This window comes from Dehalococcoidia bacterium, from assembly GCA_040902535.1.
GTDB lineage: Bacteria > Chloroflexota > Dehalococcoidia > DSTF01 > JACRBR01 > JBBDXD01.
In genome coordinates this window covers 1-191,025 of record JBBDXD010000006.1, presented here as the reverse complement: position 1 = coordinate 191,025, position 191,025 = coordinate 1, and the positions used below count along the sequence as shown (strand labels likewise).

The 191,025-nt window shown below is 65.8% G+C and carries 196 protein-coding genes, 3 tRNA genes and 2 pseudogenes; 87 read left to right on the top strand and 114 right to left on the bottom strand.

The window, feature by feature from the left end:
- Nucleotides 1-129: 129 nt before the first annotated feature.
- From WEB52_03815 to WEB52_03800, 4 genes are all read right to left on the bottom strand, one after another.
- Nucleotides 130-1,182, bottom strand: coding sequence for a hypothetical protein (locus WEB52_03815; protein ID MEX2225559.1), 1,053 nt, complete (start codon nucleotides 1,180-1,182; stop codon nucleotides 130-132).
- 22 nt (nucleotides 1,183-1,204) lie between these two features.
- Nucleotides 1,205-2,812, bottom strand: a complete 1,608-nt coding sequence (locus tag WEB52_03810) for a hypothetical protein (protein MEX2225558.1) — start codon at nucleotides 2,810-2,812, stop codon at nucleotides 1,205-1,207.
- 1,221 nt (nucleotides 2,813-4,033) lie between these two features.
- Nucleotides 4,034-9,079 (bottom strand): Ig-like domain-containing protein, encoded by a 5,046-nt coding sequence (locus WEB52_03805; protein ID MEX2225557.1) that lies wholly within the window; start codon nucleotides 9,077-9,079, stop codon nucleotides 4,034-4,036.
- Between the two features lie 124 nt (nucleotides 9,080-9,203).
- Nucleotides 9,204-9,893: a M23 family metallopeptidase gene (locus WEB52_03800; GenBank protein ID MEX2225556.1), complete on the bottom strand. Its 690-nt coding sequence runs from the start codon at nucleotides 9,891-9,893 to the stop codon at nucleotides 9,204-9,206.
- A gap of 367 nt (nucleotides 9,894-10,260) precedes the next feature.
- Between WEB52_03800 and WEB52_03795 the strand changes: the two genes are divergently transcribed.
- The 4 genes from WEB52_03795 to WEB52_03780 all read left to right on the top strand — a co-directional run bounded on the left by WEB52_03795 (nucleotide 10,261) and on the right by WEB52_03780 (nucleotide 14,250).
- The gene (locus WEB52_03795) at nucleotides 10,261-11,322 is read left to right on the top strand and encodes a M23 family metallopeptidase (protein MEX2225555.1); all 1,062 of its coding nucleotides are present in this window, start codon (nucleotides 10,261-10,263) and stop codon (nucleotides 11,320-11,322) included.
- 158 nt (nucleotides 11,323-11,480) lie between these two features.
- Nucleotides 11,481-12,869: an MATE family efflux transporter gene (locus WEB52_03790; GenBank protein ID MEX2225554.1), complete on the top strand. Its 1,389-nt coding sequence runs from the start codon at nucleotides 11,481-11,483 to the stop codon at nucleotides 12,867-12,869.
- Between the two features lie 68 nt (nucleotides 12,870-12,937).
- Complete coding sequence (locus tag WEB52_03785) at nucleotides 12,938-13,624, top strand: metallophosphoesterase family protein (GenBank protein MEX2225553.1); 687 nt, start codon at nucleotides 12,938-12,940, stop codon at nucleotides 13,622-13,624.
- A 74-nt stretch (nucleotides 13,625-13,698) separates the two neighbouring features.
- Nucleotides 13,699-14,250, top strand: a complete 552-nt coding sequence (locus WEB52_03780) for a YetF domain-containing protein (protein ID MEX2225552.1) — start codon at nucleotides 13,699-13,701, stop codon at nucleotides 14,248-14,250.
- A 21-nt stretch (nucleotides 14,251-14,271) separates the two neighbouring features.
- Here the strand turns inward: WEB52_03780 and msrA are convergent, their stop codons facing one another.
- The 12 genes from msrA to WEB52_03720 all read right to left on the bottom strand — a co-directional run bounded on the left by msrA (nucleotide 14,272) and on the right by WEB52_03720 (nucleotide 23,879).
- Nucleotides 14,272-14,766, bottom strand: a complete 495-nt coding sequence (gene msrA, locus WEB52_03775) for a peptide-methionine (S)-S-oxide reductase MsrA (protein ID MEX2225551.1) — start codon at nucleotides 14,764-14,766, stop codon at nucleotides 14,272-14,274.
- A gap of 87 nt (nucleotides 14,767-14,853) precedes the next feature.
- A tRNA-Glu gene (locus WEB52_03770) sits at nucleotides 14,854-14,930 on the bottom strand.
- A 3-nt stretch (nucleotides 14,931-14,933) separates the two neighbouring features.
- Nucleotides 14,934-15,007, bottom strand: a tRNA-Gln gene (locus WEB52_03765).
- Nucleotides 15,008-15,132: 125 nt separating this feature from the next.
- Nucleotides 15,133-16,596, bottom strand: a complete 1,464-nt coding sequence (gene gltX, locus WEB52_03760; GenBank protein ID MEX2225550.1) for a glutamate--tRNA ligase — start codon at nucleotides 16,594-16,596, stop codon at nucleotides 15,133-15,135.
- Between the two features lie 44 nt (nucleotides 16,597-16,640).
- Nucleotides 16,641-17,669 carry a histone deacetylase gene (locus WEB52_03755; GenBank protein ID MEX2225549.1) on the bottom strand — a complete coding sequence of 343 codons (1,029 nt, stop codon included), beginning with the start codon at nucleotides 17,667-17,669 and terminating at the stop codon, nucleotides 16,641-16,643.
- 45 nt (nucleotides 17,670-17,714) lie between these two features.
- A complete protein-coding gene (gene secF / locus WEB52_03750; GenBank protein MEX2225548.1) occupies nucleotides 17,715-18,719 on the bottom strand; it encodes a protein translocase subunit SecF in 1,005 nt (334 codons plus the stop codon).
- Nucleotides 18,712-20,391 (bottom strand): protein translocase subunit SecD, encoded by a 1,680-nt coding sequence (gene secD, locus WEB52_03745; GenBank protein MEX2225547.1) that lies wholly within the window; start codon nucleotides 20,389-20,391, stop codon nucleotides 18,712-18,714. Before secD ends, secF begins: the two co-directional genes overlap by 8 nt.
- Nucleotides 20,392-20,718 carry a preprotein translocase subunit YajC gene (yajC, locus tag WEB52_03740; protein ID MEX2225546.1) on the bottom strand — a complete coding sequence of 109 codons (327 nt, stop codon included), beginning with the start codon at nucleotides 20,716-20,718 and terminating at the stop codon, nucleotides 20,392-20,394.
- Nucleotides 20,705-22,156, bottom strand: a complete 1,452-nt coding sequence (locus tag WEB52_03735) for an HD domain-containing protein (protein ID MEX2225545.1) — start codon at nucleotides 22,154-22,156, stop codon at nucleotides 20,705-20,707. The genes yajC and WEB52_03735 overlap by 14 nt, the downstream gene beginning before the upstream one ends.
- A 35-nt stretch (nucleotides 22,157-22,191) precedes the next feature.
- Complete coding sequence (locus tag WEB52_03730; GenBank protein ID MEX2225544.1) at nucleotides 22,192-22,776, bottom strand: class I SAM-dependent methyltransferase; 585 nt, start codon at nucleotides 22,774-22,776, stop codon at nucleotides 22,192-22,194.
- Between the two features lie 47 nt (nucleotides 22,777-22,823).
- The gene (gene def / locus WEB52_03725) at nucleotides 22,824-23,342 is read right to left on the bottom strand and encodes a peptide deformylase (GenBank protein MEX2225543.1); all 519 of its coding nucleotides are present in this window, start codon (nucleotides 23,340-23,342) and stop codon (nucleotides 22,824-22,826) included.
- Between the two features lie 42 nt (nucleotides 23,343-23,384).
- Nucleotides 23,385-23,879, bottom strand: coding sequence for a DinB family protein (locus tag WEB52_03720; protein ID MEX2225542.1), 495 nt, complete (start codon nucleotides 23,877-23,879; stop codon nucleotides 23,385-23,387).
- Nucleotides 23,880-24,061: 182 nt separating this feature from the next.
- Between WEB52_03720 and WEB52_03715 the strand changes: the two genes are divergently transcribed.
- From WEB52_03715 to priA, 5 genes are all read left to right on the top strand, one after another.
- On the top strand, nucleotides 24,062-24,649 hold the full coding sequence (locus WEB52_03715; protein ID MEX2225541.1) for a uracil-DNA glycosylase: 588 nt from the start codon (nucleotides 24,062-24,064) through the stop codon (nucleotides 24,647-24,649).
- Nucleotides 24,650-24,721: 72 nt separating this feature from the next.
- Complete coding sequence (locus tag WEB52_03710; GenBank protein MEX2225540.1) at nucleotides 24,722-25,573, top strand: hypothetical protein; 852 nt, start codon at nucleotides 24,722-24,724, stop codon at nucleotides 25,571-25,573.
- Between the two features lie 2 nt (nucleotides 25,574-25,575).
- Nucleotides 25,576-26,133 carry a histidine phosphatase family protein gene (locus WEB52_03705; GenBank protein ID MEX2225539.1) on the top strand — a complete coding sequence of 186 codons (558 nt, stop codon included), beginning with the start codon at nucleotides 25,576-25,578 and terminating at the stop codon, nucleotides 26,131-26,133.
- A gap of 54 nt (nucleotides 26,134-26,187) precedes the next feature.
- Entirely contained in the window at nucleotides 26,188-26,538 is a 351-nt protein-coding gene (rplS, locus tag WEB52_03700) for a 50S ribosomal protein L19 (GenBank protein ID MEX2225538.1), read from the top strand.
- Nucleotides 26,539-26,603: 65 nt separating this feature from the next.
- On the top strand, nucleotides 26,604-29,282 hold the full coding sequence (gene priA / locus WEB52_03695; GenBank protein ID MEX2225537.1) for a primosomal protein N': 2,679 nt from the start codon (nucleotides 26,604-26,606) through the stop codon (nucleotides 29,280-29,282).
- A 5-nt stretch (nucleotides 29,283-29,287) separates the two neighbouring features.
- Here priA and WEB52_03690 read toward each other — a convergent pair whose 3' ends face one another.
- The 3 genes from WEB52_03690 to lspA all read right to left on the bottom strand — a co-directional run bounded on the left by WEB52_03690 (nucleotide 29,288) and on the right by lspA (nucleotide 31,228).
- Nucleotides 29,288-29,647: a cupin gene (locus tag WEB52_03690; protein ID MEX2225536.1), complete on the bottom strand. Its 360-nt coding sequence runs from the start codon at nucleotides 29,645-29,647 to the stop codon at nucleotides 29,288-29,290.
- Between the two features lie 131 nt (nucleotides 29,648-29,778).
- Nucleotides 29,779-30,666 (bottom strand): RluA family pseudouridine synthase, encoded by an 888-nt coding sequence (locus WEB52_03685; protein MEX2225535.1) that lies wholly within the window; start codon nucleotides 30,664-30,666, stop codon nucleotides 29,779-29,781.
- A gap of 1 nt (nucleotide 30,667) precedes the next feature.
- A complete protein-coding gene (gene lspA / locus WEB52_03680) occupies nucleotides 30,668-31,228 on the bottom strand; it encodes a signal peptidase II (GenBank protein ID MEX2225534.1) in 561 nt (186 codons plus the stop codon).
- A 132-nt stretch (nucleotides 31,229-31,360) separates the two neighbouring features.
- Here lspA and WEB52_03675 point away from each other — a divergent pair, with 132 nt between their 5' ends.
- Together WEB52_03675 and WEB52_03670 are read left to right on the top strand one after the other, a co-directional pair.
- Complete coding sequence (locus WEB52_03675) at nucleotides 31,361-31,963, top strand: thioredoxin family protein (protein ID MEX2225533.1); 603 nt, start codon at nucleotides 31,361-31,363, stop codon at nucleotides 31,961-31,963.
- Nucleotides 31,964-32,219: 256 nt separating this feature from the next.
- The gene (locus WEB52_03670) at nucleotides 32,220-33,401 is read left to right on the top strand and encodes a site-2 protease family protein (GenBank protein ID MEX2225532.1); all 1,182 of its coding nucleotides are present in this window, start codon (nucleotides 32,220-32,222) and stop codon (nucleotides 33,399-33,401) included.
- Here WEB52_03670 and WEB52_03665 read toward each other — a convergent pair.
- Both WEB52_03665 and WEB52_03660 read right to left on the bottom strand, forming a co-directional pair.
- Nucleotides 33,398-34,252 carry a mechanosensitive ion channel family protein gene (locus WEB52_03665; protein MEX2225531.1) on the bottom strand — a complete coding sequence of 285 codons (855 nt, stop codon included), beginning with the start codon at nucleotides 34,250-34,252 and terminating at the stop codon, nucleotides 33,398-33,400. The genes WEB52_03670 and WEB52_03665 overlap by 4 nt on opposite strands.
- A 42-nt stretch (nucleotides 34,253-34,294) precedes the next feature.
- Entirely contained in the window at nucleotides 34,295-35,770 is a 1,476-nt protein-coding gene (locus tag WEB52_03660; GenBank protein ID MEX2225530.1) for a PLP-dependent aminotransferase family protein, read from the bottom strand.
- An 82-nt stretch (nucleotides 35,771-35,852) separates the two neighbouring features.
- On the opposite strand from WEB52_03660, the gene WEB52_03655 reads away from it, so the two are divergent.
- The 4 genes from WEB52_03655 (at nucleotide 35,853) to WEB52_03640 (ending at nucleotide 38,624) form a co-directional block, all read left to right on the top strand.
- Nucleotides 35,853-36,437, top strand: coding sequence for a pyridoxamine 5'-phosphate oxidase family protein (locus WEB52_03655; protein ID MEX2225529.1), 585 nt, complete (start codon nucleotides 35,853-35,855; stop codon nucleotides 36,435-36,437).
- A 28-nt stretch (nucleotides 36,438-36,465) separates the two neighbouring features.
- Nucleotides 36,466-36,948 (top strand): RidA family protein, encoded by a 483-nt coding sequence (locus tag WEB52_03650; protein MEX2225528.1) that lies wholly within the window; start codon nucleotides 36,466-36,468, stop codon nucleotides 36,946-36,948.
- A gap of 153 nt (nucleotides 36,949-37,101) precedes the next feature.
- Complete coding sequence (locus WEB52_03645) at nucleotides 37,102-37,656, top strand: MOSC domain-containing protein (GenBank protein MEX2225527.1); 555 nt, start codon at nucleotides 37,102-37,104, stop codon at nucleotides 37,654-37,656.
- On the top strand, nucleotides 37,656-38,624 hold the full coding sequence (locus WEB52_03640) for a DUF4268 domain-containing protein (protein MEX2225526.1): 969 nt from the start codon (nucleotides 37,656-37,658) through the stop codon (nucleotides 38,622-38,624). Before WEB52_03645 ends, WEB52_03640 begins: the two co-directional genes overlap by 1 nt.
- Nucleotides 38,625-38,639: 15 nt before the next feature.
- Here WEB52_03640 and WEB52_03635 read toward each other — a convergent pair whose 3' ends face one another.
- From WEB52_03635 to WEB52_03625, 3 genes are all read right to left on the bottom strand, one after another.
- A complete protein-coding gene (locus WEB52_03635) occupies nucleotides 38,640-39,833 on the bottom strand; it encodes an acyl-CoA dehydrogenase family protein (GenBank protein ID MEX2225525.1) in 1,194 nt (397 codons plus the stop codon).
- A 101-nt stretch (nucleotides 39,834-39,934) separates the two neighbouring features.
- Entirely contained in the window at nucleotides 39,935-40,306 is a 372-nt protein-coding gene (locus WEB52_03630) for a GIY-YIG nuclease family protein (protein ID MEX2225524.1), read from the bottom strand.
- 236 nt (nucleotides 40,307-40,542) lie between these two features.
- Entirely contained in the window at nucleotides 40,543-41,910 is a 1,368-nt protein-coding gene (locus WEB52_03625) for a lactate racemase domain-containing protein (protein ID MEX2225523.1), read from the bottom strand.
- Nucleotides 41,911-42,101: 191 nt separating this feature from the next.
- Between WEB52_03625 and WEB52_03620 the strand changes: the two genes are divergently transcribed.
- Nucleotides 42,102-42,941 (top strand): PIG-L family deacetylase, encoded by an 840-nt coding sequence (locus WEB52_03620; GenBank protein ID MEX2225522.1) that lies wholly within the window; start codon nucleotides 42,102-42,104, stop codon nucleotides 42,939-42,941.
- 212 nt (nucleotides 42,942-43,153) lie between these two features.
- On the opposite strand, the gene WEB52_03615 is transcribed toward WEB52_03620, so the two are convergent.
- Together WEB52_03615 and WEB52_03610 are read right to left on the bottom strand one after the other, a co-directional pair.
- Entirely contained in the window at nucleotides 43,154-43,390 is a 237-nt protein-coding gene (locus WEB52_03615) for a hypothetical protein (protein ID MEX2225521.1), read from the bottom strand.
- Nucleotides 43,374-43,604, bottom strand: a complete 231-nt coding sequence (locus tag WEB52_03610) for a hypothetical protein (GenBank protein ID MEX2225520.1) — start codon at nucleotides 43,602-43,604, stop codon at nucleotides 43,374-43,376. The genes WEB52_03615 and WEB52_03610 overlap by 17 nt, the downstream gene beginning before the upstream one ends.
- Nucleotides 43,605-43,840: 236 nt before the next feature.
- Between WEB52_03610 and WEB52_03605 the strand changes: the two genes are divergently transcribed.
- Both WEB52_03605 and WEB52_03600 read left to right on the top strand, forming a co-directional pair.
- A complete protein-coding gene (locus tag WEB52_03605; protein ID MEX2225519.1) occupies nucleotides 43,841-44,236 on the top strand; it encodes a hypothetical protein in 396 nt (131 codons plus the stop codon).
- Nucleotides 44,237-44,303: 67 nt separating this feature from the next.
- Nucleotides 44,304-45,098 (top strand): methyltransferase domain-containing protein, encoded by a 795-nt coding sequence (locus WEB52_03600; GenBank protein ID MEX2225518.1) that lies wholly within the window; start codon nucleotides 44,304-44,306, stop codon nucleotides 45,096-45,098.
- 70 nt (nucleotides 45,099-45,168) lie between these two features.
- Here the strand turns inward: WEB52_03600 and WEB52_03595 are convergent, their stop codons facing one another.
- The 5 genes from WEB52_03595 to WEB52_03575 form a co-directional block, all read right to left on the bottom strand.
- Entirely contained in the window at nucleotides 45,169-45,849 is a 681-nt protein-coding gene (locus tag WEB52_03595) for a 50S ribosomal protein L25 (protein MEX2225517.1), read from the bottom strand.
- A gap of 88 nt (nucleotides 45,850-45,937) precedes the next feature.
- Complete coding sequence (locus WEB52_03590) at nucleotides 45,938-47,125, bottom strand: phosphoglycerate kinase (GenBank protein MEX2225516.1); 1,188 nt, start codon at nucleotides 47,123-47,125, stop codon at nucleotides 45,938-45,940.
- A 118-nt stretch (nucleotides 47,126-47,243) separates the two neighbouring features.
- A complete protein-coding gene (locus WEB52_03585) occupies nucleotides 47,244-48,299 on the bottom strand; it encodes a polyprenyl synthetase family protein (protein ID MEX2225515.1) in 1,056 nt (351 codons plus the stop codon).
- Complete coding sequence (locus tag WEB52_03580; protein ID MEX2225514.1) at nucleotides 48,296-48,676, bottom strand: VOC family protein; 381 nt, start codon at nucleotides 48,674-48,676, stop codon at nucleotides 48,296-48,298. The genes WEB52_03585 and WEB52_03580 overlap by 4 nt, the downstream gene beginning before the upstream one ends.
- Before the next feature lie 21 nt (nucleotides 48,677-48,697).
- Nucleotides 48,698-49,315, bottom strand: coding sequence for an L-threonylcarbamoyladenylate synthase (locus WEB52_03575; protein ID MEX2225513.1), 618 nt, complete (start codon nucleotides 49,313-49,315; stop codon nucleotides 48,698-48,700).
- A 261-nt stretch (nucleotides 49,316-49,576) separates the two neighbouring features.
- Here WEB52_03575 and guaA point away from each other — a divergent pair, with 261 nt between their 5' ends.
- From guaA to WEB52_03540, 7 genes are all read left to right on the top strand, one after another.
- On the top strand, nucleotides 49,577-51,067 hold the full coding sequence (guaA, locus tag WEB52_03570; GenBank protein ID MEX2225512.1) for a glutamine-hydrolyzing GMP synthase: 1,491 nt from the start codon (nucleotides 49,577-49,579) through the stop codon (nucleotides 51,065-51,067).
- A gap of 4 nt (nucleotides 51,068-51,071) precedes the next feature.
- Nucleotides 51,072-51,272, top strand: a complete 201-nt coding sequence (locus tag WEB52_03565; GenBank protein ID MEX2225511.1) for a hypothetical protein — start codon at nucleotides 51,072-51,074, stop codon at nucleotides 51,270-51,272.
- Nucleotides 51,269-52,570 carry a phosphoribosylamine--glycine ligase gene (gene purD, locus WEB52_03560; protein MEX2225510.1) on the top strand — a complete coding sequence of 434 codons (1,302 nt, stop codon included), beginning with the start codon at nucleotides 51,269-51,271 and terminating at the stop codon, nucleotides 52,568-52,570. The genes WEB52_03565 and purD overlap by 4 nt, the downstream gene beginning before the upstream one ends.
- 20 nt (nucleotides 52,571-52,590) lie before the next feature.
- Nucleotides 52,591-53,028 carry a 5-(carboxyamino)imidazole ribonucleotide mutase gene (gene purE / locus WEB52_03555; GenBank protein ID MEX2225509.1) on the top strand — a complete coding sequence of 146 codons (438 nt, stop codon included), beginning with the start codon at nucleotides 52,591-52,593 and terminating at the stop codon, nucleotides 53,026-53,028.
- A 97-nt stretch (nucleotides 53,029-53,125) separates the two neighbouring features.
- A complete protein-coding gene (gene purB, locus WEB52_03550) occupies nucleotides 53,126-54,418 on the top strand; it encodes an adenylosuccinate lyase (GenBank protein ID MEX2225508.1) in 1,293 nt (430 codons plus the stop codon).
- A complete protein-coding gene (locus tag WEB52_03545; GenBank protein ID MEX2225507.1) occupies nucleotides 54,415-55,197 on the top strand; it encodes a hypothetical protein in 783 nt (260 codons plus the stop codon). Before purB ends, WEB52_03545 begins: the two co-directional genes overlap by 4 nt.
- Complete coding sequence (locus WEB52_03540) at nucleotides 55,181-56,065, top strand: phosphoribosylaminoimidazolesuccinocarboxamide synthase (GenBank protein MEX2225506.1); 885 nt, start codon at nucleotides 55,181-55,183, stop codon at nucleotides 56,063-56,065. The genes WEB52_03545 and WEB52_03540 overlap by 17 nt, the downstream gene beginning before the upstream one ends.
- A 132-nt stretch (nucleotides 56,066-56,197) precedes the next feature.
- On the opposite strand, the gene WEB52_03535 is transcribed toward WEB52_03540, so the two are convergent.
- Complete coding sequence (locus WEB52_03535) at nucleotides 56,198-56,443, bottom strand: hypothetical protein (GenBank protein ID MEX2225505.1); 246 nt, start codon at nucleotides 56,441-56,443, stop codon at nucleotides 56,198-56,200.
- Nucleotides 56,444-56,569: 126 nt separating this feature from the next.
- Here WEB52_03535 and purS point away from each other — a divergent pair, with 126 nt between their 5' ends.
- Complete coding sequence (gene purS, locus WEB52_03530) at nucleotides 56,570-56,851, top strand: phosphoribosylformylglycinamidine synthase subunit PurS (GenBank protein ID MEX2225504.1); 282 nt, start codon at nucleotides 56,570-56,572, stop codon at nucleotides 56,849-56,851.
- A gap of 32 nt (nucleotides 56,852-56,883) precedes the next feature.
- The gene (locus WEB52_03525; protein ID MEX2225503.1) at nucleotides 56,884-57,384 is read left to right on the top strand and encodes a hypothetical protein; all 501 of its coding nucleotides are present in this window, start codon (nucleotides 56,884-56,886) and stop codon (nucleotides 57,382-57,384) included.
- Between the two features lie 117 nt (nucleotides 57,385-57,501).
- Here WEB52_03525 and WEB52_03520 read toward each other — a convergent pair whose 3' ends face one another.
- The 8 genes from WEB52_03520 to WEB52_03485 form a co-directional block, all read right to left on the bottom strand.
- The gene (locus WEB52_03520; GenBank protein MEX2225502.1) at nucleotides 57,502-58,590 is read right to left on the bottom strand and encodes a ferritin-like domain-containing protein; all 1,089 of its coding nucleotides are present in this window, start codon (nucleotides 58,588-58,590) and stop codon (nucleotides 57,502-57,504) included.
- A 136-nt stretch (nucleotides 58,591-58,726) separates the two neighbouring features.
- A complete protein-coding gene (hisB, locus tag WEB52_03515; GenBank protein MEX2225501.1) occupies nucleotides 58,727-59,323 on the bottom strand; it encodes an imidazoleglycerol-phosphate dehydratase HisB in 597 nt (198 codons plus the stop codon).
- Entirely contained in the window at nucleotides 59,320-59,919 is a 600-nt protein-coding gene (locus WEB52_03510; protein ID MEX2225500.1) for an AAA family ATPase, read from the bottom strand. Before WEB52_03510 ends, hisB begins: the two co-directional genes overlap by 4 nt.
- Nucleotides 59,909-61,018: a histidinol-phosphate transaminase gene (gene hisC / locus WEB52_03505; GenBank protein MEX2225499.1), complete on the bottom strand. Its 1,110-nt coding sequence runs from the start codon at nucleotides 61,016-61,018 to the stop codon at nucleotides 59,909-59,911. Before hisC ends, WEB52_03510 begins: the two co-directional genes overlap by 11 nt.
- The gene (gene hisD, locus WEB52_03500) at nucleotides 61,015-62,388 is read right to left on the bottom strand and encodes a histidinol dehydrogenase (protein MEX2225498.1); all 1,374 of its coding nucleotides are present in this window, start codon (nucleotides 62,386-62,388) and stop codon (nucleotides 61,015-61,017) included. The genes hisC and hisD overlap by 4 nt, the downstream gene beginning before the upstream one ends.
- Nucleotides 62,385-63,137, bottom strand: coding sequence for a zinc dependent phospholipase C family protein (locus WEB52_03495; GenBank protein MEX2225497.1), 753 nt, complete (start codon nucleotides 63,135-63,137; stop codon nucleotides 62,385-62,387). Before WEB52_03495 ends, hisD begins: the two co-directional genes overlap by 4 nt.
- A gap of 3 nt (nucleotides 63,138-63,140) precedes the next feature.
- Entirely contained in the window at nucleotides 63,141-64,538 is a 1,398-nt protein-coding gene (hisG, locus tag WEB52_03490) for an ATP phosphoribosyltransferase (GenBank protein ID MEX2225496.1), read from the bottom strand.
- Nucleotides 64,535-65,779 (bottom strand): ATP phosphoribosyltransferase regulatory subunit, encoded by a 1,245-nt coding sequence (locus WEB52_03485; GenBank protein MEX2225495.1) that lies wholly within the window; start codon nucleotides 65,777-65,779, stop codon nucleotides 64,535-64,537. Before WEB52_03485 ends, hisG begins: the two co-directional genes overlap by 4 nt.
- A gap of 192 nt (nucleotides 65,780-65,971) precedes the next feature.
- Here WEB52_03485 and WEB52_03480 point away from each other — a divergent pair, with 192 nt between their 5' ends.
- Nucleotides 65,972-67,339 carry a nodulation protein NfeD gene (locus tag WEB52_03480; GenBank protein ID MEX2225494.1) on the top strand — a complete coding sequence of 456 codons (1,368 nt, stop codon included), beginning with the start codon at nucleotides 65,972-65,974 and terminating at the stop codon, nucleotides 67,337-67,339.
- Here the strand turns inward: WEB52_03480 and WEB52_03475 are convergent.
- Nucleotides 67,336-68,019, bottom strand: a complete 684-nt coding sequence (locus WEB52_03475; protein MEX2225493.1) for a sulfotransferase — start codon at nucleotides 68,017-68,019, stop codon at nucleotides 67,336-67,338. The genes WEB52_03480 and WEB52_03475 overlap by 4 nt on opposite strands.
- 3 nt (nucleotides 68,020-68,022) lie before the next feature.
- The gene (locus WEB52_03470) at nucleotides 68,023-68,520 is read right to left on the bottom strand and encodes a nitroreductase family protein (protein MEX2225492.1); all 498 of its coding nucleotides are present in this window, start codon (nucleotides 68,518-68,520) and stop codon (nucleotides 68,023-68,025) included.
- A gap of 104 nt (nucleotides 68,521-68,624) precedes the next feature.
- On the opposite strand from WEB52_03470, the gene WEB52_03465 reads away from it, so the two are divergent.
- Nucleotides 68,625-69,626: an LLM class F420-dependent oxidoreductase gene (locus WEB52_03465; GenBank protein MEX2225491.1), complete on the top strand. Its 1,002-nt coding sequence runs from the start codon at nucleotides 68,625-68,627 to the stop codon at nucleotides 69,624-69,626.
- On the opposite strand, the gene WEB52_03460 is transcribed toward WEB52_03465, so the two are convergent.
- A complete protein-coding gene (locus tag WEB52_03460; protein MEX2225490.1) occupies nucleotides 69,623-70,840 on the bottom strand; it encodes a cytochrome P450 in 1,218 nt (405 codons plus the stop codon). The genes WEB52_03465 and WEB52_03460 overlap by 4 nt on opposite strands.
- Before the next feature lie 151 nt (nucleotides 70,841-70,991).
- Between WEB52_03460 and WEB52_03455 the strand changes: the two genes are divergently transcribed.
- Complete coding sequence (locus WEB52_03455) at nucleotides 70,992-71,507, top strand: flavin reductase family protein (GenBank protein MEX2225489.1); 516 nt, start codon at nucleotides 70,992-70,994, stop codon at nucleotides 71,505-71,507.
- A gap of 14 nt (nucleotides 71,508-71,521) precedes the next feature.
- Here WEB52_03455 and WEB52_03450 read toward each other — a convergent pair whose 3' ends face one another.
- Both WEB52_03450 and WEB52_03445 read right to left on the bottom strand, forming a co-directional pair.
- A complete protein-coding gene (locus WEB52_03450; GenBank protein MEX2225488.1) occupies nucleotides 71,522-71,884 on the bottom strand; it encodes a VOC family protein in 363 nt (120 codons plus the stop codon).
- The gene (locus WEB52_03445) at nucleotides 71,881-72,735 is read right to left on the bottom strand and encodes an alpha/beta hydrolase (protein ID MEX2225487.1); all 855 of its coding nucleotides are present in this window, start codon (nucleotides 72,733-72,735) and stop codon (nucleotides 71,881-71,883) included. Before WEB52_03445 ends, WEB52_03450 begins: the two co-directional genes overlap by 4 nt.
- A 260-nt stretch (nucleotides 72,736-72,995) precedes the next feature.
- Here WEB52_03445 and WEB52_03440 point away from each other — a divergent pair, with 260 nt between their 5' ends.
- Nucleotides 72,996-74,363 (top strand): NAD-dependent malic enzyme, encoded by a 1,368-nt coding sequence (locus tag WEB52_03440; protein MEX2225486.1) that lies wholly within the window; start codon nucleotides 72,996-72,998, stop codon nucleotides 74,361-74,363.
- Between the two features lie 50 nt (nucleotides 74,364-74,413).
- On the opposite strand, the gene WEB52_03435 is transcribed toward WEB52_03440, so the two are convergent.
- From WEB52_03435 to WEB52_03380, 12 genes and pseudogenes are all read right to left on the bottom strand, one after another.
- Nucleotides 74,414-74,623 (bottom strand): DUF2283 domain-containing protein, encoded by a 210-nt coding sequence (locus WEB52_03435; protein ID MEX2225485.1) that lies wholly within the window; start codon nucleotides 74,621-74,623, stop codon nucleotides 74,414-74,416.
- Nucleotides 74,620-74,872 (bottom strand): annotated as a pseudogene (locus WEB52_03430) (hypothetical protein). Before WEB52_03430 ends, WEB52_03435 begins: the two are co-directional and overlap by 4 nt.
- Before the next feature lie 42 nt (nucleotides 74,873-74,914).
- The gene (locus WEB52_03425) at nucleotides 74,915-76,354 is read right to left on the bottom strand and encodes an MFS transporter (GenBank protein ID MEX2225484.1); all 1,440 of its coding nucleotides are present in this window, start codon (nucleotides 76,352-76,354) and stop codon (nucleotides 74,915-74,917) included.
- 104 nt (nucleotides 76,355-76,458) lie between these two features.
- Nucleotides 76,459-76,713: a ferredoxin family protein gene (locus WEB52_03420; protein ID MEX2225483.1), complete on the bottom strand. Its 255-nt coding sequence runs from the start codon at nucleotides 76,711-76,713 to the stop codon at nucleotides 76,459-76,461.
- Nucleotides 76,714-77,619, bottom strand: a complete 906-nt coding sequence (locus WEB52_03415) for a CoA-binding protein (GenBank protein MEX2225482.1) — start codon at nucleotides 77,617-77,619, stop codon at nucleotides 76,714-76,716.
- Between the two features lie 6 nt (nucleotides 77,620-77,625).
- Nucleotides 77,626-78,828, bottom strand: coding sequence for an ATP-grasp domain-containing protein (locus WEB52_03410; GenBank protein ID MEX2225481.1), 1,203 nt, complete (start codon nucleotides 78,826-78,828; stop codon nucleotides 77,626-77,628).
- A 468-nt stretch (nucleotides 78,829-79,296) separates the two neighbouring features.
- Nucleotides 79,297-79,605 carry a hypothetical protein gene (locus tag WEB52_03405; GenBank protein ID MEX2225480.1) on the bottom strand — a complete coding sequence of 103 codons (309 nt, stop codon included), beginning with the start codon at nucleotides 79,603-79,605 and terminating at the stop codon, nucleotides 79,297-79,299.
- A 19-nt stretch (nucleotides 79,606-79,624) separates the two neighbouring features.
- Nucleotides 79,625-80,014 (bottom strand): RidA family protein, encoded by a 390-nt coding sequence (locus WEB52_03400; protein ID MEX2225479.1) that lies wholly within the window; start codon nucleotides 80,012-80,014, stop codon nucleotides 79,625-79,627.
- 97 nt (nucleotides 80,015-80,111) lie between these two features.
- On the bottom strand, nucleotides 80,112-81,131 hold the full coding sequence (locus WEB52_03395) for a CoA ester lyase (GenBank protein MEX2225478.1): 1,020 nt from the start codon (nucleotides 81,129-81,131) through the stop codon (nucleotides 80,112-80,114).
- A 40-nt stretch (nucleotides 81,132-81,171) separates the two neighbouring features.
- The gene (locus WEB52_03390; GenBank protein ID MEX2225477.1) at nucleotides 81,172-82,833 is read right to left on the bottom strand and encodes an acyl-CoA dehydrogenase family protein; all 1,662 of its coding nucleotides are present in this window, start codon (nucleotides 82,831-82,833) and stop codon (nucleotides 81,172-81,174) included.
- A gap of 301 nt (nucleotides 82,834-83,134) precedes the next feature.
- A pseudogene (locus WEB52_03385) lies at nucleotides 83,135-83,254 on the bottom strand (GIY-YIG nuclease family protein).
- Between the two features lie 85 nt (nucleotides 83,255-83,339).
- Nucleotides 83,340-84,413 (bottom strand): MaoC family dehydratase, encoded by a 1,074-nt coding sequence (locus WEB52_03380; GenBank protein ID MEX2225476.1) that lies wholly within the window; start codon nucleotides 84,411-84,413, stop codon nucleotides 83,340-83,342.
- Nucleotides 84,414-84,503: 90 nt separating this feature from the next.
- On the opposite strand from WEB52_03380, the gene WEB52_03375 reads away from it, so the two are divergent.
- Nucleotides 84,504-85,685 (top strand): M20/M25/M40 family metallo-hydrolase, encoded by a 1,182-nt coding sequence (locus WEB52_03375; GenBank protein ID MEX2225475.1) that lies wholly within the window; start codon nucleotides 84,504-84,506, stop codon nucleotides 85,683-85,685.
- 120 nt (nucleotides 85,686-85,805) lie between these two features.
- A complete protein-coding gene (locus WEB52_03370) occupies nucleotides 85,806-86,324 on the top strand; it encodes a hypothetical protein (protein MEX2225474.1) in 519 nt (172 codons plus the stop codon).
- Here the strand turns inward: WEB52_03370 and WEB52_03365 are convergent.
- Nucleotides 86,321-87,937 (bottom strand): methylmalonyl-CoA mutase family protein, encoded by a 1,617-nt coding sequence (locus tag WEB52_03365; GenBank protein ID MEX2225473.1) that lies wholly within the window; start codon nucleotides 87,935-87,937, stop codon nucleotides 86,321-86,323. The genes WEB52_03370 and WEB52_03365 overlap by 4 nt on opposite strands.
- 653 nt (nucleotides 87,938-88,590) lie before the next feature.
- Here WEB52_03365 and WEB52_03360 point away from each other — a divergent pair.
- Entirely contained in the window at nucleotides 88,591-89,175 is a 585-nt protein-coding gene (locus WEB52_03360; GenBank protein MEX2225472.1) for a SprT-like domain-containing protein, read from the top strand.
- Complete coding sequence (locus WEB52_03355) at nucleotides 89,165-89,821, top strand: HAD family phosphatase (protein ID MEX2225471.1); 657 nt, start codon at nucleotides 89,165-89,167, stop codon at nucleotides 89,819-89,821. Before WEB52_03360 ends, WEB52_03355 begins: the two co-directional genes overlap by 11 nt.
- A 9-nt stretch (nucleotides 89,822-89,830) precedes the next feature.
- Here the strand turns inward: WEB52_03355 and WEB52_03350 are convergent, their stop codons facing one another.
- Genes WEB52_03350 through WEB52_03340 form a run of 3 tightly spaced genes read right to left on the bottom strand, consistent with a single transcriptional unit; the run spans nucleotide 89,831 to nucleotide 92,242 of the window.
- A complete protein-coding gene (locus WEB52_03350; protein MEX2225470.1) occupies nucleotides 89,831-90,733 on the bottom strand; it encodes a patatin-like phospholipase family protein in 903 nt (300 codons plus the stop codon).
- Nucleotides 90,734-90,749: 16 nt separating this feature from the next.
- Nucleotides 90,750-91,400 (bottom strand): alpha/beta family hydrolase, encoded by a 651-nt coding sequence (locus WEB52_03345; protein ID MEX2225469.1) that lies wholly within the window; start codon nucleotides 91,398-91,400, stop codon nucleotides 90,750-90,752.
- Between the two features lie 5 nt (nucleotides 91,401-91,405).
- Nucleotides 91,406-92,242 (bottom strand): hypothetical protein, encoded by an 837-nt coding sequence (locus WEB52_03340; protein MEX2225468.1) that lies wholly within the window; start codon nucleotides 92,240-92,242, stop codon nucleotides 91,406-91,408.
- Nucleotides 92,243-92,381: 139 nt separating this feature from the next.
- Here WEB52_03340 and ilvD point away from each other — a divergent pair, with 139 nt between their 5' ends.
- The 3 genes from ilvD (at nucleotide 92,382) to WEB52_03325 (ending at nucleotide 95,200) form a co-directional block, all read left to right on the top strand.
- Nucleotides 92,382-94,061 carry a dihydroxy-acid dehydratase gene (gene ilvD / locus WEB52_03335; protein ID MEX2225467.1) on the top strand — a complete coding sequence of 560 codons (1,680 nt, stop codon included), beginning with the start codon at nucleotides 92,382-92,384 and terminating at the stop codon, nucleotides 94,059-94,061.
- 314 nt (nucleotides 94,062-94,375) lie between these two features.
- Nucleotides 94,376-94,774 carry a hypothetical protein gene (locus WEB52_03330; protein ID MEX2225466.1) on the top strand — a complete coding sequence of 133 codons (399 nt, stop codon included), beginning with the start codon at nucleotides 94,376-94,378 and terminating at the stop codon, nucleotides 94,772-94,774.
- Nucleotides 94,775-94,825: 51 nt separating this feature from the next.
- Nucleotides 94,826-95,200, top strand: a complete 375-nt coding sequence (locus tag WEB52_03325) for a cupin (protein MEX2225465.1) — start codon at nucleotides 94,826-94,828, stop codon at nucleotides 95,198-95,200.
- 84 nt (nucleotides 95,201-95,284) lie between these two features.
- Here the strand turns inward: WEB52_03325 and WEB52_03320 are convergent, their stop codons facing one another.
- Entirely contained in the window at nucleotides 95,285-97,390 is a 2,106-nt protein-coding gene (locus WEB52_03320; GenBank protein MEX2225464.1) for a hypothetical protein, read from the bottom strand.
- Between the two features lie 281 nt (nucleotides 97,391-97,671).
- The gene (locus WEB52_03315; GenBank protein ID MEX2225463.1) at nucleotides 97,672-98,301 is read right to left on the bottom strand and encodes a winged helix-turn-helix transcriptional regulator; all 630 of its coding nucleotides are present in this window, start codon (nucleotides 98,299-98,301) and stop codon (nucleotides 97,672-97,674) included.
- A gap of 150 nt (nucleotides 98,302-98,451) precedes the next feature.
- Here WEB52_03315 and WEB52_03310 point away from each other — a divergent pair, with 150 nt between their 5' ends.
- The gene (locus tag WEB52_03310; protein MEX2225462.1) at nucleotides 98,452-98,757 is read left to right on the top strand and encodes a cupin domain-containing protein; all 306 of its coding nucleotides are present in this window, start codon (nucleotides 98,452-98,454) and stop codon (nucleotides 98,755-98,757) included.
- Nucleotides 98,754-99,284, top strand: coding sequence for a hypothetical protein (locus tag WEB52_03305; GenBank protein MEX2225461.1), 531 nt, complete (start codon nucleotides 98,754-98,756; stop codon nucleotides 99,282-99,284). The genes WEB52_03310 and WEB52_03305 overlap by 4 nt, the downstream gene beginning before the upstream one ends.
- Nucleotides 99,285-99,428: 144 nt before the next feature.
- Here the strand turns inward: WEB52_03305 and WEB52_03300 are convergent, their stop codons facing one another.
- Genes WEB52_03300 through WEB52_03290 form a run of 3 tightly spaced genes read right to left on the bottom strand, consistent with a single transcriptional unit; the run spans nucleotide 99,429 to nucleotide 101,896 of the window.
- The gene (locus WEB52_03300) at nucleotides 99,429-100,214 is read right to left on the bottom strand and encodes a class I SAM-dependent methyltransferase (protein ID MEX2225460.1); all 786 of its coding nucleotides are present in this window, start codon (nucleotides 100,212-100,214) and stop codon (nucleotides 99,429-99,431) included.
- Nucleotides 100,215-100,241: 27 nt separating this feature from the next.
- Complete coding sequence (locus tag WEB52_03295) at nucleotides 100,242-100,853, bottom strand: putative glycolipid-binding domain-containing protein (GenBank protein ID MEX2225459.1); 612 nt, start codon at nucleotides 100,851-100,853, stop codon at nucleotides 100,242-100,244.
- Nucleotides 100,850-101,896 carry a phosphotransferase gene (locus tag WEB52_03290; protein ID MEX2225458.1) on the bottom strand — a complete coding sequence of 349 codons (1,047 nt, stop codon included), beginning with the start codon at nucleotides 101,894-101,896 and terminating at the stop codon, nucleotides 100,850-100,852. Before WEB52_03290 ends, WEB52_03295 begins: the two co-directional genes overlap by 4 nt.
- An 83-nt stretch (nucleotides 101,897-101,979) precedes the next feature.
- On the opposite strand from WEB52_03290, the gene WEB52_03285 reads away from it, so the two are divergent.
- Nucleotides 101,980-102,441, top strand: a complete 462-nt coding sequence (locus WEB52_03285) for a zf-TFIIB domain-containing protein (protein ID MEX2225457.1) — start codon at nucleotides 101,980-101,982, stop codon at nucleotides 102,439-102,441.
- Between the two features lie 171 nt (nucleotides 102,442-102,612).
- Nucleotides 102,613-103,734: a TIGR00730 family Rossman fold protein gene (locus WEB52_03280; GenBank protein ID MEX2225456.1), complete on the top strand. Its 1,122-nt coding sequence runs from the start codon at nucleotides 102,613-102,615 to the stop codon at nucleotides 103,732-103,734.
- A 128-nt stretch (nucleotides 103,735-103,862) separates the two neighbouring features.
- Here the strand turns inward: WEB52_03280 and WEB52_03275 are convergent, their stop codons facing one another.
- From WEB52_03275 to WEB52_03265, 3 genes are read right to left on the bottom strand one after another with little or no spacing between them, the layout of a single operon-like run.
- On the bottom strand, nucleotides 103,863-104,639 hold the full coding sequence (locus tag WEB52_03275; GenBank protein MEX2225455.1) for a hypothetical protein: 777 nt from the start codon (nucleotides 104,637-104,639) through the stop codon (nucleotides 103,863-103,865).
- Between the two features lie 38 nt (nucleotides 104,640-104,677).
- Entirely contained in the window at nucleotides 104,678-104,968 is a 291-nt protein-coding gene (locus tag WEB52_03270; protein ID MEX2225454.1) for a hypothetical protein, read from the bottom strand.
- Nucleotides 104,965-105,234, bottom strand: coding sequence for a hypothetical protein (locus WEB52_03265; GenBank protein MEX2225453.1), 270 nt, complete (start codon nucleotides 105,232-105,234; stop codon nucleotides 104,965-104,967). Before WEB52_03265 ends, WEB52_03270 begins: the two co-directional genes overlap by 4 nt.
- Nucleotides 105,235-105,362: 128 nt before the next feature.
- On the opposite strand from WEB52_03265, the gene WEB52_03260 reads away from it, so the two are divergent.
- Together WEB52_03260 and WEB52_03255 are read left to right on the top strand one after the other, a co-directional pair.
- Entirely contained in the window at nucleotides 105,363-106,031 is a 669-nt protein-coding gene (locus tag WEB52_03260; GenBank protein MEX2225452.1) for a GNAT family N-acetyltransferase, read from the top strand.
- Nucleotides 106,024-106,293, top strand: a complete 270-nt coding sequence (locus WEB52_03255) for a DUF167 domain-containing protein (GenBank protein ID MEX2225451.1) — start codon at nucleotides 106,024-106,026, stop codon at nucleotides 106,291-106,293. The genes WEB52_03260 and WEB52_03255 overlap by 8 nt, the downstream gene beginning before the upstream one ends.
- A 25-nt stretch (nucleotides 106,294-106,318) precedes the next feature.
- Here the strand turns inward: WEB52_03255 and WEB52_03250 are convergent, their stop codons facing one another.
- The 9 genes from WEB52_03250 to WEB52_03210 all read right to left on the bottom strand — a co-directional run bounded on the left by WEB52_03250 (nucleotide 106,319) and on the right by WEB52_03210 (nucleotide 114,376).
- Nucleotides 106,319-106,780, bottom strand: a complete 462-nt coding sequence (locus WEB52_03250) for a DinB family protein (protein MEX2225450.1) — start codon at nucleotides 106,778-106,780, stop codon at nucleotides 106,319-106,321.
- Nucleotides 106,781-106,857: 77 nt separating this feature from the next.
- Nucleotides 106,858-108,207 carry an ATP-binding protein gene (locus WEB52_03245; GenBank protein ID MEX2225449.1) on the bottom strand — a complete coding sequence of 450 codons (1,350 nt, stop codon included), beginning with the start codon at nucleotides 108,205-108,207 and terminating at the stop codon, nucleotides 106,858-106,860.
- A gap of 28 nt (nucleotides 108,208-108,235) precedes the next feature.
- Nucleotides 108,236-109,000 (bottom strand): response regulator transcription factor, encoded by a 765-nt coding sequence (locus WEB52_03240; protein MEX2225448.1) that lies wholly within the window; start codon nucleotides 108,998-109,000, stop codon nucleotides 108,236-108,238.
- A complete protein-coding gene (gene phoU, locus WEB52_03235; protein ID MEX2225447.1) occupies nucleotides 108,984-109,649 on the bottom strand; it encodes a phosphate signaling complex protein PhoU in 666 nt (221 codons plus the stop codon). Before phoU ends, WEB52_03240 begins: the two co-directional genes overlap by 17 nt.
- 11 nt (nucleotides 109,650-109,660) lie before the next feature.
- Nucleotides 109,661-110,515, bottom strand: a complete 855-nt coding sequence (gene pstB, locus WEB52_03230) for a phosphate ABC transporter ATP-binding protein PstB (GenBank protein ID MEX2225446.1) — start codon at nucleotides 110,513-110,515, stop codon at nucleotides 109,661-109,663.
- Between the two features lie 39 nt (nucleotides 110,516-110,554).
- The gene (gene pstA, locus WEB52_03225) at nucleotides 110,555-111,448 is read right to left on the bottom strand and encodes a phosphate ABC transporter permease PstA (protein MEX2225445.1); all 894 of its coding nucleotides are present in this window, start codon (nucleotides 111,446-111,448) and stop codon (nucleotides 110,555-110,557) included.
- Complete coding sequence (gene pstC / locus WEB52_03220; GenBank protein MEX2225444.1) at nucleotides 111,448-112,392, bottom strand: phosphate ABC transporter permease subunit PstC; 945 nt, start codon at nucleotides 112,390-112,392, stop codon at nucleotides 111,448-111,450. Before pstC ends, pstA begins: the two co-directional genes overlap by 1 nt.
- Nucleotides 112,393-112,471: 79 nt before the next feature.
- Nucleotides 112,472-113,473, bottom strand: coding sequence for a PstS family phosphate ABC transporter substrate-binding protein (locus tag WEB52_03215; GenBank protein MEX2225443.1), 1,002 nt, complete (start codon nucleotides 113,471-113,473; stop codon nucleotides 112,472-112,474).
- 147 nt (nucleotides 113,474-113,620) lie between these two features.
- Entirely contained in the window at nucleotides 113,621-114,376 is a 756-nt protein-coding gene (locus WEB52_03210) for a phosphatase PAP2 family protein (protein MEX2225442.1), read from the bottom strand.
- Nucleotides 114,377-114,519: 143 nt separating this feature from the next.
- Between WEB52_03210 and WEB52_03205 the strand changes: the two genes are divergently transcribed.
- Both WEB52_03205 and WEB52_03200 read left to right on the top strand, forming a co-directional pair.
- Nucleotides 114,520-115,644, top strand: a complete 1,125-nt coding sequence (locus WEB52_03205) for a PQQ-dependent sugar dehydrogenase (protein ID MEX2225441.1) — start codon at nucleotides 114,520-114,522, stop codon at nucleotides 115,642-115,644.
- 27 nt (nucleotides 115,645-115,671) lie between these two features.
- Nucleotides 115,672-116,904: a PQQ-dependent sugar dehydrogenase gene (locus WEB52_03200; GenBank protein ID MEX2225440.1), complete on the top strand. Its 1,233-nt coding sequence runs from the start codon at nucleotides 115,672-115,674 to the stop codon at nucleotides 116,902-116,904.
- 30 nt (nucleotides 116,905-116,934) lie between these two features.
- Here the strand turns inward: WEB52_03200 and WEB52_03195 are convergent, their stop codons facing one another.
- From WEB52_03195 to WEB52_03180, 4 genes are all read right to left on the bottom strand, one after another.
- A complete protein-coding gene (locus tag WEB52_03195) occupies nucleotides 116,935-117,429 on the bottom strand; it encodes a maleylpyruvate isomerase N-terminal domain-containing protein (protein ID MEX2225439.1) in 495 nt (164 codons plus the stop codon).
- Between the two features lie 125 nt (nucleotides 117,430-117,554).
- Nucleotides 117,555-118,742 carry a serine hydrolase domain-containing protein gene (locus WEB52_03190; GenBank protein MEX2225438.1) on the bottom strand — a complete coding sequence of 396 codons (1,188 nt, stop codon included), beginning with the start codon at nucleotides 118,740-118,742 and terminating at the stop codon, nucleotides 117,555-117,557.
- A 40-nt stretch (nucleotides 118,743-118,782) separates the two neighbouring features.
- Entirely contained in the window at nucleotides 118,783-119,157 is a 375-nt protein-coding gene (locus WEB52_03185) for a hypothetical protein (GenBank protein MEX2225437.1), read from the bottom strand.
- Between the two features lie 96 nt (nucleotides 119,158-119,253).
- Nucleotides 119,254-120,024 (bottom strand): sulfite exporter TauE/SafE family protein, encoded by a 771-nt coding sequence (locus tag WEB52_03180; protein MEX2225436.1) that lies wholly within the window; start codon nucleotides 120,022-120,024, stop codon nucleotides 119,254-119,256.
- 88 nt (nucleotides 120,025-120,112) lie between these two features.
- Between WEB52_03180 and WEB52_03175 the strand changes: the two genes are divergently transcribed.
- A complete protein-coding gene (locus WEB52_03175) occupies nucleotides 120,113-121,900 on the top strand; it encodes an acyl-CoA dehydrogenase family protein (protein MEX2225435.1) in 1,788 nt (595 codons plus the stop codon).
- Between the two features lie 3 nt (nucleotides 121,901-121,903).
- Here the strand turns inward: WEB52_03175 and WEB52_03170 are convergent, their stop codons facing one another.
- A complete protein-coding gene (locus WEB52_03170; GenBank protein ID MEX2225434.1) occupies nucleotides 121,904-122,104 on the bottom strand; it encodes a DUF2277 domain-containing protein in 201 nt (66 codons plus the stop codon).
- A gap of 33 nt (nucleotides 122,105-122,137) precedes the next feature.
- Complete coding sequence (locus WEB52_03165) at nucleotides 122,138-122,959, bottom strand: glucose 1-dehydrogenase (protein MEX2225433.1); 822 nt, start codon at nucleotides 122,957-122,959, stop codon at nucleotides 122,138-122,140.
- Between the two features lie 112 nt (nucleotides 122,960-123,071).
- On the opposite strand from WEB52_03165, the gene WEB52_03160 reads away from it, so the two are divergent.
- Together WEB52_03160 and WEB52_03155 are read left to right on the top strand one after the other, a co-directional pair.
- Nucleotides 123,072-123,797, top strand: coding sequence for a pirin family protein (locus WEB52_03160; protein ID MEX2225432.1), 726 nt, complete (start codon nucleotides 123,072-123,074; stop codon nucleotides 123,795-123,797).
- 55 nt (nucleotides 123,798-123,852) lie between these two features.
- The gene (locus tag WEB52_03155) at nucleotides 123,853-125,091 is read left to right on the top strand and encodes a cytochrome P450 (GenBank protein ID MEX2225431.1); all 1,239 of its coding nucleotides are present in this window, start codon (nucleotides 123,853-123,855) and stop codon (nucleotides 125,089-125,091) included.
- Between the two features lie 132 nt (nucleotides 125,092-125,223).
- Here the strand turns inward: WEB52_03155 and WEB52_03150 are convergent, their stop codons facing one another.
- The 3 genes from WEB52_03150 to WEB52_03140 form a co-directional block, all read right to left on the bottom strand.
- On the bottom strand, nucleotides 125,224-127,449 hold the full coding sequence (locus WEB52_03150; protein ID MEX2225430.1) for an MMPL family transporter: 2,226 nt from the start codon (nucleotides 127,447-127,449) through the stop codon (nucleotides 125,224-125,226).
- 115 nt (nucleotides 127,450-127,564) lie between these two features.
- Nucleotides 127,565-127,720 (bottom strand): hypothetical protein, encoded by a 156-nt coding sequence (locus WEB52_03145; protein MEX2225429.1) that lies wholly within the window; start codon nucleotides 127,718-127,720, stop codon nucleotides 127,565-127,567.
- Between the two features lie 44 nt (nucleotides 127,721-127,764).
- Nucleotides 127,765-128,007, bottom strand: a complete 243-nt coding sequence (locus WEB52_03140) for a hypothetical protein (GenBank protein ID MEX2225428.1) — start codon at nucleotides 128,005-128,007, stop codon at nucleotides 127,765-127,767.
- A gap of 441 nt (nucleotides 128,008-128,448) precedes the next feature.
- Between WEB52_03140 and WEB52_03135 the strand changes: the two genes are divergently transcribed.
- Nucleotides 128,449-128,658: a hypothetical protein gene (locus tag WEB52_03135; protein MEX2225427.1), complete on the top strand. Its 210-nt coding sequence runs from the start codon at nucleotides 128,449-128,451 to the stop codon at nucleotides 128,656-128,658.
- 325 nt (nucleotides 128,659-128,983) lie between these two features.
- Here WEB52_03135 and WEB52_03130 read toward each other — a convergent pair whose 3' ends face one another.
- Both WEB52_03130 and WEB52_03125 read right to left on the bottom strand, forming a co-directional pair.
- Nucleotides 128,984-134,431: a GAF domain-containing protein gene (locus WEB52_03130; protein ID MEX2225426.1), complete on the bottom strand. Its 5,448-nt coding sequence runs from the start codon at nucleotides 134,429-134,431 to the stop codon at nucleotides 128,984-128,986.
- Nucleotides 134,432-134,443: 12 nt separating this feature from the next.
- Nucleotides 134,444-135,088 carry a response regulator transcription factor gene (locus WEB52_03125; GenBank protein MEX2225425.1) on the bottom strand — a complete coding sequence of 215 codons (645 nt, stop codon included), beginning with the start codon at nucleotides 135,086-135,088 and terminating at the stop codon, nucleotides 134,444-134,446.
- A gap of 182 nt (nucleotides 135,089-135,270) precedes the next feature.
- On the opposite strand from WEB52_03125, the gene WEB52_03120 reads away from it, so the two are divergent.
- The 3 genes from WEB52_03120 (at nucleotide 135,271) to WEB52_03110 (ending at nucleotide 137,507) form a co-directional block, all read left to right on the top strand.
- Complete coding sequence (locus WEB52_03120; GenBank protein MEX2225424.1) at nucleotides 135,271-135,651, top strand: response regulator transcription factor; 381 nt, start codon at nucleotides 135,271-135,273, stop codon at nucleotides 135,649-135,651.
- Nucleotides 135,652-135,773: 122 nt separating this feature from the next.
- Entirely contained in the window at nucleotides 135,774-136,781 is a 1,008-nt protein-coding gene (locus WEB52_03115) for an aldo/keto reductase (GenBank protein MEX2225423.1), read from the top strand.
- A gap of 60 nt (nucleotides 136,782-136,841) precedes the next feature.
- The gene (locus tag WEB52_03110) at nucleotides 136,842-137,507 is read left to right on the top strand and encodes a hypothetical protein (protein MEX2225422.1); all 666 of its coding nucleotides are present in this window, start codon (nucleotides 136,842-136,844) and stop codon (nucleotides 137,505-137,507) included.
- 109 nt (nucleotides 137,508-137,616) lie between these two features.
- Here the strand turns inward: WEB52_03110 and WEB52_03105 are convergent, their stop codons facing one another.
- The 3 genes from WEB52_03105 to WEB52_03095 all read right to left on the bottom strand — a co-directional run bounded on the left by WEB52_03105 (nucleotide 137,617) and on the right by WEB52_03095 (nucleotide 140,411).
- Complete coding sequence (locus tag WEB52_03105) at nucleotides 137,617-138,645, bottom strand: LLM class F420-dependent oxidoreductase (GenBank protein ID MEX2225421.1); 1,029 nt, start codon at nucleotides 138,643-138,645, stop codon at nucleotides 137,617-137,619.
- A 153-nt stretch (nucleotides 138,646-138,798) separates the two neighbouring features.
- Nucleotides 138,799-139,887, bottom strand: a complete 1,089-nt coding sequence (locus WEB52_03100; GenBank protein MEX2225420.1) for a DSD1 family PLP-dependent enzyme — start codon at nucleotides 139,885-139,887, stop codon at nucleotides 138,799-138,801.
- Nucleotides 139,888-139,991: 104 nt separating this feature from the next.
- Entirely contained in the window at nucleotides 139,992-140,411 is a 420-nt protein-coding gene (locus tag WEB52_03095; protein ID MEX2225419.1) for a HEPN domain-containing protein, read from the bottom strand.
- A gap of 90 nt (nucleotides 140,412-140,501) precedes the next feature.
- Here WEB52_03095 and WEB52_03090 point away from each other — a divergent pair, with 90 nt between their 5' ends.
- The 3 genes from WEB52_03090 to WEB52_03080 all read left to right on the top strand — a co-directional run bounded on the left by WEB52_03090 (nucleotide 140,502) and on the right by WEB52_03080 (nucleotide 143,581).
- The gene (locus WEB52_03090; protein ID MEX2225418.1) at nucleotides 140,502-141,119 is read left to right on the top strand and encodes a hypothetical protein; all 618 of its coding nucleotides are present in this window, start codon (nucleotides 140,502-140,504) and stop codon (nucleotides 141,117-141,119) included.
- 66 nt (nucleotides 141,120-141,185) lie between these two features.
- A complete protein-coding gene (locus WEB52_03085) occupies nucleotides 141,186-142,739 on the top strand; it encodes an AMP-binding protein (protein ID MEX2225417.1) in 1,554 nt (517 codons plus the stop codon).
- A gap of 14 nt (nucleotides 142,740-142,753) precedes the next feature.
- Nucleotides 142,754-143,581: an enoyl-CoA hydratase gene (locus WEB52_03080; GenBank protein MEX2225416.1), complete on the top strand. Its 828-nt coding sequence runs from the start codon at nucleotides 142,754-142,756 to the stop codon at nucleotides 143,579-143,581.
- A 74-nt stretch (nucleotides 143,582-143,655) separates the two neighbouring features.
- Here the strand turns inward: WEB52_03080 and greA are convergent, their stop codons facing one another.
- A complete protein-coding gene (greA, locus tag WEB52_03075) occupies nucleotides 143,656-144,369 on the bottom strand; it encodes a transcription elongation factor GreA (GenBank protein ID MEX2225415.1) in 714 nt (237 codons plus the stop codon).
- A gap of 194 nt (nucleotides 144,370-144,563) precedes the next feature.
- Here greA and rsmG point away from each other — a divergent pair, with 194 nt between their 5' ends.
- From rsmG to WEB52_03050, 5 genes are all read left to right on the top strand, one after another.
- Nucleotides 144,564-145,277, top strand: a complete 714-nt coding sequence (rsmG, locus tag WEB52_03070) for a 16S rRNA (guanine(527)-N(7))-methyltransferase RsmG (GenBank protein ID MEX2225414.1) — start codon at nucleotides 144,564-144,566, stop codon at nucleotides 145,275-145,277.
- Between the two features lie 143 nt (nucleotides 145,278-145,420).
- Nucleotides 145,421-146,035, top strand: a complete 615-nt coding sequence (locus tag WEB52_03065; protein MEX2225413.1) for a YIP1 family protein — start codon at nucleotides 145,421-145,423, stop codon at nucleotides 146,033-146,035.
- A gap of 89 nt (nucleotides 146,036-146,124) precedes the next feature.
- The gene (locus WEB52_03060) at nucleotides 146,125-147,399 is read left to right on the top strand and encodes an MFS transporter (GenBank protein ID MEX2225412.1); all 1,275 of its coding nucleotides are present in this window, start codon (nucleotides 146,125-146,127) and stop codon (nucleotides 147,397-147,399) included.
- Nucleotides 147,396-148,349, top strand: coding sequence for a 2-phospho-L-lactate transferase (cofD, locus tag WEB52_03055; GenBank protein ID MEX2225411.1), 954 nt, complete (start codon nucleotides 147,396-147,398; stop codon nucleotides 148,347-148,349). Before WEB52_03060 ends, cofD begins: the two co-directional genes overlap by 4 nt.
- Nucleotides 148,350-148,383: 34 nt before the next feature.
- On the top strand, nucleotides 148,384-149,349 hold the full coding sequence (locus tag WEB52_03050; protein ID MEX2225410.1) for a cation diffusion facilitator family transporter: 966 nt from the start codon (nucleotides 148,384-148,386) through the stop codon (nucleotides 149,347-149,349).
- A gap of 1 nt (nucleotide 149,350) precedes the next feature.
- Here WEB52_03050 and WEB52_03045 read toward each other — a convergent pair whose 3' ends face one another.
- From WEB52_03045 to WEB52_03025, 5 genes are all read right to left on the bottom strand, one after another.
- Nucleotides 149,351-149,908, bottom strand: coding sequence for a hypothetical protein (locus tag WEB52_03045; protein ID MEX2225409.1), 558 nt, complete (start codon nucleotides 149,906-149,908; stop codon nucleotides 149,351-149,353).
- Nucleotides 149,872-150,318, bottom strand: coding sequence for a phage holin family protein (locus WEB52_03040; GenBank protein MEX2225408.1), 447 nt, complete (start codon nucleotides 150,316-150,318; stop codon nucleotides 149,872-149,874). The genes WEB52_03045 and WEB52_03040 overlap by 37 nt, the downstream gene beginning before the upstream one ends.
- 13 nt (nucleotides 150,319-150,331) lie before the next feature.
- On the bottom strand, nucleotides 150,332-150,757 hold the full coding sequence (locus WEB52_03035) for a hypothetical protein (protein MEX2225407.1): 426 nt from the start codon (nucleotides 150,755-150,757) through the stop codon (nucleotides 150,332-150,334).
- Nucleotides 150,758-150,789: 32 nt separating this feature from the next.
- Nucleotides 150,790-151,509 carry a hypothetical protein gene (locus WEB52_03030; protein ID MEX2225406.1) on the bottom strand — a complete coding sequence of 240 codons (720 nt, stop codon included), beginning with the start codon at nucleotides 151,507-151,509 and terminating at the stop codon, nucleotides 150,790-150,792.
- A gap of 283 nt (nucleotides 151,510-151,792) precedes the next feature.
- Entirely contained in the window at nucleotides 151,793-154,558 is a 2,766-nt protein-coding gene (locus WEB52_03025) for an EAL domain-containing protein (protein MEX2225405.1), read from the bottom strand.
- 152 nt (nucleotides 154,559-154,710) lie between these two features.
- On the opposite strand from WEB52_03025, the gene WEB52_03020 reads away from it, so the two are divergent.
- The 4 genes from WEB52_03020 to WEB52_03005 all read left to right on the top strand — a co-directional run bounded on the left by WEB52_03020 (nucleotide 154,711) and on the right by WEB52_03005 (nucleotide 157,436).
- The gene (locus WEB52_03020; protein MEX2225404.1) at nucleotides 154,711-155,907 is read left to right on the top strand and encodes a thiolase family protein; all 1,197 of its coding nucleotides are present in this window, start codon (nucleotides 154,711-154,713) and stop codon (nucleotides 155,905-155,907) included.
- 41 nt (nucleotides 155,908-155,948) lie between these two features.
- Nucleotides 155,949-156,362, top strand: coding sequence for a Zn-ribbon domain-containing OB-fold protein (locus WEB52_03015; GenBank protein ID MEX2225403.1), 414 nt, complete (start codon nucleotides 155,949-155,951; stop codon nucleotides 156,360-156,362).
- Between the two features lie 119 nt (nucleotides 156,363-156,481).
- Entirely contained in the window at nucleotides 156,482-156,736 is a 255-nt protein-coding gene (locus WEB52_03010) for a hypothetical protein (GenBank protein MEX2225402.1), read from the top strand.
- Between the two features lie 34 nt (nucleotides 156,737-156,770).
- Entirely contained in the window at nucleotides 156,771-157,436 is a 666-nt protein-coding gene (locus WEB52_03005) for a DUF1028 domain-containing protein (protein ID MEX2225401.1), read from the top strand.
- Here WEB52_03005 and WEB52_03000 read toward each other — a convergent pair.
- The 6 genes from WEB52_03000 to WEB52_02975 form a co-directional block, all read right to left on the bottom strand.
- The gene (locus WEB52_03000) at nucleotides 157,433-159,538 is read right to left on the bottom strand and encodes a hypothetical protein (protein ID MEX2225400.1); all 2,106 of its coding nucleotides are present in this window, start codon (nucleotides 159,536-159,538) and stop codon (nucleotides 157,433-157,435) included. The genes WEB52_03005 and WEB52_03000 overlap by 4 nt on opposite strands.
- A gap of 39 nt (nucleotides 159,539-159,577) precedes the next feature.
- Nucleotides 159,578-161,065: a DUF4185 domain-containing protein gene (locus WEB52_02995; protein ID MEX2225399.1), complete on the bottom strand. Its 1,488-nt coding sequence runs from the start codon at nucleotides 161,063-161,065 to the stop codon at nucleotides 159,578-159,580.
- Between the two features lie 149 nt (nucleotides 161,066-161,214).
- Nucleotides 161,215-162,348 carry a molecular chaperone DnaJ gene (gene dnaJ, locus WEB52_02990; protein ID MEX2225398.1) on the bottom strand — a complete coding sequence of 378 codons (1,134 nt, stop codon included), beginning with the start codon at nucleotides 162,346-162,348 and terminating at the stop codon, nucleotides 161,215-161,217.
- Nucleotides 162,349-162,686: 338 nt separating this feature from the next.
- On the bottom strand, nucleotides 162,687-163,433 hold the full coding sequence (locus WEB52_02985) for an SIMPL domain-containing protein (protein MEX2225397.1): 747 nt from the start codon (nucleotides 163,431-163,433) through the stop codon (nucleotides 162,687-162,689).
- Complete coding sequence (locus tag WEB52_02980) at nucleotides 163,430-164,242, bottom strand: zf-HC2 domain-containing protein (GenBank protein MEX2225396.1); 813 nt, start codon at nucleotides 164,240-164,242, stop codon at nucleotides 163,430-163,432. The genes WEB52_02985 and WEB52_02980 overlap by 4 nt, the downstream gene beginning before the upstream one ends.
- On the bottom strand, nucleotides 164,239-164,901 hold the full coding sequence (locus WEB52_02975) for a sigma-70 family RNA polymerase sigma factor (protein ID MEX2225395.1): 663 nt from the start codon (nucleotides 164,899-164,901) through the stop codon (nucleotides 164,239-164,241). The genes WEB52_02980 and WEB52_02975 overlap by 4 nt, the downstream gene beginning before the upstream one ends.
- 67 nt (nucleotides 164,902-164,968) lie before the next feature.
- On the opposite strand from WEB52_02975, the gene lepB reads away from it, so the two are divergent.
- Entirely contained in the window at nucleotides 164,969-165,931 is a 963-nt protein-coding gene (gene lepB / locus WEB52_02970; GenBank protein ID MEX2225394.1) for a signal peptidase I, read from the top strand.
- 3 nt (nucleotides 165,932-165,934) lie between these two features.
- Here the strand turns inward: lepB and WEB52_02965 are convergent, their stop codons facing one another.
- Both WEB52_02965 and WEB52_02960 read right to left on the bottom strand, forming a co-directional pair.
- A complete protein-coding gene (locus tag WEB52_02965) occupies nucleotides 165,935-167,020 on the bottom strand; it encodes a class I SAM-dependent methyltransferase (protein ID MEX2225393.1) in 1,086 nt (361 codons plus the stop codon).
- A 75-nt stretch (nucleotides 167,021-167,095) separates the two neighbouring features.
- Nucleotides 167,096-167,743 carry a methyltransferase domain-containing protein gene (locus WEB52_02960; protein ID MEX2225392.1) on the bottom strand — a complete coding sequence of 216 codons (648 nt, stop codon included), beginning with the start codon at nucleotides 167,741-167,743 and terminating at the stop codon, nucleotides 167,096-167,098.
- A gap of 171 nt (nucleotides 167,744-167,914) precedes the next feature.
- Here WEB52_02960 and WEB52_02955 point away from each other — a divergent pair, with 171 nt between their 5' ends.
- The 7 genes from WEB52_02955 (at nucleotide 167,915) to WEB52_02925 (ending at nucleotide 172,955) form a co-directional block, all read left to right on the top strand.
- Nucleotides 167,915-168,205, top strand: a complete 291-nt coding sequence (locus WEB52_02955) for a 4a-hydroxytetrahydrobiopterin dehydratase (GenBank protein ID MEX2225391.1) — start codon at nucleotides 167,915-167,917, stop codon at nucleotides 168,203-168,205.
- Nucleotides 168,206-168,246: 41 nt separating this feature from the next.
- Nucleotides 168,247-169,053: a DedA family protein gene (locus WEB52_02950; GenBank protein ID MEX2225390.1), complete on the top strand. Its 807-nt coding sequence runs from the start codon at nucleotides 168,247-168,249 to the stop codon at nucleotides 169,051-169,053.
- Nucleotides 169,054-169,119: 66 nt separating this feature from the next.
- Nucleotides 169,120-169,650 carry a mismatch-specific DNA-glycosylase gene (locus WEB52_02945; protein ID MEX2225389.1) on the top strand — a complete coding sequence of 177 codons (531 nt, stop codon included), beginning with the start codon at nucleotides 169,120-169,122 and terminating at the stop codon, nucleotides 169,648-169,650.
- Complete coding sequence (locus WEB52_02940; GenBank protein ID MEX2225388.1) at nucleotides 169,647-170,186, top strand: zinc ribbon domain-containing protein; 540 nt, start codon at nucleotides 169,647-169,649, stop codon at nucleotides 170,184-170,186. Before WEB52_02945 ends, WEB52_02940 begins: the two co-directional genes overlap by 4 nt.
- A 4-nt stretch (nucleotides 170,187-170,190) precedes the next feature.
- Nucleotides 170,191-171,093, top strand: a complete 903-nt coding sequence (gene prmA, locus WEB52_02935; protein MEX2225387.1) for a 50S ribosomal protein L11 methyltransferase — start codon at nucleotides 170,191-170,193, stop codon at nucleotides 171,091-171,093.
- Nucleotides 171,090-171,842 carry a 16S rRNA (uracil(1498)-N(3))-methyltransferase gene (locus tag WEB52_02930; protein ID MEX2225386.1) on the top strand — a complete coding sequence of 251 codons (753 nt, stop codon included), beginning with the start codon at nucleotides 171,090-171,092 and terminating at the stop codon, nucleotides 171,840-171,842. The genes prmA and WEB52_02930 overlap by 4 nt, the downstream gene beginning before the upstream one ends.
- Before the next feature lie 324 nt (nucleotides 171,843-172,166).
- A complete protein-coding gene (locus WEB52_02925; protein MEX2225385.1) occupies nucleotides 172,167-172,955 on the top strand; it encodes an alpha/beta hydrolase in 789 nt (262 codons plus the stop codon).
- Nucleotides 172,956-173,080: 125 nt separating this feature from the next.
- Here WEB52_02925 and WEB52_02920 read toward each other — a convergent pair whose 3' ends face one another.
- Nucleotides 173,081-174,409: a hypothetical protein gene (locus WEB52_02920; protein MEX2225384.1), complete on the bottom strand. Its 1,329-nt coding sequence runs from the start codon at nucleotides 174,407-174,409 to the stop codon at nucleotides 173,081-173,083.
- Nucleotides 174,410-174,568: 159 nt separating this feature from the next.
- On the opposite strand from WEB52_02920, the gene WEB52_02915 reads away from it, so the two are divergent.
- The 5 genes from WEB52_02915 (at nucleotide 174,569) to WEB52_02895 (ending at nucleotide 180,912) form a co-directional block, all read left to right on the top strand.
- The gene (locus WEB52_02915; GenBank protein ID MEX2225383.1) at nucleotides 174,569-175,537 is read left to right on the top strand and encodes a hypothetical protein; all 969 of its coding nucleotides are present in this window, start codon (nucleotides 174,569-174,571) and stop codon (nucleotides 175,535-175,537) included.
- A complete protein-coding gene (locus WEB52_02910; GenBank protein MEX2225382.1) occupies nucleotides 175,525-177,216 on the top strand; it encodes an ATP-binding protein in 1,692 nt (563 codons plus the stop codon). The genes WEB52_02915 and WEB52_02910 overlap by 13 nt, the downstream gene beginning before the upstream one ends.
- A gap of 2 nt (nucleotides 177,217-177,218) precedes the next feature.
- Nucleotides 177,219-178,391, top strand: a complete 1,173-nt coding sequence (locus WEB52_02905) for an exonuclease SbcCD subunit D (GenBank protein ID MEX2225381.1) — start codon at nucleotides 177,219-177,221, stop codon at nucleotides 178,389-178,391.
- Nucleotides 178,378-180,771 carry an SMC family ATPase gene (locus WEB52_02900; GenBank protein MEX2225380.1) on the top strand — a complete coding sequence of 798 codons (2,394 nt, stop codon included), beginning with the start codon at nucleotides 178,378-178,380 and terminating at the stop codon, nucleotides 180,769-180,771. The genes WEB52_02905 and WEB52_02900 overlap by 14 nt, the downstream gene beginning before the upstream one ends.
- 53 nt (nucleotides 180,772-180,824) lie before the next feature.
- Nucleotides 180,825-180,912 (top strand) — tRNA-Leu (locus WEB52_02895).
- Between the two features lie 127 nt (nucleotides 180,913-181,039).
- On the opposite strand, the gene WEB52_02890 is transcribed toward WEB52_02895, so the two are convergent.
- Genes WEB52_02890 through WEB52_02875 form a run of 4 tightly spaced genes read right to left on the bottom strand, consistent with a single transcriptional unit; the run spans nucleotide 181,040 to nucleotide 184,251 of the window.
- The gene (locus WEB52_02890; protein ID MEX2225379.1) at nucleotides 181,040-181,744 is read right to left on the bottom strand and encodes a hypothetical protein; all 705 of its coding nucleotides are present in this window, start codon (nucleotides 181,742-181,744) and stop codon (nucleotides 181,040-181,042) included.
- A 50-nt stretch (nucleotides 181,745-181,794) separates the two neighbouring features.
- Complete coding sequence (locus WEB52_02885) at nucleotides 181,795-182,919, bottom strand: site-specific integrase (GenBank protein MEX2225378.1); 1,125 nt, start codon at nucleotides 182,917-182,919, stop codon at nucleotides 181,795-181,797.
- Nucleotides 182,920-182,932: 13 nt separating this feature from the next.
- Entirely contained in the window at nucleotides 182,933-183,862 is a 930-nt protein-coding gene (locus tag WEB52_02880; GenBank protein MEX2225377.1) for a hypothetical protein, read from the bottom strand.
- Nucleotides 183,859-184,251, bottom strand: a complete 393-nt coding sequence (locus tag WEB52_02875; protein MEX2225376.1) for a helix-turn-helix transcriptional regulator — start codon at nucleotides 184,249-184,251, stop codon at nucleotides 183,859-183,861. The genes WEB52_02880 and WEB52_02875 overlap by 4 nt, the downstream gene beginning before the upstream one ends.
- A gap of 104 nt (nucleotides 184,252-184,355) precedes the next feature.
- Here WEB52_02875 and WEB52_02870 point away from each other — a divergent pair, with 104 nt between their 5' ends.
- The 5 genes from WEB52_02870 to WEB52_02850 are packed head-to-tail and all read left to right on the top strand — an operon-like array spanning nucleotide 184,356 to nucleotide 187,411.
- Nucleotides 184,356-184,586, top strand: a complete 231-nt coding sequence (locus WEB52_02870) for a helix-turn-helix transcriptional regulator (GenBank protein MEX2225375.1) — start codon at nucleotides 184,356-184,358, stop codon at nucleotides 184,584-184,586.
- Nucleotides 184,587-184,589: 3 nt separating this feature from the next.
- Nucleotides 184,590-184,781: a helix-turn-helix domain-containing protein gene (locus WEB52_02865; protein MEX2225374.1), complete on the top strand. Its 192-nt coding sequence runs from the start codon at nucleotides 184,590-184,592 to the stop codon at nucleotides 184,779-184,781.
- The gene (locus tag WEB52_02860; protein ID MEX2225373.1) at nucleotides 184,768-185,364 is read left to right on the top strand and encodes a DUF3854 domain-containing protein; all 597 of its coding nucleotides are present in this window, start codon (nucleotides 184,768-184,770) and stop codon (nucleotides 185,362-185,364) included. The genes WEB52_02865 and WEB52_02860 overlap by 14 nt, the downstream gene beginning before the upstream one ends.
- Nucleotides 185,364-187,088 (top strand): hypothetical protein, encoded by a 1,725-nt coding sequence (locus WEB52_02855; GenBank protein MEX2225372.1) that lies wholly within the window; start codon nucleotides 185,364-185,366, stop codon nucleotides 187,086-187,088. Before WEB52_02860 ends, WEB52_02855 begins: the two co-directional genes overlap by 1 nt.
- Nucleotides 187,088-187,411 carry a hypothetical protein gene (locus tag WEB52_02850; protein MEX2225371.1) on the top strand — a complete coding sequence of 108 codons (324 nt, stop codon included), beginning with the start codon at nucleotides 187,088-187,090 and terminating at the stop codon, nucleotides 187,409-187,411. Before WEB52_02855 ends, WEB52_02850 begins: the two co-directional genes overlap by 1 nt.
- 34 nt (nucleotides 187,412-187,445) lie before the next feature.
- On the opposite strand, the gene WEB52_02845 is transcribed toward WEB52_02850, so the two are convergent.
- Both WEB52_02845 and WEB52_02840 read right to left on the bottom strand, forming a co-directional pair.
- The gene (locus tag WEB52_02845; protein MEX2225370.1) at nucleotides 187,446-187,631 is read right to left on the bottom strand and encodes a hypothetical protein; all 186 of its coding nucleotides are present in this window, start codon (nucleotides 187,629-187,631) and stop codon (nucleotides 187,446-187,448) included.
- Nucleotides 187,632-187,750: 119 nt separating this feature from the next.
- Entirely contained in the window at nucleotides 187,751-187,921 is a 171-nt protein-coding gene (locus WEB52_02840; GenBank protein MEX2225369.1) for a hypothetical protein, read from the bottom strand.
- Nucleotides 187,922-188,068: 147 nt separating this feature from the next.
- On the opposite strand from WEB52_02840, the gene WEB52_02835 reads away from it, so the two are divergent.
- The 4 genes from WEB52_02835 (at nucleotide 188,069) to WEB52_02820 (ending at nucleotide 190,518) form a co-directional block, all read left to right on the top strand.
- The gene (locus tag WEB52_02835; protein ID MEX2225368.1) at nucleotides 188,069-188,515 is read left to right on the top strand and encodes a phage terminase small subunit P27 family; all 447 of its coding nucleotides are present in this window, start codon (nucleotides 188,069-188,071) and stop codon (nucleotides 188,513-188,515) included.
- 199 nt (nucleotides 188,516-188,714) lie between these two features.
- Complete coding sequence (locus WEB52_02830; protein MEX2225367.1) at nucleotides 188,715-189,104, top strand: phage terminase small subunit P27 family; 390 nt, start codon at nucleotides 188,715-188,717, stop codon at nucleotides 189,102-189,104.
- Nucleotides 189,101-190,336, top strand: a complete 1,236-nt coding sequence (locus WEB52_02825; GenBank protein ID MEX2225366.1) for a site-specific DNA-methyltransferase — start codon at nucleotides 189,101-189,103, stop codon at nucleotides 190,334-190,336. The genes WEB52_02830 and WEB52_02825 overlap by 4 nt, the downstream gene beginning before the upstream one ends.
- Nucleotides 190,318-190,518, top strand: coding sequence for a hypothetical protein (locus WEB52_02820; protein ID MEX2225365.1), 201 nt, complete (start codon nucleotides 190,318-190,320; stop codon nucleotides 190,516-190,518). The genes WEB52_02825 and WEB52_02820 overlap by 19 nt, the downstream gene beginning before the upstream one ends.
- 10 nt (nucleotides 190,519-190,528) lie before the next feature.
- Here the strand turns inward: WEB52_02820 and WEB52_02815 are convergent, their stop codons facing one another.
- Entirely contained in the window at nucleotides 190,529-190,909 is a 381-nt protein-coding gene (locus WEB52_02815) for a hypothetical protein (GenBank protein ID MEX2225364.1), read from the bottom strand.
- Between the last annotated feature and the right edge of the window lie 116 nt (nucleotides 190,910-191,025).

Genomic DNA, 191,025 nt, shown 5'->3' with positions numbered 1-191,025 from the left:
GGGATACCCCCCTACTCAATTTCGCGAATTGAAAAATGTTGGAGCGCCAGCGCCTTCCGTTGGCAGATGCGTTTGTTTTCACCCACCCCCGGCATGCAGCTGATCGCACGATCTGGTGATAGTGCACGCTCATCCAATGCCTCCGGCGGCCGCTGCTTCCGACGCGGATGTCGAATAGGAAACGAACTCGGTCTGGGGAACGTGGTGCATACCCTTATTAGATAGATCTCTAACGGTATGCACCGATGTCCCCAGAACCCTCGCCACCGTCCGCTTGTGGGAGTGGCTCTCCTTCGCGATCGCAATGACCGTGGCCCGTTGGCCGTTCCCTTGAAGACGTTCCACGGCGTCGAGGATGCGCCGCTCTGCGTCGGCGCCGCGTTCGGTGTTGAGGTCGCTGCGGTTTGACGTGACGTGCAGTTCGTCCACTCGCAGTCCTGGCACGACGTGACCGGTATGAAGCACGAGCCGGACGTGCGTCCGAGAGGGGACGAACATGCCCGACTGCGGTTCGAGCGTGAGCAGACGCGCCCGATGCATCACCTGCACGATCTCATCGTCGCGGGCCGCCTTGAGCAGCGCGGATACGCGCTCGTCCTCAAAGTCCACCACGTCCACTTCGTATCGTTGGCCGCCATAGAGCCTGGGCGTCAGCGTCAACTGCCCGGAAACGGGCGGCTCGCCGTGGTGCAAGACCTGCGCCAGAAACACGAGGTCGTGCGCCGGAGGCATCGGCCGCCCGATCACGTGCAGCCGTTCGACGTCCGCGAGCACGTTCGAGCCGCGCGCGCTCTCGAACGTCAGGACCCTATCGTCGGCGAAGCCGAGGCCGAGCACCTCCTGACGGTTCGCCTTGAAGCAGACGGCGGCTTCCTTCGTCGTTTTGGACATCTCTCGCTCAGCGGTCACCTCGACGAGGACTCCCTTCAAGCGCTCGGCGTCGCGCAGGATCGTCAGGCCGTTGCTGGCGCCTGCGTACTGCACGACGGTGACGTTCGCTGGCAGCGGGATCGCTCCCTCGACGTCCGGCATGCGACGGTGCAACCGGGTTAGCGCGCACACGAACGACGGCACCGGCGTCGCCTCGAGGACCAGCAGCGGTTTGTCTTCGATGATCGACACGCCATCGCGATCCTTCGCCGGCGCACGCAGGTACCAGACATCGACACCGGTCGTGTCCATGCGTATGCGGCTGTTGAAGTCATCACCGCTCAGAAACGCTTCGAGCGTCCTCGCGCAAGGCGAGCAGCAGTGGCAACACGCTGGCTGGCGGGGACCCTTCGATGTCCTGCCGCGTCAGGATTCCCCCGGCCTTCCCCTCCGGGGACGGCATCGTTGGCTGCGCCGGAAGGCGATCGACCAGCGCCCCGATTTCCTGCCCGTACCGGCGCGCGGTGCGCGCGAAGTGGTCCCACACATCCGGACCGATCAAGGTCTGCGGCGGCGCATCCACCAGCGCATGCAGGACAACGGCCAGGACGTCACGCGCGGCACCACGCCGGCGCTTAAGGAGGAGCCGATGGCACCGCTGGAGCATCTCGACGGTCAGGCGCGTGCGTTGGAAGAGCGATCTTCCAAGATCCGCGTCATCAGCTACTACCACCCCGCCGCCCCGAAGGAACCGCGAATTAAAGAGCTGTTCCGCGGCGGCAACGCGCGTGCCAATGTGTGCAAACTGCTGGTAGTAGGCGCAACGGCTGCGCACCGGACAACGCGGCTTCTTCTCGGTGCCGCATGCCAGGGCCTCCACGTCGTGGCCATCGGCTGCCAATGCTTCCACGACGTCGAAGCGATCGCAGTTGGCCGGCTGGCGGCCCTCGATCAAGCCGTACCCGAACGCATCCGAAAGCTCCCGCGCAAGGCGGGTTGTGCCAACGACGATCCGCCCGTGCACCCGCGAGCCTGCCAGTGCATCCTTTGTTGCCGTCGTCTTGCCCGTACCGGGTGGCGTGCATACAAGGACGGCTTGCCCGGCGTGCCGTTCTGCGTTGGAGATGAAGTCGTGGATCGCGTCGCTCATTCGCGCACGAACCGACACGAGGTCAGCCCCCTGCTCCGTCTCTCCTGGGACAAGCGTCGCACGAGGCGTGCGGCGCTTCCCCAACTCGGACGGCACGAACGTCACCCGTCGGATGCGCGGACGAGCGCCCGTAAGCACCAGGTCGTCGATCCCCTTCGCGTCGCTCGCCTCCCACGTCGCGCGATAGGAGACGAGTCCGGCGTCGAAGAGCGCCCGGAGCCACCGCTCCCGAGCGCGATCCGTTTGAACGTTGTCCTCCTCGTCGAGCGCGACAATGACTTGAGCAGGCATCAGCGATGCAATCGCATCGATGTGTTCGGCGGTCAGCGACTGGCCCGCTACCGCGAACACCGGAACATCGGCGAGGTGATGCGTGACGATCGCCTTTGTTGCCCCCTCGGTGAGGAATAGGTCCGCACCTTCGCGGACCTCGCCAGAGAGGTGGTACACGGCTGTGAGGACGCTTCCGCGCGCCGTCTCGTACTTCCCGCCCAACAGCTTGAGCTGCAGGCCGGTGTAGCGATGCTCCGCATCCCAATACGGCACGATGTAGCCGTCACGCGGTCCATTCGCGCACCAGAATGTGAAGCGGCCGTTCTTGTCCGTGAAGCCGGGGCACTGCCGCACAGTGTCGGCGCCGAACCGCTCCGTCAGCTTGGCGAGGAAGGCGCGTAGCTCGCGCCCCTTCCTTGGAATGGAGCGGAAGCCCGCGCGAACGGCCGCTTCGCGAGAGAGACCTCGCGCGGTCAGATCCGCTTCGGCCTCGGCTCGCAGACCGAGACTTGCAAGCACTGCGGCGTAGACCTCGTCGCGCGTCGCAATCGGTACTGACGGGCGTGGTTGTCGCCTGTGGATGGGGGCACTCGCCACCGCGCCCCATCCGTGTTGCGACCCGCACGGACACGCTCCAAACAGCTGGTGCTTGTAGGCAGGCGGGCTGATGCTGATATCGAGGGGCAGTGTCCCCGCGTGCTCCGGCCGCGTGCAGTAGGAGACGCGATCAAGCGAGAATCCGGCACAGCGCACGCCCTGCCCTTGGCGCAGGCCAGCGTGACCTCCGCAGATGGAGCAGTGCTCTCGACTTGTGTGCCGCCGTAGCGCTTCCAACGATTTCTCCGAAAAACGAAAGAGGCCCTCGAACGTCCTTCCCAGACGTTGCGAGAGCCTCTGCGCCGCTCTAAGCGAAGTATTCAGTTGTGCGCGAGTTCGCTCTTACGAAGCTACTCTATGCAGCTCCTCCGTCGCAAACCATCCTGCGCCAAGTGTGTGGGTTGTCACGGTTCGGCCCCTGCCGGGGGTACCAGGCCCACACGGTCCACGCTGATGCCTCAAACGCGCGGAGCGCGCCACGCGCGATCGCTTCTCCCGGCGGTTCGCGTCTCAGCACATTAGATGGCAATACGAATCCTCGCCGATGGAGAGTGTGCCGGTTAGAGTAGACAGCCATCATGCTGAGCGACAGCGAGATTCACTGTGCCCGATGATCTCGAGGCGATTTCAACGCTGCTTGCACGCATAGACCACGGCTGGTCGGACCTCCGGTCGCGGGTCGAGCCGATGAATGAACGCGAGCTGTCGCGCGTCGGCGCGAACGATGATGGTTGGCTCTTGAGCGTCGTCCTGGCGCACATCGGACGATGGGAGGAGTGGCACCGCGAGGCCATCGACGCGCACGTGAAGGACGGTTCGGTGCGGTCGTACGATGGGTACGGCGCCTGGAACCGGGAGTGGGCTAGCCAGGACGCAGCGCTGTCTCCGAGCGAGGCGCGTTCGCGGATGCGCACGACGCACACGCAATTTCGCGCGTTTCTCGACGGTCTGCGCCCGGCCAGTGGGATGACGCCGTCGTTCGGTGGACGGAAACGTGCACCTGCGCGCACTACCAGGAGCACATGGGCGACGTGCTGGCGCCGACGTAGTGCGCGGCACGCGGGCGTCAGACAGCGGAGATGTCGGCTCTGAGGCGAAGCGAGATCACAACGTTCAGCGATTCGATCGCACTGGCGCAACGAACTATCGGATCGCGACGCTCGAAGCGGGCGCGAAATTGAAGCTCTCGGCGGAAAGCTGCGACTGGATGATCGCTGGCTCCGCGAGATAGTCGCCGGTCGTGACAACGCGCGCCAGGTACACCGCGGCTACGTAGTCGCTCTCGCGGTACACGCAAAAGCTCACGCGCTGCCCGTCGATGCGGTACGGCGTGACGACGTTCGAGCCTTCGTAGGGGCGGTTCGCCCGCGTGATCGGCCGCAGTCCTGACGGCGCGAGGTCCGTAATCTGGTAGCAGCCATCGAGCGACTGCGGCGCCAGCGCATAGTCGAGGCGCACTTCGACGATATCGCCGGCGCTGATGCCTCCGCCATCGACATCGATCGTGCGGCGCACATTGATGTCTGCATCAATCGCCACTGACGCAGGATCGAAGGGCGCTTCAAAGTACGTTGCGACGCCGACGGCGCCTTCGAGGGCTTGAGGCGAAAGTTGCGCGAGTTGTTGCGTCGACACCGTCAGGGCGAATGGGCGGCCTGCTTCGAGCGTCTGCTCCTCGCCGCTGCCGTCGAGCGTATAGCTGAATCGCACCGGCGCAGACGAGAGCCGCGGAAGGGCACGCGCGAGGTAGCTGATCTGCTCCAGTTCGATCAGCAGATCCTCCGTCGCGTTCGCCTGCGTGTAGGCGAACATCTCGTCCGCGGAAGGATCTCCGAGGCCTGCGCCGAGGTCGGCGGCGAGCGCAGTCAACTCAAGAATGTCGTCCTGGTCAACACCTGCACGCACCCGGACGAACGGCGCGCGCCGCTCCGCATAGCGCAGGAGCACTTCGCGGTACTGCTGTCGCGCCGCGACCTCGTCGCCGGCCGCGAGGGCTGCGAGGCCCAGGTACAGCCGTTCGCGCGGCGCGAGGTCGTCCTCCGCGGCGATGGCGGCTATCGAGGGGAGCACTGGCTCACCGGCGGCGGCGAGTCCGAACAGCGCGACGATCGACCGCTCGCGCGTCTCGTCGGGATCGTCGAGCACGCTCAAGAAATACTGCGCGAGGCCGTTGCGCCCGAACTTGCCCGGCCCGGTCGACGCCATGCGCGCGCTGAGGAGCAGATCGTCGTCGGCGTACGGGAAGAGTGCGATGCCGCCTTCTGCGGTCTGGTAGATCGCACCGTCGAACGCGGACGCGGGGCCGTCATCGACGTCGAAGTGGTCGCGCAGCAGATCATGCGCGAGCGTGCGTGCCAACTGCTGATCGACGCGGTCGCCGTAGCCCCAGGCGAGCCGCAGCAGGTCGTCATAGTAGCGACCGCGATTGTTGTCCGTGAAGACGACCTGCGTGCTTCCCGTCGACGCGCCCTTGAGCGCGAAGCCGGGCGTCAATTCGTAAAAGCGCGCCTCGCCGCGTCGCAGCCGCGACGTGACGACGCTGATCGTCCGCACGATCGCGTCCTGCATGTCGCCGGAGCGGGCGCGAATCGTGAGCGCGTGCTCACCCTCCTGCAACGGCGGCAGCGCCAGCTCCACGCCGCGGAACGCCTCCCCGCTCACCAACATGTCATTGGCGCCGAGCGACGGTGCGCTCACCTCGTATTCGACGGCGTCGCCGCTTTGCAGCGCGCTGCCGAAGGCACGCAGCGCGATCACCGGACGGTCGGCGGAGAGATACTCGTCGCTCGCCGTCGCCTCGACGAAGAAAGGCAACCCCGAAGGCAGCGCGGTGAGCGCGGCGCCCGCGCGCAGATCGCCCGTGACCGCGCGCGACGTGACGCGCCACGATGTGATGTTGTCGGGCAATGTGAACGTCACGCTCGCGTTGCCGCCGGCGTCCGTACGGACGGTGCGGAAGAGCGCCAGGTCGCGAAAGTCCGAACGCGGCGTGATCGGACCGCCGGTATCGGGCGGGTTCGTCGCGGCGCCGCCCGGCGCGTACCCGTGCTGGCTTTGCAACTCTTCGATGGCGGTATACGACGGCAGATAGACGGCCAGCAGGCCGGATGATAACGGCTGGTACAACTGCTGGAGCATCTCGCCTTCGTAGTTCCAGCCCTGCGCGCGAAAGATCGCCTCATCGACGAGACTCAGAAGCGCCTCGGCGGCGACGGGGTTGCCCTGGCCGTCGCGCGTTTCGATCGACAACGTCACGTCGTCGCCGGGCTCGTAGCGTTCGGCGTCGGACGTCACGCTCAACTCGATCTCCCGGTCGCTGAAGTCGAAGCTAGCGACGTAGTCTCCGGGCGCGGATTCGTATCCGCGACCGTTGAACTGCACAGCGGAAATGTTTACGTTCGGAATGTCGCTCGCTGCGAAGTTCCACTGCAGTCTCGGCTCGAAGGCCTGGTGATAACCGAGAATGCCATCGCGGGCGCGCAGGAACAGATACCGCCGATTGGCGCCAGACTCGGCCGGCTTGCCAAGACGCCGGACGGTGAGGTCAACGGCGTCGTTTTCGGCGTAGCTGGTCGTGGCGTAGTAGGGACTTTGGCCAGACGCGACGGTCTCCTTGAGGCTGAGCGCTCCGTCGGACGCGTACGTTGGGTAGGGAATCTGGTCGCCGCTGACGTACGTCTCGACGCCTGTGAGGCGGCCTGCGTCGTCGGTAGTGCCGATGCGCACGCGGTATGACTTGCCGCGTTCGACTGCGAAACCGACGCGGTAGGTGCCATCCGCGGCAGATGTCGCGGCGAAGGTGCCGAGCGCTCGTTCGACGGTGTCGTAGCGGTAGCGTTTGCGCGTGAGCTTGGCGATGAAGTCATAGTACTCGCCGACCTCGACTTCGTTGTACGTGATCTCCGTCACGGCAGCGCTGATGGCGCGGCCGGGCGGCGGCGCGCCACGCATGTCTTCGTACCAACTGCCGCCGTCGCCGCCATCAAACGCCGCAAGGTCGACCTGATGCACGTTGCCGGTGATCGTCGCGCGGCCGTCGGCGACATCGCCGGTGGCGTCGATTGCGAGTGAAGCCGGGAGCACGTAGAACGTCGTCTCGCCGCTGATTTCGCCCTGCTCCGGCCCGATGGGGTACGCGCTGGCGTAGCGATACGCCGGCCCGCCGTAAGGATCACCTGCGGTCGCCACGTACGACATGGAAGCCGCGCCATCGGCATCGGTGGTGATCGTGCCCTGCTCACCGCCGTCTGGCGGGCTGTAGGCCAGGTCGACGAAGGGCACGGGACTGCCGTCGAAGAACTCCGTCGACACGTCGACGCTGACGTTCTCGCCGGCGAACAGCGCGTTGCGCGACGGCACGACGTCGATCTTGTAGGCGGGCTTGATGAAATTCTCGACCTGCACATACGTCGATGCGATCGTCTCGTCGCCGGCATCGATGCTGAGTTGGTAGCCGCCAGGCGCGGCGCCCTCGAACGAGAGCGCGCCCTCGACCGTGCCGAGATCGGAGACTTGGACGGACGTCTCAGCGAGCAGCGACGGGCGGTACGACGAGTCGTAATAGTTACCGCCGCTGAGGCGCACGGTGAGCGTCTGGCCGGGCTCAAAGTCGTCGCGGAGCTTCGCCACGCCCCAGAAATGGATCGCGTCTGATGGGCGATACAGCGACCGATCCGGATAGATGTACGACCAGTAGTCCGGCGATCTGCCGCCATAGTAGGAGTCGTACCCACTCCTATCGTAGGTGTAGCCATAGAACCCGATCGCCTGGCTCGCCGCGAGCGGCACGACGGCGATGCGTCCATCGTGTTCGACGCGCAGCGTGCGCCCGCCCGCATCGTCACCTTCGGCGGGGATGAGTGCGTCAGGCGTGTCAAAGAACGCGACACCGTCGTCGCCGGTGCGGAATGTCGTTCCGTCGGCGTCCTTGATGGCAGCATCCGCCGCGGGCGCTCCGGTCGCAAGATCGTTCACCCAGACGAGCGTCTTCGGATCGCTGAGCGACGCATAGGAGGCCAGGTCGGTAACCTGCAAAAGCGCCTGCGCATCGATGCCGTCACGCTGCGTCTGCACCAGGTAAAAGCCGGGGTCGAGCGCCGACGGGAAGACCGTGAACAACTGTTGCGAGTACTGCTCGGACACGCGCCGGACACTGCCGTTCAACGTCGCGATCTGTTCCAGTCCGGACGTGTCGAGACGGAAGTTGCGGCGGCTGTAGTACGTCCATCGCGGCACGGCGACCGCCTCATCGATGGCCTCGACAAATGCGTCGACATCGGCGTAGCGGTAGACCTCGAACGGCAGCGAAAGCTGCTCGTCGTAGGAGTAGGTCTCGATCTGCAGGGACGGCGGCTCGGTCGTCGAAGCTTCGAAGACCAACCGCGCGAAGAACACACCCTCCGGCGACATGCCGAGTTGATCCTGCCGCCTTGCGGAGCCCGTCTCAAACGAAAATGTGTGCGGCTCGCGTGTCTCGAGACCGCCGTCAGCGACTGTGACGCCGGGCGCCACGGTCACCGTGTACAGCGTCTCCGGAACGAGCCGCTGCGGCACGAAGACGAGGACGCGCTTGTGCAGCTCAAACCGCCCCCGGACGGCAGGCGTAATCGTGACGCGATCCTCGAATCGGGCGATGCCGTCGTGGCTGAACGTCATCTCGATACCGGTATCGAGCGGCACGTTCGATGCCTCATCGGCCGGCAAGGTCTGGACTACGCGCAATGGGCCTTCGGTCTGGAACGCCCAGTTGCGCACCTGGCGCCCATCGTCGGCGCTGATCAGGGTGAAACGATAGCGCGTCGACTCCCGCAGCGCCTGCGTTGGTCGAAGCGTCAGGTGGCCGGCGCCACCGTCGACCTCAAACTCGGCCGGCGGATCGACGAGCAGCAACTCGTGCACGCGATCGCGGTCGAGATCGTCACGCTTCGACGCAAGTACGAACGACGTGTCCCGCGCGATGACGTCGCCGTCCTGCTTCTTCGCGCTGAGCGCGTATGTGTCGTCGAGCGGCGGCACATCGACGGCCTCCCAGCCCTCGGTGAGCGGCTGGTGTTCGATCGGTGCATCGACGACCGCAACGTGATCGCTGTCGTCGCCGGTCGAGCAGGTGAGGAGTCCTCCCGCAAGCGCCAACAAGAGCGCAACCAGCATCGCGGCTTGCAGCCGTCGTGACGAGAGAAACGGAAGCACACGCGCGCTCATACGCATCGAACCCAATGCGGCCACCCTGCCGGCCGTGCTGGTTGAACGCACAGACGCATCCATTAGTTAACGATCAGGCTGAAATTTGACGGGTGGCGAGGCTGTGGCGACGTCAGCGCATGAGCCAACCACCGTCGTCGAACCCCGCTTCGCCTGTCGGGCACAGGCGCTCGCCAGTGGGCCGGCGCGTGATCACATAGTGCAGGTGCGGAGCCTCGGAGTAGCCGGAGTCGCCTGTGTAGCCGATGACGTCTCCTTTCCGCACGGGCCACCGCGCCACCTGCACACCGAACGCGAGCGGTGCGGGCGTCGAGAACGCAGATGCGTAGTCGAAGGATCGCCCATACGGCGCGACGAAGGCCTCGTCGGGGATCGCGGCGAGCGTGGGATCGATCTGCAGGTGACCGTAGTCAGTGCGGAACTCCTCGCCGGCCACCGCGACGTAGATGCCCATGCCGCCGCCCGGCCCGGGAAAGGGATCCAACGGCGCCCGCGTGCGGTCGGGGTTGCCTATGTACGGTTCGCGGTCGACAGCGTGGTAGTCGAAGCCGTTGGCGACGGTATTGGCGATGAGCACGGCATCACCGTCCATCGTCGCATAGACCGCTGTGCCTGACGGTACGTACCAGTCGACGGCCGGCGTCGCCTCGTACTCGACATGGACGCGGCAGTTCCAGCCCGACGCATTGGCCAGGTCCGGGTCGTCGGAAGCCTGCTGCACGCTGACGTCGCGTATCGGCGGGCCAGCACCCACTTCGATCACGCGTGAGCCCACGGCGCCGGTTACCCGGTCGGCGGGCAAGTCGGGATCAAGCGGAAAGCCCGTGGGGAGCGCCCCGTGCGGCTGCCCAGCCGCAGGCGAAGGATCCGGAGGTGCGGCTGTGGCCGTTGCGGGCGCAGCGGCGGTGACGGTCGCGGCGCTCGACGTAGCTGTCGGCGGCGCTTGGGCACCTTCAGCGCAGGCCGCCGACGACACGATCAGAAGGACCGTCGCGGCCAGATGGCTGAAATGGAGTTCACGCATATACAGAAGTTTCACACTTTTTATGTAGAGAAGACACCGCTGGACCGGGCTCCTAGGGGTAGAATCGCATACCCAAGCCTCGCCGACATGCCGATTACGTAGTCAACTGTCCAGTCCGGCCGCAATGTCGTTGTGAGGCGCTGCTTTGTTAATCTCGCTGTTCTCCGCCGTCGCTGTTGCCGTGACGTTTGTCGCGGCGATCGCGCCACCCATCCACATCCCGGGCCAACAGAAGGGCGAAGAAGGGCGCTTCCCTGCCGCACCCGGCTACCTATTGCCCTGGGCGGGCGGCGAGATCCACTCGGTCACGCAGGGCGAAGAAACGACCTTCACGCACAATGGCAGCACCGCTTACGCGTTCGACTTTGACCTCTCCTATGACACGATCGTCGCCGCCCGCAGCGGCAAGGTGCTGATGGTGCGAGAGGACTCGAACAGCGGCGGCTGCAGCCCTATCTTCTCGACCGCTGCCAATTATGTCGTGATCGACCACGGCGATGGGACGTCGGCGCTGTACCTGCACCTCGCGCATAACGGCGCGCAAGTCGCAGCGGGCGACATCGTCGACCAGGGAGATCCGATAGCAGTCTCCGGAGAGACGGGCCTGACCTGCGCGGACGATGAAGGCGGCGGTCCCGGTCCGCACCTGCATTTCCAGGTCCAGCGCACGGAGGAGCAGCGTCCGCTCACGCAGTCGCTGCCGGTTGCGTTCGACGACATCGATACGAACAGCGGTGTGCCGCAGGACGGCAGATCATACGCATCCGGGAACTACGGTAAGGGCCAACCGCAGAAGATCGAACTCACGCCATGGCGCGTGCCTCGCGTGTTCAACCCGATCGCCCGACCCGCCGATCCGACGCTCGTCGAGGTCCCGGCATTGCCGACGCCGACGCCTACCGCACCGCGTCCCGAAGCTCAGCTCGCCGGGGCAACGACAACAGGCACGGCCACGCCGACCGAGCCTCCGACACGCACGCCGGTACCCGACGATACATGGACGCCGGCCCCGGACGACACGCATACACCTGTACCACCGACGCCGCTGCCACCGACGGCTGTGCCACCGACCGAGACGGCCACGCCGCCCCCGGTCGATACGCCGACGCCAGTCGTCGATACGCCGATCCCGGCGACGGAAGCAGCGACCGTCGAGAGCATTCCGCCGACGGCCGAACCGGCAACGGTCGAGCCTGCACCTCCCTGACAACGCGCGCCGTCGATCAGTCGACTTCCTGACGCGCACCGACGCGAGCGTGCGCGCATGACTGCGCGCATCCGGTTTCCGCGCGTCGCAACGCGAACGGGCATAATGCCACGCTCGTGCTAAGCTGACGCGCTCCGGACCTAGCACGAGGATTCAACTTGCCGGCGGAACCCAAAGCTGTGCCCGCGTCGAGCGTGCAGGTCCTTGCGCTTGCTGCCGATCGCGGGCTTTCCCGTGTCATTCTCAAGCTCGCATGGCCCGTGGGCGTCGAGCGCTTTTCAATCTCGGTCCTGAGCGCGGTCGATGCGGTGCTCGTCGGGCGTTATGTCGGTGCGGACGGATTAGCGGCCGTCGGGATCGGGACGCTCATGTTCTGGATCCCGCTCTCGGGCGCCCTGGCGGTCGATGTGGGAGCGACCGCGGTGGTGGCGCGCGACGTCGGCGCCGGCGACCGCTCGCGCGTCCAGGCAGCGTTGCACGCTTCGATCGTGCTTGCGCTTGTGTGGGGCATCCTCTGCACAGCTATCGTATTCGCCGCGGCGCCGTGGCTCATGCGCCTCATGGGCGCCGAGCCAGAGGTCGTGCCGCACGGCGTCGAGTACCTCCGCGCCGGGTCGATCGGGTTTCCGATGCTGATGGTGCTGTACGCCGTCAGTGGCGCGCTCCGGGGCATGGGAAATACGTGGATGCCAATGGTGATTTTGATCATCGTGAATGCGATCAACGCGATCGTCACGTTTGTGCTGATCTCGGGCGACGTGGCGGACTTAGGCGTGCTCGCTTCGGGCATTGGTTACGCGGCGGCGGGGACGACGGGCGGTGTGCTGGCACTGGCGCTGGCAGCCAGCGGGCTGGCGCCGGTCCGCATGGACGTCACGCGTTTGCTTGCCACGAGCCGCGAGTCGATGGCGCGTGTGCTGCGCATCGGGCTGCCGGTGGGGCTCGAAGAGGCGCAATTCATGTTCGCGTTCCTGGTGTATACGCGCATCGTGGCGCGGCTGGGCACGGAACAACTCGCCGCGCACTCACTGGCGCTGCGATCGCTGGAGCTGGCGATCCTGCCCGGCTTTGCGCTCGGCACGGCGGCGACGGCACTCGTGGGGCAGTACCTGGGTGCCGGGCTGCCGGACATGGCGGAAGCGATCGCCAAGCGCGTGCGCTTCTTCGCGCTCTGCCTGCTCGTGACGATGGCCGCGGTGCAGTTCGCCATCGCGCCGTACGTCGTCGAGCTATTCGTGCGGGACGACCCGGAGGTCGTCGAAACCGGTACCAGGCTGTTACGGGTGTTTGCGTTCGCGCTTCCGGCAATGGGCGTCCATGCGTCGCTGTCCGGTGTGCTGCGCGGAGCCGGGGACGTGCGCTTCGTGCTGTACACGTTCACGTTCACGGCGTGGGGGATTCGCGTGCCGATCGCGGCGTTCATGGTGATCGTGCTTGGTCTCACCGTGCCGTTCGCCTGGCTCGCCGCTGTCACGGAGAACTGGGTCCGAGCAGCGCTCGTACAACGCCGCTTCGCGCTGGGCGCATGGAAGCGCCTGAAGGTCTGAAGGAGCGGCGAGCTTCAACAGGTACCTTCGCCGGTTCTGCTTCGACGGCCGGTTGGCGATACTGACGCATGCGTATCGGCATCGTCGCGGACGTGCACTGCAACCACGAGGCGCTGCGCATCGCGCTCGACCGGATGGGGGATGTCGACGAGCTGCTCTGTGCGGGCGACGCCGTCTACCAGTTCCGCTTCTCGAACGAAGTGATGCAAATCCTGCGCGAGCGAGGCGCCCGCTACATCCTGGGCAATCACGAGGAGGTGCTGCTCGGGAAGTGGGGCAGCAAGGCGCGGTCGGCCGACTGGGTGCGCGGCGCGGATCTGGAGTATATGTCGTCGCAGCCATCCCGGCTGGAGACGACCGTGGGCGGCAAGAAGCTGGTGATGGTACACGGGAGCCCGTTCGAGCCGCACAACGAGTACATCTATCCGAAGAGCCCGAGCATCGCGAAGCTCGCCACGATCGATGCGGACTACGTGATCCTCGGCCACACGCACTATCAGATGGCGGAGCGGCTCGGTCGCGTGCTGGTCATCAACCCGGGGTCGGCCGGCGAAGCGCGGGATGCGCGGAACGCGTTCCGGTTGTCCTACGCCGTACTCGATACGTCGAGCGTCGACGTGGTGTTTGACGACTTCCAGGATCCCACGCGCGCTGCCGTCGATCCTTCGATCATCCCGCGCGCGCCGCTCGACGCCGGAGCCGGGCGCGACGATCCCACGCCGGAAAACACGAACTTCTGGACACCGGGCAACTAGCCTGCGGGCTATAGACGCTTCTGCAAGCGCTCAGCCGAGAATCCGCATCGTGGTGACACGGCCGCCTCCGGATAATGCTTCCGCACACGCGTGGAGGCGGCGCTATCGACTGGAGTGAATTGTTCGTCCCGAGCATGTCGGTGTTCGAGGTGGTGATCCGAGGTTCGCTGATGTACCTCGCGCTGTTCGCGATGCTGCGCGTGGTGCTGAAGCGCGAGGCCGGGGCGGTGGGCGTAACGGACCTGCTGGTGATCGTGCTGGTGGCAGACGCCGCGCAAAACGCGATGTCGGCGGACTACACGTCGATCACGGAGGGCGTCGTGCTCGTCGCCGTCATCCTGTTCTGGAGCTTCGCGCTCAACTGGGTTGGATTCCGGGTGCCATGGATCGGCCGGCTCGTGCACCCGCCACCGCTCGAGTTGGTGAAGGACGGAAGGATGCTGCGGCGCAACATGGAGAAGGAGCTGATCAGCGAAGAAGAGCTGATGAGCCAAATTCGCCAGCAAGGCGTCGACGACGTCGCGGAGGTCAAGCGAGCGTGCATCGAAGGCGACGGCCACATCAGCGTGGTCACGCGCGATGCCGGAGAGACGCGCAACAAGCGCGCGAACGAAACCGCGGTATGAGCGTGCGGGGGCTGAGCCGGATCAGATGTGGCAGGTCGAGAGGCCGCGCTTCTCGAGGTACTGCTGGTGGTACTCCTCAGCGGGGTAGAACGTCGCCGCGGGCGTGATCTCCGTAACGATCGGCCGCCGGTAGCGACCATCGCGCTCGAGCGCGTCCTTGGAGTCCGTCGCGGCGCGTTGCTGTTCAGGCGAGTGATAGAAGATCGCGCTGCGATACTGCTCGCCTACGTCGGGGCCCTGGCGGTTGAGCGTCGTCGGATCGTGGTTCTCCCAGAAGACGTCGAGCAGCGCGGCGTACGGGACGAGCTCTGGATCGAACTGCACCTCGACGACCTCGGCGTGGCCGGTATCGCGATAGCAGACGTCCTCGTAAGTCGGATCGTCGAGCGCACCGCCCATGAAGCCGACAGCGGTGGACTTTACGCCTTTTATCTGGCGGAACGCGGCTTCGACGCCCCAGAAGCAACCGGCGCCGAACGTCGCCTTTTCGATCGCGTCGTTGGTATCAGTAGTCATGGTTCAGTGTAGCGTTTCGCCCGCCGCAGGTGGCGTACAGGGTGCGAAAAGAGTCCGCCAGAGGTGGCGGACTCTTCGCGATGGCATTGGTAGCGCATGCGGGATTCGAACCCGCGATCTCCGCCTTGAGAGGGCGGTGTCCTGGGCCGCTAGACGAATGCGCCAATTGGCTGGGGATGGAGGATTCGAACCCCCACATACGGATCCAGAATCCGCTGTCCTACCATTAGACGAATCCCCAGCGTGGTTCGATCTTAGCACGGGCATTCTGAGGCGGACAACCGGCGGCTCCAGCACCGTAGCTGTTATAAGTTGCGGTCACCACGGCGCGACCGAGGGGCCGCCAGGCCACGCGCGCAGACGGATTCAAAGCAACTGGATCGCATGCTGCAGCCGCGCGAGGCAGCGTTCCTTGCCGAGGATCTCCATGCTTTCGAAGAGCGGCGGCGTGACGCGCTTGCCGGTCACCGCGACCCGCACGAGCGAAAACAGGTCGCCCGGCTTCGTGCCGAGGGACTCGGCTAGTTCGCGGAGCACTTGCTCAAGCGCATCGTGCGTCCAGTCGATGCTCTGCGTCCGCTCGATGACGGCGGAGAGCGCATCTCTCGCGTCGCCGGGGCGGTCGCGATACGGCTTGCCGAGCAACTCCTCGCGCGTGTAGCTGAGATCGTCGGTGAAGAAGAAATCGCAGTAGTCAACGGCTTCTGACAATAGCTTGATGCGCTCGCGGATGAGCGGCGCGATACGCGCGACGAGGGTGCGATCGATAGGGCGCGAGACGCTCGACGGCAGGTCACCCTCCAGCCGCTCGACCAGCACATCGACGAGGCGTTCGCCTGGCATCTCGCGGATATAGACGCCATTCATCCACGTCAGCTTCTCGACGTTGAAGATCGCGGGGTTCTTCACGACGCGATCGAGCGTAAAGTGCTTAATGAAATCTTCTTTCGAGATGATCTCCGTCTTATCATCGAGCGACCAGCCGGTTAGTCCCAAGAAGTTGAAGACGGCCTCGGGCAGGTAGCCCTGATCGCGGTATTCGAACACGCTGGTCGCGCCGTAACGCTTGCTCAGCCTGGCACCGTCCGGGCCGAGCACGCGCGGCAGGTGGGCGATGACCGGCGGGTGGATGCCGAGCGCACGGTAGATCAGCATGTGTCGTGGCGCAGAGGCGAGCCACTCGTCGCCACGGAGGACGTGCGTGATCCTCATCGCTTCGTCATCGACGATGTAGGCCAGGTGGTAGGTGGGAAAGCCGTCGGACTTGAGGATCACGAAATCGTCGAGCGTGGCAAGGTCGAATGTCGTTTCGCCGTGGATCGCATCATGCACCGTGACCTCGCCCGACAACGGCGTCTTGAACCGCACGACGCAGTTGCGGCCGTCAGCCTCGGCTTCGCGGCGCGCTGCCTGGCGGCCTGACTCCTCACGGCAACGGCGGTCATAGCGGGGCGGCTGCTTGAGCCGCGTCTGTTCGGCGCGCAGCGCTTCGAGGCGCGCCGATGAGCACCAGCACTTGTAGGCGTCGCCGCCGGCGAGCAGCTTGTCAGCGGCCGGCCGGTAGAGGTGGAGGCGCTCCGACTGCACGTACGGTGCGTAGGGGCCGCCCCTGCCGGGGCCTTCGTCCCAGTCGATGCCGAGCCACGTCAGACTGTCCTGCAGGCCCTGCACTGCCTCCGGAGCCAGCCGGGCCTGGTCGGTGTCCTCGATGCGGAGGATGAACTGGCCGCCGTCATGACGGGCGAGCAGGTAGTCGAAGAGTGCCGTACGCAGATTGCCCACGTGCGGGACGCCGGTCGGGCTTGGCGCGTACCGGGTGCGGGATGGCATGGCGAGAGTGTATCTAACTGCGACTCCCGGAACCCTGCTTGGTGCTACAGGCCGTGCAGCGACTTCACGCGCGCGATCATGTCATCGAAGCCGGGCGGAGTACGAGCGATGGCGGTTCCCAACGGATCCGGTGCCGGGCCGTCACCTCGCATCACCTCGAGCGTGCGTCGGACCGACCAGGGCAACGCCGTCAGGTGATAGCCTCCTTCGAGCGCGAAGAGCGCGCGCCCGTCGCACAGATCAGCGGCCGCGGCGACGATCATCGACACGAGCGTGTCGTAACCATCGACGCTGAGTTGCTGCAGTGCGATGTCGTCGGCGAAGTGCGCGTCGTAGCCCGCGGAGACCAGGATGAGCTGCGGACGAAAGCGCCGCACCGCGGGCATGACGATGGCCTCGAACGCGCGGCGATACTCGGCGTCGCCGCTGCCGTGGGGCATGGGAACGTTGACGTTGTAGCCAAGGCCCGCATCAGCCCCGACGTCCTCAGCGGGGCCCGTACCCGGGTAGAACGGAAACTCGTGCGTCGAGACGTAGAGCACGCCGGGATCGTCGTAGAAGGCGTCCTGGGTGCCGTTGCCGTGATGCACGTCGTAGTCGACGATCGCCACGCGCTCGAGGCCGTGCCGCGCGCGAGCGTATTCCGCAGCGACGGCGACGTGATTGAACAAACAAAAGCCCATCGCCTGGACGGGCGTCGCGTGATGGCCGGGCGGCCGTACGAGGCAGAACGCCGATTCGACATCGCCGCGCATCAGCGCATCGAGCGCGTTCAAGGTGCCGCCGACGACGTGCGCCGCGACGGCGTACGAGCGCGGCATGATCAAGGTGTCGGGATCGACCCAGCCGCCACCCTCGCCGGCGACACGCTCGACGGCGCCCACGTACCGCGGGTCGTGCGCTAGCGAAAGCTCGTCCGCCGATGCGGCACGGACGGGGATCCGCGTGAGCGCCGCCAGCAGGCCGCTTTCTTCGAGCAGGGCCATCGTCGCCGTCAGCCGGCGCGCGTTTTCCGGGTGCTCGCCGGTGTCGTGCTCAAGGAAGATCGGATCGTAGACGAAGCCGACGCTCATGGCGCCAGAGTATCGGCACGCGAAGGCTGCCGCAGGTTCGATCGGTTACTCCGCCGGGACGGCTTCTGTCGAGGCCGATCTGCGTCCAGTGAGCCGCTGCCACAGCCGCGCAAAGTCGCCCTGTTCCCACGAAACGAGGAACATGCTGGCGACGAACACTGAACTGTAGACACCGGTCGACACGCCGATGAGCAGCACGAGCAGAAAGTCGCGAATGCTCTCGCCACCGAGCAGCAGCAGCGCCACGATCGAGAAGATCAGCGTCAGCGACGTGTTGAGCGAGCGGCCGAGCGTCTGCAAGAGGCTGTGGTTCACGGCAGCGGGGAAGCTCCGGAACACGCCGGCACCGACGTTCTCGCGGATGCGGTCGAAGACGACGATCGAGTCGTGGACGCTAAAGCCGACGACGGTGAGCAGTCCCGTGATGAAGAACGTATCGACCTCCACGTCAGCAAATTTGCCGAGGATCGAGAAGATGCCGACGACGAGCACGACGTCGTGCAGGAGCGCAACGATCGCCGACGCGCCGTAGCGGAAGGAGTTCGGGACGTTCCTGAACGAGTACGTGATGTAGAGGAGGATCGCCACTGACGCCATCGCGACGGCAATCGCCGCGTTGCGGCCAATGTCGCGCGAGACGGCCGCGGACACCGACGAGAACTCGATGAACTGGTTCGTCGGATTGCCGCTCGTGTCGATAAATCCACCGAAACGCTCACTGAGCGCCAACTCCAATTCCTCACGTTCGGAGGGGAGAGGCGGCCCGACCGGCGGCGTCGTCTCGGACCCGGCGATCTCCTCGGTGCGGACGAGGAACTGGTTGTCGCCGGTGCTCTGGACCTGAGCGTCTCCGTAGCCCAACTCGCCCATGAGATCGTCGATCTGCTCGGTCGATGCCTGCTCTACGTAGCGGAAGGCGAAGGTCGTGCCGCTGGTGAACTCGATGCCCGGCTTGAGCCGCGGCGGGATGAGCAGGGAGATCGCGCCGGGGATCATCACGAGGACAGAGAGCAGGAAGAACCAGTTGCGTTTCGAAACGAGGTCAAGCATCGGCGGCCTCCGTCCCGGCGGCAGCAGGCACGGGACGCGCGCCCATTGGCTCCGGCTTGTCATCGGTCCAAATCCACAGCCAGCGGCGCAGCGGCGTCGCGACGGACAGGCGCATGAACGATCGCGTCACGATGATGGCAGAGAACATGCTGACAACCACACCGATGGCCAGCGTCAACGCAAACCCCTTGATCAGGCTAGAGGCGAAGGCGTCACCCATCCAGTACAGGATCAGGCACGTGATCAGCGTCGATACGTTGCTGTCGCGGATCGACGACCACGCCCGATCGAAGCCCGCTTCGACAGACGGGATGAGGCTGCGGCCGTTGCGCAGTTCCTCCTTCGTGCGCTCGAAGATGAGGATGTTCGCATCGACCGCCATGCCGACGGAGAGGACGAATGCCGCGACGCCGGCGAGCGTCAGTGTTACCGGGCCGGTGCCCGGAATGCCGATCTTGAAAATCGCGAGCACGATGGCCGTGTAGACGACGAGCGCGAGGCTCGCGAGCAATCCGGGGAAGCGATAGTAGAGAATCATGAACGCCATGATCAGCAGCATCGCGACGACGCCGGCCTCGACGGAGTTCTTCACCGCGGTATCGCCGAGTGTCGCGTCGATGTCCTGTTGCTGAATGACGCGCAGCGGCACCGGGAAGGCGCCGTTGTTCAGGAACGTGCGCAGGCGTTTTACTTCGCTCAGCGACAGGCCGCTAATTTGTCCTTCGCTCGTGATCTGACCACGAATCGTCGGCGCGAGCACGCTGCCGTCGCTGTCAAGGATCGGCTCGCCGTCGAGGAAGGTGGCCATCGGCAAGCCCGTGATGCGCTCCGTCATCGAGCCGAAGACTTCCTCGCCGGCGTCCGTCGTCTCGAACAGCAGGAGTGGGCCTGCGATGGTGATCTGGACATCGGCATTCGACTTGAGGAAGTTGCCTGTGACGATCGTCGAGGCGCCGTTCAGGTCGCCCCGCGCCGGAGTCCAGATGATCTGGTTCACCCCGACGCCGGTTGCCATGTACGTCGGTGTGACGCGGCTGACCGAGCCGTCTTCGGCGGCGGCGATGGTGCCATCGGGGTTCGCCAGGGCGACGTTACCCTCCGCATCAATATCCGGCTCGCAGCTGCCGGGCTTGTAAAAGATCTGCTGCGCCTGCGGCGAGGTTGCGATCGGCTGACCGGTGCCCGTCTGCGCGCCCTCCTGGAGCGGCTCGCAGAACATCAGCACCGCGGGCCGCGTGATGTCACGCGCCGTCTCGGCGCTGACGCCGGGCAACTCAACGATCAAACGGTCTTCACCGGCGCGCTGTACGAGCGACTCGGACACGCCGAACGGATTGATGCGGTTCTCGATGATGGACTTCGCGGCATCGAGGGCTGCGTCGATGTCGACGTCCTGACCCTGCGGATCGGCCTGGAGCGTGGTGCGCGAGCCGCCGCGCAGGTCGAGGCCGAGCGTCATGCCCTTGCAGTTGTCGGCGGGATTTTCGGGGTCGTCGTCTGTGTGGCAGGGCAGTTGGAGCCCGCCGATCTCGCCGGGCACGCCGCGGCCGGAGGGCAGGTTGAGGAAGTCGGGAAAGTATCGTTCCGGTTCGTCCGGCCAGATCGCGTAGATCGCGCCGGCCGCGACCGCGACGATCAGCACAACCGCGATGCGGTCCCACCATTTGCGCATCTAGCTTCCCTCTTCCCGTCTCGCGAGCGTCCCGGAGTGTAGCGTCTGGCCCGCCGCGACTCGCTGCGCGATCGCCGTGGCGACCGCGTTGATGACGACGCCGCTGCCAAAGTCGATGACGATCTGCACGGGGCCGCTCTCGGGGATGAACACTTCCTTCACCGTGCCGATGAAGCCCGAGGTCGTCAGCACCTCATCGCCCACCTGCAGGTCCTTGATGTCCCTCTGCTGGCGCTTCTGCTCCTGCTGTTGCGGCCGCAGCACGATCAGGTAGAAGGCGAGGATGATCGCCAGGATGACGAGAAAGCCAAACTCAGCTGCGTTCAACGCCCCGACGTCGCTCCTTGCGCGCAAGCTCGCGGACGAACGCCAGCGCGCCTCTCGTATCTGTGACTTCACCGGCCGCCTGCGCCTCCGTCAGCGCTTCGAGCAGCCTGCCGATGTGCGGGCCCTCGGACTCGCCCAGTTCGCGCATTATGTCGCGACCCGTCAGGAGCCGAGGCGGGGATACTATACCTTCCTCCTCCTGAGAACGCACGAGCAAACTGTTCATGTAGCGCACCTGGGCGGCCCAACCTTCGGGTGTCAAGCGCGGTCCGGCCGAGGCGGCGCCGTCCGCGAGCGAAAGCAGCAGCACGGCAGGGATCGCGTGAGGAAGATCGCGATAAAAGCGGTAGAGCGCCTTTCTGGTCGGCGCTGCGCCTTTCTGCGCGAGTTGGACCGGCCGCAAATGCTCGGCGACGAGGAGGCGCACGAACTGCGTTTCGCGCGTCGAGAAGCGGAGACGGTGCATGATACGCGCCGCGAGCGCCGCACCTGCGCGGGCGTGGCCGAAGAAGCGAATGCGGCCGCCAGCATCGACGCTACGCGTGGCCGGCTTGCCGACGTCGTGCAGCAGGACGGCGAATCGCAGCAGCGCCGCTCGCGTGTGCCCTTCCGTCAGCTCCTCGCCGAGGTACGCCCGCAGACGCGGCGCGCACCACTCGAACGCGGCCCACAGCTCGTCGCGCAGCCACGGGCGGCCGCCCTCGTGCGGAACTTCGCGCAGCATGAGGTCCATCGCCTCAAGCGCGCGGATGTTGTGTTCGAACACGTCATAGACGTGAAACTCCTCGGGCTGAGTAACGCGGCGCCCGGCGGCCAACTCGGGGATCGCCTCATCAAGCAGGCGCATGTCGTCGAGCGCGCGAAAGGCGTCATACGCGTTGGGAAGCGCGAGCATGCGCGCCAGTTCGTCGCGGATACGTTCCGGCGAGATGGCGTTGATCGCCGGCGTGCGCGCACGGATGGCGTCCCCGGTGCGCGATTCGATGGCGAACCTGAGTTCGTGTGCAATACGGACGGCGCGCAGCATGCGCAACGGATCATCGTCCAGGGATTGCTCGGAAGTCATGCGCAGGCGCCGATTCTTCAGATCATCGAGGCCGCCGGTGACGTCGATCACATTGCGGGCGCCGAGCAGTACCGCCAACGCGTCGATCGTGAAGTCGCGGCGGCGCAGGTCGTCCTCGATCGTGCCGCGCAGTTGCGCCACGTCGATGTGACGCCCCTCGAGCACGATGCGCGCGACCGCATTTTCATCGTCGAGCGCGACGAATGATCCATTGAGCAGATCGGCAAGCCGGCGCGCCCATCGCAGTGCGTTCTGGTCGACGGCGAGGTCGAGATCGCGCGTGTCGCGGCCGCGCAGCACATCGCGCACGGTGCCGCCGACGGTCCAGACTTGCGCTCCCGACTCCCGCGCGTGTGCCTCGACGACGCTCAAGACGTCGCGCCAGGAAGCTGGCGATTGAAACGCCGTCACGGCTTGCGGTGGACGGAGACGGCGTAGTCGGCGGCGGCGCTCCATGGCGCACAATCCCACGTTGACCAGCGCTCGGCCGGCTCCAGTCCGGCGCCGGCGGCGAACGCGTCGTACTGCGCGAGCGCGAGGCGGCCTGGCTGCAACTGAAAACCGGCGATCAGGACGCCACCGACGCGGAGCTGCCGCGCCATGTTCGCCACGACTTCACTTTCGCTGCCGGGGGCGAGAAAGATCATGACGTTGCCGGCCATGACGATCGCATCGAACGTGCGATCGAGCGCGACGTCGCTGAGATCGGCGACGTGCCACGCTACGTCCGGCGCCTTACGCTCTGCCGTCGCGAGCATCTCCGGATCGATGTCTACGCCCACGACGTCTACCCCACGACGCGCGAGTTCGCGGCCGACGCGACCTGTGCCGCAGCCAGCGTCGAGCACGGATTGGGGCGCGAATCGCTCGACGAAGTCCGCTTCGCCGTGGACGTTCTCGCCGGCGGCCGCACGGCGTTTGTATGTCGCATCGTACGCATCGCCGGAGCGGCTACGCGTGTTCAGCCACCGATTCGGTTCATTCGATGCCATATGCGCTCCGCCAGGTCGGACAGGCTAACGGTCGCAGGGGCCCTCGCCTAAACGAGCGTGACTTCCGCCTCGGCGGGCGATCCGTCGTCAATCGATGGGCGCACGGGGATGAGTTCGTCGGCGCTTTCCAGGTAGTCGATGTACAGGATGCCATTGATGTGGTCGATCTCGTGCTCGAGCGCCTGCGCGAGTAGTGAATCTACGGCCTTGATCCTGACCTCTTTGCCTTCGCGGTCGAGCGCCTTGACAGTTACCTGCTTCGAGCGATTGATCTCGGCCTGGTAGCCAGGCACCGAGAGACAGCCTTCCATCAGGCGGCGCTCCCCGGAATGTTTGACGATCTCGGCGTTGATCAATGGAAGCAGCCCGTCGTCCGGCGTCTCGATGACAATGACGCGCAGCGATACGCCGATCTGCGGAGCGGCGAGGCCGATACCAGGCGCGGCGCGCATGGTATCGATCATGTCGTCGATCAGGCGCTGAATCGATGCGTCGATCTTCTTCACTCGTTTCGCTTTTTCACGCAGGACAGGGTCGCCTGCAATGCGAATCGGCACAATGCCCATTTTGTTCACTCACCTCGGCGTCATGCTACCACGGGATCGGAATCAGACGGATGCTGCGGCGAAGGCGTCGCAGAGGCGGCGGAGTTGCCAGAGGTGCGCCAGGTCGTGTTCGTTCATCTCACGCGCGACTTGCGTGATCGTGAGCGCTCCGAGGTACGGGTGCATGCCTTTGCGGTCCCAATCGCCATCGTCGAGCGACCATAGCAGGTAGACGGCCTGCCTGCGCAGCACTCCGAACTCGTCCATCAGGTCGAAGGCCATGGTGGGGTCAGGCCGAATCTCGGACGCGATCGAGTCACCATCGAACGCCGCGATGCGGGGCTCATCCATACGGACTATGCGCTCGAGCCGCTCGATGTAGCGACGCTCCATCTCCATCATGTGGTTCACGAGTTCGACGCACGACCATTCGTCATCGGCGGGACGGCGGTCGAGCCCGTCATCGAGATTCCAAAGGAGCGACTCCATGGCGTGCGCAGTTTCGCGCAGCGCCTTGAGCAGCCAACTCTTCGCGTCGTATTCGGGGACGGGGCGCATTGGCGCACCTCGGCGTCGTGTGGGGGCGGAGTGACGTATGCTGCGATCCTACGATCATCCAGAAGGGTCTACAAGAGGCGATTTTGCGACTCCCGGACACGAGCCGAGCCACGCGAGCGGCAAGGCGGCAGGACTTCGCATCGCTTGTGGCGGACGTGCGCGCCTGCTCGGCATGCGAACGCATGCATCATGCGCACGTGCTGGGCGAAGCGAGCGGCACGTTGCAGGCACGAGTATTGTTCGTCGCCGAGGCGGTGGGGCGGCGCGGCGGGGCGATCACCGGCGTGCCGCTGACACGCGATGAGTCCGGTAAGCGCTTCACGAGATTCCTCGAGGCCGCGGGCATCGCACGGAGCGAGAGCTTCATCACGAACGCGGTGCTCTGCAATCCGATCGACGAGAGGCAACGCAACCGGGCACCGACGTCGAAAGAGGTCGCGCGGTGCCGGCCGTTCCTCACGCGGACGCTCGAGATCGTGCGGCCGCGCGTAGTAGTAACGCTTGGACAGGTCGCGCTCGAGTCGTTGCGGGCGATCGCGCCACACGACGCACATCTTCGCAGCGACATCGGACGCCCGGTCGCGTGGCACGGGCGCTGGCTGGTGCCGATGTACCACCCCGGACGCCAGTCGACGCTGCACCGCGCGCACGACGCGCAGATGCAGGACTGGCGGCGGCTGGGGCCGTTGATACGGGGGCTCACGGGCGGGCCCCGGCCACCGATCGGGTCGGCGACGGCGGGTCGCAACAAACAGACTCTCCGCGTCTAGCGAGCGTGCCTGTAGGAAGATGACCCGGTCGCTCTTTGTCCAACGAGAATACGCCTTCTACTATGAGTCTGCATGAACCTCGACGCGCTTCCCTATACGTCATTCATCGTCCTGATCGAGTTCTGCGTCGGCAGCCTGCTGGTTTGCATGCTTGCGGATTGGCGCGGCAACGTGACGCCGGGCTTCTTAAAGCTCAGCGCCGCGATGGTCGCCACGGGTGCGGTCGTGCTGCTGCTGAATGCGCTCGTCCTCGATCCCAAGTCGGTGATAGGCGGCTACCGGCTGGAGGACAGCATCCTCACGTGGGTGAAAGTCGCAACCGTCGTCTTCCTCGCGACGACGCTGCCATACTTCTGGTACGTGATGCAGGAAGACAAGCGCCGGTCGATGCTAGCGGGCGGAATCTCGCTGATTACGGGCGTCGTCCTGATCGGACTCGTCTCGTACTACGTGAGCCTGCCGACGTGGGGCTTCTTCGGGGTGATGCTGAGCGTGCTGGCGGGCACGCTGGCAGTCGGCGGCGTGGTGCTGGCGATGACGCTAGGCCACTGGTACCTGACGACGCCCCGCCTCTCGAAACAGCCTTTGCAGGAGATCACACTGCTGCTGCTGGCGGCGATCGCGCTGCAAGCCGTGCTGCTCGTGATCAACGTCATCATCCCCGTCCGGGAGGCGCCCGACGCGACGGCGTTCCTGGGGTCGAGCGACCTCGGCGCGAACCCGGCGTTCTGGCTGCGGATCGCGATCGGGATGCTGTTCGCGGCGGCGTTGACGAGCATGGCGTATGTTTCGAGCAAGGGCTACCCGCAGAATGACATGGCGATGATGTCGGCGACGGGCCTGCTCTACATCGCTGTCGGGGCCGTGCTCGTCGGAGAAGTGCTGGCGCGCGGTCTGCTGTTCCTCACGGGTGTGCCGGTTTAGCTATGCGCCAGCTGTTTCTCATTCGACACGCATCTCCGGTGGTCCAACCGGAAAGCGCGCCCCGCGATTGGCCGCTGTCGGAGCGTGGCATTGAAGAAGCGCGGGCGCTTGCGAAGCTCGCGCATACGTGGGAGCTGGAGGCGATCTACACGAGCAGCGAAGCGAAGGCGCGCAACACGGGCCTGATCATCGCAGACGCGCTCGGACTCGTTGCAAACGTCGTCGACGGCTTCGACGAGTTGCGGATGCCGGACTGGATCGGCAATGCCGATGAGTTCAACGACGCCGTGCGGGCGGTCCTGGAAGACGGAGCGGGTGCGCCGAGAGGGGCGGAGCGCGCCGCGCAGGCTGCGCACCGCTTCGCCGCCGGCGTCGCGCTGGTCAGCCAGGGTGAGTTCCCGGCCGCAGTCGTCTCGCATGGACGCGTGCTGACGGCGTGGCTCGCGCGGACCATCGGGCTGGAGGATCCGTACGAGGCATGGCGGACCATGCCGATGCCCGGCTGGGCGTGCGTCGACCTCGATGCTCCGCAGATCGGTTTCATCACGCCGTTTAGCTAGAAGCGTGCCGTTTTCTTGCGGATTCGCCAGTGCGGCCGCTATCCTATCGTGGCCATGGATGTCAGCAACCTCATTGAACGCGAAGAGAACACGAACATCGAGCCGTTCGGCCCGGGGGACACCGTGCGCGTGAGCGCAAAGGTGGTCGAGGGGGAGCGCGAACGGACACAGGTGTTCGAAGGCGTCGTTATCCGCCGCAACAAGGGCGGCGCCGGCGCGAATTTCACGGTTCGCCGCATCGCGCATGGCGTGGGTGTCGAGCGGACGTTCAACCTGCACTCTCCGCGCCTCGAGAAGGTGCAGGTGATGCGCCAGGGGCGGGTGCGGCGGGCGCGGTTGTACTATCTGCGCGGCCTGACAGGCAAGGCCGCCCGCATCAAGGAGAAGGCACGACCGACCGTGTAACCGCGCCGGGCGGCTCGTATCATCGGGGAAGGCAGGAAGCCTTCCTTTTTTGTTTGACGAACCATATGCCACAACTGTTTGCCGAAGTTGCCGTCAATTCGACGTTTCCGCACCGTCAGACGTTCAGCTACGCCGTGCCCGACGGGCTTGACGTGCGGCCGGGGCACGCCGCCTATGTGCCGTTCGGCCGGCTGACGCTGCAGGGCATCGTGCTGGACGTGCACACGACGCCGGTGTTCTCCGAGCCGGAGAAGATTCGCGAGCTCAGGTCGCTGATCGGCGAGACACCGCTGCTCGACGAGGACCGCGTCGCGCTCGCGAACTGGATCGCCGATTACTGCATCGCGCCGGTGTTCGACGCGGTGGCGTTGATGCTGCCGCCGGGGTTCGAGCGCAAGCCGTTGACGATCGTGCGCCCGCTCGTAGACGCGGATGAAGTGGCCGGACTCGATCTGCCCGCGCGACAACAGGAGGCGATCGCCGAGATCGCGAAGCACGCATCGATAGACGTCGATGCGCTGCGGGAAAAGCTGTCCTTCAAAGCCGTGGAGCCCGTAGTGGCGCAACTCGAGCGCAGGGATCTCGTCGTGCGCGAATATGCGCTGCAGCGGCCGCGCATTGGGCGCAAGACCGTCGACATAGCCGCCCTGGCGATGCCGCGCAGCGCGGCGGAGGCGCGCGTCGCGCTCGAAGAGCCGCCAAAGCACTCGCGGCGCGCTGCGGTGCTGGAGCGCCTGCTGGAACGGCGCGCTATCTCCGATGTTGAAGCACAGCGCCTCGCTGGAAGCCGCGCTAATCTCGAACGGCTCGTCCGCGCGAATGACGTGCGCCGCGACCGCGATGGCCACAACATTGAACTCGCTATCGCACGCGAAGAGGCGCTCGCGGAAATCGCGTCGATGCGGCGCACGAGGCGCGCGGAGCAAGCGCTGGCCGCCATCGCGCGGTTGGATGTTCAGGGAGCGCAGCCGATTTCGGCTCTGCGCACCGATGCCGGCGTCGACGCGGCGATCGTGCGGTGGCTACGCGACATCGGCGTGGTGACGCTCGATACGGAGACGGTGCAGCGCGACCCGCTTGGCCACATTCCCGTAGCGAGGCGCCGTCCCGCAGAGCTACTGCCCGCGCAGGCGGTCGCCGCGGAGGCGATCTGCGCTGCGATCGACCAGAAGCAAGCGCGAACGTTTCTCCTGCATGGCGTCACCGGCGGCGGCAAGACCGAGGTGTATTTGCAGGCGCTCGACCATTGCATCGCACGCGGGCGGCGGGCCATCGTCATGGTGCCGGAGATTGCGCTGACGCCGCAGACCGTGCGTCGCTTCCGCGAGCGGTGCGAGCGAGTCGCCGTGCTGCACAGCGGCCTCAGTGACGGCGAGATGTTCGACCAGTGGCACGGCATCTTCGAGGGGAAGTATGACGTCGTCATTGGTGCGCGATCGGCGGTCTTCGCGCCGCAGCCCGAACTGGGCGTCATCATCATTGACGAGGAGCACGAATGGACGTATAAGCAGCACGATCCGCAACCGCGCTATCATTCGCGCACCGTCGCGATTGAACTGGCGCGGCTGAAGGGCGCGACCGTGGTGCTCGGCAGCGCAACACCCGACGTCGAGTCGTACGCGCGCGCGCAGAGTGACGGGTACACGCTGCTGACGCTGCCGGAGCGCATACGCCCGGTCCTGGCACCGGACGGCAGCGTACGGATCGAAGCATCCATGGGTATGCCGCAGATCGCTGTGGTGAACATGGCGGACGAACTGCACGCGGGCAATCGGAGCATGTTCAGCCGCGCGCTTCAGACAGGCATCGCGGCTGCGCTGGCGGCAGACGAGCAGGTGATCCTGTTTCTCAACCGGCGCGGGCTCGCGGGGCATGTGCAGTGCCGGGATTGCGGCTTCGTGCCTCAATGCCCGAACTGCGCCGTTGCGTTGACGTATCACCGGCAATACGACCGGCTGGTCTGCCACCAGTGCAACCGCCAGCAACGGTTGCCCGCCACGTGCCGGCAGTGTGGAAGTCCGCGCGTGCGGCTGGTGGGCGTGGGCGTCGAGAAAGTGGAGGCGGAAGCGGCGCGTGCGTTCCCGCACGCCCGGCTCTTGCGCTGGGACCACGACGTGACGCGCGGGCGTCATGCGCACGAGCAGATTCTCGCGAAGTTCCTGGCACACGATGCCGACATCCTCATCGGCACGCAGATGCTCGCGAAAGGGCTGGACATGCCTGCCGTGACGCTCGTCGGCGTCGTCAATGCGGACGTCGGGTTGCACTTGCCTGACTTTCGCGCCGGCGAGCGCACGTTCCAGTTGCTCACACAGGTGGCAGGACGGGCAGGACGCGGCGAACGCGACGGCCGCGTCATTATCCAGACATACCAGCCGGACCACTATGCCATCGACTCGGCTTCGCGCTACGACTACGAGGGGCTTGCGGCGGCGGAACTGGAATCGCGACAGGTCGCTGGCTATCCGCCGTTCGCGCGGCTCGTGCGCATGTCGTTCACGCATCCGAACGCGCGCTACGCGCGTGAAGAAGCGCTGCGCATGCAGCGGGCGCTATCGCTGAGGCGCAGCGAGTTCGGGTCGGACGACGAGATCATCGGGCCGGCGCCGGCGTACGTACCCCGCGTGCGCGGCCGATGGCGCTGGCAACTCACGATACGCGGCCGCGATCCGGCGGCGCTGGTGCGCGGCTTCGTGCTGCCGCCTCATTGGTCTGTAGACGTCGATCCCGGGAGTCTTGCCTAGGACTGCTAGTCAACCATTTGGGCCAGCGCCGCATCGGGACCCAGACTGTTGCCCTCGACGACGATCGCGACCATTCCGGTATCAGTGCCAGCGGCGTGTGACTCGCCCGCACCCCAGAACGCCGCGCGACCGGAGGCAATCGGCGTGCGTGCCCCTGCCGCTTCGACCCGACCATTGCCTTGCACGACGGCAAAGAGCTGCGCGATCCGTGCCTCATGGCGTCCGACACGATCGCCGGCGCCGAGGTACATGATCGAAATACGCACTTCACCTCCGCGGGCGATCGCGAGAAACTGATGCTCGAACGAGCTTTCGAACTGAGCGATGTGATGCGCGACGCCGCGGTCGAAGCGAAAGATCTTCATGGCGCGGCTGCACCAGCGCGTCTGCCGGCGTAGACGGCGAAGAACAGGTGCTGGTAAACGCACCTTACGTCGGCGAAACTAGAGGAAAAGGCGTCGCCGACAGTCATGCGCGATGATACCGCGCAGGAGGGTCAGCCGGACGATCGCAGATGGGCCAGTGCCTTGGCGAGATCATCCGGCAGCGGCGCTTCGTATTCGACGCGCGCGTGCGTCCGCTGATCGTCGAATTCGATGCGGTAGGCATGCAGGAACTGGCGTGGTACGAAGGCCACCGCCTTGCCATACACACGATCCCCGACGATCGGGTGGCCGATGGCGGCGAGGTGGACGCGGATCTGGTGGGTCCGTCCCGTCTTCGGGCGTGCTTCGATGAGCGAGTAGCCGCGAAAGCGCTCGATGACCTTGTACGCCGTCACCGATGCGCGTCCGTTCTCGACGATCGCCATGCGCTGACGGTTGCGCGGATCGCGGGCGATCGGTGCATCAATGACACCTTCAGCCGGTTTCGGCGTGCCCTCGACGACTGCCATGTAGGTCTTTTCGACCGTCCGCGCCTTGAGCTGGCGCGCGAGGGCGTTGTGCGCCGCGTCGTTCTTGGCGACCAGGATGACTCCGGACGTGTCGCGGTCGAGCCGGTGCACAATGCCGGGACGCAGGACGCCGCCGATGCCGGAGAGATCGTCGGCGTGGGCGAGGATGGCATTGACGAGCGTCGCGGCGGGGTGGCCGGGTGCGGGGTGCACGGTCATGCCGGCGGGCTTGTTGATGACGAGCAGGTCTGCGTCCTCGAAGATGATGTCGAGCGGGATCCTTTCGGGTTCCGCGCGCGCTTGGACGGGAGCGGGGAGGTCGACCTGCACGGTCTGGCCCAATTCCAGCCGCAAGGCCGGCTTCGCGCGGACGCCGGTCACAACGACGTAGCCATCATCGATCAGCTTCTGGACGCGCGATCGCGTGAGGCCGGGCAGCATGCGCGCGACGAAGACATCGAGCCGCTCGCCCGCCCTATCGGCAATCAAGCTAGTCGTCGGCGGCCGGCGCTTTTCCGGCATCGTCGGGAGGGCCGTGCTCGCCGGGTCCCTGCGCTTCCTGGAGGAAGAAGAACGCCAGCACCGCGATGATGCTGACCGTGATCGCGGAGTCAGCGACGTTGAACGTCGGGAAGCTGCCGACATCGACGAAGTCCGTCACCTCGCCGAGCCGCACGCGGTCGATGAGATTGCCGATGGCACCGCCCAGCTGCAGGCCGAGCGCGACACGAACGAGTCCGTGATCCATCGGCGGATAGATGTAGTACAGGAGGATCGCGGCCAGCCCGAGCATGCTCGTGATGATGAGGAAAGGCGTCTGGCCCTGGAGGATGCCGAAGGCGGCGCCGCTGTTCGTGACGTGGATGATCCGGACGAGGGCATCGCTGTTCTCAGGCCACGTCTCACCGTAGGACAGGTTCGAGCGGACGAGCCACTTTGTCAGTTGATCGAGCGCGATGATGACGGCGGCGATGGCGAAGAACACAAGGTCGTTGCGCCATCGGGAGGCGATGCGGTCGGTGAGCGAAGTGGCGCGTCGAGGGGAATCCACGGCGGAACTGGCTTCGAGCACGATTGAGGATAGCATGCGCCTGATCGAGCGTTGCGACCCTGACGACCACAAGGCGCTGTAGATGTTACACTGCCCTTCTAGCCCCGTATGACGTTCCGAAAGGAGACGCCCGTGGTGCAGCAGAAGGAATCCGTCGTGACGCCGGAGCGCTACGCTCAGGGCATGACGTACGAGCAGTACGTTGGCTCGATCGAGCGCAATCGGGCGCGGTTCCAGGAGAACTACGACGGTACGACGGTCCAGGACGATGATGTGGCGGCGCTGAAGGGGCTGATGCAGAAGGCAGGCGGGCCGGCGAAAATGCTGGTACTGGGCGAGGACTGGTGTCCGGACGTCTTCCGTGGGATGCCGGTATTCGCGCGCGTCGCGGAGGCCACCGGCATGGAGTTGCGCGTCTTCCCGCGCGACCAGCACAAGGACATCATGGCGCAGTTCCTGAAGGACGGTGAATTCGAGTCGATCCCCGTGACCGTCTTTTACACGAAGGACATGGAGTACATCGCACACTTCATCGAGCGGCCGGTGCTCGCGAATGAGCAGATGCACGAGCTTGCGCCGATGTACCTGCGCATGCGGAAGCCCGACAAGACGCCAGAAGAAGCTGAGGCCGCGAAGCAGGAGTACATCGCGTTCCAAAACGGGCCGACCTGGGGTGGCTGGCGGCAAGAGACCATCAAGGAAGTGATCAGGGCGCTGGAAGAGCGCGTGCGCTAGGACGGCGCGGGTTAGCGTGAAGTATGACGAGGCGCCTCTTGTCATTTCGGGCGGCGGGCGATGGCGAGCTGGTTCCGGACTCTCCGCAGTCTGCGTTCGGGTGGTGTACTTCGCGTTGCGATTCGTGAGGCCGGTGCGCCGCTCGACCGGGACGGGCGCGTAATGTGACGAAAGGCTGCTATTTCCACTCCCAATCGTCATGAATCGCCAACGTTTCCTGTCTTATGATCGATGAGGGATTGTAGAAGGGGGCGCGATGACGAGTTCCTTCAGACTCGGGCGATTATTCGGCGTCGAGATCGGCGCCCACTGGAGTTGGATCTTCATCTTCCTCGTCGTCACGTGGTCGTTCGCGACGGGGGTGCTGGAGTACTACTACGAGGACTGGTCGGCGGCGCAGCGTTGGACGGGCGCGGTGGTTGTCTCCACGGTGTTCTTCCTGTCGGTACTGATCCACGAAATGTCGCACGCGGTCGTGTCGAACAGGCTCGGACTGCCGGTGCGAAGCATCACGCTCTTCATCTTCGGCGGCGCGGCGAACCTTTCGAAAGAGCCGGAGAAACCGGGTGACGAATTCAAGATCGCGATCGTCGGGCCGGCGACGAGCCTCGCGCTGGGGGCGCTGTTCGCGGCCGGGTGGGCGGTCCTCTACCCGTTCGACGACGGCATCGCCGGGCTAAGCGCGTACATGGCGCTGATCAACGTGTCGCTGGCGATCTTCAACATGCTGCCCGGCTTTCCGCTCGATGGCGGCCGCGTATTTCGCTCGATCGTGTGGTCGCGGAATGGCGACCGGCTGCGCGCGACGAGCACGGCGTCACGCGTCGGAGAGTGGCTGGCGTACGGGATCATGGCGCTGGGACTTGTGCAGGTGTTCTTCGGGAACCTTGTCGGCGGACTGTGGTTCATGTTCATCGGCTTCTTCCTGCGCGGAGCGGCGAGCGCCAGCTACGAGCAACTCCTGATGGAAACGACGCTGAGCGGCATCCGCGTCGATGAGGTGATGCGGAAGGACATCCCCTCCGTCGGTCCCGAGATGACGGTCGAGGAACTGGTGCACGATGGCATCATGCGCACGAACGCGCGGGCGTTCATGGTGATCGGCGGCGACGATTTGGCGGGCCTGGTTACGCTGACCGACGTCCGGAAGGTGCCGCGCGAGGAGTGGGCGTCGACGAGTGTGTACCGGGCGATGACGCCGGCGGGTCAGCTGCACACGGTCGCGCCCGGTCAGTGCCTGGCAGACGTGCTGCACATCATGGTCGAGCGCGATGTCAACCAACTGCCGGTCGTGCGCGGTCGCGAGCCCGTCGGGATGCTCGACCGCGGCGACGTGATGCGCTTCATCCAGATCCGGCGTGAGTTAGGCGAAGGCGCGAGTGAGGGCAACGAGCCGGCGGGGCAGCCGAAGGACCGGCGGCAGCCGCAAGGGGCCTAACCCCAGGGCGTCTTGATACCGTTGGCTTGCAGCGCTTCGAGGAGTCGTGCGCGCAAGACGCCGGCGATCTCCCACTGGCTGCCGGGGCGCACCGTCCCGTTAACCTGCACGGCGACCCCGTTGGCATCGATGCTATCGACGCGGAGGTATTGCGGCGGCGCCAGAATGCGGTCTCGGTACTCGGCTTCCGCCGCGAGTTGCTGACCGACTTCGTCGGCGATACGGCGCACTTCGGCGAGATCGCTCGCAGGTGCGACCGGGATCGTGACGCGCACCTTCGCGAAGTCGCGCGTGAAGTTGGCGGCGACCGCCACAGAACTGTTCGGCACGGTGTAGATGACGCCATCGACGTCGCGGACGAGCGTGCGACGCAGACTCACGTCCTCGACGGTGCCGGTGACGCCGGCGATCGTGACGACGTCTCCCCGCGCGTACTGGTTCTCGCTGAGGATGAAGATGCCATTGAGCGTGTCCCGCACGAGGGACTGCGCGCCCAACCCCAGCGCGATGCCCGTGATGCCGACGCCGGCGAGCACCGGGCGGATATCGAGCCCGAACTCGGGCAGGACCGTGAACAGTGCGAGCAAGAAGAGCACGACTTCGGCGGTGCGGATCATAACGCCGGCGAGCGTCTCGATGCGGCGGTCGATCTCGGTCGTCGGGCGGCCGGACATCTGGCGCGTCACGGCGGGACGAAGCACGTGCGGCACCAGCCTCCGCACGAAGAAAACGGCGATCATGGCGAGGACGATCGCCGCGACGATGACGGAGCCATGGTCGCGCAGCCAGTCGCCCGGGTCGTCGGAGTCGAAGGCGAGGATGATGCGCAGCAATGCAGCGTAGCTCAGCAAATCAGCGCAAGTGTAGGCCAACGCCGATGCGACGTGGAAGCGTCACCGGCGGCCTGCGAGCACGCGGGCGAGCGTCGCGGCCCCATCGCGGATGGCGCGCTCGTCGCAGCCGGAGTAGCCGAGCGTCAGGGCGGGCGGAAGCTTCGCTTCGAGGCAGTATTGCGAGAGGGCCGGCGCGTCGACGCCGCCGGCGGATGCCGCGCGCGAGACCGCCGCATCGTCGGCTCCCTGGGGCAGCCAGCCGACGACGTGCATCCCTGTGTCGGCAGGCTGCAGGTCGATGAGGCCTCGCAACTCGCGCCGTCCCGCCTCGAGCAGTTGCTGCTGACGCTCCTCGTAGAGCGTGCGCATGCGGCGAATGTGGCGCGCGAGGTGCCCCTCCGCCATGAACTGCGCGAGCGCCGCCTGCTCGACGAGCGGCGGGTGGCGGTCGACGATGGCGCGCGCGGCGACGAAGGCATCGACGAGGTCCGGTGGCACGACCATGTAGCCGATGCGCAGCGACGGGAACATCACCTTGCTGAACGTGCCGATGTAGATGACGCGCGCGTAGCCGTCGAGGCCCTGTAGCGAGGCGAGGGGACGCCCGGCGTAGCGGTACTCGCTGTCGAAGTCGTCCTCGAGAATCCATGCGTTCGCGCGTGCCGCCCAGTCGAGCAGTGCGAGGCGTCGCCCGAGCGACATGGTGACACTGAGCGGAAACTGATGCGACGGCGTGACGTAGGCGACGCGAGCGTCGGCGCAACGGCGCATGCCGGCTTCGACGTCGATGCCTTCGTCATCGACAGGTACGGGCACGAGACGGGCGCCGCTGGACTGAAGCGCCGCGCGAGCGCCGAGATAGCCGGGGTCTTCGATCCAAACGGCATCGCCGGGATCAACGAGCAAGCGCGCGGCCAACTCGAGCGCGTGCTGCGAGCCGGCGACGACCATCACCTGTGAGACATCGCACTGGACGGCGCGGGCGGCGCCAACGTAGGCGGCGATCTGGGCGCGTAGCGGCGCATAGCCGGCGGGGTCGCCGTAGAACAACAACTCGTGCGGCGGATCGCGCCACAGCCTGGAAGTAATACGCGCCCACTCACGAAAGGGAAAGGCGGCGAAGTCCGGCATGCCCATGCGGAAGGCGCGACGTTCGGGCTGGTCGGGCGGGTTCAGCGTGACGCGCGTGCGCGAGAGCATGCGGCCGCGTTCGGAGAGCGCACGGCCAGCCGCCGGCCGCCGCGGGCTCCGAGATGGCGTGCGTGCCGAGAGGAGTTCGTCCGGCAGAGCATCGGTGACGTAGGTGCCGGCGCCGACGCGGCCTTCGACGTAGCCCTCGGCGATGAGCTGGTCGAAGGCGAGCATGACGGTATTGCGCGCGACGCCGAGGTCGCGGGCCAGCTCGCGGGTGGCGGGCAGGCGGGTGCCGGGCGCCAGCGTGCGGTCGAGCACCGCCTTGCGGACGGCATCGTAGAGCTGGCGGTACATAGGCTCGGGCGAGCCGGGATCGAGTCTGACCTGCGGCAGCGACGTCATGCTATTGGCCCCAGCGACGCTTGCTGCATTGGCTCTTTTCGGGGGCCATTATACGACGGATGATCGAACAGGAGGAAGAGCCATGTGCGACCCACGATCGCTGACCGAGGTGCGACGGAAGGACCGCCAGGTCGAAGACGACGCGTTCATCCGCAGCCTGCTGCATCGCGCGCCGATGGGCATCATGGCGACCGTGCGCGGCGGCCAGCCCTTCATCAACAGCAACATGTTCGTCTTCGACGAGGCGGAGCACGTCATCTACATGCACAGCGCCCGCACGGGCCGCACGGCATCGAACGTGGAGGCTGAGGATGCGGTGTGCTTCAGCGTGACGGAGATGGGACGGTTGCTGCCCTCGGAGCGCGCGTTCAACATGAGCGTCGAGTACAACGGCGTCGTCGTCTTCGGGCGGGCGCGTCTTGTCGAGGACCCGCTGGAGAAGCGATGGATGCTCGACCTGCTGGTGCGGAAATACTTCCCGCACCTGGCGCCGGGCGACGATTATCGCCTGCCGAACGACGACGAACTGAAGTTGACGGCGGTGTATCGCATCGTGATCGACGAATGGAGTGGCAAGCAGAAGAAAGTCGAGGACGACTTTCCCGGCGCGTTTCGTTACGGCGAGCACGGCGCCGCACGTGGCTCCTCGACGACGCGCGATGAATGACGAGCGCATCAGAGGATCGGAGATGATTGTGGCTGCTGACGTGACGACGGAATCTGCGGAAGCGCGGCTGAGGGCACTGGGGCTCGAATTGCCGAAGATGCCGCCGCCGGCCGGCACGTACCTGCACGCGATCGTGAGCCGCGGCGTCCTCATGACGGCCGGCCACATTCCGTTGCGCGCCGACGGCACCGCGATCTTCGGGCGGTTGGGCGCGGACCTCGATGCGGACGCGGGGTGCGAGGCGGCGCGCGTCGCGGGGCTCGGCGTGCTGGCGACGATCCGCGATGCGCTAGGGACGCTCGACCGCGTGTCGCGCTTCGTGCGGGTGTACGGCGTCGTCAACGCGACGCCGGAGTTTCTGCTGCACACGAAGGTGATCAACGGCGCGTCCGACCTCTTCGTCGAGGTGTTCGGCGAAGCGGGGCAGCACGCGCGTCTTGCCGTCGGCGTTGCTTCGCTGCCGTTCAACATCGCGCTGGAGGTGGAGGCGACGATCGAAGTGCGGGAGTAGCGTCGACTATTCGCCACAGATGAACCGGTTATCCGCAGATGGAACAGATGAGGACAGATTGGGGAGGGTCGGCGCCGTACGGGGCGAGGGGTTGTCCGCAGATGGAGCAGATGAGGACAGATTGGGGGAGTCGGTACAATTCCTCACGAGCAGGTGGAGGAGCAGATGCAGGGCGAAGTCGTTTCGGTGAACAGCAGTCCTACGGGCGGCATCGGCAAGGATCCGATGCCGGAGATCAGGCTGATCGCGGGTCATGGCGTCGAGGGGGACTTTCACGCGGGCGCGACGGTGCGGCATCGCTCGCGCGCGGCGAAGACGCCGGAGCTGCCGAACCGGCGGCAGGTACACCTGATCCATAGCGAGTTGTTCGACGAGATGGCGGCGCTCGGCATTGACGTGCAACCGGGGCGGATGGGCGAAAACATCACGACGCGCGGCCTGTCGATCCTGGAGCTGACCGTCGGCGCGCGGCTGCACATAGGCGAGAGCGTGGTGGTCGAGATCACCGGTCTGCGCACCCCGTGCACGCAGCTCAACAGCATCGACGAGCGGCTGCTGCAACAGGTGGCACGCAAGCTCGAAGACGGGAGCATCATGCGGAAGGCCGGCATCATGGGGGTGGTGGTGGAGGGTGGCGTCGTGCGCGCCGGGGATGCTATTCGGGTTGAGACGCGTGAGGGTGTGGGGGTGCGGCTGGAGCCGGTGTGATGGATGTGAACGGCGACAAGCCTGCCCTAGCGCGCCTCGAACGTGTCGACCTCCGCACTTACTGGTCATCAGAACCGTACGAGTTCACACCTTGGCTCGCGAGGCCAGAGAACTTAGCCGTTCTTGGCGAAACAATCGGGATCTCGCTCGAGGCGAACGCGGAGGAGAAATTTGTTGGCCCGTACCGAGCTGACATTCTTTGCCAAGATACGCTGACGGGGCACTTTGTCGTGATCGAGAATCAGCTCGAGCGAACAGACCACATACATCTTGGTCAACTGTTGACGTATGCCGCAGGGCTCGAATGCGTGACTATGATTTGGGTGGCTGCGCGGTTCACAGACGAGCATCGGGCCGCGCTTGATTGGCTGAATCGAACATCGAGTGGTGGAATCAACTTCTTCGGCCTCGAGATCGAGCTTTGGCGAATAGGGGGCTCGGCACCGGCGCCTCGATTCAACATCGCAAGTCAACCGAATGGCTGGCAGCAACGCGTTAGCCGCGCAGCAGCCACCGACAAAGAGCTGTCCCCAACTGCTCAGCACCAGATGGAATTCTGGTCGGCGTTTCGTGAGTACATGTTGGAACGAACCAGCCCGATCCGAATTGGGCAGCCGATGTTCCCATCTGAGATGGCGGTTGCCCTTGGTCGAACGAACTTCACGCTGGTGATTCTCACCAACAACGATTCCGTGCGGCTCAAGCTCGTGCTAGGCGGCCCAGACTCGAAGCCGCACTTCCACTTGCTTCAGAGAGACGCCGCCGCGCTTGAAGCGAGACTCGGTCAACTAGAGTGGCTGGAGAACCCGGGTCGGATCGAGAGTCACGTCATGCAGAGGCTGAGCATTGGCCCAAACCAGCATGACGACATATTCCGTGAACTTGCCGAGCGAGTTGAACTCTGGGTTGCCGAACTCAAACCCAGATTACGGGCCCTCAATGCCAGCGACTTCGTAGCCAATCCCTGAGAGAGAGCGAGCTCTCTACTCAAACTCCCACACGCCGCCGTCTTTGAAGGTGCGGAGGATGCGGCGGGCTACGACCATGCGATGCACTTCGTCCGGGCCGTCGTAGATGCGGGCGGCGCGCGCGTTGCGGTACATGCTCTCGAGCGGCGTGTCGCCGGAGACGCCGCGGGCGCCGTGCACCTGGATCGCGCGGTCGATGACGTCGTGCAGGACCCTGGCGCCGAAGAACTTGATGATCGAGATCTCGGCGCGCGCTTCGTCGCCCTGGTCGATCTTTTCGGCGGCGGCGAGTGTGAGCAGGCGCGACGCCTGGATCTCGGCGGCGGAGTCGGCGATCCAGTTCTGCACGGTCTGCTTGTCGGCGAGCGGGCCGCCGAACGCCTCGCGCTTGAGCGCGTAGGTACACATCAGTTCGAACGCGCGCTGCATCTGTCCCAGCCAGCGCATGCAGTGATGGATGCGCCCCGGCCCGAGGCGCCGCTGCGCGATGCGGAAGCCATCGCCGGCCTCGCCGAGCGTGTTCGTGACGGGGACGCGCACGTTGTCATAGATGATCTCGCAGTGGGCGCCGTCGGTCTCGCCCATGACGGGCACGGGCCGGACGATGTTGAAGCCGGGCGTGTCCGTCGGGACGATGATCTGGCTCATGCGGCGGTGCTGCTCGGCTTCGGGATCGCTGACGGTCATGACGATCGCGAACGACGCGCCGATGGCGCCGCTGGTGAACCACTTGTGGCCGTTGATCACCCACTCGTCGCCGTCGCGCAGGGCGCGCGTGCGCAGGCCCGTGGGGTCGGCGCCCGACACTTCGGGCTCTGTCATCGAGAAGCAGGAGCGGATGTCGCCGGCGATCAGCGGCTTCATCCAGCGCTCCTTCTGGTCGGGGGTGCCGAACTGGTGCAGGATCTCGGCGTTGCCGGTGTCGGGGGCGGCGCATCCGAAGGCGCGCGGCGCGAAGGGGCTGCGGCCGAGGATCTCGTTGACGTAGGCGTAGGCCAGAAAGCCGGTGCCGGTGCCGCCGGCCTCCGGGCCGATGAACATCGCCCACATGCCCATCGATTTGACGCGCGCCTGGAGGTCTTTCATGAGGGCGGCGGCGTTCGCGTCGTGCTGCTGGAGGGCGGGCTCGTTGGGGATGATGTGCTCGTCGAGGAAGGCTTTCGCCTGCTTGCGTTGTTCTTTGATTTCGGGGGTGAGTGCGTTGGGCATGGGGATCTCCTTCGTTGTGAGAGGGGGATCGTACCGCGGCAGGTCCTTAAGGTCGCCCATTGGAGCGAGGGAGCCATAGTTGCGAGGGGCGTCGAAACGTGTCAATCAGAGCGAAGCGAAGAGTCTCTCTCGTGCGGCTGCGCCGGGATACGCTGCTTTGGCCGGACGTCGCCATGAGCGTCGCCAGCGAACCAGTCATGGGCGAGATCAGCCCGGCCAGGATTCTCCGCTTCGATCAGCGCGATCTTCTTCGATCGGCTCAGACCTTTGATCTGCTTCTCCCTGGCGATCGCCGACAGCGCGTCATCGGCCGTCTCCGCGTAGACGAGCATGGAGAGGTTGTAGCGGCGCGTGAACCCGGGTGAGCGCTTCGACTTGTGTTCGTCGACGCGTCGGGCGATCGCGTTCGTGACACCGACGTAGAGCGTGCCACGCGCGGCGTTCGTCATGATGTACACATGGAATGTCTTCATTTGCGGCTACCAGGAGAGAGATTCTTCGCTTCGCTCTGAATGACGCTGTTTTGCTTCGCTCTGAATGACGCTGTTGTTCGCTTCGCTCTGATGCGCGTTCGTCGTGAGGGTACGCGAGGAATTGCCTTCATGCGTGGCGACCACGAGAGAGATTCTTCGCTTCGCTCTGAATGACGCTGTTCTTCGCTTCGTTCGGAATGACGCTGCCTTCGCTTCGCTCGGAATGACGGCTGCGCTCAATTCACGCAGACGATGGAGCAGTCGGGGCCGTGGTGGCGTTCGGCTTCGGTGAGGGCGGATTCGACGGACGGGGAGTGGTCGAAGCCGATGTGCTGTGGCACCGCCGGATCGAGTGCGCCGGCGACGATGACGCGTGATGCGTGCTTGAGGCGGCGTAGCGGATGCGTCGCGAGGATCGCGTGGACGGGGTGGAACGCGACGCCGTTGCGGTAGCGGTCGATGTAGCCGGCATGCGTGGCGAACTCGTCGGTGTGCCTGCGCATGATCTCGTACGGGTCGCGTGTCGCGGGTAACACACGGTCCCAGGCGTCGCGGTACGAGGGGTGGTGTTCCATGTCCCACGCCTCCGGACACGGCGTCGCGAGCACGACGGTGCAGCCGGGTTTGCCGAGCGCTTCGATGTAGCCGCCGAGATAGCCGAGGCCGGACGATATCAGCGTCAGGATTGGGTTCATCTGGCCGAAGACGGCGTACGGGCTCCATGCGGGGAGGCCGTAGACGACGACATCGGCGGGCTCCGATTGCGAACGACGCGGCGCGTTGCGTGAGGCCATGACGTCGAGCGCAGCGGCGCGCGTTTCGGAGACGCCGCCCGCCCAGACGTGCGCGATCCTCGTCGGCGACGCCTGCACGCACTCGATCTTGTACATGCGCTTGCCGAGTGAGGCTTCGAGGTGCGCGCCCATCTCGTTGAGCACGTCGTGCATGCGGTTGTTGAGCACGGACATCGACATGCCGTCGGGGTGGTGGGTGTGGCGGATGGAGCGCCATGTCGATAGCCCGACGGCGATCGACTTCCAGCCGCCGCTGAATCCCAGGTGCAGGCCGGCGTTCACGTACACGCAGAGATCCGCTTCGGCGGCGTGACGGGAGAGTTCGACGTCGTAGCCGCGCGGCGTCGTGCCGAGATTGACGATGTTGTCGCGATCTTCGGCGTCGTGGCAGAAGAGGCGCTCGCCGAAGCGGTCGACCAACTCCTGTCCGATGATCGTGGCGAGTTCTTCACGCGTGAACTTACGGTGCAGCGCGTTGGCGCAGATCAGCCGCACATCGTCCTCGCGGACGCCGGCATCGACGAGTTGCGCGAGGATCGCCTCGATGGCGACGCGGCGGATCGGGCCGAAGGACGTCACGGTGGGATCGTCGAAGGCGATGGCGACGCGCGAGCCGGGGCGCACGAGTTCGCGGATCGGCGGCAGGCCGAGCGGTCGATCGAGGGCCTGCCGGATCGTCGACTCCAGGTCAGCGACGGGCTGGAGGCCGCCGCCGGAACCGGCGCCACCGCTGCGCGCGACGACGCGCGCCCGTGCGGGGAGTTCGGCATCGATGGTGGCGTCGCCGAAAGGGAGGGTGATGGTGGGCATGGCGCGACGGTACCACGCGGGGCGGCGGGGCGACCAGCCGTCGTCTGGTCGCCTGGTCGTCGGTCGTCGGTCGTCGGGATCGCGGGTGGAGTTTTCGGGCCTACGGCGGACGGGACAGGCAACGGGCCATACGTGATGCTGGGGCGCGCGCGTGTCAGACTGGATCACTTGCGCACGTGATAGGAGGAGTTATGCCCGAAGGCGGAATCCTGGCGATCTTTGCTCATCCAGACGACGAGACGTTCGGCGTCGGCGCGACGGTCGCGCGATACGCGGACCGCGGCGTGCCGGTGACGATGGTCTCGGCGACGCGCGGCGAGGTCGGGGAGATCTCGCCGGGGACCGGCGCGACGCCCGAGACGCTGGCGGACTATCGCGAGCAGGAACTGCGCGATGCGATGACGATCCTCGGCGTGTCCGACGTGCGCTTCCTGGGCTTCCGCGACTCGGGAATGAAGGGGACGGCCGAGAATGAGCATCCGGACGCGCTGATGAACGCCGCTGCCGACGATGTCGTCGAAGCGATGGTGCGATTGATCCGCGAGACGCGGCCGCGGATCGTGGTGACGTGGGACGAGAGCGGCGGTTACGGCCATCCGGACCACATCGCGGTGCATTTTCACGCGAAGGAAGCATTCAGCGCGGCGGCGGACGCATCGCGTTACGCCGGGGCCGGCGCGGCGTGGCAGGCGAACGCGCTGTATTACACGGCGATCCCTATGCAGGAGTTCGGCCGGCTGATGCAAGAGATGCAGGAGAGCGGGATCATGGAGCCGAACGTCGCGCAGGAGGAAGGCATCGACGACTTGCCGCGCGTCGAGCCGAACTGCGTGATCGACGTACGCGATCAGTTCGAACGCAAGGAGCGCGCGATGGTGGCGCACCGGACGCAGATCTCCGACATGAATCCGTTCATGAAGCTGCCGGTCGCATCGCGGCTGCGCTTTTTCGGGCGGGAGTGGTTTCATCGCGCGCACCCGCCCGTCGCGGACGGCGTGATGCTCGACGATCTGTTTGCGGGGTTGGAGTAGAGGACAAACAAACAACAGACAACAAACAACAGACAACAGACAACAGAGGGGACGGCGTGGGCGCGCGTCTCGGACCCGGCCGGAGACGCCGTGGCGTGCACATGTGCCCCGCGCTATATCGTTCGGTGTGGTGGACGCGGCGCTTCGTTCGCTTCGGGGCAGGGTCGGGTCGATGAGGCCCCGAAGGCTCGGGGTTCGGGGCCTCATCGACCTCAGACAGGCGTCCCCTCGATGTTGGGGACGAGGCGGCGACGGAAGCGGAACGGTGAGCGGCGGGGCGGCAAACCGCCGTCTGCCGCCGCCGTCTTCCGCTCGTACCGCGCCACACGGTGATAGCTGCGCGCACGGATCCTGCCGGGCCGCTCCTCAGGACGGGCGACCGCGACGGGGTCGGCGGAGGTGAGCGCAACGATGTGTTCGACCGCCTTCTGCTTATCGAGAATCAGCATTGAAGTGGGCGAGTTCCTGGCGGACGATCTGGCTGACGCGCTGCCGCGTGACACCGAAGTGTTCCGCGAGCCGCGACTGCAGGCCCCATCTTCCGCCGTTCCCGGCCACTCCACGCTTGATGAGGACACGCGCCGCGATGCGGAGCTTCTCGGTCCTCGTCAGCTCGTCGAGGTGTCTTTCCTCCTGCAACGTTGGTGTGAGTTCGACAGACATCCTTGCCCCCTGTGAACGCCCGCTGCTGCGGGCCGCGCCGTTGGAGCTTGTCGTTGCGGTTTGACAAGCAGGGTCAACTTTACGTCGAGCGTCTCACGAGCCGATTACGCGTCTCTCACCAGCTTTTTCGAATCTGGAGATAGCCAAACCGAAGCGCAAACCGTGGGAATTAGGGCGCCCGCCTTCCCGTTATGACGGAGGGTTGTGCGAGGGCATCGCGGCTGCAACGATGGATCGTGCCGAACGAAGAACGCGCGCTGGACGAAGAGTTGCTCGAGCATGTCGCGCAGTACGGCGTGGGGCGGATTCGGCGTCATATCCTGCTCTGCGCCGACCAGACGGAGCCCAAGTGCGCGCCGCGCGAGCAGACGCTCGCCGCGTGGGAGTTCCTGAAGCGCAGGCTCGTCGAACTGGGGCTCACGGCGGGGGCAGGCGTGGTGTATCGCACGAAGGCGAATTGCCTGCGCATGTGCGCGCAGGGGCCGATCGCGCTCGTCTACCCGGAGGGCGCGTGGTATCACTCGGCGAACGCAGACGTGCTCGAGCGGATCATCCAGGAGCATCTGATCGGCGGGTGCGTGGTCGAAGAGTTTTGCTTTGCGGTCGACCCGCTGGGCGGCGCTGCGGAGTAGCTTCGACGGGGCGACCGGTGCCCTGGCCGTGTGTGAGGCGGCGGGATTCTCCTACGCGAGGGTAAGCATGGACGACACGGACCGCGTCGCAGCGGGCTACGACGCCGTTTACGGCGCCATGTCAGACAGCCCGACGTTCCACAAGATCTGGCGTACGCATGCGACGGGCGAGGATTACCCTGCGGGGTTCGAGCACATCAGTTTCCTGACGCTCGCCGAGATGCAGACGATGGCGGCGGCACTGAACTTGCGCGATGGCGACACGCTCGTCGATCTCGCGTGCGGCATGGCGGGTCCGGGGTTGTGGATCGCGCGGGGGGCCGGCGCGGGGCTCGTCGGCGTCGATATCTCATCGGTCGCGCTGGCGGGCGCTCGCGAACGAGCAGCATCGCTGCAACCGGCGCCCGTCGCAAGGTTCACGCAAGGATCGTTTGCGCAGACCGGACTCGATGCTGGATCTGCGGCCGCCGCGATCAGCGTCGACGCGCTGCAGTACGCGCCGGATAAGCGCGCCGCGCTCCACGAGATCGCGCGCATTCTTCGGCCCGGCGGGCGCCTGGCGTTTGCGTGCTTCGAGCTGGAGCCGGAGCGCGTCGCCGGCGTGCCGGTGCTTGGAATGGATCCGGTGGCCGATTACAGCCCGCTCCTGGAACAGGCAGGGTTCGACGTGGTGAGCTGCGCCGAGACGGCGGGCTGGCGCGTACGGCTGACGCAGGCATACCAGGCGATCGTCGATGCGAAGGCGGAGCTTACCAGCGAGATGGGCGAGGCCGCGTACACCGCGCTGGCCGGAGAGGTGACGCTGACGCTGCAACTGCAGCCGTATCGCCAGCGCGTGTTCGTGAGCGCGCAGAAGCGCTAACACGCGGCGAAGACGATGCAAAATGGGCGCTCGTCGCGCCCCTTTTTTTGTTTCAAGTGTGGCCGTAGAGCTACTCGCCGCCCTCTTCGGGCTTGGCACCTTCGGCGGGGGCAGCGCCCTCGGCGCCTTCGGCCGGCGCCTCGGCGCCCTCTGCAGCGGCCGCCGCCTCTTCCTCCTCAGCGGCCGCTAGCCGTGGCGCTGCGACGCGAGCGACGACGACATCGGGGTCGGTGGTGACGGTGACCTTCGTCTCGTCGATGTGCAGGTCACGCACGTGGATCGATGATTCGAGCTGTGTCAGGACGGAGACATCGGCCAGGAACTCGGCGGGGATGTCACCCGGGAGCCCCTCGACCGATACCGACTCGATCATTTGCAGCAGCACGCCCTGCATGTCGGAGACGGCGGAGGATGAGCCGGTGAGCACGACGCGCACCTCGGCCTTCATGGTCTCGGTCATGGAGACCTGGAAAAAGTCGATGTGCAGGATCTGGCTCGTGACGGGATTGCGGCCAATGTTGCGGACGACAACGGTCCGCGGCGCCGCCTCGCCTTCTACCGTGAGGTCGATGATCGCGTTGCGGCCGGCGGCGCGCAGGAGGTGCGTCAGCTCCGCCGTGTCGGCCTGGACGGCAGTGGAGTCGACCTTGTGGCCGTAGATGTTGGCGGGGGTGACGCCTGAGCGCCGGAGCGCCTTCACCTTCTTACCGAGCACGGTGCGAGGAGCGGCGCTGAGTGAGTTGTTCGCCATGGATTCGTTGACTCCCGAAAAAATAGAGCCCAAAGGCCCACGAGAGGGTAACAAGGCGTCTGCGGCGGGTCAAACGGAGCGCGCGGACCTACTTATCGAGCAGCGCCGCTACGCCGGGGAGTTCGCGGCCTTCGAGGAAGTCGAGGGAGGCGCCGCCGCCCGTGGAGACGTGCGCGTAGCGGTCCGCGAGGCCGAGGTCCTGCACCATCGCGACGGTTTCGCCGCCGCCAATGACGACGGTGGCGTCGGAGCCGGTGAGGGCGCGCGCGATGGCGTGCGAGCCGTGCGCGAACGGTTCCCACTCGGCGACGCCGAGAGGGCCGTTCCAGACGACGGTGTTCGCGCCCGTGAGCTTCGCTTCGTAGTCAGCGACGGTCTTCGGGCCGATGTCGAGGATCAGCCAGCCGTCGGGCACGTCTGCGATGTCGACGGTGCGTGACTGTGCGTCCTCCGCGAACGTATCGGCGATAACGGCGTCGACAGGCAGCCCGATCGTCAGATTGCGGCGCTTCGCGTCTTCGATGATCTGGCGCGCGGTGTCGAGCTGGTCGTCCTCGACGAGCGACGCGCCGACCGAGACGCCCTGCGCCTTGAGGAACGTGCTCGCCATGCCGCCTCCGACGAGCAGCGTATTCACCTTCGACAACAGGTGCTGCAGCACACCGATCTTCGAGCTGATCTTGGCGCCGCCGATGATGGCCGCGACCGGCGGCTCGGGATCACCGACGATGCGCCCCAGGAAGTCGATCTCCTTCTGCATCAAGAAGCCTGCGACCGCGGGCAGGTGTTTCGAGACGCCAGCGGTCGAGGCGTGCGCGCGATGCGCCGTGCCGAAGGCGTCGTTGACGTAGACATCGGCGAAGGACGCGAGGGCGCGGGCGAGCGCGTCGTCGTTCTTCTCTTCGCCTGGCTCAAAGCGCACGTTCTCGAGCATGGCGACGCCGCCAGGCGGCAGGGACGACGCGACGTTCTTCGCGGAGTCGCCGACGACGTCGGTCGCGACGGGCACGGGGGCGCCGATCAGTTCGGCGAGTCGGGCGGCCACGGGCGCCATGCGCGCCGACTCGACGATATGACCGTCGGGACGGCCGAGATGCGAGACGAGGAGCGCCTTGGCGTTGTGCTCGCGCAGGTAGTTGATCGTCGGCAGCGCGGCGCGGATGCGCGTGTCATCGAGGATGCGGCCGGTTTCTTTGTCGATGGGTACGTTGAAGTCAACGCGCACGAGCACGCGCTTGCCGTCCACATCAATGTCGCGAATCGTCTTCTTGTTCATGCGCAGGCCTCGCCCGGGGCCGCTGACGTGACTATCACGAGTATGCGCCCCCTATCTCGATCGGTGCGCGATGGCGCGAGAGATTCTTCGCTTCGCTCTGAATGACGATGGCAGTGCATCACGACCGGCGGTGGACGAAGAACGACGCGAGCGCCTCGATCTCTTCGCGGCGGTCCGGGTTGAGTTCCAGCGGGCGTAGCGACTCGATGGCCTGCGTCGCCCATTGTTCCGCCATCGACGTTGCCGCCTGGCGGGCGCGGACGGAGTCGAACAGGGTGAGCACGTCGGCGACGGCGGCGTCGGAGGGCGCCGGCGATGCGTAGATGCGCTCGAGCTTTTCGAGCGCGGCGCCTTCGAGGTGGTCGAACGTGAAGACGACCGGGAACGATTTCTTTCTGGCGCGGATATCGTCCGCGGCGGACTTTCCCGTCTCGGACGCTTCGCCCCAGATGCCGAGCACGTCATCCTGGATCTGGAAGGCCATGCCGAGGCGGATGCCGCACATCGCAAGCGCCGCGACGGTCGCGTCATCGGCGCCGCCGGCGATGGCGCCGATGCCGGTGGATGCGCCGATGAGCGCTGCCGTCTTGCCGGCGATCATGGCCTCGTACTCGTTTTGCGAGATGCGGTCGCGCCGTTCGAAGTTGATGTCCGCGTACTGGCCTTCACACAGCGCGATGCAAGCGTCGTTGAGCATGCGCGATGCCGCGAGCACGCGTGCGGGCGGCACGCCGGCGTCCGCAAGATCGACCAGCGTGCGCTGGGCGATCACGAACAGTCCGTCGCCGGCGTTGATCGCTTGCTGAACGCCGATGAGCTTCCAGAGCGTGGTGCGGCCGTGGCGTGTCTCGCTCGCGTCTTCGATGTCATCGTGGATCAATGAGAAGTTGTGCAGCAGTTCGATGGCGACGGCGGCGGGCATCGCGCGGGAGGCATCGCCGCCTGCGGCCTCGCAGGCGAGCAGTACTAGGGCGGGACGCAGCATCTTGCCGCCGGTCGATTCGGCCGGCTTGCCCTCCGCGTCCTCGAAGCCGAGGTGATATCGCATGAATCGCACATGTTCGACGCCCGGGCGTTCGAGCGCGTTGCGCATGCCGGCGAGGACGGGGTCGCGGTACCGCGACAGCGCATCATCGACGCGCTGCAGGTCTGGCGGGGCGAATCCGGGCGTCACGGCGAGGCGTCGCCTTCCGTCATGAGCTCGAGCAGGTTGCCGAAAGGATCGCGGACGTTGAAGCGCCGCCGGTTGTAGATCGTCGGCTGGTCGATGATCTCGATGCCGTGATGCGAGAGGCGGTCGCGCCACGCGTCGATGTCATCGACGATCAGTGCGGGATGGCGATCGCCGGTCTCGCGCGGCGCGTCGGGGCGTGCCTGAATGTGCAGCTCCGTCGTGCCGAACGAGTACCAGATGCCGGGACGTTCGCGCAGCTCCGGCGGGCGCGGCACCTCGCGCAGGCCGAGGATCTCGGTGTAGAACTTCCGCGCCGTCTCGAGGCCATCGGCGGGTACGGTGACGGCAGCGTGCTGGAGCCGAATGATTTGCGGCAAGGCGTGGCCTCCCGTCCGATCCTAGATCACCTCTGCGGCGCCCGCGAGCGCGTCGCGCAGCATCTCGCGGGTGATCTCACCCTCGCGCAGGACGCGCACCTGCGCGGGATCCGTGACGTCGACGATCGTCGAAGGCTTGCTGGTGGCGACGGGCGCCGCATCGACGACGAAGTCGACGACGTCGCCGAGTTGTTCGCGCGCGGCCGCGGCGTCGTGCGTCTCCTCGCGACCGGCGATATTGGCGCTCGTGCCGGTGAGCGGGCCGAGTTGGAGCGCGATCTCACGCAGCAACTGGTCGGCGGGCGCGCGCACGGCGATCGTGTCGCCACCTGCCGCGGCGCGGGTCCTGAATGTCGTCTGCCCGGGCAGGACGAGCGTGAGCGCGCCGGGCCAGAACAGCGAGGCAAGCAGCCGCGACGTCGCGTTCATCCCGGCGATGAGTTCCGCCTGCTCGAGCGAGCCGACGAAGAGGGGCATAGGCTGCACGGGGTCGCGGACCTTCGCCTGGTAGACGCGATCGACGGCGGCGCTGTCCGACGCGACGGCGATCAGGCCGTAGACGGTGTCGGTCGGCATGGCGACGATGCCGCCCTGCCGCAGCACGTCGATGGCGTGGCGGAACTGTTCTTTCTCGTCCAAACGCTTATGTCGATGAGCAGAAAATATTGACCGTGCGAGCGGCATCGGACTAGACTGCATCCACCGCCCTTCATGCGCACAGGATACGTGATGTCCGACGAGCAGAGTTCCCGCCGCATTCGCGCTTCGGGTGATGTCGAGGTTTCCACGTACCTGGAAATCGCCCGCGAGAAGAGCGGCGAAGCCCCCGCGGAGCAGCAGCCGGCGCTCCCGATTCAGCCGGAAGCCGTCGTGGTCATCGACTTCGGGTCGCAGTTCTCGATGCTGATCGCGCGTCGGATCCGCGAGTGCCGGGTGTACTGCGAACTGGTGCCGCCGGACACGCCGTGGGAGCAGGTCGAGGCGATGCGGCCGCGCGGCGTCATCCTCTCGGGCGGGCCGGCGAGCATCTACGAGTTCGACTCGCCGAAGATCCCGACGTGGGCGTTCGAGAAGGACCTGCCGATCCTAGGCATTTGCTACGGGATGCAGGCACTGACCTATCAACTCGGCGGCAGGGTCGCGCCGGCTGAGCAGCGGGAGTACGGCCATGCCGTCGTACACCAGGGGGACATCGACTCGCCGCTGTTCGACGGACTGCCGGCCTCGATGCCCGTGTGGATGTCGCACGGCGACCGCATAACGCAGATGCCGCCGGGATTCTCCTCGTTCGCGTACTCGGACAACTCGCCGATCGCGGCGATGACGAACGGCGCCGGGATGATCGGCATCCAGTTTCATCCGGAAGTCGTACACACGCCGCACGGCAAGCAGATCCTGGAGAACTTCCTGTACAAGGTCTGCGGCTGCAAGGGCGACTGGACGGCGGGGAACTTCGTCGCGGACAGCATCAACCGCATTAGGAAGCAGGTGGGCGACGGGCGCGTGATCTGTGCGCTTTCGGGCGGCGTCGATTCGGCGGTCGCGGCGACGCTGGTACACAAGGCGGTTGGGGACCAATTGACGTGCATCTTCGTCGACAACGGCCTGATGCGCCGCGAGGAACCCGAGCGCGTCGTCGATACGTTCGAGCGCCACATGGACATGAACCTGGTACACGTCGATGCCGGCGAGCGCTTCCTGACGCAGCTTCGGGGCATCACCGACCCTGAGCAAAAGCGACGCATCGTCGGCGAGACGTTCATCCGCGTGTTCGAGGCGGAGGCCGACAAGATCGGCAAGGTCGACTTCATCACGCAGGGCACGACGTATCCGGACGTCATCGAAAGCGCGACGGGGCACGGTACGGCGGCGAAGATCAAGACGCACCACAACGTCGGCGGTCTGCCGAAGGAGTTGACGTTCGAGCTGATCGAACCGCTGCGCTTCCTGTTCAAGGACGAGGTGCGGCAGGTGGGACTCACGCTCGGATTGCCCGACGAGATGGTCTACCGGCAGCCGTTCCCGGGTCCGGGGCTCGCGATCCGGATCATCGGCGAGGTAACGGCGGAGCGCGTGGCGGTGCTGCAAGCCGCCGACTGGATCGTCATGAACGAGATCAAGAAGGCGAAGCTGTACCACGAACTGTGGCAGTCGTTCGCGGTGCTGACGGACACGCGCTCGGTCGGCGTGATGGGCGACTACCGCACGTACGGGCACGTCGTGGCGCTGCGGGCCGTGACGGCGGAAGACGCGATGACGGCCGACTGGGCGCGGTTGCCGTACGATGTGATCGCGCGGATCAGCAGCCGCATCGTGAACGAAGTGCCGGGCGTGAACCGTGTTGTGTACGACGTCACGTCGAAGCCACCGGGCACGATCGAGTGGGAGTGACCCGATGACGACCGAGCACGCACCGAGCACGAACGGACGCGCCCACACGAGCGACACGAAGTCCGACGAGCCGGGTGAAATCGAGGCACCGCCGGCGGCGGAGAAGCAGAGCGGCGTCGCGAGCCGTCTTGTCATGCCGTTGCTGCTGGTGGCGGTGGCGTTCGTCGTGCTGCGGCGGCTGAACCATGGCGGCGCCGTCTCATGAACGTACTGGTGATCGGCGCGGGCGCGCGCGAACACGCGATCGCGTGGAAGCTGCGCCAATCGGCGAAGGTCAGCGACCTGTTCGTGGCGCCGGGCAACGCCGGCATCGCGCAGGTCGCCGAGACGCTGCCGCTGGCGATCCCGAAGCCGCACGCGCCGGACGCAGAGGTGGCGGCGTTCTGCAGCGCAGTCGTTGCGATGGCGCGCGAGCGACGCGCCGACTTGGTGGCTGTCGCGTCGGATGACCCGCTTGGGCTGGGGCTGGTCGATGCGCTCAAGGCTGCCGGCATCACCGCGTTCGGACCGACGAAGGCCGCGGCGCGCATCGAGGCGTCGAAGGCGTTCGCCAAGGAGATCATGGAGCGCAACGCGATCCCGATGAGCGTCGCGGCGCGCTTCGACGACTTCGAGCAGGCGCGGCGGTACGTGGAGTCGCGCGATAGCGACGTCGTTGTCAAGGCAGACGGGCTCGCCGCCGGGAAAGGCGCGATCGTCACCGATTCGCATGAGCAGGCGATCGAGGCGCTGCGCTCGCTGATGGTCGAGCGCTCCCTCGGCGCGTCGGGGCGCGTCGTCGTGATCGAAGACAAGCTGAAGGGCCGCGAAGTAAGCGCGCACGCGTTCACGGACGGCAAGAGCGTCGCGCACATGCCGTTTTCCTGCGATCACAAAGCGATCTTCGACGGGGGCGCCGGGCCGAACACGGGCGGCATGGGCGTGTACAGTTCGCCCTCATGGCTGGACGCTTCGACGGCGGACGCGATTCGCCGCGACGTGACGGAAGCGGTCGTGCGGGGGCTCGCGGCGGAGGGGTCGCCGTTTGCGGGCGTCATCTTCCCGGGGCTGTTCGTGACTTCCGACGGGCCGCGCGTGATCGAATTCAACGCGCGCTTTGGCGACCCGGAGGCGGAGGCGCTGTTGCCACGACTGCAGTCTGACCTGCTCGAGATCATGCTTGCCTGCGCGAACGGCACGCTCGACGCGATCGATGTGCGCTGGCAGGACGGCGCCTCGATCGCGGTGATGCTCGCTTCGGGTGGATACCCGGGCACGTACGAGACTGGCAAGCCGATCAGCGGCCTGGAAGACGTCGATAGCGACGTCACGGTGTTTCACGCGGGCACGCGCATCGAAGATCGGCGCTTCGTTACGAACGGCGGCCGCGTCCTCGCCGTCACGACGACGGCGCCGACGTTCGCCGAAGCGCGCGAGCGCGTCTACCGCAATGTTGAGCGGATCGGCTTCGGGGGCATGCACTATCGCCGGGACATCGGCGCGAGCGAGGCGGTGCGGGCGTGAGCGCGCTCGTCGCCGTGCTGATGGGATCGAAGTCCGACATGGACGTTATGCAGACCTGCATGGACACGCTGACGAAGTTTGGCATCGAGCATGAAGTGCACGTGATGTCGGCGCACCGCGCCCCTGACAGGGTGCGTGAGTTCGTGTCGTCGGCGCGCGAGCGCGGGTTCGAGGTCATCATCGCAGCGGCGGGGGGCGCGGCGGCGCTGCCGGGCGTGTGCAAGGCGTACACGCCGCTGCCGGTGATCGGCGTGCCGCTGGCGTCGAGCGAGTTGAGGGGCATTGACGCGTTGTACTCGATCGTGCAGATGCCGCCGGGGATGCCCGTGGCGACGGTGGCAGTGGGCGCGTGGGGTGCGCGCAACGCCGCGACGCTGGCGGCGGAGATCCTGTCGCTGAAGCACGACGACGTGCGGGCGAAGTACGACGCCTACCGCGAATCGCTGAGTACTGGTTAGACTGGGCGGTCCCAGCAAGCTCCGAGAGCATCACCCATGACGTCAGCAGAAGTGAATTGAAAGCCGGCAACGCGACGGCTTCGTGCAAGGTTTTTCGATGATCGAGCGGTACACACGCCCGGCGATGGGCGCGATCTGGGAGGAGAAGGGTAAATTCGACCGCTGGTTGCAGGTCGAAGTGGCGGTCGTCGACGCGTGGGCGGACGCCGGGCGCATCCCGGCGGCCGACGCGGCGAAGGTGCGGAATGCCACGTACGACATGGACAGCATTATGCGCTACCTGGACGAGACGCATCACGACGTGACGGCGTTCCTGCGCTCGGTCGCCGACAGTCTTGGCGACGAAGGTCGCTGGGTACACCTCGGGTTGACATCGTCCGATGTGTGGGACACGGCGACGGCACTGCAACTCCGCGACGCGGCGACGCTGCTCGAGGAGGGGCTGCACGGCCTGCGCGACGCCATCGAGAAGCGGGCGATCGAGTTCAAGGACACGCTGACGATCGGGCGGACACACGGCGTACACGCGGAGCCGACGACGTTCGGGTTGAAGCTGGCGGGATGGGTGGCGGAGGTGCGGCGCGCGCAGTCACGGCTCGCCGAGGCGAAGGCGCAGGTGGCGTACGGCAAGATCAGCGGCACCGTGGGCGCGCACGCCACCGTGCCGCCGGAGATCGAGGAGAAGGTGTGCACGCACCTGGGGCTTACCGTCGAACCGGTGAGCACGCAGATCGTGCCGCGCGACCGGCATGCGTTCTTCATGACCACGCTCGCCGTGATCGCCGCATCGCTCGAACGGTTTGCAGTCGAGTTTCGGCACCTTCAGCGCACAGAGGTGCGCGAAGCCGAGGAGCCGTTCTCGGAGGGTCAGACGGGATCGAGCGCGATGCCGCACAAGCGCAACCCGGAGCTGGCCGAACGCATCTGCGGGCTTGCGCGCGTGGTGCGCGGCAACGCGATGACGTCGCTCGAGAACGTCGCGTTGTGGCACGAGCGTGACATCTCGCACACCTCGACGGAGCGCATCGTGCTCCCCGACTCGTGCATTCTGCTCGACTACATGATCGCGGTGATGACGGACATCGTGCGCGGCATGAACGTGTTCCCGGAGCGCATGCGGGAGAACCTGGAGATGACGCAGGGGCTCGTGTTCTCGCAGAAGGTGCTGCTGGCGCTCATCGAGACCGGCATGTCGCGGCAGGACGCGTACAAGATCGTGCAGCGCGCGTCGATGCAGGCATGGCACGACCGGACGCCGCTGCGCGGGCTCCTCGAAGCCGATCCTGACGTGACTTCTCGGCTCGAAGCTTCCGCGCTCGATGCGATCTTCACGTACGACGACTACACGCGGCACGTCGACGATAGTTTCAGACGTTTGGGGCTCGTGTGAAGGTCGACCTTCGCGGGCCGATGACCATCGGCGAGATCATCCGCTCCGCGGTACAGGCGTACAGGTCGCAGTTCCTGCCGTTCTTCCTGATCGCGCTGGCGACGGTGCCACTGCAAATGCTGTCCGCAGTGATCACCGACCGCATCAGTTCGGAGGAGACGGAGAGCCTGGTGGCGATACCGTTGCAGATCGCGACGACGCTGGTATTCCTGCTGACGGTCGGCGCGCTCGTATTCGCGGCGAACCGCGTCGCCGATGGCCAGCCCGTCGAGGCGGGGGCGGCGCTCGACCAGGCATTCGCGGGCTTCGGACGCATCGTCACGACGCAGTTCCTGTACGCGGTGCTGACGATCGCATCGATCGTGGTGTTTCCGTATACGGGCTATCGTTACTGGCAGGACATACAACGAAACGAGCCGCGTGGCGCGTGGACGGTGCTCGGATTGCTGCTCGGCACGTTTCTTTACTTCTCTGTGCGGTGGACCTTCTCGATCCAGGAAGTGATGCTCGCAGGGCGCCAGAACTGGGCAGCGCTCGATGCGAGCGCGGACCGTGTCGTCGGGCATTGGTGGCGGACGCTGGGTATCGTGCTCGTCGTGTCGATGGCGGTGATTCCGGCTTCGGTGTTCGCGGCGAATCCGGCGGAGATACCAATCCTTGCGGCGGCGACGGTGGGCAGCCTGCTGCTTGCGTTCGTGCTGCCGTTCGTGATCATCGCGCAGACGTTGTTGTATTTCGACTTGAAAGCGAGGGAGCAGAGCGATGTCAGTGTTGTTTGAGTCGCCGTTGCCGAACCGCACCTATCGAGGCAAGGTGCGAGATACGTATGACCTGGGCGACCGCCTGCTGATCGTGGCGACGGACCGCATTTCGGCGTTCGACGCCGTGTTGCCGACGGCGATCCCCGACAAGGGGAAGGTGCTGAGCCAGATGTCGGCGTGGTGGTTCCAGCGCACGGCCGAAGTCGTGCCGAACCACTTCCTGCGCCTAGCCGACGGTACGGCCGCCGACGACTTGCCATTCGAGTTGCCGGCAGAGCTGCTCGGCCGCAGCACGATCGCACGCAAGGCGAAGCGCGTCGATGTCGAGTGCATCGTGCGCGGGTATCTTTCCGGATCGGCGTGGGCGGAGTACAAGCAGTGGGGCACGGTCAACGGCGTGCGGATGCCGAAGGGCATGACGGAGAGCGAGCAGTTCGCAGAGCCGATGTTCACGCCGACGACGAAGGCCGACGAGGGACACGACGAGCCGATGACGATGTCCGACCTGATCCAGGACGTGGGGCCGGAGGCGGCGCAGGTGCTGCGATTGCGCAGCATCTCGCTGTACCAGTTTGCGGCGGCGTACGCGCTCAAGCGCGGCATCATCATCGCGGACACGAAGTTTGAGTTCGGCTACTACGACAACGAACTGATCGCGATCGACGAGATCCTGACGCCGGACTCGAGCCGGTTCTGGGCGGTCGCGGATTACAGGACGGGCGGGCCGCAGCCGAGCTTCGACAAGCAGTACGTGCGCGATTGGCTGGCGCAATCGGGCTGGGACAAGGAGCCGCCCGCGCCCGAGCTGCCGCCGGACGTCGTGCAGGGGACGTCGGAACGGTATCGCGAGGCGCACCGGTTGCTGACGGGTCAGGAAGTGGTGTAGGCGCGGCGCGCGCCTACACCAAACGACAAACAGCAAACAACAAAGCGGACGCTTGAGTCTGAGCGCCAACGATCGTGATCGCCCAAAGAGCGCTCGTCGACCTCTGACTTCCGACGTCCGACTTCGTTCGATTTACTTGCCTTCGAGTTTGTCGAGGCGGCCGAAGAGGTCGTAGTCGACGACCTGATGGTGCAGCACTCCCGCGGCGATGACGCCGATGGCGAGCACAATGCCGCCGGTGATCGTCAGCCAGTCGGTGTCGCCGGCGGCGCCGATGGCGAGCATGATCGCGCCCGCGGCACCAATGACGGTGCCGATGCCCGCTGTGGCGTGCCCTTCCTCGCCGTTTCGCAGGGCGTCCGTCATTCGTTTCAGCATGAATCTCCCCCTTCGTATTCGCTGTTCGCGTCGCGATCGTATCACGGCGGGCCGCCGCCTACGCTGCTATGTAAAGCGTCGATCGCGGCGTAGCCCTTCGGGTATACGCTCGATATCCTGCCGTCGATGTATCTCGCGCGCGTCTACGTCACGCTCAAGCCGACGGTCAACGACCCGCAGGGGCTCACAATCCGCAGTGGCTTGCACTCGCTGGGTTTCGCGAGCGTGGAGTCGGTGCGCGCCGGCAAGTACATGGAGATCCGCGTCGATGCTGCTGACCGCGCGCAGGCGGAAGCGCAGGTGACGGAGATGTGCCGCAAGCTGCTGGCGAATCCGGTGATCGAAGACTTTCGGTTCGAGTTGGAAGAGGCCGAAGTCGGAGGTCGGAGGTCGGAGTTCGGAGGTTAACCGTCGTCGCCAATCCGTGTACCCTTGGCCGCATGAGATGGAGCAAAGTACGACAACTCACCGAAGCGAGCTTCGCGGACTCCGTGCGAGGTCGGGTTCGGCTGAACGTCACAACCGACGACCCGCGCACGATGGGACGCATGGAATGCCTCCGCAGCTCGATCATCGTAGACCGAAGAGAGCTGGTTCGGCTTGAGCGGCACAACCGCAAGCTGGTGGTGACCGTCCTCGATCAGAATGGGCGCGTGACAAAGGAAGTGCGGTTCCTGGTCAACCCTTACGACGGCTCAGCTCTATCGGCTCGCGAAACCGAGAACGTGATGGATCTGACGACTGCGTGTTGGCAATACTTGCATTCCGCCGTCGGTGAATCGCTGGCAAGCGCCGATCCATTTGTGCAATCGCTCGCCATCCTAAGCGCGAAGGTTGGTAAGCAACGATTGCGTCGTCTTGCCACGACACCGTTGCACCTCATGCCCGCCGAGTTTCTCAAGCTTCGCCTGGCTGCGGAGCATTCTCACAGTGCCGCATGACGCGCGGGCTGAAAGCCCGCGGTCAACATCGTCGGCTCTGTGCCTCTGTGGTGAAAACGAAAGTCAGGGCCCGAACGGCGAGCCCTGACCTACAACTGAGAACTTACGACTGACGACTCAGTTCTTCGGCGGGTCCAGGATGGCCTGGATCTGGGCCGGCAGGCGGTAGCGGCGTTCGCCCATGCCCGCGACCTCCAGCCGGTGCATGTACTCGTTGAGCTGGCGGCGGAACGCGGCGAGCGCCATCTTGCCGCCCTCGTCGTTGCTGCCGAGCGTGTGACCGAAGAGCATCGCGAGCGACGTGCCGAAGATCGGCGAGCCGCCGGCGACGGGCGCCGTGCCTGAGCCGGCGCCGATGATCGGCTCCGCCTTTTCCAGGTAACTGTGGATCTCTTCGCGGCGTTCCGGCTCCGTCTCGAGGATGTACTTGAGGTGCATGACGCCGAACGCGACGTGTCGCGACTCGTCCTGCGCCGAAAGGCGGAAGATGCGCTTCTCCGCTTCGTTCGTCGCGATGTACTCACCCATGCGGAAGATCGACTGCACGAGGCCTTCGCCCTGCACGTGCATGATCGTCGACATCTCGGTGAAGTCCTTCGCCTCGATGATCACGCGCAGGCCGGCGTTGCCACTGCTGCTCATGAGGCCGCCGCCGTTCGCGAGCGCGCGCTTGCGGAAGACGTCGAGGTGGCGCGCTTCGTCCATGATCTGCGACGCGAGGAACATCTTGACTTCGTAGTGGTCATTGCTGATCTGCGGCAGCCACTGGCTCGGCGTGTCGCCGGCGATGAACTCGACTTCTGTCAGGAACGTGCAGAACTGGCTGTACGCGCGCTCGACGTCGTCGGGCAGGGGCTGTAGTTCGTCCCACGGGATGTCGGTTGCGCTGCTCCACTGGCGCTGCACGGCCTCTTCGTAGAGCATGGCCGCGTTCTCGGACCAGATGTCGGATTTTTCGCGCACGTGGTAGCCGATGCGAGGGACGCCGGCGCGTGACGCCGCGCCGCGGGGCGCCATCGTCATGTTCTCGCTGAACTTCGGGGCGTCGCCGTAGGCGCCCTTGTTGATCTCTTCGAGGGTGAGACCGCGGCGGCCGGGTTTCGCCCAGAAGCCGCGCTCGCCGGTGCTCTGCATCCAGCTCAGGTCGAGATCACTCGGTTCGGGGTCCGCCTGAAGCATGTGTTTGGTGTCCTGGTCGACGGCCATCTGACGTTCCTTTCGGCGAGGTCGCGAAGCTTAGCGCGTGCTAAATAGTAGATTCGCGCACCGGCGAGTGTCAATCGCTCTTCGCTGCGGATTCCACAGAGATTATCGGCCGGTTGACGCGCGAGGCGCGGCCATCCTAGCCGATGCTGCCCTTGGTGCTCGGCGCCTGGCCCTTGAGGCGCGGCTCGATGCGCGTCGCCGCCGACAGCGCGCGCCCGAGCGCCTTGCACATCGCCTCGGCGCGATGGTGGTCGTTCTCGCCGGCGAGCACGCGTGCGTGCAGCGTCAGCTTCGCTTCGGCGGCGATCGACGCGAGCAGGTGCTCGACGAGCGACGCCGGCAGCTCGCCGATGCGGTCGAGCGTCCACGTTACGTCAACAACGCAGAAAGGCCGTCCGCTGACGTCGACCGCAACGGACGCCAGTGCCTCGTCGAGCGGCACCAGCGCGTCGGCCATGCGGACGATGCCCCTGCGGTCGCCGAGCGCGCGGTCCAGCGCCTGCCCGATCGCAATGCCCACGTCTTCGACCGTGTGGTGCTCGTCGACGTGGAGGTCACCGGTCGCCTTCACGCTCAGGTCGAACAGCCCGTGCTTGCCGATCTGCTCGACGAGGTGGTTGAGCATGCCGATGCCCGTATCGGCGGAGGCATTGCCGCTGCCGTCGAGGTCGAGCGTGACTTCGACCTTTGTCTCTTTGGTTTCGCGCGTGACGGTTGCGGTTCGGGCGGTCATGCTCGGCCCTTCGCGACGACGGCAGTCGGATGCACCATCGCTTCTTCCCATGCGCGACGCATGATCTCGTCGACCGTCTGTTCGGCTGATTGCGTCGTAGAGTCGAGCCAAAGGCCGATGCGCGGGGTCGTTTCGGCGATAGACGTTGTCAGCCACTCCCACTCGCGCCAGAGCTGCGTGCCGCGCCGACGCTCGCGGTCGCGCACGGTTTCGAGCGACGGCGTGAGCATGACGAACATGAAGTCGATGCCGGCAAATTCATCGAGCAGGTGCTGCATGCGGCTGCCGACGATGATGTCGTCGAGGACGACGGTGAAGCCCGCGTCATAGAACGAACGCGCGAGCAGGCACATGTTGTGCAGGCGGAGGCCCAACTGGGTCGCCGCTTCGCCTTCGAGGTCCGTATTGGCGTTTGTCTGGCTCGCGACGGGCCATTCGCCGCCTGAAAGGATCATCTTCTGCAGCGTGTCGGCGCTGACGTGTACGCCGCGCTCGAATCGACGCGCCAGGATCGACGACACGGTCGTCTTGCCAGCGCCCTGCGTGCCGGAGATCGCGAAGATTGCGCGCCGTGAGTCGAGTGCGTTATTGCCCAAGCTCTCCCCCGATCTCGCGCAGCGCGTCGATGACGAGCGCGGTGTGCTCTTCCAGCCCGGCGCTGATGCGCAGATGGTTGCGCAGCATCGCCGTGTCAAAGTGTCGCACGAAGATGCCGCGCCGGGCGAGCCGCTCCTTCACCTCGACGGCATCGACGCCTTCGAGGCGGCAAAGCACGAAGTTCGCGTCGGAGAGGTGCGGGTGCACCCAGTCGAAGTTCGCCAGCAGGTCGAAGAGCCTGTTCCGCACGCCGGTGATCTTGCACGCCTGCTCGTCTAACAGTGCGCGGTCCTCGAGCGCGGCGATCATCGCGACGCCGGCGGCGACGTTGAGGTTGTACGGCTGCTTTATGGTCATCAGCACGGCGGCGAGTTCCGGCGTCATGATGCCGTAACCGGCGCGCAGGCCGGCGAGGCCGGCCCACTTGCTGAACGTCCGCAGCACGACGAGGTTCGCGTGCTCGCGCACAAGCGGCACGGACGAATGCTGCCGCCCTGCAAACTCGATATAGGCTTCGTCGATGACGACGAGCAGGTTGAGCTTGAGCATCGACGCGATCTCTGCTTCGGAGATCAGGTTGCCGGTCGGGTTGTTCGGTGACGCAAGGAAGATCGCCTTCGCCTGCGGCGCCATCGTGACGATCGCGTCGAGATCCAGCGAGAAGTCTTCGTTGCGGGGCGCTTCGAGGACGCGCGCGCCGGCGATCTCGGCGCTGAACGGGTACATGCCGAACGTCGGCGGGCAGTTGAGGACGGCGTCGCCGGGCGCGAGCACGGCGCGCATGATGAGGTCGATCAGGTCGTCGCTGCCCTGCCCGCAGACGATGCATTCCGGCTCCATTTCGACGTAATCCGCGAGGGCGGCGCGGACGTTGTGCTGGTCGGGGTCGGGATAAATGTGGTACGCGCCTTCCCTGCGAATCGCCGCCAGCGCTCTCGGTGACGGGCCGAACGGGTTCTCGTTGCCATCGAGCTTGATCACGCGCTCGGGCGGGATGCCGAGACGCTCGGCGAGCACGTCGGTGGGCGTGATCGGCACGTACCCGGGCATGTCGAGGATGTCTGGACGGATCAGCGAGCGCACATCGAAGTCCTTCACGTCGCGGCCTGCGTGCCGTCGCCCCGTGCCGCGGCAGGACGTTCGCCGCCATCAAGGCGCAGTTCGATCGAGCGTGCGTGCGCGGTGAAGCCTTCGGCCCGAGCGATCTTCGCGGCGGCCTGGCCGGCCTCCCGTAACTGCTCCATGTTCACCGCCACGACGCTCGTCACCTTCAGAAAGTCGTGTACGCCCAGCGGCGAGGCGTATCGCGCGGCGCCCGCGGTCGGCATGACGTGGCTCGGGCCGGCGGTGTAATCGCCGAGCGACTCCGGCGATTCATCGCCGACGAAGATGCCGCCTGCGTTGCGCACGGTCGCTACCACGGCGTTCGCATCGGCGACGAGCAGGCAGAGGTGCTCCGGCGCGTACTCGCTCGCCAGATCGACGGCCTCGGCGACACTTTCGACGATCACGGCGCCGCCCCGGGCATCGAACGATGCGCGGGCGATCTGCTCGCGGTCCAGCAGCTTGAGCTGGCGCTCGACCTCGCGAGCGACGGCATCGGCGACGGACTCCGACGTTGTGAGCAGGATGGGCGTCGCGAGTTCGTCATGTTCGGCCTGGGCGAGCAGGTCGGCGGCGGCGAGCATCGGGTCGGCGGTCTCGTCGGCGATGACGATCGTCTCGCTCGGGCCGTAGAGCGCGTCGATGCCGACGCTGCCGAAGACCTCGCGCTTGGCGACGGTGACGAAGATGCTGCCCGGGCCGACGATCTTGTCGACGCGCGGGATGGTCTGCGTCCCGTGCGCGAGCGCGGCGATCGCCTCGGCGCCGCCGGCGGCGAATACGCGGTCGACGCCGGCGATATCTGCGGCGACGAGTTTCAGCGGGTCGACGCGTCCGTCGTGGCCTGCGGGGCTCATCATGATCAGCTCGCCGACGCCGGCGACCTTCGCGGGGATCGCCGTCATCAGCACCGATGAGGGGTACACCGCACCGGGGCTCGTCGGCACGTACATCCCGACACGTTCGATGGCGCGCACCTGCATGCCGATGCCGTCGTCGCTGAACGAGCGGGACGAGTGTTCGCGCTGGCGGCGGTGATACGCCTCGATGCGCCGCGCCGCTTCGCGCAGCGCTTCGGCGAGATCGTCGGCTACGCCGGCGTACGCCGCTTCGATGGCGGCGCGCGGCACTTCGAACGACGTGACGTCAGCGCCGGTGAAGGCCTTCGTATAGCGCGAGATCGCCGCATCGCCTTCGCGGCGCACGTCTTCGATGATGCGACGCACCTGCTGTTCGACCGAGAGGTCGGCGCCGAAGATCGCGGCGTTTTTCTCGCGGATCGCGGCAGGCAGCGCAGTCTCGCCGAGTGGCTGGCGCTTCAGCAGCGTGCGACGTCCTTCTTCAGCGCCGCGCACGATCTTCACGAGAGAAACTCCCTCATGGCGCTGCGCGCGCGGGCGCGGGCGCCGTGCAGGTACTCGTGAATCCGCTCAGCGCCGACATGCTCCCAGGTCCGCCGCAGCAACAGCGGGATCTCCTCGGCGAAACGCGCCTCGGCCTGTTCGTCGTCGAGGCGGACGTCGGGCATGCGCCGGCCAAGAAAGCGCACCAGCCGCTCGACGCTTGGCTGCGTGCCGATGAGATCGACGGAGATGTCACGCCATTGCGTCAGCGACTCGCGCGCGATGAAGTCGATGTTCACTTCGACGGCGGCTTCAACCATGGCGGTGCGGATCTCTTCGACCTTCGCGTGGTCGGCACAGTCTTCGCGCTCGATGTCCCATTGCAGCGCCTTGTCCATGACATCGGCCATGGCGTCGCCGCTGAGTGACGAGCGTTCGCCGAACAGCGGGCGGTAGATCTGGCAGATGTAGTCCTCGTCCAGGACGAGGTGCGAGATGTAGCCGGCCACGAATGCAGCCGTCGGCGCATCGAGCGACCCAGCGTCGCGGAGTTTCGGCTCCTGTTCGAAGAGGCGATGGACGCCGCTCTGTTCTTCGAAGTCGTCGAGGCTGAAGAAGTGCGTGCGTTCACGGTCCCAGCGCGTCAGCGCGCGGATGTCCGGCGTCGTCGCGCCGAGGTAGTAGGCGCCGCGAGCCTCGTCGACGAGCCCGGAGCCGAGCTCGTTCGCCAGGTCGCGAGCGATCGTCAGGTGCAGTCGGAGGCCCGGCATGGCTCACGCTCCCCCGCCAGCGGCGACGGGCTCGGCGGCGCCCGCGCGCAGTCGTTCCACGAGCCGATCGAAGACAGGCCGCAGGGCGCCCTCGGGCGGCCGCTTGTTGGCGATGACGCAGTTCGTCGACTCGAAGAAGCGCTCCAGCACCGTGAGATTGTTTGCCTTCACGCTCGATCCCGTGTCGATGCCCTCGATCAGGATGTCGGCGTCGTCCGGGACAAAGCCCTCCGATGCGCCATTGATCGGGATGACGCTGTAGCGCCCGAGGTGGCGCTCGCGGGCGAAGTGGTCCGCGATGTTCGGATACTCGCTCGCCACGCGGATGGCGCGGCCGGGCGCGCTCTGACGCCACTCGGCTACGGCGCCGCCGATGCTGTCCGCGCGCACGTCCTTCACGATCGCGGCGAGACCGTAGCGCGACCGCCGCAAATCGACAACTTCTTCGACGGGACTCGACGGAAACTGCACCAGGTGATCGAAGAGCCAGTCACGGCCCGTAATCGCCAGATCGAACTGTCCGATGGCGACGTGGCGGGGCATATCATGCGGCCGGATCACTTTCACGTCGACATCGTGACCTTCGACGAAGAGGCGGCGCACGATGCTTTCTTCTTCGTAGCCGGGGACGCTGATGCCCGCCTCGCGCAGTGCGGCGATGGTGTGCGATTTGGCGTGGCCATCCGGCAGCGCGAGCCGCAGGCGTTCGCGCTTCGTCTCGTGTGCGCGCGCGCGCAGGCCGATCTCCGGGACGCGCAGCGCTGCGGCCGGCGCGTTCACCGCCGCCGCCGCGCCGAGCAGCGGCTTCAGCACGCTCGACAGGTCTTTCGATGCCAGCGACTCGCGGTTTGCGATGAGCCAGGCCGAACTGCGCAGCACTTCGCCGAGAGGGCGCAGGCCGTGCGAACGCACCGCTTCGTCGTCGTCGGCGGCGATGAGCGCGAGGTCGGCGTCTTCCGGCGGATACGCTTCGGCGGCGCCCCAGACGCCAAACACGCGATAGCGCGGCAGGCGGGCGCGTCGGGCGATCGCGTCGGCGATGTTCGCATACTCGCTGACGATACGCACGGACGGCTCTGAATGTTCGCCGGCGGCGGCCAGCCAGAGCGCGCTCGCCCCGAAGCCGAGATCGCGCAGCCGAACGACGCGGTGATTCGGAAAGCGCTGCGACAACTCCTCGATCCACGTGAGGCTGCAGATGCCGACATCATAGTTGCCGAGCGCGACCTGCACGGGGATGTCCTTCTCGCGGAACACGCGAGCGACGGCGGCGCCGCCTGCCATCTCGAAGCGGAGTGCGCGGGATCCGGCCGCGAAGGGGCCGATGCCGACGCCGGCATCGTCGAGTGCGGCGGCGACGGGATCGCGCAGGTCGCCGGTCGGCAGCGCAACGCGAATCACGACGGCAGTCCGAGCGCGGCGATCACCTGGGGGAGCGTGTCGAACGAGCGCGTTTCGACGCCGTCGCGCGATAGTTCGAAGCGCGGGCCGGCGTCCCGGCAGCGCAGCGTGTAGTCAGCCGCCGACGCATCCCCGGGCGTCGTGCTGACGATCGCGCCGGCCGCGCGCAGAGCATCGGCGGCGGCGTGCGCGGCGGCGAGCAGTTGCGCCGCATTGGATGAGGTGGTGATGGTGACGCGCGCGTGCGACTGGCGGTCAGGCAGTGGCACGAGGTCGGCGAGCGTGCTCATGTAAAACGCGAACCCGGAAGCCGGTACGCGCGTGCCGCTCACCTGTCCGATCAAATCGTCGTAGCGGCCGCCGGTCGCGAGACGCTCACCGCCGCCGCCGTCGATCTTCATGACGACGCCGGAGTAGTACTCGAAGCTGCGCATCAGCACGGCCTGGATGACGGGCCGTACCCCCGCCGCCTCGAGTGCCTCTACGACGAAGGCGAGGTCATCGAGCGGTTGCGCGAGCCCGGGAATCGCGTCGGCGAGCGCGGACCGCACGTTCGCGAGATAACCGCTACCGGCTCCTTCGACCTCGAAGAGCAGACGCAGCGGAGCGTTGAGCTGTGGGAGGCGCGACTCGATCTCATCGACGACGGTGAGGTCGCCATCGAGCAGGCGGTCGTACGCCGCAGCCTGCTCGCCCGCGCTGAGCCCCGCAGCGGCAAGCACGGCCCGCACGATTGCGGCGTGCGAGAGCCGCACTCTCACGTCGGCGATCTCCAACGCACGGAGGGCCGCGAGAGCCAGCATGACGATTTCCACGTCGCCGGCGAGGCCCGTGTCGCCGATCAATTCGACGCCGCATTGCCATTCCTCGCGGCTCGAGCCGTCGTCGGTGAAGCGAAAGACGTTCTGGTTGTAGAACAGCTTCGCGGCGCGGGCGCCGGCGAGACGGTCTGCGTACAGGCGCGCGACGGGGATCGTCGAATCGGGGCGCAGGACGACGCGTTCGCCGCTCCAGCCGTCCCAATCCAAGAACGAGTAGATGCGGTCGAGCGTCTGCGGCGAGAGCGTGCCCGCGGCAGTGAAGAGGTGGAGCGGCTCGATGACCGGCGTGCGGACTTCGCCGTAGCCCCACGCGCGGCAGGTGGCGGCGAAGGCCGATTCGACGGCCCGCGTCCGGTCCATCTCATCGGGCAGCACGTCCCGCATGCCGCGGGCAATCTGACGTTCGGCGGTCTGCGACACGGCGTTTCCCAGACTGGCAAATCCCCGCCCAATCGGGCAGGGACGTGCCGCATTCTATCGAACGTGCTCCCGGGGCGACAACGCGATCGGCGACTGCGGGTGGAAGGGTATTCATCTCTCTACGGGCGTTTCGGGCCTCGCGCGGCTGACTTCGGCTCTCTCGCGATACAATTTCGGGCGAAGGGGACGACCATGTCGCTGCCTCTGCCCAGGATATCGCTGCACCTGCCGCCGCGCCGCGTGCGCCTGGCGTTCGCGCTGACGTTTCTGCTCGCCGGCCTCCTCATCTCGTGCGCCAGAAGTGTCGACGAGCGCGAAGCGGTACACGTGCTGACGGCCGACGCCGAAGTGAATCCCGTGTTGGCCGGGTACATCGACCGCGGTATCGACGAAGCCGAGCGCACCGATGCGCGCGCCGTCGTGATCAAACTCGATACGCCGGGCGGCCTGGTGAGCTCGATGCAGGACATCGTCAAGCGGATCCAGTCGTCGGATGTGCCAGTGATCGTGTTCGTATCGCCGGCAGGCGGGCAGGCGGCGTCGGCGGGCACGTTCATCACCATGTCAGCTCACGTGGCCGCGATGGCGCCGAGTACGCGGATCGGCGCGGCGCACCCGGTGGCGGCGGGTGGCGGCGACATCGATGGCACGCTCGGCGAGAAGGTGGAGAACGATGCCGCCGCGTACGCGCGCGCAATCGCGGAGGAGCGCGGCCGCAATGCCGACTGGGCCGAGGACGCGGTGCGGAGCAGCGAGGCGGTATCGGCGAACGAAGCCGTCAAGCTGAATGTGGTCGACTTCGTGGCGCGCGACGTGACGGAGGTGCTGACGACCGCCGAGGGCAGGACAGTGCAGGTTGACGGCAGTGAGGTGACGCTCGCGGGTCTCGTCGAAGCACCGCTCGTGTCGAATGACATGACGTTCGTCGAACGATTCCTGCTGATACTCAGCGACCCGAACATCGCGTTCCTGCTGCTCAGTCTTGGTGGGCTGGGTCTGCTGATCGAACTGATCAATCCGGGGATCTTCGCGCCGGGCGTGTTCGGGATCATCATGTTGATCCTTGCGTTCTTCGCGCTTGGCACGCTGCCCGTGAACTGGGCGGGCGTGGCGTTAATACTGGTGGCGTTCGCACTGTTCGCCGGAGAAATCTTCATCGCGCCCGGGATTGGGGCATTCGGCATCGGCGGCGCGATCGCGCTGATCGCGGGCGGGCTGCTGCTGACGACGAGCGATCAGCCCGAGTTCCAGGTGTCGCGCTGGTTCGTGGTCGTCACGGGCGTCGTGTTCGCCGCGTTCTTCCTGATGGTGATGATGGCGATCATCCGGATGCGGAAGTTGCCCATTTCGATGGGCATCGAAGCGATGATCGGACAGCGGGCGCTGGCGCGTTCGTACTTGAATCCGGAGGGCTTCGTGTTCATCCACGGCGAGCGCTGGAAGGCGATCGCCGAGGATGCGCCGATCTCCGAGGGCACGCCAGTCGAAGTGACGTCGGTGCGGGGGCTGACGCTGACGGTACGCCGCCCGGAGGGTGACGCGCAGACGGAGCCTGCTTAGGCGCCGATAGCCCGGACGCGGGCGTAGAGATTCGCGAACTCATCGGGCAGGGCGGCGCGATGGTGTCGCAGATCGGCGCGCACCCCGGCCGCGCGCAACGGCTGGCCGATGAACGCAGCCAGCCGCGCGGCGACGGCAGCCGGGTCAGCGAGCAGATCGTCGTACTCGACGCATGTGGCTTCGAGCGCGTGGGCCTGGATGATCGCGAGGAGCCGTTCGTTTTCGCTGCGCCAGACGTGTGCCACGGCGCGCCGGCCCTCGTCGTCGTTGGACATGCCGAAATAGCGCATGGTCGATGCGATGACTTCGGAAGGATTGCGCAGGCAGACGACGACGCGCGGCGCAGCGTCGAAGGCGTCCAGCCAGGCTTCGAGCGTCCAGCAAAAGCGCGGGTCCTTCCAGGCTGGCGTCGCTTCCGCAGCAAGCTCGCGCATGCGCTCGACGAGCGGCCGCGCGCACGCAAGCATGTGCTCGCGCGAAGCCGTCGCGAAGAAGGCGCCGAGGCCCGCAGTCTGAACGATCTCGTCGTTGAGCTCGACGACGGCCCGCTCCTCGTAGTAACCCTCGGCGTTGCCTTCGTCGGGCGGGATCAGGTCGCGTCCGACGGAGACGCCGGAGTCATACAACAAGCGCGCGACGGCGCTGGTGCCGGAACGGCCGCAGCCGCTGATGATGATCACGCCCTACCAGCGGTTGCGATGCACGTACTCGTCGAAGGGGCGGCGCGCAGCCTCCGGGACGCTCTTCTGCGGCTTCGAGCGATAGCCGAACGCGAGCACGACGGCGAGACGATAGTTCGCAGGCATCCCGAGCGCATCGCGCGCGCAGTCGACGTGGTGCATGGTGACCGGGCACGAGCTGACGCGCTCCGCCCAGGCGGCGACCATCATGTTCTGGGAGGCGCGGCCGGCATCGTACTCGCCGCGCGGCCCTTCGTCGGGGATACCGATCGCGATGAGCAGCGGCGCGGTGGGGATCCATGCGGCGAAGTCGCCGCACTTGGCGACCTCTTCCTTCACGGCCTGCTCGTCGATGACGATGAAGCGGCATGGCTGCGAGTTCTTCGAACTGCCGGCCATGCGCCCGGCCTGCAGGATGCGGCGCAGCGTCTCATCGGCAATGGGCTTATCGGTGAATGAACGCGTGTCTCGCTTGGTGACGATGGTCTTGTAGATATCCACTTGGGCCCCTGTCTTCGCTGCTCGCCGGATGCACCAGTATCTCCGGAGCGCGCGGCGAGGGCTACCGCTGGATCGCAGCGAGCGGTTCGGTGATGATGGCGGTCATGGCCAGATACGGATTTACTTTCCCCTTCGACGGCATGCCCCTGCACGCGCACAAAGAAGCGCTGCAGGAGGCCGAGCGGCTGGGCTACACCGACGCATGGTCGTACGAGATCGACGGCGTTGACTGCTTTACGCCGCTCGCGCTCGCCGCATCCTGGACAGAGAAGATGCAACTCGGCACGGCGATCGCGAACGTGTATACACGCACACCGCTGACGCTGGCGATGTCGGCGATGGGCGTCGCGGAGGCGGCGCCGGGGCGCTTCGCGCTGGGTATCGGGTCGGGATCGTCGGTGATCGTCGAGCGGTGGAACGGGGTACCGTTCGAGGCTCCGTATCGGAAGGTGCGGGACGTCGCGAACGTGCTGACCAAGGCGTTTGCCGGCGAGAAGGTGACGGAGACGCTCGACACGGTGCGCGCGGACGGCTTCCGGATGTCGCGGCGCCTGGTCGCGCCGCCGCCGCTGTACATCGCAGCGCTGCGTAAGCGCATGCTGCGCCTGGGCGGAGCGGTGGGGGATGGCGTGATCATCAACTGGCTGTCGGCGGGCGACGTGCCGAAGGCCGTCGCAGAAGCGCGACGCGGCGCCGAGGAGGCCGGACGCGACCCGTCGAAGGTCGAAGTCGCCTGCCGCATCTTCGTGTGCGTTTCGGAGGAAGAGCCGCTGGTCGACTTCATCGGGCGGCGGTCGATCGCGGCGTACCTGAACGTGCCCGTATACGCGGCATTCCACGAATGGCTGGGTCGAGGTCCGCTGCTGCAGCCGATGTGGGACGCCTGGGGCGCCGGCGACCGCAAAGCCGCGACCGCGGCAATCCCGCGCAGCGTCATCGACGAACTGCTGGTACACGGAGACGCGGCGACGTGCCGTCGCAAGGTGCAGGACTACGTCGATGCGGGGGTGACGATACCGGTGATCAACGTCATCACGACAGCCGCTGACCCCAACGAGCGCGCGCGCCAGTCCGTCGAGATGCTGCGGGCGCTGGCGCCGCGCTAGACGAGCGCCGCCGCCGCGTCCAGCTCGAAGCGCACCTTCATGTAATCGGGGCCGCCCGGTCGCAGCGCACCGCCCTCCCCCTCTTCGATGATCTCAAGGCGCTTGATGCGCGGAATGAGCGTGCGCATGGCGATCCGGCCTTCGAGACGCGCGAGCGGCGCGCCGAGGCAGTAGTGAATCCCCATGCCGAATCCGAGGTGGCGATTCGGGTCGCGGTCGATGACGAACTCCTCCGCGCGATCGAAGGCCTCTTCGTCCCGGTTCGCCGAACCGAGCAGCGCCAGGATGCGTTCGCCCTGCGGAATCGTGACGCCCCGCAGTTCCACGTCGCGCGTGGTGCGGCGAATCGTCGCGGGAAACGGCGGGTAATAGCGCAACGTCTCCTCGATGAAGCTCGCTGTGAGTTCCGGTTCGGCCTTCAATCGAGCGAGCACGTCCGGGAATTCTGCGAGCACGCGCGCGCAGTTGATGATGAGCCCCGTCGTCGTCTCGTTCCCCGCCACGAGCAACACGCGCGACACGACGAGAAGATCTTCGAGCGACAAACGGCCCTCTTCCGCGCTCTCGGCGTGGACCAGCGCGCTCAACAACGTGTCGGTGGGATGTTCGCGCACCCTGGCGATGTGCTCGCGGAAGTACGCGTCAAACTCGAGATTGATCTCTTCGAGGTCGTTGTTGTCCGGATCGAACAACGTGACGCCGATGTTGCGGATGATCGCATCGGACCAGCGCTTGAAGGTCGCGAGATCGCCGTCTTCGACGCCGAGCATGCTCGCGATGACGCCGACGGGCAGCGGATACGACAGACCTTCGATGTAGTCCGGTTCTTCCTGGAGCAGCATCGCGTCGATCAGGCGGTCGCAGTTTTCCTGAATGAACTCGCGCTGCAATTCGACGACGCGCGGCGTGAAGGCCTTCGTGAGCAGGCCACGCATGCGCGTGTGGATCGGCGGGTCATCGAACAAGATGGTGGGCGGACGCGCTTCGCCGCGCACGGAACGCCCGTCGACGCGCGACGAGAACGTGTCGGGATCGCGCAGAATGTTGAGTACGTCGTTGTACTTGGTGACGCCCCAGAACCCTTCGCCGATCTTCACAACGGGGTTCGTCGCGCGGAGTGTCTTGAACAGCGGAAACGGATCGCCGGAGAAAATCGGCACGTCAAACAGATTGGGTTCTTCTGGTGCTGACGGCGGGGATGTTTGGTCGGACATGGCTCCTCCCATTCATTGGCTTCGAGCCATTATTTCGGTGGTGCCTAAGTATCGAGGTGTGCCGAGATCCTGTCAAGCACAGTGCGGACGGCACTTACGGTGACAACGTGGCTACAATCCGAGGACGTGTCCGTCCTGGAAGGGAGCGGCAGTGCCCGATTCGAACGCGAAGCCTGCGCTGGACATGATGAATTACGGCATGTATGTCGTCGGCTCGAAGGGGCCGATGGGCCTCAACGTCATGGCGGCGCACTGGCTCATGCAAATCTCCTTCCAGCCGCGCATGGTCGCGCTGTCCGTCGAGAACGACGCGCGGACGCTGGCGAACATCCGCGAGGAGCGCGTGTTCAGCGTGAACGTCATGGGCGAGAACAGCCACGAACTCGTCGCGACGTTCTTGCAGCCTGCTGATCCCGGCAAGATCATCGGCCGGGCGGCCGAGGGCAAACCGGTGATGGTCGACAAGCTCGCCGGCGTCCCGCACAAGACGATGAGCACCGGCTGTCCGATCCTGCGTGACGCGCTGGCATGGTACGAGTGCGAGGTGGAAGGCGGCATCCCTACGGGCGACCATACGCTGATCGTCGCGCGGGTCGTCGATGGCGGGCAGATCAGTCATGGCAAGCCGCTACGTGACGACGACCTGGGCTGGACGTATTCGGGTTAGCACGCTGCGCAGGCTCAACCAGGGCGGAACTCGATCAACTGCACATAGTTGCCGTCGGGATCACAGAACGTCGAGATGACGCCGCCCCAATACTCACGCCCTTCCCTGCGCACGAACGCGACGCCTTGATCTTCGAGGCGGCGCTGATCGCTCGTCAGGTCATCGACGAACAGGTTGATCATGATCCGCTGTGGCTGCGGCGCCTGCCCGCGGACCTCGCTGTGGCCATCGATGACGACTTCGGTCGCGCCGGCAATGTAGGTGCTCTCGCGGTTGACGTCGGGGTGCGGCGGCAGGCCGACGACGTCGCGGTAGAAGCGCTTGAGTTCTTCCGGCTGCTCGCTGTTGATGTTGACGATGCACTGAGTGACGTTCATGTGCGCCCGGCCATCGTCGTCTGCGGCGCGGCGACGGGGCGCGGGTTCGTCATCACGCGGTCGAGGAAGAGCGCCATGATCGATGCACACTGGCGCCCGAAGTCCGGTAGCGCGTCGAAGGCGTGCGGGGCGCCTTCGTAGAGGTGCAGTTCGGCACGGGCGCCCGCGTCGATCAGCGCGTGGTACATGTGCACGCTCTCGCGGTAATTCACGGTCTGGTCCTTGTTGCCGGAGATCAGCAGCGTCGGCGGAAAGTTGTTCGCGACGTGGCGATCCGGGCTAGCGCCAGCCATCGTCTGCGGCGTGGCGTCGGGCGCGAAGAGTGCGGGAAGAAACGCATCGGCGCGGCGTTCGTAGAGTTCGGCGAGGCGCACGGGCGCGTAGAACGCGATGCATGCGGCGACCGACGTGCTGACGCCGGCGTTACCGCCGTCGCCTTCGAACGCCGGCATGTTTTGCGTGCCGGCGATCATCAGCGAAAGATGGGCGCCCGCAGAGTTCCCGGACACCGCGATCTTCTCCGGATCGACGCCGAGGCGCTCGGCGTTCGCGCGCATCCACCGCAGCGCCGCCTTGACGTCGTGGAGCTGCGCCGGCCACTTGGCCTCGCCTGTCAGGCGGTACTCCGTCGCGACGCACACGTAGCCGAGGCGCCCGAGCAGGATGCCGTAGCCGCGCAACTGCGTACGGTCGCCGCGCACCCAGCCACCGCCGTGCACGAGCAGCACGCCGGGCCGGCGCGGGCCGGGCTGCGGCGGCGTGTACACGTCGCATTTCAGATCGCGGCCGCCGCCGGTGCCGAAGACTACGCCCTCTTCCACCGTCACGCGTCCCGCCTGCGGCTCCGCCATGAACATCTCCAATCGCTGCTATCGATGCGACAGTTGACGGTACGCTTCGTTGCGAAAACGTGCAAGCAACGCACGAGAACCGGCGAGGATCGTCAACTAGCCATAACCACAGGCCAGTCATAGAATAGGCTGCCCGACGCATGTGCCCCAGAGAGAGGAACATCGAGATGGCCCGCAGCAGAAATGGCAGCCACGCAGCCGACGTCCCCACGGCGTCGTACACGTTTAGCTTCCAGGCACAGTATCCCAATAAGCCGGGCATGCTGGCGCAGATCGCAGCGGCCGTAGGCGACTGCGGCGGGAATCTCGGCGATATTGACGTGATTCGGACGACGGGCACCTCGATCGTGCGCGAAATCAGCGTGCAGGCACGCGACAGCGAGCACGCGGTCGAGATCGTGGACCAGGTCAAGAAGATCAAGGGCGTGTCAATAAAGAGCGTCTCGGACCGGGTGTTCCTGAGCCACCGCGGCGGCAAGATCGAGATTTCGAACAAGGTGCCGGTGGCGAGCCGCCGCGACCTGTCCGTGGTCTACACACCTGGCGTCGCGCGCGTGTGCCTTGCGATCGATAAGGATCCGGAAGCCGCTTATTCGATGACCATCAAGGGCAACACGGTGGCCGTCGTCAGCGACGGCACCGCCATTCTCGGGCTCGGCGACCTCGGTCCATTAGCGGCGATGCCCGTGATGGAAGGCAAGGCGATGCTCTTCAAGGCGTTTGGCGGCGTCGATGCGTGGCCGATCTGCCTCGACACGAAGGATCAGGACGAGATCGTCGCGATCGTGAAGGCGATTGCGCCCGGGTTCGGGGGCATCAACCTGGAGGATATCTCGGCGCCGCGCTGCTTCTACATCGAGGAGCGCCTTAAGGCCGAACTGGACATTCCGGTATTCCACGACGACCAGCACGGCACGGCGGTCGTGGTGCTGGCGGCGGCGCTGAACGCACTGTGCATCGTGAAGAAGAACATGACGGATATCAAGGTCGTCGTGTTGGGCGTCGGCGCTGCGGGCGTGGCGTGCTCGAAGATCCTGATGTCGGCCGGCGTGAAGAACATCATAGGCTGCGACCGGACGGGGATTATCTACAAGGGCCGCACCGAGGGCATGAACTTCATGAAGGAGTGGTTCGCGGACAACACGAACCTCGAAGGCGTGAGCGGCTCGGTCAGCGACGCGATGGAGGACGCCGACCTGTTTCTCGGGCTGGCGGGTCCGAACATGATCACCGTCGACGACCTGAAGAAGATGAGCCGCGATCCGATCGTGATGGCGATGGCGAACCCGGATCCGGAGATTCGGCCGGAGATCGCGGGGCCGCACGTGGCCGTGATGGCGACGGGGCGTTCGGACTTCCCGAACCAGATCAACAACGTGCTGTGCTTCCCCGGCCTGTTCCGCGGCGTGCTCGACGTGCGCGCGCGCCACATCACCGAGAACATGAAGGTGAAGGCCGCCGAGGCGATCGCGGCCGCGGTCGGCAAGAACGAACTAAGCTCGGAATACATCATCCCGAGCGTGTTTCACCCGACGGTGTTCAAGAACGTCGCGAAGGCAGTAGCGGAAGCGGCGATCGCGGACGGCGTGGCAGAGCGAGAGAAGAAGCCGATCCCGGTGTTTATTTAGGCGTCAGTCGGTCAGTCTTTCAGTCCGTCAGTCGGTCGGGCTGTCAAGTGCTAAGAGGTGGCTGCGAGAGGCAGTCCCTCAATCTCCAGCTTCTTGAGATCCAAGATCCGCGAAGCACGGTCGATGTCGATGCCAACGACCTTGCCGTCTTCGTCAAAGTCAATGACGATACCGTCCGCGATTTCGTTCGACTCCTTGCTGGGCTTCGAACTGAGGTCGATGTAGAGCGAATCCGTCTCTGCGTAGTAGTGAAGCCTCACTCTGCTGCCTCGCTTGGTGGTTTGAATCCGCGATCAGGGAACGCGTTATGTACGGTCTCTCCGTCTTCAAGCGTCACCACCCGGAGTGTCCGCCCATCCAACTCGCTAATCATACCCCAGTAGCGGACTCGCCCATCGGGCTGAACCTCCTTTCTGAAGCGGGCGGTTGAGAACCTGCTCACACCATTCCCGCCGCAAGTACGGCCGTTTACGCAGCACCTGCTCTTCAAAGTATCGTGTCGTCTTCAGAATTACTCCCCCACCGGCGTCGGTGCCTAGAACCTCCAGACGTCAGGCCTGCGGCGTTCCGTCCGTCGCCGCCGCACCGCCGCCGGTGCTCTCGGCGAGAAACTCGGTGACCGCGCGGCGTGCGTCGTCTTCGGCGCTGCGGCTCGCCTCGTACACCCACCACGCGCCGACGCTCGCGACGGTGACCGTGGCCAGCAGCATCGAGTAGCGCAGCGCGTCGCCGTCGTCCACGCCGCGCATCTGGAACAGCTCCGATACGCCGCCCACCGCGAGCGGCGCCATGGCTGCGCCGAGCACTGAGAGCGACAGGCCGAACGCGGCGAACGACTGACTGCGTATGCGCGGCGACGAGCACGCAGCGACGATCGGAATGAGTCCGCCCGACGTCACGGACGCGACAAAGCCGCCGACGAGCAGCATCGCCAGCGTGACTGGCGCGTACGGGATGGCGAACGCCACGGTCCACGTCACGAGAAGGACGACGACGGACAGCGCTCCCATGCGTCCGAGATAGCCCAGGCCGCGATGCAGCCGGTTGTCGGCGTAGGGGCCGGCAAACCACTGGCCAAGGAACGCGGCGATCGCGAGCGCGCCGAACATCGCGCCCGCCTCCTCCGTCTCGAATCCGTACCGCCGCTCGAATAGCGTCGGCAGCCACACGATAACGCCGATCAGCGTGAAGCCGATCGCCGCGTTGGCCAGGATCATGTAGCGGAGCGTGCGTGTCGCGAGGATCGTGCCCAGGCTCTCGAAGAAGCCCTTCCGGTCAGTTGGCTCGCGCAGGAACCCGGCAAGCATTGGATTATCGACGATGGCCTCGTCCAACTCGGCCTGACCGCGCTTCGGCTCGCGCAGCGTCAGCGCCACGAGTCCGAAGAGCAAACCCGGTACCGCCGCGGCCGCGAATCCCCAGCGCCAGCCGACCGCCGCGACAATGCCGGCGCCAACGACCGCGCCCACGATCGAACCGAAGGCGTTCGCCGAGCGCCAGTAGTTCATGACGCGACCACGCACGTGCTGCGGGTAGTAGTCCGAAAGGAGGCTCAGGTGCGTGGGGCCGATCGTGCCCTGACCAACGCCCAGCAACGCGCGCGTGAAAAAGAGTTGCAGGAACGAGCGCGAGCCCGCCGCGAAGAGACCGGCGCTTCCCCACACCAGCGCGCCGACCGCAAGGATCTTCGTGCGGCTGTAGTGATCGGCCCAATTTCCGACCGGGAGCGAGAGGATGCCGGTGATGAAGATGACCGCAAGCGGCAGTAGCCCGACGGTGAAGTCCGAGAGCCCAAAGTGCAGACGAATGTCGTCGAGCGCGATGGTAAGCACTGCGCGATCGAACTCGTCGACTCCGTTGAGGATGAAGAGGATCACGAGCGGCCGCATCCCGTACTGCCTGATCGAGGGGCGCAGCGCGGCAGGCGTGGCCACGGCTGCGGGGGCGTCCTCTCCGGCCACGGGCGCATCGGCGACGGCGTCCTGATCCATGGTGCTCAATACTAGGGGAACTGGCGCTTGGCGCGAGGCTGCCTAAACCGGTTCGCGCATCCGCAATCCAACATCGCTGCTGGGGGCGGGTGCGATGTACGTCGTTACGCTTTCGTCAACAGCGCGTTGTTGTCGTACAGCTTGATGACGCGCACGGCGCCTTGCGGACCGACTTCGAGGCAGAGGCCGCAGAGGATGCACTCGTCGAGGTTATCTTCGACGATCTCGACGTGGCCGTTGGTCGCCGCGTAAATGTCAACGGGGCAGACGCCCGCGAGTTGCTGCGCCGCCGCCGCATCCGACGCGAGCGGCTCGTCGACTTCGACCCGGATGAACATGCCGGAACCGTTCGACGCCATCTAGCGCACCCCCGACAGTCGCTGCTTCACCATGTCCGGTATGTCCTGGATCTCCTCGGCGACGGAGATGCCGGCGTCGAGCATCCGGGCGATCTTCTCCGACGTCGTGTCGGCCTTGCCTTCGACGATCGTGCCGGCGTGGCCGAAGCGCATGCCGGGCATTTCGTCGATAAAGCGTCCCGCCATGAACGCGACGATCGGCAGACGCGAGTTGTTGTCTTTCACGTACTTCGCGAGCTGCGCCTCCATGGGGCCGCCGGGCTCGGAGTAGATGACGATCGCCTTCGTATCGGGATCGGCCTCGAACAGCGGCATCAGTTCGGCGTAGGACGATCCCACGATGGCATCGCCGCCGATGCTGACGGCGGTGCTCTGCCCGAGACCGGCGGCGGTCAGCGTGTTGGCGATCTCCGTCGTCATGCCGCCGGAGCGTGACAGGATGCCGATCGGGCCCGGCTGGTAGGCGCGCCGCGCCGCGACCGCCGCGCCGCCCATGCCACCGACGCGCGACTTACCGGGCGACAGCACGCCCAGGCAGTTGGGACCGATCACCCGCGCGTGGTGGCGACGCGCCACTTCGAGCAGTTGCGCCACTTCGAGGCGCGGGATGCGCTCCGTGACGATGACGATCAGCTTGATGCCGTTCTCGATCGCTTCGAACGCGGCATCGCGCACGAACGCCGGCGGCACCGAGATCACCGACGCGTCGACGCGTTGGCGTGATGTGATCTCCTTGACGGTGTCGTACACCGGCACACCGTGCACGTCGCGGCCGCCGCGACCCGGCGTCACGCCGCCGACGAGATTCGATCCGTAGTCGAGGCACTCGCGCGCCATGTTCACGGCTTCGCGGCCGGTGATCCCCTGGATGATGAAGGTCGTGTTCTCGTCGATCAGGATGCTCATGCTCGCCTACGCTCGCACCTTCTCCACCGCGCGGCGCGCCGCCTCGGACATGGGCACGGTGCGGTCGGCGTACTCGACGCCGTACTTTTTGAGGATCTTGTAGCCTTCGTCCTCCCACGATCCGGGGATGCGAAAGATGGCGATCCTCTCTGCCGGGTCATAGCCGCTCTCGACGACGCCCTTGATCACGCCGCGCGCGACGATATCGACGCGCGTGTTGCTGACGACGTTCATGATCACGCAGATCTTGCTGACGCCGGGCTTGCTGAGGATGAGCTTGGTCAGTTCGGCGGCTTTCTTCACGCTCGGGTTGCCGCCGATCTCGCAGTAATTCGCCGGCTTGCCACCATGCTTGCGCAGCGCGTCAAAGATAGTGAGGCTGCCGCCGCCAGCGCCGATGACGCACCCCAGGTTGCCTTCGAATTCAACGACACGGCCGGCGACGCCGCGATAGTCCGACGCATCGACCTCGGCGCCGCGGATCTCGAAGGGCGTCGGCGGGCGCGCCTGCCTCGTCTCCTCGTTGCCGATGCCCAGTTCGGCGAGGATCGCCTTTTGCTGGTCGCGCGCCTCTTCTTCCATATCCATGTGGGAGTCGAGCGCGATGAACGTGCCGTCCTCGAGCTGGGCCAGCGGGTTCACTTCGGCGAGGGTGAGGCCGTACTTCAGGAACGTCTTCGCCAATCCCGTGCAGATGCGCGTGAGGGCCGTCAATTCGTTGCCGCTGATGCCGAGGGACGACACCAGTTCTTTCATCTTGAATTCCTGGAACGGCTCGAACGTCGAGAAGTGGACGCGCGCGACGTGATCCGGGTGCGTCTCCGCCACCTCTTCGATGTCGATGCCGCCCATGTCGCTGAAGATCGCGACGGGCAATTTGGCGATGGCGTCGTAGATGACGCCGGCGTAGTACTCCTTCTTCACGGGCGACTTCTTCTCGACGAGCACGCCGCGCGCTTGCTGGCCGTTGATCTCGAGCTTCAGGATCGCGTCAGCCGCCTGGCGCGCCTCGTCGGGCGACGAGACGAACTTGACGCCGCCGGCTTTCATGCGGCCGCCGCTCAGCACCTGCGACTTCAACACCACCTCGCCGCCGACGCTGGTGGCTATGTCTGCGGCTTCGTCGGGCGTGGTCGCCAGGCCGCCTTGCGAGACGGGGACGCCGCTTTTCGCGAGCAGCGTCTTGGCTTCGTACTCGTAGAATCTCATTCGTGATCCTCGGGGTTTTCGATGGCCAAGCCCAACGCGAGTGCGGCGTCGCGCAGCGGCCGATCGGCCACTACGAACGCGCCGCGCCGGGCTCAATGTTAAGGGCACCTAACTTTTCGAACCACCAGCGGGCGGTGGCGAGCTGAATGGCATCGGAAGATCGTACGCGCCCGCCTGTGCCTCCGCGGAGCATCAACTGGCTGGCCCTGGTGATGCGCATCATCGATAGCAACCGCATTGAACGTCGAAGCATCACCGACGAATCTGCGGTGAAGCTCATCGAGCGCAGGTGCGGTCAGCAAGCCTTGAGTGTGTCTTCGCCGCAGGACGGAAGCGATTTCAACAATTGTAAGTGCCGAGATGACGGCATCATACTCACGAACACGCAGAGCCGCCCAGCGCGATCCCAACTCGGGAACGTATAGCTTGGCGAGGGCGCTCGTATCCCAGAAGTCGGATGGCACCTATCTAAGGACCTGCATCGCGCTCCTCACGGAGGTCCATCCAAACCGGACGCTCGCTTCGGGGAAGAGAGTTGCGCAGGGTGTCCCGATCGGGCGTGTCCGGTCGGGGACGCAGATGCTCTGGCCACTCACTGAGGTCAAGCGGGCTGCCAACGTCGCCGAGCGCTTTGCGGATCCGCTGGCGCTCCGCCTCGCGCGGGTCGAGGGGTTCGCGCTCGCCTTTATCGCGATTCCCGAACGCGTGCCGCAGCCCGGCCAGGATAGACGCGCTCGAAAGCACGGCCAGCGCACCGAGGAGGATTACTTTCTTCATCGCTGCATGATAGCCGACGCTACTCGACGGCCGTCGCCTCGATCTCGACCATCAGCGGCGGGAACGCCAGCCGCGCCACCCCGAGCAGCGTGCTCGCAGCCCTGTTGCCGGCGAGGCGCTCGATCATTGCGCCATAGGACGCGAGGAACAGGTCGACGTCGGTCGTGTAGATGTTGAGCCGAGCGATATTGGCGAAGGTCATGCCGGCGCTCTTGAGGACGGTCTCCAGGTTGTTGAGCGCCTGGCCGATTTGCGCGGCCATGTCGCCTTCATGCATCGGTGCGCCGTCGGCGTCGACCGAGGTCTGGCCAGCGCACCGCACGACTCGCTTGTGGCCGCTGATCTCTACGGCCTGCGCGAAACCGAGGTTATCCTGCCACGTCCATGGGTTGTGTAGCTTCTTCTCGATCACATTGCCTCCGCTTCCTCAGGCCTTTGCTGTCACTACGCGCGCGGAGCGTCGATGGCACGGAGCCGGCGCTCTCTTGCGGATGCCCGACGTTCGATCACGCTACCTGGCCCATCACCTCGAGGATGTCGTAGCCGGAGACTTCCTTCGACTTGGCGGAAAGCTCCGAGAGGTAGTCATACGACACCTTGCCGCCCTGCGCTGCCTTGGCGAGCTGCATCAGCATGCCCTTGGTCGTCGCCTCGTCGTAGAACTCGCCGGTCTCGGGGTCGGCGATCGATCCGCCGCCGAGACGGTGGTATACCTCGAGCGAGCGCTTGGTTGCTTCGATCTGCTCGTCGCTCGGCGTGAACACTGCGTTCGCGACGTCGGCCTGCTGCGGGTGAATCACCCACGTGCCATCCATGCCGAGGTCGCGCGACTCCTCGTTCTTCTTGCGGAGTTGCGCATAGATTTTCTGCGCTTCGTCCGCCTGCGTATCGGGGCGCACGAGGCGCAGAAACGCGTTGTCGACGGCGTGGAGGCCGGCCGCTTTCGCGGCGACGACGGTGGCCTGCTTGGCGTAATGGAAGTTCTGGTTCTGGTTGTCGATCATCTCGCGCACGCCCATCGACGCGCTGAAGTCGGCGATGCCGAAGATGAGGCCCGCCATGCGCTGCGAGGACGTCGCGATCTTGTACGCGTTCACGACGGCCAGCGGCGTTTCGATGAGAGCTTCGATCTGGACGTGCGTCGTCCAGCCGCCCTGATCTTCGAGCGCGTCGAGCAGCCGCGAGAGGTGCACGATGTCTTCGGGCGTCTCGGTCTTCGGCAGGATGATGCCGTGGAAGCGGTCGGGCGCGCCCAGCATGATCGCCTGAATATCGCCGAGGAAGTACTTCGAGCGGATGTTGTTAGGGCGGATCGCGATGACCTTGCCGCCGAAATCGAACGTATTCAGCGCCTCGACGAGCGTGCTGCGGCTGGGGTCGCCCTTGAAGTCGTACGGGCATGCGTCCTCGAAGTCCGGCATAACGTGGTCGACGGGCGCCTGCGCCGCCTTCTCGTTCATCTTCAACGTGTGCGCCGGATAAGTGAGCTCAGTCCGCGGAATGACGAAGCGGTTGAGCTTTTGCATGACGTACATCGTCGACGGCCCTCCCCTGTTTGGCGTTCGATCAGTGCCGCGCGACGAGGGCGCGCGCGATCACTTTCAGCTCGAGCGTTGCCTTCACGCCCTCGAAGATCGGCAGCACCTGCGCATCGGCGACGTAGCGGCTGATGCGATCTTCCTCCGCATAACCCCAGCCGCCGTGCAGCAGTTGCGCTTCCTGCGTCACGGCGACCGCGACATCCGACGCGAAGAGCTTCGCCATGGCCGGCCCGAGCGGCGCGCGGCCCTTCGGGTCGGTGCCGCGCGCGACGGCGTACGTGAGTTGCCGCGCCGCCGCGATGCGCATGGCCATGGAACCGATCTTGTGCCGTGTCAACTGGTACTCGCTGATCGGCTTTCCGAACTGTGCGCGCTGCGTCGTGTAGTTGCACGCCTTCTCGAGCGCCGCCTGCGCCACGCCGAGCGCGCGCCCTCCGGTCTGCAGGCGGCCGATCGCAAAACCGCCGAGCGTGAGATAGAAACCGCGGCCCTCCCCCTGCTCGCCGCCGACGAGGTTTTCGGCGGGCACGAAGTAGTCCTCGAGATTGAGGATGTAGGAGTGCATGCCGCGATAGCCCGGCGTCGGGATCGCTTCGCCGGTGAGCAGTCCGCCCTCGGGCTGACGATACTCGAACTTGTGCCCGTCGAACGTCTCTTTCGGCACGATGAACAGCGAGAGGCCCGCGTGGCCCTTGCTCATATCGGGATCGGTGCGCGCGAGCAGCGCCAGCACGTTCGCGCGACCGGCGAACGTACACCACGCCTTGGCGCCGTTCAGCAGCCACCCCGGCTTGCCGTCGCGCTCACCGGGCGTTGCCTTGCACTGCACCGAGGCGACGTCGGAGCCGACGTCCGGCTCGGTGACCGAGATGCCGACGAGCACTTCCCCCGACGCGAGTTTCGGGAGCCAGGCGCGCTTCTGCTCGTTCGTGCCGCCTTCGAGCAGAGCGCGCGACAGGATCTCGGAACGCGTGAGCAGGCTGCCGGCGATCAATGATGCTGCCGACAGCTCCTCGGTGAGCACGATCATGGTGAGGTAGCCCATCTCGGTGCCGCCGTACTCATCGGGCACGGAGCTGCCGAAGAAGCCTAGTTCGGAGAACTGCTTGATCCACGCCTCCGGCACGAGCAGATCGTCGCGGTGTACGAGGTCAGCGATCGCGATGCCGTCCTCTTCCCGCAGCAACTCGCCTTTCGCGAACTGGCGCGCGAAGCCACGCGTCTGTGTTGCGCCGTCGTCGAACAGGTCGGAGCCGTTGACGCCTCGCGCCTCGATCACGCGCGCACCGATGGCGCAGATGCGCGCGTCGTCGAGGCCATCGCGTAGGAGCGCGCGAAGCGCATCGCCCACGAGCGGAGCATCAGCAAAGTCGTCCGGATGCGCGTGCTGGATCGCGAGGAAGCGGTTGACGACGTCGGCCGCATAGGCCAGTGCTTCGTCCTCCGAGAGTGCATCGGCCTTCCCGCCGGATGCGAGCTGCTCGGCGTACGCGACAAGCTCTTGCGCCGCCCGCGCCTCTGTGGCAATCAGCGCGAGGCGCTCGCACAGCACCTGGTGGTCATCGATCCTTCCGCCGGCGTCGGTGAGGGCGGCGGCGCGCGCGATTGCGGCTTCGGAGAGGCTCGCCGCGGCTTCAGCAAGCTGCCTGGCGGCGGCGAGCGTTTTCGTAGAGGCCTGGGAGGTCATCGCACAGCCTTAGGTCTTCGAGGCTCCAGCGCATGGCGCAACGGGCACAGCATACGTTGATCCGGGCTTATGTTCATCTTCAGGTCATTCTGAGCGCAGCGAAGAATCCTGTCGTGAAGCGCACGAGCCGACGAGTCACCGGCCTTCGCCCTCGTCCGCGAACCAGTCCTTCGCAAGATCTTCCCAGCCGGGGTTCAGCGACTCGATCAGTTCGATCTTCTTGCTCCGCAACCAACCCTTGATTTGCCTTCTCGCGCTGGATCGCCGCCATCGCGCTATCAGCGGCCTCCGCGAATACCAGCTTGTCCAGGGTATATCGGGCGGTGAATCCCGAGGTCGCCTTGTGCTTGTGTTCGGACACACGACGCTCGATTCCGTTTGTCACCCCTGTGTACAGGCGCCCACCCGGTCGGTTGGTCATGATGTAGACGTGAAATCGTCTCATGGTCACGCTAGTCGTCTGCTACACGCCGTCTGCGGCGCGAATTCGAGATTCTTCGCTTCGCTCAGAATGACGGAACGAAAGTCCGTTTCTTCGGCAGCAGGGCGACGTAGTCCAAATCCAGCACGACGTGCTCCGCGTAGCGCTCGCGGCCTGCGTCGTCCTTGACGCGGAGCGGCACGTCCTCGCGCGATGGGTCGACGTTCTTCACGCCGACCAGACGCAGCCGCAGGGCGCCGATGTCGTCGCGGCCGAGGTCGATGCGGTCGAGCACGTCGGTCCAGGCGAACAGCGTGTCGCCGGCAAAGGTCGGCGCCGTGTGCGAGCCGCCGTTCCACGCCGCCATGCCCAGCACGTTCTCTAACCCGTCGAACGACAGCGCGTGCGCTACGGAGATCACGTGGCCGCCGTAGACGATGCGCCGGCCGTGGCGCGATGCGCTCTGCTGATGCTGGTTGAAGTGCACGCGCGCGCTGTTCTGATACAGCCGCGTCGCGAGCTGATGCTCCGTCTCTTCGAGCGTCATGCCCTGCGGATGCGCGATGCGCTGACCGGGCGCATAGTCCTCCCAAGCTGCACTGCTGCCCGTGGCGACCGCGTCGAAGCGTTCAATCCGGGGAAAGCTCACGTGATCGAGTGATGCCTCGGCGGGCATTTCGGGCGCGTCATCGGCATTGGTCGGGGTGGCGGGATCACGCTTGTTCACCATGACCCAGCGATAGAACTGAAGCACGACCTCGTCGCGCTGATTGAAGCCGACGGTCTTCACCCATACGACGCCGGTGTCGCCCTTCGACGTCTCGCGCCAGCCGAGTGTTTCCGTCTCGGCGCGCAGCGTGTCGCCGGTGTACACGGGGCGCACGAAGCGCAGGTCCGCGTAGCCGAGATTGCCGGGCGAGTTGAGCGAGATCTCGCCAACGGCGCGCCCGAAGACGATGTGAAATACGAGCAGGTCGGCGACCGGCGAACGCTCAAAGCCGAGGCTCTGCGCGAACGTGTCGGAGCAGTACAGCGGATTGCGATCACCGGTGAGCGCGATGTAGAGCGCGACATCGCCGGGCGTGATCGTGCGCGGCACGGGATTGCGCAGCAATTGCCCCGGCCCCAGGTCCTCGAAGAAGTTGCCGCCGATGTTCACTCTGACTGTCCTCCGCGCAGGCGTTATAGCGAGCCTCGCGGAATGGTGGAAGCTGGACATACGGAGCCGCTCCAGTGCAACATCGCACACATGAAGCGCTACCTCACGTCTGCCGCGGTGTTTATCACGCTAATCTCCGCCGTCACCGCCACCTCCGCCCTGGGCCAACAGACCGATCCTGACGTCGCCGCGGTCGTGGCGGACGTCGAGCAGGCACGCCTCTTCGCGCATATCGAAGAGATGGCGGAGCCCCGAAGCGCGCTCGAGGATGAGATCGACCAGCTCGACGCTACCGCTGACTACGTGCAGTCGCAGCTCGAGGGCTATGGCCTTGAGGTCGTCCTGCAGGACGTGGAGTTCGAGGACGACGAACTCGGCGCCATCGTATCGCCGAACGTCATCGGTGTGAAGGCAGGCAGCGAGTGCGCCGACCGGATCTTCGTCGTCGGCGGTCACTACGACTCGGTGCCGGAGTCGCCGGGCGCCGACGATGATGCCAGCGGCACGGCCGGCATGCTGGAGATTGCGCGGGTACTGGCGGACGTCGACCTGCCGGCGAGCGTGTATTTCACGGGCTTCACGCTGGAGGAACTGGGGTTGATCGGCAGCCGCAAGATGGCCGGCGACTTCGCCGCGGCGGACGCCGAGGTCGTCGGCATGTTCTCGCTCGAGATGATCGGCTACACGGACGAAGCGAGCGGCTCGGAGTTCATCCTGGTGCTCGGCAACGAAGCGTCGGCGCCGCTGCTGGAGGCCGTCGAGCAGGCGAAGTCGTACGTGCCGGACCTGCCGATCGTGACGCTCGCCGCGGCGGGCAACGGCGAGTCATCGCCGGACACGCGTCGCAGCGACCACGCGCCGTTCTGGGACGCTGGCTACCAGGCGCTGCTCGTGACAGACACCGCGAACTTCCGAAACCCGAATTACCACGAGCCGTCGGACACGATCGAGACGCTCGACATGCCGTTCGCGACGAGCGTGACGAAGGCGATGCTGGCGACGACGATGCTTTACCTGACGCGCGACGAAGACGGCGATGGCGCGGCAGATGTCTGCACGGCGCCGCTGCTCGCAACTGCAACGCCTGCGCCGGCAGCGACTCCCATCCCGGCGGCGCCTACCGTCGTCCCGGCGGCGACGCAAGCTAGTGGCGTCACTCTCCCGGAGACGGGAACGGGCGATGACACCAGGGAGATCGCGTTGCTCGCCGCGGCGGTCGTCCTCGGGGTACTCGCGGTCGCGGTTATCGTCATCCCGCGCCGTGGGACGTAGCTCCTTCAGCTTCCTAGCTTGACAGCGCCAGGAGGCGCCGCTGTTCAGCCTGCCCTGCCGGGAGTCTGTTACTGATACAACCGGCCGCGATCACCGATCCTTCTTGTGGAGGCATATCAGGTGACCGACGCTCTCTGGCCCCGGCTCTGGGTTCTCACCATGGCGATCCTGTTCGCCTTCTGGTCGATGGTGGTCGTCACGGTGACCGTCACGGCCGCCCTGACGATGCGTCCCGGCGAGCATGACGCCCCGGCTGTGACGCCGGAGGCGACGTCCGTCGCCCCGCCCCGGCGGCCGGCGCGAGTTCCGCTCGACGCCAATTTAGTCACCACGGACCTGCTGCTCGGCGACGCCACGCCGCCGGCCGGCACGCCTGTCAGCGAGCAGCACATCTTCTACACGCTCCGTTGCGACGGTGACGTGCTCACCGTCACGACCACGCGAGAGATCGTCTACGCGCGCGTCGAATGCGCTCGCTACCGGATCTCCGATGACGTCGTGCGCCCGTTCCTGGGCGAGCCGGTGCGAGTCATGGTCGATCAGGGAGACATCGTGATCGCGTCGTTCATGACGATTGCGGGCGGCACGTTGCGATTCGACGCGGAGGGTGTCTGGCTGCAAACACTGGAGCGCGACTAGAGCGCGAGGCGTTCGCGCTGCTCGCCCCAGGCGCCGCGCAACGTGCGGCAGATCTCGCCGAGCGTCACGTAGTTCTCCACGCACTCGACCATCAGCGGGATCATGTTCGCGTCGCCGCGCGCACCGTCTTCGAGGCGCTTGAGCGAGGCGCTGGCGGCCGTTGCGTCGCGGCCGGCGCGCAGGCGCTTCATCTGCGCCGCTCGCCGCTGGCCGACGGTCGGGTCGTGCTTGTGCAGGCCATCGTGCGGCATCTCTTCATCGACGTATTCGTTGACGCCAACGACGATCTTGCGCCGCGCTTCGATGTCGCGCTGAATGCGAAACGCGTTCTCGTGGATCTCGTTCGCCTGGAAGCCCGTCTCGACGGCCGCCAGCGCCCCGCCCATGTCATCGATGCGCCTCACGTAATCCAGCGCGTCCTGCTCGACTTCGTCCGTGAGATGCTCGATGTACCACGAGCCCGCGACCGGGTCGACCGTGTCGCCGACGCCGGTCTCGTACGCGATGATCTGCTGTGTGCGCAGTGCCAGTTCTGCCGCGTGCTGGCTCGGTAGCGACAGCGCTTCGTCGTAGCTGTTCGTGTGCAGCGACTGCGTGCCGCCCAGCACGGCCGACATGCCCTGCAGCGCCGTGCGGACGAGGTTCATGATGGGCTGCTGCGCCGTGAGCGTCGCGCCGCCGGTCTGGGTGTGAAAGCGCAGCATGCCCGAACGCGGGTCCTTCGCGCCGAAACGCTCCTTCACGACGCGGGCCCAGATACGGCGCGCCGCGCGGAACTTCGCGATCTCCTCCAGGAAGTTGCTGTGACAGGCGAAGAAGAACGCCAGCCGCGGCGCGAAGTCATCGATCTTCAGGCCGCGGTCGAGGGCCGCCTGCGTGTACTGGATGGCATCGGCAATCGTAAAGCCGACTTCCTGCGCCGCCGTGCAGCCGGCCTCGCGCATGTGGTAGCCGCTGATGCTGATCGTGTTCCACTGCGGCAGATTCTCGCTGCACCAGGCGAAGATGTCCGTGATCAGGCGCATGGACGGGCGCGGCGGGAAGATGTAGGTGCCGCGGGCGATGTACTCCTTGAGTATGTCGTTCTGGGTCGTGCCGCCGACTTTCGAGAGGTCGGCGCCCTGCTTCTTCGCGACGGCGACGTACAGCGCGAGGAGTACCGACGCCGTCGCGTTGATCGTCATCGACGTCGTCACCGTCTCGAGCGGGATGTCCTTGAACAGCGTCTCCATGTCCTCGATCGAGGCGATCGACACGCCGACCTTGCCGACTTCGCCCTCGGCCATGAGGTCGTCGGGGTCGTAGCCGATCTGCGTCGGCAGGTCGAAGGCGACGGAGAGCCCGGTCTGCCCCTGCGACAGCAGGTACCTGTAGCGACGGTTCGATTCCTCGGCATCGGAGAAGCCGGCGTACTGGCGCATGGTCCAGAAGCGCCCGCGGTACATCGTCGGCTGGACGCCGCGCGTGTAGGGATACTCGCCGGGGAATCCGAGTTCGCCCAGGTAGTCGAAGCCGCCGAGATCCTCGGGCTTGTAGACCGGCTTCACGGGGCGCCCGGACGATGTCTCGAACGGGACGTCGCGCTCAGCGCCCGGGTTCGCAGGTTCGACCATGCGGGCAGTCTAGGAAGCCGATGATATGAGCGCAATTGCGGTGACGCGAGCCCGACGCTCCGTCGAGCAGAGCATCGCGTGCACCACGCCCTTGCACGCTCGACGACCTTACGCAGTGCGGTCGCGATATTGCGGCCGCGTCGCGTCTGCCCCACGCACGGCAGATGGCGGCGGAAGCGTTGCGATGTGCGCTTACTTTCGATGAAGCGTGCGCGCGTGTCGCCGTGCCGGCGTCGTTCTGACGGCGCAGCTTGAGGCGCGACCGGCAAGGGCTTGCGACGACCCTCAAAGATGAGAACATACGTTCTCATAACGACCGAGCCGGGTGCGCCCGACTACCGGTAATGAGGCCTGTCCCGTGTCGTCGGCGATAGAACGATCGGATGACCGGAAGACGGCGCCATATGCGGATCGGCGGGCGTTGACAAAGGGCGCGCGAAATTTCGCCGGGGAGGGCACAATTGCCTTCTTCCGGACCACGTTTGACCGCACATAACGACCCCGCCCGATGTAAGATGGGGCACGCAGCCGAGGGGTCGTAAGGAAGGCCAAAAGGGGCCCCACCCCGGTATGGCGAACCGTGGCTGCATTCCGACAATCAGAGTACAGAAGAGGCCGTGGCAGCATGATTCCCCGGGTGATTCGAGGGCATCGTGGTTAATCGATCACTGACCGATGCGCTGAACGGCGAAGGCTACATGCTGCCGCTGGGCGGCCCGGAGTTTTGGCTCCAGGCCGAACTGCAGGACGCCATGGACCGCCTCGTCCGTCAGCACTTCCGGGATATCCTGGCGATGCCGCGCGCGCCTTACCCGACGATCGAACTGAGCAATCGCATGACGTCGAGCGCGGGGCGGTGCTACCCCGACACCGGCGAGATCCGCATCGCGACGCTGTATCATCGCGACCACGGCATCGACGAGACGCTGCTGGTGCTGAAGCACGAACTGGCGCACTGGGCGGCCCGGTGGCGCTACGGCATTAAGACAGCGCCCCACGGGCCGGAGTTCCGGCTGATCGCACACGAGTTGGACCAGCGGATCACCGTGACGTGCCCGCCGTTTGCGCACAAGGAGCGATCGAACCGGCGCGGCTGGTACATGATCTGTCCGCACTGCCGCCGCCGCTACGTGCGCATGCGCCGCGACAAGGTGGCCTGCCGGCAGTGCTGCGACGCGTACGCAGACGGGTACTACGACCGTCGCTTCCGCCTCGCAGTCGTCGCTCGTGCCGGGTAGCGCTGGCGCTGCCGTCCTCTTCGACCTCGATGGCGTGATCGTCGACAGCCGGGAGCATCATCTCTCGGCCTGGACGGCGTTCGCGCGCGAGCACGCTCCGCACGCGGCGGCGGACTATTTCCATCGCACGTTCGGCCTGCGCAACGACGCGATCATCGGCGGACTGATCGAAGACATCGAGCCGGAGAGACTGGCGGAGCTTGCTGCGCGCAAGGAGGAGATCTTCCGGCGGTCGGCGCGCGGCAACCTGATGCTGCTGCCGGGCGTAAACGAACTGCTGGACTTCCTGGATGAGCAGGCAGTGGCCAAGGCCGTCGTTACGTCCACGCCGCGAGCGAATCTCGACATGATCCTCGCCACGCTGGGCATTGGCGCCCGGTTCGAAGCCCTCGTGGCGGAGGAGGACGCATCGCGCGGGAAGCCGGATCCGGAAGGCTTTCTGGTCGCCTCGCAACGCGTCGAGGTCGCACCGTCGCAATGCGTGGTGATCGAAGACGCGCCGGCGGGCCTGCAAGCTGCCAAGGCAGCCGGCATGCGCGCGATCGGCGTCACGACGACGCGTCCGGCGGCGGATCTCGGGGACGCCGATCTCGTCGTAGAATCGCTTGCGGAGGAGATCGTGCGGACGTTCGTGTTTCAGCGGTAACTGTCGAGGCTAGGTCCGGGGCGTTGTCCAGAACCGGCGGATTCGTTCAGCCTCGGTTGCCCCCTGGAGCAAACCGAGTTCTGCGGCCCGGAACCGGAGAGTGACGTCCATGAGATTCGCGCCGATTTCCTGCGCAAAGTCGTCACCCGGAAACACCACCTCCACTTCGGAGCCGGCGGCGCGCAAGACGGCGACTTCTGCGGCAAACCGCCGTTGAACGGCCTCCGCGATCGCGCTGGCCCGACTGCGCGTGCTTCCGGTGAGTGAAACGATGAGCACCTGGTCGTAGCCGGCGGCCACCTCCGAATTCGTCGTTGACCCGATGCCGCCGTCCATGTAGCGCCGCCCGTTGATTGTCACGGGCGAGGCAATGCCGGGCACTGCGCAGCTTGAAGCCACAGCGAGCAGAAGCGGCACGTGCGACTCATCCCGCCAGAAGACCAGTGCGCCGTCGTTCACATCGATGGCTGTGCAGGCAAAGCGCTTCGGCCAGGTGTCGGCGTTCGCCGGCTCTATCGATGAGAACCCGGCCAGCCACTCCTCTTCGGGCATGACCTCCGCCGCAATGGCGTAGGCGCCGATCTCTGCACGAAGATCTTGGATTGGACGATCCGAGGTGTAGAGCTGGATCATCCGCGGTATCAGTCCGCTAAGGTCGCTCGGCATGCTGGCTCGCCGGCCCGGCGGACTTGCCTCGAGTTGCCGCCGATAGATCTCCCCGGGCGTCTTGCCTGATGCGAGTTGCGAACCGACGATTGATCCCGCGGACGTCCCTACGATGAAGTCGGCGTCCGAGACGTCGGCGCCATGCTCGGCCAAACCGGCGAGCAAGCCGCACTCCCATGCGACACCGACCGGCCCACCGCCTCCGAGCACCAGGGCGCGTCTCAATGCTCCGGCCTCCTCTGACAAATGACCTCCCAACCCGCTATACGCGCAACCACTCCGCCATCGCCGCGACGGCCTCCGCCCATACATCTTCCCGTGTGCGTCCCGACGCCTTCTTCACCGCGAAGCCGTGATCGGCGCCCTCGAGCAGATGCACCTTCGCGCGTTTCACTTTTGAGGCAGCGCTGCGCAGTTCGCCGGGCGATGCGAACGCGTCGTTCGTGCCGGAACAGAACAGCGTGCGGCACTTGAGCGACGGGAAGTGCTCGTCTCGTATCTTCTCCGGCCGCCCCGGCGCGTGCAGCGGATAGGCGAACAGCGCCAGCGCGTCGATCTTGACGCCCTGTGCGACGATCTGGGACGCGATGCGCCCACCCATCGACCGGCCGCCGACGACGAGTTTGCGGTCGTTCGAGCGGACGGCATCGATCACGGCGCGCCACGTCGCTTCGAGCAGGGGCGGTCGATCGGGCGCTTTTCGCTTCGCTGCCATGTACGGGAACTCGAAGCGCACGACCTCGACGCCGTGTTGCGCCAGCGCGTTCGCGGAGTAGACGCCGAACGGGTCCTGCAGCGTGGCGCTGGCGCCGGGAGCGTAGACGAACGTCCAGACGGCGCGCTTCGCTGCGGTACGAAGCGCGCCGACTGCGCCCGCGCCTTCGACGTCGATACGAAGGGAGGTGTCCGGCACGGCGGCTACTGGTTCGCCTGGATGCGCGCGAGCACCAGTTCGACGAACTCCTGTAGCTCATCGGCGGGCGGCGTCGACCCGGAGCGTGCCGAGCCGACGGTTGCGGTCACGTTTTCGGACTGGAAGGCCACGATCAACAACGTCAGGTCGATGACGGTGCCGGCGGCGTCGATCTGGCCGGTTAGCGTGGCCGCGAACTGGCCCTCGATGACGGGCGGAAAGTCGGCGAGCGCGATCTGGACGGCGTCGGGGTCGATGAACAACGGGCCAAATGCGCGCGCGAGCGCTCCCGGCTCGGCGAGGCGTGTCGCGGACTCCGCCGAGCAGTCATCGGCGCCCGCTTCGGTCTCGTAGACGGTCGCGGTGGAGAAGAACGAGAGCGTTTCGCCGGCGATGAACGCCGTGATCGCGTCCTCGACCTGGTTGACGGTCGTGCGCGCCAGCAGGCGGCCACAACGCTCGTTGGAGGCGGCGCTCTCCGGATTGGCCTGGGCCGCATCGGCGTTGTTCGATCTAGTGTCGGTCTGGAGCAGCCACGGTCCGAGCGGCAGGTCGGCGGGCTCCAACAGGGCCGCATCGAGCAGCGCCGTGGCATGCGCTTCGGTCCAGGGGTCGCCGTCCGCGCGGTCGACGACGCCCTCCACGGCCGGCGTCGCCCCTGAACCGGCGGTCGCGGCGGTGGTCGCCGACCTCGAGGGCGACGCCGCCGGCGTCGAACTGCGCGCGGTGGTCTCAGCGGTCGGCGAGGTGTCATCGTCGCCGCCGTCACCGTCGCCGTTGCAGGCGGCCGCCGCAACGGGCAACAGCACGATCGTCAGGACCAGCAAGAATCGTCGAAGCATGTGGCACCCCTCCAGCACGCGCACGATGCGGTGTGGCGGCGTAAGGATCAAGTTGAGGGGCGGGGCAACCTAACGTTAGAACTCAGAACTTAGAACTTAGAACTAAAAACCTATAACCTGTCCGTCACAGGAGGTCCGCATGGCATTCGATCCGAAGCACAACTCGCGCACGATCACCGACGGCCCAACGCGCGCCGCCGCCCGGTCGTACTACTACAGCATTGGCTTCACGAAGGAAGATTTGCAGAAGCCGATCGTAGGCATCGCGAACACGTGGATCGGGACGATGCCGTGCAACTTCAACCTGCGGCTGCTCGCCGAGAAGGTCGCCGATGGCGTGCGCAACGCGGGCGGCACGCCGATGGAGTTCAACACGATCGCGATCAGCGACGGCATCACGATGGGCACCGAGGGCATGAAGGCGTCGCTCGTCTCGCGCGAGGTGATCGCCGACTCGATCGAACTAACGACGCGCGGGTACATGTTCGACGCGCTCGTCTGCCTCGTGGGATGCGACAAGACGATCCCCGCAGCGGCGATGGCCCTTGCCCGGCTGAATATCCCGGGCATCATCCTCTATGGCGGATCGATCCTGCCGGGCACGTTCGACGGCCGCGACGTGACGATCCAGGACGTCTTCGAGGGCGTCGGCGCCAACGCGGCGGGCACCATGTCCGACGCGGATCTCGACCGGCTCGAGCATGCCGCGTGTCCCGGACCGGGCGCCTGCGCCGGCCAGTTCACCGCGAACACGATGGCGCTGGCGATGGAGTTCATCGGCCTGGCGCCATTTGGCAGCGGCGGCGTGCCGGCCGTCGACGCGCGCAAGGACGACGTAGGCGTGCGCGCCGGCGAGACGGTGATGGACGTGCTGCGCCGGAACGTGCGGCCGCTCGACATCCTGACGCGCGCATCGTTCGAGAATGCGATCGCCGGTGTCGCAGCGACCGGCGGCTCGACGAACGCCGTGCTGCACCTGCTCGCGCTCGCCCGCGAGGCGAACGTGCCGCTGACGATCGACGACTTCGACACGGTGAGCGATCGCACGCCGCTGCTCGCCGACTTGAAGCCGGGGGGACGTTACGTCGCGGCTGATCTCGATCGCGCGGGAGGCTCGCAGCTCGTGGCGCAGCGGCTCGTGGCGGGCGGATATGCCGACCCGACGCGCCCGACGCCGACGGGCCGCTCGTTCGGCGACGAGGCGTCGGCGGCGGTCGAGACGGCGGGGCAGGACGTCGTGGTGCCGCTCAGCGCGCCCCTCAAGGCGACGGGCGGTCTCGTCATTCTCAAGGGCAACCTGGCGCCGGAGGGCTGCGTGGTGAAGGTGGCCGGCCACGAGCGCCTGACGCATCGCGGGCCGGCGCGGGTCTACGACCGCGAAGAGGACGCGATGGATGCGGTGACGCGGCGCGAGATTCATGCCGGCGACGTCGTGGTCGTCCGCTACGAGGGCCCGAAGGGCGGTCCGGGCATGCGCGAGATGCTCGGCGTGACGTCGGCGATCGTGGGGGAGGGGCTGGGCGAGAGCGTCGCGCTGCTCACCGACGGCCGCTTCTCGGGCGCGACGCGCGGGCTGATGGCGGGGCACGTCGCACCGGAGGCGTTCGTGGGCGGGCCGATCGCCGCCGTGCGCGAAGGCGACATGATCAGCATCGACATTCCGAACCGCCGGCTCGACGTCGAGATCACGGTCGACGAAATGACGGCGCGGCTGCGCGACTGGCGGGCGCCGGAGCCGCGCTACAAGACCGGCGTGTTCGCGAAGTACGTCGCCCAGGTGTCGGGCGCGGAAGAAGGCGCCATAACGCGGGCCATGTAGTGCCAGGACACCCATGTCAGCGGCCACGTCGCTCGAAGTTTCGAGTCCTGAATACCACTCCATGTAGGCACTTCATCAGAGCGCTCTTGGGTGAACAGCGTCTCGATGGACCGGAACATCTACACCCGCCCGACTTCGACCAAGGAGGAGAACCTTGGTACGTCGGAACTATGTCACTGCATCGCACGCTCGGGCATTGGGACAGTCCTAGAGAGTCAATCCGAGTCTATGAAGTGACGGCAGTCGGACGATGGCGTAAGAGACTGCCTGTTCTTCGTTATACGCAGTGGGATCACCGACAGGACTTTCTCAACGTGAAAGAACGTGGCTTGTTCGATCCGGCAGTCTTCGAAGAGGCCATATACAAGACGACCATGCGCCGTACACACGAGCTAGACAAGCTGGCGCAGTCGCTCCTCAATGCGATCTGCGACCGCGAGTGGCTGCATAGCTCCTTCATCACCGGCCCGCGTCCTTCGGTCTGGAGCATGACGAAGGCCACCAAATACCTATATCGATTTGCCGGGGATGGCATTGATTGCGGATGGCAGCAAGATGGATCTCGGCTTGATGCCGCGTTCAACACCACTTGGGAAGCAATGATGGATCTCTGTGTGCCGAAAAATCAGTCGCACGGTTGGACAGACGGATACGAGATCGCACCTGACATGTACGGCCGCGATTGGGCAAGGGAAGTAGCGAATTCGAAGTAGTCAGCCGTAGAAGCGTAACTGCAACTGCAGTCACGAAGGAGACACGACGCCATGCCCACCACCAAACACACCTACCTCCGCACGCATAAGCTCAGCGGCCGCACGCTCGCGTTCAATCTGAAGGCTGAGGAGGGGGCGCTGCTCGATAAGGCGCGCACGGCGAAGAGCGGGCGCGCGGCGAAGACGCTGGTGAAGGAGGGGCCGCTGCGCGTGACGGTCGTCGCGCTGCGGAAGGGGACGACGATCGACGATCACCGCGTCGAAGGGCCGCTGAGCATCCAGTCGCTGACGGGCCGCATTCGCATCGGCATCGGCGGCGAGCGTTTCGACGTGCCGTCGCGCGGCATGCTGACGCTGGAGCCGGGGACGACGCACGACGCGACGGCGCTGAGTGATGCGACGTTTCTGATCACGATGGCGGGGTGAGTGTTCAGTTGTAAGTAAGTTGTCAGTTGAACGAGGAGGGCGGAGAACTGACTTACAACTGACGACTTACAACTTATCACTCGCCTACGGCGGCGCGGCGGCGCGCATGAGGGTGTCGCCGTTGAGGACGTAGATCGTGTTCGTGCCCTCGTCGATGTAGGCGGCGCGCAGATCGGTGAACGACGGGCTGACGATCTGGCGCAGGAACGCGCCTTCGGCTGATGCGATGACGATGCGCTTGTTCGCGCGGTCGGCGACGACGATGCGGTTCGATCCGGGCAGCACGCTGAGCGACGCCGGCGACATCAGCGGCTGGTCGATGCCGGCGAGCGGGAACGGCGTCTCCGTCTTGCCGGTGAAGCGCCGGATGCCGGCGACGGTGTCGAGCACGTACACGTCCTGGCCGACGGCAAGCTCGGTCGCGTTCTCCAGCCCCAGGCCGGAGTCGAGCAGCGCGGTGCGTTCGCTATCGAAGCCGCCCTGTCCGGGCAGGTAGCGCCACACCTGGTTGCCTTCGACATCGAGCAGGTACAGGTTGCCCCCCGACGCGGCGGTCGCGTCGAGCGAGCCCCAGCCGTCGGCGCCGCGAATGGCGATCGGCAGCGCGCCGCCGTCCGGGAAGTAGCCGAACGCCTGGCGCTGCTCATCGAGGATGACGAGGCTTTCGGTCTGCTCCGCCCAGGCGATCTGCACCGGGCGCGCCGGCGTCACGAAGCCCGCGGGTTCGCCTTCGACCAGGATCGTCTCGGGCGGCGAGCTGGCATCGAGCGGGACGCGCAGGACGCGGCGGCCTTCAGCGTCGAGCAGGTACGCGTAGCCGCCGCCGATCACGGTGTCGGTGACGCTGAGGGAGCCGGTGACGAGCTGCGCCAGGTCGGCGATCGGCGCGAAGTCGTTGACCTCGTAGACGGCATCGAGCACGGCGAGGGCGGCGGCGACGTCGGAGCGCAGCGCGATCAGTTCGCCGTTGTCGTCGTGGATCTTTTCGGCGTCGGCGAGCATCGTCTGGGCGTCGGTCAGGAGCTGGCGTTTGAGCCCGGAGTCGCTCGTCGACTGCGCGGTCGCGTTGTTCTCGCGGGCGTCCGCCATCAGCGTGGCGAACTTCTCTTCGCGGCCCTCGGCGACGGAGCGCGGAAGTTGCCACCAGATCAGCGCGCCAAGCATGGCGATGGCGGCGGCGGCGAACAGCCACAGCTTGGGGATCTGGAACTGCGGCAATGCGATGTTGCCCGTCGTGCGCTTGTAGCGCAGGTTGGCGCTCTCGCCGCGGATGCGCACGTTTGCGGTGGGCGGCGGCGCGGTGGACTCCGCGATCTCGCGGATCTGTTCGTTGATCGGGCGGCGGGGCAGATCGAAGCCGCCGACCGCCGCGCCGACGGCATCGCGCGGTCCCTCGGGCGCGACGCCGACCGCGAGCGGCTCGACGGCGTCTGCCAACGCACTTGCATAGACGCCGATCGCGTCGACGGCCGACGCGTCATCGAGCGAGGGCGCCGCTCCGGACTTCGTGAGGAATTCCGGCAGGTCTTCCTCCTGCTCGAAGCAGGACAGCAGCACGACGGCCATGTCGGGCTCGTCGCGGGCGAGCAGGTAGAGTTCGGGCAGCGCATCGTCGGCGCCGCGATCGAGGATGCGACGCACGTGCGCCTCGGCAGCCACCGTCTCGAGCCGCGTGGATGCCAGAACGACGAGATCGCCGGGGTTGAGCTTGATGCGCGCGAGGCGCGGCTCAAATTCCTCGGCGATGCCGAGCGAGTGGTCGAAATCCGCCTGCTCCGCTTCGATGCGGCGAAAGCGGCCGTCGCTCATCAGCACGTACGCTAGGCTCGGACCCACCTGCGCGAGGTAAGCATCGGTGCCGCGCAGCGCGAGACAGCTTGCGCCGGCGCCGACGTGATGTTCCTTCAGGCTCGTGCGATTCCACTCGCGCAGGTGCTCGTGCGCGGCGCGGAGCGATCGCGTGAGGGCGCCGGTGAGTGACAGGGGATCCTTCGCGTAGAGTTGCGAGATTACGTCAACTAGCTGGGAGCTGTACTCCGCGCTGCCCGGCGATGCCGGCTCGACGAGGACGTAGAGTTCGTCGGCTTCTTCATCCGGCCGTTGACGGATGAGCGAGCCGAGCCACGGCCCCTCTTCTTCCACGCGGCCATCGACCACGCAGAACCGCCCGACCCACGTGCGAACCGGCATGCCCCTCCCCTGGAGTCGCTTCCTGCTGCGCCCTGCCCGGCGCCCTCCTCGATCAGCAACGTCCGACGGCGCAGTCCGCGCGGCGCTCATTCGGCACGAGGTTGGGAGATGAGATCGAAGACGTGGCTTCGCAGCCGTTCGTGGTTCGGCGCCATTATAGGGGCGTCGATCGCTCCATGCACGTCTACACTACGTCACGTCGAAAGAAATTACGCCGCAACAATCGTTATGTTCAATCGCAAGAAGCGGTCAGGATATTGCGTGGATGCAACGAGACCGTATCAGCGCGACGAGCGGTTGTTCACCGGCCGCACGCGATACGTGCATGAATCATCGCCCCTCAGCAGGCTGGATGTGAGGCGCGCGTCCGTGCCGACGAGGCGTCGCACGAACTCAACTTCCATCGCGCAGACCGCGCTGTTGCGCTGCGCGACGTTCGGAAACGGGCATGTCTGCTGACGGATCATGAAGTCGCCATGCTCGTCATCACACTCCGCGAGACAGCCGCGCTCCTCGATAATCTTTGCCGCTTCCTTCACCCGCTCTGCCGTCGACTTGCCTTCGAGCCGCGCCATATACGGCTCGGCGAAACGGGCGGCGACGTTCTTCATGAGATGTTGCAGCGCCTCGCCACCGAGAAGCGCGCGGGACTCTTCGATCAGCGCGTTGGCGAGCGCATCGTAGTTCTTGGGGTACAGCGCGTCGCCGGACGATGACAGCCGATAGACCAGCGCGGGGCGGCCGACGTGGCCGCGCTCCTCGCGCGCCTCGACGAGGCCGTCGCGCTCGAGGACGGTGAGATGCTGGCGGATGCCGGTCGAAGTGAGGCCGAGGTGGTCGCCAAGCTGCCTGACGGTTGCCTGGGCGTGCTTGCGCAGATAATCGAGGATGTCCTGCCGGGTTGCCTGCACGGTTGTCCACCTTTATGCAGTATTTACTATAGCATCAGTCGTCAGTCGTCAGTCGTCGGTGGTTAGAAACACCCCCAGATCGGCCTGACCTTCTGGGCGGTCGGCAGCTCAACGCCGGGTGGGCCAGCACAGCGAGAGTACCCTGTCGTCATGGGCGCATTCCTCATGCGACGGTCCGGCGACTACGACCAGCTGCCAGTACTCGACGCGTTCGCGTGTGAAGGGCTGTCCCCACAACGCTGGTCGAACGGCGCGGGCGACGTGTACGCCTCGCACCGCCACGGCTATCACAAGGTGCTGTTCTGCTTGCGGGGCTCGATCGTCTTCACGCTGACGGAGACGTCCGAGGCGTATGAACTGCACGAAGGCGACCGCCTCGATATCGAGCCGAATACGCCGCATGCGGCGGTGGTCGGGCCACATGGTGTGACGTGCGTCGAGGCGGCGCGCGAGTGAGCGCCGGGTGGGAGATCTCGCTGGCCAACGGCACGGAGCGCGAACAGCGTACTGCCGATCAGTTGCGCACGATCCTGGCGACACGCGACGTTTCACGATGGACCTTCACGCGCACGATCGCCATCGAAGAGCGAGCGATTCCGCATAGCCACCCGGTGCTGACGCTGAATACGCGCCACCTCTCTGACGACGGACAACTGCTCTCGACTTTTCTTCATGAGCAGATCCATTGGTTGGTGAAGGCCCGTCGCAGCGCCGCCGGCGCCGCCGTGCGCGAGATCAAGAGGCGCTACGCCGTTCTACCCACCGGCCATCCCGAAGGCGCGACTGACCTAGACGGGTCTTACCTGCACGTGGTCGTCAACTACCTGGAACTCGTCGCGATGGAGGAGGTCGCCGGAGAAGGCGAGGCCGCACGCGTCTTCGATGTGTGGCTGAACGATCACTACACGACGCTGTACGGGATCGTGCTGGACGATCGTGAGGTGATCGCGGAGATCGTGGCGCGGCACGGGTTGATGCCTTGAGTGGGGCAAGCATGAGCATGCCCCGTTACGAGTTCGTTCGACTGCTAGCCGCTAGTTGTCAGCGCAAGACGACCTCGCCGCGATGAGATCCTTCGTGGCGCTTCGCTTGCTCAGGATGACGTGAGGACCGGCCGTCCGGATCGCTTACTTCGTCGCCCAAATGTCGAGGCGTACGTAATCCGCGACGTAGGGCGCGCCCCAGCGTCGGACGGTCTCTTCGACGACGGCGTGCGCGTATGCATCGCGCAGATCCTCCGACGGCAGGCGCGCGATGTGATCGCGCAGGAGAATCGTGCGGATGTAGAGCGCGGCGTCGTCGTTGTGTTCGAACGGCACGGGCGCTTCGAAGAGCGAGGCGCGCACGTCGATGAACCCGGCGCGCTCGAGCGATGCTTTCGCCTGTTCGGGCGTGCGGTACTTCTTGCTGTCCGTGAACTTGCCGAGGTGCTGCACGAAGCGCTCCTGCTCGCGTATCGCCGCCACCGCTTCGAGGACGTGGGCGTTGTTGCCATGGCCGCCGCACTGGGCGCGCAGCCGGCCGCCGGGTCTCGTGGCGCGGTACAGGCAGCCGAAGAGCGCGTCGTCATCGGGGATCCAGTGAAAGACGGCGTTCGAGAACACGGCGTCGACCTGCTCCGGCAGGCTGAAGTCGGTCAGGCTCGCTTGCATCGGCTCGACGTTTGTGACGCCGCGCTCGTCGAGTGCGTTTATGAGCGACCCGATCATCTCGGCCGAGGCATCGACGGCGTAGATCTTGCCGTCGGGCAGTTTTTGCAGCAGGTCGAGCGTGACGGAGCCAGAGCCGCACCCGGCGTCCAACACCGTCTCGTCGCCGCGCAGTTGCAGGTCGTCGATCACCTGCTGCGCCCAGGCGCGCATCGGCGTGCCGATGCGGTCGTAGACCGCCGCGTCCCAGTAGGTGTTGGTCATCTTCGCGCGTTCCCCTGCTATCACCTCTCAAAGCCGGCGGGCGAGTTCCGGATAGTCGATCACCAGTCCGTCCGCATCGAAGAGGATATCTGCTGTGAAGCCGTCGTCGTCTTCGAAGCGCACGACGGACATGTTTTCCTCACGCCTGACGTGGCGATAGCGCTGGCGTGCGGCGTGGATCGCGAGGTCGGGCACGGATATCCAGGCGACCACGATCTCGGCCGGCTGGCTCTGCGACGACAACAGCCCTTCGCGAAGGACGGGCATGGTATTGGTGAGCGGGCACAGGCCAAGGTCGCAGTCGAGCGCCTCGGATGGCACCGCGGCGTCAGCGTCACTCATCGTAAACGGAGGCGTGCCGTCGGATCGCCGGTCGACGCGCCAGTCGCCGTCCGCACTGCGCCGCAGATCGAGCAAACATCGCCAGCCATCGCTGCGGGTCGTTACGACAAGGCGGGACGTGACGAAGCGACGTCCGGTTGCGAGCGTGTAGTCGAGGCGGTATGGCACCGGATCGCTGCCGATGGCGACGCCTTCGGCCGTTAGAGCATCGGGCCGCAGCGAGACTTCGACAAATTCGACGCCGAATGGGTCTTCCTTCGCCCAGGCGACTCGTCGCGATCGATCAGGCAGGGTCATGCGCGCGTCCGCTCCGCTGCTGCGCTCCTCACCGCCTGTTCCATCGCCTGACGCCGCTGTTCGAACGCCGGGATGCGATAGTCGACGGTCCGCCGAATCTTCATCAGCACCTTCTCATCGGGCGCCGCCAGCCACTGCGCGATGCGTCCCGCGGCGGCCGCGACGATCCACGAGCGTACCAGCGGCACGATGAGCGCCAATTCCTGCTCGGATAGCGGCGACCCCTCGACGTATCCGGCGACGAAGGCGCGCATCGCGTCCGGGTCGATGGCGTTGTACGCAGGCGGCTCGATGCAGTCTAGGGCGACGCTCGTCGCGATGTCGGCGACCCGCGCGTCGAGGTGCGCCGAGTCGAAGTCGATCAATCCGGTCAATTGCCCCTGCGAGAACAGCAGATTGTCGCGATGGAAGTCGAAGTGGCCGAACTGCTCCGGCAACTCGCCGTAGCCGAATCGCGACAACTCGCGCAGGTTGCGATACCGCTGCGCTCGCACGGCCGATGCGTCTGCGCGATGCGCCTTCTCGAACTCGCGCAACATGTCGTTGAACGGACGCGGGCTGCCCATGTAGTAGTCCAGTTCCCACATGCGCGCAAACCCCAGGCGTTGCTCACCGAGGCCAAACGTGGCCATGTCGCGATGCAGCCTCGCGAGCAGGCGCCCCTTGATGCGCAGGTAACGTTTGCTATGCGCGGGCGCGGGCCGTCCTTCGTGCCAGGGAAAGAGCGCGTACAAATCGCCATCACGCTCGACCAGCGTCGAGCCGGAGCGTGCATCGATGGGCACAGGCGCCGGCCAGCCCTTCGACGCGGCATGGCGGAGCGCGTCGTGCTCGAAGGCGATCGCTTCACGCGAGCGGATGCGCCACGCGTGCGGCGGCGACGCATATCGGCGCAGGGCGTACTCCGGGCCATCCGTCGCGGCGATGCGCCAGTGGCGGTTCACGCGTCCCGTCCGGACGTCACGCACGCTCGCCGCTTGCACGCCGAACGCCGCGAGCACGTCGCGAAGCTGCTCTTCCCGGGTCACACCGCCGTCCGACATCCGGCCTCCAGCCTCGGCGCCTCAGGTGCGTTGCCACCGACAACCCCGCATTCTAGGCTGTGAGCGCACGGAAGGAGTCTCTTGTGAACGAACGGACGTTGAACTGCCCCCGCGATGCGACGCCGCTCGACATGGGCAGGGAGCATGACATCGAAGTTGACCGCTGTCCGACCTGCAACGGCGCCTGGTACGACGACGAAGAACTGGCGCTGCTCGAAGCCACGGTCGCGGACGACGACGAGCGGCGAGGCATGATCGACTACGCGAAGCGCGAAAGTGAACTCGCCTGCCCTGTCTGCACGAAGCCGATGCGCGCGTTCAACTATCGCGCGTACAACCTGGAGCTGGACGCCTGCACGGAAGAGCACGGTTTCTGGCTCGATGAAGGCGAAGCGAACCACGTGCGTGACGTGATGAAGGATCGCGTAAGCGGCCTGCAGCGCTCGGGAGCGGCGCAGGAAGCCTGGGACCGGGCCAAGCGTGGGGATAAGGGCGGCGGCATCATGGGGAACCTGCGTGGCCTCTTCGGCGGCAGGCGAGGGTAGTCGACCGCCCGTCGATCTCGGGGCCGCCTTGTTGCCGAACACTATCGACCGGCTTCATTCGCGGACTCGCCATACCGCCATCGAGTATCGAGCTCAGTTGATCGGCACGACGAGCCCACCAGTCGGGGTGCCTTTCTTTCATTCCCGCGCGCCGGAGCGGATGATGTAGCCATGGATCAGACGAACGAGCGAGCGGACCAGGGCCCGGCCTCGGTTGTAGGCGTCGAGCCGCTGGAGCCGATGTCGACGCGTACGAGCCCGACGCGGCAGCGGATGCGCCGTCGCACCGGATCGGGCGACCGCGCGATCGACGAGAAGATCCGCGCGCTCGTCGAGAGTGCCGATGTCCCCGATCGCGATCTGCTAGAAGCAGCCGTGGAAACGCTGTTCCGGACGGCTCGCGCGTCGAACCGCGGCGAGATGAAGCTGCTCGCGCGGTCGCTGCGGGAATTGGGCCGCGCGTTCCGGATCTTCGCGCCGTACCGCGGGCGCCGGAAGGTGAGCATCTTCGGTTCCGCGCGGACGCCCGTCGACGATCCCGACTACGCGATCGCGCGGGAATTCGGCGAGCAGATCATCGCCGAAGGTTGGATGGTGATTACCGGCGCCGGGCCCGGCATCATGGCGGCGGGCCACGAGGGCGCGGGCACGGCGAACAGCTTCGGCGTCGGCATCAAGCTGCCGTTCGAGCAGTCGGCGAACGGATTCATCGCCGGCGACCCGAAGCTGATCGACTTCAAGTACTTCTTCACGCGCAAGATCATGTTCATGAAGGAGTCCGACGCCTTCGTGCTGTGTCCGGGCGGCTTCGGCACACTGGATGAGGCGTTCGAGCTGCTGACGCTGATGCAGACCGGCAAGATGCAGATCCGGCCGATCGTGCTGCTGGCGCCGCCCGAGAGCGGCTACTGGATCGAGTGGTTGACGTTCGTGCGGGATCACCTTGTGGCGCGGAACCTCGCATCGCCGGAGGACCTGACGTTCTTCCAACCGGCGAGCAGCGCCCGCGACGCCGTGCGCGCGATCGAGCGGTTCTATCGCAACTACGACTCGGCGCGATACGTCGGCGAGCGGCTCGTGCTGCGCATGCGGCGTGCGCCGACCGATGTACAGCTTGCAGCGATCAACCGGGACTTCAAGGACCTCGTCGCGCGGGGCCGGATCGAGCGGACGAACATCACGCCGGCAGAGCGCAAGGACGAGGATTGCGTCGAGTGCGAGCGCGTGGCGTTCTTTCCGCGACATAATTTCGGGCGGATGCGGCAGTTGATCGACCGGCTGAACGAACTTTAGCGTTTGATCGGATGCCCGAGGCACAAGTGAGCCGTGCCTGGCCCGCCCACACGACGAGATTCTTCGCTTCGCTCAGAATGACGGGCGCCGAGGAGTGGTGCGTTGCACGGCGGGATTCTTCGCTTCGCTCAGAATGACGGCGGCATGCGGGATGGCCGGTAGTTACGAATGGCGCACCACGCGTTGCTGAGCACGCGGTCGCGGAGCTTCTCCCAGGGGCGCTCTTCGCCGTGCCAGTCGATGTAGTGCTCCGCCTGCGTCTGCGTGTAGGCCGCCTTGCCGTAGAACCGGTCGTATAAATCCAGATCCAGGTGATGCGCCTGGCACCACGTGCTGCTGATCGTCATCGCCGGCACATGCACCGGGAAGCGGCCGAACGTGTCGTAGATGTAGTTGCAGATGTCCTTCACGCATTGCACGAGCGCTTCGCTGTATCGCGGCACCGCCGACACGAATTTGTTGCGGTCAAGGAACGGCGCTTCGCGCTCTGCGTCGAGCGTGTAGATGCCTTTCGCGCCAAACTTCGCTTCGACGACGGCATCGACGGCGGCGTCCATGTCCTTGTAGTACGGCGGACAGTACGCCTCGAGGACGCCGTCGATGCCGACGGGCACGCCGAAGCCGGCATTGCGGGGCGTCTCGATGCGGAAGCCGAGCGCCTCGGCCATGACAGCCGGATTCACCGCCGCGTGTACCCAGCCGCCGAGGCCCATCGCCTGCTCGGCGAGCGCCAGGTTCTGGAGGATGAACGCGGGTTCGACGCTCTGCCCCATGTCGGTCTGCGAGAGCGCAAGCGGGCGGTCCGCATCGAGCAGGCCCTCCTTGATCCAGCGCTCGCAGCCAGCGGGCCGGCCGCCATTCAGGTCGTCGACGACGACGGCGCCGCCGTCCGCCCATCCGCACATCAGCAGCAGGCCGTTGATGTACTGCCACGTGTTGTTGATCAGGGCAGAAGCACCGTCGAGCCCGCGATATTCGAGTCCCAGAAGTTGAAGGACAGCATCGACGGATAGCTGCGGGCGTCGTCCGGCCGCTGGTCCAGGATCTTGACGCGGTTCTCGCGGAACGACCGGACGATGCCATCGCGATCGCGCTCGTCCGCGTACTGCTGCAGTTTGTCCGCCGGGACGTCCTTCAGGCTGACGACGTAGGCGCCGCTATCGTTGAAATAGATCAGTTCGGTGCTGTGCGAGCCGCAGAAACTCGGCCACGTGCGGCCAGTGAACTGGATCATCGTGTTGCCGCTGGCGCTCTGCCATCGGCGTAGGCGTACGGCAGGTCGCTGAGGTTCATGCCGCTGATGCCGGTGCCGGCGTGCACGAGCAGCGCCTCCTCGATCTCGTCGAGCGGCATCGGCGGCTTATCGGACTTGTTTTTCGTGGCGCCGCCAGGGATCTCGGCGCCGAGCGCCAAGCGTCGCGAACGGCGGTTCATGATCGCGTCGAAGAGTCCGTAGTTCCACGCCTTGCGCGCGGCCCGGTTGTCCGAGATCCCCGTCATGACGCCACTCCTGACGAAAGGTTGCCGAGAACTGGTGGTGGGCGACATTCTAACACCGGCGCCGGTGACGCTCCGGCGGGGACGCGGGCGGCGGTACAATCGTCGGACACGTTAGGCGGAGGCGCCACATGGTAACGAAGCGTGACGAATTCATCCCGGGCACCGTCTGGACGCCCGAACTGATCCGCGAGTCCGTCGATCGCATGCTTGCGACGCTGGCATCGCCTGAAATGCAACAGGCGATGGAACATGCGGCCGAATCCGATCCGGCGAGCGCCGCCGCAGACTTCGCGGGCCTGACTGTGGCGTCATCGCCGCGAAGCACCGCACCCATCGACCTGGCACGCTGCATCTTTCGGCGCGCGCGCCCCGACGACGTCCCGCGCATCGCCGAGATGATGATCGCGGAGGACCTCCCGCCGCTCTTCATCGAGGAGTGGTTGCCGGGGTTCGCCGTCGTCGAGCACGATGACGAGGTGATCGGCTGCGGAGGCGCCGAGATCTACGACGACTGTTGCGTGATCCGCAGCATTGCGGTTGACGCGCGCGCACGGAAGCTGGGGCTCGCGCGGGCGATCACGGATCTGCTCATTGCCGACGCGCGCGCCGAAGGTGTGAACGACGCCTATCTGTTTACCGTGGACGCCTACCCCTTCTGGATGCGCCTGGGCTTTGCCGACGTCGCGCTCGATGCGTGGAAGATGCCGCCGCGGCAGGGCTGGCAGTACATGTTCGTTTCAACGCACCCTGGCGCCGTCGAAGGCGTGCACAGCATGTGGAAGCGCATCGATGGCTGACGAGCGCGCGCGCATCGACGTGCGGGTGACGCCGCGCGGCGGCCGTGACACGATCGTCGGCTGGAGGGACGGCGCACTTGCGGTCCGCATCGCCGTCGCGCCGGTCGAGGGTGCCGCCAATGCATCGCTGCTCAAGATGATCGCGAAGCGGCTCGGCGTGCCGCCTTCGAGTGTGACGTTGGTGGCGGGGACGCGTTCGCGGACGAAGGTCGTGGAGATCGCCGGCCTGAGCGACGCTGATGTGCGCTCACGCATACTGTGACGGACGACGGCTCACACCGCTTCTTCTAGAGGTCGATGCCGTGCGTGACGCCCATCAGCGCGAGGCGCTGCATGAGTTCTGTCCGATGATGGATGTCGTGCTCCAGCAGGTGAAACGCGATCCAGTGCCCGTCGCGTGGTGGATACGCCGGTTCGGCCGGCGTATACCTCTTGTCCAGCTGCGCTTGATTGGCGAGGAAACGCTGGACGCGGTCGAAGGTGCGGACGAGTTCACGTTTGAGGTCGTCCCGCGTTCGAGCGGTCGTCCAGATGTTGGGGTAGGGATCGCCGTCCTTCACGTCGCCGGCCATCCAACTATCGCGGGCGTCAGACACGTGGATGAGGATGCCGCGTGAGTTCCACAGCTCATCGCTCGGCGTCCAGTTCATCTTCCCCGCAGGCATGAGATCGACGATGCGGAGCAGATCGTCCTGGACTGAAGCCCAGTACGGCGTGATCGCGAGGGGCGGGACGTTCGGCTTCTGCATACGGCGATCCTACCATTGGGTCACGAGATGCCGGAAGGCGGACACCTACGCTGATGCATTGAGAGTCACGGAACGTTTTAGCGCCGCGGCAAACGCATCGTGAACGTCGAGCCGCGGTCGGGGAAGCTTTCGACGGACACGCTGCCCTGGTGCGCCCGGACGATGTGCTTGACGATGGCGAGGCCGAGGCCCGTGCCGTCGCCGCGGCCCTTATCGGCCTTGTAGAAGCGCTCGAACACGCGCTCGCACTGCTCCGGCTCGATGCCGATGCCCGTGTCGCGCACGCTCACGAGGACTGCGTCGTCCTGCGGGTCTGCCCTCACGCTGACCGAGCCGCCGGGCGCCGTGAATTTGATCGCGTTGGCAATCAAGTTGCCGAGCGCGCGTTCCAGACGTTCGGCGTCGCCGATGATCGTAAGAGGCGTCTCGCCGGACCCGCGGTCGGCGCCCTGCGGCACTTCGGTCGTGATGGCGAGGCCAGCACGCTCCGCCTGCTGCCGAAAGCGCTTCGCCGCATCGCGCACGAGCGCCGCCACGTCGAGCTGCGCGAAGCTCAAGGGCGCCGCACCGGACTCGATGCGCGACAGTTCGAGCAATTCTTCGACCATCTGTGTCAGCCGGTCAGTCTCGCGCTGGATGTGGCCCATGAACTCGATCGCCGCCGGCTTATCGTCGATCGCGCCTTCCTGCAGTGTTTCGGCGGCGGCGCGGATGCCGGCGAGCGGCGTGCGCAGTTCGTGCGAGACGTTGCTGATGAAGTCGCGGCGCATGCTATCGAGGCGGCGCACTTCCGTGAGGTCGTGGAAGACAGCGAGCGCAGCCCAGGCGCCGGCGCCCTGGATCGGGACCGCGGTCGCTTGCAGCCAGCGCTGCGCCTGACCGTACGCGACGACGCGCACGCTGCGTTCACCCTGCTGTGCCGCCGAGACCATGAGTTCGTTCAGGTCGTGGTCGCGCACGACCTCGATGAACGCGCGTCCCGTCTCGACGGCGCCGGATAACCCGAACATGTTGCGCGCGGCATCGTTGAGATAGACGACCGTGCTCGAAAGGTCAATCGCGACGGTGGCGTCGCTGCTGGCGTTGAGCAGCGCTTCGAGCTGCGCCCGCTCCAGCCGCAGCGTCGAGATCGCAGCCTCGAGGTAGGCGCTTGCGTTATTGAGCGCGGAGAGAAGCGGTCCGAACTCATCGCCGGCGATCTCCGCGCGAGCATCGAACCGGCCGCGCGCCAGTGACTCGGCGACGGCGGTCGCGGCGCGAAGATGGCGTAGCCTCGGCCGGAGCAGAAGCGTCGTGATGATGATGATCGCCACCGAGGCGGCTGCGAAGATGACGAGCAACTCCCACGACCGCTCGTCGACATAGGAACTGACGACGATCAGTGCGACTCCGACGATCGCGACGTAGAGCGCGACCGCTGCAGCCACGACGCCCGGCCAGGCGAGACGCAGGCGGCTAGCGGACGAACTTGTAACCAACGCCACGGACCGTGAGAAGATGCCGGGGACTGCTCGGCGCCGCTTCGAGCTTTTCACGCAACCACCGCACGTGGACATCGACCGTACGACTGCCGCCGAAGAATTCGTAGCCCCAGACGTGCTCCAACAGCTGTTCGCGCGTGAAGACCTGACCGGCGTTCCGCGCCAGGAAGTACAGCAGGTCGAACTCCTTTGGCTTGAGCTGCACTTCCGCATTATCGCGGCGGACGGTGCGACCTCGCAGGTCGAGGGTCAAATTCCCGGCACTGATCTGTGAAGCGTCTTCGGTGCCTGTCCGGGCACCGGAGCGGCGGAGCAGCGCTCGCACGCGTGCCATAAGCTCGCGCATGCTGAATGGCTTGGTCAGATAATCGTCGGCGCCGATCTCGAGTCCGACGACACGATCGAGTTCCTCGCTCTTCGCTGTGAGCATGATGATCGGCACATCGGAATCAGCGCGCAGCCGGCGGCACACCTCGATGCCGTCCATGCGCGGCAACATGAGGTCGAGCACGATGACATCGGGGTGGCCGTTGCGGGCGGCCTGCAGCCCCTCGACGCCATCAGCGGCCTGCACGACATTGAAGCCGTTCTTACGCAGATTATAGGAAAGCGTCGAGGCGAGGCTCGCCTCATCTTCGACGACGAGGACGGTCTTAGCTGCGGTTTCGGCGTCGATTCCGTAGTCATACGTGCGTCTGGCGGTACTTGCGTCAAGCGTTGGATCAGTACCGCGAGACATTTATCTCTTCCAACTGGCCGGTGACCATGAAGATCACGCGCTCACAAATGTTTGTCACGCGATCAGCGATGCGCTCCAGGTTGTGCGAGGTCCAGATCAAGTAGGTGATGCGCTGCACATCGGCGGGAGTCTTGATCATTTCCTGGATCAGCGTATGATAGGAGCTGTCGTACAGGCCATCGATGGCGTCGTCCTCATCACAGATGAGGCGCGCGGCATTGTCATCGCGGTCGACGAACGACGTGAGGGCGCGGCGCAGCATATCCTGCGCGCGGGTGGACATCTCCAGGATGTCGCCGAGCGGCCGCGGCAACGGTTCGTCCCCGAGCATCAGGTTGATGCGGCCGATGCCCTCCGCGTGGTCCGCCATGCGCTCGAGCTCGTTGGCGATAAAGAGAATCGCCACGAGGACGCGGAGGTCGGCGGCCATCGGTTGTTCCCGCGCGATGGTGTGGATGCACTTCTCCTCGATCTCGTAACGCTTTGCGTTGATCAGCGTGTCGTCGCGGACGACGGAGTCGGAGAGGGACGTATCACGGTTGCGGAGCGCCTCCACGGAACGCTGGAGTGCTTTCTCGACCATGCTGCCCATGACCAGCACGTCGTCTTGGAGTTCCCGGAGTTTCTTGTCGAACAACTCTCTGGTCATCGTACCCGCCTCTAGCCGAACCGGCCGGTGATGTAGTCTTCCGTCCGCTTGTCCTTCGGGGTCGTGAAGAGCACGTCGGTGTCAGTAAACTCGACGAGTTCGCCCGCGCGGTCGGGCCGCATCATGAGGAAGGCGGTGTAATCGGCGACGCGCGCCGCCTGCTGCATGTTGTGCGTGACGATGACGATGGTGTAGTCCTTCGCCAGGTTCCGCATGAGGTCTTCGATCTTGAGCGTGGCGATGGGATCGAGCGCGCTGCACGGCTCGTCCATAAGGATGATCTCCGGCTGCACCGCCAGCGCACGGGCGATGCAGAGCCGCTGCTGCTGACCGCCGGAGAGCGCGAGGCCACTCGAATTGAGCTTGTCTTTCACATCGTCCCAGAGCGCCGCCTGGCGCAGCGAGTTCTCGACGATCTCGCTCATGTTGCCCTTGATGCCGTTGACCTTCGGGCCGAAGGCGATGTTTTCGTAGATCGACTTGGGGAACGGGTTCGGCTTCTGGAACACCATGCCGATGCGCCGCCGGACTTCGACCGGGTCGACGTCTCGCGCGTACAGATCGAGCCCGCGGTACGTCATACGCCCTTCGATGTGAAATCCGGGCACGAGGTCGTTCATGCGGTTCATGCAGCGCAGTAATGTGCTCTTGCCGCAGCCCGACGGGCCGATAAGCGCTGTGATCTTGCGCGCAGGAATCTCGAACGAGACGTTGTAGAGCGCACGGAAGTCGCGGTAGTAGGCGTGAAAGTCTGTCACCTCCAAGACCGATTCGTCCGAGAGGCGCGTCACGCGCTCGGAGAGGGGCAGCGTCTCGGTGGCGGCCAGTCGTTCCTCCGTCGTCCTGCGCTCGCTGGTGTGCACCATCATTCTAGCCTTTCCCGGTGGGATCGCGGCGACCGGTACTCATTCACTCCGAAACCGCTCGCGGATGACGGCGGCAATAAGGTTGAGGGTCAGCACGAAGACCATCAACACGATAATGGCAGCGGCCGCGTTCTGGCGGAACGCCTCCTGCGGCCGGATGGTCCAGTTGTAGATCTGCACAGGTACCGTCGTGAAGTCTTCTGTCGGGCGGGTGTTGTCGTAGGCGATGAACGTGAAGGCGCCGATCATGATCAACGCGGCCGTCTCGCCGGCTGCGCGCGATACGGCGAGGATCATGCCGGTCATGATGCCGGGCATGGCGCCGGGAAGGACATGGTTCCAGACCATCTGCCAACGCGTCGCTCCCAGCGCGAGCGCGCCGTGCCGAATGCTCGGCGGTACCTGGCGGATCGCCTCCTGTGACGCGATGACGGTCATCGGCAGGATCATCAGCGCGAGCGTGAGCGAGCCGGCGAGAATGCTCGGTCCCAGGTCCATGAAGCGCACGAAGAGCGCCAACCCGAGGATGCCGTAAATGATGCTGGGCACGCCGGCAAGATTCGCGAGATTAAGCTTCACGAGCGTGAGCACGCGGTTGCGCGGCGCGAACTCCTCCATCCAGATCGCCGTGCCGATGGCGATGGGGATCGCCAGGATCACGGTCAGCCCCAATACCCAGAACCATCCGATCAACGACGAACGCAGCCCGGCGCGCTCGGCGAATCGGGAAGGGTAGCTCGTCAGAAAGTCGATGCTCAGGCGCGAGCCGCCGCGATCGATCGTCTCGTAGCCGAGGTACAGGAGCACACCGACGCCGACCAGCGTCGCGGCGAGCAGCACGTAGCGCGATGCGCGTGAAAGCGCCTGCCGACGCGCGACGGCACCCGTCGCCTGGAGCGAGATCTCCCCTGTCGAACCGTCGACGAACGCCATCAGTCGTACTCCTCGCGGAAGCGGCCGACGATGATGTTGGCGCCGACGTTGAGCAGCAGCGTCATGATGAAGAGCATGGATCCGACGGCGAAGATCGACTGGTAGTCGATCGTCCCGCGCGCAGCGTCGCCGAGGCCGACTTGGAGCATGTAGCCGGTCATGGTCTGGATGCTCTCCAGCGGTGAGAGCGTGAGGTTCGGCGTCGAGCCGGCGGCGATGGCGACAATCATCGTCTCGCCGACGACGCGTGCGATCGCGAGCAGCACCGCGGCGACGATGCCGGACAGTGCAGCGGGGACGACGACGCGCGTCGCCACCTCCAGGCGGGTCGCGCCCAGGCCGTATGCGCCCTCCCGCAACTCGCGCGGCACATTGGACATCGCGTCTTCCGAGATCGACGCGATCGTCGGCAGGATCATGACGGCCATCATCATGCTGGCGCCAAGCGCGTTAAAGAACGAGATGCGCTCACCGATGTACGGCAACTTGAGCAGGATGTCCTGCGTGACAACTGTGAGCGCGAAGTAGGCGTAGACGATCGTCGGGACGCCGGCGAGGGCCTCGAGCAGGGGCTTGAGCACGCGCCGTGTGCGCGGCGCCGCATACTCGCTCAAGTAGATCGCCGCCGCCAGACCGAGGGGGAGCGCGATCACCAACGACCAGAGCACGACGTTGACGGTACCGGCGACCAGTTCCCAGATCCCGTACGTGATCGGGCGGAAAAGCGGTTGCCACTCAGTCTCAAGGAAGAAATCGCGAAACGAGACTTCCTCGAAGAACCGCGACGTCTCGCCGAACAGCACGAAGACGATGGCGATCGTCGTGAGGAGTGAGACGATCGCGCAGCCGAGCAACAGCATCTCGATGATGCGCTCGCCCGTATGGCGCAGCGGTCTTCTTCGCAGGTCGTCGTAGGTGACTTCTCGGGCTGAGGTCACGGCCATGCACGCCTCTCGGCAGATTTCTTGGTGCGGCGGCGGGAGCGCTTAATTCCGCCGCCACAAGCGTTGTCGCTCGCACGGCTTACGGCAAGAAGGGTTCGATCTTCGTCTGCTGCTCGGCGAGCAGGTTGTCGGACAGGGGGACATAACCGACTTCCTCGCTCAGCGTGTTGGTGTTGTCCATGAAGTACTTCATGAAGCCGAGCACCTCTGGCCGGTCACGCAGGAAACTCTCCCGGGTGTAGATGAACAGCGGCCGACTGAGCGGTTGATAGCTGCCATCGAGCGCGGTCTCCAGCGACGGTTCGACGCAGCCCTCGCCGCCGTCGATGGCGATCGCCTTCAATTGCTGGCCCGCTTCCTGGAAGTAGGCGAATCCGAAGTACCCGAGGCCGTTGTCGTCGCCCTCGACGCCCTGCGCGAGCACGTTGTCATCCTCCGACGCCGTGCCATCGCCGGTGTGCGCCGCGGTCTCGTCGACGCCCTCGATGATCGCCTCGACGAAGTAGTCGAAGGTGCCGGAGTCCGTGCCGGGGAAGAAGCGGACGATGCCGTCATCGGGGAACGCCGGGTCGATGTCGTTCCAATTGCTGGCGGTGCCGGTGAAGATGTCGTGCAACTGCTGCACCGTGAGACACTCGAGAAAGTCGTTGTTCGAGTTGGCGACGACGGTCAGCGCGTCGATCGCCACCTGGAACTCGAGGATGTCAGTAATGCCCTCGTCCGCGCAGGCATCGATCTCATCCTGCTCGATGGGGCGCGACGCGTCGCTGACCTCGATCTCGCCGCGGCAGAAGCGCTCGAAGCCGCCACCGGTGCCCGAAAAGCCGACGTTCACGCGCACATTCGACTCGTTGCTGAATTCCTCCGCCACGGCCTCCGCGATCGGGAAGACCGTCGACGATCCGTCGACGCGGAGAGAGCCGCCGAGACTGCCGTAGTCGATCTCGCCGGCCGCCGGTGTGTTGTCGGCTCCATTTGCGTCGTCGTCGTCGCCACACGCCGCGAAGGCAACGAAGCTCATGGCGACGAGCGCCAGCGCCAGCATAAGAGGCTTGCTGCTCTCCAATCGTGGTCTTCGCACGGTGGTACCCACTCCTTCCAACGTTCCGCCACCAGGCCGGAACCAATCACTGGCACCGTACTGAGGGTGCTTTAACGGGCGATTAACGGCGGTTAAGGGAGGGTAAAGAGGTTCAGGGCGTAGCTTGGCGATGTTAACGTAAGGCGACTATTGCGACAGGCGCCGTGACGCCGCTGGCCGCCACTGCGGCAGGTGTACGTGCTCCAGCGCCCGCACGATGGCTAGCGCGCCGAGCACGATCGCGCCGCCGATCACGGCATCAATCCAGTAGTGGTTCGCGGTGAAGAGGATCGCGAGCAGCATCATGAGCGGCAGCGTCACGGCAAGCCCGCGCATCAGGATATTGCGGTTGGTCTGGATCAGCGCCAGTCCGACAAGCAAGATCCAGCCAAAGTGGAAGCTCGGGACGGCGGCGAACTCGTTTACCAGGTCCGATCCTTCGAACTGCTGGTAGACGCTCGAGTGGTCGCGCACCGTATCGACGAAACCCAACTCCGGAAACATGCGCGGTGGTGCGACGGGCATCGTGGCGAAGATGATGAGCCCGATCGCGCCCGAGAGCAGGAAGGCGTTGCGATAACGCGTGTAGAAGTCATGGTGGCGAATGTACAGATAGAGCGCCGCCGCCCCGATCACGGGCAGGTAGCCCCACACGTAGACCCAGTTGAAGAACGTGACCAACCAGTGATGGTCGACGATGATCCCCTGTAACGACGGCTCAAAGAAGAAGCCGATCTGCTGCTCGAACTGGATGATGCTGAAGGCGTGCCCAAAGGCCTCATGAGAGCTTGGCGCGACGAAACGGCGCACCGCCTCGTACGCCAGGTACGCGAATACGAGGATCGTCGCCTCGATCGCCAGTCTCAGGGTCGCCCTCCCACGGGGCGTGGTTGCCCAATGCATACTCACAATTGTACGACGGACGTTTGCGGATGTCAGCGGTCCGATTGAACTATGTCCACGACTGGGGCGTGTGAAATTTTCTGCAATCGCCGCGCCGGGCTGGCGACAACGCGTACCATGTCGCCGGAGTCTCAGGAGTACGTATGCGAACTCGCCTTTCCTTGTTTGCGGCAGTCCTCGGCGCGTTCGCCTTGCTGGCCGCCGCCTGCCCCAGGCCCAACGGCTACCAGGCCGCGCACGTCTTCGGCCACATCGACTACGCAGGGATGCTGGCGTTGGAGCCGATCCCCGGAGAGGCCGGCTACGTGGCAGTCGTCACCCAGGGCGGCGTCATCTACAAGGTGAACATCGCCAATCCGTCTGAGCCCGCGTCGGTTTTCCTCGATGTCCGCGACCGGATGATCGGCGACCCGCGGGACGAAGAAGGCCTGCTGGGCCTGGCGTTCGCGCCCGACTACGCCGCCAGCCGCCGGTTCTACGTGTACTACACGGCCGGCGGCCCGCGCCGGAGCGTCATTGCTCGTTACGCGGCCGGCGCGACGGCGAATCCTGCATCTGAGCAGCGCATTCTCGAGATTCCGCAGCCGTACGCGAACCACAACGGTGGCGCGCTCGTATTTGGGCCGGACGGCATGCTGTACATCGCATCCGGCGATGGCGGATCAGGCGGCGATCCGCACGGGAACGGCCGGAACACCAACACGCTGCTCGGAAAGATCCTGCGCATCGATGTCGCCCGCGACCGTTACACCATCCCGGCCGACAACCCCTTCGCGAGCGGCGGCGGTCGCGGCGAGGTGTGGGCGTACGGGCTGCGGAACCCGTGGCGTATCACGTTCGATGCTGCGACGGGCCAACTCTGGGCCGGTGACGTCGGCCAGGGGGAGTGGGAAGAAGTGGACCGCATCGTCCCCGGAGGCAACTACGGCTGGAATACGCTGGAAGGCTACGAGTGCTACACGGCCTCGACGTGCAGCGCGGCGGGCACGTTCCTGCCGCGGGCGGCGTATAGCCACGAGTTCGGGTGCTCGGTGACCGGCGGCTACGTCTATCGCGGCAACGCGATGCCGGAACTGCAAGGCTGGTACGTCTACGGTGACTTCTGCTCCGGCAAAGTCTGGGCGGTGAACGCGGCGACGAACGAGGGCGCGGCGATACCTTTGGCGGACACGGGACTCGCAATCTCCTCGTTCGCGGTGCTAAGCGATGGCGAGTTGTATCTCGTGACGTTCAACAACGCGATCTACCGGCTGGAACGCAAGCCGTAGCAGCGTGCAAATGAAGGGATCGCCGGCATGATGGGGAAGTGGGCGGCAGGCCTCCTGTTGCTTGCATTGTCACTTGGCGCGTGCACCAGCGATGGCGACGGCGACGCCACGCCAACGACGCCGCCCGCACCATCGGCGACGCAGGCCACCGCCGAGCCCGGTGCGACTCCGCCGCCCCGCGCCGTAAGCGAGAACGGTTACATCGCAGAGCAGGTGTTCCCGAACATTGCGATCGGCGGAATGCTGGGCATGCATCCGATCCCCGGCGAGGACGGCTTCGTGGTCGTACTCACGCAGGACGGCGTCATCTACCGCGCAAGCATCGAAGACGCGTCGCAGGAGCCAACGGTCTTCCTTGATATCCGCGACCGCATCAAGCCTGACCTAGGCACCGAGGAAGGTCTGCTCGGACTCGCCTTCTCACCTGAGTACGGTACCACCGGCGAGTTCTACATCGACTACACCGCGGACAACCCGCGCCGAAACGTGATCTCCCGCTTCGTGTCGAAGGGTGACGCCGCTGACCCGGCATCGGAGACCGTGTTGCTCGAAATCGAGCAGCCGTTCCCCAACCACAACGGCGGCGCGCTGGCCTTCGGGCCCGATGACATGCTCTACATCGCATCCGGCGACGGCGGTTCTGGCGGCGACCCGCAAGGCAACGGCCAGCGACTCGACACCATGCTCGGGAAGATCCTGCGCGTCGACGTGTCAGGCGGTGAGGAATACACCGTGCCTGACGAGAACCCGTTCGCGGACGGCGGCGGGCTCCCCGAGATCTGGGCATACGGGCTGCGCAACCCGTGGCGCATCACGTTCGACAGCGAGACCGGCGCGCTCTGGGCGGCGGACGTCGGTCAGGGCGAGGTCGAGGAGATCGACATCATCGAACGGGGCGGCAATTACGGCTGGAACATCATGGAAGGTCCGGAGTGCTACGACGCGGACGACTGCGACCAGTCCGGGCTCGTACTGCCGCGCGCATCGTACGGTCATGAAGACGGCAACTGCTCGGTCACCGGCGGCTACGTGTATCGCGGCGACCGCCTGCCGGAACTCGAAGGTTGGTACATCTACGGCGACTTCTGCAGCGGCCTCGTATGGGGCATCAACACGAGCAGCGCGACGACCGAGACGGCTAATCCGGTGCTGCTTGCGCAGACCGGCCGCGCGATCGCATCGTTCGCGCTCGACGCGTCGCAAGAGTTCTACCTGGTGACGTTCAACAACGCGATCGACCGGCTGGCGCCCGCCCCGTAGGCGAGCGGGCGCCATCGGCTGCAAGCGCGCCTACGGAAAGCGCGTCGATGCGTTGTACAGGTGCGCGACGGCGTGCATCACGAACGCGGTAACGAGAAGGTCGGCGGCGGTCCAGTTCTCGTACCCGCCTAGCGTCCCTCGCTTCGCGAAAAAATCGTCGGGCTGCTTGCGTGCCCAGTCGAGCGCGGCGCCGTAGTTCTTCGCGAACTCGTCGCCCAGCTCGCGGGGCGATGCTTTCGTGCGGTCGCCGACGAGTCCCGCGTTGATGTCGTCGATCGGCGTCTTCGGCCCGATGTCGTTCGCCGGGCCGGCCGCCACGTACCCTTCGACGAACTGCGGGATCAGCGCACCCAGGCCCGTGACGTGCGCGTAGACCTGCTTCGCCGTCCAGCCGCCATGATCAGAGGGACGCGTCCAATCGTCGTCGGTGAAACGCGTCGCGATGCGGTCCGCCTGTTGCATCAGGAACTCGAGCCCTTCGATGACGTCCTGCTTGCGGTTGGTAGCCAGTTGCGTCGCGGCCATGTCTTCCCGTCCTTCCTTTCGCTGAATCGCGAATCGACCGATACCGGCAGCCTAGGAGATGCCGCCGCGGCGCTGCTATGAATGCGCTCACAGCATTAAAGACAGTGTTCCGACGATGCGCCGCGTTACAGCAGGCAGCTCCCGGCGAGACTGCCAATCGCGGTGATGCGCCGACCCATCGTCATCATATCGGCGAAGCCGTTCGTCGCGTAGCCGACGGAGATGCCGGTCGCCGGGTCGCCCCACGCGATCTGGCCGCCAGCGCCGCCGTGCCCAAACGCCCGCGGCGAGCACGTGCGCCCGTAGCCGCGCATGAAGGCATAGCCGTCGTCGCCGGCGACCGTGACGGCGAGCGCGCGGTTCGTGTTCACGCTCAACGTCGGGTCGAGGTACTTGAGCGTCAGGTCGATGTGGTGCGGCCGCGCCCGTACTTTCGTGCCGAACTCGATCGTCTCGCGCTTCATGACGCGCTTGCCGCCGGCCGTCTCGCCGCCGTTGACCAACGCCTGGTAAAACAGCGCCATCGCCGCCGCCGAAGCGATGGCGCCGGCCCCCGGTGCCCCCGCCTGGCGATGGTGCGGTCCGTTGAAGCGCATGATGAACTCCGGCGTCACTTCGCCCCAGCCGGCCGGCGGCTCGACCGGCTCGTGCGTGTACGTCACGTCGGCGATGCGATGCTGCTGCTCCGGCGGACAGCCGACGAACAGGTCGTCGAGCCCCATTGGCGCGAGCAGCCGTTCGCGAATGAACGTCTTGTAGTCCGCACCGCCGCGGCGATAGATGATCTCCGACAACACCCAGTGCATCGACGTCGGGTGATACTCGTACCGGCTGTCGACCGGCCACGTCAGGCGCCAGCGGGTCATCGCTTCGAGGAGGGCTTCACGATTGCCCCAGAACTCGGGTTTGAACGGCGCGTACGGGAAGCCGCCTGCGTGCAGCATCATCGTCTCGACGTCGATCGCATCTTTTCCGTTCGTCCCGAACTCCGGGATGATGTCCGCCACCTTCTCATCAAGCCGCAGTTGGTCTTCTTCGAACAGTAGCCACACCGCCGCCGCGACGATCGCCTTCGTCGACGAGAAGAAATGGTACAGCGTGTCGTCGGTCGCCGGCTTGTCGACGCCGCCCTGCACCGCCGAGCCGTACGTGCGCATGCCGGCGAGCTTGCCGTGCCGCGCGATCGCTACCTGCGCGCTCGGCAGCGTGCCATCGTCGACGTCACGCTTCGCGCGCGCGAACACCATCTCCAGCTTCTCCGCGTCGATGCCGAGATCCTCCGGCTTCGCGGCGATGTGCGTGGCGTCGATCATGGCGGACCTCCGTTATATGCTTCCTTTGTGAAATTCGGATCTAATTCGGTTCCGAACTTTGGTAGATTTGAGACACATCAAGAACATAGCGGAAGGAAACGTTGTGATCACTGAGCCTAATAGTGACGAGCACGAAAATCGGCTTCCCATGATTGGCCGCCTGGAGATCAGCTCGGTCGCAGATCGCCACCTCAGCGCGCGGATCGAATACAGAACCATGCCCCGGCGGGCCGTTACGAAGACGTTTGAGAGTGGTTCCCGTATCCAGTACACCCTGTTCGAAGATCTCAGCTGGTGGCAACAGCGATTCGACCCATGCGGCTGCGTAAGCGCATTTCATCGCGAGCGCATGTTCGCAAACGGAAGTGCGGCCGACGAGTATCTCCGGGTGCTCCAAGAACGCGGCTTTGAGCATGTGTTCGGCGCCATCCGTATCCCAGAGTCCTCATGCTTTATTCACTCCGCGAATCTCACTTGGACGACGCAGGATTGACGCGAGTATACCCTCGAATCACGCAACTAACTGCACAAACAACACCACCGCCACCACCGTCCCGTACGCGATCACGGCGAGCCGCAGCCACTGCCGCCCGAGCCGCCGCGCCACGCCGACGCCCAGATACCCGCCGAGCACCGCGCCGACGGCCATCGCGGCAGCCGGACCCCACTCGACAGGGCCGAAGAGCGCGAAGTACACAAAGGCGATGCCATTGACCAGCAGCGCCTGCAACCCCTTGAGCGCGTTCGAATGCTGGATGTCGTCCGGAATGAGGATGGCGAATACCGCCAGCGTGAGAATGCCGAACCCCGCGCCGAAATACGCGCCGTAGACTGCCAGCATGAACGTCGCGAGCGTGAGCGTCAGCGGGATCGCGGCTGATTCCTCGCTGCGCAGGCGATGCGACAGCGCGAAGTCGCTGAGCTGGTCCTGGAATGCCATCAAGAGCACCGCAAACACGATGAGGAACGGCACCACGACGTCGAAGGCCGACTGCGGCGTCGCGAGCAGGATCGCCGAACCCGCGATTGCGCCCGCCGCACTGGGCAGCGCGAGCGCCGCGACGCGGCCTCGCTGGCGTCCTAGCTCCTCGCGATACCCCCAGGAACCGCCGACCGTCCCCGGCCACAGCCCGACGGTGTTCGTCACGTTAGCCGGCTTCGACGGATACCCGAACGCAAGCAGCGCCGGAAACGTGATCAGCGAGCCGCCGCCCGCCACGGCATTGATCGCGCCCGCGACGAACGCCGCCGCGAACAGCCCGATGACCTCCCACGCTTCCATCGCGGGCAAGATGCCCGCTGCGTGTGCTAGGCGCCAATGGCGGTATGATCGGGAAGCGAGAGGCGAGAGCCGGAAGCGGAGCACCGGGATGACGACCAAAGCACGCGAGACACTCGGCGAGGGCATCGACTTCGATACGGTCGAGTCCGCTATCGGGCTCAACTGGTATGACGCCGACCCCAACCTCCAGCAGATCGTCGAGCGGCTCGCGCATCCCGACGACCGCGCGTTCGCCGTCGAGCAGCTCCGCAACATGGGCGGCGTCATCGGCGGACCGGTAGCGGCGCGCGCGGAGATCACCGACAAGAACCCGCCGCGTCTCGAGAAATACGACCGTTGGGGCCACGAAGTGAATACCGTCGTGCACCACCAGAGCGCGGTCGACACCAAGCGTGACCTGTGGGAAAACGGCTTCCTCGGCCTGCGCTGGACCGACCAGGTGCGCAAGACGCGCGCCGGCAAGCTCCCCCCGACGGTGAACACGGGCTTCCTCTACTTCCTCAATCAGGCCGAGACGGGCATGGCGTGCGGCATCGGCATGACGAGCAGCGCAGCGGGCATCGTCGACCGGCATGCGCCGCCGGAGATCCGCGAGAAGTTCCTGCCGCACCTCACGTCCATGGACTTCGCCGAAGCCTGGGAGGGCGGCATGTTCATGACGGAGATCCGCGGCGGCAGCGACCTCGCGAGCAGCGAGTGCAGTGCCCGCAAGACCGCCGACGGCTGGCGCATCGACGGGTCGAAGTGGTTCTGCTCGAACCTCGATGCGGAGGTGATCATCACGCTCGCCCGCCCGCAGGACGCACCGGCCGGACTACCGGGCCTGGCGCAGTTCCTCGTCCCGCAGCATCGCGCCGATGGCACGCGAAACGGGATCCACGTCCGGCGCCTCAAGGACAAACTCGGGACGAAAGCCGTGCCGACCGGCGAGGTCGACTTCGTCGACGCCGAGGCGTACCTCATGGGCCGCGAACGCACCGATGACGGCGACGCCGCCGCTCGCGACGGCCGAGGCGTCAACCGCATGATGGAGATGGTCCAGGGATCCCGCTTCGGCGTTGCGATCATGGGCCTTGGCATCATGCGCCGGTCATTCGTCGAAGCGGCGATCTACGCGCACCATCGCGAGGCGTTCGGACGCCCGATCGCGGAGTATCCGCTCGTGCGCGAGACGCTGGTGAACATGGCGGTGGAGGTCGAAGCCGGCTGTGCGCTCGCGTTCGAAGCCGCGGAGGCCGGTACCCGCAAAGACGAAGAGTCGCGCCGGCTCTACCGGATCCTCGTACCGCTCGCGAAGTATCGCTGCACCCGGCGCGGCATCGAGCTGGCGTCGCAGGCGATCGAGATGCACGGCGGCAACGGCTACATCGAGAACTGGCCGGTCGCGCGGCAGCTTCGCGACGCGCAATGCCACACGATCTGGGAAGGGACCGAAAACATCATCTGCCTGGACGTGCTGCGTTCGATGCGCAAGGAGCATGCCGACGACGCACTGTTTGCGCGCGCCGAGCAGGCCTTCGGAGGGGCAGAGCACCCGTCGCTGGTGCAGACCGTCGGCGAGATCGGCCGCTCGATCGATGAACTGAAGGAGGCGATCGCCTACCTCGAGCGCGCACCCGAGGAGATCCGCCTGCTAAACGCGCGTCGCCTCACCGACTACATGGCGGACGTCGCACAGGCGGCGCTGCTCGTCGAAGAAGCGGTGTGGGAACTCGCGAACAAGGGCTCGGCGCGCAAGGCGGTCGTTGCGCGTCACTTCGTGAGCACGCGCCTGGTGCAACACGCGGCCCGCGGCATCACCTCCGGCGATCGCACCGCTCTCGACTACTTCGAACCGATCGTGCGTTACCAGCCGATCGCGCCCGCCGCGGTCTGAGCGTCAGCGCGGGTTCAAATTTTCGAGCAAGCGCCGCGATGACCGCGCGATCTCATCGACGGCCGCGTCGAAGGCGTCGGCGTTCGTCTTCGAGGGTTGGCGATAGCCGCTGACCTTGCGCACGAACTGCAGCGCCGCCGCGACGATCTCGTCGTCGGTGGCAGGTTCGTCCTTGCGACGCAGCGTCTTGATGCTCCGGCACATGGTGATATCTCCTGACTGACAGGGTAGCAAGCCTCACTCGACACGCCGTGCCGGCCGGTACTCCCGGAACGCCTGCGTGCGCCCCTGCCACCCCGGACCGGCGGTCAGCCCGCCATCGACGACGAGCGCATGGCCGGTGACGAACGTCGAGTCGTCGCTCGCCAGCCACAGCGCCGCCGACGCAATGTCGTCGCCGGCGCCGCTTCGTGGTATGGGCTGGATGCCGGCCAGCCTGATCTTGAGCTGATCGATCGCGTCATCATCGTCGCCGATGGCGCGGGCGAGCAACGGCGTGGCGATCGCGCCGGGGCAGATACAATTCACGCGAATATTCGACTCGCCGAGTTCCACCGCGACGGACTTCGTCAGGTTGATGATCGCCGCCTTCGCGGCGCTGTAGATGTGCGGTCCGCGGCCGCCGGACATGCCGGCCACGCTCGCCGTGCTGATAATGCTGCCGCCTCCCTGCCGCTTCATGACGGGGGCGGCGTGCTTCATGCCCAGGAACACGCCGCGCAGCAGCACGTTCATCGTGAAGTCGTATTCCTCGACGGGGATCTCTTCGATCTGGCCCGATACGCCCCCGAAGCCGGCGTTATTAAAGATGCAGTCGAGCCGTCCATACTCGGCGAGCGCGCGCTCGATCGACGTCCTCACATCCTCCTCGGATGCGACGTCGGTGCGCTGATACACGGCCGCGCCCGCGAGCGTGTCGGCAATCGTCTCGCCCTTCGCGTCCTGGATGTCGGCGATGACCACGCGCGCCCCCTCGTCGACGAAGCGCCGGACGGTGGCCTCGCCCATGCCGCTTGCGCCGCCGGTGATCACCGCGACCTTGCCATCGAGCTTCGACATGCTTCCTCCTCGGTTCCGCGCGGGCACGCATGTTGTAACCGAAGCGGCGGGCCGACGGTAGCTCATCTTAGCTACGATGGATGGAGCGACTCGTGGAGAAAGAGAGATAGCGATGACCACCAACACGCAGGCGCCCCTCACCGTCCGCCGCGACAAGGAGATCTTCGAGACCGATGGCGGCTGGTTCCACGCCCGCTGGCACTTTAGCTTCGACTACTACATCGACCCGAAGAACACGAGCATCGGCTGGTTGCGCGTCTTCAATCACGACACGTTGCGACCGGGCGCCGTCTGGCCCATGCATCCGCACCGCGATGTCGAAGGCATTACGTACGTCGTCGCGGGCGAGTTCGAGCACGCCGACACCGGCGGCGGCGAGGGCGTGCTCAATCCCGGCGCGGTCCAGCGACTGACGCTCGGCTCCGGTCTCATGCACTCGGAGATGAATCACTCGCAGACGGAGGACATGCAGTTCATCCAGATGTGGATCTTGCCCAGCGAGCGCAACTTAGAACCATCGCTGGAGCAGAAACAATACGGTGAGGCCGATCGCCACAACCGGCTGCTGCAAATCCTGCGGCCCATCGGCACCGACGGCGAAGGCGTGACGGTGCACCAGGACGTCCGCATGTTCGTGTCGAAGCTCGACCCGGACGCGGGCGTCAGCCACCAGTTCGATGAGGGCCGCGGCGGCTACTTCTACCTGATCGACGGCGAGGCGGACGTCAACGGCGAGCGCCTTTCGACGGGCGATGCCGCGAAGATCACCGGCGGTGGCGCGTTAGATGTAAAGGCGGCCGCGACGAGCGAACTGCTGATCGTCGACACGCCGCTATAGGCGCGGTTGCCGTTGTCGCGTCTTCCCGCGATCCTGTACGTCACAGGAGGCCGTCATGGCGATGACCGACGAGTCCACGAACGCCCGCCCGGTGCCGACAGGTGTGCAGCTCACGCCCCTCGACCCGGCTTTCCAGGCCGACCCTCACGCCGTGCTCGATGAGCTTCGCGAGCGCGACCCCGTGCACCACGACGAGCAACTCGGCCGCTGGGTGCTCACGCGTCACGACGACGTCGATGCGCTGCTGCGCGACCGTTCGCTGTCAGTCGACCCGCGTAATGCGGGGGAAGGCACGTTCGAGAAGATGTTTCTGTACCGTGCGGAGGAGCAGGACTTCCAGCCGAGCATGCTCTTCGCTGATCCGCCCTACCACACACGCCTGCGTGGACTCGTCAGCAAGGCGTTCACGCCGCGCGCGGTCGAGCAAATGGCGCCCCGCATCCAGGAGATCGTCGATGAGCTGCTGAATGTGGTGGCCGCCGGCGATGGCTTCGACCTGATCGAATCGTTCGCCGCGCCGCTTCCGACGATCGTCATCGCCGAGATGCTGGGCGTCGATCCCGGCGCCCGCGCAGACTTCAAGCGCTGGTCCGACGCCGTCGTCATGGTCTTCAACCCCCTGCTGTCAGCAGAAGAACGCGCCAATGCGGAAGAAGCTTCGCTCGCGCTCAACCGGTACTTCCAGAACGCGATCGCCGAGCGCAGGGAGCGCCCCCGCGAAGACATGATCAACTCGCTCATGCACGTCGAAGAAGGCAAAGACCAGCTCACCGATGACGAGATCGTCACCATGTGCAACCTGCTCCTCACCGCGGGTAACGTCACGACGACCGACCTCATCGGCAATGGCGTCTACGCATTGCTGAGCAATCCAGAGCAACTCCGCAAACTGCGTGAGGATCCCGCGCTCATCAAGAACGCGATCGAAGAGATGCTGCGTTACGACAGCCCGGTGACGCAGTCGGGCCGCACGCCCATGGTGGACGTCGAGATCGGCGGCTGCCCGATCGCGCGGGGCCAATCGGTGACCCCGCAGCTTTCAGCGGCGAATCACGACCCGGACGCGTATCCCGACCCGCACAAGTTCGATATCAGCCGCGCGGACACGCATCATCATTCGTTTGGCGGCGGCGTGCACTACTGCCTCGGCGCCCCGCTCGCCCGCCTCGAAGCGCAGATCGCCGTCTCGACCATCGTGCGCCGCTTCCCATCCCTGCGTCTGAGCGCCGAGCCGGTCGAGCACAGGAAGATCCCGAGCTTCCGAGGGCTGGCGACGTTTCCGGTGCTGCTCTAGCCGGGGCCCTTTCTGGCAGTCTGCCCTCCATGAGCCTCTTGCGCTCTTCGTCGCCAACAGCGTCGCCAGCGTGGCATGACGCAAAGAGGACCGGCTCCGAGCCGGTCCTCTTTGTAACGCGTTGTCCGTTCGTTAGTCGCCGCCTGCGCCCACCGGGATGAACTCCGGCGCCTGGGCCGGCACCCGCGCCGGCTCGACGTCCGGTGTGCCTTCGACGTTGATCTTGGGCAGCCACTGCAGCCACGACGGTAGATACCAGTTGCGCGCGCCGAGCACTTCCATGCTCGCCGGCACCAGCACCGACCGCACGATCGTCGCGTCGATGAACACCGCGACCGCCAGGCCGAAGCCCACCTGCTGCATCTCGACCATGCTGCCCAGCGCGAAACCGCCGAACACGACCATCATGATCGCCGCAGCGCCCGTGATGATGTGCGCCGTCGAGCGCAGGCCGTAGGCCACGGCCTCGGTGTTGTCGCCGGTCTTCAGGAAGCGCTCCTGCACGCGGCTCAGCAGGAACACGTGGTAGTCCATCGACAGCCCGAAGAGCACCGCGAACAGGAATGCCGGCAGGAACGCGGCGATGCTGTCCGTCTGCTGGAACCCGAACAGTTCGGCGCCGACTCCGTGCTGGAACACCAGCACGATCAACCCGTACGCCGCACCGACGGACAGCAGGTTCATGATAATCGCCTTCACCGGAATGACGATCGACCGGAACACGAGCGTCAGCAGCACGAAGCTCAGTGCCAGCACGAAGCCAACGACGATCGGGAAGTACGTCGTCATCGTGTCGACGTAGTCCTTCGTGCTCGCCGCTGCGCCGCCGACGTACACGTCGGTGTCCGACCCGTCGAACGCTGCAGGAATGTGCTCGTTGCGGATGCGTTCGACCGTGGCGAGCGCATCGGGGCCGAACGAGTCGCCGTCGATGATGACGTCCAGGTTCGCGATCGTCCCGTCTTCGTTGGCGTGCAGTTCGCGGATCTCCGCGACGCTTGCTTCGCTTCCCAGCCGCTGTCGCAGCTCATCCACGTCGCGCTGGAACTCCGGCGAGTTCACATCGCCCTCGAACATGATGTGCGCCGGACCCAGCCGCCCCGCCGAGAACTCAGTATCGAGCACACGGAACGCCTGCACCGACTCCAGGCTGCCGGGGTAATCACGCAGCCCCGAACTGCCGAACTTGATCGTCGCGACCGGCGCCGCGGCCGCGAGCAGCACGCTGACCGTCGCCACGATAGCGACCACCGGGTGCGCCACGACGATGCGCGTCGTGCGAGCCCAGAAGCCGTTCTCGCTCGACTCAGGCGTGCTCGCCTTTACGAACGGCAGTCGCAGGAAATTCACCTTGTCGCCGAGCAGGCTCAGCACCGCCGGCAGAAGCGTCAATGCAGCGGCGACGGCCGCGACCACCACCAGGATGGCGCCAATCGCCATGCCCACGAACGTCGAAGCCGGCACGACCAGCATGCCAGCCAGCGCGATCACGACCGTGATGCCCGAGAACAGCACCGCGCGGCTCGCCGTGTTGCTGGCGATCCCGATCGCTTCAAGCTTCTCGATGCCGCGCGCCCGCTCCTCGCGGAAACGCTCGACGATGAACAGTGTGTAGTCGATGCCGACCGCCAGGCCGATCATCGTTATCATGTTGACTGCGAGGCTGTTGACGCCGAAGAAGCGGCTGATCACCGCGGTGACACCCATCGCCACGGCGATGCTGAGCAGCGCGATGAGCACCGGGACGCCGGCTGCCACGCCCGCGCCGAACACGAACAGCAGCACGATCAGCGCTGCCGGCAGGCCGATGATCTCGGCGGACTGCAGGTCGCTTTCGAATTGCGCGGTCAGTTCCTTGTCCAAGCTGCCATCGCCGACTGTGGTCACGGAGAACCCGTCGGTGTTGGCCTCCTGGATCGCGTCCAGCATCGGCCCGACGGTCGTCGCCGCTTCCTTGACGTCGCCATCGAGCACGACCGGGATGATCGTCGTCGAGCGGTCGTCGGAGACGAAGGACTGGTCGCCGGCGTCGTAGTAGCTGGCAGCCGAAACAACGCCCTCGGTCGCCCGAAGCCGTCCGAGAAGCTGTCCGACGAAGAGGCGGTACGCCGGGTCATCGACGTCCGCGGCTCCCTGCACGACGACTGTTTCGGTCGGCGGCGTCTCGCCATTGAGGTCGTCGAGCAGGCTGTCCGCCTGCTCATACTCGGCGCCGCGAATGTGCGCCTCTTCGTCCGTCTTGAGCTGGCCCGCGCTTACCACCGCGGCGGCGACGAGCACGACCCATAGCCCGACCGTCAGCCAGGGATGGCGGGCGCTTCGGTGTGCGAGTCGTTGGGGGGAAAGAAACGAAAACATGTACGGCTCCTCTTTGCGTCTGATCTGGTTCGCTCGTCTCAGTCAGTTATAGGCGCGTGGGAGCTGCGCCGTATCGCACAGAGGGCGTTCCTGGCGTTGACCTTCGGGGGATGGGCTACATGAGACCTTTGGCGGAGGCCCGTTCGAGCTTGCGGACGTACCATCCGAAGCGGTCTGTGAACGACGCGAGGTCCTCGCGAAGCTCCGGCTCTGCCGCCGTCAACACGCGGGCGAGATGCTCCAGGTTCGCGGCGATCACCTTACCCTGCATGTGGGCTCGGTCCAATCGGACGTGTCGAAGATCTGCTGCTGTCATCAATCAACTTCCTCAATTGCAAGCGCGCGATACAGATGAGACCCCTCGCGCTGCCCGCCCTGCGGACTGACCGTCCCGGCGCGTAGTGCGCGCAGTTCCTGCCACTTCGTTCGTAACTGCCCCTCGGCGGCCTTGATCTGCGTACTGTTCGCCACGGCGTCGATCCGGCGCAGGACGCGGACCCGCTCAGACATGCCGTTGATGTCCCGCAGGACGGTGCTCTGTGGTATCTGGATTGACATGCGTCTCCCATTCCTCGGCGTCAGCGGAGGACGCGGCATATCGGTATCACCAGACGCGAACGCTGGCGACCTCGGCCGTAGAAGTCGTCATGTGCGGCGGAGAACCCGTATCGAACAGGAGAACTGCGGAGGAGGATTAATGTGTGCAACGTACCGCACCCCAGTAAGCGAAGCAAACGCGCTTCAGGATCGCCGCCGGCGAGCGTCTCCTCCGCGCACTAGCGCCGAGCGTGGTATGATAATCAGGTCAAATGCAGCGGACTCGTACATCCCCGTACGCAACGCTGCGCATGACACACCGCCCGCGAAGGTAGGGCATCCACCCTCAGAGACGAAGCCTCCTCCTCGACTCTCCACGACGCACCAGCCGATCGGGACACTCCGCCTCTTCACCGACACTTCGGAGCGTGTTTTCGCACCGAATAAGGAATGGAGTTGGGAATGACGCTCGGCAAACACCTGTTCAATCGTCGTGTCAAGGAAACCGCGCCGTCGCTGCGCGGTGTTGCTCGAGAGGAGACCGAGGCGGCGCAACGTGAAATGCGCACGCATATGGAGGCGGATGTCGCCGCGGATCGGGAGCGGCGAGGAGCCACTGATGTCCGCCCAGGCTCGGGCACGGCTCGTGAGGACAAACAGGATCAGCCGTGACGGATCGCGTTGCTGCTGTCGATCGACCGCATCGGAGGATCGCAACCATCATGAAGGGAGAAAAGAGCTTCTGGGATAAGTACGCGGCAGATCGGCGCGCGCAGATAAGCCGAGCGAACCTGCGTCGTCAGCGCGGGATCGGCGCCAGACGGCCAACCAGGTTGGCGCGACCCCTCCGCTGAGGGCGATAGACAGCGACCGCCGCGCGTAAAGACAAGGAAGGCGCGGCATGCCACATACCCCCGCGTGGGTCGTCGGCAGTTCGCGTTACACAGGAAGTCCGCGCAAGACCCCTATCCACCTCGAAGGCAGTGTGTAGCGAGGCTCAGGCCGTCGTGGTCGAAGCCTCCCGGGACGGAGCGGCGCCGCCCAGCGGGATGCGGACGCGAATGCGCGTCCCTTCGCCTGCTGTGCTCTCGATCGTGGTCACGCCGCCGAACTTGATCGTGCGCTCACGCATCGACTTCAGACCCATGTGCCCGGGGAACGAACCGTCCGCCTCGAATCCGACGCCGTCATCGATGACCTCCAGGGTGATCTCGGTGTCCGTGCAGCCCAGCTTCACCTCGACCCGGCTCGCGTGCGCGTGCTTCACGATGTTATGTAGCGCCTCCTGCACCACCCGGTAAATCGCCTCCTTCACGTCGATGGGCGCCGGCGGCTCCTCGCAAAGCACGTCATCAACGTTGATGCCGTAGCGGGCGCGAGTCGCCGAGACCTGCTTCTCGATCGCTACGACAAGACCCTCGTTCTCCAGCGACTCCGGCCGCAGTTCCAAGATGAGTGCGCGCATCTCCGTCAGGCCCGCTTCCGCAAGCTGCAACACGTATTCGACCGGCTCGACCGCGCGCTCCGGATCGCGATCGAGCAGGGTGCGCGCCGTCCGCGCGCCGAGCGCGATACCGTAGAGCGCCTGCGAGACGGAATCGTGCAACTCGCGCGCCAGGCGCTGCCGCTCCTCGACGGCGGCGAACTGCTGCGCCTGCTGGTACAGGCGCGCGTTTTCGATCGCGATCGCCGCCTGGTCCGCAACGGCGCGCGCAATGCGCACGTGATCGGAAGTGAAGTACCCGGGCTCGTCGCGAGAGACGCTGAGCATGCCGACGGGGCGATCCTGCAACATCAACGGCACGGCCATCCACGCGCGCACGAAGTTGAACGCCGGGTGCTCCAGGCGATCGCCGACCGCAGCGCGGTAGGCCCGCGCTTCCTCCGAATCGTCTCGCACGTCGTCGATGATGACGGGTCGCCCGACGCTGAACCGCTGCCACCAGTCGGGCACGGACGCGATCGGAAAGCTCATGCCTATGATGTCATGCTCGGGCCCGGAAGGGCCGCGCGAGTCCAGGATGACCAGGCTCTCCCCTTCCAGCCTTAAGAGCGATGAACCTGTGTATTCACTGACGAGCTTCAGCTGGTCGAGGATCAGCCTCACAAGTTCAGGCAGGTCCAGCGTCGCCGCCACCGAGTGCGAAACGTCGAGCAGCGCCGAAAGCTCGCGCGTCCGCTGCTGCACGCTGTCGAACAGCCGCGCGTTTTCGATCGCGATCGCCGCCTGGTTGGCGATCGCTACCGCCAGTTGCGCGTGCCGTTCGGTGTAGTGACCGGCGTCCGGGTGCGTGAACGACAACAGCCCCAGGACCGCATCCTGCGATGAGAGCGGCACCGCGAGCCACGAGTGAAAGTCAGGATTCTCCGCGTCGACCGGAATCAGCCGCCGATAAGCGACCGCAAGCGCCGAATCGCCAAGGACGTCGTCGATGATGACGTGCTTTCCGGTCCTGAGCGTGTCCCAGAGCACACCCGCGGCGGATTGCGAAAACGTCGTTCCCGGCGGCGTGTATGATCGCACATCGTCGCCGTCGGCGTTCAGAATGGCGAACACCGTAAGGTTCTCCTTGTCGACGAGCGTGACTGACGAACGCTGGTACTCCACGACCGCCTTCGCTTGCTCGAGGACAACCCGCACCAACGACCGCAGGTCGAGCGTCGATGCGACGGCGTGCGATACGTCCAGCAGCGTCGAGAGTTCGCGCGTGCGCGCTTCTGCGCTCTGGAACAGACGCGCGTTCTCGACAGCAACCGCCGCCTGGTTGGCGATCGCGGCCGAGAGCTGCCCATGCCGCTCTTTGTAATAGCCAGCAGCCCGCTTCGCGAGCACCAGCATGCCAATCAGGCGCTCTTGATGTACGAGCGGCACGCCCATCCAACTGTGGAATGACAGTTCGTCCGGCGAGGCATCGATCGTCGCGCGATAGGCGACCGCGGCCGGGTCGTCCGACTGCACGTCGTCGATGACGATCGGTCTCCCACGCTTTAGCCCGCGCGATGCGGGACTATCGAGGTCGATCGGGAAGCGCGCCCCGGGCGGATAGCCGAATCCCTCCCCCGCGGGGCCAACGGTGTTGACGGCGGCCACCATAAGCTGGTCATCTTCGACGAGCATGACCGACGCGCGGTCATAGTCGGCGACCAGTCGCACCTGGTCGAGGATCAGGTTCAACAGCGGGTCGAGATCCAGGGTCGACGTCACGTCGTGCGAGACATCGAGCAGCGTCGTCAGCTCGCGCGTGCGCGCCTCGACGCTTTCGAACAGGCGTGCATTTTGAATCGCAACAGCAGCCTGGTTCGCGACCGTCATCGCCAGCGAAGCGTCTCCTTGCGTGAAAAACCCGCGCTCGACGTGCGTCAGCGCGACCACGCCGATCACCACCCCCTGCGACGCCAGCGGCACGACGAGCACCGCATTCACCAGGTCGAACGTCGAATCGATGATGTTTTGACCGACCGTCTGGCGGAAGGACCGCGCCAGCGGACTGTCGTCGCGGACGTCGGTGATCAGTGCCGGTTCGTGTCGCAGCATGTTCTGCCAGAGAGGCAGCGACTCGTCGAGCGCAAAGCGGAGCGGCGACTGCCGGGGCGCCGACGTATCAATCGACGGGTCGTAGGTCACGATCGCCAACTCATCGCCGTCGCGCAGCAGGATTGAGGCGCCCATGTAAGCGATCACCGCCTGAAGGCTCTCGAGGATCACGGGCACCAACTGGTTGAGCGATAAGGTCGATGCCACGGAATGTGAAAGCTCCAACAGCGTCGAAAGCTCACGCGTCCGCTGCTCAACGCGCGCGAAGAGGCGGGCGTTTTCGATCGCGATGGCGGCGTGGTTCGCGATGGCCATCACCAGCGCCGCGTTGTGTTCGGTGAAATAGCCGGGCGTTCCGTGCGAGATCGCCACAACGCCGATCACTTCATCCTGGAGGGCGAGCGGCACGAACAACGCCGCTCTCACGTGCGAGAACGTGCCCGCCAGGTGGCCGCCCACAGCCTCGCGGAAGGATGCCGCGAGTTCGCTGTCATCGTAAATGTCGTGGATGATCGCCGGCTGGCGCTGCAGCGCCTGGCGCCAGATCGCATCGGCCGCCTCCAGCGTGAAGCGTAGCCCGCCCCCCGTCGAAGGCCGCCCCATCACCGACTCGTCGAACTCCATGATCGCCAGCTCGTCGCCTTCGCGCAGGAGCACGGATGCCGCGTTGTTCTCGACGACCTGTCCCAACTGCTGCAGGATCACCGCCACGAGCGTTTTCAGCTCCAGCGTCGCCGTGACGGCGTGCGAAATATCGAGCAGCGCCGCGATCTCACGCGTCCGCTCGGAGACGCGCTGTTCCAGTAGGCGTTCGGTCTCCACCTGCTCGGTGATATCGCGGACGACGCCAAGCACGTGCGGCGACCCGCTATACAGCACCGGGCGCCCCATCACCTCGACCGGGAACGTCGAGCCGTCCTTGCGCACGTCTGTCGCACGGCACCGATACACGCCGCCGGCGGCAACCGTCTCGCTGTATTCGGCGAAGAGATGATGGCTCTCGGGATCGATAAATGTCATCGGATGTACCGCAAGCATCTCGTCGTGCGAATAGCCGTGCATGTCCGCGAACGCCGGATTCACCTCGACGATCGCGCCGTCGGGGCCGGTGATGATCAGGCCATCGCTCACAGAAGCGAAGATGCTTCGATACTGCGCTTCCCGCTCTGCCAGCTCCGCTTCCGCCTGCTTGCGCTCGGTGATGTCCTGCGTCATCGCCATGCCGGCGAAGATTTCGCTGCGTTCGTCGTAGAGCGGCAACGTGTATGCGACGAAGACGCGGTCCTGAGCCTCGATCTCAAAGACGCTCGATTCGCCATCGAAGACCACGCGCATGTGCGATCCAAGCGTTTCCCGCACGCGCGGTGTGAATAGATCGTCGAGCAGCTTGCCTTCGACGTCTTCCTTCGCGAGCCCCAACGAACGAATGCCCTGCCCATCGACGATCTGAAAACGCAGATCGCGGTCGTAGAGCACCACGGTGCCGTTCGGGAAGTTGTGGGCGAGCGTGCGGTACAGATCCTCGCTGCGGCGCAGTTCTTCTTCGACGCGTGTCCGCTCGGCGATCTCCCCGTGGAGTTCGCGGTTGCGCTGCTCCAGCCGTTGCTGACCAAGGTCGATCTGTTCGATCATGATGTTGAAGGAGTCGGCGAGCATGCCCAACTCGTCGGTCGATTCGATCGGCATGCGGACGCTGTAGTTGCCCGCGGCGACGGCGCGCGTGCCCCTCACGAGCGACTCGACGGGCGAAGTCAGCATTCGACGGTTGAACCACGCAGCCGCCAGCAGCCCGGCGATGAAAAAGCCGAGCATCGTCGCGAGGATGAACGCGAGCGTCTGGTCGCCCTGCTCCTCGATCGACGAAGTGACGGCGGCGGCCTGCGCTGTCAGCTCATCCACCGGCGACACCAGCGCCAGGCTTCCCCCGAGGTCGCCGAGCGGCGCGTACGCCACGATCACGTCTTCATCGCCGATGTCGACGCGCCCGAAGCCAGATCTCCCCGCGCGCATCGCCTGGACGGTGGAAGCGAACTGCGTCTTGTCCGGGTCATCGATGAGACGCTGCACGTCGTCAGAGAATCGGCTCGGCACGAGCCCGCCGTTGCGGTCGATCACGAAGGCATAGCCGCCCGGCGTATACCGCACCGCGTCGACGCGGGCGATCAGCCGCGGCACCGCGACATCGACGCCGATCACACCGCGATAGACGCCGTCCTGAAATACCGGCGCCAGCGCAGTGATGGTTAAGCCCAGCACTGCGGGGCTCTCGTAAGGCGCCGTCCATCTAGCAACCGTCGGCGCCGTCGCGCCTGAGCGGAAATCTTCGAATCCGGGCTGGCTGAAGAAGTCGAAGTCCGCCGGCAGCGAGTCGTTGCGGCCGTACGGCGGATACTGCCGCACCGCGCCGGATGGCGTGACGTAATAGATCGCGACCGCGTCGGGATTGCCCCGTTCCAGCGTCGGGAAGAGCGCATCCAGCGTCGCCGAACCGCTCAGGTCATCGCGCAGTCGCTCATTCATCTCGAGGCTGGCGGGCACCCAGACATCCGTCGTGCGCGTCGTTGACGGATCGATGAGGGCGCCATTTGGTGCGGGCGTCAGGCGCGCCGGGTCCCAGGGCACCGTCGCGCCCAACTGGTGTGCGTTCGCGAGATAGCTGGCCGCGGCGGAGGCGTCGGTCGTCGCCTGCTGCACGATCAGTTGGCCTGAAAAAGATGTTTGGTCGGCGAGCCGCTCGAGCGTCTCGCTCCCCTGCACCTCCAGCGCCTGGCGGCTCAGGTCCGTCGCGTCGTCTTGCGTGCGCTGAAAGCCGAAGAAGACGAGCGCGCTCGTCGCGCCGCCCAGCAACAGGAAGAACACCAGGAGAGAGAGGTTGAGTTTAGGGCCGAGGCGTTTAGGGAGAAACTGCACGAGACCTGCCGGTCAGGAAGATGACGTTTCGAGCGGGGCGAGTCCGATCTGTGCCGCGTAGAGCGCCGCCTGCGTCCGGCTCTGGACGCCTAGCTTCATGAGGATGTTGCTGACGTGCGTCTTCACCGTCTTCTCGCCGATCGTCAGCGCATAGGCGATCTCCTTGTTCGCCTTCCCTTGGGCGAGCAGCCGGAGGACGTCGGTCTCGCGCTCCGTCAGCGCCTGCGGGTTGTCCGGCGCGCGCACCTCGCGCACCAGGCGCGCGGCCGCGGCGGGCGAGAGTTGCACCTGGCCGGCGGCGGCAGCCTTGATCATGCGGCACAGCTCTTCGGACTGGGTGTCCTTCAACAGGTAGCCGATCGCCCCCGCCTTGATCGCCCCCACGACGGAGGCGTCCTCGAGGACGCTGGTCAGCGCGATAACTTCCGTATCGGGAAGCTCGCGCCGGATGGTTTGGGTGGCGGTGATGCCGTCCATCACGGGCATCAGCATGTCCATCAGGACGATGTCGGGGCCAAGCTCGTGGGCGAGCTTGACCGCCTCGGCGCCGTTCTGTGCCTCGCCGATGACCTCCAGGTCCGGATCGAGCGCCAGGAACATCTTCAGGCCCTGGCGGACCACGCTATGGTCGTCGGCGATCACGATGCGAATGGTCACAGATGCAAACCCCGGCTTCAGCGCGCTCACCGTTGAGCTATCGCGCTCAACTATAGCAGCCCCGATCGTCAATTCCTCCGCCTTTTGGCGGAGGCGGGTGACCGACGAAGGCCATAGCCTCGAACCATCGATTGCGCGACGAAAAGCTGTCCGGTGGCCGCGATACTTCCAACGAGGTCCCGATGATCAGAATCCTTCTCGCAGATGACCAGACCAACGTCCGCAAAGGACTGCGCATGCGGCTGGACCTGGAGGCCGGAATCGCGGTCGTCGGCGAAGCCGCAGATGGTGAATCCGCCGTGAGCCTCGCCCGGAAGCTCGACCCCGACGTCATCCTCATGGACGTCGAGATGCCCGGCCTGGACGGAATCCGCGCCACACAGCAACTCAGGCAGGACTTACCCGGCTGCTGCATCGTCGTGTTGACCATCCACGACGACGCGGCTACACGCGCCCGCGCCCGCGATGCCGGAGCCACCGCGTTCATCTCGAAGCACCAGATCGACAGTTCGCTGATGGACGCCATCAAGAGCGTCGCACGCGACTGCGCGGATCAGCCGTAACCCGGCAGCCTCACCCTTTCCATGTCCGAGGCTCATCGTCTCCGTCGGGCGCACCTCAAGCGGCAGCTTTCACATAGCTCCTCCGTCTGACACGCTCTAACCAACCGTAAAAGGAGCGAGCGATGGACCATCGGCAACTCGGCCGCACGGGCCTGCACGTCAGCGAGATCTGCCAAGGCACCATGACCTTCGGCTTCCAGCGCGACGAGCCCGCCTCGTTCGCCATCCTCGACCGCGCGATCGAGGGTGGGGTCGACTTCATCGATACCGCGGATGTCTACCCCCTCGGCGGCACCCTCGAGACCGTAGGCCGCACCGAGGAGATCATCGGCCGCTGGATGAAGGAGCGGCGCAACCGCGACCGCATCATCCTCGCGACGAAGTGCGCAGGCGCCATGGGTCCGGGATCCAACGACCAGGGACTTTCGCGCCGCCATATCCACAACGCCGTCGACGCGAGCCTGCGCCGCTTGCAGACCGACGTCATCGACCTGTACCAGGTGCACTGGTTCGACCCCCGCACACCCATCGAAGAAACGATGCGCGCGCTCGACGACCTCGTGCGTTGGGGCAAGGTGCGCTACGTCGGATGCTCCAACTTCCCGGCGTGGCGGCTCGGACAGGCGCTCGCCGCCAGCGATCGCCTCGGCGTCGCACGTTATGACTCGCTGCAGCCGCGCTACAACATGCTCTATCGCGACATCGAGACCGAACTGCTGCCGCTCGTCCGCGCCGAAGGGCTCGGCGTCATCGTCTACAACCCGCTCGCCGGCGGGTTCCTGTCCGGCAAGCACCAGAAGGGCGAAGAGCCGCCGGAGAACACGCGCTTCAACCTTGGCGGCGCTGCCCGCATGTACCGGCACCGCTACTGGCAGGACGAACAGTTCGACGCTGTCGACGAGTTGCGCTCAGCCGTCGATGCGCGCGGTCAGGACATGGTGGGCGTCGCCGTGCAGTGGGTGCTGTCGCAGCCCGGCATTACCTCGGCGATTGTCGGCGCCAGCAGTCCGGACCAACTCGACGCATCGCTTGCGGCCCCCGACACGCAGATAGACGACGACTTGCGCATCATCTGCGACGGGCTCTGGCTCAAGCTGTCACGCCGGCCCGTCATCGAGGGATACCGCTAACGGTCGACGGTTGACGCGAATGGCATGGCGACTCTACCATCGCGCCGATGGGGGTGCGTCATGTCCACAAGCCTCGAGAAAATGCAATCAGCCATCCAGCATCCGCAGGTGGTCGACTTCTTCCGCGGCCTGTTCGATAGCGCGGGCGTGCGCGTCACCGACACCGGCGAGACGTTTACCGCCGACCACACCGGCACGAACGTCGTCTTCACCGAGGGACTGAGCGAGGACCGCGTCGACTTCACGGTCGAGATCAGATCGGCGCAGATCGACCTGCTGCTCGAATACGCCGGCGACGGCGTGCTCGACGATCGCGAGCGCTTCCGCATCATGGCAGTGCTCGCCGCCCCTGCGACCCAGGGCGCGCTGCAGCGCCCCGCGATTAAGAACAAGCTCCTGCGCTCGGCCCTGTTCAAGATCGGTCGCGCCGAAAGCCTGATGCATGTGTCGCTCGCGTCGCCGAACGGAGAGGACGACGTCACCCACACGATCGCCTACGTCGATGGGCAGTGGCTGGTGATCGCGGGCCGCCACGGCGATGTGCCGCACACCTACCGCCTCACCGTCGACGATGCGGTCGAGTACCAGCGCAAGATGCTCACCGCGCGCAAGGCGAACAGCATCACTACGTGGCTCGCGTTCGCGCACTGGTACGGCAAGCTCCGCAAGCGCGTGGTCGTGCCGGCAAAAGCTCCCCGGACGGACACAACAACGTCACCTAGCTGACCACGAACACCGGGGCATCTGCCGTCGTAGGGGCGCACAGCTATGCGCCCCTTCCATACCACCGACCAGCGACCAGCGACCAGCCGACCAGCAACCAGCGACGAGCCGACTAGCCCAGCACCAGTTCCGCGATCTGCCGCAACTGCGCCGGCGGCCCGCCGACGAGCATCGTGGTCAGGCAGGTCTCCTTCCACATCGCCAGTTCGTCTTTGATCTTGCCAGGCGGCCCGATCAGCGCCGTGTCCTGCACCATCTCGAGCGGGATCGCGGCGATCGCTTCCTGCTTCTTGCCGCTCAAGTACAACTGCTGCACGTGCGCGCACTCATCTTCGTAGCCGAGGCGCGCCAGCACGTCGTAGTGGAAGTTCGCGCCCTTCGCGCCCATGCCGCCGACGTACAGCGCCAGCATCGGCCGCATCATGTTCGCCCCGCGCTCGATGTCATCGGTGATCACGACCGATACCGGCGCCACCACCTCGAAGTCGCCGGCAACGTGCCGCGCGCCTGGCCGCGCGAACCCTTCCTTCAGCGCCGTGCGATAGAACTGGTCGCTTTTCGGGGAGAAGAACAGCGGCAGCCAGCCGTCGGCGACCTCCGCCGCCAGCGCCACGTTCTTCGGCCCCTCCGCCGCAAGATAGATCGGCAGATCCGTGCGGAACGGGTGCACGGTGGACTTGAGCGGCTTGCCCAGACCCATGCCGCCCGGGTACGGCATCTGGTAATGCTTGCCTGCGTACTCCACCGGCTCATCGCGCGCGACGATCTTGCGGATGATCTCGATGAACTCGCGCGTGCGCTCCAGCGGCCGCGGATACGGCTGCCCGTACCACCCTTCGACGACCTGAGGCCCCGACGCGCCGACTCCCAGAATGAAGCGCCCCTGCGACAGGTGGTCGAGCGTCATCGCCGCCATCGCCGTCGCTGCGGGCGTCCGCGCCGAAAGCTGGGCGATCGCCGTGCCGAGCTTTATCTTCGATGTCTTCGCGCCCCACCACGCGAGCGGCGTGAACGCGTCGGAACCGTACGCCTCCGCGGTCCACACCGAATCGAAACCGTACTCGTCCGCCGCGGCGATCGTCTCGTCGATGCCCGCCGGCGGTCCGCTGCTCCAGTAGCCCGCGCTCAATCCCAGCTTCATCCGACGCTTCCTTTCCGTCGCAGCTAATCTCTGCGCTTCATCAGCACGCGCTGCTTTTCGTGGCGCGGGCTTTCAGCCCGCGACTCAACTCGCTGTGTTTCATCCAGAACGCAACAGGAGCGTGCCTCAGCCCGACCTCGCACCGCCCGGCACTCATACCGCCTGATGTCCGCGATACCCGCGTGCGGCGATCGACCACACGTCGAGCACGCGGTCGCCGTCCACGACGTACATCCAGTCATGCAAGTTGATCGTCGGGTCGATGTGCGACGGCCACAGCTCGATGCGATCGCCAACAGCGATCGTGCACTCAGCGGGCACCGCCACCACCACGTGCTCGTCGGCGAGATACAGCACGTTCGCGCCCTCAATCCCCTTCACAGACGGATTCCCGTGGTCGATCGAGCATGCTTTATGCCCGTTGTCCGCCGCGAGCTGCTCGGGACGCGGCCGGCTCAGCACCGTCCCGAGCACCGTAAACGCCTGCTCGAAGGGCAGGTCGAGCTTCGCGTACGCCGTGTCCATCAGCACGTACGACCCCGCCTGGATCTCGGTCATCCCCTCCAGCGCGCCCGTGATGTCGAACGTGCCCGTCCCGCCGCCGCTCACGATCTCGACGCGCATCCCCTGGTCCCGCGCCATCGATGCCGTGCTCAGAAGCCGGTCCATCGACCGCGTCGCCTTTTGCTCGCGCTCGGCGCGGTCCTCGATCGCGACGACATGCCCCTCGTAGCCCATGAAACCACGAAACCGCACGCCCTGCGTCTCTTCGGCCCGCTTTGCCAGCCGCACCGCCGGCTCGCCCGGCGCCACGCCGCATCGCGGCAGCCCGACGTTCACGTCGACCACCACGCCGACCTCGACGCCCGCCGCTTCGGCCGCGCGCGCGATGTCCTGTAGCCCATACTCCGTGTCCACCGCAACGATGACATCGCACGCCTGCGCGAGCTTCGCGACGCGCTCAGCCTTCCCCGGCCCCACGACCTCGTTCGCGATCAGCACGTCGCGGGTGAGACGTTCACGCGCGACCACCTCGGCTTCGTCGACGGTCGCGCACGTCAGTCCCGTGCACTGCCCGGCCGCGAGCTGCCGCCGCGCGATCGCCGGCGTCTTGTGCGCCTTGAAGTGCGGCCGCAGCTTGCACGACCGCGCCGCGAAATAGTCCGCCATGCGCCGGATATTGCGCTCCATGGCCGCCAGATCGACGACGAGCGCCGGGGTCGGGATCTCGTGCAGCTCCATCGTGCGGAGAGCGTAGCGCGGCAGCGCATGGCACGCGAGAACCGCGGCGTGACTGACCGTCAGAGATGGAAGCCAGCAGGTCAGAAGCGGAAGGCCGCGTCCGTCTATGGACGCTCCGGGCGCAAGTCCTCCACCTTGGCCTGCACCGCATCTACGATCCGACGCGCCATCGCCACGCACCGCCGGCAGTCATCCGCGTCCGGCACCTCCAACGGCGGTCCAAACGCAGGACCATAGTCTGTCGTGATGCGCGTCGCATTCGCATAGAAATCACGCAACCGCACCTTGTGCATGAACGCCAGGTCGTGCTGCTCCTCGTCAACCCCCAGCACCTCACGCATTCGCCGATACCGCTTCTCGTCATCCCACGGATCCGTACCGTCGATCTCCATCAGCAAGATATGCACGGCGAGTTCGGCGGCCTGGTATGCAAGCCCGGCAGCTCCCGGCGTCTTCGGATCGACGGACTCAGCGAGTTCCATCATGGGCCGTGTACGCTCGATCACTTCGCCAAAACTGACCATAGAGCTTCCTTTGCTCATCGCGCGCGTGACGCCGCGCTCCGCCCAACATCCAGCTTCCAGCTCCAAACCTCCAACTGTTACCCTGCCCCTATGACCGAAGACAAGAAACGACGCCGCAGGCGCGGCAGGCGGGGTGGCCAGGGGCGCTCGCAGGCGGACGGCCCTGCCGAAGCACGCCAGCCGCAGCGAGACGGAGGGGCCGAGGACGCCGCACCGGGCGACGCCGCCAACGGCCGCGGACCGCGTCGCGATACCCGCCGTGGACGCCCCGGTGGCGAGGCGCCGCCAGGCCCGACGAATCCCTCCATCCGCCGCGCGCCATCGGCCGCCGAGCGCAGCCCGGATCGCACCGCCCCGGAAAGCCGCGATCGCGGTCGCCGCAGCGGTGGCGATCGAGACCAGCGCGGTCGCCCGCAGCGCGAAAGCCGCGATGGTCGCGACCGACCACGTCGCGACAACGGCCCGCGCATGCTGGAAGCGCCACCGCCGCAAGATCCGCTGTCCATTGAACTTGGCCAGAAGTTCCGTGACACCCAGGTAGCCGTCCGCGACGCCCGCAAGGCGCTCGACAAGCGCCGAGCGGAGTTCAACGACGAGCCGGAGTGGATGCTGGCGCAACTCGCGGAGGCCCACGACCGCTTCGAGGAAGCATCGACCGCGTGGGTCGACCATCTGTCCAACACGGGCCGAAACATGGCGCGCCGCTAGCCTCTATTGAAGCCTTCGCGAGCCCGTGCTAGCGTAGATGCCCATCGCACGCACATTGGAGGTTGCATGGTCTTCTCCGGTCCCTGGCCGAGCCTCGAGCCGTACGAACCCCTGAGCGTGCCGCAGATGATCGAGCAGGCGGCGCGGCGCCTGCCGGACAAGCCCGCGCTCATCGCCGTCGACGGCAAGCAGTACACGTATGCCGAGCTGTGGACCGCGATTCGCGGCATGGCTCGCGCCCTCCAGGACGAAGGCGTCCGCAAGGGCGACATGGTCGCCATCTACGCGCCGAACTCCTGCGAATACGCCGTCGCGCTGCACGGCGCACTGCTCGCGGGGGCGACCGTCACGACGCTCAACCCGCTCTATCGAGAGCGCGAAGTCGAGCATCAACTGGCCGACGCCGGCGCCGAAGTGGTCTTCACGCTCGGCGCGCTGCTGCCCGTCGTCGACGCCGCGAAGGCGCATCTGCCGAAGATCGAACACGTGTACGAACTCGAGCGCGCCTGGGACATGGCGGCCGCCGCCAAGGGCGATCCCGATCCGGTTGCGATCGATCCGTACGCGGACATCGCGGTGCTGCCGTACTCCAGCGGAACCACGGGGCTGCCGAAGGGCGTCATGCTCACGCATCAGAACCTGACCGCGAACATTCGTCAGACGATCGCGCTCGGCCTGACGAACGAAGACGCCGTCATGCTGGACTTCCTGCCCTTCTATCACATCTACGGCATGATGGTGCTGCTGAACGTCGGGCTCGTCATGGGCGCGACGCAGATCGTGCTGCCGCGCTTCGACCCCGAAGGCGCGCTCGCGCTCATTCAACAGCACAAGGTGACGGACCTGTTCGTCGTGCCGCCGGCCATCCTTGCGCTGGTCAACAATCCAAAGCTCGCCGAGTACGACCTGTCGTCGTTGCGCTTGCTCGTCTCCGGCGCGGCGCCGCTGCCGCTCGAAGTGGGACGCCAGGCGCAGGAGAAGCTGCACTGCACGGTGATGCAGGCGTACGGCATGACGGAGTCGAGCCCGGTGACGAACGTCAACCCGGTCGATGCGCCGCGCGACGGCACCGTCGGTCCGCCGGTCGCGGATACGCTCGAGAAGGTCGTCAATCTCGACACCGGCGAAGAATTAGGGCCCGACGAGATCGGTGAACTGCTGGTCTACGGCCCGCAGGTGATGAAGGGCTACTGGAACCGCCCCGACGCCACCGCCGAGACGATCACGCCCGATGGCTGGCTGCGCACCGGCGACATCGCATCCGCGGATGCCGATGGCTACGTGCGCATCCACGACCGCAAGAAGGAGATGATCAAGTACAAGGGCTACCAGGTCGCGCCCGCCGAACTTGAGGGTCTGCTCATGGAGCACCCCGGCGTGCGCGATGCGGCCGTCATTCCCAAGGCCGACGCCGAAGCCGGCGAAGTGCCAAAGGCGTTCGTCGTCCCCCGTGAGCCGGGGCTGAATCTCGATGAGGTGGTCGCATTCGTCGCGGAGCGCGTCGCCCCCTACAAGAAGATCCGCTACATCGAAACGGTCGATGCGATCCCGAAGAACCCGTCAGGAAAGATCCTGCGCAGAGAACTCATCGAACAGGAGCGCGCCCGCGAGCGCGCGTAGCCGGAGGTACGACCATGGCTGACGACGTACTGTACGAACTGACCAACGACGGCGTGGCCGTGATCACGCTCAACCGTCCGGAGAGCCTCAACGCCATGGGCGGCCAGCTCATGCCGATGCTCGCTGACTACTTGCAGAAGTCCGCATACGATCCGAACGTCCGCTGTGTCGTACTCACCGGTGCCGGACGCGCCTTCTGCGCGGGTGGCGACGTCAAGGACATGGCTGCAGGTCGCGGAGCCGGCAGCGGGAGCGGCAACGGCCGATCGCCCGCGGCGCTGCTCGCCCTCGGCGTCGATGGGTTGCGCCTGTCGCAGCGGCAGACCAGTTACATGCTGCACACCATGCCGAAGGTCACGATCGCGATGGTGAACGGCCACGCGGTCGGCGCCGGCCTGAGCCTCGCGCTCGCGTGCGACATGCGCGTCGCATCCGACCAGGCGAAGCTCGGCACTGTGTTCCGCAACGTCGGCTTCAGCGGCGACTTCGGCGGATCGTACTACCTGCAGAAGCTCGTCGGCATGGGCAGGGCGCGCGAACTCTACCTTACGGGCGAGATCCTCGCCGCCGCAGATGCACTCTCCATCGGCATGGTGAACCGCGTCGTCCCGCACGACCAGCTGCGCGAGGAGACGCTCGCGCTAGCATCGCAGATCGCCTCCGGCCCGACGCTCGCGTTCGCGCGGATGAAGGAGAATCTGAACCGGGCTGAGACCAGCGATCTCGGCGCGCTGCTCGACCAGGAGGCGCTGAACATGCGCCTCAGCGGCGGCACGAACGACCACCGCGAGGCCGCGCAGGCGTTCGTCGAGAAGCGCAAGCCGTCGTTCACGGGTAACTGACACGCAGCACACGCAAGATCACTACGAGGGATGGCCTGCCATCCCTCGCCGTTTGCGTTGACTGAACCGTTACGTCAGGACGACGAAACGATCGACTCGATGCGGATGCGGAACGTGCCCGAAGGCGCTTCCACCTCGACTTCTTCGCCGGCGCGGTGTTGGTAGATCGCCTTCCCGACCGGCGATGCGATCGAGATCTTACCTTGGCCCGAGCGCATCTCGTCGGGGTTCACCAGGGTGAACGTCGTCTCCTTGCTGGTGCGCAGGTCCTTGATCGTCACCACATCGCCGAGCCGCGAAACGTCGCCGGCGTGCGTCGCGCCGGCCTCCAGGATCACGGCCTTGCGCAGCGTGCCGTCGAGTTCGCGGATACGCGCTTCCAGGTGCGCCTGCTCGTTGCGGGCGGCGTCGAGCGGCGCGTTCTCGCGGAAGTCCTTGTCTGCCATCGCGCGGGCCAGGTCCGCCTGGATCAGCGGCCGCCGCTCCTTGAGCAACTCGAGTTCCTTCACCAGGTCGTCGTGGCCTTCCTTCGTCAGGTAGACCGGCTGCTCTTCGAGCGTCTGGGCGTTCGAGTTCGACTTGTTCGCCTTCCGCACCCGCAGATGCGTACCGAGGTTCTCACGCGTGTATCCGCGTTCCTTTGACCACTTAAGAAACGCGCGGACGAAATCCGCGCGCTTTGCTGCATCAGAAACGGTGGGAGGAAAGTTCTCGGCGTATTGCGCCACATCGTGTCCGCGCATCGTGCCCAGATCTCGCTGGGGGCCGATCCAGCGGACGAACTTCAAGACTTCCGGTTGTGCCTCTCCTCGATTCGCTGCCTTCAACGATCCGAGATACGTATGCGCGGCCTGCTGGACCGACATCGTTTCTGTTTGGACGTCACCCGCCATATAGTTGCCAGAACCCCCCTCGGTAATCTTTGTAATTGTATGCATGTACGGGATGACGCGTCAAACATAACGATTGCTATGCTCTTGTCATGCTCGACAGCTTGCGCACGGAAGCTCCACGATATGGCATCAGCCTCACCGATGCGCAACTCCTGCAATTCGAGCGTTATGTGACCTTGCTCGCCGAATGGAATCAGCGCGTTAACCTCGTCTCCGATGCGACCGCGGACGTCGTCCTGCGACGCCACATCATCGAATCGCTCGCGCTCGGCGCCTCGCTTCGCGAACGAGAGGTGCTTCGCCCCGATGCCCGCATCATCGAGATCGGAGCGGGCGCGGGATTTCCGAGTCTGCCGATCAAGATCTCGTGGCCATCGATCCGCCTCGCGCTGCTCGAAGCTACGGCGAAGAAGACGGCATTCTTATCCGCGGTCGTGGAAGCGCTGGACCTCTCGGACACCGTCGTTGTGACGGGCCGTGCCGAGGAACTGGGGCACGATCCGTCCCTCCGGGATGGCTTCGACCTGGTGCTGGCGCGGGCCGTCGCCCCCCTTCCCGCGTTGCTGGAGCTGACACTGCCGTTTGCCCGCATCGGCGGACGCGTCGTCGCTCCCAAGGGGTCGCGCGTCGAGGAAGAGGTGGCGGCTTCGAAACGCGCGCTCTCGGTCCTGGGCGCGAAGCTGTTCGTCGTGCCACTCGACGTGCCCGGCCCGAAGCAGAAGATCGTCGTCGCCGTGAAGCAGGCGGCGACGCCTCCCGAGTACCCGCGTCGCGCCGGCGTGCCCTCGAAGTCACCGCTCTGAGCCGCTCACAAATCGCCTTGCAGCCTCGAAAAACACGTTCGCAGGGCTAGACAGCGTTCATGAAGTGGTGTATGAGATACACAGTTAAGCCTTTTCCGGGAGGGCGCATTCTGCCGCGCGCGGCGGAGCAGGAGGGATCCGACATGATGTCACAGGCCGGAGGCATGGATGTAAACAGCCTCATGCAAAAGGTCCGCAGGCTGGCGATGCTCGACACCACGGTGTTCGACGAGGTGCGCGCGGACGCGAGTTACACCCTCCCCGCCGCCGCCGTCGCCGTCGTTTCGACGCTGTTATTCGCCCTCGGGACGTGGCTCTGGTGGATCTTCGAGGATGGCCCCGACAGCGGCGAGTTCTTCCTCAAGTCGGTGATCATCGGCACGATCATCTCGCTGATCGTCTTCGGCGTTGCCGTCGGCGTTACCTACGTGATGCTGACGCAGGTCTTCCGCGCCCGCGCGGACATGAACGAACTGGTCCGCGTGATGGGCTTCGCGACGCTCCCGCTTGCGCTTGGACTCTTGTTCTTCCTTCCGGGGGGCTTCGGGTTCGGCTTGAGTCTCCTCGCTCTCGCCGTCACCTTCGGCACCCTCGTGATCGCCGTGCAGAGCGCCACCGATGCGCCGGCAGGGCGCGCGCTCGCTGCGACCGCCGTCGGATTCCTTGTGTGGATCGCGATCCTCAGCCTGTTCGGCGCCAGCGCCGACTCCACCGATATCGGTTATGTGCCGAACATCTTCCTCTTCGCGATCGACTAAGCGAACACGCTTGACGTTTGACATGCGGGGCCCGTTGAGGGCCCCTCACGTCGTATCTGGCGTTCCCGCTCCTCGCTATACTCGGCGTCGTGGATCTGCTCGGGCGCATACGCGAGGACATGGCCCTCGAGGCCAACATCGGGAAGTCGTTCCTCTATCGCTTCCTCATCCAGTTTCAACTGTGGTGGCCGATCTGGGTCATCTATCTGCAGAAGGAACGCGACCTCTCGCTGACGCAGATCACGCTGCTCGATACGCCGTTCTTCCTGCTTATCGTCTTCGCGGAGGTGCCGACGGGCGCCATCGCCGACCGCTACGGGCGACGCATCTCGCTCATGCTTGGCAGCCTCATGTTTGCGATCGCGGTGTTCATCTTCGGCGTCGCCGAGAACTACCTCGTGATCCTGCTGTCATACACGGCGTGGGGCCTGGCGCTGACGCTGCAATCCGGGGCCGACACGGCGCTCTTGTACGACAGCTTGAAGAGCATGGGCCGCGAGGAAGAGTTCCAGAAGATCAATGGCCGTCTTTGGGCGCTCACGTCGCTCGCGGTGCTGCTCGCGATCCTCATCGGCGCGCCGATCGCCGCGGCGACATCGCTGTCGGTGCCGATTCTCCTGAGCGCCGGCGTGGCACTCGCCGCGGTACCCGTCGCGCTCTCGATGCGCGAGCCGTCCTATCGCGGGCACGAGGAACCGGAGCCCTACCTCCGCATGGTGCGGAACGGCGTCCGCGACGCGTGGAACAAGAAGCCGTTGCGTTACATCATCGCGTTTAGCGGCGTGCTCCAGGCGGCCGTCTTCGCACCGCTGATCTTCTTGCAGCCCTTCCTCGACTCGTTCGACGTCGGTACGGGCAACCTCGGGCTCTGGCAGGCGCCGGTGCGCGCCGCCGGCATGATGTCGGCCTTCTTTGCGCACCGTTTGATCTCGCGCCTGGGCGAGCGCGGCACGTTTCTCGCGATGCCCGTGGCGCTGGGCATTGCGTATCTCTCGCTCGCCGGCATGGACAACATGTGGGTGTACGCCGCATTCATCCCCGTCGGCTTCGTCGCCGGGCTTTCGAATCCGGCCCTCTCTGATTATGTAAATCGGCGCATCCCCAGCGACCGCCGCGCGACGATGCTCTCGATCCAGAACCTCGCCGGCAGCGTCCTGCTCGCGTTCATCGAACCGATCAGCGGCGCGCTCGCTGACACCGTTGGACTGCGGGGTATGTTCCTGATGTTCGGCGTGCTCACGCTCGTCATCGGCCCGGCGATCCTCTGGCTCTGGAACCGCGCCGAGTCCGACGAACTGGACGCCGGGTCCGGGCAGTCGCGCCGCGCCACGGAACAGGCGCCGGAGATCATGCCCGTCTCATGACGTCCGCGCACGCAGGAAGAATCGTCGTGCTGTGCGGCGGCATCGGCGGATCGCGATTCCTGCGCGCGCTCGCTGAAGTGGTGCCGCACGAGCGTCTGGTCGCCATCATCAACACGGCGGACGACGAATGGTTCCACGGACTCTACGTCTCGCCCGACCCGGACATCGTCACCTACGCGCTGGCCGGCGAAGTCGACGAGGAGCGCGGCTGGGGCCTCCGCGGCGACACGTTCCGCTGGCTCGATTCGTTGCAACGCTTCGGTCACGAGACGTGGTTTCAGATCGGTGATCACGACCTCGCCACGCACCTGCATCGCACGCGACTCTTGCGCGGTGGCGTGCCAATGACGTCGATCGTCCGCGACGTCGCGCGTGCGTTCGGCGTCGACGTGCGGCTGCTGCCGATGACCAACGACCGCGTGCGTACGATCGTCGAGACCGACGCCGGCGACCAACCGTTCCAGGAGTATCTCGTTAAACACCACGCGCGGGACGGCGTCCGCGCCGTGCGCTTCGAAGGAGCCGCCGAAGCGTCGCCCGCGCCCGGCGTGCTCGAAGCGATCAACGAGGCGCAGGCGATCCTCATCGCACCCAGCAACCCGATCGCAAGCATCGGGCCCGTCCTGGCGCTCCGCGACATCGCCGACGCGATCGCCGTATCGACAGCCAAACGCGCCGCCGTCAGCCCGATCGTCGACGGCGCGTCGCTGCAACCCCCGGCCGGCGAGATGATGGCAGGGCTCGGCCACGCCGTCGACGTCGTCGCGGTCGCCGATATCTACCGCGGCTTCATCGACACACTCGTAATCGATGAAGCGGACGCCTCGCGCGCACCTGCGATCGAGGAAATGGGCATCCGCGCGATCGTCGGCGCCACGATCATGCGGGACGAAGCGTCGCGCCGGCGCCTCGCAAGTCAGGTGCTCGACGCGCTGGACATCCCCTACTGACTCCGGCGAACGCCCGACGCTGTACCATGCGGGCATGAGGGAACTCACGCAGGCGCCGGCTCGGTTCTGGCGTCTGGACGTCGCAAGTCGCGCCGCCGCGCTCTCCCTCGGATCCAACGCCGTCCTGATGGTCGCCAAGCTCAGCGTCGGGCTGATGTTCGGATCGGTCGCGGTCCTGAGCGACGGCGTCGACAGCGCGCAGGACGTCTTCGCGTCGGGGTTGGCATTCTTCGCGGTACGGCTCGCCATGCAGCCCGCCGATGAGGCGCATCCCTACGGTCACGGCAAGACGGAAAGCCTGGCCGCGCTCTCGCAGGCGGCGCTGATCGCCGGCGGCGCGACGTTCATCGCCGTTGCCGCGCTGCGCCGCATGTTCGACGGCGGCGCCGACATCGACGTCGGTCCTTCGCTCGCGATCATGGCGGTGACGGCTGTTGTGAACCTCGCCGTCGCGGCGTACGCCATGCGCGCCGCCCGCATCAGCGAGTCCGTCGCCATCGCCGCTGACGCGCGGCATCTCCTGACGAACGTCGTACAGGCCGCCGGCGTCATCTTCGCGCTGACGCTCGTGGGTATCACGGGACGGCAGATCTTCGACCCGCTCGTGGCCCTAGCCATCGCCGCATACCTGGCGTACACCGTCGCCCGTATCACCGCAGACGCACTGCGTGAGCTGATCGACTCGTCGCTGCCGGACGAAGAAGTCGCCATGATCGAGGCGTGTCTCGCGACGCACGAACACGGATTGCGAGGCTTCCACGCCATGCGCACGCGGAAATCCGGCCGCGAGAAACACATTGATCTGCATGTGCTCGTCGACCCGGCTATGACCGTCAGCGCCGCACACCTCCGGATCGAAGAGATCGAGTCCGACCTGCGGTCATGCATTCCGGGCGCGAAGATCGCGATCCACGTCGACCCCGACGAGCCGGACATCATGGAGCGCGGAGAGGCGGAAGCCGCGCCCACTGAGCGCGGCCTCCATCTTCACAAACATTGAGCTACTGGGGACGCAGCTCCTCAGAGATCGCGAGCTCCTGCTGCTCGTCGTAGCTGCTCTCGGCATCCTCGTGTCGATTGACATGCCGGCCGGAGCCCGAGGATTCGCCGCGCGTGCTGGCGCGAGATGCCTCGCGGCCGCCCGTCACCTGGGAGAAGAGTTGGCGCACCTCATCTTCGATCGTGCCGCTGAGCGCGCCGCTGGCGCTACCGACGATGGACGCGAGAAAGCCCATGCTCCCGGTGCCGCTCGCGCCACCGCGGCTTCCCCGTCCATCCTGCGAATCCCGCCCGCTGAATGATGGCAACGACGGCGTCGGCACCGCCGGGGTCGTCGAACCCAGGAGGATCCCGGCGCCGAAGGCAGCCGCCAGCGTCAGGAATGGCCGCTCTTCGGCGTACTTGTCGAGATGCAGACGATCGCGCAGATCCTGATCGACGGTTTCCCGCGAATCACGCACGTCAGAGCGCACACGTTCGTCGATCCGGTTCACCCTGGCATCCAGGCGCTGCCGGTAATCGGCTATTTCGCGCTGAAGTTCATCCGATCTCTTGCCCATCGCATATCCTCATTCACTGAGTGCAACGTCTTTTTCGGCGCTACCGTGAGCTGCTTCAGTTGCGCATACGCGAGCGCCGCCAGCAGCAACGTGAGCAGCAGCAGGCCGCCCGTCGTGATCAACGCCGCTGCCCACAACGGTACGACCAGGTCGAGCAGGAACATCGACGTCACGGCAATGAAGCCCAGCGTGACCAATCCCAGCAGCGCCGCCACCGCACCGAACGTGGCGCTCATCCGCGCGTAGCCGGCCTGCTCGGACAATTCCGCGCGTGCCAGCTCCATCTCCTTCTGCGCGAGCCCGCGAAGGTCCTGGAAGAGGTCCATCATCTCTTCCCTGACACCCGAAAACTCGTCGAACCCCCGCTTGAGCTGGTCGCCGAGCGGTTCGTGGTGAAGTTCGGTCGTCATGCGGCCTCCATGACTAACGCAGGATGCGCGCGAGGATGAACCCGCCGACGACGGCGCCCGCGATTGCCTGCACGGGGTGCTCCTTCACGTACTGCTCGACGTCGTCCATGATCTGCTGCGAGTCCTTGTCGCGCAGATAGCCGGCTGTCTTCTCCATCCCTTCGGCAACGGTCTCGCCGGCCTTTGCCTGCACACCGCCCTTGCCTTCCGTCTTCTCACGCAGTTTGTGCGCCGTATCTTCCATGCCGCCGGCAGCCTTCTGCATGCCTTCATCGGTGCGCTCGCGCGCCTTCTCGGTGAACTCGGTGGCCTTCTGCGACATGTCCTGGCGTCCCTGCGTGCCCGTGCGCTGCACCTCTTCCGATGCCCGCTCGATGCGTTCTTCGGCGCCGCGCGCCATAGGGCTGTTGTCTACGATGTCTTGATCTCGCTCTCGCACGGTGACCCTCCCGTCGCTATCGGTACCGCCTTTTAGTGAGTAAAACAGAGCCGCCGTGGCTCGGAAGTTACGGCCCGGTCGGCGGTATTGCACGATTGCATCAGTTCCACTGCGGTGGGCCAGCCTGTTAGCGTGAGCGAAGCAACGACGAGGAGGATACGCATATGGCAGTAGGTCTCGAAGGCAAAGTGGCAGTCGTGACCGGCGCCGCACGACATCGCGGGATCGGGCGCGCCATCGCCGTGCGCCTCGCCGAGGACGGCGCGCACGTCGTGGCTACCGGCTCGCCGCGAAGTCCCGACGACTTTCCCGATGAAGAAAGGCGCGCAGGCTGGCGGGGCGTCGCGTCGGTCGTCGCCGAGATCGAAGCGCTCGGGCGCCGGGGTCTCGGCATCGATGCGGATCTCACGCAACCCGACGAAGCGGAGCGTATCGTCGCGGAGACGCTGGCCGCGTTTGGCCGCGTCGACATCGTCGTCAACAACGCGGGGCTTGCGTACTGCGGCGAAAAGAACCTCTGGGAGATCCCCGACGATGAGTGGTATCGCGTCGTCGATGTCAATCTGAACGGCGTGTACTTGCTCACGAGCCGGGCGCTGCGCGGCATGGTCGAAGCCGGCCACGGTGGCCGCATCATCAACATCTCGTCGTCCGCAGGCCGCATGGGCGTGCCGCAGTACGGCGCCTACTGCGCGACGAAGTCCGGCGTCATCGGCTTCACGCAGATGCTCGCGTTGGAAGCGGCGCCGCATCACATCACCGTCAACTGCGTCGCGCCCGGCTCAGTCGACACGGACATGATGGACGGCACGTTTCAGCACATGGCGTCGCGCTTCGGCAGCGAGCCCGCCTCGATGAAGCAGGCGGTCGTGCGGTCGATCGCGCTGGGCCGGCAAGGACGCCCCGGCGACATCGCTGGCGCCGTAGCGTTCTTCGCATCGGACGATGCAGCCTGGATCACCGCCAGACGCTCAACGTCAACGGCGGCACGCCCATGGACTGATGCTGGCCGTTTGTCCCGCCGCGCTGCCCGGCTTACGCCGCGGCTTCGGATTCGCCCGGCGCGCCGAGAAGCGCCTCCACCGCAGACGCGTCCAGCGGCTCGGCGAAGTAAAACCCCTGGCCGAGGCTGCAGTCCAGCGACGTCAGGCGCGACACCTGGTCGCCGCTCTCGATGCCCTCCGCCACCAACTGCAGGTCAAGCGTCTTGCCCAGCTCGATGATCGCGCGCGTCAGGTCTTTGCGCTCCGTCGTGGTGCCCAGGTCGTCGATGAACGCCTTGTCGATCTTCAGCAGGTCGAAAGGGAACTCCCGCAGATAGCTGAGCGACGAATAGCCCGTGCCGAAGTCGTCGATGGCGAGCCGCAGCCCGAGCGACTTCAGCTCGTTCAGCCGCTCCATCATCGAAGGCACGTCCTGCATCATGACGCTCTCCGTGATCTCCAGAATCAGTCGCTGCGGCTCGAGGCGCGAGTCGTCGAGCGCCTGCGCCACTTCGCTGACGAACTGGGGGTTCTGCAACTGCCGGACGGAAACGTTGACGCTGATCGTCCACTCGGTCGCGCGCGGCTGCGCGTCGCGCCATGCCTGTGCCTGCCGGCAAGCCTCGCGCAGCACCCATTTGCCCAGTTCGAGAATCGCGCCCGAGTCCTCGGCAAGCGTGATGAACTCCGTCGGCGGTATCAGGCCACGCCGCGGGTGATTCCAGCGCACGAGCGCCTCTAGCCCGAAAAGCGTGCCCGACTCGATCAGGAAGATCGGCTGGTACTGCAGCACGAACTCGTCGCGCTCGACGGCGCGCTGAAGGTCGGCGAGCAGTTCGAGCCGTTCCAGGATCGACTGTTTCATGCTCTGCTCGAACACCTCGTACCGCCCCTTGCCCCGCGACTTCGCGACGTACATCGCGACGTCGGCGTCCCGCAGCAGCGAGTCCGCATCGACGGATTCGCGTCCGTCGTTGCTCAGCGCGATGCCCATGCTGGCGCGGACGGACAGTTCCTTGCCTTCAAGCTCGAACGGCGCCGACAACGCTTCGAAGACGCGCTCCGTGACCGCAAGCGGCGCCTCGATCGTCTCCACGTCATCGATCAGGATCGCGAACTCGTCGCCGCCGAGCCGCGCGACGGTATCGCCCGGCCGCAGGCACCGCTCGACGCGCTCGGCGACATCAGTCAGCAGCTTGTCGCCTGCCGTGTGGCCGAGGCTGTCGTTGACGGCCTTGAAGTTGTCGAGGTCCATGAACAACACGGCGACGTGATGGCCGGTGCGCTCATTGCGCAGCAGCGCGTGGTCCAGCCGGTCGCCGAAGCGCGTGCGGTTCGCGAGCTTGGTCAGCGGGTCGTGCAGCGCCTGGTAGCGAAGCTGCTGCTCCAGACTCTTGCGTTCGCTGACGTCGCGCATGTTCAGCACAAAGCCGCCGATCGCGGCGGTGGCACGCTGATCCGTGCCGATCATTTCGATGTGGCGCCAGGAGCCGTCGGCGTGCCGCATGCGCGCTTCCGCCGTGGCGACGCCGTCGTTGTTGATGGCGTCGTGCAACGCCGCCAGGGTGCGGCTGACGTCGTCGATGTGTACCAGCGCCGACAGCTTCTTGCCGATGATGTCGCCCGCCGTGTGGCCAAGGACGCGCGCGATCGACGGGCTCTGGTACGTGACCGTCGTGTCGCTCTCGATCACGGTGATCAGGTCAGACGAGTTCTGCACGAGCGAGCGGAAGCGTTCCTCGCTCTGCCGCAGTTCGTCGCGCGACCGTTCGAGCGCGTCGTAAAGCAGCACGCCCTTGAGCGCCGTCGAGGCCTGCGCGGCAAGCGCCGACAGAAAGTCGACTTCGTGCTGCGCGAACTCGCGCCGCGTCGACGACGAGAAGTGCACCATGCCGATCGCGCCGTCCTGGAATACGAGCGGCAGGATCGCCAGCGACAGCACGTGCCCGCGCTCGAAGTTCTTCTGCAGGAACGGCAGCACCTCGCCGATGAGCTGCATGTTCGGACGCTCGAGCAGGTCGGGCGCAAAGACGTCGGGCAGGAGCAGTTGCGTGCGCAGGCGCGTCAACTCCACCCCGAGCGCCACCTCGCCCTGTTCGACGAGGCCGCGGCCCTCGCGAAACACCGCCGCCGTCTCCGTGCCAGAGTAACGCGCGACGTTCATCGCGCGGGCGATGACCGCGTCCAGCGTGTCGTTGTACAGCACGAGCGTCACCCAGTCGAAGCCCGACGCTTTCGCGAGCGCAGTCGCGATGTCACTGAGCACTGACTCCGAAGCGCTTGCATCGTTAAACGCGCGAGAGACGTTGGCCAGGGACTCCAGTTGCTCGCGCTGGCGGGCGCGGCGTTGTGAGTCGAGCACGTTGCTCACGAGATGCGCGAGTAGCGTGCGCGCGATCACCAGGAACTGCTGTTGCTGTTCGTCGATGCCTGCGGGCCACGGCCCGCGCGCGACGAGCAACTCGGAATTGCTTTCATCGCCCGGAAGGATCGCCGCCAGGTGCGTCATCGCACGCCCGGCTTCGAACGGCCACGCTTCGGTGATCAGCCGCTCGGCGACGTCGAAGGCGCCCAGACGCACGCCGGGATTCGTCGCCAGGTCACGCCAGCAGAGCCAGTAGCCCTTCTGCTTGATCTCGTATTCGCGCGGCGGGCACTCGCAGCCGATGCGGATGAAGTCCGGGTCGCCGGCCTTGATGACGTAGACCTCGGCCGCGCCGATGACGTCCGCGATCAGCGTGCAGGCTTCGCGGACCTCGTCGATCCCCGGCGACGGGCGGTTCGCTATGCGGGTAAGCGTGTAGAGCGGGTCTGCCATTGCGCGCTCCGGTCCTGATTCGATCCCGATCGGTTCCGAAGTAGCATCGGCACTGGCCCGCGCCCGATTTACGCCTCTCGGCCCCCAATCGCCGCATCCGGGCCCCGTTCCCCCTTCGGGCGAATCTGCGTACTCTGGCCGAGGAGGCCACGATGGACGCGACCGGACGGGAATTGAAGGCCAGGGCGGCGATCACCGGGCTGGGCATCTCCGAGATGGGGCGCGTCTACGGCCACGATGCCCAGCACTTCGCCGCCGAAGCGATCCAGCGCGCCGTCGCCGACGCCGGCCTGCGCAAGGAGGACATCGACGGCCTGCTCGTGAACCCGGGCGTCAGTGCGCTCGGCGGCATGGGCGGCGTCGGGCTGCAGAACTACCTGGGACTCACCAACCTGCGCCTGCTGTCGAGCATGAACGTCGGCGGCGCGACGGCGAACGTCATGGTGCAGTACGCCGCCATGAGCGTCATCCACGGCATGGCGAATCACGTCGTGTGCGTCTTCGCCGATGCGCCGTTGCAGCCGAACAAGGGCGGTGGCGCCGCGTATGCCGGCATGGGCCGCCCGACGCGACCGTCCGGCATGGGCGGGCTCTACCCGGCGTTCGGCGTCATGGGCATCAACGCCCACTACGCTATCGCCGCGCGCCGCCACATGGCGATGTACGGCACCACGAACGACCACTTCGGCGCGATCGCCGTGGCGGAGCGACAATGGGCGGCGATGAATCCGATCGCCGAGCACCGCGAACCCATGACGCTCGAGGACTACCACGCATCGCGATGGGTGGCCGAGCCGCTGCACCTGCTGGACTGTTGCCTCGTATCGAACGGCGGCGTGGCGGTGATCGTCTCGCGCGCGGACGCGGCGAAGGACATGAAGCAGCCGCCGGCGTACATCTGGGGCATGGGACAGGGGCATCCCGGCGACATGCGTCGCAAAGGATGGGATGTCGAGACACAGACGGGCGCGCCCATGTCGAAGGAGAAGGCCTTCGCGATGGCCGGCATAGGGATCGACGATGTGGACGTGCTGCAGGCGTACGACTGCTACACCTACACCGTGCTCGTCACGCTCGAGGATTACGGTTTCTGCGCGAAAAGCGAGGGCGGCCCGTTCGTCGCCGACGGCAAGCTCGCGCCGGGCGGCGCCCTGCCGACGAACACCGGCGGCGGCCAACTCAGCGCCTACTACATGTGGGGCATGACGCCGCTCTCGGAGGGCATCATCCAGGCGCGCGGCCAGGGCGGCGACCGCCAGGTCGACAAGCACGACGTTGTGCTCGTGACCGGCAACGGCGGCATCCTCGATCATCACAGCACGATCGTCCTGTCGCCCCATGATGCGTGAGGCTGAAAATCGAACGTCGGAGTACACGACGATGGTGATGCGTGAGTGACACCTACACTCGGCCCATCCCGCAGGCGGACGAAGAGTCCCGCGAATTCTACGACGGCGCGCGACGCCACGAACTCATGCTGATGCGCTGCAAGGACTGCCGCGCCTGGCGCTTGCCGTCGCGGCCGCGCTGCCCTGACTGCTGGTCGACCGACACGGCGTGGGAGAAGGCGAGCGGGCGCGGCACGCTGTACTCGTTCGGCGTCATGCATCAGAAGTTTCCCGGCTTCAGCGAGGACGGCCCCTACCACTACGCGATCGTTGAGCTTGAAGAAGGCCCGCGCATCGTATCGAACGTCGTCGGCGTGCCCGACGACGAGATCCGCGTCGACATGCCGCTCGTCGCCTACTTCGACGACGTGTCGGACGATACGACGCTCGTGCGCTTCATGAGTGATAAGTCGTAAGTTATCAGTTGTAAGTGCGTTGATGATTTCAGTCCGTCCAGAGAAGAGCTAACCGAGCTAGTAGAACGCCGAACCTTGAACTTCGGACTTTGGAACTTACAACTGAAGACTGACAACGTATGACTTCAAAATGGGTCCGCGGCGGCGAGCGTCCGAAGCCACAGGCCGGCGAGGTGGTCGACGTGCGGCCGTACGAACTGCACGGCACGCGCTACTACGCCGTGCTGTATCGCCTCGACGCATCATCCGAAACGCCGCGTGAGGCGCGCCTGTCGTTTGACATGATCTACGAAGACCCACACCCGGGCGACCGCGTGCTCGTCGAGTCAGTGCTCGGCGTAGTCGATCGAATGAGCCGCGAGCCTACAACTTAGAACTTAAACTGACAACTTACGACTGAGGAGGTCCATGACATTCAGCATCATCGCGCGAGATCCGAACAGCGCCTCGTTTGGCGTTGCGGTGTGTACCGCTGTGCCGTGCGTCGGTGCGCTCGTGCCGCACGCGAAGTCGGGCGTCGGCGCCATCGCGACGCAGTCGAACACGAACGTCGATCTCGGCACGCAGGGGCTGCGGCTACTCGAGCACGGCATCAGCCCGCGCGCCGCGCTCGAAGCGCTCCTCGCCGAAGACGGCGGCCGCGACGTGCGGCAGGTCGCCGGCATCGACGCGCAGGGACGCACGTTCGCCTACAGCGGCAAGGACTGCGTCGATTGGTTCGGCAGCCGCGAGGGGCAGGACTACTCGGCGCAGGGCAACATGCTCGACGGCGCGCAAGTCGTCGAGGCGATGGCCAACGCCTTCGAGGCGAGCGCGGGCAAGTGGCTGGGCATCCGCCTCGTGCTGGCGCTCGAAGCGGGTCAAGCGGCGGGCGGTGACAAGCGCGGCCGCCAATCAGCCGCGCTCGTCGTCACGCCGCAGGTGATCGCGCGCGGCGGCTCTCCCAACTTCGACCCGCGCGAATATCGGCTCGACATCCGCGTCGACGAGCACGCCGACCCGGTGCCCGAGTTGCGCCGCATCTTCGACCTGATGCTGCGCATGGGCCGCGAACAGCCCTCAGCCGATCATTAGCACCTCCGCTTCAGCTGAGCCGCCGCCGCCAGCACGTCTCGGAATGTCACCTTGCCGTCGTCGTTGATGTCGTAGCGGGCATCGTATCCCCGCCCGGCCTTCGCGCTGATCGCGACAAGATCGGCGCTCGAAACTGCCCCGTCGCCCGTCACGTCGGCACACGCGTGGGCCCGCGGTGTTTTCGTCGGCTTCGGTGTGCGCGTAGCACGTGGCGTACGAGGCGGTTGCTTCGTGCGCGTTGATCTCGCTGTGGCGGTGTCCGCAGGCGTTGCCGTGGACGACGGCGATGCCAATTCGCCGGGATCACAGTTGGGCGGGGAGAACGGCCACTCGCACGGCGGCGGCGACGGCGGAAACGGCGTTGCCGTCGGGCAGGGCGGACTCACCGATTCAGGCGGCGACGTTGGCTCTTCGACGCAGCCGGGCGGGGATGGCGGTGGCTGCACGCACGGTGGACTCATGGGGTGCGGCGGCGGCGACATACACAGCACTCCGTCGCACCGTACGCGAATCGTCCCGCTGATCATGCCCGACGTAGCACGCACGTCGAACGCGGAGGGTGGCAGCGGGTCGACGGACTGGAAGAAGACGTCGGTCGTGACTTCGCCGCCGGATGTCACGGCCTGGTCCTGGGAGAACCGGTAGCCGTAGTTGTCGCCGGCATTCTCCACGGAGAACTCGACGTAGGTGCCATCGGCGATGGGCTGATCGTTGTCATCACGCAAGCGCACACGGATCGTCGATGCGTGGTTTGCGTCGCACGTGATCAGCGGCGGCGTCGCCTTCAATTCAATCGCGCGCGGCGCACCGAATTCCGTCTGACCGCCGCACTCGATGCGGATCTGCGCTTGCGCGGCCCCGGCTGTCACGATCACGGTCACGCCGCTCGCGCCGGCCAATGGCGTGATGATGCTGGCGGCGACGCCACCGGTGGTGAGCGCGTTCACCGGATCGGCGCTGCCGAGCGCCACCACGCTGAAGTTCACGTTCGTGCCGTCCGGGACGCGCTGCCCGGACTCGTCGAATACGGTGGCAGTTAGTGTCGACGACGCGACGCCGTCACACTCGACTTGCGCTGGAGATGCAGTAAGCGTGATGCCGGGTGTTGCCGCGACGACCGTGATCGGCAACGAATCATCGTCCGCACCGATATCGGCCGTGATCGTCGTTGCGCCCGCGACATCGCCGCCGCAGATCACCGCGAATGCGCCCATGCCCCGCGTGCCGCCATCGACCGAAAGTTCGCTAGTATCGCCGACGATCGCGATGTTGGCATCCGCTGAGCTGAAGTCTGCGACGATGCGTGTCAGCGCGCGGTCGTCGTTGTCCACGATCACCGCGCGTGCCAGCGTCGAGGCGGCGTCGCCGATCGCGGCGTCGTCGAACACATCCAGCGTCCCGTCACGGCACTCCGTCGACGACCCTGAAAATACCGTCGTCTCGACGAGGTTGAGATCGACCCTGAACGGCGAACCAACGACGAGCAGCGTCTGCGTTTCGCTCACACCTTCCTGCGTGACGGCGACATCGATGTTAGTCCCATCACTCGCGGTGACTGCCCTGATCGTCGCGACCACGACGCCGTCTCCGTTTCCAAAGATCTCCGTCCCGCAGTCGGCATCGTCGTCTCCTTCGCACGTCTCGACGTTAGCGTCGTCACCGGGGGTGGCTTCGCCCAGCGCGCCATCATCGTTGATCGTGACCGACCCGCCGAAATCTGCGTCGAACGTGACGAGTTCGTCATCATCCACCAGCGCGATTATGTAGATACTGTCGAGGGGGGCACTTCCCGGCACGGTGATCTGGTTCGCGTCGAGGTCGAGCGCGGCGAGTTCACCCGGTTCGAGCACGCCGTCGGCGTCGCCGACCGCGGCGGCAATAAGCCCGACGTCGGCGGCGGTGAGACCATCGCACGCGGCGTTCGCGTCGGCCGCCCCGACGGGATCATCGCCATCACCGTCGATGGGGCCCGCAAGAAAGAGGCAACTGATCGCGACCGTATTGTCGACCTCGGCACCGGCGCGTGGCCCGTTCGTGACCAACCCCAGCGCCAACGAAAGGACCGCGATCCCCACTATCGTGCCCAGCCAATATTTCGCCATCTCGAGTCTCCCTCAGCACATTGTGTGCCCGTCACGCCGTCAGGAGCGGCGCGGCGTGTAGAACGCGACCTTGCCCCGCACGAATCCGTACCGTTCGAGGCCTGAGTCCATGGTGGAAAGCAGGTGCGCCGTGCCGTCGCTCCAGCCGTAGACGGGCCGCAGCACGATCGGCGAATCCTCCGCAGGCGCCGCCAACGACGCGTAGAACGCCGCGGCGTCGTCACGTATGAAGTCCGCGCCCGGTGCTTGCGGCGCGTAGGCGACTTCACCGTCGCGCTGCCATCGATAGATCGGCGCCAGCCCATCCGCCGGCGTGCGCGACGCGTGAAACGCCACGCCGAGGTCTTCCCAGTCGTCTCCTGGCGCCTCGAAGCCGTAGACAATCGCGTCGCCGTGGCGATACTCGTGTACCGGCGCGCCCGGCGTCAGTTCATAGGCAACGATGTCGTACTCGCCGAAGCGCGTGACCGTCACGAACAACGAGCCGTCTTCGGAGAACTGCGGGTGCAGCGCCGGCGTGTAGCACACGGGCACGCGCGGTCCGGCGAACGCGCTGCAGTCGAGCCATGAGACGGCGTCGCTCCACGGGCCCTCGAGGCGATCGGCGAAGCGCGCTCCGACCGACGCATAGCCGGCGTTCGAGATCGCCACGTACGCGTCGAACGCGTCACTCCACGAGATGTGCGTGCTGCCTTCAAACGCGCCCAGCATGCCGGTCGGATCATCAGCTTGCGCGACGTCCCAGAGCGGTGCCGCGACGCCCGGATCGTCGCTCCAGGCTTCGCCGTCCCAGTATTCGTACGCCAGGAACTCGTGGATGCTTGCACTGGCGACGCGCGCGAGGATCTTCTCGCCGCTTTGCAGTTGAAGCACGATGCGCAGCCGCTCGTCCGCGTCTTCATCGACCGGCTGCGCGGCGATAACCTGCGACCGGAAGCCGCTCGCCGCATCGAACAGGCGCCGCGCCGTCACCTCGACCCGCATCGACGCCGGGTCGACGCGGGTGACGCCGACTTCGCCCGTCCAGTACGCCCACGGCCCCGATCCGTAGATGTACACCGTGAAGACGTCGATCGTGCCGTCGTCGTTCGCGAACGTGCCGGACGGCCAGACGGTCAGCGATCCGTCCTTTTCGAGAAACGGCACGGCGATGCCGCCGCGCGCGTGATACGTCAGTTCGGGACAACCGTGTTCGTCGCGCGTGTCAGACCAGGCGAGCGTGTTAGCCTCGATCTGCTTACCGGACGCGGCGGCGAAAAGCGTGTCGCCGAACAGCCAGTAGCTGCGCCCGTCGACGACGACGCTCTGGCCGCCATCAGCGCCGTCTACGAGCGCCGCCGCGGCATCTTCGTTCGCGAACGAACACACCGCGCGCGCGGCGATGATCGGTGCCGCCGCGGGCGGCACCGGTGGTTGCGCGGACGTCGCCTCGTTCGAGGGCAGGCGAATGGCGAGCAGCCCCACGCCCGCCAAAGCAGGAAGTGCCCCGGCGGCGAGCAGAGCCCAGGGAGCGGAAAACGCGCGCACGTATCTCCTCGGGCGGGGCGCATACGATGAGTGGCGACTAGCCTACCACGGACGGTCCCGCCGTCGGAGATTCTCGCATGGAAATTGACGGCGACGCCTATCGCCAGGCCATCGCGTAGCTGACGCTTTGCCGGCGACCCCCGTGGAAGTTAGGTGAGCGCGTCCTTGATCTTGCCCATGAAGCCCTTGTCTTCCTGCGGCTTGACCTCGGTCCCCATCGACTCCGCGAGCTGACGCAGCAGTTCCTTCTGCTCCTTGCTGAGCTGCTTCGGCGTCACGACGTTCGCGCGAACGAGCATGTCGCCCCGGCCGCCGCCTCGCAGGTGCGGCACGCCCTTACCCTTCACGACGAACACCTCGCCAGACTGCGTACCACTGACGATCCGCAGCGTGTGCGGCTCGCCGTCGATCGTCGGGAGGTCGACCTCGTCACCGAGACCCGCCTGCGCGAAGTTCAACTCCAGGTCGTAGATCAGGTCGTCTTCATCGCGCTGGAAGATCTGGTGCGGCTTGACGTTCAGTTGCAGGTACAGATTGCCGCGCGGGCCGCCGCCGTTGCCGATCTCGCCCTCGCCGCTGAGGCGCATCTGCGAGCCGTTATCGACGCCTGCCGGGATCGTCACGGACAGCCGCCGCTTGCGACGCTCGCGCCCGACGCCCCGGCATTGCGTGCACGGTGAGGTGACGATGCGTCCCTCGCCGCGACAGCGATCGCACATGGCGACGTTCACGAACTGGCCGAAAATGCTCTGCTGGACGCGTCGCAATTCACCGGTGCCGCTGCAGGTCGGGCACTTCTCGGGCTCGGTGCCCGGTTCGGCGCGCTTGCCGCCGCAGCGCGAGCAGACCTCGGCGGCCTGCACGTCGAACTCCTTGTCGGCGCCGAACACGGCCTCCTCGAACGAAATCGTGATCGACCGCCGGATGTCCGCGCCGCGCTGAGGGCCGCGCTGCGTGCGCCCACCCTGGCCGCCAAAGAACGCATCGAAGATATCGCCCAGGCCGCCGAAGCCGCCGAACCCCTCGAAACCGCGCGCGAACGGATTCTCGCCGGCGGCGCCTGCATGGCCGAAGCGGTCGTACATCGCCCGACGCTCGGGGTCGGCGAGCACTTCGTAGGCCTCGGTGACCTGCTTGAAGCGCGCCTCCGCCCCGTCGTCCTTGTTGCGGTCGGGGTGGTACTGCATCGCCAGGCGCCGGTACGCCTTCTTGATGTCGTCCTGGCTGGCGTTGCGAGCCAAGCCGAGCGCGTCGTAATAGTCCTGTTTCTGGTCTGTGGTCATGTGTGAGTCGGTCAGTCCTTCAGCCGGTCAGTCATCCCGTCGCGGATCGCCGGGAACTCGCCCGCATCCTCGTCGTCGCATTGGCCATGCATTGTAGCGGGTGCGGCTGCCGATGATGACGAGGGTTATGCCGGAGTGCGGCGGATCTCAACCCGGGTTTCTGCGCCGCTCGGTCGAACGGCACCGGCAGCCTCTACGCGCGGGTTGTGCATGGCACGACGCAACCGCCGCGGCCTGCCCTCTAACGAATCATGCGCGCCGATCGCGAGACGCGAAGCGTGGAGGACAGGCGCCCCGCCTGTCCATCTGCGATGACGGCGGTGTGCCCCGCGGGCGACTTACTCGATCGTCCACGTCACGGTGACGTTCACGATCACATCAAGCTGGCCCGGCTCGATCGGCGTGTCCGGCGCCGCCTGCGCCGAGTCGTCGAACTCCGCGCGTCCTGCGGCGTACGGGATCGGCGGCACGTACACACTGCCTTCGTTGATGATGATCGGCTCGCCGACGTTGATGCCGCCCGCAGCCGCGAGCGTGTCTGCCTTCGCGCGTGCGTCGGCCACCGCGGCTTCACGCGCCTGCTTCTGCAACTCAGACGGGTCGTCGATCGTGAAGTTGATGCCTTCGAGGCGCGTGTCGTCGCCGCCGGCGCTCACCGCATCGTCGATCACCTGGCTGGTGGTATCGATCTCGCGCACCTTCACCGTAACGGTGTTGCTGACGCGGAAGCCGCGTAGGATCGTCTCGTTATTGCGGTAGTCGTACTCCGGCGAGATGTACAGGTTCGCCGTCTGAATGTCGTCGTCCTCGACGCCGTTCGCCTTCATCGAGTTGATCATCGCGTCGAGCGCCGTGGCGGCCTGCTGGCGCGCTTCCGCGACCGTCGGGCGCAACGTCGAAACACCCAGTTGAACCATTGCCACGTCCGGCGCGCCCTGCACCTTGCCTTCGCCGGTCACGGTGATGCCCGTCGGCGCGCCTTCGCCGCTGTTTTCGATGCGCGTCGTGCTGTCGCCGCAGACGGCGGCCACAAGGGCGAGCGGCGCCAGTGCCATGCCGAGAATGAATAATCGCCTGCGGTTCATACCACTGTTTCTCCTTGCTTTCGCCACATCCGCAGCGCCACGCCCGCGGCAACGATCGCGACCGCCGCCGATGCGATCTGGACGATGCGCAGCGCCAGTTTGTTCCCGTCGTCATCATCCTGTCCCACAGACGTCGCTTCGAGATCTCGCTCGCCGTCGTCGTCCGTGGCTGAGTCGCCCTGCGCCAATTCGGCGTACGCCGTTGCGCCAATCGCGGTGGCATCCGGCGCGGCGCCGCCCGCCGACTCATCGGCAGCGGCCCGCGCTGCGGCGGCAGTCGTGGCGGTCGCCGCGGGCGCCAGCGATCCCGCAGCCGGCGCATCCTGCGTCGCGCCGCGGTCCGCGTTGAAGGACTCATCTTCAGGCGCCGGCGGCCCACCCTGCTCCAGTGCCTCGGTGCCGGCACTGTCAGACATGGCGACGCGCGCCGCGGATGAGCCGTTGTCGCCGTTACCGCCCCCGGCGACGTCCAGCGACACCGTGATCGCAAACACGATCACCGCCGCGGCACTAAGCACGGGCATCGCCCGCAGCAGCGGCGCCGGCGGTGCCGGGATGCCGCGCCGCGGCTCTGCGGCAACTTCGGGGCGCACGCGGAACGAGCGCGGTGCATCCGCCTGCGGCAACGCGCGAAGCATCGTTCGCACGTCGCGCATGCCTTCGAGCATCGTGGAGCAGGCTTCACACCCCGCCACGTGCGCTTCGAGGGCGGCGGCGCGTTCGGACGCGAGTTCGCCGTCGAGATACGCGGAGAGGGCGTCCCGGTCGGGTTGATGCCTACCTGTAAAGATCGCTAACAGTCTCTTCACATTCTTGTCCGATGCCCGGCCGTATCTTGGTTCGAGCCGGTGATCATATGACGCTCTTGACCGCCCGATTGTTCCTGTCGCGTGAGCTCGGTTCGCAGCTTCTCGCGCCCGCGGCTGATCCGCGACTTCACCGTGCCGATCGAGACGCTCATGGCAGCGGCGATCTCGTCGTACGCGAAACCCTGCACGTCGCACATGATGACGGCCAGACGCTGGTCGGCGGGCAGCTTCAGCAGCGCCGCCTGAATGGCAGTCTGGTGCTCCTTCCGCAGCGCCTGCGTCTCGGGGCCCTCGGCCGTATCCGGCACATCGATCGGCTCTTCGACGCCCGGCGGCGGCGTATCGATCGAGACGGACGGCCGTCGCCCGCGGCGGCGCAGTTCGTCGGTGCAGGCGTTGGCGGCAATGCGCATCAGCCAGGAGCGGAAGCTGCCGCCCTTGAAGCCGGCGAGCCCCCGCCATGCCGAGATGAACGCGTCCTGGGCGCTATCCTCGGCCGCCGAGGTATGCCCGATCATACGGAGACAGAGGTTATAGACCGCGCGCTGGTGGATCTCGACGAGGCTGTTGAACGCATCAAGGTCGCCCTGCCGGGCGCGCTCGACAAGGCGAATCTCCGCATCGGGAGCGAGGCCGGCGTCATTAGAGCGATTGAGCATCGACGGGGCGATTCTAACAGAGCGACACGGCGGCGCGGCGGACGGCGCGTGCTAGAATGGGGCGCTTATGCCCGATGATTTGATCGGTCCGCAGCCTGAGGCGGACCGCAACTTCCCCCCCGACGACGAACTGCCCCCCGACGCGTCGAGCCGCGAGGCGGAGCCTCGCGACGACGATGGGCCATCTCCGGTGTCGAGCGCGGAAGCGTCCTCCGTGGAACCGGCATATCGGCCGGCGGAAGCGTCGCGCTACGGCTGGGAGGAAGCCTCTGAGCGCTACGTCGATGTGCCCGCGTCGCTCGAGTTGGCCTACACCAGCGCCGACGTCGGACTGAGCCCGCGCGCTTACGAGCGGGCCTTCCCGTACGAGAAGCGCCGCCGCCGGGCGAGCGGGGCGCGCGCGCGCCGCATCGGCCGCGAGCTGATCGAGACGGTCATCCTGGCGGCGCTCATCTTCTTCGCCGTACGCGCCGTCGTGCAGAACTTTCGCGTCGAAGGTCAGAGCATGGAGCCTTCGATGCACGACTCGGAGTACCTGCTGGTCAACAAGGCGTTGTACGTCCGGGTGGACATGGACCGCGTGAAGACGTTTCTGCCGTTCCTGCCCATCGACGGCGGCGAGCGCCACCTGTTCCGCTCGCCACGCCGCGGTGATGTCGTCGTTTTCAAGTTTCCGCAGGATCCCACGCGCGACTTCATCAAGCGCGTGATCGGCGTGCCCGGCGATACGGTCGAAGTGAAGGATGGCGCCGTCTTCATCAACGGCGCGCGCCTGGAGGAGGACTACATTCTCGCGACGCCAAATTACACCTACGGCCCCAAGACGGTGCCCGAAGGAAACTACTTCGTGCTGGGAGACAACAGGCGCAACAGCTTCGATTCGCACCAGTGGGCGAACTCATGCCCTGAGCAGCAGCAATGCGATTTCGTGCCGGAGGAGAACATCATCGGCCAGGCATGGCTGCGCTACTGGCCGTTCGAAGACCTGAGCTTCGTCAACAACAAGATCATCAAACCTCTGGCGCCGTAGCTTCTACTTCTCCGCGACGAACGCCGCATACAACGGCTGTTCGAGGTCCAGTTCGCGCAGGTTGCGCAGCCCGACGTCGCCGCACATCTGCTCGATCTCCGCGCGGTTGAAGAAGCCGACGGCATGGCCGCCCTTCGCCACTGCCTGCGGGATCTCGTAGAACAGGTCGATGTGCGCGAGCACGGCGTTGTACGTGCCGCGGCAGTCTTCGACGTTGTCGGGGCCACGGATCTCCGTGATCAGCAGGATGCCATCCTCTTTGAGAGCGCGACGCGCGTTTGCCAGCACGATCCGCGCATCGTCCATTTCATGCAGCGATATTTGCACGTAGATGAAGTCGAAGGCGTCTTCGCTGGTGAGGTCTTCGCCGCGCATCTCCTCGGCGTGCACATGCTCGCCGAGCCCCGCCGTCTCGATCTTCTCGCGCGCCAGCGCGATCGACGTCGGGTCGGGATCGAGTCCGGTCACCGTGCACTCCGGAAACGTGCGCGCCAGTGATACCAGGCCCGCGCCGGCGCCGCACCCAAGCTCGAGAATGGTGCCGCCGTGCGAGAGCCGTTCCTTGAGTTCCGGCAGCTCCGGAATCAGCACGCTCGGCAGGAACAGCTCATACGCCGCCTTGCTGAACGCGTGGATCGTCTCCACCATCTCCGGCCCGTATTCGGCGAACGGGATGCCCTCGCCGGTCTCGAACGACGCGGCGACGCGGTCGGCGAGGCGAGACTCCACCGCATGGTTCGTGACGAGCCCTGCCGAGTATTGGAAGTCGTCGTCGTCGAGGAGGAGCTGGTCCATGAACGGCGCCATCGTGAAGCGCGACGTGGCAGGCCGATACTCGAGCAGCTCGCCCGCGAGCGCCGTCTTCGCCCACGCGCGCACGAAACGGTCATCCCTGCCCGTGTGTTCGGCAAGCTCCTCGATGGTGACGCCGCCCGGCGCATCGACGATCGCCTGGAAGAAACCCATGCGGATGCCGTAGTACGCCATCCGGAGGCTCGCCGCCCCCGCCGCCCACGCGAAGATCTTCATCGCCTGGGTGTCCTTGGTCACGTACGTCTGCTCGATCACCGTCTCGCCATGATGGATCACGCTGCCTCGCCAATCACGTCCGCTCGCCCGGCGTAACATAACAGCCGCGCCGCAACATTAGATGCGATTTCGGCCTCAAACGACAGTCTGAGGCCCGCCGTCGAGTGTATACGCCCATACCGCGAACAACGGGTCGTGCGGACCATCCGCGCTCGCGCGCGCTGCGCTCACATCGCCGAATGCGCCCGACCGCTTGAAGTACGTCCCGATCAGCCCCGCGCGCTCGCGGTCATCGAGCGCGCGCCAGATACGGACGGCCTTCGTGGGAAACATGCGGTTGGAATACGTGAGGATGAAGGGCGCCGCGGGTTTGAGGACGCGGGCAACCTCCTGGAAGATCTCGATCGGACGCGTCATGTACTGCACGGAGACGGTCACGACGGCGCCGTCGAACTCGCCATCGCCGTAGGACGTCCGCGGATCGGCGTTCAGGTCGTGCACGACGTAGTCCGTGAGCTGATCGTTCTCCCGCAACTCGACTTCATTCAGCCCGAGCCCCGCAAGCCGCGTCCATGCCAGCTCCGGCGGCATGTGCGATCGATAGCTCGACATGAGGTCGAGGATCGCGCCGCCCTTCGGGAGCAGTTCGCCGTACACCCTGCCGGCGGCGGCGATCGCATGCTCGTCGATGTGCGTCACCAGGCGAGGCTCGGCGTAGAAGAGCGCGTCCGGCGACGGATCCTGCCGTTCGAAATACGCCGGTTTGAACTCATCCTCATCCATGCGGCCATAGTAGCGGCCCGCCACCCATTGGAGCGCGGTCTTCAGCCCGCGATGCTGTCGCCCGCCACGTATATTGCGAATTAGGATCGTCCCACGGCCTTGTACCCCCCGCGGGTTGCGAGGGTGTCCGTCCTCCTTGAGAATGGAAGCGGTACGAAAGGAGGCCGCACGATGCGCCTCGGTAAAGACGAGATCGATGGCCGTCTCAAGTCCCTGCAGGGCTGGAAGCGCGACGACGACGAGATCGAGAAGAAGTTTGAGTTCAAGGACTTCAAGGAAGCCATGGCGTTCGTGAACCTGGTCGCGGACGCCGCCGAGGCCGCCGACCATCACCCGGACATCGAGATCAGCTACAACAAGGTGGAGATGTCGCTCTCGACGCACAGCGAGGGCGGCGTCACGGACAAGGACTTCGACCTCGCCGTGAAGATCGATGAGGCGGCGGGAACGTCGGCAGGTTAGACGGATCAACAGCGGGGCGCGACCCGGACAGGACTGACCACGTGGCAGAAGAGCCGCCGGCGAACGGCAGCGCCGCTGAAGACTGGATCAAGCGCAACTTCAACCTCATCGTGCTGGCGCTCGTGTTCGCCATCTTCGTCCTGCCCTACGTCACCCCGTTCGATGGCCTGAACGTCTTCCAGCGCTTTAGCGAGTGGACTCTCCGCCAGCTCGAGCGCCTGTTCGCCGATTACGGCTACTGGGTGGTGTTCTTCGGCGTCCTGCTCGAAAACAGCATGTTCCTCGGCTTGCTCGTGCCGGGTTCGATCATCCTCATACTTGCCGGACTCGCCGCGGAGAACGGCGCCATCAACGTCTACTACGTGATCGGGCTCGCGATCGTCGCGACGATCATCGGCGACACGATCAGCTACGTGATCGGCCGCCTCGGCGGCAAGCGCGCGCTTGAGCTTGCCGGCGTCGACCACATGATCGAACGCGTGCGCGGGCCGATGGAGTCGAATCGCACGTGGATCATCCTCGCCTATCACTTCGCTGGCTACTCACGCGCGGTAGGACCGGCCGCAGCGGGCCTCTTCCGCATCCCGTACCGGAAATGGGCGCCGCTCGACTACATGGGCGGCATCCTCTGGGCGATGGTCTTCACCGGCCTGGGCGTCGTCCTGGGACTTGCGGGCGTCGAGTTCGGCGATACGAAGCGCATGGTGCGGCTGTTCGAGCTGGCATTCCTGGCGATCTTCGCCGTCGCCATCACGGTGGCGATCCTCCGCGCGCAGCGAGGAGACGGCGGCTCCGGCGGCCGTGGCGAACCAGCTACCGTCATCGTGCCCGTCGACGACCAGGAGTGATGCTTCATCGCCTTGCGCGTACGCCAGCGCCTCCCGCCGCACCTCCCGTGTGCTACGTTTTCTAGCGTGAGTCCGCTCCCCGATTACCTTCGCAACGGCCTCGACCTCGTGTTCGTAGGCATCAACCCCGGGCTCCGTTCCGAGGCGACGGGCCATCATTACGCCGGCCCGGGCAACCACTTCTGGCCGTTGTTATTCGAATCCGGCTTCGTGACCGAGCCGCTGACCTACGAACAGGATGAGCGCGTGCTCGAATGGAACATCGGCCTTACGAACATGGTCGCGCGCGCCTCGCGCTCGCTCACGGACCTGACGCTCGATGAGTTGCGGGCCGGCGCGGCGATCCTGCGCGAGAAGTTGCTCGCCGCACGCCCCGGCATCGTCTGCTTCAACGGCAAGCGCATCTACGAAGTGTTCGCCGCGCATCCAACCAGATTCGGGCTGCAGGACGAAACGCTCGATGGCATCCGCCTGTTCGTCATGCCATCGACCAGTGCGCGCACGGCGTCGTACCAGCGCGCCGACAAGTTGAAGTTCTTCCTCGAACTGCGCGCGCTCGTCCCGCAGCAGCAGACGAAGGCGAAGGCGGCATCATGAGCGAGCGCGCCGCCCACGTCGACATCCCCGTGTTCTCCGATCGCCTCGACGAGATCATGGCGGCGATGATCGAGGGCAAGATTCCCAACGTCGGACGGTTCTGCGGCCACTGCTACACGCCCGTCAGCAAGAGCGCCAAGGCGTGCGCGCACTGCGGCACGAGCACACGCGACTACCCGCCGGTGGAGAAAATCCCTTCGGCGTTCTTCGACCTCTACCGGCGGATGCGCAAACGCGAGTCGCTGATCGTCAATTCGTTTGCCTTCGCCGGTCTCGGCATCGGATTACTGCTCTTCATCCTCCTCGCCGGCCTCGCCGTCTACCGCTACGAGCAGTCGCTGTGGATGCTCGCCGGCGCCACCGCTGTGTTCATCGTAGGCGGGCGCATCTTCGCCGGCCTGCTCGGCGGCTGGATCGGCGATTCGATCGGATACGACTTCGCGCATCGCCGGCTCGTCAACGAATGGCACGACTACGAGCGCGAGCGTGACAGCGGCCGATCGACGTCCGTGCAGGCCCGCGCCGAGGCGCGCTAACCAGGTGCGGTACGTCGAGATCGTCGCGCGCGTGGCGCCGGGCGATGCCGAGGCCGTCTGCGATGCTCTGCGCGACGTGACGGGCGCCGACGTTTGGATCGAGCGCCGCTTCTCGCAGGATGACCTTGAAACGGACGCGCGCATCGATGTCGCGTCGCCGGCGGTCGTACACGCATACGCGTCCGCCGGAGGCGCCGACAGCGTCGCCCGAAGCGCGCTCGCAGCGATGACGCGCGCGAGCATTAGCGCCGCGATCTCGACGTGCATGGTTGATGAGGAAGACTGGGCGGAGTCGTGGAAGGAGCACTTCCACGTCGAACGCTTCGGCGATCGGATCGTCGTCGTGCCTTCCTGGCGTACGTACGACGTCCAACCGGACGATGTCGTCGTCACCCTCGACCCGGGCATGGCGTTCGGCACGGGCCAGCATGAGACCACGCGCATGTGTCTCGAAGCGTTGGAGCGCGCGGTGAGGCCGGGCGCGCGCGTGCTCGATGTCGGCTGCGGATCAGGCATCCTGGCCATCGCCGCTGCGAAACTCGGCGCGTCCGACGTGCTCGCTGCCGACGTCGACGAGAACTGCGTGCGCATCGCGCGTGAGAATGCGCGCAAGAACGCCGTCGACCCGGTCACGCGTGTGGACGAGGGTAGCCTGGCCGCTGCCTGGCCGTTCGACACAGATGCGCACGGCTTCGACGTTGTCGTCGCGAATATCATCGCACGCGCCATCGTCGAGTTGGCGCCGTCGCTCGTTGCCGCGCTCGCGCCCGCTGGCCGGCTGATCGTGTCGGGCGTCATCACAGCGCGCGAACGCGAAACGTGCGCTGCGCTCGAAGCGGCAGGCGCCCGCATCGACGCTGTGCGCGCCATGGCAGAGTGGCGCTGCATCGAGGCAACACGCGCGTGACGCGGCGATTCTACAGCGACCACGGCGCAGCAGATGCCGGCGGACGCATCGAAATAGGCGGAGCACTCGCGCACCGTCTCTCGAAGGTGCTGCGCATGCGCTCCGGCGAGGAGATCATCCTGTTCGACGGCGCCACCGGAGACCTGCGCCTGCGCATCGACGAGATCAACGACCGGCGCCTGACCGCCACCGTGCTGGAGCGCATCGAAAGCCCGCCCGAAGCGCGCGTGAAGGTCAACCTCTATCAATCGATTACCAAGGGCGACCGCTTCGAATGGCTGCTGGAGAAGGCGACGGAGATCGGCGTGACGCGTTTCGCGCCGCTGCTGACCGCGCGCTCGGTGGTGAAGCCGGAGGCAGGGGCCAACCGCGCCGAGCGCTGGCGGCGCATCGTCGTCGAGGCGGCCGAACAGAGCGGCCGCGGCGCGGTGCCCGACATCGAAGCGCCGCAGGGATTCGCCGATGCCCTCGCGAGCGCGCCGGGCGTGCTGTTGCTCCCGTACGAAGCCGCCGACGAGCGCACCCCGAGCGTGCAAGCGGCGCTCGACGCCGAGGTCGATGCGCTATTCGCGCTGGCCGAAGTCAGCATATTCATCGGCCCGGAGGGCGGCTACGAGGACGCAGAAGTGCAGGCAGCGCGCGACGCCGGCGCGACGATCGTCACCATGGGACGCCGCGTCCTGCGCTCCGAGACGGCAGGATTGATCGCAGCGACGCTCGTGATGCAAGCAGCCGGAGAACTTGGTTGACGGTCCGCTGCGCAAACATAGAGGGCAGCCCCGAAGGACTGCCCTCTAGCGCTGCGACTCCCTTCGCGACGCTCCGATGAGACGGCCGGCGTCGCTGCGCCCTCCGGCCTGTGACAATCCTATGCGCGTGCGGCCGCGTGTCAACGCTCTTATGTTGCGTGCCGCGAATCCGCTGCTAATCGATAGACCGTCGATTAGAGGGACGGCGGGATCGGCTAACTGGTGCCCCGCGCGGGCAAAGGCATTGAGGGACATTCCGCGTGGCCGGCGCGCCCGTCTAAACTGATATCCGCACATCGAGCGCGCATGCGCCCGGAGAACACAATGCCGGCGTTCGACTCCAACGGCGTACAGATCAACTACACCGTCGACGGTGACGGCCCCGCGATCGTGCTCGTGCATGGGTTCGCCAGCAGCCTGCAAGGCAACTGGCGCGCTCCCGGCATCATCGATGCGCTCGTCAACGACGGCCGCATGGCCGTCGCGCTCGACTGCCGCGGACACGGCCGCAGCGGCAAGCCGCATGACTCCGAGGCCTATGGCGAGTCAAAGATGCCCGATGACGTCATCGCCCTCATGGACCTGCTGGACATCGACACGGCAGACCTCATGGGCTACTCGATGGGCGGCTTCATCGCCTCCGCGCTCATGGTCAACCATCCCGAACGCTTCCGCAGCGTGATCCTCGCCGGCGTCGGCGATGCTGTGCTCAACCGCTCCGGCGTCGCGATGAGCGAACGCGCCGCCGCGATCGCTTCAGCGTTGGAAGCGCCGCCCGGCGCAGCTTCCGAGAATGACACGGCACGCGGATTCCGCATCTTCGCAGAGCGCACCGGCAACAACCTCGGTGCGCTCGCGGCGCTCCAGAAGTCGCGCTCTCGCCACAGCTTCGACGCGTCGAAGCTCGGCGAAACGACACTGCCCGTGATGGTGCTGATCGGCGAAGACGACACGCTCGTCGGCTCCGGCGACAAACTCACCGCATCGATCCCCGGCGCAACGCTGGTGAAGGTCCCTGGCGATCACCTCACCGCCGTCGGCGCCCCCGAACTCAAACGCGCCACCCTCGACTTCCTCACCAAACATTCACCCGTCGCATCCGCGTCATCCTGAGCGGCGCAATGCGTCATCCTGAGCGAAGCGAAGGATCCCGTCGTGCAACGCACTCGCGCGTCAGCCGGCAGCACCCAAATGTAGCTGCGTAGCTTCAGCGCCCGTGCCGAGAAATACGAACTGGATCACCCGACGCCCACCACCGCCAACCCCTCGCGGCACAACGCCGCATCACGCTCGCACCGCTCGCGCACGCACCACTCAAGGCCCTCTCGATACAATCGCTCCGCTTCGTCGTTCAGCCCCAACTTCAACGCCACGCCCGCACGCAGCGGCGCCACCGCGCGACCCTGCAACGTCGAGAAGCGCATCGCCGGGCGCGGTCCTTCTTCAAAGCGTTGGAACGCGTCGCGGACATCGCGCAGCAGCGACTCATCGCCGAGCGCGAGGATGCACTCGAGCATCGGCGATGCTTCGAAACACGCGAAGTCCGCGTCTTCCGGCGGTCGTTCAACCGACATCCACGCGCGCATCGCCTCGGCCGCCGCATCGACGCGACCCGCGCGAAACAACACGCCTGCCGCCGCTGCGTGGATCTGTCCGCTCGCCGTCGGCGCTTTCCCCGCGCGGTCAGGACTCACCATCAACCGCAGCGCCCCATCGACGTCGCCGCGCGCTTCGGCGATCCACATCCGGTAGAGGTCGCCGCGAAAGTCCGTCTCACCCGGTGACTGGCCGAGCAGCGCCTCGCAGCGCTCGAACTCTCCGCGCGCGTAGAGGACCGCGGCCATGTCCATCAGTGCGAGTTGCGCAGTGAAGAGCAGTCCCACCTTCGACGCGTGTTCGAAGCACCGTTCCGCGTACGCGTATCCGCGGTCAAGTTCGCCGGTTTCGATCAGCTGAAACCCGATGTTTCGCAGCACCGCCGCCGCCACGTCGTGCATGCCCAGTCGCGCATACGTGTCATGCGCGCGCTCGAACAGGACCACCGCGTCTTCGACGCGTCCCTCGTCCATCGTCTGCCATGCCTGCCGCTGCGCCCGGAACGCGAGCACGTCGTCGAGTCCCAGGCGCTCCGCGATCGCCATCGCCTCGTCCCAGCGCTCATCGACGTCGTTCTCGCTCCAGCGGTAGCACAGCAGAAGGCGCGCCCGTGCCGCCTCATCGGCATCGCCCAGCGCCTCCAGGGCGTCGTCCAGCATCTGGCGGTGACGCTCCGGCGGTCCCCAGATGCGCGATATCTCCAGCGTGGCCAGCGCCTGCCCTACCCCGTCGCCTCGCTGCTGGTACAGCGAGATCGCACGCCGCAGCGCCCGCCACGCCGTCCGCGCCTCGCTCAGGTTCCAGTAGCACCGCCCGAGCGCGGTGAGCACGGCCGCTTCATCAAGCGCGGCGTCAGCCTCGGCAAGCACGCGTTCGTACGTCTCGATAGCGCCGCGCCAGTCGTATGCGGCCTCGGCAGCCTCGGCCGGTCGTAGCGCTGCCTGCGTACCCGTCTCAGTCGAATCAGACATGTCGGGCATGATACGCGATGCTCACATGCCCGATCTCCGGTCTCCGGCTCCCCCCACGGCTGCCTCAGATAATCCGTCGCGTTGACGCCGCACCCCCTCCCTCATTACCATCGCCCTGACCCCGCCCGAACATTTGGGCTATCGTTTGCGAGGCTATTCTTGCGGCTCCTCAAGCTCGACCCGCGCCCACCTGCGTACGACTCCGTCGCGGCCGCCACCCGGGACGACGACGAGTCGACCACCATGCTCGACGATGCTTTCGAGATGGCTGATTGGCGCCCTATCGCGCCCGCGGAGTGCGCCGATGAACCTTCGCCGAGGCTGGCGTTCGTCGACGGTGTGCAACAGTACGACGCCCGCTTCTCCGCTGAAGGTGATGGCTGGCCGATCCCGGGCGTCCTCGCGACGTACGCCGCAGGCGCCATGTGCCCCGGATCCGACGACCCGCTGTGCCACGTAACCGTCCAGCGCGCCGCGATCCTCACCAGGGGCGCGCGCCCCGCCGCGATCGACGTCCGCACGTCGAAAACGCTGCACCGCTATCATCCCGAGTCCGCCGCCGGCGACGATCCGGCTGCACTCGAATCGAAGCTCAATCAACTTCGCGCCGAGGTCGAAGCTAGCATCGTCCGGCGCCTGCTCGGCGAACGCTTCGGCCTCGTCATCGTCGACGGACGGCTGCCTCAGCAGGCGTCCGGCGCCGTCGGATTGATCAAGACGCCGCAACGCGTGCCCGTCACGTCCGAAACGCAGATCAACGTGTTGCGCGGGCTCCGCCGGGGCGAACGCTCGCCGGTCTTCGTGCGGAGGCGCTCCGACCGCCGCTACTACTCGTGGTTTACCTGCCTCGCGTCGCCCGGCCGCTACGACCTCGCGATGTCAGGCCTCGCGATGATGGAGATGGACGACTCCGCCTCGCGCGAGGAAGTGACGCGTGCCGCCGACCTTACCGCCTCCGCGCTGCCGCGCTACGCGCCGAAGCCGCACCGCGATCCGCGCGCGCCGCAGAACCTGCTGCCCGTCGGGCAGTTGGAACGCGATCTGCGGCGACGCATGGGGCAGCGCGAGTTCGTCGCCCGCCTGATCCGCGAGTCGTTCGCGAGGGAGGACTTCGCGTGGACATTCTGAGCGAGCACCCGGCCGGCCTCGTGATCGGCACCGAAGACGCGTTCGCGCTCGACTTCTGGGTCTGGACGTACCCCGAGCGCTACCTGCAGCTCGACGACGTCGTCACCGTGCCGATCGAACTGCCCGATGGCAAGCGCGTGGAGATTCACGGCATCGTCGACAAGGTGCGCTCGCGCTTCGAGGGCGCGCGCTTCGATTCAGACTCGCAACTCGCGAACGACGAGATCATGCCCGTCGACATCGCCAACGCGGCACACGTCGCCGTGACGCGCGTCGACCCCGAGATCTTCGTCGCTCCGTTCCCCGGCGCCCGCGTGTTCGTGAGCACCGGCGCGACGCGCGACAAGGCGCTCTACTTCGACAAGATGCGCGAAGCCGGAACCGCGTTCTGCGCCGGCTTCGCCCGCGACGGCCAGCCGATCTACGGCAACCTCGAGTTCCTCGATGGCACGCGCGGCGCCCACATGAACATCAGCGGCATCAGCGGCGTCGCGACGAAGACAAGCTACGCGCTGTTCCTGCTGTACTCGCTGCTGCACTCCGACGTACTAGGACGCGACGCCGCGAACACCAAGGCCATCATCTTCAACGTCAAGGGCGAAGATCTGCTCTTCCTCGACAAACCCAACCGCAAGCTCGATGACGACGCCCGCTCGCGCTACGCCGCCATGGGTCTCGATGCCGGGCCCTTCCAGAGCGTCGTGATCTGGTCGCCGGCCCGAAAAGAGGCGTTCCATCCCTCTTCGAACACGCGGCCGGACGCAAAGCCCTACGCGTGGTCGCTCGACGAGTTCTGCCGCTCGCGCATGATCGGTTTCCTCTTCGCGGAAGCCGACAGCGAGACCAGCCGCCTGTCGTCCGTCATCCGCATGGTCGAGCGCTGGCTCGCCGACGCGAACGTCGTCGGCCCGCCCGATGCCAACGGCTTCATCGACGTGCTCGGGCAGACCGTGCGCGACTTCAACGACCTCGTCCTCGCGATCGACACGAACATCGAAGCAGCCGCACACGGCGAGGCGGGCGGCTCGCAGCAAGCATTCATGCGCCGCCTGTGGGACGCCGTCTACACGACGGGCCATCTGATCCGCGCGATCCCGCCCGACGAAGTGAACGACAAGACGATCCGCATCCTCGATGGCGGCAACGCCGGCGAGAACAAGCAGGCGATCGTCATCGACATCAACGATCTGCACGATCGCGCGAAGCGCTTCGTCGTCGGCTCGGTAGTGCGGCGGCTTGTCGAGCAGAAGGAAGGGCGCCCGCGCCCGCTCGTCTTCCTGGTCCTCGACGAACTGAACAAGTACGCGCCGCGCGAAGGTTGGAGCCCGATCAAGGAAGTGATCCTGGACATCGCCGAGCGTGGGCGCTCCCTGGGCGTGATCCTCGTCGGCGCCCAGCAGACCGCCAGCGAGATCGAGCGACGCGTCACGGCGAACGCATCGTTCCGCGTCGCCGGCAGGCTCGATTCGGCGGAAGCGTCCCGTGGCGAGTATGGCTTCCTGACCGATGCGGCGCGCGCCCGCGCTTCGATCCTCAAGCCGGGCACCATGTTCGTGCACCAGCCGGAGATTCCCGTACCGCTCCTGACGCAGTTCCCCTTCCCGTCGTGGGCAACGCGCCAGAATGAAGTAGACGACACCGCAGCACCGGCGCCGGGGCTGCGCGGCAGGATGCAGTAGCGGTGCGCCTGCTGCATACCAGCGACTGGCACCTGGGACGGAAGATTCGCCGCGAGTCGCGACAGCCGGAGTGCGAGCGCGTCCTCGCCGAAGTCACGCGCATCGTCCGCGACGAAAGCATCGACGTCGTCGTGATCGCCGGCGATACGTTCGACTCGCTGTCGCCGGGCGCCGAAGCCGAGCGGCTCGCCTACGAAACGCTCGGCGAGATCGTCCGCGATGGCGCCCAGGTCGTGATGATCGCCGGCAACCACGACTCGCCGCATCACATGGATGCCCTGACCTCGATCCTGCGCATGGTCGGCGTGCACACCGTCGGCTCCGTGCCGGAGCAGGCGGAGGACGCCATCATCGCGGTACCGTCGCGCAACCGCAGCGAGACCGCGACGTTCGCCGCCCTGCCGTGGGTGCCCGAGCGCATCGCGCTCCAGTTCGAGACACTCTTCGAGGGCGCGGACAACGCCCGGACGGAATACCGGCAGGTGATGGAAGCGCTGATCCCGCGCTGCTTCTCGCGATTCTCCGACGACACCATCAACGTCTTCGTCGGCCACATGCTGATCGATGGCAGCGAGATCGGCGAAGGCGGCGGCGAGCGCAAACTGCACATTGGCCACAACTTCGCCGTAAACGCCGGTTGCATCCCTGCCACGGCGCACTATGTCGCGCTCGGTCACGTACACAAACGCCAGGCCATCGTCGCTCAGTCCCCTACCTTCTACGCTGGCTCGCTGCTCCAACTCGATTTCGGCGAGGGCGGACAGAAAAAGTACGTGAATGTTGTCGATGCGAAACCGCGCCAGCCGGCCGACATCCGCCCGATCGAGATCACCGGCGGCCGCGGATTGCAGACCGTCACGCTCGACTTCGACGACCTCACGTCGCACGCCGGCAAGTACGGCGACGACTATCTGCGCGTGATCGTGCGCGCCGACCGGCCGCTGCCGTCACTCTTCGAACAGGTCCGCGAAGTGCTGCCCAACGCGCTCGACGTCGCCTTCGAGCGCACCGATGAGTCCGCGCAGACGGCGTCGGACGCATCCAAGCACGGACTGGCGCCGTACGAACTGCTGGCGCGCTACTATCGCGAACGCCACAGCGCAGAGGCGCCGGAAGCGCTGATCGCCCTCTTCAACGAACTCTACGAAGCGGAAGCCGGCCATGCGCCCGCGTAACCTCAAGCTCTCCGGATTCACCTGCTTCCGCGAACCCGTCGAGATCGACTTCCGAGGCATGGACGTCTTCGTCATCGCCGGCCCGACGGGCGCCGGCAAGACGACCATCGTCGACGCCATCTGCTACGCGCTCTTCGGCAAGGTCCCGCGCGGCACGACCGTGCGCGATCTCATCGCCCGCGACGCAACCGAGATGAAGGTGCAGCTCGAGTTCGATTCCGGCGGCCGCACGTTCCGCGTGCATCGAGGCGTCAACGTCGCTCGCACCACCAACAGGAAGACCGGCGCCGAACAGGTATCGCGCGGCCCGTCGCCGGTGCAGTTCGAACGCCACGTCGGCGGTGACGAGTGGGAGCCGCTCGAAGACCGCGTCGAACGCATCGACGCGGCGATCGAAGGCGTCGTCGGCCTCGACTTCGACAGCTTCACGAAGTGCGTCCTGCTGCCCCAGGGCCGTTTCGCCGAATTCCTCACGGGGAAGCCCGAAGAGCGGCGCAAGATCCTCATCGACCTGCTCGATCTGGGCATCTACCAGGCGATCATGCAGGAGGCGAACAGGCGCGCCGGGACGCTCGCACCGCAGATCGCCGAGCGCGAACGGCGGCTTGCCGAAGACTACGCCGATGCCACCGAAGAACGGCTGGCCGCGACGCGCGAACAGTTCGCGGCCGCCAAGCCGCTCCTCGATACGGAACACCAGCGCCGCGACGCGCTGCAACGCGCGACCGAGCACACGTCCGCCTTCCTCATGGCGCGGCGCCAGCAAAAGACGCACGAAGATGCGCACGACGCAAAGACCCGCGAGTTACAGGTCGCAGAAATCACCGCGAAGGATGCCGAGACGACGCTCGTCGCGCTCACGGACGCGCTTGCGGCTGCCGAAGCGGAGCTTGCGCGCACCACGTACGACGGAACGCTCCACGCCGCGCTCGTCCGCGCCGAGTCCTGCGCGCGACAGGTAGCACGCGCGCGCACCGCCGCCGAATCTGCACTCGCCGCCGCGTCGGACCGAAGCACGCTCGAAGCTGCGGAGGTCGCTGCGTCCGACGCCCAGGCGAAGCACGCCGCAGCCCGCGAAGCCATCGCGGCGGCAGAAGATGTGCTGCGGGAAGCGCAACGAGCCGACGCGGCGGCGCATTTGCGCAGCGGGCTCAAGCCCGGCGACCCATGCCCCGTGTGCGGCGGCGTCATCGGCAAGTTGCCAAAGGCCGAAAAACCAGCGCTGGCCGCCACAGAGCGAGCAGTCAAGGACGCCCGGGCCGCCGAATCCTCTGCAAACACCGCAGCGTCGAAGGCCGCCGCGGTGTTCGCGCGCGCACAGGAAGCGTTCGACGGCGCGACGCACGCGGCGGTCATCGCACAGGCAGAGTGGGATCGGTCGGAGGAGGAGTTGCGCGGCGCCCTACCCGGCGGCGAATCCGCGGACATCACGCACATCACGAAACGACTCGCCGACCAGGAGCAGGCCCGCGCCTCGCACGATGATCTCTCGTCGAACCTCGAACGCGTGCGCGCCGCGCTGCACGAGCATCACCAGCAGGCGGCGGGCAGCGGCCGCGCAATCGCCGCATTGAAGGCGGAGCTGTCGCAGGTCGCGGCGTCGATCGCGAGCGATCGAACAGAGGGCGACGACGCACTCGCGCAACTCAAGCAGATCGCGTCCACATGGCAGTGGGGCGACGTGATCGAACTCATCGACGCGAAGACCTCGCCCGCCGACCTTCTCAAGGACATGCTCGCGACCTCGCAGCGCGAGACCGAAGATCTCGCCCGTCGCATCGCCACTCTCGATGCGGCGGCACAGGCCATCGAAAAGGCGATCGGGAAGGCCGCAGACCTGCGCGACGAGCTGACTGGCATGAAGGAACGACACCAGCTCTGCCGCGACCTCGCCGTGCTCCTCCAGGCGAACCACTTCCAGCAATTCGTCATCGTCGAAGCCATGCAGGTGCTCGCCGAAGCGGCGACGGAACACCTGCGCACCCTCTTCGACCGCTTCGGCATCCGCGTCGATGGCGGAGAGTTCGCCGTCGTCGATCACTGGCACGCGGAACAGGTGCGCCCCGCGAAGACGCTCAGCGGCGGCGAAACATTCGTCGCGTCGCTCGCGCTTGCCCTCGCGCTCGCCGAACGCCTGCCTCAACTGCGCAGCGCCGCCGCATCCTCGCTCGAGAGCCTGATCCTCGACGAAGGCTTCGGCACGCTCGACACGGAGACGCTGGAGACCGTGATCGAGGCGCTCGAAGGCCTCCGCAGCGAGGAGCGCATGGTGGGCGTCATCACCCACGTCCCCGAACTCACCCACCGCATCGAGCACCGCATCATGGTGCGCAAGTCACCGGCCGGCAGCACCGTCGAGGTCGGCGGCGCCGTCGCGTGAAGATCGACATCACCCGGCAGCGATGCGCGGGACGTTCGCTACACTTGGGGCGAGCCGAAGTGGCGGAATGGCAGACGCGACGGTCTCAAAAACCGTTCCCGAGCAATCGGGGTGTGGGTTCGACTCCCACCTTCGGCACCAATTTCGATTCTGTTTTCGCCGGATTTGGGCCTGACGTGCGTCGTTGCAAACTCGTTGTGACAGCAACGGTGACAGCAACCGATCCGGACGCGGATGGACGGGTACGAACGATCTTCGGGGAGGCGAATCAAACGGCTTCGTCCAGTTCATCGAGGCGCGCAAGCAGCCACCGAGAAACGGCTTCTATCTTCGCGAAGACAATGAGGCTTGACTGTTCGATGTAGCCAAAAAGGCGCTGCCTCCGGGCAGTGTCAAGCGCCTCCCCCTCGGCCGTACGAGTCGCCTCGAGAAAGACCTGATCGAATGGGATCAGGTCGGGAGCAGCGAGGATCGGTTCCCAGTGCCCTGCCACCGCTGACACGCCGCCGCCAAGCCCATGCGCGAGTGGGTCTCGACGCTCGGCCATGACGCGCTTCATGGCGGCAATCTCCGACTTCACGTCGGCCTCGATCTTCGTCCAGCCTTCTTGCAGGCGCGGACGTACCATTGTGCGGACAACCTTCGTGAATGCCGTATCGCAACGCTCCAGGTAGGCGTCCATCTGGAAGATCCAGTGGTCGAGGTGATAGTTGAACTGGCGTGCCCTGGCTGGATCCGTCGATGTCACACTCGTCTTGAGTTGCTGATATGCGTGCCGTACCTGCAACGCGACGTAGTCGGTGTCGAAGATCGCAGTTAGGAGCGAGCGCAGCGCCGGACGACCGTCTCCAAGCAGACGCGCCGTCTGTTCAGTCGCGCGATAGACGTCTCCATCCGCCTCGTCCAGAACGCGTCGGAACTCATCAACGTAGGCCGGCATGGAAGCCGCGAGGTCTTGTCGCGCGAACTCCATGATCCGATCCTTGAGTCCGTCGTATCCGCCACGCGCTACAGACTTGAAAGTCATCGACTGAAAATCGCCTGCATCGCCTCGGTCGCCTCGCGCTGCATGGTCGGCGTGACGTGGCTGTAGAGGTCGAGCGTGATCGCGATCTGGCTGTGGCCGAGCATCTCGGAGACGATCTTCGGGTGGATGCCGCGCCCGAGTAGAAGAGTCGCCGCGGTGTGACGGAGGTCATGGAAGCGCATCGGCGGCAAGCCCGCGCGCTTGAGCAGGGGGGCGAACGAGTTCCGCAGGAACTTCGTCGCATCAATTGGCTTACCTGACTCGTCCGTGAAGACCAGGTCGTGCGTTTTCTCCCAGGCCGGGCCTAGCCGCAAGCGCTCCTCCGACTGGCGGGTTCGGTGCCGGCGTAACGCCGCGATCGCATCTTCTGTCAGGCCTACGCGACGTCGAGACTTGCTGGTCTTGGGCTCCGCGATGATGAATCCGCTCGGTACACGCTGCAGGCTGCCACGTACCTCAACGCCTCCCGCATCCAGATCGACGTCACGCCACCGCAGTCCAAGCAGCTCGCCCTCGCGAAGGCCGGTGGTGAGGGCGACGATGTAGAGGGCTTCCAGGCGATCGCCGCGCGCTGCATCGATAAGACCATTGGCCTCTTCAGGAGACAGCGTGCGGATCTCGTGTCGTGCGATGCGCGGTGGGTCAACGAGGTCGGCGACGTTGCGCGCCACCAGCCCCCACTTCACCGCTTGTTCGAGTGCCCGGTGGATCGTCGCGTGAAGGTGATGGACCGTCGTTGGGCTCAGACCGGCTTCCAGCCGGTCCGCGTACAGATTCTGTAGGTGTTGAGGGGAGAGTTTCGTCAGGGAGAGCTTCCCCAACTTCGGCTCGAGATGAAGCCGAACGTACTGCTCGTACCGCACCCACGTCCGTTCTCGGATCGTCGGCTTGGCGCCGGCGAGCCATCGCTTGAGGTACTGCGCGACGGTTTGCCGCTCGCTGACGATGGGTAAGCCATCGTCCTGGCCCTTCAACGCCGCTCGCTGTTTACGGACGACTTCGTCGCGATCCTTGCCAAGAAAGTGCTTTCGTCTCCCGTTGGGCAACGAGATCGATGCTGACCAGCGCCCATCGCTCTTACGCTGGTAGATGGAACCGTCGCCGTTTGCTCGCTTAGCCATTCCGCGCTCCCTTCTAAAAGAGATCTCCGAGCGTGCCCGATCGTTCGATCGGGTCGGCGAGCGCTACCTGCGATCGGAGAAGATGGTCGTAGCGTCGCTCAACGCCCACCGCCATCACCCAGGCGGGCTCTTTCCCATAGAACCTGGCCCGCAACAGCACGGTCGTCTCCACTTCCCGTCTGCCGACCACGTCGCACGTTCTTGCAAGGATCGAACGGCGTTTAGCGCAGACCTCGCGGACAAGCGAACCGTCCCTTATGAAGGCGCCGCGACCCGCGATGTGGATCTGCTCCTGACCATCGAGATACCCGAACGAAAGCCATCTCTTGGTATAGGCCCGCGCTCGCACTCTCCATACATCCCCGTCGTACCCGCGCCCCTTCTCGTAGTTGCCAGCATTCCCGGCGTATACGGCGAAGAGCGGCACGTCGTACTCGAACGCCTCCTGTGCGCGGTACACGACGGATTCGAATGACAGCCGGTCCGCGAGCTCGATCAGATCGAGACCGTTGCGAAGAGCTTTTGCGCGAAAGCTGGCGAGCGGGGCGACAAGCTCAACCCCCATCGCGTCCCAGAACCGCTCACCCCAATCAACGGACGCCACTCCGCGCGCCTGTAACTCCTCGTTGATCAGGACATGCAGGCGTTCGCCGAATTCGTGGGGGATCGTGATGTTCCGTTCTTGGACACTGCGCCCCTTCCCCGTTTCGATCACGAATGAGTCGCCTTGCTGGTATCCCCAACCCGAGAGTTCAGGCGAGGCGGCGCCCACGCGGATCTCACCGAATCGTCGAACCCAGGCTTCGAGATGCCATGGCGACGCGTCATCGGGAACACCACCGACGATGCGAAGAGCGGTTGCAAACCCGGCAGGCGTCACCAATGCGAGGTCGCTCCACTGCGCAAGCATGTAGTCGATCAGCGCACTAGCTAGTTCCTTCATTTCAACCCCAGCAGTCTTGCTCCGGTGACCTTCTCATAGGTCTCGACGATGTACCGCTTCGCATCGAGCGTGAGTCCTTGCTTGATGCGTGTCCCCGCAGCGAACCGGCTGTCCGCCATGACGAAGTCGAAGGCCCTGTTGATCTGGTCGTCCTCCGATTCATGGATCTCGGGCTCGTCCAGGTAGCCGGCGATCTCAAACAGTTCCCGAGCTGGCACTCCGTAGACCTCTGCCAGACGCCGCAGATGCTTCGCGCTCGGGGCGCCCTTCTTCCCTGTCTCGATCTGCGAGAGGTACGCGTTGCTGACGTTGGCCGCTTGGGCCGCGTCCCGAATGGTTAGTCGTTTCAGGAGCCGGAGTTCCTTTAGGAGGTCGCCGATATCAGTCATGGCCCGATTGTACAGCCGTGTGTTCAAAAAGTAAACATCTGATCGCTATCAGACGCCGGAAAGATTGCCACGATCCTACAATCGCTGGTAACCTCCCTCTAGCTATGACGCGTATTCAGGTGAGGGTCTACGTCCGGCAGGACTTCCTGGCCACTGAGTTGGCCCGGCGAAACATCTCCCTCCAAGGGCTGGCCCGCGGACTCAAGGTCTCGCCGGGGTACGTCTCACAGCTCCTACGAGGGACGCGGTGCCCTTCTCCGGAGGTACGCGAGCGGCTCCAGAGGCTGCTCCGCATCGAGGACTTCGACCGGCTCTTCCGGCTGGAGGAGGGCTAGCGGATGGGCGAGGAGCTGCTCATCACGGTCAAGGAAGCCGGCAGGCGTCTCGGGCTGGGCCGCTCCGCTACCTGGGTGTTGATCCAGCGAGGCGTCCTTCCATCCGTGAAGGTCGGCGGAGCGAGGAGGGTCCTCGTCGCGGACCTTCAAGAGTTCGTCTCACTTCTAAAGGAGAGAGACGATGAAAGTTCATGAACCTGTGCTCTCCCCGGAACATCGGCGGATGCTCACGCAGGACTCTGGACTCAGCGACGACATCATCGCGGGACGGGGCTACGAGACCATCACGACGAAGTCCCGCCTGCACCAGCTCGGATTCGGGCACATGCAGACGAACGTCCCGGCGCTGCTGATCCCAGTCTTCGACTGCCGCGGCGAAGTCGTCCTGTACCAATCCCGACCCGACGTACCTCGTATCAAGGACGGGAAGGTGATCAAGTACGAAACGATGAAGGGCGCAACGATGGCGCTCGACGTCCACCCCTCCGTGCGCCACCTGCTAGGCGACCCCGCGGTACCGCTGTTCATCACCGAGGGCATCAAGAAAGGCGACGCGCTTGCGTCGCGCGGCGCGTGTGCCATCGCGTTGCTCGGCGTGTGGAACTTCCGCGGGACCAACGACCACGGCGGGAAGACCATCCTTGCCGACTGGGAGTATGTCGCGCTCAACGGCCGCAGGACTTTCATCGTCTTTGACTCCGATGTCATGGAGAACCCGCAGGTGCACGGCGCGCTCGTGCGGCTCAAGTCGTTCCTGGATCTTCGGGGGGCAGTCTGATGCTCATCTATCTCCCCTCGGGACCGCACGGCGAGAAGGTGGGTGCCGACGACTACCTTGCTAGGGGCCACTCTGTCGACGACATGTTGTCGTTGGCGACGGCCGAGATCCGACGGCCACCCGACGAGTCCGACGAACAGGATCTGACGGACGCCGGCAGGACGCACGCCGACATCCTGGTTGCAATCGGCCAGGCCGGCGATCTCTTCCACGATGCAACCGGCACCGCTTACACGCGGATGCCGGTCGACGGGCATCACGAGGTGTGGCCCCTCAACTCCAAGCGCTTCAAGCAATGGCTACGCCGCATGTTCTTCGGCCGGACGGGCAAGGCCGTCGGGGCGGAAGCGGTCAACGCGGCGGGTGGAACGTTGGAAGGACTCGCGGTGTACGACGGCCCGACTGAACAGCTGTTCAATCGCGTCGGGATACGCGACGGCGTTATCCACTACGACCTGGCCGACAAGGACTGGCGCACGGTAGTGATCGACGCGAACGGATGGGAAGTCCGCTCGCTTTCGACGGTCCTCTTCCGTCGGTATGCCCACCAGCAATCCCAGGTCGAACCGAGTCGAACAGGTGATATTCGACGTGCGCTCTCGTACCTCAACGTCGAGGACGAGGACCATCTGCTACTGCTCGCCTGGCTCGTCACGGCGTTCGTTCCAGACATCCCGCATGCCATTCCGGACTTCCATGGCGAGAAAGGGGCGGGGAAGAGCGTCGGTCAGCGCGTGCTCCGAAAGCTGATCGACCCTTCCTCTGTCGAGTCCTTGTCATTCCCTTCGGACATGAAGGAACTCGTGCAACAGCTCTCGCACCATTACGCGCCCGTCTATGACAACGTGGACAACGTGCCGCCATGGCTCTCGGACGTGTTGTGTCGCGCCGTGACCGGGGAGGGATTCACGAAGCGCGAACTCTACTCGGACGACGACGACGTCATCTACGCCTACCGCCGCGTGGTGATGTTGAACGGCATCAATGTCGTGCCGCGCCGCGCCGACCTGCTCGATCGCTCGTTGCTGCTTCGACTTGAACGCATCAGCAAGCAGGCCAGGCGTTCAGAAAAGGAGTTCTGGCAGGCCTTTGAGATGGACCGACCGGTCATCCTCGGAGGTATCTTCGACACCCTCTCAGCAGCCCTTCGCATCTACCCCGAGGTGGAACCAACGGCACTCGAACGGATGGCTGACTTCACGCGATTCGGCGCCGCCGTGGCAGTGGCGCTCGGGTATAGCGAGGGCGCGTTCCTTGATGCCTACGCGTCCAACATCGGTGCCCAAACCGTAGAGGCGGTCGAAGGGAACATCGTCGGTGCCGCGATCTTGGAGCTGATGAAAACGCACGACGAGTGGCGGGGAACACCGTCCGCGTTCCTGGAGGACCTGGAAGAAGCGGGGAACAGCGCGCGGCTGTTCCGCCGCAGCGCGAGCGGCAAGGTCGAGTCCAAGGGATGGCCGGGTGCGCCGCACATCCTGAGCAGGCGCATCAACGACATACGCAGCAACCTTCGTGACCTCGGTATCGAGATCGTCGAGTCCCACGGCGACGAACGGACGATCATCGTGCGGAGGCTCACCGGTGATACCGGCGAAAGTAGCGTCGGCAGCGTTGGTAGCGACGGCGGACGCCGAATGGACGAGCGCACGACCGACGGCACCGACGCTACCAACGCTGAATTGCCCACCTCAGAGGGCGAGCCATGGGAGATGAAGATCTGATGAGCGCACTGGAGGTGATTCGGCGCGTGGAGACGCTCGGTGGTCGTGTCCTGCTGGAGCCAGGCGGCCTTCGGTTACAGGCGGCCGCTCCCTTGCCGGAGGATCTCGTGGCGGCGGTCGGCAAGGAGAAGGTCGCGATCATGCTTGCGCTCGGTGCTCCGCTCAACACCGCAATCACTTCGGTTCTCGCCGAGATCCGCCCTCACCTGCCACCCGCCCTGCGCAAGCTGCCGGACGAGCGCCTGATGCTTCTCGTCAACTGGTCGATCATCGCGGCGTTCGACCGCGCGGTCATGAAGGTCTCCCATGACGTATCGCTATGACCAGATAGGCGCAGGAGCGGCAGAGGCTGAAGCTCTACAGCGGCAGGTTGAACGAGCGCGTCCCGATCTCGGCGGTTCCGCGCGTGGGGCTCATGTAGGGATGGTCCTGGTAGGTGCTCGTTTCCGTGTGCTCACGTCGAACGTGCTCGATCGCGGCCGGAGAAGCGAGAGCGGCGCCTCCGACGTAGTGTTGGCCGCCGTGGGGCAGCGCGATCGGCATGACAGCCTCAATGAGGAGTGCGCAACCCACGACGCAAGGAGCGAGCGCGGTGCCACGCTGAAGGACGCTGAAGGCCAACGAGCCAACGTTCATGATTCATTCTATCGCGTCCGTGCAGGTCACATCCGGTACCGCACGACGTACGCAAGAAACGCACCGCAGGTCGCGAGCGCGACGAACGATCCGACCGCGAACGACGTGCTCACGTCAGGTGATGCGAAGTACGACACCAGCGTGAGTGCCACGCAGGTCAGCGCTACGACGACGAAGCCGATGCCGAGATGCACCATCGCGCCGATGGTAGCGGCTGCATGCCGGGGGTGGGTGAAAACAAACGCATCTGCCAACGGAAAGCGCTGGCGCTCCAACATTTTTCAATTCGCGAAATTGAGTAGGGGGGTATCCCGGTGAGAGGGCGCCGGCCGAAGCCGGAAGGCATGAGCACGCGCCGCCCGCGCATCGATGGCAACGGCCCGGAGCCGCGGCTCCCGGCTTGCCCGTCGCACCTGCAGGGCGAGGCGCGCAAGGAATGGCGGCGCATGGGCCGCAAGCTCCTCGAGTGCGGGCTCATGACGGAGATCGACGGCGCGGCGCTCGCCCTCTACTGCCAGAGCTGGAGCCGGTGGATCGAGGCGGAGGCGAACCTCGTGAAGTACGGCACGGTCATGAAGTCGCCGTCGGGCTTCCCGATCCAGTCGCCGTACCTCGCGATCGCCAACAAGGCGATGGGCCAGATGACGCGGCTGCTGGTGGAGTTTGGTATGTCGCCTTCCTCACGCACGCGCGTGGCGATGACGAAGCCGCGACCAGCCGCGACGTTCGAGCCGACGCCGTACGACCCCGACGCGCCCGACCCACGTGAGTTGTTGAGGAGGGTCCAGTGACCGGGGGGCGCCAGAAATTCAGGCGATACCGAGGGTGGAAACCGCTGCGGGCCCGTCTCCGACCCGGTACGGGTTTCCCCAAGAAATATCCCGGAGCGTGATTGATGGGTGAGAGGGGACCGTTGCCGTTGCCGTTGCAGTATGCGCCAGGCGCAACAAGCGCGAGATCCGTGGCAACGCCGCGGTCGGCAGGCCGGCGATGCCGCGCGACCTCCCCGACGAGGCGAAGGCCGAATGGAAACGCGTCGTGCCCGAACTGGAGCAGACGGGCACGCTTACGACGATCGACCGCAGCGTCCTCATCCGCTACGTGACCGCGTGGTCGGACTGGGTCGAGGTCCAGGAGATGCTGCGGAAGTCCGGGAAGCTGATCAAGGGACAGAAAGGCAACGCCGTCAGAAACCCATTGCTCATGGTGCGCAACGACTTGGAGGCGACGCTCAGCGACCTGGGCAAGCAGCTGGGCCTGTCGCCGGGCGCAAGGCTCAGGGCGGGCATCGCCCACCAGGTGCCGGTGGACGAAGAGGCGAAGGAGGCGAAGAGCATCGCCGTGATCGAGGAGTACAAGCGAAGGCTGGGGATGGCATGACGACGGACACGAAGATGCAGATCGCACACGTCGCAATCGACGAGCTGAAGCCCGACCCGGCGAACCCGCGCCGGATCGGCGACGCCGAGCTGGAGGCATTGACGCGCAGCCTGAACGAGTACGGCTTCGTGCAGCCGGTGCTCGCACGCGCAGCGGACAAGACGGTGATTGGCGGCCACCAGCGACTGCTCGCGGCGCGCAAGCTTGGCATCAAGACCGTGCCCGTGATCTTCCTCGACCTGACGGTAGAGCAAAGCAGGGTGTTGAACCTCGCGCTCAACAAGATCTCCGGCTCGTGGGACGAGGAACTCCTGGCGCGGATGGTGGCGGACCTTTCTGACGTAGACGACCTGGACATCTCGCTCTCCGGCTTCAGCGAGGACGAACTCGATGCGCTGCTCAAGTCGCTCGACCTGCGCGAGAAGAAGGACAAGCCCGAGAGCTTCGATGTGGACGCCGCGCTGGAGGCGGCACGTGCGGCCACACGCGCCAAGCCGGGCGATCTGTGGGCGTTGGGCGACCACCGGCTCCTGGTGGGCGACGCGGGCGACACGGCGGCCGTACAGCGGCTCCTCGACGGCAAGCGGGCGCCGATGTGCTTCACGGACCCGCCGTACAACGTGGCTTACGGAGATCATGGCGGCCAGCAGCGCGGGCAGAAGAAGAGACGCATCCAGAACGACGCGATGTCGTCACAGGAGTTCGACGCGTTCTGCCGCGGCTGGGCGCGCAACCTCCTCGCCAGCGTGGACGGCGCGATCTACTGCTGCATGTCGTCCAAGGAACTGCCACTCGTCTCGCGCGTGCTCGAAGAGGAGGGCGGGCACTGGAGCGACACGATCATCTGGCGCAAAGACAGATTCACGCTCGGCCGGGCTGACTACCAGCGACAGTACGAACCACTCTGGTACGGCTGGCGCGAGGGAACACGACACGAGTGGCACGGCGGCCGCGACCAGGGCGACGTCTTCGAGATCGATCGTCCAAGCGAGAGCCAGGCGCATCCGACGATGAAGCCCCTAGCGCTCGTCGAGCGTGCGATCGAGAACTCGTGCTCGCGCGGCGACGTCGTGCTGGATCTCTTCCTCGGATCAGGCTCGACGCTGATCGCCTGCGAGCGCACCGGCAGAGTCTGCTACGGGACGGAACTCGACCCGCACTATGCGAGCGTAGTCCTCGCGCGCTGGGAGTCGTTCACGGGTCAGGAGGCGCAATGCCTGGGCCATTCGTGATCCGCAAGGATGCGAGAGGCGCGCAGATACACGTGCGGCGGCGTGACACCGGCGCGTGCGTCGGCTGCATGGAGGCCGGTCTCTACGAAGTCGTGCGGGCGGTGATCGAGGAAGAGGTAGCGGCCCCGACCGAAGAGGGCATTCAGGTCGAGGCCGCTAGGAAGGCGATGGTAGCGGGATGAGTGGTTGGGTCTATTCCTCGCCCTCGGCGTCGTCAAGCGATCGGAGTTCCTGCTCGATGATGTCGCGCTCGAACTGGCCGAGCCAGCCGCCGCCTCCGCCCTCGAACGCCGCGAGGCAGTACGCGTTGATGCGCGCGTTGCCGAGCGAGCGCAGCAACTCGGCGATCTCGTCCATCATGGCCAGCACCTCTTTGAGGACATCGCGTGTGTCGTTGTCCGGGGCGACCACGCTCATGATCTCGTCGGCGCCGCAGACGTCGCTGGACCCGTCGTGCAGGTACTCGACCGGCAGGAACGCGCCGTCCTCGCTTGGCCGGAGGACGCGTGCCCGGTTGCCATCGCGCGTGCGGATGATTGCGCCCGCCTCGATCCCGTTGACGTCGATCGGCACCTCAGCCCTCTGCCACGACGCTGCCGTCGAGCCCGACCACCGCGTCACCGAAGAGGACCGTCGCCCATGCTTCGGCGTCCGCTCGGTGGTCTGCGAAGGTCGTGCAATGCTCGGCG

What these genes read in the sequence shown, in the direction of transcription:
- WEB52_03065 (MEX2225413.1), top strand. Translation starts at nt 145,421, where the DNA reads ATGATGTCACAGGCCGGAGGCATGGATGTAAACAGCCTCATGCAAAAG.
- WEB52_03620 (MEX2225522.1), top strand. Translation starts at nt 42,102, where the DNA reads ATGCCCGAAGGCGGAATCCTGGCGATCTTTGCTCATCCAGACGACGAG.
- WEB52_02820 (MEX2225365.1), top strand. Translation starts at nt 190,318, where the DNA reads ATGCCTGGGCCATTCGTGATCCGCAAGGATGCGAGAGGCGCGCAGATA.
- WEB52_02955 (MEX2225391.1), top strand. Translation starts at nt 167,915, where the DNA reads ATGCGCCTCGGTAAAGACGAGATCGATGGCCGTCTCAAGTCCCTGCAG.
- WEB52_03180 (MEX2225436.1), bottom strand. Translation starts at nt 120,024, where the DNA reads ATGGAAGCGTGGGAGGTCATCGGGCTGTTCGCGGCGGCGTTCGTCGCG.
- pstB (MEX2225446.1), bottom strand. Translation starts at nt 110,515, where the DNA reads ATGGTGCACACCAGCGAGCGCAGGACGACGGAGGAACGACTGGCCGCC.
- WEB52_03000 (MEX2225400.1), bottom strand. Translation starts at nt 159,538, where the DNA reads ATGGCGAAATATTGGCTGGGCACGATAGTGGGGATCGCGGTCCTTTCG.
- WEB52_02825 (MEX2225366.1), top strand. Translation starts at nt 189,101, where the DNA reads ATGACGACGGACACGAAGATGCAGATCGCACACGTCGCAATCGACGAG.
- WEB52_03595 (MEX2225517.1), bottom strand. Translation starts at nt 45,849, where the DNA reads ATGGCGAACAACTCACTCAGCGCCGCTCCTCGCACCGTGCTCGGTAAG.
- WEB52_02860 (MEX2225373.1), top strand. Translation starts at nt 184,768, where the DNA reads ATGAAAGTTCATGAACCTGTGCTCTCCCCGGAACATCGGCGGATGCTC.
- WEB52_03445 (MEX2225487.1), bottom strand. Translation starts at nt 72,735, where the DNA reads ATGGCGGAGCCGCAGGCGGGACGCGTGACGGTGGAAGAGGGCGTAGTC.
- WEB52_03450 (MEX2225488.1), bottom strand. Translation starts at nt 71,884, where the DNA reads ATGAACGTCACTCAGTGCATCGTCAACATCAACAGCGAGCAGCCGGAA.
- WEB52_02855 (MEX2225372.1), top strand. Translation starts at nt 185,364, where the DNA reads ATGCTCATCTATCTCCCCTCGGGACCGCACGGCGAGAAGGTGGGTGCC.
- WEB52_03105 (MEX2225421.1), bottom strand. Translation starts at nt 138,645, where the DNA reads ATGAAGCTGGGATTGAGCGCGGGCTACTGGAGCAGCGGACCGCCGGCG.
- WEB52_02940 (MEX2225388.1), top strand. Translation starts at nt 169,647, where the DNA reads ATGAGCGAGCGCGCCGCCCACGTCGACATCCCCGTGTTCTCCGATCGC.
- WEB52_02890 (MEX2225379.1), bottom strand. Translation starts at nt 181,744, where the DNA reads ATGGAGTTCGCGCGACAAGACCTCGCGGCTTCCATGCCGGCCTACGTT.
- priA (MEX2225537.1), top strand. Translation starts at nt 26,604, where the DNA reads ATGCCACAACTGTTTGCCGAAGTTGCCGTCAATTCGACGTTTCCGCAC.
- WEB52_03320 (MEX2225464.1), bottom strand. Translation starts at nt 97,390, where the DNA reads ATGCCGGTTCGCACGTGGGTCGGGCGGTTCTGCGTGGTCGATGGCCGC.
- WEB52_03415 (MEX2225482.1), bottom strand. Translation starts at nt 77,619, where the DNA reads ATGAGCATCCTGATCGACGAGAACACGACCTTCATCATCCAGGGGATC.
- WEB52_02865 (MEX2225374.1), top strand. Translation starts at nt 184,590, where the DNA reads ATGGGCGAGGAGCTGCTCATCACGGTCAAGGAAGCCGGCAGGCGTCTC.
- WEB52_03395 (MEX2225478.1), bottom strand. Translation starts at nt 81,131, where the DNA reads ATGCAAAAGCTCAACCGCTTCGTCATTCCGCGGACTGAGCTCACTTAT.
- WEB52_03165 (MEX2225433.1), bottom strand. Translation starts at nt 122,959, where the DNA reads ATGTCGAAGCTCGATGGCAAGGTCGCGGTGATCACCGGCGGCGCAAGC.
- WEB52_03780 (MEX2225552.1), top strand. Translation starts at nt 13,699, where the DNA reads ATGCTTCCGCACACGCGTGGAGGCGGCGCTATCGACTGGAGTGAATTG.
- WEB52_03670 (MEX2225532.1), top strand. Translation starts at nt 32,220, where the DNA reads ATGACGAGTTCCTTCAGACTCGGGCGATTATTCGGCGTCGAGATCGGC.
- WEB52_03195 (MEX2225439.1), bottom strand. Translation starts at nt 117,429, where the DNA reads ATGGCCGCGACGCAACTGGCTACCAACCGCAAGCAGGACGTCATCGAA.
- WEB52_03255 (MEX2225451.1), top strand. Translation starts at nt 106,024, where the DNA reads ATGGCTGACGAGCGCGCGCGCATCGACGTGCGGGTGACGCCGCGCGGC.
- WEB52_03710 (MEX2225540.1), top strand. Translation starts at nt 24,722, where the DNA reads ATGAACCTCGACGCGCTTCCCTATACGTCATTCATCGTCCTGATCGAG.
- WEB52_02850 (MEX2225371.1), top strand. Translation starts at nt 187,088, where the DNA reads ATGAGCGCACTGGAGGTGATTCGGCGCGTGGAGACGCTCGGTGGTCGT.
- WEB52_03755 (MEX2225549.1), bottom strand. Translation starts at nt 17,669, where the DNA reads ATGAGCGTCGGCTTCGTCTACGATCCGATCTTCCTTGAGCACGACACC.
- WEB52_03190 (MEX2225438.1), bottom strand. Translation starts at nt 118,742, where the DNA reads ATGATCGACGCCACGCACATCGCCGCGAAGCCGGAGGATCTCGGCATC.
- WEB52_03520 (MEX2225502.1), bottom strand. Translation starts at nt 58,590, where the DNA reads ATGGCCGTCGACCAGGACACCAAACACATGCTTCAGGCGGACCCCGAA.
- WEB52_02880 (MEX2225377.1), bottom strand. Translation starts at nt 183,862, where the DNA reads ATGAAGGAACTAGCTAGTGCGCTGATCGACTACATGCTTGCGCAGTGG.
- WEB52_03720 (MEX2225542.1), bottom strand. Translation starts at nt 23,879, where the DNA reads ATGCGCCCCGTCCCCGAATACGACGCGAAGAGTTGGCTGCTCAAGGCG.
- WEB52_02870 (MEX2225375.1), top strand. Translation starts at nt 184,356, where the DNA reads ATGACGCGTATTCAGGTGAGGGTCTACGTCCGGCAGGACTTCCTGGCC.
- WEB52_03160 (MEX2225432.1), top strand. Translation starts at nt 123,072, where the DNA reads ATGACCACCAACACGCAGGCGCCCCTCACCGTCCGCCGCGACAAGGAG.
- WEB52_03815 (MEX2225559.1), bottom strand. Translation starts at nt 1,182, where the DNA reads ATGGACACGACCGGTGTCGATGTCTGGTACCTGCGTGCGCCGGCGAAG.
- WEB52_03280 (MEX2225456.1), top strand. Translation starts at nt 102,613, where the DNA reads ATGGATCAGACGAACGAGCGAGCGGACCAGGGCCCGGCCTCGGTTGTA.
- WEB52_02920 (MEX2225384.1), bottom strand. Translation starts at nt 174,409, where the DNA reads ATGTCTGATTCGACTGAGACGGGTACGCAGGCAGCGCTACGACCGGCC.
- WEB52_03020 (MEX2225404.1), top strand. Translation starts at nt 154,711, where the DNA reads ATGGACGCGACCGGACGGGAATTGAAGGCCAGGGCGGCGATCACCGGG.
- msrA (MEX2225551.1), bottom strand. Translation starts at nt 14,766, where the DNA reads ATGACTACTGATACCAACGACGCGATCGAAAAGGCGACGTTCGGCGCC.
- WEB52_03630 (MEX2225524.1), bottom strand. Translation starts at nt 40,306, where the DNA reads ATGAAGACATTCCATGTGTACATCATGACGAACGCCGCGCGTGGCACG.
- WEB52_03085 (MEX2225417.1), top strand. Translation starts at nt 141,186, where the DNA reads ATGGTCTTCTCCGGTCCCTGGCCGAGCCTCGAGCCGTACGAACCCCTG.
- WEB52_03640 (MEX2225526.1), top strand. Translation starts at nt 37,656, where the DNA reads ATGGATGTGAACGGCGACAAGCCTGCCCTAGCGCGCCTCGAACGTGTC.
- lepB (MEX2225394.1), top strand. Translation starts at nt 164,969, where the DNA reads ATGCCCGATGATTTGATCGGTCCGCAGCCTGAGGCGGACCGCAACTTC.
- WEB52_02960 (MEX2225392.1), bottom strand. Translation starts at nt 167,743, where the DNA reads ATGGATGAGGATGAGTTCAAACCGGCGTATTTCGAACGGCAGGATCCG.
- WEB52_02835 (MEX2225368.1), top strand. Translation starts at nt 188,069, where the DNA reads ATGAGCACGCGCCGCCCGCGCATCGATGGCAACGGCCCGGAGCCGCGG.
- WEB52_03250 (MEX2225450.1), bottom strand. Translation starts at nt 106,780, where the DNA reads ATGCAGAAGCCGAACGTCCCGCCCCTCGCGATCACGCCGTACTGGGCT.
- WEB52_03410 (MEX2225481.1), bottom strand. Translation starts at nt 78,828, where the DNA reads ATGAGATTCTACGAGTACGAAGCCAAGACGCTGCTCGCGAAAAGCGGC.
- WEB52_03405 (MEX2225480.1), bottom strand. Translation starts at nt 79,605, where the DNA reads ATGAAGAAAGTAATCCTCCTCGGTGCGCTGGCCGTGCTTTCGAGCGCG.
- WEB52_03610 (MEX2225520.1), bottom strand. Translation starts at nt 43,604, where the DNA reads ATGTCTGTCGAACTCACACCAACGTTGCAGGAGGAAAGACACCTCGAC.
- phoU (MEX2225447.1), bottom strand. Translation starts at nt 109,649, where the DNA reads ATGACCAGAGAGTTGTTCGACAAGAAACTCCGGGAACTCCAAGACGAC.
- WEB52_03300 (MEX2225460.1), bottom strand. Translation starts at nt 100,214, where the DNA reads ATGACCAACACCTACTGGGACGCGGCGGTCTACGACCGCATCGGCACG.
- WEB52_03525 (MEX2225503.1), top strand. Translation starts at nt 56,884, where the DNA reads ATGAGATGGAGCAAAGTACGACAACTCACCGAAGCGAGCTTCGCGGAC.
- WEB52_03185 (MEX2225437.1), bottom strand. Translation starts at nt 119,157, where the DNA reads ATGCTCAAAGCCGCGTTCTTGGAGCACCCGGAGATACTCGTCGGCCGC.
- secD (MEX2225547.1), bottom strand. Translation starts at nt 20,391, where the DNA reads ATGCGCAAATGGTGGGACCGCATCGCGGTTGTGCTGATCGTCGCGGTC.
- WEB52_03340 (MEX2225468.1), bottom strand. Translation starts at nt 92,242, where the DNA reads ATGCTTCGACGATTCTTGCTGGTCCTGACGATCGTGCTGTTGCCCGTT.
- gltX (MEX2225550.1), bottom strand. Translation starts at nt 16,596, where the DNA reads ATGCCATCCCGCACCCGGTACGCGCCAAGCCCGACCGGCGTCCCGCAC.
- WEB52_03240 (MEX2225448.1), bottom strand. Translation starts at nt 109,000, where the DNA reads ATGTCTCGCGGTACTGATCCAACGCTTGACGCAAGTACCGCCAGACGC.
- WEB52_03365 (MEX2225473.1), bottom strand. Translation starts at nt 87,937, where the DNA reads ATGGTCGAACCTGCGAACCCGGGCGCTGAGCGCGACGTCCCGTTCGAG.
- WEB52_03310 (MEX2225462.1), top strand. Translation starts at nt 98,452, where the DNA reads ATGGGCGCATTCCTCATGCGACGGTCCGGCGACTACGACCAGCTGCCA.
- WEB52_02975 (MEX2225395.1), bottom strand. Translation starts at nt 164,901, where the DNA reads ATGCTCAATCGCTCTAATGACGCCGGCCTCGCTCCCGATGCGGAGATT.
- WEB52_03290 (MEX2225458.1), bottom strand. Translation starts at nt 101,896, where the DNA reads ATGTCGGACGGCGGTGTGACCCGGGAAGAGCAGCTTCGCGACGTGCTC.
- WEB52_02875 (MEX2225376.1), bottom strand. Translation starts at nt 184,251, where the DNA reads ATGACTGATATCGGCGACCTCCTAAAGGAACTCCGGCTCCTGAAACGA.
- WEB52_03615 (MEX2225521.1), bottom strand. Translation starts at nt 43,390, where the DNA reads ATGCTGATTCTCGATAAGCAGAAGGCGGTCGAACACATCGTTGCGCTC.
- WEB52_03145 (MEX2225429.1), bottom strand. Translation starts at nt 127,720, where the DNA reads ATGCAGGGTAAGGTGATCGCCGCGAACCTGGAGCATCTCGCCCGCGTG.
- WEB52_03045 (MEX2225409.1), bottom strand. Translation starts at nt 149,908, where the DNA reads ATGGGCAAGAGATCGGATGAACTTCAGCGCGAAATAGCCGATTACCGG.
- WEB52_02985 (MEX2225397.1), bottom strand. Translation starts at nt 163,433, where the DNA reads ATGAACCGCAGGCGATTATTCATTCTCGGCATGGCACTGGCGCCGCTC.
- WEB52_03025 (MEX2225405.1), bottom strand. Translation starts at nt 154,558, where the DNA reads ATGGCAGACCCGCTCTACACGCTTACCCGCATAGCGAACCGCCCGTCG.
- WEB52_03495 (MEX2225497.1), bottom strand. Translation starts at nt 63,137, where the DNA reads ATGCCGGGCCTCCGACTGCACCTGACGATCGCTCGCGACCTGGCGAAC.
- WEB52_03080 (MEX2225416.1), top strand. Translation starts at nt 142,754, where the DNA reads ATGGCTGACGACGTACTGTACGAACTGACCAACGACGGCGTGGCCGTG.
- WEB52_03200 (MEX2225440.1), top strand. Translation starts at nt 115,672, where the DNA reads ATGATGGGGAAGTGGGCGGCAGGCCTCCTGTTGCTTGCATTGTCACTT.
- WEB52_03690 (MEX2225536.1), bottom strand. Translation starts at nt 29,647, where the DNA reads ATGAAGATCTTTCGCTTCGACCGCGGCGTCGCGCATCACATCGCTCAG.
- WEB52_03480 (MEX2225494.1), top strand. Translation starts at nt 65,972, where the DNA reads ATGTCGCTGCCTCTGCCCAGGATATCGCTGCACCTGCCGCCGCGCCGC.
- WEB52_03010 (MEX2225402.1), top strand. Translation starts at nt 156,482, where the DNA reads ATGACTTCAAAATGGGTCCGCGGCGGCGAGCGTCCGAAGCCACAGGCC.
- WEB52_03730 (MEX2225544.1), bottom strand. Translation starts at nt 22,776, where the DNA reads ATGGCATCGAATGAACCGAATCGGTGGCTGAACACGCGTAGCCGCTCC.
- WEB52_03590 (MEX2225516.1), bottom strand. Translation starts at nt 47,125, where the DNA reads ATGAACAAGAAGACGATTCGCGACATTGATGTGGACGGCAAGCGCGTG.
- pstC (MEX2225444.1), bottom strand. Translation starts at nt 112,392, where the DNA reads ATGGCCGTGACCTCAGCCCGAGAAGTCACCTACGACGACCTGCGAAGA.
- WEB52_03425 (MEX2225484.1), bottom strand. Translation starts at nt 76,354, where the DNA reads ATGGATCAGGACGCCGTCGCCGATGCGCCCGTGGCCGGAGAGGACGCC.
- WEB52_03635 (MEX2225525.1), bottom strand. Translation starts at nt 39,833, where the DNA reads ATGCCCAACGCACTCACCCCCGAAATCAAAGAACAACGCAAGCAGGCG.
- WEB52_03295 (MEX2225459.1), bottom strand. Translation starts at nt 100,853, where the DNA reads ATGACCCTGCCTGATCGATCGCGACGAGTCGCCTGGGCGAAGGAAGAC.
- WEB52_03050 (MEX2225410.1), top strand. Translation starts at nt 148,384, where the DNA reads ATGAGGGAACTCACGCAGGCGCCGGCTCGGTTCTGGCGTCTGGACGTC.
- purD (MEX2225510.1), top strand. Translation starts at nt 51,269, where the DNA reads ATGAACGTACTGGTGATCGGCGCGGGCGCGCGCGAACACGCGATCGCG.
- WEB52_03540 (MEX2225506.1), top strand. Translation starts at nt 55,181, where the DNA reads ATGTCAGTGTTGTTTGAGTCGCCGTTGCCGAACCGCACCTATCGAGGC.
- WEB52_03115 (MEX2225423.1), top strand. Translation starts at nt 135,774, where the DNA reads ATGGACCATCGGCAACTCGGCCGCACGGGCCTGCACGTCAGCGAGATC.
- WEB52_03170 (MEX2225434.1), bottom strand. Translation starts at nt 122,104, where the DNA reads ATGTGCCGGAGCATCAAGACGCTGCGTCGCAAGGACGAACCTGCCACC.
- WEB52_03120 (MEX2225424.1), top strand. Translation starts at nt 135,271, where the DNA reads ATGATCAGAATCCTTCTCGCAGATGACCAGACCAACGTCCGCAAAGGA.
- ilvD (MEX2225467.1), top strand. Translation starts at nt 92,382, where the DNA reads ATGGCATTCGATCCGAAGCACAACTCGCGCACGATCACCGACGGCCCA.
- WEB52_02885 (MEX2225378.1), bottom strand. Translation starts at nt 182,919, where the DNA reads ATGGCTAAGCGAGCAAACGGCGACGGTTCCATCTACCAGCGTAAGAGC.
- WEB52_03005 (MEX2225401.1), top strand. Translation starts at nt 156,771, where the DNA reads ATGACATTCAGCATCATCGCGCGAGATCCGAACAGCGCCTCGTTTGGC.
- WEB52_03030 (MEX2225406.1), bottom strand. Translation starts at nt 151,509, where the DNA reads ATGCGGCGCCGCTTCCAACGCGAGCATCTGCGTGAAGCCGATGACGCC.
- WEB52_03655 (MEX2225529.1), top strand. Translation starts at nt 35,853, where the DNA reads ATGTGCGACCCACGATCGCTGACCGAGGTGCGACGGAAGGACCGCCAG.
- WEB52_03205 (MEX2225441.1), top strand. Translation starts at nt 114,520, where the DNA reads ATGCGAACTCGCCTTTCCTTGTTTGCGGCAGTCCTCGGCGCGTTCGCC.
- WEB52_03090 (MEX2225418.1), top strand. Translation starts at nt 140,502, where the DNA reads ATGACCGAAGACAAGAAACGACGCCGCAGGCGCGGCAGGCGGGGTGGC.
- WEB52_03465 (MEX2225491.1), top strand. Translation starts at nt 68,625, where the DNA reads ATGGCCAGATACGGATTTACTTTCCCCTTCGACGGCATGCCCCTGCAC.
- WEB52_03420 (MEX2225483.1), bottom strand. Translation starts at nt 76,713, where the DNA reads ATGGCGTCGAACGGTTCCGGCATGTTCATCCGGGTCGAAGTCGACGAG.
- cofD (MEX2225411.1), top strand. Translation starts at nt 147,396, where the DNA reads ATGACGTCCGCGCACGCAGGAAGAATCGTCGTGCTGTGCGGCGGCATC.
- WEB52_03275 (MEX2225455.1), bottom strand. Translation starts at nt 104,639, where the DNA reads ATGTGCGGATGGGCGGACGGCGGCGCCGTCGTCGTCGACGACCTGAAT.
- rsmG (MEX2225414.1), top strand. Translation starts at nt 144,564, where the DNA reads ATGCTCGACAGCTTGCGCACGGAAGCTCCACGATATGGCATCAGCCTC.
- WEB52_03095 (MEX2225419.1), bottom strand. Translation starts at nt 140,411, where the DNA reads ATGGTCAGTTTTGGCGAAGTGATCGAGCGTACACGGCCCATGATGGAA.
- WEB52_03140 (MEX2225428.1), bottom strand. Translation starts at nt 128,007, where the DNA reads ATGTCAATCCAGATACCACAGAGCACCGTCCTGCGGGACATCAACGGC.
- WEB52_03715 (MEX2225541.1), top strand. Translation starts at nt 24,062, where the DNA reads ATGCATCATGCGCACGTGCTGGGCGAAGCGAGCGGCACGTTGCAGGCA.
- WEB52_03440 (MEX2225486.1), top strand. Translation starts at nt 72,996, where the DNA reads ATGCTGGCGCAGATCGCAGCGGCCGTAGGCGACTGCGGCGGGAATCTC.
- WEB52_02840 (MEX2225369.1), bottom strand. Translation starts at nt 187,921, where the DNA reads ATGGTGCATCTCGGCATCGGCTTCGTCGTCGTAGCGCTGACCTGCGTG.
- WEB52_03135 (MEX2225427.1), top strand. Translation starts at nt 128,449, where the DNA reads ATGACGCTCGGCAAACACCTGTTCAATCGTCGTGTCAAGGAAACCGCG.
- WEB52_03100 (MEX2225420.1), bottom strand. Translation starts at nt 139,887, where the DNA reads ATGGAGCTGCACGAGATCCCGACCCCGGCGCTCGTCGTCGATCTGGCG.
- WEB52_02845 (MEX2225370.1), bottom strand. Translation starts at nt 187,631, where the DNA reads ATGCCGATCGCGCTGCCCCACGGCGGCCAACACTACGTCGGAGGCGCC.
- WEB52_02830 (MEX2225367.1), top strand. Translation starts at nt 188,715, where the DNA reads ATGCCGCGCGACCTCCCCGACGAGGCGAAGGCCGAATGGAAACGCGTC.
- rplS (MEX2225538.1), top strand. Translation starts at nt 26,188, where the DNA reads ATGGATGTCAGCAACCTCATTGAACGCGAAGAGAACACGAACATCGAG.
- WEB52_03460 (MEX2225490.1), bottom strand. Translation starts at nt 70,840, where the DNA reads ATGTCCGACCAAACATCCCCGCCGTCAGCACCAGAAGAACCCAATCTG.
- WEB52_03110 (MEX2225422.1), top strand. Translation starts at nt 136,842, where the DNA reads ATGTCCACAAGCCTCGAGAAAATGCAATCAGCCATCCAGCATCCGCAG.
- WEB52_03155 (MEX2225431.1), top strand. Translation starts at nt 123,853, where the DNA reads ATGGCGATGACCGACGAGTCCACGAACGCCCGCCCGGTGCCGACAGGT.
- WEB52_03535 (MEX2225505.1), bottom strand. Translation starts at nt 56,443, where the DNA reads ATGCTGAAACGAATGACGGACGCCCTGCGAAACGGCGAGGAAGGGCAC.
- purB (MEX2225508.1), top strand. Translation starts at nt 53,126, where the DNA reads ATGATCGAGCGGTACACACGCCCGGCGATGGGCGCGATCTGGGAGGAG.
- WEB52_03705 (MEX2225539.1), top strand. Translation starts at nt 25,576, where the DNA reads ATGCGCCAGCTGTTTCTCATTCGACACGCATCTCCGGTGGTCCAACCG.
- WEB52_03625 (MEX2225523.1), bottom strand. Translation starts at nt 41,910, where the DNA reads ATGCCCACCATCACCCTCCCTTTCGGCGACGCCACCATCGATGCCGAA.
- hisB (MEX2225501.1), bottom strand. Translation starts at nt 59,323, where the DNA reads ATGACCGCCCGAACCGCAACCGTCACGCGCGAAACCAAAGAGACAAAG.
- WEB52_03270 (MEX2225454.1), bottom strand. Translation starts at nt 104,968, where the DNA reads ATGATCCAGTTCACTGGCCGCACGTGGCCGAGTTTCTGCGGCTCGCAC.
- def (MEX2225543.1), bottom strand. Translation starts at nt 23,342, where the DNA reads ATGGGCATTGTGCCGATTCGCATTGCAGGCGACCCTGTCCTGCGTGAA.
- secF (MEX2225548.1), bottom strand. Translation starts at nt 18,719, where the DNA reads ATGCTTGACCTCGTTTCGAAACGCAACTGGTTCTTCCTGCTCTCTGTC.
- WEB52_03265 (MEX2225453.1), bottom strand. Translation starts at nt 105,234, where the DNA reads ATGACGGGGATCTCGGACAACCGGGCCGCGCGCAAGGCGTGGAACTAC.
- WEB52_03660 (MEX2225530.1), bottom strand. Translation starts at nt 35,770, where the DNA reads ATGACGTCGCTGCCGCAGGTCAGACTCGATCCCGGCTCGCCCGAGCCT.
- WEB52_03325 (MEX2225465.1), top strand. Translation starts at nt 94,826, where the DNA reads ATGCCCACCACCAAACACACCTACCTCCGCACGCATAAGCTCAGCGGC.
- WEB52_03260 (MEX2225452.1), top strand. Translation starts at nt 105,363, where the DNA reads ATGGTAACGAAGCGTGACGAATTCATCCCGGGCACCGTCTGGACGCCC.
- WEB52_03600 (MEX2225518.1), top strand. Translation starts at nt 44,304, where the DNA reads ATGGACGACACGGACCGCGTCGCAGCGGGCTACGACGCCGTTTACGGC.
- WEB52_03175 (MEX2225435.1), top strand. Translation starts at nt 120,113, where the DNA reads ATGACGACCAAAGCACGCGAGACACTCGGCGAGGGCATCGACTTCGAT.
- WEB52_03150 (MEX2225430.1), bottom strand. Translation starts at nt 127,449, where the DNA reads ATGTTTTCGTTTCTTTCCCCCCAACGACTCGCACACCGAAGCGCCCGC.
- WEB52_03375 (MEX2225475.1), top strand. Translation starts at nt 84,504, where the DNA reads ATGAAGCGCTACCTCACGTCTGCCGCGGTGTTTATCACGCTAATCTCC.
- pstA (MEX2225445.1), bottom strand. Translation starts at nt 111,448, where the DNA reads ATGGCGTTCGTCGACGGTTCGACAGGGGAGATCTCGCTCCAGGCGACG.
- dnaJ (MEX2225398.1), bottom strand. Translation starts at nt 162,348, where the DNA reads ATGACCACAGACCAGAAACAGGACTATTACGACGCGCTCGGCTTGGCT.
- guaA (MEX2225512.1), top strand. Translation starts at nt 49,577, where the DNA reads ATGCTGATCGCGCGTCGGATCCGCGAGTGCCGGGTGTACTGCGAACTG.
- purS (MEX2225504.1), top strand. Translation starts at nt 56,570, where the DNA reads ATGTATCTCGCGCGCGTCTACGTCACGCTCAAGCCGACGGTCAACGAC.
- WEB52_03565 (MEX2225511.1), top strand. Translation starts at nt 51,072, where the DNA reads ATGACGACCGAGCACGCACCGAGCACGAACGGACGCGCCCACACGAGC.
- WEB52_02900 (MEX2225380.1), top strand. Translation starts at nt 178,378, where the DNA reads ATGCGCCCGCGTAACCTCAAGCTCTCCGGATTCACCTGCTTCCGCGAA.
- WEB52_03785 (MEX2225553.1), top strand. Translation starts at nt 12,938, where the DNA reads ATGCGTATCGGCATCGTCGCGGACGTGCACTGCAACCACGAGGCGCTG.
- WEB52_03390 (MEX2225477.1), bottom strand. Translation starts at nt 82,833, where the DNA reads ATGACCTCCCAGGCCTCTACGAAAACGCTCGCCGCCGCCAGGCAGCTT.
- WEB52_03040 (MEX2225408.1), bottom strand. Translation starts at nt 150,318, where the DNA reads ATGACGACCGAACTTCACCACGAACCGCTCGGCGACCAGCTCAAGCGG.
- purE (MEX2225509.1), top strand. Translation starts at nt 52,591, where the DNA reads ATGGGATCGAAGTCCGACATGGACGTTATGCAGACCTGCATGGACACG.
- WEB52_03210 (MEX2225442.1), bottom strand. Translation starts at nt 114,376, where the DNA reads ATGCATTGGGCAACCACGCCCCGTGGGAGGGCGACCCTGAGACTGGCG.
- WEB52_02925 (MEX2225385.1), top strand. Translation starts at nt 172,167, where the DNA reads ATGCCGGCGTTCGACTCCAACGGCGTACAGATCAACTACACCGTCGAC.